Here is a 225163-nt window from a genome sequence, read left to right on the forward strand (position 1 = left end):
GGAGCGCCTTGGACTGCGGCGTGAGCTCCATGCTGTCGGAGAGGAAATTGAGGATGAAGGTCTTGGGCGGCGACGGCTGCGCCGCCAGCACCTGACGATGCTGCTGTTCGAAGAGGGGTTGGGCCACCGCCTGGGCCGCAGTCGGTGCCTGACCCGGGCCGGGCACCGTGACCTCGGCGAACCCCTGGTCGATGGCCTGGCGGCCCGCCGGGCTGGTCACCGAGACGGCGCCGACATGCCCATCGGCGTCGGGCATCAGGATCACCCGCGTCTGCGGTGGCGGAGGACTGGCACAGCCGCCCAGCAGCAGCGTGGACAGCAGCACGCTCAGCAGCAGACGACCAGGGGACGCGACAGCGATCAGGGCAGTCATTGGGCCTGGACCAGGAAGCGGGTACCGCGCACGCCTATGGTGGCGGTCGGCGTCTCGATCTTGACCGTGTCGGGTGCGACCTTGCCGATCTTGCCGGACGAATAGATGGCGGAGCCCTTGGTCAGGTACAGCGAGAAACCGTACCGACTGCTCTTGGGTTCGAAGAGATAGTCACGCAATTGCACGTCAGCGCCGTTGCCCAGGGTGAGCAAGGTACCGTCGAGAAAGACGATGGCCGCGGTGGCGTCCGGGCCGGCCTGCAGGCGATCGGCCACCTGCAGGGTGGTACCGGCCTGGGCGTCCAGGCTGGCGGTCTGGCGCAGCACCTTGACACTGCCCGAGACGCTCTTGATCAGGGCCACGTGCTCCTCCTCCGCGGCCGTGACCTGCGGGGATCCCAGCAGCTGCAGCCCGAGCAGCGCCAATGCGAACAGTGTTGTCTTCATGCTTTCCTGGTCCCTGGATGGAAAGGCGTGGCCGTCGCTGGGGCGACGGATTGCCGGCAGGACCTCGGATGGCATCTTGAAGCGGCCTGCTGCGCAGCGGTCAGGGCTCCAGACTCGTGAACCCAATCACCTTCTACCAGATAAACAAGCCAAGCGGCACGCAAAGTAGTACGAATGGCACCTGGCCACTACCCATGCCATCACGACCCAGCGAGACGAACGGCACGGGCAGTGGTCTAGTGAGCATCTTTCCCAGGTAACCTTTTCATGCAGATCATTCTGGTGCGTCACGGCAAACCCGATCTTTCCAGCAAGGCTCGCTGCACCCCGCGGGAGATGAAGGACTGGGTCGCGCGCTACCAGAAAGCCCCGGTGCCCGCCGGCCTGGAGCCCGCGGAGACGCGGCGACTGGCCCAGGAAGCGGGCTATGTGGTGAGCAGCCCCCTGGGCCGCTGCGTGCGCTCGCTGGAGTACCTGATGGGGCGTTCCGGCAGCCCGGTCGATGACCGCTATGCCGAAGCCCATCTGCCCTATCTGGAACTGGATGCGCCGCGGCTGCCGGTCAAGGCCTGGCGCCTGTTGTTCAGATCCGCCTGGTTCCTGGGTTTCGCCGCCCACACCGAATCCATCGGCAGCTCCTCGGTGCGTGCCGGCCAGGCGGCCGATCGCCTCATCGAACTGGCCGAACGCCATGGTTCGGTGCTGCTGCTGGGGCACGGCATCATGAACGTGCTGATCGCCTGGCAGTTGCGCAAGCGTGGCTGGCGCGGGCCGCTGCATCTGCTGCTCAAGGACTACTGGAAGCCGAGTATCTATCGCAAGGAAAGGCGCTGAGTTCGATCAACGGCTCGCCTTGGCGCGGGCCTCTTCCAGCTCACGGCGGGCCTCGGCCAGCTTTCTGCTCCGCACCCGGATCTTGTCGGCGTCGCCCTTGGCCTGGGCGTCGCGCAGATCCCGTTCCCGTTCGGCCACCTCGCGACTGCGGGCCTGGATAACTTCCAGCCGCTGCTGGCGCAGGCCGGTATCGGTGCAGTGCGCCTGCACCGCGTCGAGTGCTCGCCGCAATCCTGCCAGCCGTCCGGCATCGCCTTGCGCCTGAGCCTGGGCGATCTGCCGTTCCAGCGTCAGGCGTTTCGCCGCGCAGCCCCCGTCGGCTGCAACTGCCACGCCAGGTAGCAGCAGGCTTGCCGCCACCAGCACTGCCTTGGCTCGGTTTGTCATAGGTCTTCCTCCGGGCGTTGAAATCCGCCAGCGCCTGACTCTTCCCGTTCAACCGTCCAGCGACGGTCCGACCAGGGCGGCGAGCTGGTCGTAGACCCCTGGCGCCGCCACCAGCAGCGGATTGCCATTGACCAGGCCGTCGTTGCGCAGGAAGGCGTTGTGGCGACCGCCCGCCTCCCGGATCAGGACCAGGCCCGCCAGGCAGTCCCAGCCATGGATCAGGGTCTCGTAGTAGCCGATCAGCCGGCCGGCGGCGACGTAGGCGGTCATCAGCGCGCCCGAGCCATTGCGGAAGAATTGCCCGCCTTCGGCCAGCAGGCCGGTCACGAACGGCAGGAAGTGTTCCTTGCCGCGTCTGTGGGTGGTGCCCAGTCCGGTCAGGCCCTGGCGGATCTCGGTGGCCGCATGGACGCGCAGCGGCTGGTCGTTGACGAAGGCGCCGTGCCCGCGCAGGCCATGGAAGAGTTCGTCGTGATTCGGATCCATGATGGCGCCGAGCAAGGGCTCGCCCTCGTGCATCAGGCCGATGGACACGCACCAGTTGTGCAGGCCGTTGAGAAAGGGCGCGGTGCCGTCGATGGGATCTATGACCCAGAGGTAGGGCGCGGAGAGGTCGGTGGCACCGCCCTCCTCGCCCAGCAGGCCATCTTCCGGAAAGCGTTCGCTCAGGCGTTGGCGGATGAGGTCCTCCAGCGTCTTGTCGGCGATGCTCACCACGTCCTGCAGGTCGCTGCCCTTGTGGTCCACCTGCAGCGCCGCGCGCCGACGATAGAAGTCGAGGCCGAGCTGCGCCGCCTCCCGGGCGATGTCCTGGACAGCGCGGTAGCGTTCAGCGATGGCGGGGGCGATGGCGGTCATAGGCGCTCCTGGAACGGGGAAAAGGCGCCAGGGTGCCAGTTCCGCCTGCGGAAAAGAATAGTCGCGCGCCTGGCGCATACCAGGGTTGCAGCAGACAGCTGTCAGGCTGCGGGCGCACCCTGGCCACTTTTTGCCGATGTCGGCAAAGGTCCGACTAGAGGCCCCTGGTAATGGCCGTGTCATCTCGGGAGCGCAGGCTGTCGGGTATTGGCAGTCAGGACGGCGAAATGCAGCGGCGGACCGCACCAAATCCGCGCGCGACCGTCAGAACTAGTGAGAGCTCGTTGTACCGGGAGGACGCCATGACCGCACAAACTTCGCTATTCCACGGCAATGGTCAGCTGCAGCAATTGCGGCGACTGATACCCCGACAGCATTTCGAATGTCTGGAACGCCACCTCGAGTTGCTGTCGCGCGAATTTCCGCTGTTCGATCATCCGCCGCTGAGCATCGACTGCGCCGTCGCCGAAACCCTGGAAAACCTCGGAATCCGCGCCTTTCAGTGGCAGGGCAGTTGCAACCTGCCGCAGCGAATGGCCCTGGGCAGTGCGCTGATGGGCGAGGGATTCATCGCCCAGTCCAGCACCCCCGAATACACCCTCTATCTTAACGCCCGGGGTGAAAAGGTGCTGTTGCGGCAAGAGCCCGCCGCCGGTCAGACCCTGGTCAGCCTGGTGTCGGATTGCCCGCCGCTGTTCGCCTATCTGGCGGCCAAGCACCGCGACGCGGTACCTGTCGCCTGAGTGACGCGCCATCGCCTTGTCAGTCGTGTGATCCGCTCGAAAACAGAATGACGAACAGGATCACAACTGCGCTTTAACGTCGGACTAACCGGGAACCAAATAGGCAGTGGAATGGTAGATTCGCGCTTCGGATCTACCAGGAGACCCAAGGAATGGGAATTCGTATTCTGGCCAGTGTCGTCGTGACCTTTGCCGCCCTCAATGGCGAAGCAGCCTCCCTCCCCGCGATACCCCCGCTCAAGCTGGCGGACCTCACCCTTCAGGTCCCCCTGTTAAGTACCGATGCCATCCCTACCAAAGTTGACGCCCAGCTGCGTGACAGTCGGCAGCCAGTCAATAGCGCCCGCTGGCTTAACGACCATCAGACCTTTGCTCAAGAGCAACGCTGGGTATTCTAGTCCGTTGGATTGATGTCGACGGATGGCTTCCCTTTCGTATGCTTTTTGATACCGCGCGGGGAATGAATCGCGTTTTTGCAGGTCCGTCTGGTTCTACGGGCAGCTCAACTCCTCTGCCCTTTCAACCTGCACGCGGAGCCGTCATGAAACGCCTGTCCTTTCTCCTGTTCGCCGCCCTATCGGCCTGCAGCTCGGCTCCCACCCCGCCCCCGGCCGATCCGTCGCAATTCGGCGGCCGTACCCAGGAACAGCTCCGGCAGAGTTTCGGCGTACCCCAGCGGGTCGCGCAGCTCGATCGCCTGATGGTCTACGAATACCGCAACCTGCGCGCGCCGGGCAGCGCGACGCCGGTCTATTCCTTTCTCATCGAAAACGAGCGGGTGATCGAATCCACGCCAGGAACCTTGCAGCTTTATCGCGAAGACGGCATCACCAAGGTCAAGGCGGAAAGCCTCTAGGCAGAGCCCCTGGCCGTGGCGGCGGTCCCGCGCAGCCCTGCAGGGATGTGCAAAAAAATACCGATTTTGGTGTCTTCCAGCATTTGTTTCCCGGGCGGCAACGGGCTGTAATCGGTCCGTGGCTTCCGCTGCAAAGGCCGTCACAGCCGGCCGCGTGGTGGGTTACAACAACAAGAAAAGCGTCTGCTGCAGTTGCACAGGACGCGGAGTGCAAGATGAAAACAACACCAAAAGCGCTTTTATTGTCCGCTGTTACCCTCTCTGCAGGCCTGACCTTCTCGCTGGCCCTCCAGGCCGCCGAAACGGTCACCATCGCCACCGTCAACAACAGCGACATGATCCGCATGCAGCGGCTGTCCAAAACCTTCGAAGACCAGCATCCCGACATCAAGCTCAACTGGGTGGTGCTCGAAGAAAACGTGCTGCGTCAGCGGCTGACGACCGACATCGCCACCCAGGGTGGCCAGTTCGACGTCCTCACCATCGGCATGTACGAGACCGGCCTCTGGGGCGCCCAGAACTGGCTGGAGCCCATGAAGGACCTGCCCGCCAACTACGACCTGGACGACCTCTTCCCGTCGGTTCGCGAAGGCCTGTCGGTCAAGGGCACCCTCTATGCGCTGCCCTTCTATGCCGAAAGCTCCATCACCTACTACCGCAAGGATCTGTTCCAGCAGGCCGGCCTGACCATGCCCGCCCAGCCCACCTGGACCCAGATCGCCGAATTCGCCGGCAAGCTGCACCAGCCGGACAAGGACCAGTACGGTCTGTGCCTGAGAGGCAAGGCCGGCTGGGGCGAGAACATGGCCCTGGTCACCACCATGGCCAACGCCTTCGGCGCGCGCTGGTTCGACGATAAGTGGCAACCGGAATTCACCGGTCCGGAATGGACCGCGGCGGCCAACTACTACGTCACCAACATGAAGAAGTACGGCCCGCCCGGCGCCTCCAGCAACGGCTTCAACGAAAACCTGGCGCTGTTCAACAGCGGCAAGTGCGCCATCTGGGTCGATGCCAGCGTCGCCGGCTCCTTCACCATGGACAAGAGCCAGAGCAAGGTCGCCGACAGCGTCGGCTTCGCCGGCTCGCCGCGCGAGGTCACCGACAAGGGCTCGTCCTGGCTGTATGCCTGGTCGCTGGGTATCCCCACCTCCTCCAAGCACAAGGACGCCGCCAAGACCTTCGTGACCTGGGCCACCTCCAAGGACTACGCCAAGCTAGTCGCGGACACCGACGGTATCGCCAACGTGCCGCCGGGCACCCGCAAGTCCACCTACAGCCAGGCCTACATGGACGCGGCGCCCTTCGCCAAGGTCTCGCTGGACATGCTGCAGCACGCCGACCCGGCCCATCCCTCGGCCAAGCCGGTGCCCTACGTGGGCATCCAGTACGTGACCATTCCCGAGTTCCAGGCCATCGGCACCTCGGTGGGCAAGCTGTTCGCCGCGGCCCTCACCGGGCAGATGTCGGTCGAGCAGGCCCTGCAGGCGGCGCAGCAGTCCACCGCCCGGGAAATGAAGCGCGCCGGCTATCCCAAGTAGCGCTGGAGCCCGGGGTCCGTACCACGCGGCCCCCGGCCTAGCGGCTTTCCCTGCCTGATCCGTCGCTGGCGTCGCGAGACGCCAGCGCCTCGTCACGGCCCACTGCCTTGCGGAGCATCGCCATGCAGACCTCCACCCTCAAGACGCCCGTCGTCGAATCCCCTGCCGCTCCCGCCCGTCGTCAACGCCGTCGCGCCGGTCCCGGCTGGTTCCTGATCAGTCCTTCGGTGGCCCTGCTGCTGGTGTGGATGCTGGTGCCCCTAGGCATGACCATCTGGTTCTCGCTGATCCGCTACAACCTGCTCTACCCCGGCGAGCACGCCTTCGTCGGCCTGGAAAACTTCGAATACTTCGTCACCGATGCCGGCTTCTGGCCCGGCATGACCAACACCCTGCTGCTGGTGGGCAGCGTGCTGCTGATCAGCGTGGTCTTCGGCGTGCTGATCTCGGCGCTGCTGGAGGCCAGCGAATTCTTCGGTCGCGGCATCGTCCGCGTCCTGCTGATCTCGCCCTTCTTCATCATGCCCACGGTCAGCGCCCTGATCTGGAAGAACCTGATCTTCCATCCGGTCTCCGGCATCCTCGCCGCGATCTGGAAACTGTTCGGCGCCACCCCGGTGGACTGGCTGGCCACCCACCCGCTCCTGTCGATCATCCTGATCGTGTCCTGGCAGTGGCTGCCCTTCGCCATCCTCATCCTGATGACCGCCATGCAGTCGCTGGATCAGGAGCAGAAGGAAGCGGCCCGCCTGGACGGCGCCGGTCCGGTCGCCATCTTCTGGCACCTAACCCTGCCGCACCTGGCGCGGCCCATCGCCGTGGTGGTGATGATCGAGACGATCTTCCTGCTGTCGGTGTTCGCCGAGATCTACACCACCACCAGTGGCGGTCCGGGCTTCGCCTCCACCAACCTCGCCTACCTGATCTACAACCAGGCCCTGCTGCAGTTCGACGTCGGCCTGGCCTCCGCCGGCGGCCTGATCGCCGTGCTCATCGCCAACATCGCCGCCATCATCCTGGTGCGGATGCTTGGCAAGAACCTGACCCAACAGTGAGGACCCTGACATGCTGACGCTCAAGCAATCCCGGCGCCTGCAGAGCCTGCTGCTGGGCCTGCTCGCCTGGCTGGTGGCACTGGTGCTGTTCTTCCCGATCTTCTGGATGGTGCTGACCAGCTTCAAGACCGAGATCGACGCCTTCGCCACGCCGCCGCAGTTCTTCTTCATGCCCACGCTGGAGAACTACCTGACCATCCAGGCGCGCAGCGACTACTTCCACTTCGCGCTGAATTCGGTGGTGATCTCCTTTGGCGCCACCCTGCTCAGTCTGTTGCTGGCGCTGCCGGCGGCCTACTCGATGGCCTTCCACGAGACCCGCAACACCCAGCGCCTGCTGCTGTGGATGCTGTCCACCAAGATGCTGCCGGCGGTCGGGGTGCTGGTGCCCATCTACCTGCTGGCCAAGCAGTTCGAACTGCTCGACAGCCGGTTGCTGCTGATCGCCGTCTACACCCTGATCAACCTGCCGATCGTGGTCTGGATGGTCTACACCTACTTCAAGGACATCCCCAAGGACATCCTCGAGGCGGCGCGCCTGGATGGCGCCACCACCTACCAGGAAATCGTCCGGGTGCTCTTGCCGATCAGCAAGGGCGGCATCGCCTCGACCATGCTGCTGTCGCTGATCCTCTGCTGGAACGAGGCCTTCTGGTCGCTGAACCTGACCTCGTCCAACGCCGCCCCGCTGACCGCGCTGATCGCCTCCTACTCCAGTCCCCAGGGACTGTTCTGGGCCAAGCTGTCGGCCGTCTCGACGCTGGCCTGCGCACCCATCCTGATCTTTGGCTGGATCAGCCAGAAACAACTCGTCCGCGGCCTGTCGTTCGGCGCGGTGAAATAAGAACAAGAGGACTCCTGTCATGGCCAATCTGAAAATCCGCAGCCTGCGCAAGGGCTTCGACTCGCTGGAAATCATCAAGGGCGTCGACCTCGACATCAACGACCGCGAATTCGTGGTCTTCGTCGGCCCGTCCGGGTGCGGCAAATCCACCCTGCTACGGCTCATCGCCGGCCTGGAAGAGGTCACCAGCGGCACCCTGGAACTGGACGGTCGCGACATCACCGAGGTGTCGCCGGCCAAGCGCGACCTGGCCATGGTGTTCCAGACCTACGCCCTCTATCCGCACATGAGCGTGCGCAAGAATCTGTCCTTCGCCCTGGACCTGGCCAAGATCGACAAGCAGGAAGTGGAGCGCAAGGTCACTGATGCCGCCCGCATCCTCGAGCTGACGCCGCTGCTGGAGCGCAAGCCGCGCCAGCTCTCCGGTGGCCAGCGCCAGCGGGTGGCCATCGGCCGCGCCATCGTCCGCCAGCCGAAGATCTTCCTGTTTGACGAACCCCTGTCCAACCTGGACGCCGCCCTGCGCGTGCAGATGCGCCTGGAACTGGCGCGCCTGCACCAGGAATTGCAGGCCACCATGATCTACGTGACCCACGACCAGGTGGAAGCCATGACCCTGGCGACCAAGGTGGTGGTGCTCAACGGCGGCCGCGTCGAGCAGGTCGGCTCGCCCCTGGAGCTCTATCACCATCCAGCCAACCTCTTCGTCGCCGGCTTCCTGGGTACGCCGAAGATGGCCTTCCTCAAGGGCAAGGTGGCGGCTACCGACGCCCAGGGCGTCGAGGTAGAGCTGGCGGCCGGTCCGCGCCTGCACCTGCCGCGCCGCGGCGACGACCTGGCGGTCGGCAGCCCGGTGACCCTGGGCATTCGTCCGGAACACCTGCGCCTGGCCGCCGACGGCCAGTTGCCGGTGATCAGCGATGTGGCCGAGCGCCTGGGCAGCGACACCTACTGCCACATGGTCACCGAGGCCGAGGAGCCGCTGACCGTGCGCGTGCCGGGTGATTGTGCCGTTGCCTACGGCGAACGCCAGCGCCTGGCCCTGGACGTCGACTTCTGCCACCTGTTCGACGAGCAGGGCCGCGCCGTGGCGCCGCTGCTGCGCAAAGCCGCCTGACCCCTCTCCCCTTTCCTGCCCCGTCGGCGCCCTACGCGCGCCCGGGGCACCGCCTTGCAGGATCGCCATCGTGAAACTCAATCGCCAGCACCTCGAACAACTGCCCGACTACATCGCCAAGCCCGGCTACGCCGCCTGCCAGCTGCGCCAGGGTATCGTCCACATCGGCGTCGGCGGCTTCCACCGCGCGCACCAGGCCATCTACACCGAGGCCCTGCTGAACCAGGGGCGCGATCTGGACTGGAGCATCTGTGGCGTCGGCCTGCGCGCCGAAGACCGCGCCATGCGCGATGCCCTGGCCGGCCAGGACTATCTCTATACCCAGGTGGTGCTGGCCGACGAGCCGGACACCGAGGTGCGCGTCGTCGGCGCCATCAGCGGCATGCTGCTGGCCGAGGACGGCACCCAGACGCTGATCGACAAGCTGGCCCATCCCAGCACCCGCATCGTCTCCCTCACCATCACCGAGGGCGGCTACTGCATGGACGACAGCACCGGCGAATTCAACTTCAAGCTGCCGCTGATCCAGCACGACCTACAGCATCCGGGCGATCCGCGCAGCGTCTTCGGCTTCCTGCTGGCGGCCCTGGCCAAGCGCCGCGCCGCGGGCACCGGGCCCTTCACCGTGATGTCCTGCGACAACCTCCCCCACAACGGGCAAGTCACCCGCAAGGCCCTGCTGGCCTACGCCGCCCTGGTGGATGAAGAGCTGCACGGCTGGATCGCCGAGCACGTCAGCTTTCCCAACGCCATGGTCGATCGCATCACCCCCATGACCAGCACCGCCCATCGCGCGGCGCTGCTGGCCGAACACGGCGTCGAGGACGCCTGGCCGGTGGTCTGCGAGCCCTTCCTGCAGTGGGTGCTGGAAGACAAGTTCGTCGCCGGGCGTCCGGCCTGGGAAGACGTCGGCGTCCAGTTCACCGATGACGTCACCCCCTACGAGGAAATGAAGATCAAGCTGCTCAACGGCAGCCACCTGGCGCTGACCTACCTGGGCTTCCTCAAGGGCTACCGCTTCGTCCACGAGACCATGGCCGATCCGTTGTTCGTGCGCTACATCCGCACCTACATGGACAAGGACGTGACGCCGCAGCTGGCCCCGGTGCCCGGCATCGATCTCGCGGAGTACAAGGACACCCTGATCGAGCGCTTCTCCAATCGCGCCATCGCCGACCAGTTGGAGCGGGTCTGCTCGGACGGTTCGTCGAAGTTTCCCAAATTTACCGTGCCGACCATCAACCGCCTGATCGAGGACGGCAAGGACCTGGATCGCGCCGCCCTGGTGGTGGCCGCCTGGGCGGTCTATCTGCGGGGCGTGGACGAGACCGGGGCGACCTATCGCATTCCCGATCCGCGCGCCAACTACTGCGAAGAACTGGTGCAGGATCAGAAGAATCTCACCGAGCGCCTGCTGGGCGCCGAGGAAATCTTCGGTAAGCACATCCCGAAATCCGCGGCCTTCGTTGCCGCCTTCGAGCGGCAGCTGTACAACTTGCGTACCCATGGGGTCAGCGCCACCTTGCAGACCCTGCTCGGCGACTAGCCTTGGCAAAAAGCTGCCTGGGCAGCGTCGATGATCAATACGAGCCCAAACAACAACAAGGAGCGGCCAGGCATGAAGTTTCTCGGGATAGACTGCGGCACCCAGGGCACCAAGGCGGTGATCCTGGATGTCGAGCGCGGGGTGGTACTGGGTGAAGGCAGTGCGCCTCACCCCCTGACCGAGGGCGCCAATGGCCGCCGCGAGCAGAATCCGGCGGACTGGATCCGGGCCCTGGTGGCGGCCACCCGCGCCGCCCTGGCGCAGGCCGGCAGCGATGGCCAGGACATCCTCGGCGTCGGCGTCTCCGGCCAGCAGCATGGTCTGGTATTGCTCGACGACAGCGGCAAGGTGCTGCGGCCGGCCAAGCTCTGGTGCGACACCGAGTCCACCCCGGAAAACCAGCGCCTGCTGGAGCATCTGGGCGGCGTCGAGGGCTCCATCGAGCGCCTGGGCCTGGCCATCGCGCCGGGCTACACCGTCTCCAAGCTGCTCTGGACCAAGGAGCAGCACCCGGAGGTGTTCGACCAGATCGCCCAGGTGCTGCTGCCCCACGATTACCTGAACTTCTGGCTGACCGGATGCGCCGTGGCCGAATACGGCGACGCCTCGGGCACCGGCTATTTCAATGTGCGGACGCGCCAGTACGACCTGGAACTGCTGCGCCACATTGATCCCAGTGGGCGCCTGGAGCGCGCCCTGCCGACGCTGATCGAAGCCGATCAGCCGGTCGGACGGCTGCGGCCGGAGGTCGCCAGCCAACTGGGCATCAATCCCCAGGCGCTGGTCTCCAGCGGCGGCGGCGACAACATGATGGGCGCCCTGGGCACCGGCAATAGCCGCGCCGGCCAGATCACCCTGAGCCTGGGCACCTCGGGCACCCTCTATGGGTATTCCGACGAACCTCGCATCAGCGACCATCCCGCCGTGGCGGGCTTCTGCTCGTCCAACGGCGGCTGGCTGCCGCTGATCTGCACCATGAACCTGACCAACGCCAGCGGCCAGATCCGCGAGTTGCTCGGCCTGGACCTGGTCGAATTCACCCGTCTGGTGGCGGAGTCACCCATCGGTGCCGAGGGGGTGCTGATGCTGCCCTTCCTCAATGGCGAACGGGTCCCGGCGCTGCCGACCGCTACCGCCAGCCTGCACGGCCTTACCGCCACCAACCTGACCCGCGCCAACCTGTGCCGAGCGGTGGTCGAGGGGGTGAGCTTCGCCCTGAGATACGGCTTCGATCTGCTGCGTGACCTGGGCATGCCCGGCGACACCCTGAGACTCATCGGCGGCGGCGCCAGGAGCCCGGTGTGGCGGCAGCTGATCGCCGATCTGATGAACACCCCGGTGGTCTGCCCGGTGCACGGCGAAGCCGCGGCCCTGGGGGGCGCCTTGCAGGCCGCCTGGTGCTGGAGTCGCGAGCAGGGCCGCCCGGAGTCGCTCGACAGCCTCACCGAGCGCTGCGTGCACCTGGACCCGGCCAGCCGCGCCGAACCGGACCCGGCGCGGGTCGCCGAGTACGAGGCGGCCTACCAGCGCTATCGGCAGCAACTGCGCGAGAGCTACGGGATCGCCTAGCGGGCGGATGGGGTGGAAAACGCCAGGCGGTTTTCCACCCTGCTGAAATTCGGCAACCAACCCGTCGTAGGGTGGACGCCGGCGCAGCCTTGTCCACCACCAGCCTGATGGCGCGTGGAAAACGCTACGCGGCTTTCCACCCTACCCGACAGGCAGGCGCTCAGCCCTTGCCAATGGGTACGAAGGGCGCGTCCAGCAAGCGTGCGAGGTCCGCCGGTGCCAGGGCGACTTCCAGCCCCCGGCGCCCGGCACTGACATGGATGCTCGGCAACGCCGCCGCGGAGTCGTCGATGAAGGTGCGCAGCCGCTTCTTCTGCCCCAGGGGGCTGATGCCGCCCACCAGGTAGCCGGTGCTGCGCTGGGCCTGGTCGGGTTTGGCCATCTCCAGTTTCTTCACCCCGGCCGCCTGGGCCAGGGCCTTGAGATCCAGGGTGCCGGCGACGGGCACGATGGCCACCAGCAATTCCTGTTTCTCGCTTGCCGCCAGCAGGGTCTTGAACACCGTCTCCGCTGCCAGACCGAGTTTCTCGGCGGCTTCCAGGCCGTAGGAGGCGGCCTTGGGGTCATGGTGGTAGCTCAGCACCTCGTGGGGCACCTGGCTCTTCTTGAGCAGTTCTATCGCCGGGGTCATGCCAGCACTCCTTGGGGATCGGCCACCTCCGCCCGCCCGCGGCCCTGCGCCTTGGCGCGGTAGAGAGCGAAGTCGGCCGCCTGCAGCCAATGGGCGACGTCATCGTAGGCGCGGTCGAAGCCGGCGATGCCGCAGCTCAGGCCGACACGTACGTTCTGACGGTCGCCGGGGCCGCCTGCCTGCATGTCGTGCAGACGCTCCTGCAGCCGCCGGATCAGGTCCAGGGCCCGCTCGGGCGAGGTGTCGGGCAAGAGGATACCGAATTCGTCACCGCCAAAACGACCGGCGAGATCGCTGGTGCGGATGGTGCGCGCCAGCAGACCGGAAAACTGGCGCAGCATCTCGTCGCCGGCCTGATGGCCGAAGCGGTCGTTGATGAGCTTGAAGTTGTCCAGGTCGATCATCACCAGGCTGGCCGCGGCGCCGCTGCGTTTGCAGCGGGCGAATTCCCGCTGCACCAACTGATCCCAGTGGGTTCTGTTGTGCAGCCCGGTCATGCCATCCTGCTTGCTGATCAGCTCCAGCTCCTGCTGGCGCCGCGACAACTGCTGCGCCAGGCGAAAGCTCACCAGGCCCAGGGCCCAGGGATAGGCGATGATCATCGGCAGGCAGGCATAGATCTGCGCGGTGGAGGTCTCGATGGCGACCGGGTGGCGCAGCACCACGAGGCCGACCAGGATGCCCAGCAGTTGGGCGAGCAGCCCGCGGCGCCAGAAGGCCAGGCCACCGGCGCCGAGCATGTTGAGACCGGTCATGGCGAGCAGCGTCGCGCTGGGCAGCAGATTGAAGCCCATGCTCGCCGCCCAGAAGCCGGCCGAGCCACAGTCCAGCAGCAGGTTGCCCAGTTCGGTGCGATAGGGATCGCGCGCGCGGACGGCGCGCCAGTAGGCCAGCGGCGACCAGCACAGGGCATTGGCCAAGAGCAGGATCCACAGCCAGAGAGACACCGGCTGGGTGAGCTGCACCGAAACGATGCAACTCAGGCTGAGCAGCAGACCAATCGCACGGGGTAGCCAGAGCCGCCGGGCAAAATTGCGGCCACGGGTGAGCACATCTGGCATTGACGATCCCCACTGCGACGGACGATGAAAGGTCGCGCATTATCAGTGGACAAGGGCAAAACGCCAGCGACCGCGACCTGAACGTCGTGTTCCGAACCTTACGACGCCCCTAGACACTGCCAGAAGGAAACATCGGGTGACACGCACACCGGACGAACAGCCTTGAACCTCGGCCTGACCGGCCTCATCCAATGGTCAGGCCCGTCAAAAAGAGGAAGCCGCATGCAAGTCCAAGTCAACAGTGACCACAACATCGAAGGCAGCGCCGGTTTGCAGAATTGGGTGGCGTCCGTGGTGGAAGACCGCCTGGATCGCTTCGACGAACTCCTGACTCGCGTCGAGGTGCACCTCAACGACGAGAACGCCGGCAAATCGGGCGCCCAGGACAAGCGGTGCCAGATGGAGGCCCGCATCAAGGGCCATCAGCCGCTTTCGGTGACGCACAAGGCCGAATCCCTGGAACAGGCGGTGGATGGCGCAGCCGACAAGCTGCACCGGGCCATCAACAACCTCTCCGGCAAGCTGGAAAAGAAGCGGCTGTCGGGCGGTGAACTCAACGACCCGCTGGCCCTGGAAGATTCCGAAGAATTCCAGGACTCGCTGCGGCAGGACGAATTCCTCGAACGGGAGCAACTGGCTCACGATCACCAGTTGAAGTGATGCGCCGTTAGACGCTAGCGTTCAACCGAGGCCGCTCCCTGAGCGGCCTCGCTGTTTTCCACCCCGGCACAAGGAAGCCCCATGCCCTCCCCCTTTCGCGTCGCCCTGATCGGTTACGGCTTCGTCGGTCAGACCTTTCATGGCCCCCTGCTGAGCTCCATCCCCGGGCTCTCCCTGGATCTGGTGGCGTCGCGGGATGCCGCACGTGTGCAGGCCGATCTGCCCGGGGTGCGCGTCACCGCGGATTACCTGGCGGCCGTGAGGGATCCGGCCATCGACCTGGTGGTGATCGCCTCACCCAACCAGACCCATGCGCCTCTCGCCAGCGCCGCCCTGGCCGCCGGCAAGCACGTGGTGGTCGACAAGCCCTTTACCGTGACCCTGGCCGAAGCTCGGCAACTGGTCGCGGAAGCCGAACAGGCCGGCCGGTTGCTGTCGGTGTTCCAGAATCGTCGCTGGGACAGCGATTTCCTCGGCTTGCAGGCAGTCCTGGCCAGCGGCGCCCTGGGTGAGTTGACCAGCCTGGAATCCCGTATCGAGCGCTTTCGTCCCGAGGTGCGGACGCGCTGGCGCGAAGCCGCGCTGCCCGGCAGTGGCCTCTGGTTCGATCTCGGTCCCCATCTGCTGGATCAGGCGCTCTGCCTGTTCGGCCTGCCCGAGCGCCTGCAGGCGCAGCTGGTGCGGCAACGACCCGGCGCCCTCACCGACGACTGGTTCCAGGTGCAGCTGGACTACGGCGCTCGCCAGGTGACCCTGAGAGCCGGGATGCTGGCCGCCGGTGGCGTGCCGCGCTTTCTGGCGCAGGGCACCGCGGCCAGCTGGATCAAGCAAGGGGCGGATCGTCAGGAGGACGCGCTCAAGGCCGGCGTGCGCCCCGGTGGTCCCGACTGGGGCCAGGATCCGGATCCGGGCTGGCTGATCGACGCCAGCGGCGAGCGCCAGGCCCTGCCGACGCCGGCGGGCGATCACCGTCGCTACTACCTCGCCTTGGTCGAAGCCCTCGCCGGTCGCGCCGGCAATCCCGTCAGCCCGGCCCAGGCTTGCGCCCTCATGGCCCTGCTGGAAGCGGCGCAGCGTTCCTCGGCGAAAGGTCGGGCGCTGATGCCCGAGCTCAGCGCGGCGGAACGCGCGGCCTACTGACCGGCCACCCACTGCGGACGCCGTCCGGCCAGGCGCTCGCCCAGCTGGCGCAGGGTGCGCGACAGGCGGCGCTCGATCCACTCGTAGCTGGCCCAGGCCACCAGCAGGATCACCGGCAGGCAGACCGCCAGGGTCTGGTAGGGACTGAATCCCCACTGCTGGTGCAGCCAGTAGTCGCCCAGCCAGAGCACGATCACGTGCACCAGATAGACCGAATAGGACCAGTCGCCCAGCGCCTTGCACAGCCGCGAGCCGGCGAACCAGGGTTCGAGGATCACGCAGGCGCCGACCAGTACCGCACTGGGCACGCCCCAGGTCAGCAGGCGCCAGGGATGATCGGCGGGAAAGGCCACCAGGCAGGTCAGTGCCGCCAGGGCCGCCACCAGGGCCAGGGGTTTGGGGCCGCGCAGGGCGCCACGGCGATAGAGCGCCGCCAGGCTCACGCCCAGCAGAAATTCGAAGATGATCGGATTGCGATAGAAGCTGCTGACAAAGGACTCGCGGGCCAGCACCAGGCTGACCAGGATCACCAGCAGGCTGACCATCCCGATGCGCCAGCGCTCGGCCACACCAAAGGACAGGGCGAACAGCAGGTAGAACAGCATCTCGAAGTTGAGCGTCCAGCCCACCGGCAGGATCGGATAGTGGCCGAAGCCCGCCGGATTCTCGCTGGGAATGAAGAACAGCGAGAGCAGCAATTCGCGCGCGGCGACGCCATAGATGGGCATCACGTCGCTGGCGAGATAGAGGATCAGCGCCGTCACCGCGGTGTACAGCCAATAGGCCGGGACGATGCGGGCGATGCGATGCCAGAGGAAGGTACTGCGCCTGAGCGGTCGGCCCGCGGTGGACAGGTGGATCACGAAGCCGCTGAGCACGAAGAAGATGTCGACCCCGACCTGTCCCCGGGTGGAGAGCAGATGGCCACCAAGGCTGTCGGCGTGGAAATCGAAGAACACCTGCATGAAGTGATGAAAGACCACCAGCCAGGCGGCCAGGGCCCTGAGAGCCTGCAGTGAAACCAGCATCGTAGAACCTTTCCCTCCTCGTCCCGCCAGGCACGACCCAGCGTAGCGCCGCCATTGTGGACGGCATGGGCTGCTGGGGCGTTCGTGGGAAAAGGCTGGATTGCGCCGGTTCACAGGCTGAACGGCTCGATGCCCGACCCGTTCAGCGGCAGTTCAGGCGGCTGACCTCATTGCAGGCTGAACCGCCAGGCGCGGTGGATCTTGGGATTGCGCGCGAAATCCGGATCCAGGGTGCTGGCGCTGATCTCTTCGACGCGATAGCGCTCGGCGAGACTCGCATCCAGTTCGAACTTGCGGAAGTTGTTGGAGAAATACAGCACGCCGTTGCGACTCAGGTGGGCCATGGCCGAATCGAGCAGGGCGACATGATCGCGCTGGACGTCGAACACCCCTTCCAGGCGCTTGGAGTTGGAGAAGGTCGGCGGGTCGACGAAGATCAGATCGTATTCGCCGCGATCGTTTTCCAGCCAGTGCAGGACATCGCCCTGTTCCAGGCGGTGCCGCTCGGAAAAGCCGTTGAGCGCCAGGTTGCGCCGGGCCCAGTCCAGGTAGGTGCGCGAGAGGTCGACGCTGGTGGTGCTGCGTGCACCGCCCACTGCCGCCTGCACCGTGGCGGCGCCGGTGTAGCAGAACAGATTGAGGAAACGCTTGCCCTGGGCTTCCTGGCGCAGCCGCAGACGCAGCGGACGGTGATCCAAGAACAGCCCGGTATCCAGGTAGTCGGTGAGGTTAACCAGCAGCTTGGCGCCCGCTTCTTCCACCTGCAGGAATTCACCCTGGGCGGCCTGGCGTTCGTACTGCTTGGTGCCGCTTTGCCGTTCGCGGCGCTTGACCACCACCAGTGACGGATCGATGTTCAACGCCTGGGGAATGGCGGCCAGGGCGTCGAGCAGGCGCGCCTGGGCCTTGTCCGGGTCGATGGAGCGCGGCGGTGCGTATTCCTGCACGTGCACGCGATCGCCATAGAGATCCACCGCCACCGCGTACTCGGGCATGTCGGCGTCATACAGGCGATAGCACTGCACGCCCTGGCTGCGGGCCCACTTGCCGAGCTGCTTGAGATTCTTCTGCAGCCGATTGGCGAACATCTGCCCGCCTTCGCTGAGCTTGGCCGGCTCCGCCGCCTGGGCATTGGCCGGGCGTTCGCCACTGCGACTGCCGGTGACGAACTGGCGGGTCTCCACCTCGAACATCAGCAGCTTGCAGGGCAAGGCGCCATTCCAGAAGGCGTATTGCTTGTGACTGCGGATGCCCATGCGCTTGCCCAGCTCGGGCGCGCCGGTAAAGACCCCTGCACGCCAGCCCAGGCAGGCCTGGCGCAGGCGCTCGCCAAGATTCTGGTAGAGGTACAGCAGGCTGGCTTCGTCACCCAGGCGCTCGCCATAGGGCGGGTTGCAGATCACCAGGCCGGTCTGGCCCTTGTCCGGACGCGGCTCGAAGCTGGCGACCTCGCCCTGGTAGACCTTGATCCACTCGGACAGCCCGGCCCGCTCGATGTTGTTGCGCGCCGGCTGGATCAGCCGCGGATCGGCTTCATAGCCGCGGATCCAGACCGGCGTCCTGGCCAGGCCCGCAGTGGCTCGCGCCTCAGCCTCCTGGTGCAGTTGCTGCCAGAGGGCGGGCATATGGCCCAGCCAGCCGGAAAAGCCCCAGCGCTCGCGGCGCAGGTTGGGGGCGATGTCCGCGGCCATCAAGCCGGCCTCGACCAGGAAGGTGCCCACCCCGCACATGGGGTCGGCCAGGGCGCCACCGGCCGCGGCCAGGGCCGGCCAGCCGGCACGGATCAGCACCGCGGCCGCCAGGTTTTCCTTGAGCGGCGCCGCGCCCTGCTGCAGGCGATAGCCGCGCTGGTGCAGGCTCTGACCGGAGAGATCCAGCGAGAGGATGGCCTGGCCGCGCTCCAGGTGCAGGTGGACGCGCAGATCCGGAGCAACCTTGTCCACCGTGGGCCGCTGCCCGGTGCGCTCGCGCAGGCGGTCGACGATGGCGTCCTTGACCTTGAGCGCGCCGAAGTGGGTGTTGTCGATGCCCGCGCCCTGGCCGCTGAAGCCCACCGCCAGGGTGCCGGTGGGCGCCAGGTGCTCTTCCCATTCCACGCCATGCACGCCCAGGTACAGGCCCTGAGGGTCTTCCACCGGGAAGCGCGCCAGCACCAGCAGCACCCGGTTGGCCAGGCGCGACCAGAGGCACAGGCGGTAGGCATCCGCGAGACTGGCTTCGCCGCGCACCGCCGCGGTCTGGCTGCGGGCCTCCTGCAAGCCAAGGCCCTGGGCCTCTTCCAGCAGCAGGGTCTCGAGTCCCTTGGGACAGGTGAGGATGAGTTGTTGCATCGCGGACATCGTTGAATCCATAGGTTAGCGCAAGGAACTTTCTGCCTTTGGTCGGATTGACCGATGAGGACAGCCCCTTGCGTGAAAGTTTGACTGCGTCTCAACAAGCCGCAGTGACGGCATTCCAGCGGCGGTTTATCGCCATTTCATTTCGAACTGATTACGGCTTATAGCTAAAAGGTCGTTCCCAGCCAGAGCGCCATTGGTTAGTAATTGATCACCCGCAGCGCGAAGGTGCGGGGCGGATGTCAGGACGCCGGCTCTGGCATCCAGGCCTGCAACGGGCCATGGACAATCTGCAAGTCAACCTACGAGGGCACTACCCTATGAGAAGACTCAAGCGTGATCCAATGGAACGAGCTTTCCAGCGTGGTTATCAGCACGGCATCGTGGGCAAATCGCGGGACCTCTGCCCCTTCACCCAGGACGCCGTCCGGCAGGCCTGGCTCAATGGCTGGCGTGAGGGCCGTAGCGACCAATGGGACGGCTACGTAGGCACCGCCGGTCTTCAACGCATGAATCAACTTCAAGCCGTAGGCTAATTCGATTTCACTAGCGGAAGCCCAGGGCTTCCCATAGCGTTCTGGTTGTTTTCCAGTCAGATCCTCTCCCAGGATCAGGGACCCGGTCCCACGGGGGCTCCCAGCGAGCCCCCTCCCCCTCAGGGGCGCGCTGCTGCAATGGCATCCACGGCTTCGCGGATCAAGGCCGGTCCGCGATAGATGAAGCCGCTGTAGAGCTGCACCAGACTGGCACCCGCCGCGATCTTCTCCGCCGCATCCTCGCCCGACAGGATCCCGCCCGCCGCGATGATCGGCAGCCGACCACCCAGCTCACCAGCCAGCACCCGCACCACATGGGTGCTCTTCTCGCGTACCGGGGCGCCCGACAGGCCGCCGGCCTCGGCGGCATAGGGCAGATTTTCCACCCCTTCGCGACCCAGGGTGGTGTTGGTGGCGATGATGGCGTCCATCCCGGCATCACGGATCGCCTGGGCGGTCAGCACGATCTCTTCATCGGTCAGGTCCGGGGCGATCTTGATGGCGATGGGCACGCGGCGGCCGTGCTGGACCGCCAGGTCTTCCTGGCGCTGGCGCAGGGCTTCCAGCAGGCTCTTGAGCGCGTCGCCGAATTGCAGGCTGCGCAGGCCGGGCGTATTGGGCGAGCTGACGTTCACCGTGATGTAGCTGGCATGGGCATAGACCCGGTCCAGCCCAATCAGGTAGTCGTCCACCGCCCGCTCCACCGGAGTAGTGGCATTCTTGCCAATGTTGATCCCCAGTACGCCCCGGAAGCGGGCGGCCTTGACCCGTTCGATCAGCGCATCCACGCCCGCATTGTTGAAACCCATGCGGTTGATGATGGCGTCGGCCTGCTCCAGGCGGAACAGCCGCGGCTTGGGATTGCCCGGCTGCGGCCGCGGCGTCACGGTACCGATCTCGATGAAGCCGAAACCCAGGCCGGCGAAGCCGTCGATGGCGGCGCCGTTCTTGTCGAGTCCGGCGGCCAGGCCCACCGGATTGGGAAACTCCAGGCCCATGACCTGGACCGGTAGCCGACCCGGCCGCCGGCCGAGCCCGGTCAGGCCCAGACGACCCGCGGCACCGATCAGGTCCAGCGCCAGATCGTGCGATCCTTCGGGAGACATTTTGAAGAGCAGAGGACGGAGCGCGTCGTACATGGCGGACTCACAGGCGATTCGGAAAGCGCGCATTATACAGGCTTGCCACCGGCCATACGTCGCTCGCTCCGGAGGCGAGCGGTCACTCGCACAAAAGATCCTACCTTTCGGGAATCATTTGACGATAGCGCGGTCTTTGCCACGCTAGACTCGGTCGTGCAGTTCCTATCCGCCCCGGAGACCTCATGAGCAACAGTGCCAACCTCCTGGGCAGCCCCTGGTCTTCGCTGGCCTTGCATCTGCATCCCTCCCTGGCCAGCCGCCGGATCCAGCGTTGCCTGGAACGCCTGGCCGACGCCTTCGTCCCCTTGCCCGCGCCTACCGACAGCCTTTGGTGGGATGAAGGCCATCCGCTGCACCTGTTGCTCGGCCTGCCCCGCGCCGCCCTGTCCGGACCGACCCAGGAGATCAAGGGCCACGCCCATGCCCTGCTCAGTCAGCTGGTGGTCGCCGATACGCTGCAGGCCGCCGCCCTCGACCTGCGTGCCATCGATGGCCTCTGCCAGCGCCTTGGCGACAGCACGCTCGATACGGCGATACAGCTGGAGGAACTGGCCGCCCTGCCCGCAGCGCGCGAGCAGGTGCGGATCATCGGCTATCGGGATTTCCAGGCGGCGCTCTACCGCACCTTGCCGAACCTGTCTGCGGAACAGCCCCTGCGTCTGCGCCAGGCCAGCTGGCGGGGTCCCCGACTGTTCCTGGAAAACGATACGACCACCACCCTCGCCTTCGCCAGCATCATCGCCTACGCCCGCATCCGCGGGATCGCCGTGGAGGTGCCGGCGCAGATCCAGTGCCTGCGCCTGGATCCGGCGGCCATCAACCGCCTGCAGGAAGCTTTCGCAGTCTATGCCCTGCCCAATGCGGTCTGGAACCACCCCGATTTCATCCAGGTGCTGCTGGGGCTGAAGCTCGACTATGCGCGCCTGCCACTGCCCGCCCCGGGCCAGGATCTGGAGTGGTTGCTGCTACCCAGCGAGGTGGCGAGTACCCGGGTCCTCAGCGAGATTCTCGAACGCCTGGGCGCTGCCGAGGTGATCGGCTACCTGCAGGCGCTCTAGAGACCGCTCAGGGGGCGGCTACCGCCGGCGCATGTCGCTGCCCCGCCGCCAGAAAGACCTCGAAGGCCAGCCGCTGGCCGGCCAGCATCGCCGGATGCAGGCGCGCATCGCTGCCCGCCTCGTCCAGACGCTGCAGAAAGCCTGGCCAGGCGCCCTTGGGCGGCACGTGGCCCAGATAGGCCCGGGCGTCGCGCACCGCCTCGTCGGGACTCTCGCCGGCATGGCGATCCAGCATTCGCGACCCCAGCCGAGACCCTTCGAGGACATAGGCCACGCCCCAGCACTCGCCTTCGTCGAGCAGGCGCTCGAGGACTACGGGTTCGGGCTGCTCGGCGGCCAGGCGCTGCAGATCCTCTGCCAGCACCCCGGTGCGGCGACGCTCCGCCCAGTCGGGCAGCAGGCGCTGGATGCCGGAGCGCTCCAGCAGGTCTTCCAGACCGATCAGGGCCTGGGCATGGGCCTGCAGAAAGGCGGTGTAATGCAGCCGGGTCTGCAGCGCATAGCGGCCAAAGGTCGCATCGACCTGCTCGTGCAGGGCACCGCCCTCGGCGCGCAACATTTCACGGATGGAGGACACGCAAATACCTCAAGTTGGCGCCGGCCTTCAGAGCGGCGAAGGCTGGGGCTTCTCGCCGCGCAGGGCGGCCTGCAGCCGGGCTGCCAGGTCGGCCTCGCGAAAGGGCTTGGGAACGATGAAGGATTGTTCGGGATCGAGTTCGCCCAGTTCGGCATAGCCGGTGATGAAGACCACCGGCAACTGCGGCAGCCGCTTGCGCACCTGGCGGGCCAGCTCGGCACCGTTCATGCCGGGCATGGCGAAATCCGCCAGCAGCAGATCGATCTGCGGATCGCGCTCCAGCGCACTCAGGGCGGCGAAGCCATTGCTGGCCTCCACCACCTGATAGCCGAGATCGGCCAGCAGGGCAGCGGTCACGTTGCGTACCGCGTGGTCGTCGTCGACCAGCAGGATGCGGCGCTCGGCGGCCTGCTCGTCGCGACCCAGGGCCGGTAGCCCGATCGGATCCTGGGCATCCTCCGCCTCGGTACGCGGCAGATAGACCAGCACCGTGGTGCCACTGCCCATCTGCGTCTCGATGCGGACCCCGCCACCGGACTGCTTGGCGAAGCCGAACACCTGGGCCAGGCCCAGACCGGAGCCCTTGCCCACCTCCTTGGTGGTGAAGAAGGGTTCAAAGGCCTTGGCCAGCACCTCTTCGCTCATCCCGGTACCGGAATCCTGCACCGCCAGCAGCACGTATTCGCCCGGTTCGGGTTCCTCGGGACGCTGCGGCGGCTCGCTGATGGTCTGATTGGAGGTGCTCAGGCGCAGGGTGCCGCCGACCGCCATGGCATCCCGGGCATTGATCGCCAGGTTGAGGATGATGAGTTCGATCTGGGTCGGATCGACCAGGGCGTGCCAGCAATCGGCGCGCAGGTGGGTCTCGATCCAGACACTGCCGCCCATGGTACTGCGCAGCAGCTCCAGCATGCCCTCGACGGTTTCGTTGAGCTTGACCGGCTTGGGCGCCAGTCGCTGGCGACGGGAAAAAGCCAGCAGCTGGGCGGTGAGCTTGGCGCCCCGCTCGCCCGCTTCGCGGATGTTCTGCACCCGCCCCTGGGTCTTGTCGCTGGCCGCCAGGCGCGTCAGGTCGCGCTCAAGGAAGCTGGCGCTGCTGAGCACCACGGTGAGCAGGTTGTTGAAGTCATGGGCCACGCCCGCCGTGAGCTGACCCACGGCTTCCAGTCGCTGCATCTGCTGCAGGGTCGCCTCGACCCGCTCGCGCTCGTCGATCTGCTCGCGCAGCTGGCGGTTCGCTGCAGCCAGCTCTTCCATCGCCAGGACTTCCGAGGAGATGTCGCGCCCGGAGCAATAGGTCATGCCGGCATCCGGTACCGCCGTCCAGGAAATCCAGCGATAGCTGCCGTCACGATGGCGGATGCGGTTGACGAAGCGCTGGCTGGTCGCGCCGGTGGCCAGCTGCTTGAGTTCGTTGTCGGTGATGAAGCGCTCGTCGGGATGCACCAGCGCCAGCAGCGAGGAGTCCAGCAACTCCACCCGCGACCAGCCCAGATTTTCTTCCCAGGCCGGGTTGAGCGCCACCAGGGTGCCATCGGGCTTGCACACCAGCAGCAGATCGCGAGTGAGGTCCCAGGTCCGATCGCGCTCCCGGGTACGCTCTTCGACGCGCTCGCCAAGACTGACATTGAGCCGCTCGAGCTTTTCCGCGGCATCGCGCTGCTGAGTGATGTCGAGCATCACGCCCAGAAAGCGGGTGCAGACGCCGGCGTCGAAGAAGGGCTGGCCGCGGGTCTCGACCCAGCGCTGGGCGCCGTTGTCCAGGCGAATGCGGTATTCGCTGCGGTAGTCGTCGTCGCGCTCATCGGCGCTCGCCTGGCGGACCGTATGCAGAAAGCGCTCGAGGCCATCGCTGCCGCACAGCCGTTCGAAGACCTCGAGATCGACCACCGCATCGGCCGGCAGCCCGAACATGGCCTTGCAGCGCTCATCCCAGATCAGGGTGCGACTGGCCGGCAAATACTCCCACATGCCCAGGCGGGAGGCGTCCATCGCCAGGCGGGACCTGACCTCCAGGCTGTGCAGGGCTTCTTCGGCGCGGCGCCGCTCGCGGCGCTCGTGCACCACCAGCAGCGCCCGCTCGACGGCCTTGGCCAGGAGCTCCATGCTCTGCTTGAGCACATAGTCGTTGGCGCCCAGGCGCATCATCTCCACGGCGTGCACCTCACCAAAGATGCCCGAGACGAAGATGAAGGGCGTTTCCGGTGCCAGCGCCCGCGCCACGCGCAGCGCCTCGGCGCCGGAGAAGCCCGGCAGGATGATGTCGGAAAGGATGATGTCGTAGGTCTGCTGGCTCAGGGCCAGGGTGAGACCGGTACGCTCGTAGACGATCTTGGATTGCAGCTCGAAGCCGTGCCTTTCCAGCTCGATCAGGATCAGCTCGGCGTCGAGCTTGCTGTCCTCTACCAGGAGGATCTTGATCTGTTTCGAGAGGGGCATAAACGGACGTCGGCCTTGGATCTGTTCGCTCAGGGGAGCCGGGTCGCGCATATCTGCCGGTCGCGGATGACTGGATACGGATGCACTTATCTTCACTCGCTAACGGCCAATGCGCCTGGCGACACGGCGCGATCCTGGCGGCGGCTCGTTGAGTACGGCCCAGAACACGCCGAGGTCACTGATCGCGGCAACGAAATCACGGAATTCGACCGGCTTGACCACGTAGGCGTTCACGCCCAGTTCGTAGGCCTTTTCCAGATCGGGCTCCTCCCGCGACGACGTCAGCATGACCACGGGGATGCTGCACAGCTCCGGGGTACCACGCACCAGGTCCAGCACCTCGAGGCCATCGACCTTGGGCAGCTTGAGATCCAGCAGCATCACGGCGGGATTGCCCGGCTCGCGATCGGCATAGGGCTCGCGGCGCAACAGGTAATCGACCGCCTCGGCGCCGTCACGCAGGACCACGACATCGTTGGCCAACTGGCTGCGCTCCAGAGCCACCAGGGTAAGCTCCAGATCGTGCGGATTGTCTTCGACCAGCACAATGGGTTTGAGCATGAATAGAACTACCTTTTGTGTACCGGCGACGGTCGTTGTTTGGGAAGGGCGAAATAGAAGGTCGCGCCCTCGCCGATGGCACCCTCGGCCCAGACGCGACCGTCATGGCGCTCGATGATGCGTCTGACACTGGCCAGACCGATGCCGACCCCTTCGAACTCATCGGCATGATGCAGGCGCTGGAAGACGCCGAACAGCTTGCCCACATAATCCATGTTGAAACCGACGCCGTTGTCCCGGACAAAGATGATGTCCTCGGAATCGCTCGGCAAGGTGCCGATCTCGATCACCGCCGGCTCTTCGTAGCGACTGTATTTGATGGCATTGGCCAGCAGATTGCGCAAGGCGAGATGGACGAAGGCGGCATCGGCGATGACGACAGGCAGGGGGCCGATGTGCCACTCCACCTGCCGCTCGGCATAGTCCGGCGCCATCTCTTCGCGGATGGCTTCCACCAGGGCGGTGAGATTGACGTCGGAATAGCGGATCGCGGCTCGCCCCATCTGCGAGAAGCTCAGCAGGTTGTCCACCAGGCTGCCGGCGAAGCGTGCCGACGAACCGATGTTCTCCAGGAAGCGCCGCCCCCGGTCCGACAGCTTGCCGCCCTCGATGTCGCCCAGCAGCTCGGCATAGCCGGCGATGTGGCGCAGCGGCGCCCGCAGGTCGTGGGACACGCTGTAGGAAAAGGCCGCCAGTTCCTTGTTGCTGCGCTGCAGCTCCTCGGCCAGCTCGGCCATCTCCTCGGCCTTGCGCAGGACGATCCCGCGCACCGCGTTGCGCAATTCGATGGCGCTTTCCAGCTCCAGCGGCGACCAGGGTAGCGACAGCCCCCGTACCGTCTCCTGCCAGAGCACGAAGCTCTGTCGGGGCGACAGACGCCCGTCGCTGCCTTCCTGCTTGGTCGGCCGGCCGGCCCAGTTGACCACCTGCACCAGTTCGCTGCGGAACCAGATCAGGTAGTGGGAATGCAATTCGGAAATGGGGACGGCGAGCACCCCGGCCGCATGCTGGGCCAGCTGGGGGAGCTCGGCGATATCCTTGGCCAGGTTGTCGGTGACGAAGTGGTCCTTGACGTTGACCGACAGCCACTCGACCAGGCTGTCCACCACCTCGCGCGGCGGTACCTGGCCGATCAGCTCGGTCCCGTCGGAGGAGATGATGGCGGCGCCCTGCGCCCGGGCGAAATCCAGGAAGACCTGCGGCAGCTCCAATAGTCCCTGGCAGACGCTGTCGCGGTCGGCCATGGTCGAGAGCATCTGCACCATGGATTGGCGCAGCGCCAGCCGGCGATCGGATTCCGCATGGGTCTCGGCGGCATCGATCTGCAGCGACAGCACCCGGCCGAACAGCTCGCAGGCGGTACGCGTCTGGAAGGACACCCGCTGGGGTTGACGGTCATGGCAGAGCACCAGGCCCCAGAGGCGATCACCGACCACGATGGAGATGGACATGGACGCCAGGGTGCCCATGTTCCTCATGTACTGCAGGTGCACCGGCGACACGCTGCGCAGCTGCGCGAAGCTGAGGTCCAGCGGCTGCCCGGTCAGCGGATTGGTCTGCGGCTGCAACGGCGAGGGCTGGTAGTAGGCGTTGCCGATCACCCGGATGCGGTTGGCCAGGTACAGGCGACGCGCCTGGGCCGGAATGTCCGAAGCGGGAAATCTCAAGCCCAGATAGCTGGGTACGCCGGGATCGCACTCCTCGGCCAGCACCTGCCCATGACCGTCCTCGTCGAAGCGATAGATCATGGTGTGGTCGAAACCGGAAATACGCTTGGCTTCGCGTACCGCGAGCTTGGCGATGGCGTCGACGGTTTCGGCCTGATGCAGCTGTTCGATGAACACCCGCACCATGGGATAGAGGGTATTGAGGCCAAGGCGGCTGTCCACCGGCGCCTCGAATTCGACGATCAGCACCCCGCCGAAGCGGTGCATGAACAGCGCGAAGGTCTGCTGCCGCGGTCCCAGGGTCACATCGCCCTGATAGATGGGGTTCTGCTCTTCCTGGGTCAGGGCACCGAGCATGGCCGGCAGATCCCGTTCCGGCAGCAATTCGCCGAGGGTGCGACCCAACACCTCCTCCACGGCGACCCCGAGGTACTCGCGGACGTTGGCACTGGCCTGGACGATGCGCAGATCCGGCTCTTCCACGGCGAACAGGAAGCCATGTTCCTGGATACTGCCGGGAATATGGATCGGCTCGTTGGCGCAATCGGCCAGAGCGTCGGGCTGCGTCTTGGAGGGTGACTCGAGCGCCAAACCGGGAACCTCATGTGATCGGAAAGAAGCGCAGGGAAAGCGGTGCGCCGAAACGGAAACAAAGGTCATTCAGACTATCAGACCCTGGGCAGGAGGCGAAGCGAAACGGCGCGCAGCCTGAACAGCGACATGCGCGGCGACACTCTCTCGCCGCGGGTTGGAATCTTCTCCGTCGGCCTTCGGTCGGAGCTGGTTTAGCCCCAGGATCCTGCCCATGTCCTTGCGCCGCGCCCTCCCCCTGGCCGCCCTGCTACTGAGTCCACTCAGTCAGGCCGAGCCCCTCTACGGCGAACGTCTCGAAGGCTTCGACTACGACTATCCGGTCAAGACCTTCAGCTTCGACTCCCAGCGCCAGCCGCTGGAGATGGCCTATCTCGACGTCGCGCCGAGCGGAAAACCGAACGGCCGGACCCTGGTGCTGTTGCACGGCAAGAACTTCTGCGCCGGCACCTGGGCGCAGAGCATCCAGGTGCTGAGCGCTGCCGGCTATCGGATCGTGGCCCCGGACCAGATCGGTTTCTGCAAATCCAGCAAGCCAGCCCACTATCAGTACAGCTTCCAGCAACTGGCCGCCAATACCCGGGCCCTGCTCGACCACCTGGGCATCGCCCGGGCGACCCTGATCGGCCATTCGACCGGCGGCATGCTCGCGACCCGCTACGCCCTGCTCTATCCCGAGGCCACCGAACAGCTGGTGCTGGTCAACCCCATTGGCCTCGAGGACTGGAAGGCCCTGGGCGTACCCTATCGCAGCGTCGACCAGTGGTACGCCCGGGAACTGAAGACCTCCGCCGACGGCATCCGCGACTATGAGCGCAGCACCTACTACGCCGGCCAGTGGTCCCCGGCCTACGAACGCTGGGTGACGATGCTCGCCGGTCTCAACAACGGCCCCGGCAAGGAAAGGGTCGCCTGGAACTCGGCCCTGATCTACGACATGATCTACAGCCAACCGGTGGTCTACGAATTCGCCCGACTGCGCATGCCCACCCTGCTCATGATCGGCCAGCGAGATACCACCGCCATCGGCAAGGACGCCGCGCCGGCCGCCATCAAGGCGCAGCTGGGTCATTATCCCGAACTGGGCAAGGCGGCAGCGCGGCGCATCCCCCGGGCGACCCTGGTGGAATTCGAGGACCTGGGCCACGCGCCCCAGATGCAGGCACCGGAGCGCTTTCACCAGGCCCTGCTGCAGGGGCTGAGCGCCCTCAAGGCATCCTCGACGCAGCCCCAGCCCTGATCGAATCCGAACGATGAAAAAAAGCGGCGTACCCGAGGGTACGCCGCCTTTTTTCATGCCCTGAGAGACGACGCTGCCCACGAACGCCATTCGTGGGCAGCGCCTACCTCAGGCGCTGCTGCTGGCCAGATCCGCCAGTTCACGACTGGCGACGCTGTACATCGCATAGTCCTGACCGCTGGCATTGCGCAGATCCACCAGCAGACCCCGCCAGCGCTCCACGGCTGCGCGATGGCGCTCCAGCCACAGCGAGAGCCGCGCTTCCGGATCGCTCGGCGCCTCGCTCAGGTTGAGCATGGCGATGGTGATGGTGCGCTGCTGCACATCCACCTCGTCGCGGAAGGCCTCGCGCGCCAGGGCCTGCCAGGCATTGGCCACCGGCAGCTGGTTGAGCTGTTGCTGGTACCAGGCCAGGTCCAGCACATCACCCGCGGCGAACCAGGTAGCCGCCACTTCCAGCGGATCCTGGGCGGTGACCTCCGCCGCCTGGATCACCGGCAGCAGGGTATAGATGTGGTTGGTCCCGGCGACGACCCGCGCCAGCAGCTCGGGTACGCCCGCCTCGGTATAGGCGCGGAAGCGCTCTTCCCAGTCCTGGCGCGGCTCGCCCTGCAGCAGTTCGTCCAGACGCACCCCCAGGGCGGCGATGCGCGGCCCGAAGAAGGCCGCCACGGCGCCGGCATCCAGGCCGCTGCGATGGCTGCGCAGGAACCAGCGGGTCGCCCGCCGGCCCAGTCGCATCAGTTCGCTCATCAGGCGCAGCTGCAACTCCGCCGGCACCTGATGATCCAGGGCCTCCACCTGACGCCACCAGTGCGGCAGATGCAGGACGTCGCGCATCACCACATAGGCGCGGGCGACATCGGCCGCGCTCATGCCGGTGGATTCGCACAGGCGCTGCACGAAGGTGATGCCCATGTGGTTGATCAGGTCGTTGGCGATCTGGTTGGCGACGATCTCGCGTTTCAGGCGATGGCGCGCCATGGCCTCGGGGAACTGCTCGGTCAGGCGCTGCGGGAAGGCGCCCTGCATGTCCCGGGCAAGGTATTCGTCGTCCGGCACCGAAGAGGCCAGCAATTGCTCCTTGAGGTCGATCTTGCTGTAGGAGATCAGCACCGACAGCTCGGCCCGGGTCAGTCCCTGCTCCTTGGCGGCGCGCTCGGCGAGCACCTCGTCGCTGGGCAGGAATTCGAGGGTGCGATCCAGCTTGCCACGCCCTTCGAGGTCGACGATCAGCCGCTGGTATTCGGCCAGGTGCGTCCGCGCCCGGTATTCCGCCAGCGACAGGGCACCGGTCTGCATGTAGTTGTTGGCGACCACCAGTTCGCCGACCTCGTCGGTCATCTCGCCCATCAGCGTGTTGCGCTGCTTGACGGTCATGTCGCCGGCGGAGACCACGTCGCCCAGGAGGATCTTGATGTTGACCTCGTGGTCGGAGCAATCCACGCCGCCGGCGTTGTCGATGAAGTCGGTGTTGCAGGCGCCGCCGTGCAGACCGAATTCCACCCGCGCCAGCTGACTCATGCCCAGGTTGCCACCCTCGCCAATGACCTTGGCGCGCAGGTCGCAGCCGTCCACGCGCAGCGCGTCGTTGGCCTTGTCGCCGATGTCGGCGTGGCTTTCGAAGCTGGCCTTGACGTAGGTGCCGATGCCGCCGTTCCAGATCAGATCCACCGGTGCCTTGAGCAGGGCGTTGATCAGCTCGTTGGGCGTCAGGTGATCGGCCTGGAGATCGAAGCGCGCCTTCATCTCGGGACTGATGGCGATGCGCTTGGCACTGCGCGGGAAGATGCCACCACCCTGGGAGATCAGGCTGGCGTCATAGTCGGTCCAGCTCGACCGCGGCAGGTTGAACAGCCGTTCACGCTCGACATAGCTGCGCTCGGCGTCCGGATTGGGATCGATGAAGATGTGCAGGTGGTTGAAGGCTGCCACCAGCTCCAGGCTGCGCGAACGCAGCAGGCCGTTGCCGAAGACGTCGCCGGCCATGTCGCCGATGCCCACCACGGTGACCGGATCGGTCTGGACGTCGATGCCGCGCTCACGGAAGTGGCGCTGCACGCTGACCCAGGCGCCCCGCGAGGTGATGCCCATCTTCTTGTGGTCGTAACCCGCCGAACCACCGGAGGCGAAGGCGTCGTCGAGCCAGAAGCCATAGTCCTGGGCGATGCCGTTGGCGATGTCGGAGAAGGTCGCGGTGCCCTTGTCGGCGGCCACCACCAGATAGGGGTCGTCGCCGTCGTAGCGCACCACGGCAGCCGGCGGGACCACTTCACCGTCTTTCAGGTTGTCGGTGATGTCCAGCAGACCGCTGATGAAGATGCGGTAGCAGGCGATGGCCTCGGCCTGGATGTCGTCGCGGGAGCCGCCGGTGGGCAGACGCCGTGGCACGAAGCCACCCTTGGCGCCCACGGGGACGATCACCGAGTTCTTGACCTGCTGCGCCTTGACCAGGCCCAGCACCTCGGTGCGGTAGTCTTCCTCGCGATCCGACCAGCGCAGGCCGCCGCGGGCGACGTTACCGAATCTCAGGTGCACCCCTTCCACGCGCGGGCTGTAGACGAAGATCTCGTAGCGCGGCACGGGGCGCGGCAGCTCGGGAATGGCCTTGGGATCGAGCTTGAAGCTGAAATAGGCCTTGGGCTTGCCGGCGGCGTCGGTCTGGAAGACGTTGGTTCTCAGGGTCGCCTTGATCAGGTCCAGGTAGCGCCGCAGGATGCGGTCCTCGTTGAGCACCGCGACATCGTCGAGGGCACTGAGGATGGCCTGCTCCAGGCGCTGCTGCTTGTCGTCCAGGTCTTCGCTGGTCATGCGCCGCGCCAGGTAGAACTTCATGCGGAACAGCCGCACCAGTTCCCGGGCGATGTCGACGTGGGCATTGAGGGTGGCGGCGATGTAGCCGATGTCGAAGCCGATGCGGATCTGCTTGAGGTAGCGCGCATAGGCGCGCAGCACCGCGACGTCCCGCCAGGGCAGCCCGGCGGTCAGCACCAGGCGGTTGAAGCTGTCGTTTTCCGCCTGCCCATCCACCACCTGGACGAAGGCGTCCTGGAAGGTGTCGTTGAGTTGCTGCAGATCCAGCTCCAGGCCGGCCACGGTGGTGAAGGCGAAGTCATGGATCCAGTAGCGGCGGCCATTGCGATGGCGCAGCTCGTAGGGGAATTCGCCGAGCACGCGCAGCCCGAGGTTTTCCAGGATCGGCAGGACGTCCGACAGCGCCAGGGGCGTATCGGCGTGATAGAGCTTGCAGTGCAGGATGTTGTCGCCGGTCTGGGTCAGCGGCTGGTAGAAGCCCATGGCCAGGCGGCGCTCGTCACTGAGCGCCAGCAGGTGACGCATGTCCACCACGGCCAGGTGTGGCGCGAAGCGCTCGCGATAGCCGGCCGGGAAGCCCAGCGGATAGTCGGCGAGGATGGAGGTGCCCTGGGCTTCGCCGAAGCTGTCCACCATCAGGCTGGCGAAGTCGTCCTTCCAGCTGCGGCAGGCCTGCACCATTTCCTGTTCCAGGCGCGCCGGATCGACATCCTGCGGCTGCAGGGGATCGACGCGCAGGATGAACTGCACCCGCGCCAGCACGGACTCGGAGAAGAAGGTCCAGAATTCGCAGTCGGTGCCATGCAGGCGATCCATGAGGATCTGCTGCATGCGCTGGCGCACTTCGGTGGAATAGATGTCGCGCGGCACATAGGCCAGGCAATAGAAGAACTGGCCATAGGGATCGCGGCGCAGGAAGACGCGCACCTTGCTGCGCTCCTGGATCTGCACGATGGCCATGGCGGTGCTGAACAGATCGTCCACCGGGGTCTGGAACAGATCGTCCCGCGGCAACCCTTCGAGGACCTGGGCCAGTTCCTTGCCCAGGTGGGCGCTGCTGTCGAAATCGGCGCGGCGACGCACCTCGTCGACCTTGCGGCGGATATAGGGAATCTCGCGCACGCTGTCGTTGTAGACGCTGGAGGTGTAGAGACCCATGAAGCGGTGCTCGCGCACCACCCGGCCAGTGGCGTCCACTTCGCGCAGGGAAACGAAATCGGGATAGGCCGGGCGATGCACCCGGCTCGGGTCGGCCGCCTTGGCGAAGGACAGCAGCACCGGTTCGCGCAGATAGCGCAGCGGCTCACCGGACAGGGTGATCTCGGCGGTCTCGGGGCGACCGCGCAGGCGCCGCGACAGGCCGAGCAGGGAGTCGGGCACATAGCGTTGCACCGCGGTCTCGCCGTCGCCTTCGACGGTGAATTCCTCGTAGCCGAGGAAGGTGAATCTGTCGTCGCGCAGCCAGTCGAGGAAGGCCTTGACCTCGGCCAGCTCGCCCTCCTCCACGCCGGCCGGACGCCGATCCAGCCAGCTCAGCAGGTCGGCGACCTTGGCCTTCATGGCGGCATAGTCGCCGACGGTCAGGCGCACCTCACCGAGGATCTCCTGCAGCGCCGCCTCCAGGGTGCGCAACTCGCTGGTTGCGGCACAGCGGTCGATCTCGAGGAACATCAGGGCTTCGCGGGTCACCCCTTCGCCCTGCTGGCCCTTGGGCAGCAACTCGAGCAGACGACCCTGTGCATCCCGGCGCACGCTGAGAACGCTGTTCTGCAGGGTATGGACGCTGTAACCCTGGCGATTGAGCTCCATGCGCACCGAGTCGACCAGGAACGGCGAATCGGCGTGCAGCACCTCGACCACGGTGTGGCTCGATTGCCAGCCGTGTCGTTCGTAATCCGGATTAAAGACCTGGACCCGCGGCTCGGAGGGATCGAAGACATCCAGCAGACGCCAGGCCGACAGCACGCAGCCGACCAGATCGGAGAGCCGACGCTGAGTGAGTTCTTCCAGCGGGACGATGCCGAAGAACTGGGCGGTGAAGCGCTCCAGCTGTTCGAGGGTATTCCCTTCGACATGGGCCGCGAGGGCATTCTTGAGTTGTTGTTGGAAATCCGCTTGGCTGGCAGCGGTGAAAAACGCCATAACCGTACTCCGTCCTGAAGGTGCTGTGGGCTTCGCTCCGCAGAGGACAGGCCTCTCCCGGAGCGAGTTCCACAGGGGACGAGGCCGGACTGCACCAAAAAAGTGCAAAGATGCAGTGCGGCTAGAGTAGCCAACAAAGACAGCTATGCACGTACGTCAGGGCGACAACAAGATTCAGCTGCGGAACGGATCTCAATAGTGCGGTGGCGGCGCCTCGTCCGGCAGACCACCGCCACCCGAACTTTGCAGCTCGGCCTGGCGCTCGGCCAGGACGCGAATCTGGGCCGCGCAGCGATCCAGCGCCCGCTGCTGCTCGACGATGATGTCGTTGAGGGTCTGAATGGTGTCGTCCTGGAAGGCCTGGCGCATTTCCAGGTCGGCGATACGGTCCTCAAGGGTCATGCCTGTGTCTCCTCCGCGAGCAGCACCCGCCAGCGTTCCGCTGCGGCATGGCCGGCTTCCGCGGTATGGGGCTGGCGTGGCGAGTGCCCCCATACCGGGCCGGGCCAGGCCGGATCGCCCTCCTGCCGCAGCAGGACGTGCAGGTGCAATTGCCTGACGACGTTGCCCAGAGCACCAATGTTCAATTTTAGATCCGGCTGCGCGTCGCGCAACACCTGAGCAACAAGTGTCACCTCTCGCCACAGTTGTGCCTGATCCTGGGGTGACAGGTCGAGGATCTCGGTAACACTTTCGCGCCGGGGTACCAGCACCAGCCAGTCATAGCGCCTGTCGTTCAGCAGCAATACCTGGCACAGCGTCAAGGACGCCACTTCCAGGGTATCGCCGGCCAGTCGTGGGTCTATTTGGAACATCTCATCTCCTGCCAACACCTGTCGGCACTAAAAGTGTGCACAGCTTTGTGCAAGTGAAACCTTTGGTGTCACAAAGGTGCAACCAACCCTTCCGAAACTGCCCATTGCTCGGGAAGCGGAGCAGCGATAGACAGGCGGGCTCAGGGATTGAGCGTTTGTGCACGCTTTTTGCTATCACGATCCGGGTACGACGATCGGACGGGAACTCTTAAAGAGCTTTCTTAAGAGTCCTGATTAATCCGCTCATCACACGCAAAATTTTGATGAAGCCTATCGCCCCTCCGAGAGAGGTGCTATATGTGCCGCCATTAGAACAAACAGCCACGGCTGACACGATGGCTGACTTTCAACCCAAAGGAGCATTTCTGATGCAAGCGATGAAGTGGAGCATTCTCGCCCTGGCCGTAGCCGCAGGGACCACTCAACTGGCTTTCGCCGACCAGCAGTCCGAATCCAAGGGCTTTGTCGAAGACAGCAAGCTGACCCTGCTGAACCGTAACTACTACTTCAACCGGGACCTCAAGAACGGCGCCAACGATCGTAAAGATTGGAGCCATGGCTTCCTGATGAACTACGCATCGGGCTTCACTCAGGGCACCGTGGGTGTCGGTGTGGACGCCTTCGGCTACCTGGGCCTGAAACTGGACGGCGGCCGCGGCCACGTCGGTTCCGGCAACCTGCAGATCGACAGCGACGGTCGCAACAAGGACGAGTACTCCACCGCTGGCGCCGCAGTCAAACTGCGCGTCTCCAACACCGTCCTGAAGTACGGCAACGTGCAGCCCACCTCCCCGGTCTTCGCCGTGGGTGGCAGCCGCCTGTTCCCGCAGACCGCTACCGGCTTCATGCTAACCAGCGAAGAGATCGAGAATCTGTTCCTGGAAGCTGGCCATATCACCGCTGCGCGTGACCGTACCAACACCTACCACGACGGCAACCTGGGCTCGACGTACGCTTCCGGCATTACTTCCAGCTCCGGCGATTACGTAGGTGGCAAGTACAAGATCAACGATCAGCTGAATGCGTCGCTGTACTATGGTCGCCTGGAAGATCTGTGGAATCAGTACTATGCCAACGTCAACTTCGTGCAGCCGCTGAGTGCCAATCAGGCCCTGACCTTCGACTTCAACTACTACCATACCAAGGACACCGGCAGCGCCAAGCTGGGCGACTTCAGCAACAACGCCTACTCGCTGGCAGCCGCCTACAGCATCGATGCCCACACCTTCACCCTGGCTTACCAGGGCGTGAGCAGCGATGCGCCGTTCGACTACGTCGGCGTCGGTGGCAAGGGTGGTAACACTGGTAACGGTGGCGACAGTATCTTCCTGGCCAACTCCATCCAGTACTCCGACTTCAACGCCTCCGGCGAGAAGTCCTGGCAGGCGCGCTACGACCTGAACATGGCGACCCTGGGCGTACCCGGCTTGAGCTTCATGGCCCGCTACATCTACGGTCACGACATTGACGCGCCCAAGGGCAGCACCGCCTACGCCGGCCTGTATCAGGATGGCGACAAAGAGCGCGAGACCAACGTCGAAGCCAAGTACGTCCTGCAGAGCGGCCCGGCCAAGGACCTGTCCTTCCGCGTCCGTCAAGCCTGGCACCGTGGCGACGCCAGCACCGGCGGCACCGTCAACGAGTTCCGCCTGATCACCGAGTACCCGCTGAACATCCTCTAATAGAGGCCAGCGTCACTCGCACGATCCAGCAGCCCGGCATTCGCCGGGCTGTTCTTTTCCGGCCTCCGGTCGGCGCCACCCGCGTCCCTGTACGCCCTGCCCCACCCCGCCGTACAATGCCGGTCCCGTCTCGATGCCGACAGACCGCCTAGCCATGCGTACCAGCCAGTTCCTGCTGTCCACCCTCAAAGAAACCCCTTCCGATGCCGTGGTGATCAGCCACCAGCTGTTGCTGCGTGCCGGCATGATCCGCAAGCTGGCCTCGGGTCTCTATACCTGGCTGCCGCTGGGCCTGCGCGTGCTGCGCAAGGTGGAAGCCGTGGTGCGCGAAGAAATGAACGCCACCGGCGCCCTGGAGGTGCTGATGCCGGCGATCCAGCCCGCCGAGCTGTGGCAGGAATCCGGTCGCTGGGAACAGTACGGCCCCGAGCTGCTGCGCCTGAAGGACCGTCATCAGCGCGATTTTTGCGTGGGCCCGACCCACGAGGAAGTCATCACCGATCTGATGCGCAATGAGTTGAACAGCTACAAACAGCTGCCGATCAACCTGTACCAGATCCAGACCAAGTTCCGCGACGAGATCCGCCCGCGTTTCGGTCTGATGCGCGGCCGCGAGTTCGTGATGAAGGACGCCTATTCCTTCCACCTGAACCAGGCGTCGCTGCAGGAAACCTACGACGCCATGTACCAGGCGTACTGCAACGTCTTCAGTCGCCTAGGTCTGAACTTCCGTCCGGTGCAGGCCGACAACGGCTCCATCGGCGGCAGCGGTTCCCACGAATTCCATGTGCTGGCCGGCTCCGGTGAAGACGACATCGCCTTCAGCGACAGCTCCGACTACGCCGCCAACATCGAGAAGGCCGAGGCCTTGCCGCGGGAAACCGCGCGCGGCGCCGCCACCGAGGAACTGCGCCTGGTCGATACCCCCGACACCAAGACCATCGCCGATCTGGTGGAGAAATTCGGTCTGGCCATCGAAAAGACCGTGAAGACCCTGGTCGTGCGTGGCGCCGAGGAAGGCACCCTGGTCGCCCTGGTGGTGCGTGGCGATCACGAACTCAACGAGATCAAGGCGGCCAACCTGCCGGAAGTCGCCAGCCCCCTGGTGTTCGCCACCGAACCGGAGATCCGCGCGGCCATCGGCGCCAGCCCCGGTTCCCTGGGCCCGATGAATCTGTCGATTCCCTGCATCGTCGATCGCTCGGTCGCCCTGATGAGCGATTTCGGCATCGGCGCCAACCAGGAAGACAAGCACTACTTCGGCGTGAACTGGGAACGTGATCTGCCGCTGCCCCAGGTCGCCGATCTGCGCAACGTGGTGGCCGGCGATCCGAGCCCCGATGGCCAGGGCACCCTGGTGATCAAGCGCGGCATCGAAGTGGGCCATATCTTCCAGCTGGGCACCAAGTACAGCGAGGCGATGAAGCTGTCGGTACTGGGCGAGGAAGGCAAACCCACCACCCTGACCATGGGCTGCTACGGCATCGGGGTGTCCCGCGTGGTCGCCGCCGCCATCGAGCAGAACCATGACGAGCGCGGTATCCGCTGGCCGGCTGCCCTGGCGCCCTTCCAGATCGCCCTGGTGCCGATGAAGTACGAAAACGCCGCGGTGAAGGAGGCGACCGATCGCCTCTATGCCGAGCTGAAGGCCGCTGGCTTCGATGTGCTGCTGGACGACCGTGACAAGAAGACCAGCCCTGGCGTGAAGTTCGCCGACATGGAGCTGATCGGCATTCCCCATCGCCTGGTGGTGGGTGAGCGCGGTCTCAACGAAGGCCTGGTCGAATACAAGGGCCGTACCGACAGCGACAGCCAGAACGTCGCCCTGGCCGAGATCGTAGGCTTCCTCAAGGCCCGCTGAGAGCTACCGCTCCAGGTCAGGCGTCCGTGCGCCTGACCTGGAAGTCGGTCAGGCCTGTACAGGCCACCTCCTCCAGCTCCACCCCGGTCACCTCGGCCGCTGCCGGCCCCTGCCAGAGCCAGAGTTCCAGCTGGGCCAGGGCTTCGACCGAACCTTCCAGGTGGCATTCCACCCGGCCATCCGCCAGATTCCGCACCCAGCCGGTGACGCCCAGTCGCTGCGCCTCCTGCCGCGTGCTCTCGCGATAGTAGACGCCCTGGACGCGGCCACTGATCAGGCCATGACGTGCCGATTTTGCCATCATCGTTGGGCTCCTCGTTCTTCCAGCGCCGGCGCAACCTTGAGCCACTGGGCCACGCTCCCGGCGAGCAGTTCATGACGCTGTGCCTGCAGCCGCGTGAAGGCGTCCTGCAGCTGTGGATACCAGTCACCGGGAAAGCGTTCGGCAGGCGGCCAGCAATCCGGCGCCGGCGGTGCCCAGGGCGCACGATCCAGCAGATCCAGCAGCGCATAGCCATGCAGGTCGCGGCAGAGCACCCAGTGGCCGCTGTCGTTCTGGCACACCAGGCGTTCCTGCTGCAGGAACGCCAGCACCGCATGCCATTCATGCTCCGGCAGCTTCCAGCCCGCCTGGTGCAGCCGCCCCAGGTGCAGACTGGAACCGCTCTGCTGCCGTTCCAGGAAAGCGCGCAGCACGGCGAGCAGGATGAAGAAGGCCGGCAGCGGTGCGCGGCGCCAGTGATGGGTGGTGGACAGGCTGCAGACCACCTCCGCGCCGAGCAGCACGATCAGCCAGCAGACATAGATCCACACCAAGAACAGCGGCACCGTGGCAAAGGCGCCATAGATCAGCTGGTAGCCGGGGAAATAGAAGACATAGAGGCCGAACAGACTCTTGGCCGCCTCGAACAGCACCCCGGTGAGTGCCCCACCAATCAGCGCGTGGCGCAGCGGGACCCGGGTGTTGGGCACGGCGGCGTACATCAGGGTGAAGGCGGCGATGCTGAACAGCAGCGGCGTGACCTTGAGCAGTGCCTGGGCGCCGGACATGCCGTAGGAGCCGAACACCAGGGCCACCGAGGCCAGGTAGGTACTCATGGCGAAGCCGGCGCCCAGCAGCAGGGGCCCCAGGCTGAGCACCGCCCAGTAGAGCAGGAAGCTGGAGACCCCGCGCCGCGGAATGCGTACCCGCCAGATGTCGTTGAAGGTCTTTTCCACCGTCACCAGCATGAAGAAGGACGTCACCGCCAGGAGGGCCACGCCCAGCCAGGTCAGGTGCCGCGCCTGCTCGATGAAGTTGCGCAGGTACTCTTCCAGGGTCGCCCCGGTGGAGGGCACGAAATTGCGGAAGATGAAGGCCTGGATCTGCACTTCCGTGCCCTGGAAGGCGGGTATCGCCGAGAGCATGGCGAAGGTGACGGTCATCACCGGAACCACCGCGAACAGGGTGGTATAGGTGAGAGCCGCGGCATTGTTGGGGGCGCGGTCTTCGATGAAGCGGTCGGCGAGGTAGCGAACGAAGGACAGCAGTTCACGCAAGCGGGCCGGCATTGGCGGTTCCTCGAAAGGCACGGTCAAGGGCTGGCGCGGCAGTCCTCGCCAACCCGCTACAATGGGCATCTTACCTTCTATGGATCAGCCCATGAGTGAAATCGTCCTCTATCACAATCCGCGCTGCTCGAAATCGCGGGCGGCCCTGGAGCTGCTGCAAAGCCGCGAGCTAGCCGTGTCCGTGGTGCCCTACCTGGAAACGCCGCCGGATGCCGCCAGCCTGCGCGCGCTGCTCGCCAAGCTGGGCCTGGAAGCGCGTCAGTTGTTGCGCACCGGCGAGGACGCCTATCGCGAATTGAACCTCGCCGATCCGGCGCTGGACGACGCAGCCCTGATCGCGGCCATGGCCGCTCATCCCAAGCTGATCGAAAGACCCATCGCCGTGCGCGGCGAACGCGCCGTCGTCGGTCGTCCCCCCGAGCGTGTCCTGGAGATCCTGCAATGACCCCCGAAGCCTATGTCCTGGTGCTCTACTACAGCCGCCATGGCGCCACCGCCGAGATGGCCCGCCAGGTCGCCCGCGGGGTGGAGATGGGCGGCATGGCCGCGCGCTTGCGTACCGTGCCGGCGGTCTCCGCCGAGTGCGCCGCCGTCGCTCCGGCGGTACCCGAGCAGGGCGCGGTCTACGCCACCCTCGACGACCTGCGCGATTGCGCGGCCCTCGCCCTGGGCAGTCCGACGCGCTACGGCAACATGGCCGCCGCCATGAAGTACTTTCTCGACGGCACCAACAGCCTCTGGCTGACCGGCGCCCTGGTGGACAAGCCCGCCGGCGTCTTCACCTCCACCGCCAGTCTGCACGGCGGCCAGGAGAGCACCCTGCTGTCCATGGCCCTGCCGCTGCTGCACCACGGCATGCTCATCACCGGCCTGCCCTACAGCGAAAGCGCCCTGCTGGAAACCAAGGGGGGCGGTACGCCCTATGGGCCGAGTCATTTCGCCGGGGCGGATGGCAAGCGCGCGCTGGACGAGCAGGAGACGGCGCTGTGCCGGGCTCTGGGCAAGCGCCTGGCGACCCTGGCGGGTCGCCTGCAGCAATAGCGGGAGCCGGCGCGGCTACCAGCCCATGATTTCCTTGACGAAGGGAATGGTGAGCTTGCGTCGCGCCTGCAGCGACGCCTGATCCAGGCGTTCGAGCATGTCGAACAGGGCGTCCATGCTGCGGGTGTTGCGCGAGAGGATGAAGCGACCGACCTCGTCGGTCAGGTGCAGGCCGCGGCGGGAGGCCCGCAGTTGCAGGGCGCGCAGCTTGTCTTCGTCGGACAGCGGGCGCAACTGGAAGACCAGCGCCAGGGTCAGGCGCGACTTGAGATCGGCCAGCTGCACCGGCAATTGCCGCGGCGAGGCGGTACTGGAGATCAGCAGTCGCTTGCCGGCATCGCGCAGGCGATTGAACAGATGGAAGAGCGCCTCTTCCCAGCGCCGCTGCCCGGCCAGGGCGTCGAGATCGTCGAGGCAGACCAGCTCGCACTGTTCGAGGTTGTCGAACAGCTCGACGCCGTAGTCGGCCAGTTCGCCCATGGGCAGGTAGATGGCGCGCTCGCCCAGTTCTTCCAGGCGGTGACAGGCGGCCTGCATCAGGTGGCTGCGACCGGCACCCGCGCCGCCCCAGAGATAGATCAGGCTTTCCGTCCAGCCGGCGTCGGCATCGCAGAGACGCTCGACATAGCCGAGCGCCGCGGCATTGGCGCCAGGGTAGTAGTTGACGAAGGTGGCGTCGTCACGCAGACGAATGCCCAGGGGCAGCTGTAAAGGCATCATGCCGGCTCGAACGGCTCTTGGCAGTTTCGCGAGGGCGCCAAGTCTAACCAAATCCCGGGCCCCTCGCAGCAGCCGCTTCAGTCTTGGGTGTCAGCCCTCATGGCCAGCGGAAATACAGGGTGGTTCGCGCCGGTTGCGCGGCTGGCGCCGGCTGGGCCGCGGGCGGTGTCGGAGCAGCCGTGGCATCGACGGGTGCAGCCGGGGTCGCCGGTGCCGGAGCGGCCGGCGCCGTAGCGGGCTGCAGACCGGCAAGACCGAGTTGCGCCTGCAACTGGTCCGGATTGGCGGTGAGGTCGTAGGTCAGCTGGGTGCCGTCGACCTTGACCAGCCGGCCCGACAGGGGCTCCAGTACCTTCTGCAGCTGGGCATAGCGTTCGAAGTTGGAATTGTCGGCCACCAGGGTCAGCGGCTGGGTCGTGCCCGGGCGGGAGACGAATTTCTTTGACAGGCGCGCGGCGACATCCTGCAGCACCGCAGCGGCCAGGGCATCCTGATCGGCGGCCTGGCTGCTGCCCTGATCGGCGGCACCGTTGTTCCACAGGCGCCACTGGGCCTGCCAGCCATTGCCTTGGGGTTTGGCGTGGACGGCCAGCAGGGCATTGGCGCCGTAGCGCTCGGAGGCTTGGCGCAGGGCGGTCGGATCGCTGGCGTCGATGTTGGCGGCGGTGCCGGCGAGTTGTTCGTTGAGGTCGGCCAGCGGCAGACGGATCGGCAGACCGGCGCGCTGGGCGCCGCGCTGGACCCCGGTGCTGGCGGGCTGGCCGTCACCGACCAGGGTCGCCCCGCTGTCGGCGTCGTTGAGCCACCAGATCATCACCACCGGACGATTGGCGCCCCATACCGAGAGACCCGCCTGACCCAGGGCCCGCTCGGTGGCGGCCGGATCGAAGTTGACCACCAGCACCTCTGGCGGACCGGCGTCGTAGCCGTACTGGCTGATCAGGGATTCGGGCGCCGCCAGGGCGCTGGCCAGCGCCGGGGTCTGGCCGGCCTGGGGGTTGCCGGTCAGGCGCCCGGCCAGGACCTGCAGGGCGCGCTTGAGGGCGGCATTGCGCTCGTCCGGCTGTTGCGAGGTCACCGGCTCGCGGACCTGGTAGAGGTTGTCCACCACCTCGGCGCGGGCGAGCGGACTCAGGACCAGCAGCGAAGCGAGCAACGGAAGGACGAGACGGCGCATGGCAATTCCATAGAAGGGGCAAGGGGCATACCTTAAAAGCCGCCTGACCCGCGAGCAAGGGCACTGGGTCGCGGGCTGCGCAGAAGGTAGCGGTGGAGACTGCCAGCCCGGCGAACGGGCAGGCGATCTGGCTCAGACCACGGCAGGCTGGCCGGGTGCCATCGCCGCCCGGACCGGAGGCCGCGGCGGGCCGCGTGCTTTGGCACGGCTTCTGGTAAAATCGCCCGCCTCATTGCCGGCTGGCGCCAGCCGGCTCGTTTCGCCATTAGCCAAAGGCCAGGATTCATGAGCAAACAACCCCAGCTGAGCTACAAGGACGCCGGTGTAGACATCGACGCCGGTGAGGCTCTGGTAGAACGCATCAAGGGCGTCGCCAAGCGCACCGCCCGCCCGGAAGTCATGGGCGGCCTGGGGGGCTTCGGTGCCCTGTGCGAGATCCCGGCAGGCTATCGCCAGCCGGTACTGGTCTCCGGCACCGACGGTGTCGGCACCAAGCTGCGCCTGGCCATGAACCTGGCCAAGCACGACAGCATCGGCATCGACCTGGTCGCCATGTGCGTCAACGACCTGGTGGTCTGCGGCGCCGAGCCGCTGTTCTTCCTCGACTACTACGCCACCGGCAAGCTCAACGTCGACGTCGCTGCCCAGGTAGTGACCGGCATCGGCACCGGCTGCGAACAGGCCGGCTGCTCCCTGGTGGGCGGCGAGACCGCCGAGATGCCCGGCATGTACGAAGGCGAAGACTACGACCTGGCCGGCTTCTGCGTCGGCGTGGTGGAGAAGTCCGAGATCATCGACGGTTCCAAGGTGGCTACCGGCGACGCCCTGATCGCCCTGCCCTCCTCCGGTCCGCACTCCAACGGCTATTCGCTGATCCGCAAGATCATCGAGGTGGCCGGTGCCGACATCGAGAACATCCAGCTCGACGGCCAGCCGCTGACCGAGCTGCTGATGGCGCCCACCCGCATCTACGTCAAGCCGCTGCTCAAGCTGATCAAGGACACCGGCGCGGTCAAGGCCATGGCCCACATCACCGGCGGCGGTCTGCTGGACAACATCCCGCGCGTGCTGCCCGAAGGCGCCCAGGCGGTGCTCGACGTGGCCAGCTGGCAGCGTCCGGCGGTGTTCGACTGGCTGCAGCAGCAGGGCAACGTCGACGAGACCGAGATGCACCGCGTGCTGAACTGCGGCGTGGGCATGGTCATCTGCGTGGCCCAGGAGCAGGTCGAAGCCGCCCTGCAGGTGCTGCGTGCCGAGGGTGAGCAGCCCTGGGTCATCGGCCGCATCGAACAGGCCGCCGCCGGCGCCGACCAGGTCGTGCTGAACAATCTGAAACAACACGGATGAGTCCTGCCGACTGCGCCGTGGTGGTGCTCATCTCCGGCCACGGCAGCAACCTGCAAGCCCTGATCGACGCCGCGACGCCGCCCGTGCGGATCGCGGCGGTGATCGCCAACCGCGCCGATGCCTATGGCCTGGAGCGGGCCCGGCAGGCCGGGATCGCCACCCAGGTGATCGATCACCGCGAGCATGCCGATCGCGAAGGCTTCGATGCGGCCCTGGCGGCCGCCATCGACGCCCAAGGCGCCGACCTGGTGGTGCTGGCCGGTTTCATGCGCATCCTCACGCCGGGCTTCGTGCGGCGCTACCAGGGTCGCCTGCTCAACATCCATCCCTCGCTGCTGCCGCTGTACAAGGGCTTGCACACCCATCAGCGCGCCCTCGATGCCGGCGATGCCTGGCATGGGTGCAGCGTGCACTTCGTCACCGAAGAGCTGGATGGCGGTCCGGTCGTGCTCCAGTCGCGGGTGCCGGTACGTTCCGAAGATACTGCGGAGAGCCTGGCGACACGGGTACACGCCGCCGAACACCTCCTTTATCCTGTGGCCGTGCGGTTGTTCGCCGAAGGCCGTCTGCAGCTGGGTACCCTGGGTGCCGAGCTGGACGGCGAGGCGCTGCCGCCTACCGGGGCCGAGTTGCCGTCGCTGACGGCCACGGCCTCCCCTTCCTGATCCAAGGAGAAACTGATGCGACGTCTGTTGTTCCTATTGGCCACCCTCTGCAGCGCCTCGGCCTTCGCCTTCGACCTGCAGCCGTTCACGGCCAGCTACACCGCCGACTGGAAGCAGATGCCGGTCAGCGGCTCGGCCGAGCGCTCGTTGCAGAAGGAAGCCGATGGCCGCTGGGAGCTGAAGTTCGAAGCCTCCATGCTGGTCGCCGGTCTCAACGAATCCAGCACCTTCCGCCGCGAAGGCGAAGCCTTTCTGCCGGATACCTACCAGTACAAGCGCAGCGGCCTGGGCAAGAGCCGCGAGAGCGAGCTGACCTTCGACTGGGCCGGCAAGAAGGTCACCGGCAAAGACAAGGATGATCCGGTCAGCCTGACCCTGGATCGCGGTCTGCTGGACAAGTCCACCTACCAGCTCAAGCTGCAGCAGGACGTGGCCGACGGCAAGAAGAGCATGAGCTACCAGATCGTCGACGGCGACAGCATCGACACCTATGACTTCCGCGTCATCGGCCCGGAGCGCATCCGCACCCCGCTGGGCCTGCTCGACACCATCAAGGTCGAGCGCGTGCGCGACCCGACCAAGAGCAGCCGCAAGACCGAGCTGTGGTTCGCCAAGGACTGGGACTATCTGCTGGTGCGTCTCTACCAGCAGGAGAGCGACGGCAAGGAATACCAGACCAGCCTCAAGGAAGGCACGGTCAACGGGCGCACGGTGAAGGGCGCCAACTGATCCAGGCACTGGCAAAGACGCCCTCTTCGGAGGGCGTTTTCTTTTATGCGCCCACGCAGGTGTGATGGCTGCCCCTGGTGACAGGCGAGTGGGTATCCAGCAGCCTTCTTCAGGCAGTGTGCCTCTTCTCCTATCGCGGCCATGGGCCGCTCCTACAAATTCCGTAAAGGTGTAGGAGCGGCCCATGGCCGCGATACCAACGCCGCGAGACGACAACCACAGGCGCGACAGATTGTCGCAGAAGTTGTAACGACTTGTTGCCGAGATACGCCTTGGTCCGGAAGCGAAACGCTCTAGTATGGGTTTTCAAGCCCTGCCGTAGCGCGGGCTCGACCAAGGAGATACAGCATGACCATTACCGTAACCGAACGTGACGAAGACCATATGTCCCGCGAAGCCCGTGGCCTGGGCATGCATCTGTGGGACGTGAAGCAGGAAGGGGAACTGGTCGGCGTCTACCAGAGCGAAGCCGCTGCCCTGGAATACAAGGAGCAGATCGAACACGAAGGCGCGTCGCACGCCGAGTGAGTCGAAGGATCTTTTTACCGACTGCCTGAAAAAGGCCCGCCTCTTGGAGGCGGGCCTTTTTCGTTTCAGAGAGTAGCGACGGGTTGGGGTAGGTTGGGTTGAGCGGAGTGAAGTCCAGCGTCACCGGGCTCAACGGTGTGCTTGCTATCCCTCACCCCAGCCCTCTCCCAGAGGGAGAGGGGGTGGTCTGGCGTGGATGTTGGGCTGAGGCGGCTCCATCGTCGAAGCCCAACAAGCTCTGGTCAGTGCACCAACTCGTCGGCGAATACCTTGTCCAGGGTGATGGGCAGATCGCGGACCCGCTTGCCGGTGGCGTGGAAGATGGCGTTGGCGATGGCCGCGGCCACGCCGACGATACCGATCTCGCCGATGCCCTTGGCGCCGAGCGGATTGACGATCTCGTCCTTCTCCTCGACGAAGATCACCTCCAGCTGCTGGATGTCGGCCTGCACCGGGAAGTGGTACTCGGCGAGACTGTGATTCATCCAGCGACCTTCGGAGGTATCCATCATCCCCTCTTCCTGCAGGCCCATGCCGATGCCCCAGACGATGCCACCGGCCACCTGGTTCTCGCCGGTCTTGAGGTTGAGGATGCGACCCGCGGCCACCGCGGTGACCACGCGACTGACCTGGACGCTGCCGAAGTCTTCGTCGACCTTGACCTCGACGAACACCGCCGAGTGGGTACCGGTGGCGTAGTCGTCGCGCCCCTCCGCCGGTTCGGCGCTGGCCAGGGTTTCCATGGACGGCGAGCCAGAGGCCTTGAGGATGGCGGTGAAGTCGACGCGCTGGGCCGAGTCGGTCTTGAGGCTGATGCCGCCATCGGCGAACACCACCTGCTCCAGCTCCGCCTTGGCCAGTGGCGAGTCATCCATTTCCTTGGCCGCATCCAGCAGTTGCTGGCGCAACTGGTCGCAGGCCAGCTTGACGGCGGTACCCACCGAGGACACGGTGAAGGAACCGCCCTCCAGGGGTGCCTTGGGCAGGGTGGAATCGCCCAACTTGAAGGTGACCTTGTCCAGCGGCAGGCCGAGGTTCTCGGCGGCGATCTGGGTCATCACCGTGTAGGTGCCGGTGCCGATGTCGGAGGTGGCACTGGCCACCACCAGGCTGCCGTCGATGTTCATCACCGCCTTGGCGGTGGCGGGTTGCTGCATGGCTTCCCAGACCCCGGTGGCCATGCCCCAGCCCACCAGCTGGTTGCCGTCGCGCATGGAGCGTGGCGCCATGCTGCGCTGCTCCCAGCCAAACCGCTCGGCGGCCTGGCGATAGCACGCCAGCAGTTCCTTGCTGGAATAGGGCTTGCCCTTGGCCGGATCGGTGTCGGTGAAATTGCGGATGCGCAATTCCAGCGGATCGATGTCGGCAGCATAGGCCAGTTCGTCCATGGCGCTTTCCAGCGCATAGACGCCCAGCACCGCGCCCGGGGCGCGCATGTCCAACGGTGTGTAGACGTCCAGCGCGGCCAGTTGATAGGCCAGCTTGACGTTGGGGCAGGCATAGAGCGACGCCGACCAGACCAGCACCATTTCGGTGAAGTCCTCGAAGCGCGAGGTGATGCCCAGGGCGCTGTGATCGATGGCCTGCAGCTTGCCGTCGCTGTCGCAGGCCAGCTTGAGCTGCTGGTAGGTCTCGGGGCGATAGCCGAAGGTGAACATCTGCTGGCGGGTCAGGGTCACCCGCACCGAGCGCTTGAGTTGCAATGCGGCCATGGTCGCCAGCACCAGCTGGTACTGGGGACGCAGACCGGAGCCGAAGGCCCCACCAACGAAGGGCGAGATGACCTTCACGTCGCCCTCGCCCAGGCCGAAGATGTTGCTGACGAACTGGGCGCTGTTCTGCACGCCCTGGGTCTTGTCATGCACCGTCAGCTTGCCGTCCTTGTGGTAGATGACGGTGGAGGCATGCATCTCCATGGGATTGTGGAATTCCGCCGCGGAATGGTATTCGGCCTCGATCCGCACGGGCGCCGCGGCCCAGGCCGCCGGGGCGTCGCCGCGGTTGTCCGGCAATTCCATGGGCGCTTCGTGGGCCTGGTCGCGGGCCTGGGCCAGGTCGGTGGCGTGGTCTTCCTCGCTGTACTGGGCACGGATCAGCGAGGCGGCGTGGCGCGCGGCCTCGAAGGTCTCGGCCACCACCAGGGCGATGGGCTGGCCGCTGTAGAGGATGCGATCGTTGTACAGCGGCCGGAAGGGCTTGCCGTCGGCCGCGTCCATGTCGGTGTAGCTCTCGTCGTAGCTGGCCATCTTGGGTCGGTTGAGATGGCTGAGCACCTCGAGCACACCCGGCTGGGCCAGGGCTTCGCTGACGTCCAGGCCAAGCAGGCGGCCCTTGGTGATGGTGGCGTTGACTACGAAGCCGAAGGCCAGATCAGGAACGCTGAATTCGCCGGCATAGAGCGCCTGACCGGTGACCTTGAGCGGACCGTCGACGCGGGGAACGGCTTTTTGCAGATGGACGACGGTCATTGCAGGGTACCTCCGGCGGCTTCGGTAAGGGCACGCACGATGGCGCGCCGGGCCAGTTCGATCTTGAAGGCGTTGTGGGCGAAGCCCTGGGCGCCCTGCAGCAGGCGATCGGCCAACTGGCCGAAGGTGGCCTTGTCCGCCACCTGGCCGATGACGGCCTGCTCGGCCTCGGGCAGGCGCCAGGGTTTGTGGGCCACGCCGCCCAGGGCGACGCGGACCTGCTTGATGCGCTCGCCGTCCAGTTCCAGCGCGGCTGCCACCGAGACCAGGGCGAAGGCATAGGAGGCGCGGTCGCGGATCTTCAGGTAGGCGCTGTTGGCCGCCAGGCTGTCGGCCGGCAGGGTCACGGCGGTGATGAGTTCATCGGCGGCGAGGTTGGTATCGCGCTCGGGGGTGTCGCCGGGCAGTCGATGGAAGTCGGCGAAGTCGATGACGCGCTCGCCGTTCGGACCGCTTACCTCGACCCGGGCTTCCAGCGCGGCCAGGGCAACGCACATGTCCGAGGGATGGGTGGCGATGCACTGCTCGCTGTGGCCGAGGATGGCGTGGATGCGATTCTGCCCTTCGCGCGCGCCGCAGCCGGAGCCGGGCTCACGCTTGTTGCAGGGGGTGCCCACGTCGTAGAAGTAGTAGCAGCGGGTACGCTGCAGCAGGTTGCCGCCGGTGGAGGCCATGTTGCGCAGTTGCGGCGAGGCGCCGGCGAGGATGGCCTTGGCCAGCAGCGGATAGCGCCGCTGTACCTGGGGGTGATAGGCGACCTCGGCGTTCTTGACCAGGGCACCGATGCGCAGACCGCCTTCGGCGGTGGTCTCGACCTCGCGCAGGGGTAGGCCGTTGACGTCGATCAGCTGCTCGGGGCGCTCGACGTTTTCCTTCATCAGATCCAGCAGGTTGGTGCCACCGGCGATGAAATGGGTCTGGGGGCCATGCTGGCGGATGGCGTCGGGCACGGCGTTGGGCTTGGCATAACCGAAGCGGTTCATTCGCGGCCCTCCCCTTGCTGGCAATCCGGACGCGCCCGCTCGATGGCGGCGCGGATGTTGCGATAGGCGCCGCAGCGGCAGAGGTTGCCGCTCATCTGCTCGGCCACCTCGGCCTCGCTGTGGGCATGGCCCTCCTTGAGCATGCCGATCGCCGAGCAGATCTGCCCCGGAGTGCAATAGCCGCACTGGAAGGCGTCTTCGGCGACGAAGGCGGCCTGCATGGGGTGCAACTGGTCGCCCTGGGCCAGGCCCTCGATGGTGGTGACCTCGGCGCCGTCCTGCATGACCGCCAGGGCCAGGCAGCTGTTGATGCGGGTGCCGTTGACCAGCACGGTGCAGGCGCCGCACTGCCCGTGATCGCAGCCCTTCTTGGTACCGGTCAGATCGAGGTGGTCGCGCAAGAGATCGAGCAGCGTGGTCCAGGGCTCCACGGCCAGCTGCAGCTGCTTGCCGTTGAGGGTCAGGGCGATGGTATGGGACTCGGGTTCGGCCAGGGGCTGGAGCTGGCGCGCGGGGGTGGCGTTCATGGCGGACCTCACGGTTAAAGCCGCGGGGTGCAGATTGCCCCCGTGGTCGGAATCAGGCGGTGACAGCGAAAGGCCACCTCAGGTAAGGGACTGCGCCCGACCGGAAGCGGTTCAGCACCCCTGCCCAGCGGTATTCAACGTCACGTTGAAGGTTGTTCAGCGAAGCGTTGGAAAGCCCGTGTCAGAGGGTTTCGCCCTGGTCAGGACACATCTGGTATGGCGCTTCGCTACGCCAGCGGCCCAGTGGCCTGAACCCCATAGGTTCTGGGGCAGTCATCAGAACTCCCGTGATGTGCCCCCAACGATGAGAATCCGACCATGGCTTCCGACTCCGATGCACGCTGGCGCCTGTCCCGGCGTCAGTTCCTCGGCACCTCCGCGGTGCTGGTAGCGACCAGCGCCATACCCGGCTATGGCTTCGCCCAGGCCAGCGGTGGCGCGCCCCTGACGCCCCAGGCCATCGCCGCCCGCCTGCCGCAACTGCTGCCGCTGACCCTGCAGATCAATGGCGAGGCGCGCCGGCTCCGGGTCGACAGCCGCACCACCCTGCTTGATGCGCTGCGCGAGAACCTGCACCTCACCGGCACCAAGAAAGGCTGCGACCATGGCCAGTGCGGCGCCTGCACGGTGCTGGTGAACGGCCAGCGCATCAACAGCTGCCTGAGCCTGGCGGCCATGCACGAAGGCGACACCATCACCACCATCGAGGGCCTGGGCAACGCCGAGCGCCTGCATCCCATGCAGGCGGCCTTCCTGGCCAAGGACGGTTTCCAGTGCGGCTATTGCACCCCGGGGCAGATCTGCTCGGCGGTGGCCCTGCTGGACGAGGTCAAGGCCGGCATGCCCAGTCACGTCTCGACGCGCCTCGACGGGCCGATGCGGCTGAGCGAGGAAGAGATCCGCGAGCGCATGAGCGGCAATCTCTGCCGCTGCAGTGCCTATCCCAACATCGTCGCGGCCATCCAGATGGCGGGGGGCCAGGCATGAGAGTCTTCGACTATCAGCGCGTGCAGACCGAAGCCGATGCCAGCCGCCAGGGTGCGCGGGCCGGCAGTCGCTTCATCGCCGGCGGTACCAATCTACTGGACCTGATGAAGCTGGAGATCGAGACCCCCAGCCAGGTGCTGGACATCAATCGCCTGCAGCTGGACCAGATCAGCGCCACCGCGGACGGCGGCCTGCGCATCGGTACCCTGGTGCGCAACTCCACCCTGGCCGCCGACGCCCGGGTGCGCGAGCGCTACCCGGTGCTCTCCCGCGCGCTGCTGGCCGGTGCCTCGGCGCAGTTGCGCAACAAGGCCACCACCGGCGGCAATCTCCTGCAGCGCACCCGCTGCTCCTACTTCTACAACACCGCCATGCCCTGCAACAAACGCCAGCCCGGCAGTGGTTGCGCGGCCCTGGGCGGCTTCAATCGGATGAACGCGGTGATCGGCGCCAGCGACCAGTGCATCGCCGTGCATCCCTCCGACATGGCGGTGGCCATGCGGGTGCTGGACGCCACGGTGGAGACCCGCGAAGCCAATGGCCGCACCCGGCGCATCCCCCTTGCCGACTTCCATCGCCTGCCCGGGGACACCCCGCAGATCGAGACGGTGCTGCAACCCGGCGAACTCATCACCGCGGTGACCCTGCCGCCGCCACCGCCCGGCATCCAGGTCTATCGCAAGGTGCGCGACCGTGCCTCCTATGCCTTCGCCCTGGTGTCCATGGCCGCCATCGTCGAGCTGGACGGCCCGCGCATCCGCAGCGGTCGGGCGGCCTTCGGCGGCCTGGCGCACAAGCCCTGGCGGGTGGCAGCGGCCGACCAAGCCTTTGCCGGCCAGGCCGTGGACAGTGACCTGGCTGCCGTGGGCGATGCCCTGCTCGCCGGTGCCCGTGGCTATGGCCACAACGACTTCAAGCTCGAGCTGACCCGCCGCATCCTGCGCGCCGGCGTGGCCGACGCTCGCCAACAGGCCTGAGGACAGCAGCATGGAAATGAACGAACCCGCCGGCCGCAACCTGATCGACGAGAATCGCGGCGGCCTGATCGGCAAGCCCATCGACCGCGTCGACGGCCTGCTCAAAGTCACCGGCCAGGCGCCCTACAGCTTCGAATTCCGCAACGATCGCGTCGCCTACGGCTTCATCGTCGGCGCCACCATCGCCAAGGGCCGCATCAGCCGGCTGGACACCTCGGCCGCGGAGGGCGCGCCGGGCGTGCTCGGCGTGCTGACCTATCGCAACGCGCCGCGCCAGGCCGCCCGCGAGCCGGACAACAGCGGTCGCTTCACCCGGCCCAAGCCCTACCTCGACAGCGACCAGGTGCGCTATTTCGGCGAGCCGGTGGCCTTCGTGGTGGCCGAGACCTTCGAGGAGGCGCGCCTGGCGGCGGCTCTGGTGGAGATCGACTACGCGGCCGAACCGGGCGTCTTCGATCTCGCCGCCAACCTCGGCCAGGCGGTCAAGCCGCCGGATGCCGATCAGCCCACCGATACCGCCTCGGGCGATGTCGACGCCGCCTTTGCCCGGGCGCCGATCAAGCTCGACGAGCGCTATACCACGCCCTACCACATCCATGCGCAGATGGAGCCCCACGCCAGCCTCGCCCAGTGGGACGGCGACCGGGTGACCATCTATTGCTCCACCCAGTTCGTCGAGCAGGCGCAGAGTTGCGTGGCCAATACCCTGCAGCTGCCCAAGGAAAACGTGCGCATCGTGGCGCGCTATATCGGTGGTGGCTTCGGTGGCAAGTTGCCGATCTATGCCGACGCCCTGATCGGCGCCATGGCCGCTCGCGCCATCGGCCGGCCGGTCAAGGTCACCCTTACCCGCCAGCAGATGTTCCAGATCACCGACCATCGCTCGGCCACCATCCAGCGCATCCGCCTGGGCGCCGACCGCGAGGGCCGTATCCAGGCGATGGCCCATGAAGGCTGGTCCCATTCCGCCCGCGGCCTCACCTACTACGAACCCACCGGCCTGTCCTCGCGCACCCTCTATGCCGGCGACGACCGCCTGGTGGCGCACCGCATGGTCGAGCTGGACCTGCCCGAGTCCGGCTCCTGCCGGGCGCCCGGCGAAGCCGTGGGCATGCTCGCCAGCGAAAGCGCCATGGACGAGCTGGCGGTCATGCTCGGTCTCGATCCCATCGAGCTGCGCATCCGCAACGAGCCCAGCCAGGATCCGGAAAAGTACATCCCCTTCTCTTCCCGCAAGTTGGTGGAGTGCATGCAGGACGGCGCCCGCCGCTTCGGCTGGAGCCAGCGCAAGGCCTCGCCCGGCCAGGTGCGCGACGGCGACTGGCTGATCGGCATGGGCATGGCGGCAGCCAGCCGCGCCAACATGCTCAGGCCGTCCCAGGCCGGGGTGCGCCTGGAAGCCGATGGCACGGCCACGGTCAAGACCTCCATGACCGACATCGGCACCGGGACCTACACCATCCTGGCGCAGATCGCCGGCGAGTCGCTCGGCTTGCCGGTGGAGCGGGTCAAGGTGCTGCTGGGCGACAGCGACGACCCGGCCGGAGCCGGGTCGGGTGGCTCCTTTGGCGCCGCCAGTTCCGGTTCCTCGGTCTATGTCGCCTGCGAGAATCTACGGCTGAAGGCGGCAGAGGCGGCGGGCCTGGATCCGGCCAGTGCCCGCTTCGTCGGTGGTCGGCTGATCGCCGACAACGGCAGTCGCGACCTCGCCGAACTGGCGCGCCAGCACGATCTCCAGGCCATCGGCGAGATCAAGCCGGGCCAGACCCTCAAGGACTATTCCCAGCAGGGCTACGGCGCCTTCTTCGCCGAGGTGGGGGTGCACGCCCTCACCGGCGAGATCCGCCTGCGGCGCATGCTCGGGGTGTTCGCCGCAGGCCGCATCCTCAACGAGAAGACCGCCCATTCGCAGATGCTTGGCGGGATGATCTGGGGGGTGGGCAGCGCCCTGCACGAAGACGGGGTGATCGACGTTCGCCACGGGCATTTCGTCAACCATGACCTGGCCGACTACCACTACCCCTGCCACCTGGACATTCCCGCCATCGAAGCCCATTTCCTGCCGGAAGTGGACGACAAGGCCAATCCGCTGAAGATCAAGGGCGTCGGCGAACTGGGGATCTGCGGCGCCGGGGCCGCGCTCACCAACGCCGTCTACAATGCCTGCGGGGTGCGCATCCGCGACTATCCGCTGACGGTGGACAAGGTGCTGGCCGGGCTGAAGACGGCCTGACGGCGGGCGGCGCGGTTCAGCGCGCCGCCTTGCCCCCCGCCCGGGTCGCCAGCAGCACCCCACCGATGGCGATCACCATGGCCACCCAAGCCAGCGGCGGCAGGGTCTCGCCGAGCAGTAGCCAGGCGCTCAGGGCGGCGCCCGGCGGCACGCAAAAGAACAGCGCACTGACCCGCGCCGCCTCGCCGGCGCGGATCATCCACACCAGCAGGCTGATGGCCAGCAGCGAGTTGGCCAGCACCAGGTAGGCCAGGGCGCCGATGAAGGCCGGCGCCCAGTGCACCGGATTGTGCTCGAACAGCAGCGCCACCGGCGCGCAGCAGACCAGGCCGACGCTGTACTGCACCAGGTTGTTGGTGACCGGATGCTGAGCCACGCCCAGGCGCTTTTCGTAGAGCACGGCGCTGGTCATGCCCAGCAGCGCGCCGACCGCCAGGAAGATGCCCGGGACGGACTCCACGGCGACGCTGGCCCGGGCCAGGATCACCCCGATGGCGCCGAGCAGCCCCAGGGCCAGCCCCAGCCACTGCAGCGGCGTCACCCGCTCGCCCACCAGCAGGGGTGCGCCCAGGGCCACCAGGATCGGCTGCAACGAAGCAACCATGGCCACCACGTTGGCCGAGGCGCCCAGCACCAGGGCGCCATAGCTCATGCCGAAATAGACGCCCTGGATCAGAAAGCCCACCACGGCGAGATTCGCCCATTCCCGCCGCGTTCGTGGCAGCGGCGGACGCAGGACCAGGAAAGCCACCAGCAGCACGCTGAAGGCCAGCGCATAGCGCATCGCCAGCAGGGTGAAGGGCGGCGCATAGGCCAGACCCACCTTGGACACGGCGAAGCCGGCGGACCACAGGGCCAGGAACACCAGGGGAATGAGGCGCAGCAACCAGGGATTCAGCGAGGTGGACGACATCGGATGCTCAGGGCCAGGCGAGTCAGCGGGACGCGACTCGCGAGCGGGAAGGATAGCTGACGATCAACAGCCCGCTGAGCACCAGGGCCGCGCCGGCGAGAAATCCCGGACCCGGGGTCTCGCCCAGCAGCCAGACGCCCATCAGCACACCGAACAGCGGCGTCAGCAGGGTCAGCACGCCCAGGGGCGCCGCGCGATAGCGACTGAGCAGCACGAACCAGCCCAGCAGACTGATGCCGGCGACGATGAACACCTGGAAGGCCAGACTCGACCAGGCCAGGGAATCCAGCCCGGCCAGATCCAGGCGCTTGCCGAGCGGCAGGGCCAGCGCCAGCAGCACCACGCCGGTCACCCCGAGTTGATAGAACAGGGTGCGCAGCGGCGGCGCCTCGGCCAGGGCACTGCGGCGGATCAGCACCGTGGTGGCGCCCCAGGCGGCGCCGCCAGCCAGACCGATCAGATCGCCCAGCCAGCTGGTGCCGCCGCTCGGCTTGCCGATCAGAAAGGCGCAGACCACCCCAGTGGCCGCCAGCAGCATGCCCAGCCACTGCCGCCCCGACAGCCGCTCCCCGGGCACCAGCCAGTGCAGGCCGCAGGCGGCGAACAGCGGCGCCGTGTAGATGAACACCACCATGTGCGCGGCGCTGGTGTATTTCAGGCCGACCGCCATGCAGAGGAATTCCAGGGCGAACAGCGACCCGGCGAGCAGCCCGGGAAGCAGCGTCTGGTCGCGACCCAGGCAGCGGATGCCGCGCCAGCGCGCCAGGCCATAGAGCAGCCCGGCGGCCAGCAGCGAGCGCCAGCCGATCTGCAGCAGCGGATCCACCTGCTCGGCGATCGCCTTGATCGCCGTCTGCTGCAGACCCCAAACCAGGCAGAGCACCAGCATGACCAGCACGGCCGGGAGATCCAGCTCCTTGCGCATGAGCGTCGCTCCAGGAAAAAGTGAGCCTGCATGGTGAAGGTGGCTGAACAGGTCGGACAAACGATGTTTAATGGGCGTCAGGCTCAGGAAAACTAAGGCTTGTCTGAGAAGTCGCCGAGCGAAGGTCAGGCAAGGCAAAAATCGGTGAGGAAGCGGAGTTTACGAGTGGTAAATGAGCATTCCGAGCCGGTTTTTAACGCAGCATGACCGAGCGCAGGCACTTTTCAGACAAGCCGAGGCTGCCGTGACCACCGCCCTCCCCCTCAACGCCCTGCGCGCCTTTGCCGCCGCCGCGCGACACCAGCACTTCGCCAAGGCCGCGGACGAGCTGCACGTCACCGCCGGTGCCATCAGCCGGCAGATCCGCCTGCTCGAAGAAGAGCTGGGGCAGCCGCTGTTCGAGCGCCTGGCCCAGGGCGTGCGCCTCACCGTCCAGGGGCGCGCCCTGGCGGCGGAGATCGCGCCGCACCTCGACGGCCTGACCCGCGCCGTCGCCCGGGCGCGGGTCAAGAGCAGCGTCCTGACCGTCAGTGCGCCGCCCACCTTTGGCCAGGAATGGCTGCTGCCGCGCCTGGAAGACTTCCAGCGCCAGCATCCGGATATCGAGGTCTTTCTCGATGCCTCCTCCGCCATCGTACCGCTGGGTACCGAGGGCGGTGCCCAGGCGGCGATCCGCTATGGCCGGGGCGACTGGCAGGACGGCGAGACGCGCCTGCTGCTGCGCGAATGGATCTTTCCGGTGTGCAGCCCGACGCTGATCCCGGCGCCACTGGCAGAACCCGCCGCCTTGCTGGCCTATCCGCTGCTGCATGCCGAATGGCCCGGCGGCTGGCGTTCGGGCCGACCCAGCAGCCGTTTCAACGCCTGGCAGGACTGGTTCGCCAGCCAGCAGGTACCCCTGGGCGAGAGTCTGCGCGGTCCGCGCTATTCGCTGAGTGGCATGGCCCTGCAACAGGCCGCGGCCGGCAAGGGCGTAGCCCTCGGCGGCTGCGTGCTGGCCCAGCGCCTGCTGGCCAGCGGCGCCCTGGTCCGCCCGCTGCCGGATCGGTTCAACCAGCTGTCGACCCAGGCCTACTTCCTGGTGTTGCCCAAGGGCCCGGTGGACGCGCCGGTACAGCGCTGGATCGACTGGCTGCTGGTGCAGATCCGCCAATTCCGCGAGACCCAGGGCGAGCCGCAGGAGACCGGCGGCGCCTGGTGAGAGCCGCGCTTTTACGGCAGTCTAGGCGGCCCGCCCCTGCAATAGTCAGCCTGCATGAACACCTGTCGCCTGTCCGCCCTGCTCGCCCTGCTGCTCTCGACCGCCGCCCTGGCCGCCGAGCAGCCCCCGGCCGACTGCGATCGCCAGGGCAGCGAGGCGCAGCTGGCGGCCTGCGCCGCCGGGGATCTGGCCCTGGCCGAAGCCCGGCTGGCCGACGTCTACGGCCGCCGCCTGGCCGCGCTCTCCGCTGCGCAACGACCCGCCTTCGAACGCCTGCAGCAGCTCTGGCAAAGCGACCGCGCCCCCCGCTGCGCTGACGCGACGCGCGGATTCCAGGGCGCCATGCAGCAGCTGCAGTATCTGAGTTGTCTGAAGTCGGTGACCCTGCTGCGGCTGGACGATCTGCAACGGCAACTCCCGCGGCGCGACTGACGCTTCGTCGCCACCGCTGCTGTCCGGCGCCGGAACTCACTATCATGGCGCCCCGCTGTTGGAGTTCGAGATGTACGAGCGTTACCTGCCCCTGCTGGTCCCGGCCGGACTGCTGCTTCTGGGGGCTTTGTGGTGGTGGCAGCGCCGGCGCCAGGCCGCCTTTCCCTATCGCCAGGTCGAAGCCCTCTTCACCCCCGCCGAACAGGCCTTTCTCGCGGTGCTCGACGAAGCCGTGGGCGACGACTACCGGGTGTTCGGCAAGGTGCGCATCGCCGATGTGGTCCAGACCCTGCCGCTGCGCGATCGCCGCCGCTATCTGATCGCGCAGAATCGCATCAACTGCAAGCACTTCGACTTCGCCATCTGCCGCCGCGACGACCTCGCCGTGCACGCCGTGGTCGAACTCAACGACAGGTCGCACCTGCAGCGCCATCGCCAGCAGCGCGACCGCTTCGTCCGCGCAGTGTGCGATGCCGCCCAGTTGCGCCTGGTGGAGATCCCGGCGGCGGCGCGCTATTCCGCCACCGCCGTACGCGACGCCGTGTTTGGCGGGCGCCGTCCGCGCCAGCGAACCGCAGCGCCCAGCCAGCCCCTGGCGCCGGAATGCCCGGAATGCCAGGCGCCCATGGTCCGCCGCCGCGCGCGCAGCGGTCGCCATCAGGGCCGGGAATTCTGGGCCTGCTCGAACTATCCGGATTGTCGCAGTCTGCTCGACATCGACGACTGACCAAGGGGCCCTTGCCATGCGCTATCCCACCACCCCGGACGGACGCTACTTCGTGGTCAGGGGCCGGCTCTGGCGCTGCACCGACCCCAGTCTGCCCGACGACCGCCGCGACCTGCTGACCCATGAACTGATGGATGCCCGCCGTCAGGTGGGCGTGGCCAAGCGTCAGGGTGACGAAGCCGCCCTGCGCAGCGCACGCGCCGCGGTGGACGCCGCCAAGCACGCCCTGGGCGAGCGCGGACCGGTCTGGTGGACCGATGGCGCGCCCGACTACAACCGGCGGATGGCCAGGAACACCCCCTATGCCGACTGGTACCGGCAGCTGGATGCCGAGGCTTCCTGACCCGCTCCGCGCGGCGTAAGGTGAACGGCCGACTCCTCTTGCGAGCACCGCTCTTGCGCATCCGTCCCGCCTTCGTCACCGATCTCGCCGCCGTCTGCCGGCTGGCCGAGCAACTCGCCGAGCAGCATCACCGGCAGGCCCCAGCGACCTTCGCTGAACCCTCCGGCGGCTGGCGCGACCAGGACTACTGGGCCGCCCAGCTGGAGCCGGAAGACGGGGTGCTGTTCGTCGCCGAGGCCGGTGACGAACTGGTCGGCTTCGTTACCGCGCGCCTGTCCGACACCCGCTCGATTTCCTTTCTGCAGCCGCTGATCCTCTGCCGGATCGGCACCCTGGTGGTGTCGGCCTGCCACCGACGGCTGGGCGTGGGTGCCCGGCTGCTGGACGCGGTGGAAGCCTGGGCGCGGGACAACGACGTCGACGAATTGCGCCTTGAGGTCATGGAATTCAACGAGGACGCCCAGGCCTTCTACGCCCGCCAGGATTTCCGGGGGCAGTCGCGGATATTGGCCAAGGCGTTGCGGTAAGGCTGGCTGCGCCGCGATCGCGGTTATGACGGTCCGCGGAGCTTATGGATGCCAGAAGATGGATTATTCGTTGTCGGAGCAAAACCTTATCGCGGCCATGGGCCGCTCCTACAGAAGCGTCAAGCCCAGTAGGAGCGGCCCATGGCCGCGATAAGCAAAGTGATACCGTTCTGGCTGCATCGACGGACCGCCGTGGTCACGATCGACCCAAGCCATAGCCCTACACGCTCTCCCTGCTCACCAACTCGAATCCCAGGTCCACGCAGGTCGGTTGGCGGCGGCCGTCGAGCAGCCCCAGTAGGAGGGTCGCGGCCTGGCGCCCTACCGCGGCGCGGGGGGTCTGGATGGAGGTCAGCCGGGGGACCGTGTGCGCCGAGCCGGGCAGGTCGTTGAAGCCCAGCACCGAGATCCGCTCGGGGATGGCGATGCCCAGCCGCTGCGCCTCGAACAGCGCGCCTTGCGCCAGGTCGTCGTTGCAGAAGAACAAGCCGTCGACATCCGGCCGCCGGGCCAGCAGCTCGCGAAACTGCCGGGCGCCCAGCCCCACGGACGACGGCTGCGGATCCAGCACATCCAGACTCGGGTCATAGCAGCCCGCCTCGCGCAGCACCTCGCGAAAGCCCTCCCCTCGGGCCAGCGCCCGCGGGTCGAGCTGGGCCGCGACGTAGCCCAGGCACTTGCGCCCGGCCGCCAGCAGATGCCGCGCCGCGGCGGCCCCGGCGGCGCGCTGGGAAAAGCCGACGCTGGGCACCGTCCCCGCCGGATCCAGTTCCATCATGTGCACCCGCGGCACCCCGCTGGCCGCCAGCAGCTGGCGCGCGGCGTCGGTGCGGTCGAAGCCGGTCAGCAGCAGTCCCCGGGGCTGATAGGCCAGGTAGTTGCGGATCAGCTTTTCCTCTTCCTCGGGATCGTAGTGGTAGTTGCCGATCAGCACCTCCAGGCCACGGGGACGCAGGACCTCGTGGATGGCCTCGAGGGGCTCGATGAACAGGTGGTTGGACAGCGAGGGCACCAGCACCACCACCGAATGCCCCTGGGCCGAGGCCAGGGCACGAGCGGCCGGATTGGTGACATAGCCAAGGCGCGCGGCGGCCTCCTGCACGCGGGTGACCAGCTCCGGTGCCACGCTGGCGACACCGCGCAGGGCACGGGAGGCCGTGATGGGAGAAACACCGGCCTGCAGCGCCACCTCGGTGAGGGTGGGCCGACCGGAACTACGAGAACCCGTTCGATTCATTGTTATGGTTTCAGGCTTGTCAGAGACGGAGAACGCGCCTAAGGTAGCGCTGTCTCAGCAGACACTACAAGCCTGACGTGGCCTTCCGCACCGCGTCGGCATTCGGCCTAACAAGATCGACAAGAACTGGAAGCCGCTGCCTTTTTCGCTTTTCGGGGTAGCGCTGTCTCCAGACCGGAGGTGACGATGAACACTCCCATTCCCGCGCTGGTGGTCATGGGCGTCGCAGGCTGCGGCAAGAGCAGCGTCGGCGCGGCCATCGCCGAGCAGGACGGTGGCCGCCTGATCGAAGGCGACGCCTTCCACCCCGCCGCCAACATCGCCAAGATGAGCGCCGGTATCCCCCTCGACGACGGGGATCGCGCCGGCTGGCTGACCCGCCTCGGTGAAGAACTGGCCGCTGCCGTGGCCGCGGGCGAACGCCCGGTACTCACCTGTTCCGCACTCAAGCGCCGCTATCGCGATCAGCTGCGCCAGGCCGTGCCCGGTCTCGGCTTCGTCTTTCTCGAACTGACCCGCGAAACCGCCGCCCAGCGCGTGGCCAATCGCCCGGGGCACTTCATGCCCGCCAGCCTGATCGACAGCCAGTTCGCCGCCCTCGAAGCACCCCACGGTGAACCGGCTACGCTGGTAGTGGACGCTCGCGACACCCTGCCCGCCATCGGCACCCAGGTGTCGGCCTGGTGGAACACCTCGGCTCGCCTGGCCCAGCCGGCCTGACGAGACAGCGCTACCCAATCCAATCACCCGCAACGCCCACAACAACAATAGGAGAGGCGCCATGTTCGGCATGGACCACAACAGCTTCCTTCTGCTCGACGCCGCGGTCACCATCGTCGGCCTGGTGCTACTGATCACCAAGTTCAAGGTCCATCCCTTCATCGCCCTGACCATCGCCTCGGGCTTTCTCGGCCTGACCTCCGGCATGCCGGTGGAAAAGGTCATGAAATCCTTCCAGGACGGCTTCGGCGGCGTGCTCGGCTTCGTCGGCATCCTGCTCGGCCTGGGCACCATGCTCGGCAAGCTGATGGCCGATTCCGGCGGCGCCGACCAGATCGCCCAGACGCTGATCCGCGCCTTCGGCATCAAGCGCGTGCACTGGGCAATGATGTTCGCCGCCTTCCTGGTGGGCATCCCGCTGTTCTTCGAGATCGGCTTCGTGCTGCTGGCGCCCCTGGTGTTCATCGTCGCCCGCCGTACCGGCTTGTCGCTGGTCAAGCTGGGCATCCCGCTGCTGGCCGGCCTGTCCGCCGTGCACGGCCTGGTGCCGCCGCACCCGGGTCCGCTGCTGGCGGTCGGGGTGTTCGGTGCCGACATCGGCAAGACCATCTTCTACGGCCTGATTGTCGGCCTGCCCACCGCCATGATCGCCGGTCCCATCTTCGGCGCCTGGATCTCCAAGCGCATCCCCGGCTCGGCCAATCCCGAGCTGGTCGCCCAGATCGCCCAGGAAACCGACAACCGCAACCTGCCGGGCTTCGGCATCACCGTCTTCACCGTGCTGCTGCCGGTGATCCTGATGCTGCTCAAGGCCTTCGCCGACATCTTCTTTGCCGCCGACAACCATTTCCGTATCTGGATGGACTTCATCGGCCACCCCATCACCGCCCTGCTCGCCGCCCTGCTGCTGAGCTTCTACAGCTTCGGCACCGCCTGCGGCTTCTCTCGCGAGAAGATCGTCAAGCTGCTCGACCAGAGCCTGGCGCCGGTGGCGGCCATCGTGCTGATCGTCGGCGCCGGCGGTGGCTTCAAGCAGATGCTGGTGGCCAGCGGCGTGGGTGAGGTGATCGGCAACCTGGCGGTGCAGACGCAGATCTCGCCGATCCTGCTGACCTGGCTGGTGGCGGCGGTGATCCGCGTGGCCACCGGTTCCGCCACCGTGGCGACCATCACCGGCGCCGGCATCGTCGCCCCCGTGGTGGCGCTGATCCCCGGCGTGAACAAGGAGTTGCTGGTGCTGGCCGCCGGCGCCGGTTCGGTGATCCTCTCCCACGTCAACGACGCCGGCTTCTGGCTGGTGAAGCAGTACTTCAACATGACCGTGGCCGAGACGTTCAAGACCTGGTCGATGATGGAAACCATCCTCTCGGTGGTGGCCCTGGCCTTCATCATGCTGCTGTCGCTGTTCGTCTGATCCGCTAGACCGGGACGGCCCCTGGCCGTCCCGCCTCCACCACGAAGCTCGCCCGGGTGCCGCGCCTGGCATCCGGGCGCGTTCGGTCACTGATGGTGCGCAGATCCACCTGCAGCCGCTCCCGCGTCAGCTCCAGGGCCAGATAGCCACGCTCCCGGCTGTCGAAGAAACGCACCTGGGGATTCTCCGGCAACAGCGCCTGGAAGCGTCGGTAATCCGGTCCGTCCGAGGTGATGGAAGTGCCGACGAACTCGCTCGCCACCACCGGGCTCCGCTCGTCCTCCGGATCGCGGTGCAGATCCGTTACCCAGAAGGAATGGATGTCCCCGCCCAGGGTCACCGGATTGGCGAGGCGACTCGCGGCCATGGCCGCCAGCAGGCGCTCGCGGGTGGCCGGATAGCCGTCCCAGCCATCGGTCCAGCGCGCCGGATCGCCATCCGGCAGGCGCTGCCGCAGGGGTGCCAGCAGCAGGTCCTGGGCAATGAGGTTCCACTGCGTACCGTTATGACGAAAGCCGTCCAGCAGCCAATCCTCCTGCGCCCGCCCCAACATGCTGCGCGTGGTATCACGCAGGCCCGGGCAATCCGGATGGACCAACTGGCCACCGCGGGTCCTGGCCGTCGCGCAGGCCGGTTCGCTGCGGTATTGCCGGCCATCGAGCAGGTGGATCTCCGCCAGATCGCCAAAGCGCCACCGGTCATAGAGGCGCAGCGCGCTGCCCTGGGTGCGCCAGGCGCGCAGCGGGGCGTGTTCGCGAAAGGCCTGGTAGGCCGCCCACCGTCGCGCGGCGAAGGCGGCCAGACTGACCTGGGGATCCGCCGACCAGGGACCGGAATAGTCGTTCTGCACCTCGTGGTCGTCCCAGGTCAGCAGGCTGGTGACATTGGCATGCAGGTACTGCAGATCGGGATCGGTGCGGTACAGGGCATGGCGCCGCCGATAGCTGGCCAGGTCGCGGGCTTCCGGCAGGCCGTGGCGGCGGATCGCTGGCAGCAGCAGCGGCACATTGGACTCATAGATGTAGTCGCCGAGGAACAGCGCCAGATCCGGCTGCTCGTCGGCCATGTGCCGATAGGCACTGAAGAAGCCCTTCTCATAGTGGGAGCAGGAGGCGGCCACCAGCTTGAGTCGCTGCGGCGCGCTGGCCGGCGTCGGCAGCGTGAGGCCGCGACCGATGCGACTCTGATGCCCCAGGGCGGTGAAGCGGTACCAGTAGGGTCGCCCCGGTAGCAGACCCACCAGGGTGATGGACACGCTGAAGGCCGCCCGGGGCTGCGCCTGGACCGTACCGCTCTGCACCACCTGGCGCAGCCCCGGATCCGGGGCGACCTCCCACCGCACCTCGACCGGGGTACGCAGACCACCCAGGCCATCCTCGGCCAGGGGATCCGGTGCCAGGCGGGTCCAGATGACGAAGCCATCGGCAGCGGGATCGCCACTGGCGACGCCCAGGGTGAAGGGATCCGGTTGCGGTTCACGCGCGTTGCACCCGGCGAACCAGGGCGCGCTCAGACCCAGACCGAGCAGACCCAGCGCTTGACGTCGAGAGGGGTTCATCCAGGCCTCCACGAAAAGAGGCCAGGGTGACTCAGGCAAATGACAGCGCTATGTCGCCCGGCTCAGGCCAGCGGCAATTCTTCCAGGATCATCACCTGGGGCGCATCGGTGAGCAGGCCGTCGAGATCGCTCAGCAGCTGCTTGAAGTGCGCGGTCTCCTCGTGCTCGGCCAGGGCCTCGCGGCTGGCCCAGCGCTCGATGAAGACATAGCGACCCTCGTGGCTCGGATCGCGGTGCGGAGTGTAGAAATGGCAGGCGGCCTCGGCGCGGGAAGGGGCGACGATGGCGCGTAGGGCGTTCTCGACGGCTGCGGCCTGGCCGGGCTTGGCCTGCAGGATGGCGACGACGCGAATTTCACTGGTCATGCAAAAAACTCCGAAAAGGGTGCCTCAGCATGCCGCCTGGACACCCCGAATACCACCGGGGTCGAGAATCGGCCCCGGCCATGGTGGATCACTGCTTGGCTTTGACGATCTTGTCGATCACCGCATTGCTGCGCTTGATCAGTACATAGTCGGAGCCGATCTTGACCCATTGGCTGTCTTCGCCCGGCTGCTCCAGGCCGTGCTTCTTGAAGTCCTTGATCACGTACTCGTCGCGGATGTACTTGCGCGGCGCCCGGCCACCCTCTTCGAGTTCAAAGGTAGGATGATCAGGGTCATGAGTGACGGCATCATCGCTCTGATTGGCATCCTTCTTGTTGACCTTGTTCTGGTACTGCGAGCTGGTGGGCTCCGAAGCCGCCTTGTCGGCAGCGGGCTTGACCGGGGTCATGGCCTCGGGCGCGGCCTGGGCCTGCAGGGCGCCGGTCAGGACGACGGTACCCAGGGCCAGAGAGAGCAGCGATTGCTTGATCATGGGGGTGTTTCTCCTCTGCATTCGAGGTTTTGACCCCGGGGTCAGCGGAAAAGCTCCACGAATACCTACGGCTACGCCTTTGGCCTTACTGGCATTCGTCCCGGTCTGCCTTTACCAGGGTCAGCACCGGGGGCAACTGGCGTGAGCGCTGGGTGGAAAAGGCGTCCAGCGAGCAGCTCAGACGATAGGACTGCTGGCTGAGGAGTGAGGCCTCCTGACGCAGGGTCAGGAAGTTGAGGAAATAGCGCTGATGCTGGCGCTTGGCCTGGCTACCCCGTTCGAGCAGCCGCCGGGCTTCCGCCATGGCCATGATGTGGCTATCGATCACGTCCTTCATGCAACGGCTTCCTCATGGCGATGACGATTAGCGAACCTGTCTCCTCTGGACTTTAGCAGCCTGTTCGAGAGACGGTGGCAAATCCTTTGACTTTTTATCGGCAAGCCAGGGCTGGCGCGCCTTGCAGCACCTCAGGCAGAGTAGCCCACCCCTTGGCCTGAGGCGCTGCCCCATGGAACGCTGGAAGATTCTCGCCGGCCTGGTGAGCTTTACCTTTTTCATGGAAAACCTCGACGCCACCGTGATCGCCACGGCCCTGCCGCAGATGGCGGCGTCTTTCGGCCGTGATCCGGTGGACCTCAACCTGGGCATCAGCGCCTATCTGCTGGCCATTGCCGTAGGCATCCCGGTCAGCGGCTGGATCGCCGAGCGCTTCGGTCCACGACCGGTCTTTACCCTGGCTATTGGCGTCTTCACCCTGGCCTCGCTGCTGTGCGGGATGGCCCTCTCCCTCGAGCAATTCATCGCCGCGCGCATCCTCCAGGGGCTCGGCGGCGCGCTGATGGTCCCGGTCGGGCGGCTGGTGGTGCTGCAGGTCACCGAAAAGCACGAACTGGTGCGCGCCATCGCCCTCATCACCTGGCCGGGCCTGGTGGCCCCCGTGCTGGGCCCGCCCCTGGGCGGCCTGATCACCACCTATGCCGACTGGCGCTGGATCTTCTATCTCAATCTGCCGCTGGGATCGATCGCCCTGCTGCTGGCCTGGCGCCTGGTGCCCGCCGACCTGCCGACCCAGCGCCATCCGCTGGACTGGCGCGGCTTCCTGTTGCTGGGCGGGGCCTGCGTCGCCTTCATGTGGGGCGTCGAACGGCTCGGCCAGAACCACGGCAGTCTGGGCAGCAACCTGGCCTGGATGGGGATAGGGCTGATCCTCGGCACCAAGGCGGTGCGTCACATGACGAAGATCGAACGTCCGCTGATCGATTTTGGCACACTGCGGATTCCCACCTACCGCGCCGCCATCCTCGGTGGCGGCCTGTTCCGCGTCACCATCGCGACCGCGCCCTTTCTGCTCCCCCTGATGTTCCAGCTGGCCTTTGGCCTGGACGCCTTCCAGGCCGGCCTGCTGCTCCTGGCGCTGTTTGCCGGCAACCTGGCGGCCAAGCCCTTCACCACCGCCGCCATGCGCCGCTTCGGCCTGCGCGCCATCCTGACCATGAACGGCGTGCTCAGCGCGCTCAGCCTGCTGGCATGTGGTCTGCTCACCCCGGACTGGCCGCTGCCGCTGATCGTGCTGCTGCTGTTCGCCAGCGGCGTGTCCCGCTCGCTGCAATTCACCGCCAGCAATGCCCTGGCCTTCGCCGACATCCCGAAACCCCAGCTGAGCCATGCGTCCACCCTGTTCAGCACCAATTTTCAGCTGGCCATGGGCTTGGGCGTGGCCATCGCCGCCCTGCTGCTGCGCGCCTCGATGGAGTGGCACGGCCACCTCGATCCGCAGTTGTCGGACTTCCGGCTAGCCTTTTGCATAGTGGCCGTGCTCGGCATCCTGAGCACCCTGGATGCCTTCCGCCTGGCCCGCAACGCAGGCGATTCGGTCAGCGGCCACACTGCGAAAAGCTGACCGACCGGACAGTGCTCGACCCGATGCCGATTTGGGGGTAAGTCTTAGTGCCTTACCCGTGTTAACCGACCTGTTATGATGCGCGCCGTTTTTTCCGATCAGACCGGCGCGCACGAGGCATCCCATGCTGGAAAGACTCTTCCAACTCAAGGCCCACAACACCTCTGTCCGCACCGAACTGCTGGCCGGGGTGACCACCTTCCTGGCCATGGCCTACATCCTGTTCGTCAACCCGAGCATCCTCGGCGCGACCGGCATGGACAAGGGCGCGATCTTCGTCGCCACCTGCCTGGCCGCCGCCATCGGCTCGGCGCTCATGGGACTCATCGCCAACTACCCCATCGCCCTCGCCCCCGGCATGGGCCTCAACGCCTTCTTCACCTACACCGTGGTCCTGCACCTGGGCCATACCTGGCAGGTGGCCCTGGGCGCGGTGTTCCTCTCGGCGCTGATGTTCTTCCTGCTGTCGATCTTTCGCATCCGCGAATGGATCATCAACAGCATCCCGCTCCCGCTGCGCTCGGGTATCGCCGCCGGCATCGGCCTGTTCCTGGCGCTGATCGCCCTGCAGACCGCCGGCATCGTGGTGGGTAATCCGGCGACCCTGGTGGGCCTGGGCGACCTGTCCAAACCCGGTCCGCTGCTGGCCATCCTCGGCTTCTTCCTGATCGTCGTGCTCGAGGCGCGCAAGGTCACCGGCGCGGTGCTGATCGGCATCCTGGTGGTCACCGTGATCGCCATCGCCCTGGGCGTCAGCGCCTTCGGCGGCCTGGTCTCCATGCCGCCGTCGCTGGCACCGACCTTCCTGCAGCTGGACATCCGGGGGGCCCTGGACGTCGGCCTGATCAGCGTCATCTTCGCCTTCCTGTTCGTCGACCTGTTCGACAACTCCGGCACCCTGATCGGCGTGGCCAAGCGCGCCGGCCTGATGGGCAAGGACGGCCATCTGCCGAAGATGGGCCGCGCCCTGATCGCCGACAGCTCCGCCGCCATGTTCGGCTCGCTGCTGGGCACCTCCACCACCACCAGCTACATCGAATCGGCCGCGGGCGTTTCCGCCGGGGGTCGTACCGGCCTCACCGCCGTGGTGGTCGCGGTGCTGTTCCTGCTGGCGCTGTTCTTCGCTCCCCTGGCCGGTAGCGTGCCGGCCTTCGCCACCGCCCCGGCGCTGTTCTTCATCGCCGTGCTGATGACCTCGGGCCTGGCCGAGATCGAGTGGGACGACCTGACCACCGCCGCCCCGGTGCTGGTCACCGCCCTGGCCATGCCGCTGACCTATTCCATCGCCAACGGCATCGCCTTCGGCTTCATCACCTGGACGTTCATCAAGCTGCTGTCCGGCCGTACCCGCGAGCTGAATTCGGCGCTGATCGTGCTGTCGATCCTGTTCGTCATCAAGCTGGGCTGGTTCAACGCCTGACCCTCCACCCTCGGGGCCCTGGTCCCGAGGGTTTTCCCCGCCTTATCGTCTCTCCGGATCTACCATGTCCCAGCCTTCCTTCGCCCCCGCCGACTACCAGACCCAACTCGATGCCAAGGCCGGTCGCCTGCGCGACCTGCTGGCGCCCTTCCAGGCGCCCGAGCCGGAGGTCTTCGCCTCGCCGCTGCAGCACTACCGGTTGCGCGCCGAATTCCGCCTGTGGCGGGAGAACGAAGAGCGCCACTACGCCATGTTCGCCCCGGGCGACAAGCACACGCCGATCCTCATCGAGGACTTCCCCATCGCCAGCCAGCGCATCAACGACCTGATGCCCCGGCTCAAGGCCGGCTGGCAGGCGGACGTGGCGCTGTCGTTCAAGCTGTTCCAGGTAGAATTCCTCACCACCCTGAGCGGCGATGCGCTGATCACCCTGGCCTACCACCGCCCGCTGGACGCCGCCTGGCAGGGCGCCGCCGAGCGCCTGGCCGCCGACCTCGGTGTCAGTCTGATCGGTCGCTCCCGCGGTCAGCGCCTGGTGATCGGGCGTGACCATGTGCTCGAAGAACTGGAGGTGGCCGGGAAGACCTATAGCTATCTGCAACCCGAGGGCGGCTTCACCCAGCCCAATGGCACCGTCAACCAGAAGATGCTGACCTGGGCCCATACCGCCCTGGGCGAGCGCGAGGACGATCTGCTGGAGCTCTATTGCGGCAACGGCAACTTCACCCTGCCGCTGGCCAGCCGGGTCCGCAAGGTGCTGGCCACCGAGGTGAGCAAGACCTCGGTCAACGCCGCCCTGCACAACCTGGCCAGCAATGGCGTGGACAACGTCAGCCTGGTGCGCCTCTCCGCCGAGGAACTGACCCAGGCGCTCAACGAGGTCCGCCCCTTCCGCCGCCTGGCGGGCGTGGATCTCAAGAGCTACGACTTCGGCACCGTCTTCGTCGATCCGCCGCGCGCCGGCATGGATCCGGAGACCTGCGAACTGACCCGCCGCTTCGAGCGCATCCTCTACATCTCCTGCAACCCGGAGACCCTGGCCGAGAACATCGCCCAGCTGCAGGACACCCACCGCATCACCCGCTGCGCCCTGTTCGACCAGTTCCCCTGGACGCACCACATGGAGAGTGGGGTGTTGCTGGAGCGGCGTTGAGCATCGAGCCAGCCCGCGTGGAAAAGGCTGCGCCGTTTTCCACCCTAGGCCGCAGCTGAGCGCCTTTCTCCCTTGGGAAGAGGGTTGGGGTGAGGGAAGCCAACAAGCCAAGCCACCCTTGTTGGGCTTCGCTGCGCTCAACCCAACCTACACGAGCCCGAGGTGGCGCCCCCTTGCCCTGCGGGAGAGGACTGGGGTGAGGGAAGCCACCGAGCCGTAGATTGGGTTGAGACAGCTCCATCATCGAAACCCAACAAGCCAAGCCACCCTTGTTGGGCTTCGCTGCGCTCAACCCAGCCTACAAGAGCCCGAGGTGGCGCCCCCTCTCCCTCCGGGAGACGGCTGGGGTGAGGGAAGCCGTACCGTAGGTGGGTTGAGACAGCTCCACCGTCGAAGCCCAACAAGCCAAGCCATCCCTGTTGGGCTTCGCTGCGCTCAACCCAACCTACACGAGCCCGAGGTGGCGCCCCCTCTCCCTCCGGGAGAGGGCTGGGGTGAGGGAGGCCCTACTCGTGAAACTCCGCCACCGTCTCGCGTCGGCCATAGAGGAAGGCGTCGGCCACATGCCGTAGCGGCGCCACGTCCACGTCGGAGCGGTTCTGCGCCACCAGCTCGGCGAAGCGCGCATAGAGACCGGCGTATTCCTGGTCCGGGCCCTGGTGGCTCAGTTGGCCGTCCAGGTACAGCTCGCTGCCGCCCTTGCTCAGGGTCAGGCGACCCGCATCGGTGTCGACGTGGATGTCCCAGGTCTGGGGCCCGGTCTGCAGGAAGTCGAAGTCGGCGGCGATGGGCACCCCGGCGCTGTCGACGAAGGCCAGCTGCGCCGCCACCGGGGTCTGGCAGTTGCCGGGCACCTGCAGCGTCGCCTCCTTGAGAAAGAACGGCCGCGGCAGGATGGCGGTGACAATGGACAGGGCATTGATGCCCGGATCGAAGACGCCCATGCCGCCCGGTTCCCAGATCCAGGCCTGACCCGGATGCCAGACGCGCACGTCTTCCTTCCACTCGATCCGCACCGCCTGGATGCGCTTGCCTTCCAGCCACGCGCGCGCCGGCTGCACGCCCTGAGCATGGCGGGAATGCCAGGTGGCGAACAGCGAAAGACCGGCCGCCTCGGCCTGGCGCGCCAGGGCGTCCACCTCGCTCAGGGTCGCCCCCGGCGGTTTCTCCAGCATCACGTGCTTGCCCGCCGCCAGGGCCTCGCGGGCCTGTTCGTAGCGCACCGCCGCGGGCGCGCAAAGCGACACGGCGTCGATCGCCGGACCGTCTTCGAGCAGCGCGCTCAGGCTGGGATAGTGGGCGACGCCGTCGAGCTGGGCATTGCGGCTGGCCACGGCGACCAGCTCGTAGTCGGGATTGGCGGCGAGCGCCGGCAGGTGCTGGTCACGGGCGATCTTGCCCAAACCGACGATGGCTATTCTTATCATGATCGTCCTCGGTAGACGGTAGGAAACCGCCGCCTAGGATCGGGCAATCATCACACCAAAGCAACAGCTTCACGGTCGGTCTGCAGGCTCTCGCGCAACTCCAGCCAGCTGCGCAGATTGGCCCCCTCGCGGCCCTTGCGCCACATCAGCCAGGTGGTGGCCCGGGCGAAGCGCGCCTGGATCGGATGCCGTTGCACCCGCTCGCGACCGGGCAGGCTGTCGAGCATGGATTCCGGCATCAGCGCCACTCCGCCGGTGATCACGCAGGCCAGCATGCTGTGGTAGGACTCGATCTCCATCACCGGTCCGCTGGGCACCCCGGCGGCGGCGTACCAGGTGTCCAGGTAGCGACGATAGGAGCAGCCGGCGCGAAAACCGAACACCGGGCGCCCCGCCACGTCGGCGGGCGAACGCACCGGACCGAGTTCCAGTCCGGTGATCAGCACCAGGCGCTCCTCGAACCAGGGCTGGCCTTCCAGCGCCGCGTCGGGCGCCGGGCCGTCCACCAGGGCGGCGTCCAGGCGACCGGCCAGCAGGCCCTCGACCAGTTCGCCACTGGGGCCGCTGTGCACCTGCAAATTCACATTGGGATAGCGCTGGTGATAGCGCGCCAGCAGCCCCGGCAGGTGGATGGCCGCGGTGCTGAACATGGAGCCCAGCACGAAGGTACCGGCCGGCTCGCCGCCCTGCACCGCGCTGCGCGCCTCGTCGGCCAGGGCGAACAGGCGATGGGCGTAGTCCAGCAGCCGGTGGCCGGCGGCGGTCAGGTGCAGCCGCTGGCGTTCGCGCAGGAACAGCTCCACCCCCAGTTTGTCTTCCAGCTGGCGCAGGCGCGTGGAGAGATTGGACGGCACCCGGTTGAGCCGCTCGGCGGCCTTCACCAGGGATCCCTCCTCGGCCACCGCCTGGAAGATGCGTAGCTCTGCGAATTCCATGGATCACCACCTTTCTCTTTAGCTGAATATCTATTTCTTTATTATTCGTTTTTATTGATTAACTTCAAGGCCTAGGCTGTACCCATCCGCTCGCTACTGGAGTCTTGCGATGACCGCCACCACCCGCCTGCTGGCCTGCCTGCTCGCCCTGGCCACCGCCATGGGCATCGGCCGCTTCGCCCTCACCCCCGCCCTGCCGCACCTGATCGCCGAAGGCCAGATCGACCTCACCGGCGCCAGCCTGCTGGCCGCGGCCAACTACCTGGGCTATCTGCTGGGCGCCCTGGATGCGCTCTTCGCCCGCCGGACCCATGCGCGGCTGGTCGGCGGCCTCTGGCTCTGCGCCGGCCTGACCCTGGCGTCGCTGCTGGCCGATGGCCTGGCCGCCCAGGCGCTGCTGCGCTTCGGCACCGGCCTGGCCAGCGCCTGGGTGCTGGTGATGGTGACCGGTCTCAGCCAGCCCCTGGCCGCCGAAGCCGGCCGGCCGCGCCTGGGCGCCCTGGTCTTTACCGGTCCCGGGGTGGGCATCCTCATCAGCGGGTTGATGGCCCTGGTCAGCAATCGCCTGGGCGGTGACTCCAATCAGCTGTGGCTGAGCTACGGGCTGCTCGCCAGCGTGGCGACCCTGGCACTGCTGCCCCTGCTGCCACGGCGCGGTCCGGCCACCCCGCTAGCCACCGTCACCGCGGCACCGGCCAAGCGTTCCCCGGCCTTCAACCGCCTGATCCTGGCCTATGGCCTGGTGGGCGTCGGCTACATCCTGCCGGCGACCTTTCTTTCGCAGATGGCCGCCAGCCGCTTCCACGGCCAGTGGCAGGCCGACCTCTTCTGGCCCGGCTACGGCCTGGCCGCGGCCCTGGGCGTGGTGCTGGTCAGCCTGAGACGCCCGGGCACCGATACCCGGCGCTGGCTGATCGCGACCCTTTGGCTGCAGGCCGCGGGCGTACTGCTCTGCCTCCTGCCGGGCAGCCTGGCGCTGTTCCTCGGCGTGCTGCTCTGTGGCGGTCCCTTCCTCGCCTGCATGCAGCTGGTGATGCAATACGGCCGCGAGCTGGCGCCGGCCACGCCGCAACGCAACGCCGGGGTGCTCACCGCCAGCTTCGCCAGCGGCCAGTTGCTCGGTCCGCTGCTCGGCGCGGCCAGCAGCCATTTCGCCGGCGACCTGCAACCGGCCCTGGTGATCGCCGCGCTGGGCCTGCTGTTCGCCGGTCTGCAACTGCGCCGCGCCCGGGCGTCGCTACAGCGCTGCATCGCCTGAATCGTTTCCGCTGCGGCCATTCGTCACAGAAGTAAAACTGGGTGGTTCCTTGTTTTGAAATGTTTCGTCGTTCCTGAGTACAGTGATCGCCGCGCCTCATAGAGGAGGCGCCTCAGGCGCTCGCCATCCACCCTACAAGGAATACAACACTCATGATGAAGGCCTCCGATCTGGTCGTTCGCTGCTTGGAGAACGAGGGTGTGGAATACATCTTCGGCATTCCCGGCGAAGAGAACCTGGACCTGCTGGAATCCCTGCGTCGCTCCTCGCAGATCAAGCTGATCCTGACTCGCCACGAGCAGTCCGCCGGCTTCATGGCCGCCACCTATGGCCGCTTCACCGGCAAGACCGGTGTCTGCCTTTCCACCCTCGGTCCAGGTGCCACCAACCTGGTCACCGCCGGCGCCTACGCCTACCTGGGCGGCATGCCGATGCTGATGCTGACCGGCCAGAAGCCGATCAAGAAATCCAAGCAGGGGCGTTTCCAGATTCTCGACGTGTGCCGCATGATGGCGCCGCTCACCAAGTACACCCACCAGTTCGCCTCCGCCGACAACATCCCGTCGCGCATCCGCGAGGCCTTCCGCCTCGCCGAGGAAGAAAAGCCCGGCTCCGTGCACCTGGAACTGCCGGAAGACATCGCCGACGAGCACACCGAGAGTCTGCCGGTCCCGCCGAGCCTGAGCCGTCGTCCGGTCGCCGAAGCCAAGGCCATCGCCGCTGCCGTCTCCAAGCTGGAAAACGCCCGCAGCCCGGTGCTGGTGCTGGGCGCCGGCACCAACCGCAAGATGACCGCGCGCGTCCTGCGCCAGCTGATCGAGAAGACCGGCATCCCCTTCGTCACCACCCAGCTCGGCAAGGGCGTGGTCGACGAGCGCCATCCGCGCTTCCTGGGCAACGCCGCTCTCTCCGCCGGTGACTTCGTGCACCGTGCCCTGGAGTCCGCCGACCTCATCGTCAACATCGGCCACGATGTGATCGAGAAGCCGCCGTTCTTCATGACCCGTGGCGGCACCGAGGTCATCCACATCAACTTCCGCTCCGCCGAAGTCGATCCGGTGTACTTCCCGCAGGTCGAGGTGGTCGGCGACATCGCCAACGCCATCTGGGAGATCAAGGAGCGCATTGAGGTGCAGCCCACCTGGGACTTCGACCGCCTCCTGACCATCCGCGAAGCCAACGAGGCCCATGTCGCCGAAGGCGCCACCGACGACCGCTTCCCGGTCTATCCCCAGCGCCTGGTGGCCGATCTGCGCCACGTGCTGCCGTCCGACGGCATCGTCGCCCTGGACAACGGCATCTACAAGATCTGGTTCGCCCGCAACTACAAGGCCTACATGCCCAACACGGTGCTGCTGGACAACGCCCTGGCCACCATGGGCGCCGGTCTGCCGTCGGCCATGGCCGCGCGCCTGGTACACCCCAACACCCCCATCGTGGCGGTGTGCGGTGACGGCGGCTTCATGATGAACAGCCAGGAGCTGGAAACCGCGGTGCGTCTGAAGATGAACCTGGTGGTCATCATCCTGCGCGACGACGGCTACGGCATGATCCGCTGGAAGCAGGCGCAGATGGGCTTCGAGGACTTCGGCCTGGACTACGGCAACCCGGACTTCGTCCGCTACGCCGAAAGCTACGGCGCCCACGGCCATCGCGTGGAAAGCGCGGCGGCCTTCGCGCCACTGGTGCAGCACTGCCTGGACACCCCCGGCGTCCACGTCATCGACTGCCCGGTGGACTACTCCGAGAACGACCGCATCCTGCATCAGGACATCAAGGAGCGCAGCGCGGCGGTCTAATCGCTTAGCCCCGGCGATCCCTACGACGCCCCGGCCTCCAGGTCGGGGCGTTTTTCATGGCGCCCGAAGCAGCCAGTTAGTCCTCTCCGCCATCCAAGCTGGCGCCATATCGTCAAACTAATAGGCAGAAAAAGCCTGAAAAAACAAACAGATACGATGTGGGACCACACAAGACCCTGCCGGCTATCCGGGTAATCACACAGCCTATCGTCCGGACTCGAATATCGCGGCGATTCGCGTTCTATTAAGCAACCCTTAAGCACCGCGGTGGATGAGTTCTTGCCGTCCTTGAGCCGTCCTGACGAGCGCCCTGCCTTCGCCGAGGTCGCGGATCGGGACCCGACGGCAGATGACTCGGTACCCGCAAAGAGTCCTTGGGGTCAATCCGTGGTTACCCGCACAAGCTGCCAAGCGCCCCCTTCGCGCCGTCCGGTCCTGCCGGCTGGCTGACGAATCGACAGAGGCCGCCGTAACCGCGAAGCACGAGGCGTGAGGCCCCCAGGCCCGCATCATCCAACGCTCCGCTATCCAGGTAGTCCACATGCAGCAAGTTGGCTGGAATCCATTAAGCAATATAAGCGTCAGGGCCAAGCTGGGCCTTGGCTTCGCCCTGCTCATCGGCATGATCCTGCTGGTGGCCTACACCGGCTGGTCGGCCACCGATACCCTGCGCGATCGCAGCGAGCGCATGAACGATATCGCCGGCTACAGCACCCTGGCCCGCGACATGCGCATCGAGCGACTGGTGTATTTCACCAAGGCCGATGACGCCCAGGCGGCCAAGTGGCTCGCCGCCCTGGACAAGACAGAAGGCCAGTTGCAGGCCATCGTCCCGCACTTCAACTCCCCGGCGAACAAGGCCCTGCTCGACGAGGCCGGGGCCGCGCTCAAACGCTATCGCGACTTCTACAACCAGACGATCACCGCCACCCGCGAGCGGGAATCCATCCGCAAGATCGCCAGCAATGCGGCAGAGGCGGCCAATGCCCAGCTGCTGGCACTGGCCGAAGAGGCGAATGGCGAGACCGGCCGCCAGGCCGATCGCCAGCAGCTGGCGGCGCTGTTCATCGGTGTACAGCGGATGAGGGTCGATTTCCGCGGCTACGCCAGCTTACCCGGGAAGGACACTGAGCAGACGGCACGCACCTCCGTCAATGCCACCCTCACCCAGGCCAAGGCGCTCGGCACCACGGCGTTGCCGACCGAGACCGTGCAAAAGCTGGTCGGTGAAATCACCGCCTACGGGCAGCGTCTCGACCAGCTGGTGGCCGCGCAGGCGCAGGTGGATCAGGCGCAGGGCGGTATCACCACCACCATCACCACCCTGCTCGGCATCGCCGACAAGCTCACCGCCATCCAGCAGGAATTCCGCGCGGCCGACGTGGCCGGTGCCCGTCAGCTGCTGTTGATCTGGCTGGCCGTCGCCATCGCCCTGGGCCTGACCTGTGCCTGGCTGATCACCCGCTCTATCGTCAAGCCCTTGCAGGACACCGTGACCCTGGCCAAGCAGGTTGCCAACGGTGACTTCACCCATCAGCAGCAGGTCATGCGCAAGGATGAACTGGGCGCCCTGCAGACCAGCATGCAAGGCATGACCGGCAACCTGCGGCGCCTGATCGGCGAGGTGCGCGACGGGGTGGTTCAGGTGGCCAGTGCTGCCGAGCAGCTGTCGGCGGTCACCGAGCAGACCAGTGCTGGCGTGCAATCGCAAAAGGTCGAGACCGACCAGATCGCCACCGCCATGCAGGAAATGACCGCCACCACCCACGAGGTGGCGCGCAACGCCGGGAATGCCGCCAAGTCCGCACTGGAAGCGAGTCGGCAGGCCCAGCAAGGGGAGCAGTCGGTGAGCAAGGCGGTCGACCAGATCGAGGTGCTGGCCCGGGAAATGGAATCGACCAAGGCCGCCATGGCCACCCTGCGCGGCCATGCCGATAGCATCGGCGGCGTGCTCGACGTGATCAAGGCCGTCTCCGAGCAGACCAATCTGCTGGCGCTCAATGCCGCCATCGAAGCCGCTCGGGCCGGCGAGGCGGGCCGCGGCTTCGCCGTGGTCGCCGACGAGGTCCGCGGCCTGGCCCAGCGCACCCGCTCCTCGACGGACGAGATCGCCCAGCTCATCACCGGCCTGCACCAGAGCACCGACCGCATGGCGACGGTGCTCGACCACAACGTGCAGCTGACCGACAGCAGCGTCGGCCTGTCGCGCGAGGCGGGCGAGATGCTCAAGCGCATCACCCAGTCGGTCAAGGACATCGAATCGATGAACGAACAGATCGCCTGCGCCGCCGAGCAGCAGAGTTCGGCCGGCGAGGAGATCAGCCGCAATGTCACCAACGTCCGCGACATCTCCGACCAGACCGCGGCCGCCAGCGAAGAGACGGCCTCCTCGAGCATGGAGTTGGCCCGCATCGGCGTGCGCCTGCAGGAGATGACGGCGCGCTTCAAGGTGTAGGTCTGGCGCCGGGGGCTTCCCTCACCCCGACCCTCTCCCCCAGGGAGAGGGGGCGCACCCGGTGTGGCCCGCGCAGGGTGGAAAACGGCGCAGCCTTTTCCACGCGGACGAACCCGCTGCGATAGCGGCTTCGCTGCAAACCACCCTGCAGATCCCTCACCTCAAACCCTATCCCCAGAGAGAGGGGCGTACCCGCTATACCCCAGCGCAGGGTGGAAAACGGCACAGCCTTATCCACCCTCGGGTAGCGACTCCCCTACTCCAGGCTGGCCTCTTCCAGCAACCACCGCTCGAAAAGCGCCAGCGTCGGATCGACGGCCTCCGCGGGACGGGTCACCAGCACATAGCGCTCGCGCAGTTCGGGCATGACCGGCCAGGGCGCCTGGAGGCGGCCGGTGGCCAGGTCTTCCTCGATGTAGCGCTGGGGCACCAGAGCCATGCCGAAACCGGCCTTGGCGGCCTCGATCAGCAGCGAATAGCGATCATAGGTAGGGCCGGTCGCCTGGGCACCCAAGGGCAGTCCGGTGAGCGCGGCATAACGACGCCAGCTGTGCGGACTCTCCCGCTTGTGCAACAACGGCAGACTGGCTGGCGGCTGCTCGGCCAGCCGCGGATGACAGACCGCGACCAGTTGCGCCTCGAACAGCCGTTGCACCCTCAGGCTCTGCCAGGCCGGATGCTCGTAGTTAATCGCGGCATGCAGGCCGCTGTCCTCCAGGGCGAAGGGCTGCGTCCGCTCGCGCAGGTTGACCTGGATCTCCGGATGGCGCTCGTGGAAACGCGCCAGGAGGGGGATCAGCCAGCGACCGGCCAGAGTCGGGATGACACCGATCTCCAGCGTCGTGGCGCCGCGGGCTTGGGCGATCAGTTGCTGGGTATGGCGCTCGATGTCTGCGAGCGCCGTGCGCATCTGCGCGGCATAACCAGCACCGGCGGCGGAGAGCTCGACGCGATTGCCGATCCGATTGAACAGCCGGACACCCACCGCAGCCTCCAGCTTGGCGATCTGCCGGCTGATGGCGCCCTCACTCAGCGCCAGCTCCTGCGCGGCCCTGGCGAAGCTGAGATGGCGGGCAGCCGCTTCCAGAGCCACCAGCGCCGTGGTGCTGGGCAGGCGTCTAGTCATCGGCGGTCATCCTTGGCGGCGGGGCGGCACAGGATGACGCCTGGGCAAGCTGCCTTGCAAAAAAATCCGTAACGCTCGCCGGCCCGCGCCTCCTAGCATGAGCGGACCGCAAGACCAAGGAAGCGCGAGCCATGATGACGAGGACGTCCACCTTGAACAGGGTCGACCGGGTTCTGCTGGGCATGGGTCTGGTGATTCCTGTCTGGCTGACGATCGGTGTAGGACTGACCGCCCTGGCCTATCCCGGCTATAGCCATGTCGACCACGCCCTGAGTCGGTTGGGCGCCATCGATGCGCCTACCCAGGGCTTTTCCGCCTGGATCAATAACCTGCCGCTCGGCGTGCTCTTCGTGCTGGTGGCCCTGGGCCTGGCCCGGCGCTTTCGCGGTTCGCGCCTGGCCCGCCTGAGTGCGGCCCTGATCCTGCTGCATGGCCTGGCGAGCTTCGCCACCGGCGTCTTTCCCTGCGATCAGGGCTGCGCCCCGGTGCAGCCCTCGCGCTCGCAAACGCTGCACAACCTGGCAGGCCTGGTGATGTTCCTGTCGCTGACCCTGGCCAGTGCACTCTGGGGCTGGCTTGGCAGGCGCCTGCTGGCCTCGCCGGGCTTTGCCTGCTTCTCGATCCTCTGCACCGCGCTAGCGCTGGTCACCGCGGCCCTGATGGCGGGAGCGGTCACCGACGGCCAGGGCTTCGGCCTCTACCAGCGCCTCAACTACGCCACGGGCGTCTGCTGGCTCGCGGTCCTGGCCTGGCTGGCCCGGCACGAACGCGGGTAACCGGCGGCCAGCAGCACGCAGACGAACGCCGCAGGCATCGCCACCTGATATCGCCGAACGTTCGGCGCTGACCGGCAAGGTGCGCGCCTTCATCGACTTTCTCGAAGAGGCGTTGCAGACCCGCGACGGGACGGTGCCCGCTCACTGAACAGGCCTGCGTCGGCAGCGCTGCGGTCAGTGCCCCCCGCCGTCGGTGACGAAGTAGGTAGCCCGGTCCAGGCCGCGTGGCAACTGCTCAGGGGTTCGGTTGATCAGGCCGATGTCCTTGGCGGCATCGTAGCCCAGGCGCCGTCTGTTGCTCTCGGAGGACAGCAGGGTGGTGAGCTCCTCCGGCGCCAGCTTGAGGCAGCCCTTGTAGATCTCACTGAACTTGAGGTTCGCCCGTTCCGCATCCTCGAAGGCCTGCCTGGCCTGGTCGGGCTTCATGTAGCCGTTGACGGCGATGGACGTCGCGGCCGGATGCAGGAGAAAGGTGGACAACGGCGCGGCATAGCGATCCTCGGTCGCGCAGTAGATCAGCGTGGCGGAAGAGTCCGTCGCGGCGGCATTGATGGTGTTTAGATGCAGCGGATAGTGACGGATGAATTCGTAGGCCACATAGCCCGCCTCCAGGTCGCCACCATGGCTGTTGAGATAGAGATTGACGTTCTTGACGGCGGGGTATTTGAAAGCGATGTCGCTGAGGGCGGCCAGCAGGGAGCTGACCGCTCGATCGCTGATGCCACCGTTGAAGTACACCGAGGCGGTGTCGGCAGTGGCCGCTCCGCCCTCCCCGCGGATGACGGTCATGTCGGCCACAGCCTCCGTCACCCAGCTCGCGGCCAGCAGCGCCAGGACGACCCTGGACAGCCGTGGCGCAGGCGTCGAACGTCTCATCCCTGCTCGCTCCCTTCTCGGCATCAGGCCTGAAAAGGTAGATAGCGCGGCTTAAGGTCGGCTTAACCCGCCAGGGCGCATCGGCGTTCGGTACCCTCAGTCCTTTTTCAGCAGCCCGGCCAGTCCGGCGAAGGGATTGTGGGTGGCCTGGGCCACCTTGGGCGAGCTCAGGGAACTGTCGCTGAAATACTGCTGATCGGTGTAGCGGCTGTGCTCGTTGTCGTGGCAGTACAGGCACAGCAATTCCCAGTTGGAGCCGTCCTGGGGATTGTTGTCGTGGTTGTGGTCACGGTGGTGCACGGTCAGCTCGCTCAGGCGCTTGCCGGAGAATTCGCGGGCACAGCGACCGCAGACGTGGGGATACATCTTCAGCGCCTTGTCGCGGTAACCGCGTTCGCGCTCGCGCTGGGTCTCGGCGAGGATTCGATCCAGCTTCGAGGTATCGGTGGCCATGCTGCGTCCTGAGGGGTCGTGTCGGGAGGCTCAGTATAGCCCGCGCCTGGCCCCGCGGGTGATCAGGCACGAGTCCACTCAGGGCTTCGGCTGGGCGCCTCCCTCCTCCCCCTCGAATTCGGCGAAATACTGCTCCGCCATGGCCCGCAACGAGCGGCCGATGTTGGCGTACTCGTATTCGTTGAGGTTGGCGAGGGACACCCGGGCAGCCGGTTGCTGGGTGCCGAAGCCCTTGCCGGGGAGGAGCACGATGCTGGTCTCCCTGGCGATGCGGAACAGCAGGTCGCCACTGCTGAATTTGGCCTTCACCCAGGTGGCGAAGGCGTCGCCATGGAGCTTGCGCGCCAGGTCTTCCAGATCCAGCAGGGTGTAATAGTCGACGGCGTTGGGATCGTTCTCCGGGGCGACGCCCAGTTCGCGATAGAGGGCGGCTTCACGGCGCCGCACCAGCTTTTTCAGCTCGGTCTTGTAGCCGTCGCTTTCGTCCATCAGGGCGAACAGGGCGAACAGCACCATCTGCACCTGCTGCGGCGTGGAGAGCCCGGCCGTGTGGTTGAGCGCCACGGTGCGGCTGTCGGCGACGAGCCGATCGAGGAATTTGAGGCCGCGCACGTCCGGCAGCAGGCTGCCATAGCGGCGATCCAGGGAGGCCTTGGTCGCCTCGGGCAGTTCGGCCAGGGCCTGGTCGAAGATGCTGTCCTTGTGCGCGCCTATCACCCCCAGGCGCCAGCCGGTGGCACCGAAATACTTGGAGAAGGAATACACCAGCAGGGTGTTGCGCGGGCAGGTGGCGAACAGCGAACGGAAGTCGTCGGCGAAGGTGCCGTAGACATCGTCGGTGAGGATGAAGAGGTCTGGACGCGCCTCGGCGACGAGGCGGGCGACGGTGGCCAGGCTGCGGTCATCCATCTTCACCGAGGCCGGATTGCTGGGGTTGATGCAGAAGAAGATCTTGATCGTCGGATCGCGCAGCTTGTCGAGTTCGCTGTCCGGATACTGCCAGTTCGCCTGGGGATCGGCGTGGATGTGCACCTGCTCCAGCCCGAATTCTTCCAGCTCCGGGATCTCGATGTAGGGGGTGAAGGCCGGCATGCCGATGGCCACCTTGTCGCCCCGCTTGACCAGGCCGTTCTGCTGCAGCGAATGGAAGATGTAGGTCATGGCGGCCGTGCCACCCTCCACGGCGAAGAGGTCGACCGAGCCGGCGGGCACGTAGCCGCCGATCATCTCCTTGACGATGTAGTGGCTGACCACCTGCTCGGAGATCTTGAGCATGCGCGGCGGCACCGGGTAGTTGGCGCCGAGGATGCCTTCCACCATCTCGTGGAGAAAGGCCGAGGCCGACAGGCCCAGCTGGTCGCGCACATAGCTCAGGCTCTTGGCCAGGAACAGCACGCCGGGCTGGTCGCGGTGTTCGGCGGTATAGCGCTCGAAGCGCGCCTCGATGCCATCGATCTGCGGCAGGCCGCCGACCCCGTGAGGCATGTAGGAATAGGACAGTTCCGCCTCGCTGGTGGCGAACAGGCCGAGGCGAAAGAAGGCCCGCCGCGGCAGGGTGGCCAGGAAGTTGGGATTGCCGCGACCGGCGTTGAGCATCAGGCGGTTCTCGCTGCCCGAGGCGAGCTTGATCAGTTCGTCCTTGAGTTCGAACGGACTCAGTTTGGCGTACTGGGCGTAATCGTCTTGAACTTCGCTCATGACTTGTTTCCTTCGGTTAGGCGAAGGCCACGACCAGTGGCCCGAGCAGGGTGAGAAACACGTTGGCCAGGGCGTAGGTGACCGCGAAGGGCACCGTGGGGATCGAGTTGCCGGCCTTGTCCAGCACCTCGCCGAAGGCGGGGTTGGCACTGCGCGCTCCGGCGACGGCCCCAGCGAACAGCGCCAGGTTGCGGTAGCGCAGCACATAGCGACCGACCAGGATGGTGATGACGATGGGCACCACGCAGACCATCACCCCGATGAGGAAGATGGAGAGGCCCTGGGTGGCGATGGTCTCCACCGCCTGGCGTCCGGACTGCAGTCCCACCACCGCCACGAAGCCGGCCAGGCCAAGGTCGCGCAACAGGGTCGAGGCCGGCAACGGCAGGTTGCCGCGGGTCAGGTGGCGACTGCGATACCAGCCAAAGACCAGGCCGGCGATCAGCGCCCCGCCGCCGCTGCCCAGGGTCAGGGGGATGGCGCCCAGGCGGATCACGACCAGGCCGATGAGCAGCCCGACGGCCAGACCGAAGCCATGGAAGACGAAGTCGGTCTTGTCGCTGGGAACGATGATGGAGCCGACCTGCTGGGCGACTCTCTGAATGTCGTCCGGGGTGCCATAGAGGGTGACCAGGTCGCCTGCCTCGATGACGGTATCGGGCTCCAGCGCCAGGGGCCGCCCGGCGCGTTTCACGCCAACCACGTAGACGCCGTGGCGCAGGGCCTGGCTGGCGGCCTGGCGGATCTCGGCCACGCGGCGACCGACGAAGGTCGGGTTGTCGAGGCTGACGTCGCGCTGCACCACCACCACGTCCATGTCGGGCGAGGACTGCAACTCGGCGCCCAGGCGCGCGGCGATGGCCACCACTCCGGCGCGCCGCCCCACCACCAGCACCACGTCGCCGGCTTCCAACACCGTCGTCGGGGTCACCCCAACCAGAGCGCCGCTGCGCTTGATGCGCTCGATGGTGAGGGCCGCCTGGGGATCGCCCTGGTCGCTGACCTCCAGCTGTGCCACGGTCTGGCCGGCCGCCTGGTCGATGCGATAGAGCCGTCCCACCAGCGGCGGGATGGCGGGCAACTCCCCCGGGCCATAGACCTTAGCCCCGGCCAGCAACTCGGCCTCGGCCTGGGTCGCATCGTCGCGGATGCTGCGCCGCATGAACCAGGGCAGCACATTGACGCAGAGGATGATGGCGCCAAAGGAGCCGAAGATGTAGGTCACCGCATAGCCCACGGCGACGTTGCCCTGCAGTGCCTGGATCTGCTCCAGCGGCAAGTCGAGCTTGGCGATGGCGGCGCTGGCGGTGCCGATGATGGCGGACTGGGTCATGGAGCCGGCGGCGATCCCCGCGGCGATGCCCTTGTCGAGGCCGAACAGGCGGGCGCAGGCGATGACGGTCAGCAGGCCGCTGAGCGCCATCACCGCGGCCAGGACGATCTCGCGCAACGATTGCCGACCCAGGGAGCGAAAGAACTGCGGTCCGCTCTCGAAGCCTACGGCGTAGATGAACAGCGCGAAGAGCACCGACTTGATGCCGTTGTCGATGCTGATGCCGATCTGGCTGATGACCACCGCCACCAGCAGCGAGCCGGCAACCCCACCCAGCTGGAACTTGCCGAACTGGATGCTGCCGACCCAGTAACCGATGGCCAGGGACAGGAACAGGGCCAGTTCCGGTGCCTGATTCAAGATCTGCCGCAGGTATTCCATGGGAGCCGCCTTCGACCAGGGATTCGAGAGCGGAACGAAGTGAAGGGGGTCCGGGCTGGCCTTCGAACGGCCCGGCGAGCCACGGCTCCACCTGCTACGCCACCTTGCCCTGCAGGAAACTCCCGACAGCGAGGGCGCCCCGCCGACTATAGTCTTGTCATATGAAGACCTATGTCTGCGGGACCCAAAGAACCTAAGCACAGCATTCTAGAGCTGTCAAAAGCGCAGCCACCGCGAATCAGCGCCGCGAAGACAGACTTCGCGGGCGTGAAATCCGCTCCCCATGGCGGGGCTCGGCAGGCCACCGGCAGCCCGCCGACACTGGCCTGCCAGGAAGGTCGAGCGCGCCAGCGCCTGGCGTTCTTCGGGTGGAACTCACCTGGCACCTGTGCCCGCCATTCATCGGGTACTTCGGCGCGGTTCGTCCGGGTTTCGGCTGATCCTTTCGCCCCGGCCGCTGCCCTTGGCCGCGTCACCGGCTAGAGCTTCATGCCCACCGCCAGCCGGTTGAAGGCGTTCATCAAGGCCACGGCAAAGGTCAGGTCGGCGATTTCCGCGTCGCTGAACTGCGCCTTGAGCGGTTCGTAAGCCGCATCGGGCGCGCCCTTCTCGGCGACGGCGGTCAGGGTCTCGGCCCATTCCAGAGCCGCGCGCTCGCGGGCGTCGAACAGCTCGCTGATGCGCCAGCCGGCCAGGCGATCCAGCTTGGCCTGGCTGACGCCCTGCCCACGCAGGGTCTCGGCGTGCTTGCCCAGGCAGAAGGCGCAGCCGTTGATCTGGGAGATGCGCAGGTAGATCAGCTCCACCAGCTTTAGGCCGAGGGCGCTCTGCGCCAGGGCCTGGCCCGTGGCGATCAGACCCTGATAGGCGGCGGGCGAGAGGGTGGAAAACGGCAGTCGTAGTTGGCTCATGGCTTACTCCAGGGTCGTGGTCACAGGGTGGGCGAGATGGCGGAAGGGCACCTCGCGCGAGAGTTGTTCACGGGCGCTCGCCAGGGTGTCGGCCACCTCAGCCGGGTCGCCGACCAGGCCCTCCAGATAGCTGAAGTGCAGGTCGAACAGCCCGAGCGTGCCCAGGGCATGGCGCACGTAGGAGGTCAGGAAATCCGGCTGCCGTGCGCGTGGCCCGCGGTGATGACCGCCCGAACTGACCAGCAGATAGACCGGCCGGTCGGTCAGCAGGCCGCGCTTGCCATCGGCGGTGGACTCGAAGGTACGGCCGATGCGCAGCACGAAGTCCAGCCACAGCTTGAGCGCCGCCGGCAGGGTGAAGTTGTGCAACGGCGTATTGATCAGCAGCAGGTCACTGGCCTCCAGCTCGCCGATGAGGGTTTCGGACAGGGCGAATACCGGCGCCTCCGGGGGCGTCCGCCGGGTCAGGGCCTCGGCATAGTCGGCGCTCAGCGGTGGCAGCGGCGCGGTAGCCAGATCCCGCTCCAGTACCTGCAGGCGGGGATAGCCCTGGCGCAGGGCAGCCAGGAGTTCGCCGGCCAGCCGATGCCCGTGGGAGGCGGCCGGGCGCGGGCTGGCGTTGAGGTAGAGGACGGTCTTCATGCCGGCACCTCTCCGCTCAGGCGCTCGGCGAAATGCAGGCCACGGGCGAGCAGGCCCTGACGGAAATAGAAGCGTTGGGCCAGGGGCATATGCAGCCCGGTATCCAGGATCAGATGGGAGCAGCCGCGCTCCAGGGCCTCGCTACGGACCGCTGCCAGCAGGCGGGCCCCCAGGCCATCGCGCTGGCGAGCCGGCGCCACCACCAGATCGTCCACATAGAGGAAACGACCGTAGAGCAGATTTTCCAGTTCGCGGTAACCGGCCAGGCCGACCACCTCGCCCTCCTCCAGGGCGGCCAGCAGCCGATAACCCTGGGCCGCCTGGCGCTGAAGTTGCGCCTGGTAGCGCTCGGCGTCGGCGAGATGGGGGCGCAGAACATGCATCAGCGGCAGACTGGCCTGGCACAGGGGATGATCGGGCAGCAGTGGCTGGAAGGTCAGGGCCATGGTGAGAGTCTCCAGGAAAGATGCCGCCACTCTAGGCAGCCAATGGCCTAGGCTATAGAGCCAAGAAAGCTAAAAACGACCAGGCCATGACCCTGAACGGCGCCCTCGACAGCCGCCTTGCCCTGCCGCTCTATCGCCAGCTCTACCAGCGCTTTCGCCAGGCGCTGGACGAGGGCCAGCTGCGGCCCGGTGACCGGGTCCCGGCGGTGCGCGCCCTGGCGGCGGAGTTGAACGTGGCCCGGGGCACGGTGGAAATGGCCTACCAGCAGCTGATCGCCGAAGGCTTTCTACTGCCGCGCGGTCCGGCCGGGACCATCGTCTCGCCACAGTGGAGTCGCCCGACCGCTCCACCAGCGGCCGTACCCTCCTCGCCGACGGCCTCGGCAACCCATGCCGGCGGCGCGCCGTTGCCGCTGCAGCTGGGTCTGCCGGCGCTGGACGCCTTCCCGCGCAAGCTCTGGACGCGCCTGGCCGCGCGGCAACTGCGCAGCCAGGGACTGGAGGGTCTGGTCTATCCCGATGCCCGGGGTCACGCCGGCTTGCGCGCCGCCCTCGCCACCTACCTCGGCCTGTCCCGCGGGATCGCCTGTCGTCCGGAGCAGGTGTTCGTCTGCGCGGGCTATCGCGCCTGCCTGGATCTGATCGTGCAGACGCTGCTGGCGCCGGGTGCTGCCTGCTGGTTCGAGGAGCCCGGCTATTTCATCGCCCGCCGGGCATTGCAGGACGCCGGCCTGGAACTGGTGCCGGTTCCCGTGGACGCAGCGGGACTGGATGTCGCCGCCGGCCTCGCCCGGGCACCGACCGCCCGTTGCGCTCTGGTCACCCCCAGTCACCAGAGCCCGCTGGGCGTGTCTCTCGCCCTGCCCCGGCGGCTGGCACTGCTGGACTGGGCGGGGCGGCAGAACGCCTGGATCATCGAGGACGACTACGACAGCGAATACCGCTATCAGGGCAAGCCGCTGCCCGCGCTCAAGAGTCTGGATGACGGAGGACGGGTGCTCTACACCGGTACCTTCAGCAAGGTGCTGTTTCCCGGCCTGCGCCTCGCCTACCTGGTGGTGCCGCCCGCCCAGGTCGCCGCCTTCGGTCGCAGTGCCGATCGGTTGCACAACCACGCGCCCCTGCTGCTGCAGGGCACGGTGGCGAGCTTTCTCGAAGAAGGGCATTTCGCCCGCCATCTCAATCGCATGCGCACCCTCTACCGACAGCGCCGCCTGTGGCTGGCCGAGGCGCTGACGAGCGCACTGGGCGACGCAATGCGGATCGACCTGCAGGCCGGCGGCCTGCACCTGCTGGCACGCCTGACCCAGGGCGACGATCGCCGCTGGGCGGAGGCCGCCCAGGCCGACGGCCTGGCGGTCCAGGCCCTGTCTCGCTGGTATCTGGAGACGCCCAGTGCCCAGGGCCTGCTGCTGGGCTTCACCAATGTCGTCAGCGCGGCGGAAGCCGTAGCCCTGGCACGGCGGCTGGCTCAGCTGGCGCCCTGACCGCTCGCTGTTCGTCTCGGCCCTTCGCCCGTCCCGTCATCAGGGGCTGCCCCGAAGCGCAAAAATGTTTATTGCGTCACATAAAACTTTTTCAGGTGTGACCGTTCAAAGACCAGGCTCGGAGGCTCTAGCCTGCCACTCTTGATTGGAAACAAAGCCTTTTTCGGCACCCACTCCGCAGGGAGCGGCGCGAGCGGAGTCACCCGCGATACCTGCACTACCAGGAGCCACGCTTCCCTGCCGTCCACGCAAGACACGGATCAGTCGCGTTTCCCTCCGCTCGTTCGCTGTACTCCCAAAACGTTGCCCTCTGGGCGTGAGTCGACAACCTGGCGCGTGAGGCCTTCCCATGCTGCAACAGCTGACCATCGCGAACAAACTCAGACTCGGCTTCGGTGCCATTCTGGTCATCATCCTGGCGCTAATCCTGGCGGCCCGGCAGGGCTTCAACCAGGTCAATCTGGCGGTTCAGCAGAACATCCACTCCTACCACGTCCTGCAGGATTCGGACGCGGCCCTGCTGGCGCTGGTCAACATGGAAACCGGCATGCGCGGTTTCGCCCTGACCGGCAAGGAAGAGTTTCTCGAACCCCTGAACAGGGGTGAGCAGCGCTTCGCCGAGCAGTTGCAGGAGCTGACTCAGCTCACTCGCGACAACCCCGCCCAGCAGGCCGATCTGGCCCAGCTGGGCCAGGCCAAGCAGCAGTGGAATAGCGAGTCCGTCCAGCAGATCCTGGCGTTGCGCCGGCAGGTCAATGCCGGTACCCAGCCGCTGGATGCCCTGACCGCCCGCATCGCCACCGCCCAGGACAAGGGCAGGATGGATGGCATGCGCGAGTTGCTGGCGCAGATCAAGACCCGTGAGAACGCCTTGCTGGACGGCCGGACCCAGTCGATGGCCGACGCCAAGCAGCAGGCCATGGCGATCCTCATCAGTGGTGGCATCCTCGCCGCCCTGCTGGCGCTGGGCATCGCCTGGTCGCTGACCCGTACCATCGTGGGCCGGCTCACCCAGACCGTCGCCATCGCCCGCACCATCGCCGCCGGCCAGCTGGATTCGCCGATTCCCACTGGCGGACGCGACGAACTGGGCCAGCTGCTGGCCGCCTTCGGCCAGATGCAGGACAAGCTGCGCGGCATGATCCAGGGGATCAAGCAGGGCACCGACCAGTTGGTGGCCGCCTCCCACAGCATCTCGGCCAATTCCCAGCAGCTGGCCGCCGCTGCCCAGGAACAGTCCAGCGCCGCCTCCAGCATGGCGGCTACCGTGGAAGAGCTGACCGTGAGCATCAACCACGTTTCCGACAACGCCGGGGAAGCCCACGACCTCTCCAGCCAGTCGGGCCGACTGGCCCAGGACGGTGGCCAGACCATCCAGGCCTCGGTGGACAGCATGAGATCCATCGCCGGCACGGTGCAGTCCTCGGCCGCCCGCATCGGCGAACTGGGCGAGCATTCCGAGCGGGTCTCCTCCATCGTCAGCGTGATCAAGGGCATCGCCGACCAGACCAACCTGCTGGCGCTGAATGCCGCCATCGAGGCGGCGCGGGCCGGCGAACAGGGACGCGGCTTCGCCGTGGTGGCCGACGAGGTGCGCCAGCTGGCGCAACGCACCACCAATTCCACCCAGGAGATCGCCGCCATGATCGAGAAGATCCAGGCAGCGACCCAGGCCGCCATGAGCGACATGGAAGTGGGCGTGCGCCAGGTCAACGGTGGGGTCGACCTGGCCAATCAGGCCGGTGAAGCGGTGGTCAGTATCAACACCTCTTCGGACAAGGTGGTGCGGGTGGTAAACCAGATCTCCCTGGCCCTGCGCGAGCAGACCGCCGCCAGCCACGACGTGGCCCGTACCGTGGAGCGCCTGGCGCAGATGGCCCAGCAAAACAGCGAAGCCATCGGCGAGACGGTGCAGACCGCAGTGTCCCTCGACGCCCTGGCCAACGACCTGAATCGCCAGATCGGGCAGTTCCGCTGCTAGCGCCAGGCTCCCCCGCACCGCCTTTCCATCGATCCCGGTACCTGGCCGGGATCGCCTCGCCGAAACACCTCGCAACATTCTCTTAACGCAACGGTCACAAAGGCGTCTCCCTCAAGGCCTGCGCCCTGCATGAAAACCCCGCGTCCCGTCGATCGTCTGCCCCGCCTCAACCAGCTGCGCAATCTGAAAATGGCTCGCTCCGCCCACGCCTACGTCCGCGGCAGCACGGTGCAGTTCTACGAGTGGCTGCACAGCCAGCCCGGCCGCAACCTGCCCAATGGGCCGGCGGTATGGATCTGTGGCGACTGCCATGCCGGCAACCTGGGCCCCACCGGCGATCTGCACGGCTCCACCGACGTCAACATCCGCGACCTGGATCAGACCGTGGTCGGCAATCCAGCCCATGACCTGGTGCGCCTGGCGCTGTCGCTGGCCACGGCGGCGCGCGGCTCCGACCTGCCGGGGGTGACCACCGCGCGGATGCTCGAAGAGATGATGCGCGGCTACGAGGTGGCCTTCGAAGACGATCTCGAGCGCGAGGTCCCGCGCCCCGCCCAGGTAAAGGCCGGGATGCGCAGCGCGGTACAGCGCACCTGGAAGCACCTGGCCAAGGAGCGCATGGAAAACACCCGCCCCAAGCTGCCGCTGGGCAAGCACTTCTGGCAGCTGAGCAAGGACGAGCGCAAGGCCATCGCCGATCTGTGCGAGACGCCGGGCATCCATGCCCTGGTGACCTCGCTCAAGGGCCGCAGCCACGACAGCCGCGTCGAACTGCTGGACAGCGCCTACTGGGTCAAGGGCTGCAGCTCCCTGGGGCTGCGGCGCTACGCCGTGCTGCTGGGCGTGGACGACGGCGACGACCAGGACTACTGCCTGATCGACGTCAAGCAGGCGGTGGCCGCCGCCGCTCCGCGCGTGGCCCATGCCACCATGCCCCGCGACAACGGCAAGCGCGTGGTGGAAGGCGCCCGCCAGCTCTCCCCGGCCCTGGGCAATCGCATGCTGGCGGTGCGCATGCTGGATCACTCCTTCTTCATCCGCGAATTGCTGCCCCAGGATCTCAAGCTGGAGCTGGACGAACTCAGCGCCCGCGAAGCCATGAGCGCCGCCGCCTACCTGGCCCGCGTGGTCGGCCGCGCCCACGCCCGGCAGATGGACCTGGCCACCCGCGTCGAGTGGATGAGCGACCTGCAACGCAATCGTACCCGCACCCTGGATGCCCCCTCCTGGCTGTGGAGCAGCGTGGTGCAACTGGTAGGCGCCCACGAAATGGGTTACCTCGCCCACTGCCGCGCCTATGCGCTGGAGCATGCGCAGGACTGAGGCCGCCCTGAAACCGGTCTGGGGCTAATCGCCTTGGGCCGCGTTTTTCGCTCGCCCCTTCCCCCCACCTGCCCGGTCCAACCCGGGAGCGGCAGGCAGCGCCCACCTGCCCGCTTCATCGATCAGCTCAATCACGCATTGTGCGACCTTCAGCCTTTAACTAAAATGAGACGCTTTATCATTTAAGGCCGGCGCTCGCGCCAAGGATCTTCCATGCGCCCTGCCCTGTCTTCCGGCTCGCCCACCGTCGCCCTGGATCGGCTCTATCGCGATCATCACGGCTGGCTCAGCGGCTGGCTGCGCGGGCGGCTGGGCAACGCGCCAGATGCGGCGGACATCGCCCAGGACACCTATCTGCGCATCCTCAGCTCCGGACGGCTGCCGCTGCGTGAAGACTCGCGGCGCTATCTGGTGCAGGTGGCCAAGGGGCTGGTGATCGACCTCTGGCGACGCCAGGAGGTGGAGCGCGCCTATCGCGAAGCCATCGCCCATCTGCCTGAGGCCCAGGTGCCTTCGCCAGAGACGCACTGGCTGATCGTCGACGCCCTGCTGCGCATCGATGCCATGCTCGACGGCCTGCCCGGCCCGGTACGGGAGGCCTTTCTACTGGCGCAATTCCAGCGGTTGACCCTGGCCGAGATCGCCGTGCGGCTGGGTCTGGCGGTGATCACCGTACGCCGCTACATCCAGCGCGCCCTGGTGGCTTGCCTGGTGGCCGGCGAAGCATGAATCCTCCCGCGCCGCAGCTGCTCGAAGAAGCGGCCGAGTGGCTACTGGCGCTGAACTTCGACGACACCGACGAGGCGCAGCGCCAGGCCTTCGAGCGCTGGCGGGCGCAGAGCGAGGCCCATCGCGCGGCCTGGGCACGGGCCGAGCGGGTCATGGGTACCTTCGCCAGCGTTCCGCTGGATATCAGTCAGCAGGCGCTACGCCGCGCAGGTGACCGCGCCCTCAGCCGGCGGCGCACCCTGCGCCTGCTCACCGCCCTGCTGGTAGGGGCTCCCAGCGGCTGGCTGGCCCTGCGCACCCTGCCGCCGGATGCGCTGGGCGCCGAGCTGACGACCGCCATCGGCGAGCGGCGCTCCCTGCTGCTTGCCGACGGCAGCCAATTGGTGCTGAACAGCGACTCCGCCCTGGACGTACGCTTCGACGAAGGCATCCGCCTCCTGCACCTGCGCCGCGGCGAGGTGCTGGTGACCACCCATGCCGATCCGGTCATGCCGCGCCGGCCCTTCGTGATCGACCTGGCGCAGGGCGAGATCGAGGCCCTGGGCACCCGCTTCAGCGTGCGGTTGGAAGAGGGGTTGTGCCAGGTCGCGGTCTTCGCCCACGGCGTGGAGTTGCGTCCGCAACGGGGCGCTGCCGTGCGGCTGGCTGCCGGGCAACAGGCCTGGTTCGATGCCCGCGGCGTGCGGCGCCGCGCCCCGGTGGACGAGGATGCCAGCCTCTGGACACGCGGCATGCTGGTCGCCCACGACCGCCCGCTGGCCGAGGTGCTGGCCGAACTGGGTCGTTATCGCCCTGGCCTGCTGCGCTGCGACCCGGCCGTCGCCGGGCTGCGGGTGTCCGGTGCCCTGTCACTGGACGACACCGACCAGGCCCTGCTGGCGCTGCAACGCACCCTGCCGATCCGCATCACCCGCCGCACCCGCTACTGGGTGGCGGTGGGCGCGCCTTGAACGTCAACGACGTCGCAAAAAAAGTCCGCGCCCCCTGAGCACTTTGCCGCGCTCGTCCGGGATAGCTGCAGACACCCTCATGGGGAGCGGTGGCAGCCCGCGCCTGGTGCGCTTTAGAGGACGGCAACACGACATGGCAAAGATCCACCGGCAGCAATCCGGCACCCGAAGCTTCACCCAGCTGATCCTGGCCGTCGCCCTGCAGGGCGTACCCCTGGCCGGTACCGGACTGACCCTGCTACCCCTGCCGACCCTGGCCGCCGCGGAGGGGCGTGACTACCGGATTCCCGCGGGCCCACTGAACGCCGTGCTGGCGCGCTTCGCCGCCACGGCCGGCGTCCAGCTGGTGTTCGATCCGGCGCCGCTGGCCGGTCGCAGCAGTCCGGGGCTGCAGGGCCGCTATACCCTCGACCAGGGCTTCGAGCACCTGCTGCGTGGCAGCGGCTATCGCTGGAGCGAACGCGGTGCCGGTATCTACGCCCTGGAAGGTGGCAGCGCCGAGGCCGCCCTGGCCATGCCAGAGACCACCATCCAGGCCAGTGCCGCAGGCGGCGGCGCCGATGTCGGCTACCGGCGTCCTGTGAGCACCAGCACCACGCGCCTGGGGCTGAGCGAACGTCAGACGCCCCAGGCGATCACCACCCTGACCCGCGATCAGGTCGAGGACTTCCGCCTGCAGAGCATCAAGGAAGCCCTGCGCGCTGCCCCGTCGGTGACCGTCGAGCAGACCGAGACCGATCGTACCCAGTTCACTTCGCGCGGCTTCGACATCGACAGCTTCCAGTACGACGGCATGGGCATGCCCTTCGTCAGCACCACCCTGGTGGGTGATCAGGATCTGGCCGAATACGAACAAGTGGACGTCCTGCACGGGGCCAATGGCCTGATGAGTGGCACCGGCAACCCTTCGGCCGCGGTCAACTTCGTCCGCAAGCGGCCCACCGCCGAGTTCCAGGCCAAGCTCGGCGCCAGCGTCGGTTCTTGGGACAATCGCCGGGTGGATGCCGATGTCTCCGGCCCTCTGACCGAGACCGGCAACGTGCGCGGACGCTTCATCTACGCGCACGACAAGGGCAATTCCTGGCTGGATCGCTATGGCCATGAAAAGAACATAGCGGCCGGTCTGGTGGCCTTCGACCTCAGCGACGCCGACACCCTGACCCTGGGTTTCTCCCAGCACAACAGCGACGCCAACGGCAGCTCCTGGGGCAACCTGCCGCTGGCCGACGCGAACGGCGATCCGCTGCACTACGGCCGCCGCAGTTCCAGCATCGGTCAGAACTGGACCTACTGGAATCTGGACACCCAGCGGGTCTTCGGCGAATTCACCCACGACTTCGGCAACGGCTGGCAGGGTACCCTCACGGCGACCGGCGTGACCGAGCGGCAGAACGCCGACATGTACTACATCTTCGGCGTCAACGGCGACGACGCCACCGCCTTCGGCGACCACTCCGCCAGCAAGGCCCACCAGCTGATCGGCGAGGCCCGGCTGTCCGGTCCCTTCGAACTGTTCGGCCGCGACCACGAACTCACCCTGGGCGCCAGCTACGGCCGGACCCACCAGAAGTTGCGGGAAAAGATCCTCGCCGAGGACGGCTACTACCCCACCACCCTCTCCGGCTCCCTGGCCGGCGTTCCCGAGCCGTCGCTGCAATACACCGACGACATTGGTCATACCCAGGACTTCACCGACCGCCAGAAAAGCCTGTTCGCCGGCGCCCGCTTCAATCTGATCGACGACCTGCACTGGATCGTCGGCGCGCGGATGCTCAGCGCCGATGCCAGCGGCCTGAGCTACGGCGACGCCTACTACACCCGTGCCCATGGCGAGGTCACCCCCTACACCGGCCTGGTCTACGACCTGAGCCCGCAATGGAGCCTCTATGCCAGCTGGACCAAGATCTTCAGCCCGCAACACAGTTTCGGCCTGGATGGCCGGCTGCTCGATCCGCTGGAGGGCAAGAGCCTGGAAGCCGGGGTCAAGGGCAGCCTGTTCGACGATCGCCTGAGCCTGACCGCCGCAGTGTTCAAGACCGCGCAGCGCAACGTGGCCGCCACCTCCGTGCTCGCCGGTTCGCGCTATCTCTACGACACCACCGACTACCGCAGCCATGGTCTGGAACTGCAGGTCTCCGGCGAAGCGCTGCCCGGGCTGGACCTGCTGGCCGGCTACACCTATGTTCGCATCGACGACGCGGACGGCGAGCGGGCACGCAAATTCGTGCCCAGCCACACCCTGCGCGGCCTGGCGACCTATCGCCTGCCAGGCCTGCCCCAGGCCAAGGTCGGCGCGCGGCTGAGATGGCAGAGCGGTATCGAGAACGACAACAACAGCCGCATCCACCAGAACGCCTATGCCCTGGTGGATGTGTTGGGCAGCTACGATTTCGACGAGCACTGGAGCACCCAGCTCAACGTCAACAACCTCACCGACCGCAAATACCTGCTGTCGCTGTACAACAACGCCACCAGTGGCAACTACGGTGCGCCGCGCAACGCGACGCTGTCGGTCAGCTACAACTTCTGAGCCTGGGCAGGTGGGCGCCGAGACCTCTGTCCCGTCGCCCGCCATTGCCCTGCGATCCTTTGCCCCCTGACGCGGTCCGAGTCTGCACGCTCTCAGCCAAGGTTCCGCACGCCATGCCCTCCTCCCCCCGTCCCGGTTTCGTCTCCGTCCGCGGTGCCCGCGAGCACAATCTGAAGAACGTCGACGTGGACATCCCTCGCGATGCCCTGGTGGTCTTTACCGGGGTGTCCGGCTCGGGCAAGTCGTCGCTGGCCTTCGGCACCCTCTACGCCGAGGCCCAGCGCCGCTACTTCGAATCCGTGGCGCCCTATGCGCGGCGACTGATCGACCAGGTCGGGGTACCCCAGGTGGAAGCCATCGAGGGTCTGCCGCCGGCGGTGGCCCTGCAGCAGCAGCGCGGCCAGCCCAGCAGTCGCTCGTCCATGGGCAGCGTGACCGGACTGTCCAGTCTGGTGCGGATGCTCTACTCCCGCGCCGGGCGCTATCCCGCCGACCAGCCGATGCTCTATGCCGAGGACTTCTCGCCCAACACGCCCCAGGGCGCCTGCCCCAAGTGTCACGGCCTGGGCCGGGTCTACGAGGTGACCGAGGCCTCCATGGTGCCGGACCCCGCGCTGACCATCCGCCAGCGCGCCATCGCCGCCTGGCCCACCGCCTGGGGCGGGCAGAATCTGCGAGACATCCTGGTCACCCTGGGCTATGACGTCGACATCCCCTGGCGCGACCTGCCGCAAGAGCAGCGCGACTGGATTCTCTTCACCGAGGAACAACCCACGGTGCCGGTCTATGCCGGCCTCACCCCCGAGCAGACCCGCGCCGCGCTCAAGCGCAAGGCCGAGCCCAGCTACCAGGGCACCTACACCGGGGCGCGGCGCCATGTGCTGCACACCTTCGCCAATTCCCAGAGCGCCAAGATGAAGCAGCGCGCGGCGCGCTTCATGATCGGCCAGACCTGCCCGCTGTGCCATGGCAAGCGGCTGACCCGGGCGGCGCTCTCGGTGACCTTTGCCGGCCTGGACATCGGCGAGCTGTCGCGGCTGCCGCTGGACGACCTCACCGTGCTGCTGCGCCGGGTCGCGGCCGGCGATTTCGACGAGGCGAAGGATGCCCGCGTGCTGGACGCCAAGACCGGCCAGCAGGATCGCGCCCGGCGCAAGGCCGCCGGCGGCAGCGACCACGCCGGCGCGCCGGACGTGCGCCGCACCCCCGATCTGTCCCCGGAGAAACGCCTGGCCGCCCAGCGCATGGCCAGCGAATTGCTGGAACGGCTGCAGACCCTGACCCGCCTGGGCCTCGGCTACCTGGCGCTGGAGCGCAGCACCACCACCCTCTCTTCCGGCGAGTTGCAGCGGCTGCGCCTGGCGACCCAGCTGGTGTCCCAGCTGTTCGGCGTGGTCTATGTGCTGGACGAACCCTCCGCCGGTCTGCATCCGGCCGATGGCGAATCCCTGCTGGAAGCCCTCGACGGCCTCAAGGCCCAGGGCAATTCGCTGTTCGTGGTGGAGCACGACCTGGCCACCATGAAGCGTGCCGACTGGCTGGTGGATGTCGGTCCCGCCGCTGGCGAAGGCGGTGGCCGGGTGCTCTACAGCGGTCCGCCCGCAGGTCTCGCCGAGATCGAGGAATCGGTGACGGCGCGCTATCTATTCGCCGCGCCGCAACGCGGGACCCGGCCACCGCGCGAGCCCCAGGGCTGGCTGCGGCTGGCCGGGGTCACCCGCAACAACCTGCAGGGCCTGGACGCCGCCTTTCCGCTGGGCTGCCTGACGGCGGTGACCGGTGTCTCCGGTTCGGGCAAGTCCAGCCTGGTCAGCCAGGCGCTGCTGGAACTGGTGGGCGTCGAGCTGGGCCAGCGCGCCGCCGAGGACAGTGACGAGGCAACGGAGCTGGAGGCCGATGCCCTGCCCGCCACCACCGGCCAGGTGGTAGGTGGCCTCGGCGGCATTCGTCGCCTGGTGCCGGTGGACCAGAAACCCATCGGCCGTACCCCACGCTCCAACCTCGCCACCTATACCGGGCTGTTCGACGGGGTGCGCAAGCTATTCGCCGCCACCCCCGAGGCCCAGGAAAGAGGCTTCGACGCCGGACGCTTTTCCTTCAACGTCGCCAAGGGCCGCTGCCCGACCTGCGAGGGCGAAGGCTTCGTCAGCGTCGAGCTGCTGTTCATGCCCAGCGTCTATGCCGCCTGCCCCACCTGCCAGGGTGCCCGCTACAACCCCAAGACCCTGGAGGTGCGCTGGCAGGGCAAGACCATCGCCGAGGTGCTCGGCCTGACGGTGGACGAGGCCCTGGCCTTCTTTGCCGAGGAAGCCCCGGTGGCGCGAGCGCTGCGGGTACTGGCCGACATCGGCCTGGGCTATCTGCGCCTGGGCCAGCCGGCCACCGAACTCTCCGGTGGCGAGGCCCAGCGCATCAAGCTGGCCACCGAGTTGCAGCGCACCAGCCGTGGCACCACCCTCTATGTGCTGGACGAACCCACCACCGGCCTGCACCCGGCCGACGTGGAGCGCCTGATGCGCCAGCTGCACGGCCTGGTCGACGAAGGCAATACCGTGGTGCTGGTGGAGCACAATCTGCAGGTGGTGGCCGGCAGCGACTGGCTGATCGACATCGGCCCCGGCGCCGGCACGGCCGGCGGCCGCATCGTCGCCTGCGGCACGCCCCGCGCGGTGGCGGACGATCCCGCCAGCCCCACGGCGCCCTATCTGCGCCCCCTGTTCGACTAGCTGGCCAGCGGTGCCAGGCTGCGGCGACAGGCCGCCAGCACCAGCAGGGAAGCCACCGCCGCCAGGGCACCGAACTGGAAGGTGGCGGCGGAACCGAGGAAGTGCCAGAGCGCGCCGGCGATGCTGCTGGCCAGCAACAGGGCGATGCCACTGACCAGGTTGAACAGGCCGAAGGCGGTGCCGCGCAACTCGGCCGGGGCGGTGCGGGCGACCATGGCGGCAAGCAGCCCCTGGGTCATGCCCATGTGCAGGCCCCAGAGCACGATGCCCAGCGCCAGACCGCTCCAGCCGCTGCTCAAGGCCAGCGCCAGGTCAGCCAGGATCAGCAGCACCAGGCCCCAGGCCAGCAGCGCGCGGTGACTGACCCGGTCGGACAACGCCCCAAGCGGATAGGCCGACAGCGAGAACACTAGGTGCATGCCCACCATCACCAGCGGCACCAGCGCCAGGGGTACGCCCACCTGCTCAGCCTTGAGCACCAGGAAGGCTTCGCTGAAACGCGCCAGGGTGAAGACGCCGCCGAGCAGCGCCACCTGCCAGAAGGCCGCCGACAGCTTGCGCAGCTGGCTGCGCGTCAGCGGATTGGTGCGCGCCTGGACGATGGCCGCCCTGGGTTCGTCCAGGCCGAAAACCAGCAGGGCCACGGCGATGAAGGCCGGGATCACCGCCACCCAGAACACCGCGCGGAAATCGTTGGCCCAGAGCAGCATCAGCCCCACCGCCAGCAGCGGGCCAAGAAAGGCGCCAAAGGTGTCCAGCGACTGGCGCAGGCCATAGGCGGCGCCACGGATCTCCGGCGGCGTCACATCGGCCACCAGGGCGTCGCGCGGCGCGCCGCGGATGCCCTTGCCGATGCGATCCATGAAGCGCGCGCCGAATACCAGGCCGGCACCGCTGGCCAGGGCGAACAGTGGCTTGCTCAGGGCGCCCAGGCCATAGCCCAGCACCGCCAGGCCCTTGCGCTTGCCCAGGTAGTCGCTGAGTACGCCGGAAAAGATCTTGGTGATGAGCGCGGTCGCCTCGGCCACCCCTTCGAGGATGCCGATGTAGAGCACGCTCAGGCCCAGGCCGGTGGCCAGGAACAGCGGCAGCAGGCTGTGGATCATCTCCGAAGAGATGTCCATGAACATGCTCACTCCACCCAGAATCCAGACCCCTCGGGGTATCCGTCGCCAGCTCGCCGTCATCGTCACGCCCCTGTCCCTCTCGATCCCGTCCATCCCTGCCTGGCGGCAGGCAAACCGGTCGAAATTAGCATGACGATTGCCTGAGGCTCTACGGACGTGACATCCCCCGTTACACTGGGCGCCGCTCCTTTTCTCGAGGCCATCCCATGAAAACCCTGCTGGTCATCGGCATCGGCGCCGGCGATCCCGACTACCTCACCCTCCAGGCCATCGCCGCCCTCAATCGCGCCAGTACCTTCTTCCTGTTCGACAAGGGCACGGAAAAGGACAGCCTGATCCACCTGCGCGAAACCATCTGCGCCCGCCACATCCGCCAGGCGGACTATCGCTTCGTCACCGCGCCCATCCCCGAGCGTCGCCGCGAAGGCGACTACCGCCAGGCGGTGGACGACCTCAACGCCGCCAAGCAGGCGCTGATGGTGGAGATGATCGAGCAGGAACTGGCGGACGACGAATGCGGCGCCTTCCTGGTCTGGGGCGATCCGGCGCTGTACGACAGCACCCTGCGCATCCTGGCGGCGATCCGGCGCGAAGGTCGGCTGGACTTCGAATACGAGGTGATCCCCGGCATCTCCAGCGTCCAGGCCCTGGCCGCGCGCCACCGGGTGCCGCTCAATCGCATCGGCCAGGCCCTGGAGATCACCCCCGGTCGGCGCCTGGAGCGCTTCCCCGCGCACCTGGACAGCCTGGTGGTGATGCTCGATTCCCACGAAGCCTATCGCCGCCTGGACGAACCCGGCCTGTATATCTACTGGGGTGCCTACGTGGGCACGGCGGACGAGATCCTTATCGCCGGTCCGCTGCAGGAGGTGGCCGAGGAGATCCACCGGGTGCGCAGCGCCGCGCGTGAAGAGCACGGCTGGATCATGGACACCTATCTGCTCTGTCGGGGGCCGGCGGACGCCTGAGGGCTGTCCAGGCGTCGATCCAGGTGAAGGGTCTGCCAGGGCAAGGCCGTCTCCCGCGCGACGACCTGAAAGCCCTGGTCGAGCCAGAAGGCTTCGGCCCCGGGCAGAAAGGGATGGGTGTGCAGGTAGAGGCGCTCGACCGCGTCGCGCCGCGCCTGGGCCAGCAGCGCCCCGAACAGCCGTCGCGCCAGGCCCTGGCGCCGCTGCCGGGGCACCACGAACAGCCGTACCACTTCGACCACCCTTTCACCGGGATAGGCCAGCTGGGGAAAGCGTCGGTCGTAGGGTCGATAGGCGATGCTGCCGATCGGCTCTCCGGCGGCGCCCCGGGCGAGCAGCAGGCAGCCACGATCCGCACCATAGTGGTCGGCGAAGCGCTGTAGATCCCGCGGTACGGCGTTCGCCTCGACCCGGCTACCGAACAACTCGCGATAGCTCGCCAGCAGAAAGCCCAGCGTCTCGTCATCCGCCACGGTGAGCCGTTCGAGGGTGATGGGTGGCGCTTCGCTCATGGTCCTGTTCGTCTCTCCAGCAGCGGCAGGGCCGCGACATTTCGGCGCAGGTTCGCACCGGCCGGGCTGTGCGTGGCCCGCGACGATGATACAGTCCCCCGCCATGATAACCGTCCGTTCCCCGCGCGCCTCGCTCGCCTGGATGCTGCTCGCCTGCATCCTGCTGAACGGACTCGTCTGCGCCCTGGGCCATGGCCAGATGCTGGCGCGCTTCACCCTGCCGGTCTCGCCGCCGCTGGCCCAGACGCACGAGCACCACCACGGCCTGCACGCCCAGACCGCCCAGGACGACATGGCCGGCATGCATGCGGGCCTGCCGGGCGGCAGCGTGACCGCCCTTTCCCCCACGGGTGACTGCGTGTTCGCCGCCACCCTGTTCCTCGCCACGCTGGCCGCCGTCGTGCTGCAGTGGCTGCTGCGCCCCGGCGATCCTCATCGTCCTCGCTACCAGAGTGCCCTGCCGCCGCCACCCCGCGCACGGCGCTCCACGCTGCATCCCCAGGCGCCCTGACACCCCGGCGACGAAAGACGGCTGTCCTCCTTTCTCGTAATCCTGCGCGTGGCCCCTTGCTGGCCGCGCGTCGCTCCGTGGTGAACGCTATGACTTCGCACCCCTCCACTCCGGCCACCAAGACGCCGGGGCCGCTGCTGCAACTATTGGCGCGGCTGCATTTCCTCATCGGTCTATTCGTCGGTCCCTTCCTGCTGGTGGCCGCCGCCAGCGGCCTGATCTATGCCCTCACGCCGCAACTCGAGGCCCACCTCTATGCCGAGGCCCTGCACACCCCCAGTCGCGGCAAGCCCCTGCCGCTGGCCGAGCAGATCCATATTGTCCAGGCCGCGGTAGGCCCCACCCTGACCCTGGGCGCGGTGCGCCCGGCGCCGGCCGAGGGCGACACCACCCGGGTGATGTTCAACGATCCGTCGCTGGGCGAGTCGACCCACCGGGCGCTGTTCATCGACCCGGTCACCGGCGCCATCCGCGGCGATCTGGCGGTCTATGGCACCAGCGGCATCCTGCCGCTGCGCACCACCATCGACCAGTTCCACCGCAGCCTGCTGCTCGGGGAGCCCGGTCGCCTCTACAGCGAACTGGCCGCCTCCTGGCTGTGGGTCGCGGCCCTCGGCGGTCTGACCCTGTGGCTGGTGCGCCGCCGCCAGCGCCGCCCGGCCCGCGGCCTGCGCGGCCTGCACGCCAGCACCGGGGTCTGGCTGCTGGGTGGCCTGCTGTTCCTCTCCGCCACCGGTCTGACCTGGTCGCGCTTCGCCGGCGACAACATCGGCGTGCTGCGCGCCCACTACGGCTGGTCCACGCCGGGTGTGAAGACCGCCCTAGGCACCGCACCCGCGCCGGCCATGGCCCATGACGAGCACGCTGATCACCATGGCGCCATGCACATGGCCAAGGCACCGGCTCTGGATCCGGCCACCTTCGACGGGGTGCTGGCCAGCGCCCGCGCCGCCGGCATCGACGCCGGCAAGCTGGAGATCCGTCCGGGGCGCAGCGCCGACAAGGCCTGGACGGTGAGCGAGATCGACCGCCGCTGGCCGACCCAGGTGGACGCCGTCGCCGTCGACCCGACCAGCTTCAAGGTGGTCGATCAGGTGCGTTTCGCCCAGTACTCGCTGCCGGCCAAGCTGACCCGCTGGGGCATCGATGCCCACATGGGCGTGCTGTTCGGCCTGGCCAACCAGCTGGTGCTGGCGGTCGTCGCCCTAGGCCTGCTGGTGATGACCGTCTGGGGCTATCTGCTCTGGTGGCGCCGCCGGCCCAGCCGCGATCCGGCACAACCCGGCCTGATCACCCTCTGGCGCCAGCTGCCGCCCCTGCCGCGTCTGCTGGTCCCGGCGACGGCCCTGCTGCTCGGCCTGTGCCTGCCGGTGCTGGGCGGCAGCCTGCTGCTGTTCCTGGTGGTGGACGCCCTGCTGGGCCTGCGCGGCCCGGCGCTACGCACGGAGGCCGGTTCGGCCTGAGGTGGGGATGGATGGTTGTTGGCCTTCGCCCTGACCCAGCCGTAGCGTGGAAAACCGCGCAGCGTTTTCCACCTGTGCCTACCTCGAACGCGTGGACAAGGCTGCGCCGTTGTCCACCCTACCCGCATGTCGCCTCCCGCCCACACCAAACCACCCCCTCTCCCGCCGGGAGAGGGCCGGGGTGAGGGCCTGCCCCAAATCGCAGCCGTAGCGTGGAAAACCGCGCAGCGTTTTCCACCTGTGTCCACCCCGAACGCGTGGACAAGGCTGCGCCGTTGTCCACCCTACCCGCACGCAGCCGACCGCCCACACCACCCCCCTCTCCCACTGGGAGAGGGCTGGGGTAAGGGCCCGCCCGAAATCGCAGCCGTAGCGTGGAAAACCGCGTAGCGTTTTCCACCTGTGCCCACCCTGGACGCGTGGACAAGGCTGCGCCGTTGTCCACCCTACCCGCACGCCGCCTCCCGCTCGCACCAACCAGCCCTCTCCCTCCGGGAGAGGGCTGGGGTGAGGGCCCGCCCCAAATCGCAGCCGTAGCGTGGAAAACCGCGCAGCGTTTTCCACCTGTGCCCACCCCGAACGCGTGGACAAGGCTGCGCCGTTGTCCACCCTACACGCACGTAGCCTCCCGCCCACACCAACCACCCCCTCTCCCTCCGGGAGAGGGCTGGGGTGAGGGCCCGCCCAACATCAGTCGTCACGCCAGGAACCGCCTCCCAGACCATCCATCGGCATACCCTATCCGACGCTGGCGCACCCCAGCGAGACGCTTATAGTTATCGCAATCCCCATCCTTCAAGGATCTGCCATGCCTCGCCTGTTGCACGTGATAGGTTCGCCCCGCCAGGATCGCTCCGCCTCGCTGGAAGTCGCCACTGCCTTCATCCAGGCCTGGCAGGGCAAACACCCCGATGCCGAGGTCGATACCCTCGACGTCTGGCAGTGCGACCTGCCGGAATTCGACGGTCCCATCCTCGACGCCAAGTACGCCGGCATCCAGGGCGAGTCCCTCAGCAGCGAGCAGGAGCATGCCTGGAAGATGGCCAAGGCACTGGCACAGCGCTTCAAGGCCGCCGATGTGCTGGTGTTCGGCGTGCCCTGCTGGAATTTCGGCATCCCCTACAAGCTCAAGCAGCTGTTCGACGTGGTCAGCCAGAAGGACCTGCTGTTCACCTTCGACGACCGCGGCCTCAACGGCCTGCTCGGCGGCCGCCAGGCGCTGGTGATTGCGGCCCGCGGTGCGGCCCTGGATCGCCAGGAGCACCAGGAGTCCTATCTGCGCACCTGGTGCGAGATGGTCGGTATCGATCGGATGCACACCGTGGTGGTGGAAAAGACCCTGTTCGGGCCGGAAGTCGACCAGGCGTCGCGCGACCAGGCCAAACAGGACGCCGTGACCCTGGTGAGCAGGCTCTGATCCCTGACTGCAGGGGCCACCCTCACCCCAACCCTCTCCCCAAGGGAGAGGGGGCAGAGCGGCGCGGGCGAACAGTCGCGTAGGTTGGGTTGAGCACCACGAAGCCCAGCTCCCCTCCCCGCACCAGGTCCCTCAGCGATGCCGGGTGGTCGAGCTCAGCTTGTACCTGTCGCCCGGATGCAGCAACCGCACATAGCTGACCAGGTGCTCGTCCGACCAGGTGCGGCGGATCATCGACAGGCAGGCCGCGCCCTCGGCGATGTCCAGCCAGCGTGCGGTCTGGGCGGTGGCCAGCACCGCCTCGACGATATGTTCCACATCGCTGATCGGACAGCTGGCCACCAGCACCTCGTTGGGCGTCTGGCGGCTGAAGTCGCTTTCCAGGTAGTGCGGTACCCAGCGCGGATTGACGTAGCGATCCTCCAGCTGGATGGGCAGGCCGTTCTCGCGGTGCACCAGGATGCTGTGAAACACCTGGCTGCCGATCCGCAGACCCAGACGCAGGGCCACCTCGTCGTCGGCGGCGATGGCCTCGCTGCGCAGCACCTCGTTGGAATAGACATGCCCGCGGGCGCGCACCTCGGCGGCGATGTTCATCACCTCGTGCAGCGAGGACTCGGCCTTGCGCTCGATGACAAAGGTCCCGAGCCCCGCCTGGCGCGTCAGGTAGCCCTGCTGCACCAGGCGGGTGATGGCCTTGTTGGCGGTCATGCGGCTGACCGCGAAATCCCGCGCCAGCTGCTCCTCGGTGGGGATCTGGTGATGCACCGGGTAGGCACCACCCTGGATGCGTTCGAGCAGAAAGTCCTCGATCACCTTGTAGCGCGGGGGTGTCGTGCTGCTCACGCGAACTCCAGGCCGGAAAATGGAAAGCCGATGATAACGCGCGGTCCGGCGTTCTGGCTGCCGGACCGCGTCCGCCTCAGAGACTGGGCAACAGCCGCGGCGTGACCAGCCCGTTCAGGCAACCACTGGCTAGCAGCGCGCTAGCCGCCTCGATGTCCGGGGCGAAGAAGCGGTCCTCCTGGTAGTAGGGCACCCTCTCGCGCAAGAGGCTGCGCGCCCTTTCCAGGCGTTCCGAACTCTTCAGGCCGTGCCGGAAGTCCAGGCCCTGGCAGGCGCCCAGCCACTCGATGGCCAGGATGCCGCGCACGTTCCCGGCCATGGCCCACAGCCGCTTGCCGGCATTGGGCGCCATGGACACATGGTCCTCCTGGTTGGCCGAGGTGGGCAGGCTGTCGACACTGGCTGGATGCGCCAGCGCCTTGTTGTCGCTGGCCAGGGCCGCGGCGGTGACCTGGGCGATCATGAAGCCGGAATTGACCCCGCCGTTCTCCACCAGGAAGGGCGGCAGCTGGGACATGTGCCGATCCATCATCAGCGAGATGCGCCGCTCCGACAGGGCGCCGATCTCGGCCAGGGCCAAGGCCAGGTTGTCGGCGGCCATGGCCACCGGCTCGGCGTGGAAGTTGCCGCCGGAGATGACGTCGCCCTCTTCCGCGAACACCAATGGGTTATCGGACACGGCGTTGGCTTCCACCTCCAGCACCTCGGCGGCCTGACGCAACTGGGTCAGGCAGGCGCCCATCACCTGGGGCTGGCAGCGCAGCGAATAGGGATCCTGGACCTTGTCGCAATTGGCGTGGGAGCGGGACACCTCGCTGCTGTCAGTGAGCAGCTCGCGATAGGCCGCGGCCACGTCGATCTGACCACGCTGGCCCCGCGCGGCATGGATGCGCGCATCGAAGGGCGCCCGGGAACCGAGCATCGCCTCGACGCTCAGGCCACCGCAGACCGTGGCCGCGGCGAACAGGTCTTCACCCTCGAACAGCCCGCGCAGGGCATAGGCGGTGGACACCTGGGTGCCATTGAGCAGCGCCAGGCCCTCCTTGGCGGCCAGGGTCATGGGTTCGAGGCCCGCGACCGCCAGCGCCTCGCGGGCCGGCAGCCACTGGCCCTGGTAGCGCGCCTTACTCTCGCCGATCAGCACCAGCGACATGTGCGCCAGCGGCGCCAGGTCACCCGAGGCCCCCACCGAGCCCTTGAGCGGGATGTGCGGATAGACCTCGGCATTGATCAGGGCGATCAGCGCCTCGATGACCTGGCGGCGAATGGCGGAGAAACCGCGGGCCAGACTGTTGACCTTGAGCAGCATGATCAGCCGCACCAGGTCATCGTCCAGCGCCTCGCCCACGCCGGCGGCATGGGACAGCACCAGGGAGCGCTGCAGCTTTTCCAGATCCGCCGGCGCAATCCGCGTCGAGGCCAGCAGGCCGAAGCCGGTGTTGATGCCATAGGCGGTCCGGCCTTCGGCCAGGATGCTTTCCACGCATGCCACGCTGGCGTCGATGGCGGCATAAGCGGCGGGATCCAGCTCCATGCGTAGCGGCTGCAGATAGGCCTGGCGCAGCTGGGCCAGATCGAGGGTGCCGGGTTTCAGGACAAGGGTGTGCATCGATCAGACTCCTTTGCCGATCATGGGCAGATTCAGGCCCTGCTCGCGGGCGCAGTCGATGGCGATGTCATAGCCGGCGTCGGCGTGGCGCATCACCCCGGTGGCCGGGTCGTTGTGCAGCACCCGGGCGATACGGGCGGCGGCGGCGTCGGTGCCGTCGCAGACGATGACCATCCCGGAATGCTGGGAGAAGCCCATCCCTACCCCGCCGCCGTGGTGCAGCGAGACCCAGGTGGCGCCGCTGGCGGTGTTGAGCAGGGCGTTCAGCAGCGGCCAATCGGAGACGGCATCGGAGCCGTCCTGCATGGCCTCGGTCTCGCGGTTGGGGCTGGATACCGAGCCGCTGTCCAGGTGGTCACGCCCGATGACGATGGGCGCCTTGAGTTCGCCGCTGCGCACCATCTCGTTGAAGGCTAGGCCCAGCTTGGCGCGCAGGCCCAGGCCGACCCAGCAGATGCGTGCCGGCAAGCCCTGGAAGGCGATGCGCTCGCGGGCCATGTCCAGCCAGCGGTGCAGGTGGGCGTCATCGGGGATCAGTTCCTTGACCTTGGCGTCGGTGCGATGGATGTCCTCGACATCGCCCGACAATGCGGCCCAGCGGAACGGACCGATGCCGCGGCAGAACAGCGGACGGATATAGGCCGGCACGAAGCCCGGGAAGGCGAAGGCATCGGCGACGCCGGCTTCCTGGGCCATCTGGCGGATGTTGTTACCGTAGTCGAAGGTGGGGACGCCCATCTTCTGGAAGTCGAGCATGGCCTGGACGTGCACGGCCATCGACTGCTTGGCCGCGGCGACCACGGCAGCCGGATCGGTCTGGGCGCGATCACGATACTGCTCCCAGCTCCAACCGGCCGGCAGGTAGCCATTGAGCGGATCGTGGGCGCTGGTCTGGTCGGTGACCATATCCGGGCGCACGCCGCGGCGGACCAGTTCCGGCAGGATCTCGGCGGCGTTGCCCAGCAGGGCGACGGACACCGCGGCGCCGGCGGCGGTGTGGCGGGCGATGCGTGCCAGGGCGTCGTCCAGGTCGCTGGCCTGTTCGTCCACATAGCGGGTCTTGAGGCGGAAATCGATACGGCTCTGCTGGCACTCGATGTTCAGCGAACAGGCACCGGCCAGGGTCGCGGCCAGGGGCTGGGCACCGCCCATGCCGCCGAGACCGGCGGTCAGCACCCAGCGACCACGCAGGTCACCCTGGTAGTGCTGGCGCCCGGCCTCGACAAAGGTCTCGTAGGTGCCCTGCACGATGCCCTGGCTGCCGATGTAGATCCAGCTGCCGGCGGTCATCTGGCCGTACATGGCCAGGCCCTTGGCATCCAGTTCGTTGAAGTGCTCCCAGCTGGCCCAGTGCGGTACCAGGTTGGAGTTGGCGATCAGCACCCGCGGGGCATCGGCGTGGGTCTTGAACACCCCGACCGGCTTGCCCGATTGCACCAGCAGGGTTTCGTCGTCACCCAGCGCCTTGAGGCTCTCGACGATCCTGTCGTAGCACTCCCAGTTGCGCGCCGCCCGGCCGATGCCGCCATAGACCACCAGCTCCTGGGGGTTTTCCGCGACCTCGGGATCGAGATTGTTCATCAGCATGCGCAGCGGCGCCTCGGTCAGCCAGCTCCTGGCATTGAGCTGGGTGCCGCGGGGGGCGCGAATCTCACCTTCACGAAAGCGGGTCATGGGGTCTTCCTCTCTTGTTTTTCGGCCCTAGAGGTCCAGTGCCAGGGTATGGATCAGCCGTGCCGCGACCCGGGCCGTGCGGCCGTCCTGGTCGAGCGCGGGATTGAGTTCGGCCACGTCGGCCAGGCGCAACTTGCCGCTGGCCTTGAGCCGACGGATCAGCGGTTCCAACAGGGCGAGGCTGACGCCATGGGCGGCAGGCGCGCTGACCCCGGGCGCCTCGCCCGCGGGCAGCACATCCAGGTCGAAGGTGAGATAGAGGGCATCGCAGCCGGCGGCGAAGGCGTCCAGCTCGGCGCCGATGCGCTCCAGGCTGCCCTCGCGAATCTCATGGTCTTCGCAGATCAACACATCCAGCTCGGCGGCACGCCTGAGCAGGGTGCGGGTATTGGCGGCCAGGCTCAGGCCCAGGCAGGCATAGTGGAAGGGCCAGCCGTGGGTGGCGCAGTGCGCGGCGATCTGGGCGAAGGGCGTACCTGAGGTGGGTCCCCGCGTCGGATCGCGCAGGTCCAGGTGGGCATCGAAATTGACGATGCCGATGCGTGGCTTGGGTAGCGTCTTGGCCAGGTGCAGCGCCAGGCCCGACCAGCTGGCCCAGGCGACTTCGTGACCGCCGCCCAGCACCAGCGGCAGATGACCGCCGTCCAGCAGACCGCGCACGGCCCCGGCCAGGCGCGTCTGAGCGCCTTCCAGATCACCGTCGGCGCAGCGGATATCACCGGCGTCATAGGCTGGACCCTGACGCTGCCAGGCGACATTGGCCAGGGCCCGCCGCAGGGCGACGGGACCCTCGGCAGCGCCGGTGCGCCCCTGATTGCGCCGCACCCCCTCGTCGCAGGCGAAACCCAGCAGCGCCATACCCGGCGCGCTGTCCACGGCCAGCGGCTGGATGCACTGGTGCCAGCGCAAGGCGTCGGCTTCCGGATCGGTACGACCGGTCCAGCATTCCAGGGTCTGGCGATCAGCGAACATGCTGCACCTCCCCGGCGAAGACGCGCTGCCGCAGGCGCCCCGGACGCATCTCATAGGCCAGCTCGGCCGGCTGACCGACGTCCCACAGGCAGAGATCCGCCGGGGCGCCGACCTGGATGCGGCCCAGTTCCGGGCGACCCAGGGCCTGGGCGGCATGGGCGGTCATGCCGGCCAGGGCCTCGCGGGGGGTCAGGCGAAACAGGGTGCAGCCCAGGTGCGCGATCAGGGTCGGCAGATAGAGCGGCGAGGTGCCGGGGTTGGCATCACTGGCCAGGGCCATGGGCACCCCGTACCGACGGAGCAATTCCACGGGCGGATGCTGGGTTTCGCTCAGCATCAGGAAGGCACCGGGCAAGAGCACGGCGACAGTACCGGCGGCGGCCAGGGCACGCACCCCGGCTTCGTCGAGATACTCCACGTGATCCGCCGACAAGGCGCCCAGCCGAGCGGCCAGAGCGCTGCCACCCAGGTTGGACAGCTGCTCGGCATGGGCCTTGATCGGCAGACCGTGTTCGCGCGCCGCCAGGAATACCCGCTCGCACTGGGCCGGCGAAAAGGCGATGCCCTCGCAGAAGACGTCCACCGCATCGGCCAGGCCCTCGGCCACCGCGGCCGGGATCATCTCCCGACAGACCAGATCGACGTAGCCGTCGGCATCGCCCTGGAATTCCGGGGGTACGGCATGGGCACCCAGCAGCGTGGTAATTACCCGTACCGGTAGCGCCTCGCCCAGACGCCGAGCGACCCGCAATAGCTTGAGTTCGTCGGCCACGGTCAGGCCATAGCCGGACTTGATCTCCACGGTGGTGACGCCCTCGTCGATCAGCGCCTGCAAGCGCGGTCGGGCAACGGCGAAGAGTTCTGCCTCGCTGGCCGCCCGCGTCGCACGCACCGTGCCGAGGATGCCACCACCGGCCCGGGCGATCTCGGCATAGCTCGTCCCTTCCAGCCGCTGCTCGAATTCCCCGGCACGCTGGCCGGCATGGACCAGATGGGTATGGCAATCCACCAGCCCGGGCGTCAGCACCCCGCCTTTCCCGGCCAGTTCGGCCCCCTCGCCCTGCGCGGCCTGGAAGTCGGCTTCCGGCCAGAGTCCGACAATGCGGCCAGCCTCCACCCGCACGGCCATGGGCGTGGGCCAGGTCTGGAGGCCATCGAACAGGGTGACATGGCGCCAGAGCAGCGCTTGGGTAGCGACGGACATGGTGACTTCTCCGGTTAATGTATATACATTTAATCCAGAGTCGATCCCTCGTCAAGCACATGGAGTTGCTCCCTACCTTTGGTGCACGCAGAATGCTGATGGCGATGCTACGGAAGCTCAGCACCAGAGAAAGGCGATACTCATTTTGTATAGACAATAATAAATAGCGGAGACGCAAGAGTGGTCGCCCGTTGCCACGACCCAGCGAAGGCCGGCCTAACTAGGGCTCTATCTTGAAAATAACCACGGTCAGCGTCGCCTCTACTTCTACAAGCAGGTGCGACAGCTGATGGCGATCTTGCCCGGACTGATAGAGCTTCCTGCTCGAACACCCCCTCTCCCCGCGGGACAGGGTTGGGGTGAGGGCGAACTTAGCCACGCAGTCCCAGTGGAAAAGGCTGCGCCGTTTTCCACGCTACAGCACTGCAGGTAGGCGTTTCGGAGACAGAGCTGAACGCCTGCTCGAACACCCCCTCTCCCCGGCGGGAGAGGGCTGGGATGAGGCAACCCTCGCCACGCAGTCCCGGTGGAAAAGGCTGCGCCGTTTTCCATCCTACGGCGCTGCAGGTAGGCGTTTCGGAGATAGCGCTGAACGCCTGCTCGGACTCCCCCTCTCCCCGCGGGAGAGGGCTGGGGTGAGGGCGACACTCGCCACGCAGTCCCGGTGGAAAAGGCTGCGCCGTTTTCCACGCTACAGCGCTGGAGGCAGGTGTTTCATAGCTGGAATGCTTGCCAAGCCAAGCACGCTACAGCGGCGTCACCGTCACCTCGACCACCGGATCGTGGTCGCCGCCGCCGAGGATCACCCCGCGCAGCGGCGAGACGTCGGTGAAGTCGCGCCCCCAGGCCAGGGTGATGTGCTCCAGGTCCGGCAGCACATCGTTGGTGGGATCGAAGTCGACCCAGCCCAGCAGCGGGCAATGCACGCTGACCCAGGCGTGGGAGGCGTCGGCACCGATCAGCCGCGGCTTGCCCGGCGGCGGCCGGGTCAGCAGATAGCCACTGACATAGCGCGCCACCAGCCCCAGGGCGCGCAGGCAGGCCAGCATCAGGTGGGCGAAGTCCTGGCAGACGCCATGGCGATGCTCCAGCACCTCGCGCAGCGGCGTCGCCACCTGGGTGGCGGTGGCGTCGAAGCGGAATTCGCGGTGGACTTTTTCCATCAGCGCCCGGCAGCCCAGCAGCAGGGGGCGGCCCGGTGGGAAGCAGTCCTCGGCAAAACGGGCGAAGATGCCGTCCAGGGGCACCGCCGGGGATTCGAAGCGGAAGTGATGGACGTCCAGCGGCACCCGGTCCGCGGGATAGCGCAGGCCATCGCGCACCTGTTCCCAGGGGGGCGAATCCGCCAGCCCGAGACCGGCGCGGGAGTCCACTTCCACCTCCAGCTCGGTGCCGACATAGAGTTCGTCGTGGGGCCGCTCGAAGGACAGCCGGGTCAGCGGATTACCGAAGGCGTCCCAGGCGTCCTGGCGCTGGGTCGGCTGCGGCAGGATCACCAGTTGCCGGGACAGGCAGCGCTGCCAGGCGCAGTCGCGTGGCAACAGGTGCAGCAGCTGCTGCGACAGCGACACCGGCGCCTCGTAGCGATAGTGGGTGTCGTGCTGGATGCGGTAGCGAACCTGGCTCATCACATGGACACCGTGCGCTGGCTGACGGCGTCGACATGGGCGAAGCAGCGATAGATGACCCGTTCGGACAGCTGGCTGCTGGCCTCGGCGATCTGTCGCAGCAGGCGCGCCAGGCCCTGCTGCACCTCGACCCGGCCGGCGTCGCCGAACAGGGTGCTCTCCAGGGTGCCGAGGTCGAAGCGGCGCAGGCGGTCGTAGGTATCGTGCAATGCCGGATCGCGGGGCAGGCCGTAATAGCGCTCCAGGTGCTCCACGGCGTTGATCAGCGCATGCAGCTGGAAACGGATCGAATAGGGGTTGTGCTCGTGCAGCATCAGCAGGTCCAGTACCGGGATCAGCTGGGGCGCCGCCTGGTAGCGCGAGCGATAGGTGATGATGCTGTTGCCCAGTTCCAGCAGCCATTCCAGGCCCGCCGCATCCCAGGTGGCGCCGCCTTCGAGGAAGTGCGCCAGGCTGCCGGCGAGGAATTGCACCCGTTCGATGCGCCGGCCGATCATCAGAAAGCGCCAGCTCTCGTCGTGGGTCATGTCGTCGAAGGTGAAGCCGGCCACCGCCGCCAGCGCCATCACCAGGCGGTTGAGACTCTGCAGCGCCTCGCCCGGCTCGCTGCCGACCTGGCCCAGGCCATGGGCCTCGCGCTCCACCTCGCGGATGGCGCGCCAGTTCTCCGGCGACAGCCGGCCGCGGACCTGGGCCGCAGCCCAGTGCAGCCGTTGCAGATTGGCGCCCAGGCCGCTGGGAAAGTCGCCCGGCCCCAGGGCGGCATGCAGCTGCTCCGCCAACCGGCCGCCCGCGGGCAGCAATTCCAGGGCCGTGGCCAGATCGATGGCCGACTGCACCGCCGGCCCGCCGTCGTCGGCGTCCAGGTAGCGACTCAGGACGATCCGCAGCAGGCGCGCGGCATCCTCGCAGCGCTCGCTGTAGCGACCGTACCAGAACAGATTCTCGGCGGTGCGCGAGGGCAGGAAGGGGTCCTTGCGCACCAGGTCGCGCACCCCCAGCACCCGCGCCCCGGGTACCTCGGCGGCGCCGCGACTGCCGCCCAGCACCCAGGTGTCCTTGCTCGACCCGCCGCGCTGCATGGACACCACCGCGGCGCCTTCATGAGCGACCCGGGTCAGCCCACCGGGCATCACCCAGTAGCCGTCTTCGCTGGCCACCGCATAGACGCGCATGCCAATGGCCCGCGACTGCAGACTGCTGCCCTGCCAGACCGGCGCCTGGGACAGCTGGATGCGCTCCTGGGCCACATAGGCGTGGGGCGTGGCCAGGATGCGCGCGCGCAGTTCGGCCAGCCCCGCGGCATCCAGGGCCTTGCCGAACACCGGCTCGAAGCCCTGCGCCGGATAGGCCGGCTTGATCACCAGCTCCGCCAGCCGCGCCAGGGCCGCTTCGCGCACCGGCGTCTCGCCGCACCACCAGGTGGCAACGGAAGGCAGCGCCAGGGTCTCGCCCAGCAGGGCCTGGCAGACCCCCGGCAAGAAGCCCAGCAGACCGGGCGACTCCAGCAGTCCGCTGCCCAGGGCATTGGCCATGATGACGTTGCCCTGGCGCACCGCCTCCAGCAGACCGGGCACGCCCAGCGCCGAATCGGTACGCAATTCCAGCGGATCGCAGAAGTCGTCGTCCAGTCGGCGGAACACCGCATGGACGCGTCTCAGCCCGCTCAGGGTCTTGAGGTAGAGGCAGGCGTCGCGCACCGTGAGGTCCTGGCCTTCCACCAGCGGAAAGCCCAGTTGCCGCGCCTGGTAGAGGTGCTCGAAGTAGGTCTCGTTGTAGCGCCCCGGCGTCAGCAGCACCGCCAGCGGCGCCTCCTCGCCGGTGTCCAGGCCGGTGCTCAGGGTGCGCTGCAGCGCCTGGAAGTAGCCATTGAGCGGCTGGACCTGCAGATCGCGGTGCAACTCGGGAAAGGCCCGCGCCACGATGTGGCGATTCTCCAGGGCATAGCCGGCGCCGGACGGCGCCTGGGTGCGATCGGCCAGCACCCACCAGCGGCCATCAGGCGCCCGCGCCAGATCCACCGCATAGACGTGCAGCCAGGTATCGCCCGGCGGACGCAACCCCTGGCAGGCCCAGAGAAAGTTGTTGTGCCCGAACACCAGCTCCGGCGGCAGCAGCCGCTCGTGCAACAGGCGCTGTTCGCCATAGAGATCGCCCAGTACCCGATTCAGCAGGCGGGCCCGCTGCGCCACGCCGGCCGCTAGGGGCGCCCACTCCTCCGCAGAGATCAGTTGCGGCAGCAGGTCCAGCGCCCAGGGCCGGTCGCTGCCCTTGGGATCGGCGTAGACATTGTAGGTCACGCCGTTTTCCTGGATCTGCCGCGCGATCAGGGCCTGGCGCTGGTCGAGCTGGGCGGGTCGCAGCCCGGCCAGATGGCCGTAGAAACGGCGCCAGGGCGGCCGCACGCCGCCCCGCGGACTCCAGAGTTCGTGGTAGCTGCCGGTCATGTCGCTGGCATTGCGGGAAGCGTTCGGGGGCATGGTCAAGGGACGGCTGACAGGGTACGGAAGCGGATTCGGACGGCGCGCAGCGGCGGGGGCGCCGCAACGCCCGCGCCCGTTTCGATGGTCACTAGGGTAGTGGTGTGGCTCGGGATGCGCCACCGCAAACGCGGGCCACCACGGCCAGCGGAGCGTCAGCGGTTGCCGGGACCGATCCCAGAGCCTTCGCCGGTCGTCCCAGGCGACGAACAACCCGGAACTCCAGGGTCTGGCCGCTCTACTAATTCGCTAGCAAGACGCCAGCGCTCCGCCGGCGTCCGACGCGGCCGCTCTCGCCAGGTATCAGCCCCCATGCGCAATTTTCTCGGAAGCTACAGTTCCAATCGTCAGCAACGCAACGCCCTGCGCGCCCTGCCCGTCCAGCGCAAGGTCGCCAACTGCACCTGCGGCCAGGCCATCTTCTTTCCCAACAGCGAATGCCTGGCCTGTGGCAACGCCCTGGGCTACGCCCCGGACCAGGGCACGCCGACGGCGCTGCTGCCGGGCGAAGGCGGTCTCTGGCAGTTGCCCGAGGCCGGCAGCGGCCTCTATCGCCGTTGCGCCAACCTGGACACGCCGGCCGCCTGCAACTGGCTGGTGCCGGCCGATTCCGGCAACGAATTCTGCGTCGCCTGCCAGCTCAATCACACCATTCCGGATCTGTCCTTCGAGGGCAACGGCGAGCGCTGGCGCAAGCTGGAGCTGGCCAAGCGGCAATTGGTCGCCCAGCTGCTGGGCCTGGGGCTGCAGGTGATCCCCCAGACCGTGGATGCCGAGCACGGACTCGCCTTCGACTTCCTCGCCCCCGACGCCACCGGCACCCCCACCACCGGGCATGCCAATGGCCTCATCACCCTGAACATCCTCGAGGCAGACGACGCCCACCGGGAAAAGGTCCGTGCCGACATGCACGAGCCCTATCGCACCCTGCTCGGGCATTTCCGCCACGAGGTCGGGCATTACTACTTCGATCGTCTGGTCGCCGGGACCGACTGGGAAGAGCCCTTCCGCGCACTCTTCGGCGACGAGCGCGCCGACTATGGCGAAGCGCTCAAGCGCCACTATCAGCAGGGCGCGCCGGCAGGCTGGGAAAGCCAGTACGTCAGCGCCTACGCCACCATGCACCCCTGGGAAGACTGGGCGGAGACCTGGGCGCACTACCTGCACATGATGGACACCCTGGCCACCGCCGCCAGCCTGGGCATGAACGCCGGCAGCCTGCAGCTGGACTTCCAGCCCTTTACCCGCGAGGCGCTGTACGAGGCGGAAGACCGCAGCGACGACGAATTCCTCGGCTTCGCCAATGCCTGGATCGAACTGGCGGCCATGCTCAACGAATTGTCCCGCAGCATGGGCCAGCCGGACTTCTATCCCTTCGCCCTGCCCGCTCCGGTGATCGCCAAGCTGCACTTCATCCACAAGGTCATCCATTCGGCCCAGCCCAGCCTGCTGGAACAGGGCCTGGCCACGGACGACACGGCAGCCGGCGCCACCCTGGGCGCGACCCTGTGATCTTCGTCCTGCTCAGCCGAGCAGGACGATGCCCCAGACCACGGCGATGATGATCATGGCCACGAACTGCGCGGCACTGCCAAGATCCTTGGCATTCTTCGAAAGTTCGTGCCAGTCCAGGGAAATGCGATCCACCACCGCCTCGATGGCGGCGTTGAACAATTCGACCACCAGCGACAGCAGGCAGACCGCCACCAGCAGCGCCCGCTCGCCGCGACTCACATCCAGCCAGAAGGCCAGGGGCACCAGCACCACGTTGAGCAGCACCAGCGAACGAAAGGCCGCTTCCTGGCGAAAGGCCGTGCGCAGGCCGGCCAGGGAATAGCCGGTGGCGTTGATGACCCGGCGCAGACCGGTCTTGCCTTTGTAGGGAGAGATCACGAAAAAGCTCCATCCAGCAGGGGCGAACCGCCGCCGCGCGTGGACGGCAGGTGCGGAAAAGGGAAAGCGGGCAGTCACGCCCACGCCGGGCGCCGCTGCCAGCGGACATCAGCCGGACGTGCTCTCCAGCTGCTGCAGCAGCAGGGCCGCCTGGGTGCGGGTGCGGACGCCGAGTTTACGAAAGATGGCCGTGGCATGGGCCTTGACCGTGGCTTCGGAGACATTTAGCTCGAAGGCGATCTGCTTGTTGAGCAGCCCCTCGCAGAGCATGGTGAGCACCCGGAATTGCTGCGGCGTGAGACTGGCGAGGCCGGCACTGGCGGCCTTGGCCTCCTCGCTCAGGGCGGCAGCGCCTTCCACCTGGGGTGGCCACCAGGTATCGCCATCCAGCACCTGACTGACCGCCTGTTGCAGGGTGCTCAGATCGCTGGACTTGGGAATGAAGCCACTGGCGCCGAATTCCCGGGCGCGCTGCACCACGGCGGGCTCTTCCTGGGCCGAGATCATCACCACCGGCACCTGGGGATACTGGCCGCGCAAGAGGACCAGTCCGGAAAAGCCATAGGCGCCGGGCATGTTGAGATCGAGCAGGACCAGATCCCAGTCGGTGCGCTCGGCCAGGCAGGCCTGGAGTTCGGCGATGTCGGCCACTTCGGTGAGCCGCGCCTGGGCACCCAGCCCCAGGGTCAGGGCCTGCTGCAGCGCGCTGCGAAACAGCGGATGATCGTCGGCGATCAGGATCTGGTAGGCAGCCGCCATGGTGTAGCTTTCCTTGTTGTCGTGAGCGCCCCCATCGACCAGGAAGCTGGCGCACGGGCTGCACGCAAGCATGCCGAACGGCGCGGACGGGAGCAAGGCCGGGTGGCTCGCCGACGGTAGGCAAGGCCCTGCGGTTTGCGGCACAGTTGCCGTTTTGCCCAAGAGATGCCCCATGCCCAGCGCCGCCCTGCGTGCCGATCTGCTCATGTTGCTCACCGCCCTCATCTGGGGCAGCGCCTTCGTCGCCCAGACCGGCGGCATGGAGCACATCGGTCCCTTTCTCTACACCGGCCTGAGATTCGCCCTGGGCGCCCTCACCCTGGTTCCGCTGCTGCTGTTCCTGCGCCGCCGCGGCCGCCAGCAGCGCCTGACCCGCGACACCCTCAAGGGCGGCCTGCTGATGGGCCTGGTGCTGACCCTGGGCATCAATCTGCAGCAGGTGGGGCTGCTGTTCACCAGCGTGACCAACTCCGGCTTCATCACCGGTCTCTATGTCATCGTGGTGCCGCTGCTGGGGCTGCTGCTCGGCCAGCGCAGCCATCTGGGCACCTGGATCGGCGCCAGCCTGGCGGTGGTGGGCATGGGCCTGCTGAGCATCGGTGACAACTTCCAGGTGGCCTCGGGCGATCTGCTGCAACTGGCCGGCGCCCTGGCCTGGGGCGTTCATGTGCTGCTGGTGGGTCACTATTCCAGTCGCCACGACGCCACGGTGCTGTCGATCCTGCAATTCGGCGTCTGCGCCGTGCTCAGCCTCGCGCTGGCGCTGGCGTTCGAGCCGATCCAGTCGACGCGAATCGTGCTGGCCCTGCCCGAGCTGCTCTATGGCGGGGTGATCGCCGCCGGCATCGGCTACACCCTGCAGGTGTTTGCCCAGCGCGGCGCCATCGCCTCCCATGCGGCGGTGATCTTTTCCCTGGAGGCGGTGTTCGCCGCCTTCTTTGGTGCCTGGCTGCTGGGCGAAGCCCTCAGCGGTCGTGGCTACCTGGGTTGCGTCCTGATGTTCGCCGGCATGCTCGCCGCCCAGCTCTGGCCGCGCCAGGCGCCGGTCGAGGTCAAGCCGGTCAACTAGCGCGCAGGGTCTTCAGTTGCCGGCTGGCCGGGCTGTCCGCCGCCAGCGGCAGGTGATGCTTGGCATCCAGGTAGCGCTCGCTGAAGACATCCAGATAGGCCTCCAGCAGGCGTCCGGCCGGTGCCTCACCGGCCAGTTCCAGGCACAGGGCGGCGACCTCGGCGGTGCACAGGTGCTCGCCGCGGGTGGAGCGCCGCAACCGGTAGCGCGACAGCGCATTGGGCTGAAAGCTCAGCACCGGCAGGTGGTCCAGATAGGGACTCTTGCGAAACATCTTGCGCGCCTCGGTCCAGGTGGCATCCAGCAGCACGAACAGCGGGCGCTGACCGGGGGCCAGCGGCAGGCTCTCGACCACCCGCTCGGGCGCGGCGTATTCGCCGGGAAACACCAGCAGCGGCTGCCACTCGGGCTGCGCGAGCAATTCCGGCAGCGCCGGATCCACCGCCGTGCGACTCCAGCCGAAGGCGTGGGTATCGGCCACCACATCGGCGATCAGCCAGCCGGTGTTACTCGGCTTGAGCGGCTCGACGTCGTGCATCAGCAGGCACATGCCGGCCTGGGTCTGGCGCAGGGGACGCAGGTCGCAGAGGCAGTGGCTGGGCGCCAGGCGGCAATTCGGGCAGCGCGCCATGCGCGAGCCACGGGCGATGAAGGGCTTGATGCTGCGCGCCAGGCGCTCCTGGCGCAAACGGGCCACGGCATGCAGAGGGGTGTCGCTGATCGGGGTCATGCCGGGCTCGCGGGCAAAAGCGCAGTTTACCAGAGCGATCGGGATGCCCGCGGCGGCCAGGCAGGTTACCCTGCGCAGACGCCTTGCGAACCCCCGCCCGCGACCACGGTCGAAACGGGCTCCTCTACGCTGGAGAACACGATGCCTCGTTTTGCTTTGCTCGCCCTGACCCTCGCCCTGCCCTTCACCGTCCAGGCGGCCGAGTCGCTCAAGGACCACGAGCTCAACCAGATGCTGCGCAAGGTGGCCACCGAAAGCAGCCAGGGCACGCCCCGCGCCATCAACGAGGACATCCTCGACCGCGGCTACACCGTGCAGGGCAAGCAGCTGATCAACAACCTCAGCGTCCGCCCGGCCCATGCCGCCCGCATGCGCGAGAATCCGGCCACGGTGCGGGTGCAGCTCGCCGAGAGCGTCTGCCAGAACAACGGCTATCGCCAGTTGCTGGCCCGCGGCGCCACCCTGGTCTATGACTTCACCGAATACCAGACCAACAAGCCGGTCATGGTCGAGCGCTTCCAGGCCGCCGACTGCGGCCTGGGCAAGTAAGCGGAGACCGCGGCCATGACCGAGGACAGCGACGACAGCTACCTGGCCCGCCATGTGGAGCCCAGCGCCGCGGACCTCGGTCAGCGCATCGACGAATTGCTGGCGCACGCCCTGCCGGGCGGCAGCCCCAATCTCGGCCTCTACCGCGAGATGCTGGTGACGGTGGTGCGCATGGCGCAGACCAATCCGGCGCGCTGGGACGCCAAGATCATGCTGCAGACGCTCAAGGAGCTGGAGCAGGCCTTCCGCACCCTGGAGCGCTTTCGCCGGCGGCGCAAGGTCACGGTGTTCGGCTCGGCGCGGACCCGCATCGATCACGGCCTCTATACCCTCGCCCGCGAGCTGGGCAGCGCCCTGGCCCGCCGCGACATGATGGTCATCACCGGCGGTGGCGCCGGCATCATGGGCGCCGCGCACGAGGGCGCGGGGCCCGAAGCCAGTCTCGGCTTCAACATCACCCTGCCCTTCGAACAGCGCGCCAATCCGACCATCGAAGGCACGGATCACCTGCTGTCCTTTCACTTCTTCTATGTGCGCAAGCTGTTCTTTTTGAAGGAGGCGGATGCCCTGGTGCTCTGCCCCGGCGGCTTCGGCACCCTGGACGAGACCTTCGAGGTACTCACCCTGATCCAGACCGGCAAGAGCCCCCTGGTGCCGCTGGTCCTGCTGGACACCCCCGACGGCCATTTCTGGGACGACACCCTGGCCTATCTGCAGCGCAATCTGCTGGAAGAAGGCTACATCCTTCCCGCCGATCTCAAGCTGGTGCGCCTGGTGCGTTCGCCGGAAGCCGCCGCGGCCGAGATCGAGCACTTCTACGGCAACTACCACTCCACCCGCCGGCGTGACGGCCTGCTGCATATCCGTCTCAAGCACGCCGTGACCCCTGCCTGCCTGGAGCAGCTGGCCACGGATTTCGCCGACCTCTGCCGGACCCCGGGCTTCACCCAGCTGGCCCCGGGCGAAGGCGAGGCCGACGAAGCCGAGTTCGCCCACCTGACACGCCTCACCTTCGACTTCCACGGTCGTCACTATGGCCGTCTGCGCGAACTGGTGGACGAAATCAATCGGCCGGAGCATTGGGCAGCCACCTAGGTTGGGTTGAGCGCAACGAAGCCCAACGCTCTCCAACACCAGAACCGATGTTGGGTTGCACTGTGCTCAGGGCAAACCTGCGCGACCGAGGTTGATTGCTGACATCGCGGCCATGGGCCGCTCCTACGGACGCTGAGTTGAGGGTAGGAGCGGCCCATGGCCGCGATAGCGCTGAGCTCGAGTCGTTCCAGGCAAAAGCACGGGAAATGGCGACTCCCTTTCCCTTCGGCATCACCGCGACGCGCGCCCTCACCCCAACCCTCTCCCTCAGGGAGGGGGGTTAGCCGTTTTCCGCAATCAGTCGCTCACCGCGGGCGGAGTGGACCTGCAGGCTGGCGCTGAGCGCAGCGGAGCCCAACACCGCAAGCCACGCCCCATTACCGCCGGCTCAGCACCCGGTTGATCCCGTCCATGGCATAACCTCGGTAGGCCAGGAAGCGGCCCTGCTTGGCGCGCTCCTTGGCGTCGGCCGGCGGTGTACCGAATTTCCGGCGCCACACCTCTTCCAGCTGCGCCTGCCAGTCCACATCCGCTTCGCGCAGGGCCGTTTCCACCTGCTCTCTTTTCAGGCCACGCTGGCCCAGTTCTTCGCGGATCCGCATGGGGCCGTAACCGGAACGGGCACGACTGGCGATATAGCTCTCCAGATAGCGACTTTCGTCGAGCAGGCCATCCTCGGCCAGGCGATCCAGCACCGGACCGAGCAGGCTTTCCTCGGCCCCGCGCCGCCGCAGCTTGCGCGACAGCTCTTCACGGCCATGCTCGCGACGCGCCAGGAGGTCCATGGCGGCGAAACGGATGGCAGCGGTGGTATCCAGTGGATTGCCCAAGGGTGATCCTCCTTATGCGAAAACCCCCGCACGGGGCGGGGGTCGTCTAGAGCACTGGCCGGCGATCAGAAATCGACGTCAGCGTCTTCTTCAGCGGCCACTTCGGCCTTTTGATTGGTCGGCTGGCTCAGCAACTTCTCGCGGATCGCCTTGTCCACGGCGCCCTTGATCTCGGGGTTGTCTTCCAGGAACTTGGCAGCATTGCCCTTGCCCTGGCCGATCTTGCTGCCCTGGTAGCTGTACCAGGCGCCCGACTTCTCGATCAGACCCAGTTGCACGCCCAGATCGATGATCTCGCCGTTCAGATAGATACCCTTGCCGTAGAGGATCTGGAACTCGGCCTGGCGGAACGGCGGTGCCACCTTGTTCTTGACCACCTTGACGCGGGTTTCGCTACCGATCACCTCGTCGCCTTCCTTCACTGCGCCGATGCGGCGGATGTCGAGACGGACCGAGGAGTAGAACTTCAGGGCGTTACCGCCGGTGGTGGTCTCGGGGTTGCCGAACATCACACCGATCTTCATGCGGATCTGGTTGATGAAGATGACCAGGCAGTTGGCGTTCTTGATGTTGCCGGTGATCTTGCGCAGCGCCTGGGACATCAGACGCGCCTGCAGACCCACGTGCATGTCACCCATCTCGCCTTCGATCTCGGCCTTGGGCACCAGGGCGGCCACGGAGTCGACGATGATGACGTCGACCGCGTTGGAGCGCACCAGCATGTCGGTGATTTCCAGGGCCTGTTCGCCGGTATCCGGCTGGGACACCAACAGGTCGTCGACGTTGACGCCCAGCTTGCCGGCATAGTCCGGGTCCAGCGCGTGCTCGGCGTCGACGAAGGCGCAGGTGGCGCCCTGCTTCTGGGCCTGGGCGATGACCGACAGGGTCAGGGTGGTCTTGCCCGAGGACTCGGGACCGTAGATTTCGACGATACGGCCCTTGGGCAGACCGCCGATGCCGAGGGCGATGTCGAGACCCAGGGAGCCGGTGGAAATCGCCGGAATGGCCTGGCGATCGTGATCGCCCATGCGCATCACGGTGCCCTTGCCGAATTGCTTTTCAATCTGTCCCAAGGCCGCGGCCAGGGCACGCTTTTTGTTGTCGTCCATTAGATTCCTCTCGGAGAAAGAAGGGCCAGACGGCCGTGGATACCTGTATAAGTGAACAGTATTAAACCATAGTCGCCCCCTGGTTGCTACACCTGAGGGCCTTTTTCCTCGGTCAGAAACGCCAATAAAACCTCCAGCGCGCGGACCTGGGTCTGCTGGCGGACGGCGGCGCGATCGCCGGCAAAGACCTGCCGTTCAGTGCGCAATTTCTCGCCGTCGCGCCAGGCCAGCCAGACGGTGCCGACCGGCTTGCCCGGCACCGCGCCACCCGGCCCGGCGATCCCGCTCACCGCCACGGCGAAGCGCGCCCCGGCGCGCTGTTGCGCACCCAGCGCCATGGCCGTCACCACCTCTTCGCTGACCGCTCCGACCTGCTCGAACAGGGCCTCGGGCACGTCCAGCTGCAAGGTCTTCTGGCGGTTGGAATAGGTAACGAAGCCGGCCTCGAACCAGGCGGAGCTGCCGGCGATGCGGGTAATGGCTTCGGCGATACCGCCACCGGTGCAGGATTCGGCGGTGGTGACCTGGGCGCCGGCCGCCTGCAGGGCTTCACCCAGGCGTTGGGCCAGGCTGTCGAGGAGGTCCATCGAAAGCTTCCTGTGCAAAGAGACTTAGAAGGTGACCGCGGCAAGCGAGTGGCTGCGGCGACCATTGGTCGGCCTGCACCTTAGACCGGCTTGCCGCCGCGCGTGAGAAAAGATTTACTGAAACCGGTTTCAGGCACCTACAAAATCCTAACAGCGGTATGCCATGAACGATGTCTACCTCCCCGGTCCGCGCGCCACCCGTGCGACCATCGCCGAAGTGGCCGCCGCCGCCGGCGTGTCCAAGGCCAGCGTGTCCCGCTACATCAGCGGTGATCGCCGCCTGCTGTCCGACTCCCTCGCCGCGCGCATCGAACAGGCCGTGGTCGCCCTCGATTTCCAGCCCAACCAGATGGCCCGCGGCCTCAAGCGCGGTCGCAGTCGCCTGATCGGCATGCTGGTGGCCGACCTGCTCAACCCCTACTCCACCGCGGTCATGCATGGCGTCGAAACCGCCTGCCGCCAGCAGGGCTATTCGCTGCTGATCTGCAACACCGACCAGGACGCCCGCCAGGAGCGCCAACAACTGGCCGCGCTGCAGTCCTACAGCATCGAAGGCCTGATCGTGAACACCTTCGGCCAGCACGCCGCCGACCTGCGCCAGCTGGGCAGCCGCCTGCCGCTGGTGCTGCTGGACCGCGAACTGCCCGGCGTCGAGGCCGATCTGGTCGGCCTCGATAACCACCAGGCCATCGCCACCGGGGTCGCCCACCTGCAACGCCAGGGCTATCGCGACCTGCTGCTGGTCAGCGAACCCCTGGACGGCACCAGCTCCCGTCGCCAGCGCCTGACGGCCTTCGACACGGCACTGGCCGAACACCCCGGCTGCCGTGGTACCCATTGCGCCCAGGCTGACGATGCCCTGGCGCTGCAGACCGCCCTCGCCACCTTCCTCGCCGCTCCCGGTCCCGGTCCCAAGGCGCTGCTCACCGCCAACGGCGTGGCCACCCTGGCCACCACCCTGGCGCTGCAGGCCCTGGGCGAGCCCCTGTTCGAGCGCTTCGGTCTCTTGGCCCTGGATGATCTGGATTGGTTTCCCCTGGTGGGCGGCGGTATCAGTGCCCTGGCCCAGCCGACCCATGCCCTGGGCGTTGCCGCCTTCGAGCGCCTGCAGCGGCGTATCGACGGCGATCGCAGCGCTCCGGTGCAGCAGACCTTCGGCGCGGAGTTGCGTATCCGCCAGTCGACTCGCGCCAGAACCTAGGGGCACCTTTCGTCCTTTTGTGCGTCTTTCTTTGAAACCGGTTTCAGGAGAACAACAATGCCACCGGAGATCGCCATCACCACCTCGGCCTTTGGCGCCGACGGGGTCCGTGCCCAGGGTCAGGCCGCCTGGCTCGATCTGATCGCCGCTGCGGGAGCCTCCCATGTGGAGATCCGCGCCGAACTCTTTACCGAGGCCCCCGACTTCGCGGCCCTGGGCGCCGCCATCCGGGCCGTCGGCCTGGGCTGCGTCTATTCCGTCCCCCTGGAGCTCTGGCCCGAAACCGACGCCGCGCTCTCGCCACGCCTCCCCGCCGCCCTCGCCGAAGCCCGCCTGCTGGGCGCCGATACGCTCAAGGTGTCCCTCGGGTACTATCGCGCCGCAGCCGAGCTGGCGGCGCTCGCCCCCCTGCTGACCGACGCGGGCCCTCAACTGCTGGTGGAAAACGACCAGACCGCCCAGGGTGGTCGGATCGAACCGCTGCGCGCCTTTATCCAGGCGGCGCGGGCAGCGCAGCTGCCGGTGGGACTGACCTTCGATGTCGGCAACTGGCGCTGGCAGGACGAAGACCCGCTGCAGGCCGCCCGCCTGCTCGGCCCGGACGTCCGTTACCTGCATTGCAAGGCGGTGCGCCGGCGTGCCGGCGGCCTGCATGCGGTGCCGCCGGAGGCCGCGGACCTGCTGGCCTGGCAGGGGCTGATGACGCACTTCCCCAGCGGCCTGCGGCGGGCCATCGAATTTCCCCTGATGGGTGCGGATCTGCTGGCCGAGACCCGTCGCCAGGTGGCGGCGTTGCGCACCCTGGATGCCCAGGTTCAGGAGGCGCGCCGGCATGGCTGACATCGACATCCTCGCCTTTGGCGAAACCATGACCATGTTCGTCGCCGAGACACCGGGCGAGCTGGCCACGGTCGGCCAGTTCGGCAAGCGCATCGCCGGCGCCGACAACAACGTGGCCATCGGCCTGAGCCGCCTGGGCTTCAAGGTCACCTGGCTGTCGCGGGTCGGCGATGACTCCTTTGGCCGCTTCGTGCGCGCCAGCCTCGAAGCCGAGGGGCTGGACTGCCGCCGCCTCAGGATCGATCCCCGGCACCCCACCGGCTTTCAGCTCAAGTCTCGCGCCACCGATGGCAGCGATCCGGTGGTCGAGTACTTCCGCCGCGGCTCGGCGGCCAGCCACCTCAACATCGAGGAAGACTTCGACCCCAGCCTGCTCCAGGCGCGTCACCTGCATGCCACCGGTATCCCGCCAGCGCTGTCGCCCAGCGCCCGCGCCTTCAGCCGGCACCTGCTGCAGGCCATGCGCGACGCCGGCCGCAGCATCTCCTTCGATCCCAATCTGCGGCCGTCGCTGTGGGACAGCGAAGACCAGATGCGCCGTGAACTCAACGACCTCGCCGCCCTGGCCGACTGGGTGCTGCCCGGCCTGGCCGAGGGCCGCCTGCTGACCGGCTACGACACCCCAGCGGACATCGCCGCCTTCTACCTCGACCGTGGCGCCAAGGCCGTGGCCATCAAGCTCGGCCCCGAGGGCGGCTACTGGCGCACGCCCGACGCCGAGGGCGAGGTCCCCGGCGTGCCCGTGGCCGAGGTGGTCGACACCGTCGGCGCCGGCGATGGCTTCGCCACCGGCTTCGTCAGCGCCCTGCTCGACGGTCTCGACGTCGCTACCGCCGTCGCCCGTGGCAACTGGATCGGCGCCCGCGCCGTGCAGGTGGTCGGCGACATGGAAGGACTGCCCTACCGCCACGAACTCCCCTGATCGATCCCAACCCCCTGACAAGAACAATCAAGCAGGTGATCCCATGAACGCTTCTCCTCTCGCTCCACGCCGCTGGTGGTATCTGATGCCGGTGGTCTTCATCACCTACAGCCTGGCCTATCTCGATCGGGCCAACTACGGCTTCGCCGCCGCCTCGGGCATGGCCGACGACCTGGGCATCACTCCGGCGATGTCGTCGCTGCTCGGCGCACTGTTCTTTCTCGGCTACTTCTTCTTCCAGGTGCCTGGCGCCATCTACGCCGAGAAGCGCAGCGTCAAGCGGCTGATCTTCTGGAGCCTGATCGGCTGGGGCGGCCTGGCGACCCTGACCGGCATGGTGCCCAACGTCACCCTGCTGATCGCCATCCGCTTCCTGCTCGGTGTGGTGGAAGCCGCGGTGATGCCGGCGATGCTGGTCTATCTCTGCCACTGGTTCACCAAGCGCGAGCGCTCCCGGGCCAACACCTTTCTGATCCTCGGCAATCCGGTGACCATCCTCTGGATGTCGGTGGTCTCGGGTTATCTGATCCATGCCTTGGACTGGCGCTGGATGTTCATCATCGAAGGCCTGCCGGCGGTGATCTGGGCCTTTATCTGGTGGCGGATCGCCGACGAGCGCCCCAAGGATGCCAAGTGGCTCGATCAGGCCGAGAAGGCCCGCCTGGAAGAAGCCCTGAAGGCCGAGCAGCAGGGCATGAAGCCGGTCAAGAACTACGCTGAAGCCTTCCGCTCGCCCAAGGTCATCCTGCTGTCGCTGCAGTATTTCTGCTGGAGCATTGGCGTCTATGGCTTCGTCATCTGGCTGCCCTCGATCCTGCGCAAGGGTGCCCAACTGGACATCGTCCAGGCCGGCTGGCTGTCCTCGCTGCCCTACCTCGCCGCCGTGCTGGCCATGGTCGGGGTGTCCTGGGCCTCGGATCGCCTGCAGAATCGCAAGCTGTTCGTCTGGCCGCCGCTGCTGATCGCCGCCCTGGCCTTCCTCGGCTCCTTCGCCCTCGGCACCCAGCACTTCTGGTGGTCCTATGCCCTGCTGGTGGTGGCCGGTGCCTGCATGTACGCCCCCTACGGCCCCTTCTTCGCCATCGTCCCGGAAATCCTCCCCGGCAACGTGGCCGGTGGCGCCATGGCGCTGATCAACAGCATGGGTGCCCTGGGCTCCTTTGCCGGCTCCTACCTGGTGGGCTATCTCAATGGCGTGACCGGCGGTCCCGGGGCGTCCTTCGGCTTCATGGGCGGCGCCCTGCTGGTGGCCGTGGTCCTGACCCTGCTGCTGCGCCAGGAGCCGGTCGCCCGCGCCGCGGCGCTCAAGCCCGCCGCCAGTCACTAGAGGAAACGCTGTCCATGAAAAAGAAGGTGATCCACTACAAGGCCCTGTCCCCGGCGCTCACCGCGCGCCTGGAAGAGGCCTTCGACCTGGAATACGTCGACGTCAAGGCGCCGGGCGGCGAAGCCCGGCTGCGCGAGCGTCTGCCCGAGGCTCAGGGCCTGCTCGGCTCCAGCTTCAAGCTGACGCCCGAGTTGCTGGATCTGGCGCCCCGGCTGGAAGCCATCGCCAGCGTCTCGGTCGGATTCGACAGCTATGACCTGCCCTATCTGCAGCGGCGCGGCATCCTGCTCTGCAACACCCCGGATGTCCTGACCGAAAGCGTGGCCGACGCCGCCTTCGCCCTGCTGCTCGCCACCGCGCGGCGCATCGTCGAGCTGGCCGACTGGGTGCGCGCCGGCCAGTGGCAAGCCAGTCTGGGCGAGGCGCACTTCGGTTGCGACGTCCATGGCAAGACCCTGGGGCTGGTGGGCATGGGCCGCATCGGCCAGGCCATCGCCCGCCGCGCCCACCTGGGTTTCGGCATGCAGGTCAACTACACCGCCCACGCCGCCAAGCCCGAGGTGGACGAGCGCTTCGGCGCGCGCTTCCTGCCGCTGCCGGAATTGCTGGCGAGCTGCGACTTCCTCTGCGTCACCGTGCCCCTGAGCGAGGAGACCCATCACCTGCTGGGCGCCGCCGAGCTCGCGCGGCTACCGGCCCACGCCATCCTGATCAACGTCTCGCGCGGACCGGTGATCGACGAGGCCGCGTTGATCACGGCCTTGCAGGAAGGCCGCCTACGCGGCGCCGGCCTGGATGTCTTCGATCAGGAACCCGTGGCAGCGGACTCGCCCCTGCTGCAACTGCCCAACGTGGTGCCTACGCCGCACCTGGGCTCGGCGACCCGGGAGACGCGTGAAGCCATGGCCCGCTGCGCGGTGGACAATCTGCTGGCCGCCCTGGGCGGTCAACGACCGGCGAATCTGGTGAATCCCGAGGTCTGGCAGCGGCGCGAGTGAGCCTTGGCCGTCATTTGTGGTCAGACAAGTATCATCCCCACGGAGAATGCCCCATGACCGCCTTCGACGATCCCCAAGCCTTCGTCAACCGCGTGCGCGAGCAGGCCGCCGATGCCGAGCGCAGCGGCGACATCCCGCGCCTGCTGCAGCTGGTCAACGAACTGGCCACCGCCTTCGAGCGTCAAGCCCGCAGCACGGCGGCGGACAATGCCGAGGTAGCGCGTGCCGTCGAGGAATTCGAGCGGCACGAGGGCACCTGATCGGCCTGCCGCTCGTGCAGCCTTTCGCTACCGTGACGGACCCGCGTCCCGAGGTCTAGCGCCAGTGCCCATCGCCCCTTACATCCTGCTCGGCCGGTTGCTCAAGCTGGCCCCGCGGGACGCCCCTGCCCCCTTGCGCTATCTGGGCGCGGCCCTGCTCATCGCCGTCGCGGCCGGCATCCGGCTGAGCCTGGGGATCGACAGCCTGCCCTATCTGCTGTTCATTCCCTTCATCATGGCCGGGGCCTTCTGGTTCGGCCTCGGTCCCGGGATCTTCGCCACCCTGCTGTCGGTACTGCTGGCCGAGACCCTCTTCGTCAAGGCCCCGGCCTATTTCGCGTTGTTCTCCGAACGCTGGGTGTCCCATGCGCTGTTCGTGCTGGTCAACGTCATCATGGCCATGGTCTGCGCGGCCCAGCGCCGCAGCCTGGAGTCCCTCCATCGCTTCGCCGGCAATCTCGGCGAAGAAGTGGCCCTGCGCACCCGGCAGCGGGACCTGATCTGGCAGGCCAGCCCCGACCTGCTCTGCACGGCCACCCTCGAAGGCCAGCTGCTGGACCTCAATCCGGCCTGGACCAGCACCCTGGGCTGGAGCGCAGAGCAACTGCGCCACGAACCCTTCATGGCCTTCGTCCACGTCGAGGATCGCGCCCGCACCGAGGCGGCGCTGGAACGCCTGACGCTTGGCGAACCCGTGTTCGGCTTCGAGAATCGCTATCGGCATCGCGAAGGCGGCTATCGCTGGCTGTCGTGGAATTCGGTCTTGCAGGATGGCCTCATCTATTCCGCGGTACGCGAGGTGACGGCCATCCGCGAGCAGCAGGAAGCCCTGCGCCAGACCGAGGAACAGTTGCGCCAGAGTCAGAAGATGGAGGCCGTGGGCCAGCTGACCGGCGGCATCGCCCATGACTTCAACAACCTGCTGACCGGCGTGATCGGCAGTCTCGACATGCTCAGCCTGAGACTCGCCCAGGGCCGCTACACCGATCTCGAACGCTATGCCACGGGCGCCAAGGGCGCCGCCGAACGGGCCGCGGCCCTGACTCACCGCCTGCTCGCCTTTTCCCGCCGCCAGGCGCTGGACCCCACCGCCACCCAGACCAACGCCCTGGTGCTGGGCATGGAAGAACTGATCCGCCGCTCGGTCGGTCCCCAGGTCGAGATCCACATCGAACTGGCCGAGGCGTTGAATCCCACCCTGTGCGATCCCCACCAGCTGGAGAACGCCCTGCTCAACCTGTGCATCAACGCCCGGGATGCCATGCCCGAGGGTGGGACGCTGCGCATCGTCACCGCCAATCGCCGGCTCAACGACGCCCAGGCTGCCGCCCTGGAATTGCCGCCTGGCGACTATGTGACCCTGGCGGTGCTCGACACCGGTACCGGCATGCCACCCGAGGTCCTGGCACGCGCCTTCGATCCCTTCTTCACCACCAAGCCGGTGGGCATGGGCACCGGCCTCGGTCTGTCGATGATCTATGGCTTCGCCAAACAGTCCGGCGGCGTCGCCCATATCGTCTCGGCACCCGAGCGGGGCACTACCGTTACCCTCTATCTGCCGCGCCTGGTGGACGCCCCGCCGCCGTCGGTCGAGACGCTGCGCACCTCGCCGTTGCGCTATCCCGCTGGCATGACGGTGCTGGTGGTGGACGACGAACCGCTGGTGCGGACGCTCGTGGACGAGGCCCTGCGCGAACACCGTATCCGCACCCTGGAGGCGACCGATGCCGCCACCGCCCTGCAGGTGCTGGAATCGGATACGCCGCTGGACCTGCTGATCGCCGATGTCGGCCTGCCAGGCGGGCTGAGCGGCTGCCAGCTCGCCGCCCTGGCCCGTGAACGCCGCCCCGGCCTGATGACCCTGCTGATTACCGGCTATGCCGAGGCGGACCTGCCCGGTCAGCCCCTGCCGGTCCCCGGCGTCGAGGTGCTGGCCAAGCCCTTTACCCTGGAAAGGCTCATGACCCAGATCGATCTGCTGCTGGCTGCCCGCGAACAACGGCCGCAGGCCTGATGCCGCTGCCCTGAGCCGAGCGGGGCCGACAAACGCCGCCAGTTGATGGACAATACGCGGCTATCCACAGGCAACCGGATCGAAACACCCGCATGAGCGACCTCTCCGCGCACACGCCCATGATGCAGCAGTACCTCAAGATCAAGCATCAGCATCCCGAACAGCTGCTGTTCTATCGCATGGGCGATTTCTACGAGCTGTTCTATGACGACGCCCGGCGTGCCGCCAAGTTGCTCGACATCACCCTGACCGCCCGTGGCGCCTCGGCCGGCAAGTCCATCCCCATGGCCGGCATCCCCTTCCATTCCGCCGAAGGCTACCTGGCCAAGCTGGTCAAGCTCGGCGAATCCGTGGTGATCTGCGAGCAGATCGGCGACCCGGCCACCAGCAAGGGCCCGGTGGAACGCCAGGTGGTGCGCATCATTACCCCGGGTACGGTCAGCGACGAGGCGCTGCTCGACGAGCGCCGCGACAACCTGCTGACCGCCGTGCTGGGCGACGAACGCCTGTTCGGCCTGGCCGTGCTGGACATCGCCAGTGGTCGCTTCACCGTCCAGGAACTGGCCGGCTGGGAAACCCTGCTGGCGGAGCTGGACCGTCTCAATCCCGCCGAGCTGCTGATCCCCGACGACTGGCCCGCCGGCCTGCCCGCCGAGAAGCGCCGCGGCGTACGTCGCCGGGCGCCCTGGGATTTCGACTGCGATTCGGCGCTCAAGAGCCTCTGCCAGCAATTCGGCACCGGTGACCTCAAGGGCTTCGGTTGCGACAAGCTGGGCCTGGCCCTCGGCGCCGCCGGCTGCCTGCTGGCCTATGCCAAGGAAACCCAGCGCACCGCCCTGCCACACCTGCGCAGCCTCCGCCACGAGCGCCTGGACGACACCGTCATCCTCGACGGCGCCAGCCGCCGCAACCTGGAACTGGACGTCAATCTGGCCGGCGGTCGCGACAACACCCTGCAATCGGTGGTGGACCGCTGCCAGACCGCCATGGGCAGTCGCCTGCTGACCCGCTGGCTGAATCGTCCGCTGCGCAATCGCGCCATCATCGAAGCCCGCCAGGACGCCATCACCTGCCTGCTGGAAGGCTATCGCTTCGAGTCGCTGCAACCGCAGCTCAAGGATATCGGCGACCTGGAGCGCATCCTCGCCCGCATCGGCCTGCGCAACGCCCGCCCGCGGGATCTCGCCCGCCTGCGCGATGCCCTGGCCGCGTTGCCAATGCTGCAGGAGGGGCTGACGCAGATGATCGCCCCGCACCTGCTCGACCTGGCCCGGAGCATCCAGACCTATCCGGAGCTGGCCGCTACCCTGGCCCGCGCCATCATCGACAATCCGCCCGCGGTGATCCGCGATGGCGGCGTCATCAAGCGCGGCTACGACAGCGAGCTGGACGAGTTGCAGACCCTGAGCGAGAACGCCGGCCAGTTCCTCATGGACCTGGAGGCCCGGGAAAAGGCCCGCACCGGCCTGCAGGGCCTCAAGGTCGGCTACAACCGCGTCCACGGCTACTTCATCGAGATCCCCAGCCGCCAGGCCGAATCGGCCCCGGCCGACTACATCCGCCGCCAGACCCTCAAGGGCGCCGAGCGCTTCATCACCCCGGAGCTTAAGGCCTTCGAAGACAAGGCGCTGTCGGCCCAGAGTCGCGCCCTGGCGCGGGAAAAGGCGCTCTACGAAGCCCTGCTCGACGAGCTCATCGGCCACCTGGCGCCGTTGCAGGACAGCGCCGCCGCCCTGGCCGAACTGGACGTCCTGGCCAACTTCGCCGAGCGCGCTCTCAACCTGGACCTGAACAAGCCGCGCTTCGTCGAGGAGCCCTGCCTGAAGATCGGCCAGGGGCGCCACCCGGTGGTGGAACAGGTGCTGGAAACGCCCTTCGTCGCCAACGACGTCACCCTGGACAACGACACCCGCATGCTGGTGATCACCGGTCCGAACATGGGCGGCAAGTCCACCTACATGCGCCAGACCGCGCTGATCGTGCTCCTGGCCCATGTCGGCAGCTTCGTCCCGGCGGCCAGTTGCGAGCTGTCGCTGGTGGATCGCATCTTTACCCGCATCGGTTCCAGCGACGACCTGGCCGGCGGCCGTTCCACCTTCATGGTGGAGATGAGCGAGACCGCCAACATCCTGCACAACGCCAGCGAACACAGCCTGGTGCTGATGGACGAGGTCGGTCGCGGCACCAGCACCTTCGACGGCCTGTCGCTGGCCTGGGCCGCCGCCGAGCAACTGGCGCGACTGCGCGCCTGGACGCTGTTCGCCACCCACTACTTCGAGCTGACCGTGCTGCCGGACGGCCAGCCGAGCGTGGCCAACGTCCACCTCAACGCCACCGAGCACAACGACCGCATCGTCTTCTTGCACCATGTGCTGCCCGGCCCGGCCAGCCAGAGCTACGGCCTGGCCGTGGCGCAGCTGGCCGGAGTGCCGGAAGACGTCATCCTGCGCGCGCGCGAGCATCTCGCCCGCCTGGAAGCGGCCAGTTTCAACGGTGAGGTGGGTACGCCGCTGCCGGTGAGCGCGCCAGCCAAGGATCGTCCGCTACAGGCCGATCTGTTCGCCAGCGCCGTCCATCCTCTCATCGAGGAACTGGAACGCCTGCAGCCGGACGACATCACACCCAGACGGGCCCTGGAGCTTATCTACGAATGGAAAAAGCGTATCTGAGTTAACGGATACGAGGGTTCCGGCAATGCTGCTAGAATCCGCCGCCTTAGCCTGAGGAGAACGAGCAGATGACCTTCGTCGTCACTGACAACTGCATCAAATGCAAATATACCGACTGCGTGGAAGTCTGCCCGGTGGACTGCTTCTACGAAGGCCCCAACTTCCTGGTGATCCACCCGGACGAGTGCATCGACTGCGCCCTGTGCGAACCCGAATGCCCAGCCCAGGCGATCTTCTCGGAAGACGAGGTGCCGGCCGGCCAGGAAGCCTTCATCGAACTCAACAGTGAACTGGCCAACATCTGGCCGAACATCACCGAGAAGAAGGACGCCCTGCCTGACGCCGCCGAGTGGGATGGCAAGCCCAACAAGCTCCCCCAGCTCGAACGCTAGGCCTTGCCTGGAATTTCCAGGCAATAAAAAAGGGGGCGGATCGCTCCGCCCCCTTCGTCCCTGTCCCTGTAATCCTGCCACCATCCTGGTGAACCTCGTCCTGAGGTGTTCCTGATCCGCATCCTGCCGATCCGTGTCGTCCCAGACACAGCGCCGATAGTACGCTTCTCCCGCAGGCTGGCAATCTGCCATAGTGCGCCTTTCGATCTCGCCTTGCGCTTCGACCAGAAACAGAAAAACGTTATGTAGCAGGCACTTGGCGTCTTCTCGCGCTGATCAAGCGATGCTTTCTGGCAGCTCCAAGCGATACAGGCTTACGCAGGCTGTAAGCCCTGGCTTACAAGAACACGCAGAAAAAAGCCCGGAAAAATCCGGGCTCCGTTTGGCTGACATTCAGCTAGGCGCGATCAGAACAGCGAATCACTGGACAGGCCGTTGCGTTCGAAGATTTCCCGCAACCGCTTGAGCGCCTCGACCTGGATCTGCCGGACCCGCTCGCGGGTAAGGCCTATCTCCTGCCCTACCTCTTCCAGGGTGCAGGCTTCGTGACCGCGCAGCCCGAAGCGCCGGATCACCACTTCGCGCTGCTTTTCCGGCAACTCCAGCAGCCACTGGTCGATGCTCTGGTTGAGATCCGAATCCTGCAGCAGTTCGCAGGGATCGGTGGGACGATCATCGGTCAGGGTATCGAGCAGGGTCTTGTCGGAATCGGGGCCGAGGACCATGTCCACCGAGCTGATCCGCTCGTTGAGGCCCATCACCCGCTTCACGTCCGCCACCGGCTTTTCCAGCAGGGCGGCGATTTCCTCGGGAGAAGGTTCGTGATCGAGCTTCTGGGTCAGCTCCCGCGCGGCGCGCAGGTGCAAATTGAGCTCCTTGACCACATGGATCGGCAGGCGAATGGTGCGGGTCTGATTCATGATCGCCCGCTCGATGGTCTGCCGAATCCACCAGGTGGCATAGGTGGAAAATCTGAAGCCCCGCTCGGGATCGAATTTCTCCACCGCGCGGATCAAGCCCAGGTTGCCCTCTTCGATCAGATCGAGCAGCGACAGACCACGGTTGATGTAGCGCCGGGCGATCTTGACCACCAGACGCAGGTTGCTTTCGATCATGCGCTTGCGACCGGCGGGATCGCCGCGCTGCGCGAGACGGGCGAAATGCACCTCTTCTGCCGGTGACAGCAGTGGCGAGAAGCCGATTTCGTTGAGATAGAGCTGAGTGGCGTCGAGTGCACGGCCATAGTCGGCCAGCTTGGCACCGCGCAAGACCTGGTTGCCGCGCCCGGACAGGGCCTTGGTCATGGCGGTATCGGCGGATTCCTCACCGAAGGGATTGGAATCGAGAAGCAGGACATCGTCGCCGAGATCGTACTCGGTTTCTTGTTTGTTCTGGATCATCTTGAGTAACCCTTGCTCGTCTGTGCTTCGAGCCAGGGCGTATCGATACGTTGCCGATGCGCCATGACTCGCCCCCAAAGAGCTGCGGGATCGAGTCGGCGCCTAGCGAATCAGCGATTGGGCAAAAACTGCAAGGGATCCACCGGCTTGCCCTGACGGCGAATCTCGAAATGGAGCTTGACGCGGTCGGTCCCGGTCGAACCCATCTCGGCAATCGTCTGCCCTATCTTGACACGCTCACCTTCCCGAACCAGCAACCTACGATTGTGACCGTAGGCACTGACGTAGGTTTCGCTGTGTTTGACGATAACCAGTTCACCATAACCCCGTAGACCATTTCCCGCATAGACCACGGTGCCATCGGCGGCGGCCATCACGGGCTGACCTTCCTGGCCGGCGATGTCTATTCCCTTGTTTAGGCTGCTGCTGGCCGAGAAGCGACTGATCAACGTACCTTTCGTCGGCCAGGCCCAACCGGCGGCGGATTGGGGGACGTCACGGGTCGGCGTCTGGGCCGGTGTCACCGGCGTCGGCGGCGGTGCCGCGGGCAGATTCGGGGTCACCACCGGGGTGGCGGCGGTGGGATTGGAGGTCACGGGCGGCGGAATGGGTACCGGGGTCGCCACCGGATTGCCGGGTGCCGGCGCGGAAGCGACAGGGGTGGCCGAGCCCGTGGCCGGCCGGCGAATGATGCGACTGGAACCCGTGGCGCTGCCGCCATTGCCGAAGCGGATCACCTGGCCGACATGGATGACATAGGGCGCAGCGAGGCCGTTCTGGGCCGCCAGGGCGCGCCATTCCCAGCCGTTGCGCGAGGCGATGGAAAACAGGGTGTCTCCGCGCTTGACGCGATACTGCCCGGAGGTGACCTGGGGCACGCTGCTGCGGCCATCGCCGCGGTCGACCACCGGCGCTCGCGAGCCGTTGCTCGAACAACCCGTCAGCAGCAGGGCCACGAGCAGTGTCGCCAGCCAGCCTGAACGCCCTCGTCCTGGAAATCCTTGCGCTCGGGCCTTCACCCGTTCCTCCCGCAGAGTCTGATCATCTACCGTCCGGCCATCCTGCCGGCCTCAAGCGGCCGCTGCCGTCAGGCAGCCTTGGAGCGCGGTACCGGGGTAACGTTCCCTGTCTCTCACTGGGCCAGAGGTCCGTTGAGCAGGGGCACGAAACGGACGGCGTTGAGTTCGTGGCGGACGAAGCCTTCAGCCTCGCGCACGATCAGCAGAAGCTTCTGCTCCTCGTCGACGCCTACCGGGATCACCAGGCGACCGCCAGGGGCCAGCTGGTCGAGCAGCGCCTGGGGCACTTCCCGCGCCGCAGCGGTGACGATGATGCCGTTGTAGGGTGCCAGTGCCGGCCAGCCTTCCCAGCCATCGCCCCAGCGGAACACCACGTTGCGCAGGTTGAGTTCGAGCAGACGCTCCTTGGCCCGATCCTGCAGCGACTGGATACGCTCCACGGAAAACACCCGCTCCACGGTCTGCGCCAGGATGGCGGTCTGGTAGCCGGAGCCGGTGCCGATCTCCATGACCTTGTCCAGCGGCCCGCCGGCGAGCAGCAGCTCGGTCATGCGCGCCACCATGAACGGCTGGGAGATGGTCTGGTTGTGGCCGATGGGCAACGCCGTGTCTTCGTAGGCGCGATGGGCCAGGGCCTCGTCGACGAACAGGTGGCGCGGCGTACGGCGGATCACCTCCAGCACCTGGGCGTTGGACAGCCCCTCTTCGTAGAGGCGCTGGATGAGCCGCTCCCGGGTACGCTGGGAGGTCATGCCGATGCCGTGTCTTTGCATATGCTCTTGCCCCTGAGTCATGCCAGCAGCTCCGTCAGCGCCGACAGGCCGGCGAAGCCCTCGCGGAAGGTGCGATCGAACTGCAGCGGCGTCACCGAGACATAGCCTTCCAGCACGGCATGGAAGTCGGTACCCGGTCCGCCATCCACCGCATCGCCGGAAACCGAGATCCAGTAACCGGCCTTGCCGCGCGGATTGATCTCGCGCACCGGCGGCTTGGCCTGGGCCCGGTGCCCCAGACGGGTCAGCTGCAGGCCCTTGATCTGCTCGAGCGGCAGATCCGGGATGTTGACGTTGAGCACGGTGCGCGGCGGCAGATCGAAGCGTTCGTGCAGGGCCACGATGCGGGCGGCGATCTCGGCCGCCACCGCCATGTTGTCGGCACTGCGCGACACCAGCGAGAAGGCCAGCGCCGGACGATCGAGGAACCGTCCTTCCATGGCCGCGGCCACGGTGCCGGAATAGAGGACGTCGTCGCCCAGGTTGGCACCCAGGTTGATGCCGGCCACCACCATGTCCGGCGTCTCTTCCAGCAGGCCATTGAGGCCGAGGTGAACGCAATCGGTAGGCGTGCCGTTGACGCCCAGGTAGCCATTGGGCAGGCGCTGCGGATGCAGGGGGCGGTCCAGCGTCAGGGCACTGCTCACACCGCTCATGTCATAGAGCGGCGCGACTACCTGGCACTCGTAGTCCGCACGGGCGGAGAGCGCGGCATGCAGCGCGGCGATACCGGGGGCCAGCACCCCATCGTCGTTGGCGATCAGAAGTCGCATGGATGTTCCGTCTGCCCTGCCTCGCCGAGCGTTACCAGCTCGCGAACCACTGCGGTGGCGAAACAGCCGGCCGGCAGGACGAATTCGAGTTGCAGAATGTCAGGAGCGGGATAATGCCACGTCAGGCCGCCGATGGGGAGGCGCAGGATGCGCCGTTCATGCGAGAGGCCGGCACCGGCCAGCCAGGCGGGCAGCTCTCCGGCGGCCTCTGCGACCTGCCGCTCCAGGTCTGCGGCCGGCCCCTGCACCGGCGACTCGCCGGCGCCCCACAGGGGGCCGGTGGGGTGCAGATCGAGCGCCGCCAGGCGCGGATCGGTCAGATCGGCGGCGGTGGCCGGAAAGTGGCTGCGGCTGTCGGTGAAGGCCAGCAGATCGCCCTCCTGCGCCCGCTTCCAGGAGCCGTCGGCGATGCGCCCGGCCAGCACCTGATTGAACAGCCAGCTGCGCGCGGCGGACAGGGTGCGCGAGCGCCGATTGCGTTGCTCGGGCAGGCGCTGCTCGCGGGCGCACTGCTGAGCGTCCGCCAGGTTGCCGCCCTGATAGCCGAAGCGCTGCGGACCGAAATAGTTGGGCACGCCGCCGGCGGCGATGGCCTGCAGCCGCGCCTCCAGCGCCACTGGATCGGCCTGGAGCCCGGTCAGCCGCAGGCGGAAGCCGTTGGCGGCATGGGCGCCGCGCTGCAGCTTGCGGCGGTGGCGACCCTGCTGGAGGATTACCAGCGTCTCGTCGCAGGCGGCCGACAGATCCGGATCGGCCTTGCCGGGCAGGTGCAGGCTGAACCACTGGCGGGTCAGGGCCTGGCGATCCTTGAGACCGGCATAGCTGATCGCCCGCTGCGGCACCCCGGCGGCGCGCGCCAGGCGGCGTACCGCTTCCTCGGTGTTGAGGCCGCGCTTCTCGACCCACAGCCAGAGGTGCTCGCCATCACCGCTGAGCGGGATGTCCAGCACCTCGTCCACCTGAAAGTCCTCGGCGCTGGCCTTGAGGATCGCCTGGCCGCAGGGCTCGCCATGGGCGCGCGGCCCGAGCAGCTGGTCTTCGGTCATAGCGGCAGCAGCAGGGCCACGGCGTGTACGGCGATGCCCTCTTCGCGCCCGACGAAACCCAGGCGTTCGGTGGTGGTGGCCTTGACGTTGACCTGACCCAGCTCGACCTGCAGATCCTCGGCAATGGCCTGGCGCATGGCTTCGATGTGCGGCGCCATCTTGGGCGCCTGGGCGGCGATGGTGCCGTCGACGTTACCGACCTGCCAGCCCTGCTCGCGGACCAGGCCAACCACATGACGCAGCAGCACCCGACTGTCGGCGCCCTTGAAGCGCGGATCGGTGTCGGGGAAATGCTTGCCGATGTCGCCCAGGGCGGCCGCGCCCAGCAGGGCATCGGCCAGGGCATGCAGCAGCACATCGCCGTCGGAGTGGGCGACCAGGCCACGGTGATGGGGAATACGAATGCCGCCGAGGGTGATGAAGTCGCCCTCGCCAAAGGCGTGAACGTCGAAACCGTGACCTATGCGCATGAAAAGAGACGCCCTTGAGACTGACAGGGCGTCGATTCTACCGGCTGGGGACAGCTCCCGTCGCCCTCAGGGGGCCGTGAGCGCCGCCGCGTGATGCCGCAGATGGTCGTCGATGAAGCTGGCGACGAAGAAATAGCTGTGGTCATACCCCGGTTGCAGACGCAGTTCCAGCGGATGGCCCACGGCTTCCGCCGCGCGCTGCAGCGCCTGGGGCTTGAGCTGTTCGGCGAGGAAGCTGTCCTGCTCGCCCTGGTCGATCAGCAGCGGCAGGCGCTCCTCGGCCTTGGCCAGCAGCGCACAGGCGTCCCACTCGGCCCAGGTGCTGCGGTCCTCGCCCAGGTAGTTGGAGAACGCCTTGTGCCCCCAGGGACAATCCAGCGGATTGACGATGGGTGAAAAGGCCGACACCGAGCGATAACGACCGGGATGCCGCAAGGCGCAGATCAGGGCACCGTGGCCGCCCATGGAGTGACCGCTGACGCCGCGACGATCCGAGACCGGGAAATTGGCCTCGATCAGCGCCGGCAATTCTTCCACCACATAGTCGTGCATGCGGTAGTGCCGGGCCCAGGGCTGCTGAGTGGCATTGACGTAGAACCCCGCCCCCAGGCCGAAATCCCAGGCTTTTTCGGGGTCGTCCGGCACCCCTTCGCCGCGCGGACTGGTGTCCGGCGCCACCAGCACCAGGCCCAGCTCGGCGGCCAGGCGCTGGGCACCGGCCTTCTGCATGAAGTTCTCGTCGGTGCAGGTCAGCCCCGACAGCCAGTAGAGCACCGGCAGGTCGCTGCGCGCCTCCGCCTGGGGCGGCAGGTAGACGGCGAAGGTCATGTCGCAGTCGAGACTGCGGGCGCGATGGCGATAGCGCTTGTGCCAGCCGCCGAAACTCTTGTTGCTGGAGAGCAGTTCGAGACTCATGGTCATCTCCCGCGCAGAGGGCGCACTGGGCGCCCTCCCGCCGATCAGTAGTGGACGACGGTGCGGATGCTCTTGCCTTCGTGCATCAGCTCGAAGGCCTCGTTGATCTGCTCCAGGCCCATGGTGTGGGTGATGAAGGTGTCCAGCGGGATCTCGCCGCTCTGCGCCTTGCGCACATAGCCGGGCAGTTCGCTGCGGCCCTTGACGCCGCCGAAGGCGCTGCCGCGCCAGACACGCCCGGTCACCAGCTGGAACGGCCGGGTACTGATTTCCTGGCCGGCCCCGGCCACGCCGATGATCACCGACTCACCCCAACCCTTGTGGCAGCACTCCAGCGCTGCACGCATCAGGTTGACGTTGCCGACGCACTCGAAGCTGTAGTCGACGCCGCCATCGGTCAGCTCGACGATGACCTCCTGGATCGGCTTCTGGTGATCCTTGGGATTGATGAAGTCGGTGGCACCCAGTTCACGGGCGATGTCGAACTTGGACGGATTGATGTCGATGGCGATGATGCGGCTGGCCTTGGCCATCTTGGCGCCGATGATGGCGGCCAGGCCGATGCCGCCCAGGCCGAAGACGGCGACGGTGGCGCCCTCTTCCACCTTGGCGGTGTTGAGCACGGCGCCGATGCCGGTGGTCACGCCACAACCCAGCAGGCAGACCTTTTCCAGGGGCGCTTCCTGGGGGATCTTCGCCACCGAGACCTCCGGCAGCACCGTGTACTCGGAAAAGGTGGAGCAACCCATGTAGTGGTAGATCGGCTCGCCGTTGTAGGAGAAACGGGTGGTGCCGTCGGGCATCAGGCCCTTGCCCTGGGTGGCGCGTACCGAGCTGCACAGGTTGGTCTTGCCGGATTTGCAGAATTTGCACTGACCGCATTCGGCGGTGTACAGCGGGATGACGTGATCGCCCACTGCGACCGAGGTCACGCCCTCGCCCACCGCCTCGACGATGCCACCGCCCTCGTGACCGAGGATGCAGGGAAAGACCCCTTCGGAATCCTGACCCGAGAGGGTGTAGGCATCGGTGTGGCAGACACCGGTGGCGACGATGCGGATGAGCACCTCACCGGCCTTGGGCGGCTCGACGTCCACTTCGACGATCTTGAGGGGCTCGTTGGGCGCGAAGGCTACGGCGGCGCGGGACTTGATCATGGTCGACTCCAGAGGGGCGAAAAAACGAGAGGACCAGTTTAGACGCCAGAATTCCTGGAACAATCGGGCATACTGGAATTCATTTTTGCCACAGGGAAACAATCATGGGCTGGGAGGGCATCGACGAATTTGTCGCCGTGGCGAGCACCCTGCACTTCGGCCAGGCCGCCGATCGGCTCGGCACCTCGACCTCTCACGTGAGCCGGCAGGTGGCCCGACTGGAAGAACGGCTGCAGGCGCGCCTGCTCTATCGCAGCACCCGCAGCGTCGCCCTCACCGAAGCCGGCCACACCTTTCTGCAGCACTGCCGCCGGCTGCAGGAGGCACGCGACGAAGCCCTGCGCGAGGTCAGCGATCTCTCCAGCCAGCCCAAGGGGCTGATCCGCATGACCTGCGCCGTGACCTATGGCGAGCGCTTCGTCGTGCCCCTGGTCAACGACTTCCTCGCCCGTTATCCCGAGGTCAGCCTGGAACTGGACCTGACCAATCGCACCGTCGATCTCCTGCACGAAGGCTACGACCTGGCCATCCGCCTGGGGCGCCTGGCCGATTCCCGCCTGGTAGCGACCCGTCTGGCGCCGCGGGAGCTCTATCTGTGTGCCGCGCCCAGCTACCTGGAACGCTTCGGCGCACCCCATACCCTGTCGGAACTCGGGCGCCATCGCTGCCTGGTGGGCACCAGCGATATCTGGAGCTTTCGCGAAAACGATCGCGAGGTGCTGCACCGGGTCCAGGGTTCCTGGCGCTGCAACAGCGGTCAGGCGGTGCTGGACGCCGCCCTGCGCGGCTTCGGCCTGTGCCAGCTGCCGGACTACTACGTGCTGCCGCACCTGGCCCGTGGCGAGCTGCGCGCCTTGCTGGACAATCGCCAGCCGCCCAACAGCGCGGTCTGGGCCCTCTACCCGCAGCGGCGCTTTCTCTCGCCGAAGATCCGCCTGCTGGTGGAACACCTCAAACAGGGCCTGAGCACCCCGCGCCCCGGCGCTCGCCACCCATCCGGAAGCTGAGCGCAGCGGAGGAACCGGGTCTTTCGAGCGGCCTTCGAAAGGGTGTCGGTCGTCCTGACCCCGCCCTGCCGGTGGCGTCACGGCGACTCCTGCAGCCGGAGGTCCCATGAACGACACCCTCGATCATCACGCACTCGCCACCTGGATGAAGGAGGCGACCCCACCATGCCTGTCTCTCTACATGCCCACCGAGCGCGCCTTTCCGCAGCGTGAGCAGAATGTCATCCGCTTCAAGAATCTGTTGCGGCAGCTGGAAGCGGATCTCGTCGAGCGCTTTCCCGAAGCCGATCACGTCGCGCTGCTGGCGCCGCTGCAGACCCTGGTGGACAACGCCGATTTCTGGCACTACCCGCGCGGCGGCCTGGCCATCCTGCGCGACCGCGATCAGCTCCGGGTGCTCAAGGTACTGGATCCCCTGGAAGAGACCGCCCGGGTCAATCACCACTTCCAGTTGCAGCCGCTGCTGCGCCTGGCCCAGGCGCGGGATCGCTATCAGGTGCTGTGCCTGACCCGCAATCAGGCGCACCTGTTCGAAGGCAACCGCGACAACCTGGTGGAGGTGGAGCTGGGCGAAGGGGTGCCGCGCACCCTGGAAGACGCCCTTGGCACCGAGCTGACCGAAGGCAACCAGCGCGGCCTACCCCAGGGCTTCAGCCGGGCCGGCGAGCGTGGCGACTCCATGCAGCACAACGCCGGCGGCATCAGCAAGCATGATGAGCAGGACGCCGACCGCGAGCGCTACTTCCTGGCCCTGGACCGCGCCCTGACCCGGGTGCACAGCAACACCGCTCGCCTACCCCTGGTGCTGGCCGCGCTGCCGGAGCACCAGGCCGCCTTTCGCCGCCTGAGCCAGAACCCCCATCTCTTGCCCGAAGGCATCGCCGGTGATCCCGGTCCCCTGGACAACGACGCCCTGCGTGCCAGGGCCTGGGCGGTGATGGCGCCCCGCATGGAACAGCGACTCGACGACCTGCTGGATACCTACGCCCAGCGTCATGGCCAGGGGCTGGCCTCGGATCGCCTGGAAGACATCGGCGGCGCCCTGCTGGACGCCCGGGTCGACACCCTGCTGGTGGAAGCCGATCGCCATATCCCGGGCTATCTGGACCTGGAGCGGCGCCTGCTGGTCCCGGCCAAGCCGGAGGGCGCCAATGCCGACGACCTGCTGGACGAACTCAGCTTCCAGGCCCTGCAGCAAGGTGGCGAGGTGCTGGTCCTGCCGCGCGAGCGGATGCCGGGCGGCACCGGCGTGGCGGCCATCTATCGCTACTAGCCGCTGCGCTGGACCGGATTGGCGCTTGAACTAGACTTCAGCGCCAATCCGCCCCTGCCAAGGTTGTCACCATGTCTGCCCTAGCCGCCTTTCGCGAGCGCTATCTGCTGCGCTTCTGGGCGCCCCTGCCCACGCTGATCGCCCTCGGCGTCGCCTCGGCCTACTACTTCGCCCTGACCGGAACCTTCTGGGCTGTGACTGGCGAATTCACCCGCTGGGGCGGCCATGTGCTGGCCTGGTTCGGCGTCCCGGTAAGGGACTGGAGCTATTTCCGGCTGATCGGCCTGCAGGGCACGCCCCTGGATCGCATCGATGGCGTCATGATCATCGGCATGCTGCTGGGCGCCGTGGCCTGCGCCCTCTGGGCCGGCAACGTCGGCCTGCGCTGGCCCACCAGTCGCCGCCGGCTGCTCCAGGGCCTGGTTGGCGGCATCATCGCCGGCTTCGGTGCCCGCCTGGCCATGGGTTGCAACCTGGCGGCCTTCTTTACCGGCATCCCCATGTTCTCGCTGCACGCCTGGGCCTTCATGCTGGCCACGGTAGCCGGCGCCTGGCTTGGCGTGAAGCTGACCCTGCTGCCCTGGCTGCGCATTCCGCTGAAGGTCACCGCCCACGCCGCCGTCCTGCCCGATGCCGGGCAACTGGCCCGGCGCGCGCGTCGCCAGGCGCGGCTGGGTCTCGCCGTGCTGGTGGTGGCGCTGCTCTTCGCCGCCTGGCGCTTCGAGGTCTCCCTGGTACTGGGTCTGGCTACCCTTTTCGGCCTGGTCTTCGGCGGCCTGATCGAGCGGGCGCAGATCTGCTTCACCAGCGCCGCCCGCGACCTCTGGACCACCGGCCGCACCCAGGCGGCGACCGGCATCCTGCTGGGCATGGCGGTGGCCTGCCTCGGCACCTTTGGCGCCATCCAGCTGGGCATGGCGCCAAAGATCTTCTGGATGGGCCCCAACGCCGTGATCGGTGGCCTGCTGTTTGGCGTCGGTATCGTCCTCGCCGGTGGCTGCGAGACCGGCTGGATGTACCGCGCGGTGGAAGGCCAGCTGCATTTCTGGGTGGTGGGCCTGGGCAACGTCATCGGCGGGACCCTGGTGGCGGTCTACTGGGACCGCCTGGGCAGCGCCCTCGCCCTGCCCTATCCCAGGATAAATCTGCTGCAGCAGGCAGGCCCCGGCAGCGGCCTGCTGCTGACCTTTGCCGGCCTGGCCCTCTGCCTGCTGCTGGTCCAACTCAACGCCCGCCGTTTCACTCGCCCCGGGAAGCCTGTCCATGACGCTCGCCAAGACGCCGACGCTGTCGCTTGATCTACGGGGCGAACACTGCCCCTACAACGCCATCGCCACCCTGGAGACCTTGCAGACCCTGCAGCCCGGCGATCTCCTGGAGGTGATCACCGATTGCGCCCAGTCGATCCACGGCATTCCGGAAGATACCCGGCGCCAGGGCTACGATTGTCAGGCGGTGGAACAGCATGGCGCGCTGTTCCGCTTTCTCATTGAGGTGCCGCTGCGGGCCTGAGGGCTAGGCCTCGGCGAAGACACTTTGCAGTCGCTGCAGGTCTTCGGGGGTGGTGACCTTGATGTTGTCCGCGCGGCCTTCGACCAGGCGCGGCGCATGCCCCGCCCACTCCATGGCCGAGGCCTCGTCGGTGATGGCGGCGCCCGCGGCCAGAGCGGCGCTCAGGGCGTCGCGCAGCGCACCGAGGCGGAACATCTGCGGCGTGTAGGCCAGCCAGACCTGGCTGCGATCCACGGTTTCGCTCACCCGGCCATCGCGGCCAACGCGCTTGAGGGTATCCCGCGCCGGCACGCCCAGGAGACCACCCACCGGGTCCTGGGCCAGTTCGGCCAGTAGCCGATCCAGATCGGCGCGGCAGAGATTGGGCCGGGCAGCATCGTGCACCAGCACCCAGTCGCCATCGCTGGCGCCCTGCTCGCTCAGCAGCAGCAGGCCACCCAGCACCGAGTCGGCGCGCTCACGCCCACCCGGGGCGCGCAGGATGCGGGCGTCGCGGGCACAGGCCAACGTCGGCCACCAGGGATCTTCCGCCGCCAGGCTCACCGCCAGCCCGCGCAGGCGCGGATGGTCAAGAAAACAGTCGAGGGTGCGCTCCAGCAGGCTGCGGCCGCACAGATCGAGGTATTGCTTGGGTCGGTCGGCACGCATCCGCGCACCCACACCCGCGGCGGGAATGACCGCCCAGAAGGAAGGCAGAAGGGACATTATTTGGATTGCAGGAAAAGGGTTTCGCCTTGTTTGACCATGCCGAGTTCGTGGCGGGCACGCTCCTCGACGGTCTCCATGCCTTTCTTGAGCTCGACGACCTCGGCTTCGAGGATCTCGTTGCGCTCCAGCAGGCGCTTGTTCTCACCATTCTGGTCGGCGATCTGCTGCTTGAGTTCGCGCACCTGGGCGAAGCTGCCATCACCGACCCACAGGCGATACTGAAGACCGCCAAGCAGCAGGAGCAGGAAGGGGAACAGCCAGTAGGGACTTCGCATGGGAGATAACGGATTCGCGGACGGCGGATGCCGCAAAGGCGGCGGCAGAGACGAAAACAGGATAGAAGCCCGGCTCTACGCTTGTAAACTGGGCATCTATCCTGTGGTCCGTCGGACGTGGCGGAAGGCGACGACCTCTGTCCTCGCCTCCCCGGTCGCGCAACCTTTAGCTGCGGAACTCGGCACGACCGCGGTAAGGCGCCTTGGCACCCAGCTGCTCTTCGATGCGCAGCAGCTGGTTGTACTTGGAGACGCGATCGGAACGGCACAGCGAACCGGTCTTGATCTGACCGGCGGCGGTGCCCACGGCCAGGTCGGCGATGGTGGAGTCTTCGGTCTCGCCGCTGCGGTGGGAGATCACCGCGGTGTAGCCGGCGGCCTTGGCCATCTGGATGGCTTCCAGGGTCTCGGTCAAGGAGCCGATCTGGTTGAACTTGATCAGGATCGAGTTACCGATGCCCTTCTCGATGCCCTCCTTGAGGATCTTGGTGTTGGTGACGAACAGGTCGTCGCCCACCAGCTGCACCTTGCTGCCGATCTTGTCGGTCAGGGCCTTCCAGCCAGCCCAGTCGGACTCGTCCATGCCGTCTTCGATGGAGATGATCGGGAACTGCTCGGTCAGCCCGGCCAGGTAGTCGGCGAAACCGTTGGCGTCGAAGGCCTTGCCCTCGCCGGACAGGTCGTACTGGCCGTCCTTGTAGAACTCGCTGGAGGCGCAGTCCAGGGCCAGGGTCACGTCGGTGCCCAGCTCGTAACCGGCATTCTTAACCGCTTCGGCGATGGCGGCCAGGGCGTCGGCGTTGGAGGCCAGGTTGGGCGCGAAGCCGCCTTCGTCACCCACGGAGGTGCTCAGGCCACGAGCCTTGAGCACGGCTTTGAGGTGATGGAAGATCTCGGCACCCACGCGCAGGGCATCGGCAAAGCTCTTGGCGCCAACCGGCTGGACCATGAATTCCTGGATGTCGACGTTGTTGTCGGCATGCTCGCCGCCGTTGATGATGTTCATCATCGGCACCGGCATGGAGTACTGACCGGGGGTGCCGTTCAGGTTGGCGATGTGGGCGTAGAGCGGCAGGTCCTGGTCTTCGGCAGCGGCCTTGGCGGCCGCCAGGGACACGGCCAGGATGGCGTTGGCGCCCAGCTTGGCCTTGTTGTCGGTACCGTCCAGCTCGATCATGGCGCGGTCCAGGGCCTTCTGGTCGCTCGGATCCTTGCCCAGCAACAGGTCACGGATCGGGCCGTTGATGTTGCCCACGGCCTTCAGGACGCCCTTGCCCAGGTAACGGCTCTTGTCGCCGTCGCGCAGCTCCAGTGCCTCGCGCGAACCGGTGGACGCGCCGGACGGCGCGGTGGCGCGACCGACGATACCATTGTCCAGGATCACGTCCGCTTCAACGGTGGGGTTGCCGCGGGAATCCAGGACCTCACGTCCCTTGATGTCGACGATGTTAGCCATTTTTGTATCGATCTCCATGTTACCGGTCATTGACGGATCAGCCTTCGGCTGCGCCTGGGCCTTTTGGTTCAGCCGCCGCTTAGGCAGTTTCGATCGGCGTGAACGACTTCACCAGCTCGTCCAGCGCCTTGAGCTGGGCCAGGAAGGGCTCCAGCTTGTCCAGGCGCAGGGCACAGGGGCCGTCGCACTTGGCATGTTCGGGATCCGGATGGGCTTCGAGGAACAGACCGGCCAGGCCCTGGCTCATGCCGGCCTTGGCCAGGTCGGTGACCTGGGCGCGGCGGCCGCCGGCGGAATCGGCACGCCCGCCCGGCATCTGCAGGGCATGGGTGACGTCGAAGAACACCGGGTAGCCGAAGCTCTTCATGATGCCAAAGCCGAGCATGTCGACCACCAGGTTGTTGTAGCCGAAGGAGGAGCCCCGCTCGCAGAGGATCAGCTGGTCGTTGCCGGCTTCTTCGCACTTGGTGAGGATGTGCTTCATCTCCTGGGGCGCGAGGAATTGCGCCTTCTTGATGTTGATCACGGCGTCGGTCTTGGCCATGGCCACCACCAGATCGGTCTGCCGCGAGAGGAAGGCCGGCAGCTGGATGATGTCGCACACCGCCGCCACCGGCGCCGCCTGGTAGGGCTCGTGGACGTCGGTGATCACCGGCATGCCGAAGGTGGCCTTGAGCTCTTCGAAGATGCGCAGACCGGCTTCCATGCCCGGACCGCGATAGCTGGTCACGGAGGAGCGATTGGCCTTGTCGAAGCTGGCCTTGAAGACGTAGGGGATGCCCAGCTTCTCGGTCACCTTGACGTATTGCTCGCACACCTGCATGGCCAGGTCGCGGGATTCCAGCACGTTCATGCCGCCGAACAGCACGAAGGGCTTGTCGTTGGCGATCTCGATGTTGCCGACGCGGACGATCTTCTGAGCGGTCATGATCAATCCTTCTTGGCGTAACGCAGGGCGGCGTTGACGAAGCCGCTGAACAGCGGATGGCCGTCACGCGGGGTGGAGGTGAACTCCGGGTGGAACTGGCAGGCGACGAACCAGGGATGATCCGGGGCTTCCACCACTTCGACCAGGGCGCCGTCGCCCGAGCGACCGGAGATCTTCAGGCCGGCGGCCTCGATCTGCGGCAGGAGGTTGTTGTTGACCTCGTAGCGGTGACGATGGCGCTCGACGATGACGTCCTGGCCGTAGCAGTCGTGCACCTGGGTACCACCGATCAGCTGGCACTCCTGGGCGCCCAGGCGCATGGTGCCGCCCAGGTCGGAGCCTTCGGTACGGATCTCGGTCGCGCCGGTGGAATCCTGCCATTCGGTGATCAGGCCGACTACCGGGTGGCCACTGGCCTTGTCGAATTCGGTGGAGTTGGCGTCTTTCCAGCCCAGCACGTTACGGGCAAATTCGATGACCGCCACCTGCATGCCCAGGCAGATGCCCAGGTAGGGGATCTTGTTCTCGCGGGCGTACTGCACGGTGGCGATCTTGCCTTCCACGCCGCGCAGGCCGAAGCCGCCCGGCACCAGGATGGCGTCCACGCCCTTGAGCAGATGGGTGCCCTGCTGCTCGATGTGCTCGGAGTCGATATAGCGCAGGTTGACCTTGGTGCGGCTCTGGATACCAGCGTGGGTCATGGCCTCGATCAGCGACTTGTAGGCGTCGAGCAGCTCCATGTACTTGCCGACCATGGCGATGGTGACTTCCTGCTCGGGGTTGAGCTTGGCGTCCACCACGCGATCCCACTCGGACAGATCGGCCGGCTTGCACTCCAGGCCGAAGCGCTCGACGACGAATTCGTCCAGGCCCTGGGCGTGCAGCACGGAGGGAATGCGGTAGATGGTGTCGACGTCTTCCAGGGAGATGACCGCGCGCTCTTCGACGTTGGTGAAGAGGGCGATCTTGCGGCGGGAAGAGCTGTCGACGGTGTGGTCGGAACGGCAGATCAGCACATCGGGCTGCAGGCCGATGGAGCGCAGTTCCTTGACCGAATGCTGGGTCGGCTTGGTCTTGGTCTCGCCGGCGGTGGCGATGTAGGGCACCAGGGTCAGGTGCATCAGCATGGCACGGCGCGCGCCGATCTCCACCCGCAGCTGGCGGATGGCTTCGAGGAAGGGCTGCGACTCGATGTCGCCGACGGTGCCGCCGATCTCCACCAGGGCCACGTCGGCATCGCCGGCGCCCTTGATGATGCGTCGCTTGATCTCGTCGGTGATGTGCGGGATCACCTGCACGGTGGCGCCCAGGTAGTCGCCACGACGCTCCTTGCGCAGGACGTCCATGTAGATGCGACCGGTGGTGAAGTTGTTGTTCTGGGTCACGGTGGTGCGGATGAAGCGCTCGTAGTGACCCAGGTCCAGATCGGTCTCGGCGCCGTCATGGGTGACGAACACCTCGCCGTGCTGGAAGGGGCTCATGGTGCCGGGATCCACGTTGATGTAGGGATCCAGCTTGAGCATGGTGACCTTCAGCCCTCTCGCTTCCAGAATGGCGCCCAGGGAGGCCGAGGCGATGCCTTTCCCCAAAGAAGAAACAACACCGCCCGTGACGAAAATAAAGCGCGTCATGAAAATTCCTAGAATCTGCGTTGAGGCGGAGAGCCGCCGATGAAAGCGAGAGCGGTCGGCCTGGCGCCGGACCAATGCACACCGTCCACTCGGGGCGAGCGGAAAATGCGATATAAGACGGGAGCGTAGTCTAGCCTAAAGGTCATCCCAGCTCAAACCCGCCCATGCCGTCTGCGGGCTGCCACTCAAGCCGCCCTCCCCCCGGCAGGCCATCCAGACCGGGCAGGTTGGCCACCGCCAGCAGTTCGTCGCCGCGCCAGAGCAGCGGCAATCGGCCGCGCAGGAACGGCGGCACCCCCTGTTCGTTGAGCAGACGCTTGAGATCGCGACTGCCGCGACCCGGTACGACCAGCCGCTCGCCGCCCTGGCGATAGCCGATTCGCCAGCCGGATACGACGACCGGTACGCTGAATCGCAGGCGACCATTCCCTTGGAGTTCCAGGGTGGTTTCCTGCCCGTTAATGACCTGGGGTGACGGCGTGACCGGCCAGGCCGCGGGCACCCACCAGATCCGCCCTGCCCCCCGGCGCAGACTGCCACCTTCGAGACGCCAGACGGGATCGCCGGCCTCGCCCGCCTCGCGCAATGCCTGCCAACCGGCCCAGTGGGCGCTGTCGGGCTGGCGGGTGAAGCTGTCCAGCCAGACCCGCAGGGCATTGCGCTGGCGTGCCTCGCTCAGGGACTGCAAGGGCGCCAGGGCCAGACTGGGCAAGGGGATCCAGGGGAAAGGCTGTTCGGCCCGCCGGGCCTGCTGCAGATCCAGGCTGGCCAGTTCGCCGAGCAATTCGTCGGCTTCGGCCAGATGCCGGGCACTGCGCGCCATGACCTGATCGACGCCCGGCCAGCGGTCGCGTAGCCGCGGCAGCACCTGGTGCCTCAGGTAATTGCGATCCAGCCGGGTATCGGCATTGCTGGGATCCTCGATCCAGTCCAGCCCCTCGGCTTCGGCATAGGCCAGCAGCGCGCGCCGCGGCTCGTCCAGCAGCGGTCGCCAGAGCCGACCGGCGGCCAAGGAACGGGTCTCGGGCATGCCGGCCAGGCCCTTGACCCCCGCGCCGCGCACCAGCCGCTGCAGCAGGGTCTCCAGCTGATCGTCGCGATGCTGGCCCAGCACCAGGCAGCCCTCCCTGGGCAGCACCCGGGCGAAGGCGGCATAGCGCGCCTCGCGGGCAGCCCGTTCGAGACTGGCGGCGCCATCGATGTGGACGTGCAGGATATCGAGAGGAATGGCCAGCGCTTGGCAGACCCGGGTGCAGTGCGAGACCCAGGCATCCGCCGCGGCTTGCAGACCATGGTGCACATGCACCGCCTGCAGATCGGCGAACAGGCCGCGCTCGCGCAGTCGCGCGAAGAGGTGCAGGAGAACGGTGGAATCGAGTCCGCCGGAAAAGCCCACCCGCCAGTGACGGGTGGGCGGCTGCCGCTCCAGGCGGGCGCGCAGCCGATCCAGCAGACTCATAGGGGCGGGATCAGGCGATGCCGTAGCTCATCAGGCGCTCGTAGCGACGTTCCAGCAGCGCCGGCATGTCGTAGCCCTTGAGTTCGTCCAGCTGTTCCAGCAGCGCGGTGCGCAGGCTGTTGGCCATGGCCTGGGGATCGCGGTGCGCACCACCCAGGGGCTCGTCGATCACCTGGTCGACGATGTTCAGGCTCTTCAGTCGCTCGGCGGTGATGCCCATGGCCTCGGCGGCATCGGGCGCCTTCTCGGCGGTCTTCCAGAGAATGGAGGCGCAACCTTCCGGCGAAATCACCGAGTAGGTGGAGTGCTGCAGCATGTTGAGCTGGTCGCAGACGCCGATGGCCAGGGCGCCACCGGAACCACCCTCGCCGATCACGGTGGCGATGATGGGGGTCTTCAGGCGCGCCATGACGCGCAGGTTCCAGGCGATGGCCTCGCTCTGGCCACGCTCTTCGGCGTCGATGCCCGGGTAGGCGCCGGGGGTATCGATGAAGGTCAGGATCGGCATCTTGAAACGCTCGGCCATTTCCATCAGGCGGCAGGCCTTGCGATAGCCTTCCGGACGCGGCATGCCGAAGTTGCGACGGACCTTCTCGCGGACTTCACGACCCTTCTGGTGACCGATGATCATCACCGGACGGCCTTCCAGACGGGCGATGCCACCGACGATGGCCGGATCGTCGGCGAAGTGGCGGTCGCCGTGCAGCTCTTCGAAATCGCTGAACAGGTAGTTGATGTAGTCGAGGGTGTAGGGACGCAGCGGATGACGCGCCAGACGAGCCACCTGCCAGCTGGACAGGTCGCTGAAGATGCTCTTGGTGAGCGCCTGGCTCTTCTCCTGCAACCGGGCGATCTCGTCACTGATGTTCAGCGCATTGTCGTTACCGACCAGTCGAAGTTCTTCGATCTTGGCCTGGAGATCGGCGATGGGCTGTTCGAAATCGAGATAGTTCGGGTTCATGGGCATCCGTTAGTGCAATCTAGAGCCAAGGGCCGGGGCGCCTACCTTAAGGGATCGGACGGGACAGGTCGAGACTCCTGCCACGTCACCGGCACCCGCCGCTGGCGAGGGTTGGGACGAAGCGCACGAGGCGCTCGGACTTAACGATAGTTCAGAAAGACGTTCTCCCTGCCGAACTGGTCACGCAGGGTTTGAATCAGGCCGTCGGCCGGGTCGATCCGGTAGTTCTCGCCGAACTGCAGCAGCGCCCGCGCGGTGGGGCCCTGGTAGTCGATGGTCACCGGACAGGCGCCGCGATGACGGCCGCACAACTCGCCCAGCCAGCGCAGCCGGTCGCCGGCCAGTGCCTCGCTACGCACCGCGATCCTGAGGCTTTCCGCCAGGGCGGTCCGGGCTTCTTCCAGCCCCAGCACGCGCTTGGCGCGCAGACGCAGGCCACCGGAGAAATCGTCCTGGCTGACCTCCCCCTCGACGATCACCAGGGCATCGGTCTGCAAGAGCGCCTGGGCGGCGTTGAAGGCTTCGGCGAACAGCGAGGCCTCGATGCGCCCGGACCTGTCGTCCAGGGTGACGAAGCCCATCTTGTCGCCGCGCTTGTTCTTCATCACCCGCAGGTTGACGATCAGCCCAGCCACGGTCTGGGTCTCGCGCGACGGCTTGAGGTCGACGATGCGCTGGCGCGCCAGCCGGCGCACCTCACCTTCGTATTCCTCGATGGGGTGACCGGTCAGGTACAGCCCCAGGGTTTCCTTTTCCCCGCGCAGGCGCTCCTTGAGATTGAGCTCGCGGGCGCGCCGGTGGTTGGCATAGACGTCGGCTTCGGGTTCGGCGAAGACGCCACCGAAGAGATCGACATGGCCGCTGTTGTGGCTGCGGGCGGTCTGCTCCGCCGAGGCGATGGCCTCTTCCATGGCCGCCAGCAGCACGGCGCGATTCTGGTCGATGGTCGCCTGATAGGCCTTGAGCTCGTCATGGTAGTGCGGACCCAGGCGGTCCAGGGCACCGGAGCGGATCAGGGCTTCCAGGGTGCGCTTGTTGATGCGCTTGAGGTCGACCCGGGCACAGAAGTCGAAGAGATCCTTGAACGGTCCCTCGGCACGCGCCTCGACGATGGCCTCCACCGGGCCCTCACCGACACCCTTGATCGCCCCCAGGCCGTAGACGATGCGCCCGCCGTCGTTGACGGTGAACTTGAACTCGGAGATGTTCACGTCCGGCGTGTCGATGCGCAGCTTCATGTGGCGGCATTCCTCGATGAGGATCACCACCTTGTCGGTGTTGTGCATGTCCGCCGACAGCACCGCGGCCATGAAGGGCGCCGGATAGTGGGTCTTCAGCCAGGCGGTCTGGTAGGACACCAGACCATAGGCCGCCGAGTGCGACTTGTTGAAGCCGTAGCCGGCGAATTTTTCCACCAGGTCGAAGATGTTGCCGGCCAAGTCCGCATCGATGCCGTTGTTGGTGCAGCCTTCGATGAAGCCGCCGCGCTGCTTGGCCATCTCCTCGGGCTTCTTCTTGCCCATGGCGCGGCGCAGCATGTCCGCCTGGCCCAGGGTGTAGCCGCCCATGACCTGGGCGATCTGCATCACCTGTTCCTGGTAGAGGATGATGCCGTAGGTGGGCGCCAGCACCGGCTGCAGGCCGTCGTACTGGTAGTCCGGATGCGGATAGGCCAGCTCGGCGCGGCCGTGCTTGCGGTTGATGAAGTCGTCCACCATGCCCGACTGCAACGGACCCGGGCGGAACAGCGCCACCAGAGCAATGAGGTCTTCCAGGCAGTCCGGCTTGAGCTTCTTGATCAGCTCCTTCATGCCGCGGGATTCCAGCTGGAAGACGGCAGTGGTCTCGGCCTTCTGCAGCAGGGCGTAGGTCGGCTTGTCGTCCAGTGGGATGAAGTCGATATTGAGCGGCTCGCGCCCCTCTGCCACTTCCGTGCGGTTGATGGTCTCCAACGCCCACTTGATGATTGTCAGGGTACGCAGCCCGAGGAAGTCGAACTTGACCAGACCGGCCTGCTCGACGTCGTCCTTGTCGAACTGGGTCACCAGGCCATTGCCGTCCTCATCGCAGGCGATGGGCGAGAAATCGGTCAACTTGGTCGGCGCGATCACCACGCCCCCGGCGTGCTTGCCGGTGCCACGGGTGATGCCTTCCAACTTCAAAGCCATGTCCCAGATTTCCTTGGCGTCCTCGTCGGTCGCCAGGAAGTCGCGCAGCGGCTCCTCCTGCTCGAAAGCCTTCTGCAGGGTCATGCCCACTTCGAAAGGGATCATCTTCGACAGGCGGTCGGCCAAGCCATAGGACTTGCCCTGCACCCGCGCCACGTCGCGCACCACCGCCTTGGCGGCCATGGTGCCGAAGGTGATGATCTGGCTCACCGCCTCGCGGCCGTACAGGTCGGCCACGTATTCGATCACCCGGTCGCGACCGTCCATGCAGAAGTCGACGTCGAAGTCGGGCATGGAGATCCGCTCGGGGTTGAGGAAGCGCTCGAACAGCAGGTCATAGGCCAGCGGATCGAGGTCGGTGATCTTGAGTACGTAGGCGACCAGGGAGCCGGCACCCGAGCCCCGGCCGGGGCCGACCGGCACGCCGTTGTTCTTCGCCCACTTGATGAAGTCCATCACGATGAGGAAGTAACCGGGGAAGCCCATCTGGATGATGATGTCGAGCTCGAAGTTGAGTCGGTCGACGTACTCCTGGCGCTTTTCCTCGTAGTTCGGCGTGGTCTCGCGCGGCCAGAGCACGGCCAGGCGCTCTTCCAGGCCCTCGAAGGACACATGGCGCAGGTAGTCGTTGATGGTCATCCCGTTGGGGATCGGGAAGTTGGGCAGGAAGTACTTGCCCAGCTGGATCTCGATGTTGCAGCGCTTGGCGATCTCGACGGTGTTTTCCAGCGCCTCGGGCAGGTCGCTGAACAGCTCGGCCATCTCGGCCGCCGACTTCAGGTACTGCTGGTCGCTGTACTTGCGCTCGCGCCGGGGATCGTCCAGCGGCCGGCCCTCGCCGATGCAGACGCGGGTCTCGTGGGCCTCGAAGTCCTCGGCCTTGAGAAAGCGCACATCGTTGGTCGCCACCAGGGCGCCCCCGCAGCGATCGGCCAGGGCCACGGCGGCATGCAGGTGCTCTTCGTCACCGACTCGCTCGGTGCGCTGCACCTCCAGATAGAAGCGATCCTGAAAGACCTGCTGCCATTCCTCGAACAGCTGATCGGCCAGCGCCAGGTCGCCTTCGAGCAGCGCCAGGCCGATCTCGCCCTCCTTGGAACCGGACAGGGCGATCAGGCCTTCGCTGGCGTCCTTCACCCAGTCGCGCTGGATGACGATCTGACCGTCCTGCTGGCCTTCCTGGAATCCGCGGGACAGCAGCTCGGTGAGGTTGCGATAGCCCTTGGCGTTCATGACCAGCAGGGTCATGCGGCTCAGGGGCGCGTCGCCTTCGCGGCCGGCCAGCCAGATGTCGGCGCCGGCAATGGGCTTAATCCCGGCGCCCATGGCCGCCTTGTAGAACTTGACCAGCGAACAGAGGTTGCCCTGGTCGGTCACCGCCACGGCCGGCATCCCGGCGGCTTCGGCAGCCTTGACCAGCCCCTTCACCCGCACGATCCCGTCGACCAGGGAGTATTCCGTGTGGAGACGCAGGTGGACGAAGGATGCGGACATGGCAGAGACCCCTTGATGCATGAGGCGCGAGATTGTACTGGATTGTCGACCCGGGGTCAGAACGCCGCGACGGCCGTCAGTAGGTCGCGATGATCTGGGTGGAGGCCTGGGTCTCGAGGGCGTGCCAGGCATCGCGCACCGGCGCGAAGGAGCGCCGGTGGATGGGCGTGGGCCCCAGGCGCCGGAGCGCGTCGAGATGTTCGGCGGTGGGATAGCCCTTGTGCCCGGCCAGGCCATAGCCCGGATAGAGGGCATCCAGCACCTGCATCTCGCGATCGCGGGTCACCTTGGCCAGGATGGACGCCGCGGCGATCGCCGGGACCTGGCTGTCGCCCTTCACCACCGGCGCACTGGGCACCGCCAGCTTGGGACAGCGATTGCCATCGATCAGGGCCAGCCGCGGCTGCACCTGGAGCCCCTCCACGGCGCGCTGCATGGCCAGCATGGTGGCGTGCAGGATGTTCAGCCGGTCGATCTCGGCGACCTCGGCGCGGGCCACGCACCAGGCCAGGGCCTTTTCCTGGATCTCGTCGAACAGGGCTTCGCGGCGCGCCAGCGACAGCTTCTTCGAATCGTTAAGGCCGAGGATGGGCTTGCCCGGATCGAGGATCACCGCGGCCGTGACCACGGCGCCGCACAGCGGACCACGACCGACTTCGTCGACCCCGGCGACCAGCGCCTCGACCAGGTTAAAATCCAGGCCCAGTTGCATCAGCCACGCTGCCGCAGGAGATCCAGCACGGCAGCGGCCGCCTGGACCGAGGCATCGCGCCTCAGGCTGTGATGGATGGCGGAGAAGCTGTCGGTCTGCTGCTGCGGCTGCTCCAGCAGCGGCAGGAGTTCGGCCACCAGCCGCTCCGGCGTCGCCTCGTGCTGGATCAACTCGGGCACCAGCTTGCGCCCGGCCAGGAGGTTGGGCAGCGAGATGTAGGGACTCTTCACCAGCTGCTTGAGGATCAGATAGGTCAGCGGGGCCACCCGATAGGCCACCACCATGGGTCTCTTGAACAGCAGCGTCTCCAGGGTCGCGGTGCCCGAGGCGATCAGCACGCCATCACAGGCGGCCAGCACCTCATGGGATCGCCCATCGGTCAGCAGCAGCGGCAGCGGCGGCCGGCCTTCCAGCAACTGCTCCACCTGCGCCCGCCGCGCGGCATTGGCACAGGGCAGAACGAAGCGCACATCAGGACGTACGGCAAGCAGCTGGGCGGCGGCGTCGAGGAAAAGCGCACCGAGGCGCCCTACTTCACCACCGCGACTGCCCGGCAACAGGGCGACGACCTGCCCCTCTTCCGGCAAGCCCAGGGCCTGCCGGGCCGCCAGGCGGTCGCTGTCCAGAGGGATGGTATCGGCCAGCGGATGGCCGACGAAGCGCACCGGCACCTGCTGTTCTTCGTAGAAACGCGCCTCGAAGGGAAACAGGGTCAGCATCAGGTCGCAGCCGTCGCGGATCTTCAGCACCCGCTTCTGTCGCCAGGCCCAGACCGAGGGACTGACATAGTGCACGGCCGGAATGCCGGCGCGATGCAGCTGGGCTTCGATCTCGAGGACGAAATCCGGGGCGTCGATGCCGATGAAGACATCGGGACGGGCGTCGAGCAACTGACTGATCAGCGCCTTGCGCCGACCCAGGAGTTCCCGCAGGCGGCCGAGCACCTCGACCAGCCCCATGACCGCCAGGCGTTCCATGGGAAATTCGGACACCAGCCCTTCGGCTTCCATCCGCGGACCGCCCACGCCCATGAAGGAGATATTCGGATGCTGAGCACGCAGCGCCTGCATCAGACCGGCGCCGAGCAGATCACCCGACGCCTCCCCTGCCACCAGCGCCACGCGTAGCGGGCGCTGGGCGAACTCAGCGGGTGATGCCACGCGTCGCACTCAGGATGGAATCGCGGAACACCGCCACTTCGGGAAATTGCTGAGCCACCGGCTCCAGCTCGCGCAGGGCGTCATCGACGGTCAGGCCCTGGCGGTAGACCACCTTGTAGGCGCGGCGCAATTCCTTGATGGCTTCAGCCGAGAAACCCCGGCGGCGCATGCCTTCGAAGTTCATGCTGCGGGCTTCGGCCGGATTGCCGAACACCGTGACATAGGCCGGTACGTCCTTGCCGATGGCCGTGCCCATGCCGGAAAAGCTGTGGGCGCCGATGCGGCAGAACTGATGCACCAGGGTATAGCCGGACAGGATCGCCCAGTCGTCGACGTGCACGTGCCCGGCGAGGGCCGTGTTGTTGACCAGGATGCAGTGATTGCCGATCACGCTGTCATGGCCGATGTGCACATAGGCCATCAGCAGGTTGTGATCGCCAAGGGTCGTCTCTTCCCGATCCTGCACGGTACCGCGATGGATGGTGACCCCTTCGCGGATGGTGTTGTGATCGCCGATCCGCAGCCGGGTCGGTTCGCCCTGATACTTGAGGTCGGGCGTATCCTCGCCGATCGACGAGAACTGGAAGATACGGTTGTGACGCCCGATCACGGTCGGACCCTTGAGGATGACGTGAGGCCCGATGACGGTCCCCTCGCCAATCTCGACATCCGGTCCGATGATCGACCAGGGGCCGACCTGGACATCGGCGGCGAGCCGTGCCTTGGGGTCGACGATAGCCCTGGGGTCAATCAACGTCATAGCTTGCGTTCCGCACAGATGATTTCAGCCGAGCAGACCGGCTTGTCGTCCACACTGGCGTGGCATTCGAATTTCCAGATGCCGCGCTTGGTGCTGATGAAGCGAGCGTCGAGCATCAGCTGATCGCCCGGCGTCACCGGCTGGCGAAACCGCAGCTTATCCGATCCGACGAAGTAGTACAGGGTGCCATCGGCCGGCGAGGAATTCATCATCTTGAAACCGAGCACGCCGGCAGCCTGGGCCATGGCTTCGACGATCAGCACGCCCGGCATGATCGGATGCTGGGGGAAGTGGCCGGTGAAGAAGGGCTCGTTGATGCTGACGTTCTTGTAGGCACGAATGCGCTTGGCTTCGATATCCAGCTCCAGCACGCGATCCACCAATAGAAAGGGATAGCGATGCGGGAGATATTCACGGATCTCGTTGATGTCCATCATGGTCGGGGAAGGCCTGTTCAGAAAGGGGAAACATCCGATGCAGAATCAAGCATCAGAAGCAGCGTCATCCCGCGAGGTCACGGTAGCAACGATTTTTTCCAGATGTTGCAGACGGCGGGCCATGTCGTCGAGGTGACGAATCCGCGCGGCGCTCTTCTTCCATTCGCCGGCCGGCTGCATGGCCGTACCGGAGGAATAGGCGCCGGGCTCGGTAATCGAGCGGGTCACCATGGTCATACCGGTGACGAACACGTGGTCGCACACCTCGATATGACCGACCATGCCCACGCCGCCGGCGATGGTGCAGTGTTTGCCGATCTTGGTGCTGCCAGAGATGCCGACGCAGGCGGCCATGGCGGTGTGCTCACCGACCTGGACGTTGTGCGCGATCATGATCTGGTTGTCGAGTTTGACGCCATTGCTGATGACCGTGTTGGCCAGGGCGCCCCGGTCGATGGTGGTGTTGGCACCGATCTCGACATCGTCGCCGATCAGTACGCCACCCAGCTGGGCGATCTTCTGCCACTGGCCGCGCTCGTTGGCGAAGCCGAAGCCCTCGGCGCCGATCACGGCACCCGACTGCACCACGGCACGCTCGCCAATGGTCACGTCGTGATAGAGCGTGACCCGCGGCGCCAGCCAGCTGTCGGCACCGATGACGCTGCGCGCACCCACCACGCAGTGGGCGCCCAGACTGACACCGGCGCCGATGCGCGCCTGGGCCTCGATCACCACATAGGGACCGATGGCCGCCGTCGGATCGACCTGGGCATCCGCCGCGACCAGCGCGGTGGGATGGATACCGGCTGCGCTGCGCGGCTTGCGATCGAACAGATGGGAAAGGCGCGCATAGGCCAGATAGGGATTCGCCAGGATCAGGGCGTCGCCGGTGTAGCCGTCGGCGTCCTTTTCCGTCAGCAGCACGGCCCCGGCCTGGGTGTCGGCCAGGTAGCGGCGGTACTGCGGATTGGCGAGAAAACTCAACTGCTCAGGACCGGCCTCGGGCAGGGTAGCCAGACCGGTCACCAGGCGCTCGGACGAACCGCGTAACTCCACGGTCAACTGGCGGCTTTCCAGCCACTGCGCCAGTTCGCCCAGCGTAAAGGTGCTATGGCTCATCAACGACCCGCGTTCATGCGCTCGATGACCTGGCGCGTGATGTCGTACTGCGGCTTCACGTCCACCACGGCGCCACGCTCCAGCACCAGATCGTAATCACCCTTCTTCAGCACCTCTTCCACGGCCTTGTCCAGGCGCGGCTTGAGCAGCTTGAGCATGTCGCGATCCGAGGCCGCCTTGGCGTCGTTGAGTTCCTTGGACTGGAACTGGAAGTCACGGGCCTTCTGGCGGAAGTCGTTCTCCAGGCGGGTGCGCTCGGCCTGGGCCATCTTGTCACCGCCCTTGTTGAGCTTGTCCTGGATGTCCTTGGCGGAGCTTTCCAGACCCTTGAGCTTGTTCAGCTGGGGACCGAACTTCTTCTCGGAATCCACCGCGTACTTCTTGGCAGCGTCGGATTCCAGCAGAGCCATCTGGTAGTTCAGGACAGCGATCTTGGTATCGGCGAACACCGGAGCGGCGACGAGAACGGCAGCGAACAGAGCGTAACGGGTGTACTTGTGCACAGTTGACTCCTGCGTAAAGCGCAAAGGTGTAGCCTGGGTCAGAACGTCTGACCCAGCGAGAACTGGAAGACCTGCGGATCGGAGTTGCTCGGCTTCTTGACCGGCACGCCCAGGCTGAAGCTCAGCGGACCGAGGGCGGTAACCCAAGTCACACCGACACCGACGGAGCTGGCCATATTGGAGAAGCTGATGTCGCCGCAATTCTGCGTGCTGCTCAGGTAGCACTTGGTGCTGAACACATTGCCCACGTCCCAGAACAGCACGGTACGCAGGGACTTCTGGTCCTTCACGAAGGGCAAGGGGAACAGGTATTCCACACCGCCGGTAATCAGGACATTGCCACCGAAGGCTTCGTCGTTGTCACGATCACGATAGCCCTGGCCTTGATCGGCATATCTCGGATTCGGACTGGGCGGCGTGGTCCGCGGACCCAGGCTGCTATCCTCGAAACCCCGTACCGAGTTGAAGCCACCGGCGTAGTAGTTCTCGTAGAACGGCAGGCCATCGGTGCTGCCATAGCCGTCGCCGTAACCCAGCTCGGTATGGAAGCGCAGCGCCGTATTGTCGGTCAGCGGGGTGAACAGCTGGCCGCGATAGTCGAGCTTGTAGAAGCTCAGGTCGCTGCCCGGGATGGTGATCTGGCCGGTCAGGCTCTGGGAAGCCCCGCGGGTCGGCAGGACGCCACGGTTCAGCGTCGAGCTCGACCAGCCGATGCTGGCCTTGAAGTTGGTGAAATTGTCCCCCTCGCGCTGGACGAAATCATAGATCTCGTCGGCGCTGTAGGTACCCGGATTGATCTCGTCTTTCTGCACGCTCAGACCATAGGTCAGGCGCGAGGTCTCGCTGATCGGATAGCCCAGGGTGACACCGGTACCCAGGCTGTTGATCGAGTAGTAGGAGACGTCACTGTCGTACAGTTTGCTGTAGTCGGTGCTGCGATAGAAGATGTTGTAGCCCAGGCTCACGCCATCCGGCGTGAAGTAGGGATCGGTGAAGCTGAAGTTGTAGCGGCTCTGGTACTGGGAACGGGTCAGCCCGATGCTGACCTGATTGCCGGTACCCAGGAAGTTGTTCTGGCTGATGGAGCCACCCAGGATCAGACCGGCGCTCTGGGCGAAGCCGATGCTGGCGGTGATGGAGCCCGACGGCTGCTCTTCGACGTTGTAGTTGACGTCGACCATGTCGTCGGTGCCAGGTACCTGGGGCGTCTCGACCTTGACTTCCTTGAAGTAGCCCAGGCGCTCGAGGCGGGTCTTGGACTGGTCGATGAGATAGGTGGAAGCCCAACCGCCTTCCATCTGGCGCATCTCGCGACGCAGCACCTCGTCCTCGGTCTTGGTGTTGCCGCGGAAGTTGATGCGGTTGACGTAGGCACGCTTGCCCGGATCGACCACATAGGTCAGGGACACGCTGTGGTCGTCGTCATGGGGCTCGGGCAGGCCGTTGACGTTGGCGAAGGTATAGCCTTCGTTGCCCAGCCGGCGGGTGATCAGGTCCGAGGTGCTGGTCATGACCTTGCGCGAGAAGACCTGGCCCGGCTGGACCAGCATCAGTTTGCGCAGCTCTTCCTCCGGCACCTTGAGGTCGCCGGACAGCTTGACTTCACGAACGGTGTACTTCTGCCCTTCGTTGACATTGACCGTGATGTAGACGTGCTTCTTGTCGGGCGTGATGGACACCTGCGTCGAGGTGATGTCCATGTTGATGTAGCCGCGGTCCAGGTAATAGGAGCGCAGGCGCTCGAGGTCACCCGCCAACTTTTCCCGGGAGTACTTGTCATCGTTGCGGAAGAACGACAGCCAGTTGCTCGGCTTGAGCTCGAACAGGGAGGTCAGGTCATCCTCGGCGAAGACCGTGTTGCCCACCACGTTGACGTGGGAGATGGTCGCCACCTCGCCTTCGTTGATGGTGATCTTCAGCTGCACCCGATTACGGGGCTGCGGCACCACCTCGGCGTCGATGCTGGCGGAGTAGCGACCTTGGGCGACGTACTGGCGCAGCAGTTCGTTGCGCACGCCTTCCAGCGTCGCGCGCTGGAAGATCTCGCCTTCGGCGAGACCGGCCTGCTTGAGACCCTTCATCAGGTCGTCGCTGGAGATCGCCTTGTTGCCTTCCAGGGTGATGCTGGAAATGGAGGGACGCTCGACCAGGTTCACGACCAGGACGTTGCCGTCACGACCCAGCTGGATGTCCTGGAAGAATCCGGTACGGAAGAGCGAGCGGGAGGCTTCGGCCAACTTGTTGTCGTCGACGGATTCGCCGACGTTGAGCGGCAGGGCACCGAAGACGCTACCGGACGATACTCGTTGCAGTCCGTTGACGCGGATATCGGAGATGGTGAAGGACTCGGCGTGTACCTCGCCGATCATCAGCGCGGCTATTACCGCAGGTAGCAGCAGGCGTTTCATGAGTCCCTTTTATTCCAACTGGCAAATAAAGAATCTGCCGCACGGGGCGGCAGATTCGGCAATCAGCAGAGTGTCAGAGGCGACCGAGGTCATTGACCAAGGCCAGCAGCATCACACCCACGACGAGGCTAATACCGATCTGCATGCCCCATGTCTGTACACGCTCGGACAAGGGCCGCCCGCGAATCCACTCGACGAAGTAGAAGACCAGATGACCGCCGTCGAGCACAGGGATAGGCAACAGATTCAGAACCCCCAGGCTTATGCTCAGGTACGCCAGAAAATTGAGGAAATCCCCCAGGCCTGACTGAGCTGAAGCGCCCGCCACTTTAGCAATGGTTATCGGCCCGCTCAAGTTTTTTACCGACAGCTCTCCCAAGAGCATCTTCTTCAGGGAAACCAGCGTCAGCACGCTCATCTGCCAGGTTCGGCTGATACCTTCGCCCACGGCCGCCACGGGTCCGTAGCTGATTTCGCGAACCATTTCCGCTGGCCACTTGACCGGCGCCACACCCGCGCCGAGGTAACCGGTCTCGGCGCTATCGACGCGCCGCGCGCCCAGGCGCAGGGACAGCTCGCGTCGCTGACCCTCGCGCTCATAGCTCACCTTGACCTGCTGATCCGGGTGCGCCCGCACCCAGTCCACGGCCTGCTGCCAGTCACCGATGGGCGTATCGTTCAGGGCGATGAGGCGATCACCCGCCTGGAGGCCAGCGGCTTTCGCCGGACCGGCCGGATCCAGCTCGGCGAAGATGGCCGGAATCTGCGGCCGCCAGGGTTTGAGACCCAGCGCCTGGATCGGATCCGGATCTTCCGCGCCGCGCAGCCAGCCGTCGAGCTGGATGACCGTGCTTTGCTCGGCAGTGGTGCCCGGGATCCGGTAGCTCAGGCGTAGCGGACCGCTTTCACCCAGGCGATCGACCAGGCGCAGATTGACCGCCGACCAGCTGTCTACCGCCGCGTCATCGACCGCGGTCAGTTCGGCGCCCGCCGGGATACCCGCGGTGGCAGCCAGGGTATCAGGCGTGACCGATCCCACCACCGGACGCGGCTGCTGGGAGCCGAGCATGGCCAGCACCCAGAAGAACAGGATGGCGAGCAGGAAGTTGGCGATCGGACCGGCGGCGACGATGGCGATGCGCTGGCGTACCGTCTTGCGATTGAAGGCGGCATGCTGTTCTTCAGGCGCCACCGGCGCTTCGCGCTCGTCCAGCATCTTCACGTAGCCGCCCAGCGGGATCGCGGCCACCACGAATTCGGTGCCCTGGCGATCGTGCCAGCGCAGCAGCGGTTTGCCGAAGCCAACGGAGAAGCGCAGGACCTTGACGCCGCAACGGCGCGCCGTCCAGAAATGGCCATACTCGTGGATGGTCACCAGCACGCCCAGGGCGATCAGGGTTCCCAGAATCGTATAAAGGATGGACATTGGCTGCCTCCGCTACCTCAGTGTGCAGATTCTGCGGACTCGCAGGCCAGGTGTCGAGGCGCGGGATCAGCGTCTCGACAGCCACTCCCGAGCCAGCCGCCGAGCGGTGCTGTCGGCCGCGAAGACCGTGTCGAGATCGCTGGCCGGACATGGCTCGACAGCCTTGAGCACCGCTTCGATCAGCTGCGGGATCTCGGTAAAGCCCAGTCGCCCCTCGAGAAAGGCCTCGACGGCGACCTCGTTGGCCGCATTCAGCGTAGCCGGCATGCAACCACCCGCCTGAGCCGCCTCCCGCGCCAGCCGCAGGCAGGGAAAGCGTTCTTCGTCGGGCCGCTCGAAGTCGAGCCGGCCGATCTCGAACAGGTCCAGCGCCGCGACACCGGAGTCGATGCGCTCGGGCCAGGCCAGGGCGTGGGCGATAGGGGTGCGCATGTCGGGATTGCCCAGCTGGGCCAGTACCGAGCCATCCACGTAGTCCACCAGCGAATGGATCACGCTCTGGGGATGGATGACCACCTCGACCTGCTCCGGCGTCGCCTCGAACAGCCAGCAGGCTTCGATCAGCTCCAGCCCCTTGTTCATCAGGGTCGCGGAGTCCACCGAAATCTTGCGCCCCATGGACCACTTGGGATGGGCACAGGCCTGATCCGGCGTCACCGCGGCCAGTTGTTCGGCCGGCGTCTCGCGGAACGGGCCGCCCGAGGCGGTGAGCAGGATGCGTCTTACGCCCTTGCGGGCCAGGCCGGGCGTCGCCGGATCGGCCAGGCACTGGAAGATGGCATTGTGCTCACTGTCGATGGGCAGCAGGGTCGCGCCACTGGCCTGCACGGCCTCGATGAAGAGCGCGCCGCTCATGACCAGGGCTTCCTTGTTGGCCAGCAGTACGCGCTTGCCGGCCTTGACCGCCGCCAGGGTGGGCTTCAGACCCGCCGCGCCGACGATGGCCGCCATGACGGTATCCACCTGGGGATGGGCCGCGATGGCCTCCAGGCCACCCTCCCCCACCAGGATCTCGGGGCGGGCTTCAGCCCCTTGCAGCAAAGCGGCCAACTGATCGGCGGACGCCTGATCCGGCACGGCTGCATAGACCGGCTGGAAACGCCGGCAGAGGTCTGCCAGCTCGCTCAGCCGACGATGCCCGCTGAGGGCGAAGATGCGATAGCGATCGGGATACCGGGCCACGACATCCAGGGTGCTGGCGCCGATGGAGCCCGTCGCACCCAGGACACAAAGCTGCTGGAGACTCACTGGACACCCCAGCCGGCCCACCAGAGCAGCAGGGCGAACAGCGGTACGGCGGCCGTGAGGCTGTCGATGCGATCCAGCACGCCACCGTGCCCCGGCAGCAACTGGCTGCTGTCCTTGAGCCCGGCCTGACGCTTGAACATGCTTTCGGTGAGATCACCCACTACCGAGATCAGCACCACGCAGGCGGCGCCGATGAGTGCTTGCAGGAGGTCGCCCAGGCCCCAGCCACGGACCAGACCGAGTACCAGGGTAGCCACCAGCGCGGCGGCCAGGCCCCCATAGAGACCTTCCCAGCTCTTGCCCGGACTCACGGCCGGCGCCAGCTTGCGCTTGCCGAAGGCCCGTCCGGAGAAATAGGCGAAGATATCGGCCAGCCACACCAGCATCATCACCTCGAGAATCAGCAGATTGCCACCCGGTGCCGCCTTGAGCAGCATCAGCCCCTGCCAGGCCGGGACCAGCACCACCAGACCGATCAGCAGGCGCCGCCAGGGGGCCTGCCAGGCGCGAGCGCTGTCGGGATAGGTGAGCACCAGCACCGTCGCATAGAGCCACCAGGCCAGACTGATGAACAGCAGGCCATGGGCACCGGCGGGGAGCCACCAGCAGAGCAGCAGCGCCAGCGCGACCACGGCGGCATAGGCGCAACGCAGCGGCTGGGCTTCCAGACCCGCCAGCCGCGCCCATTCCCAGGCGCCCAGGACCACGACCGCACCGATGAACAGGGCGAAAGCCGCCCCTTCCAGCCAGAAAAATCCGGCCAGGGCGATGGGCAGGAGCACCATCGCCGTGATAACTCGCTGCTTCAGCATTAGGCGCGTAGCTCCGCTTCCACCTGTTCGCAGGTCCGGCCAAACCGCCGCTGGCGGGTGGCAAAGTCCGCCAGGGCGGCGTGCATGGCCTCGTGCTTGAAGTCCGGCCAGAACAGGTCGGAGAAATACAGCTCGGCATAGGCGATCTGCCAGAGCAGGAAGTTGCTGACCCGGCGCTCGCCACCGGTGCGGATGCACAGGTCGGGCAGCGGCAGGTCGGCAGTCGCCAGACAGCCTTGCAGCAACTCGGGCGTGATCTCGCTCGGCTGCAGCGAACCCTGCTGGACCCGCGCCGCCAGCTGCTGGGCGGCCTGGGTGATATCCCACTGCCCCCCGTAGTTGGCAGCGATCTGCAGCACGAACCGGGTGTGATGGGCAGTGAGCGCCTCGACTTCCGCCATGGCCGCCTGCAGCTCCGGATGGAACAGCGAGCGATCGCCGATGATGCGCAGCCGGATGCCATTCTGGTGCAGCTTCTTCGCCTCCCGCCGCAGGGCGGACAGGAAGAGCTCCATCAGGGCGCCGACCTCGTCGGCCGGACGCCGCCAGTTCTCGCTGGAAAAGGCGAACAGCGTCAGCACCTCGACGCCCGCATCGCCGCACACCTCGATGACCGCGCGCACGGCGTCCACTCCGGCCTTGTGACCGGCGACGCCCGGCAGCAGCCGACGGCGCGCCCAGCGATTGTTCCCATCCATGATGATCGCCACGTGACGTGGCACCACCTTGCCTGGCTTGCTCATGCCCATGTTACGTCCCAACCGTTGTCAAACAGCCATCAAGTCGGCTTCCTTGGCCTCCAGAGCCTTGTCCACCTCGGCGACGAATTTATCAGTCAGCTTCTGGACTTCGTCCTGAGCGCGACGATCCTCGTCTTCACTGATTTCCTTTTCCTTGAGCAGATCCTTGAGCTGAGCCAGGGCATCGCGACGGATGTTGCGCACGGAAACCCGCGCCTGCTCGGCCTCGGCACGCGCCTGCTTGGTGAAGCCCTTGCGGGTCTCTTCGGTCAACGCCGGCATCGGTACGCGAATGGTGGTACCGGCGGTGGCCGGATTGAGGCCCAGGTCGGAGGTCATGATGGCCTTCTCGACCGCCTGGATCATGCTCTTGTCGAACACGCTCAGGGCCAGGGTTCGCGAATCCTCGACGGTGACGTTGGCCACCTGACGCAGCGGGGTGTCGCTGCCGTAGTAGGACACCATGACGCTATCCAGGATGCTCGGATGAGCGCGTCCGGTACGGATCTTGGCAAAGGCGTGGCCCAGGGCTTCCAGGGTCTTGGTCATGCGCGTCTGCGCATCCTTCTTGATCTCGTTGATCATGCTGCTCCCTCCTCGATCAGGGTGCCCTCACCACCGCCCACCACGATATTGAGCAGGGCGCCGGGCTTGTTCATGTTGAAAACCCGCAGGGGCATGCTGTGGTCACGGCAGAGACAGATGGCCGTGAGATCCATGACACCCAGCTTGCGGTCGAGCACCTCGTCGTAGGTCAGGCGCTCGAATTTTTCGGCATTGGGATCCTTGAAGGGATCGGCCGTGTATACACCATCCACCTTGGTGGCCTTGAGCACCAGGTCGGCCTCGACCTCGATCGCGCGCAGGCAGGCGGCGGAATCGGTGGTGAAAAAGGGGTTGCCGGTACCGGCGGAGAAGATGACGACTTCGCCATCCTTCAGCTGACGCAGGGCCTTGCGCCGATCGTACTGATCGGTCACGCCGACCATGGAGATGGCGGACATCACCGTGGCGGGAATGTTGGAACGCTCCAGGGCGTCGCGCATGGCCAGGGCGTTCATCACCGTGGCCAGCATGCCCATGTGGTCACCGGTCACCCGATCCATACCGGCAGCGGACAAGGCTGCGCCGCGGAACAGGTTGCCACCGCCGATCACCAGACCGACCTGGACACCGATACCCACCAGCTGGCCGATCTCCAGCGACATGCGATCCAGCACCTTCGGGTCGATCCCGAAGTCTTCACTTCCCATCAGGGCTTCGCCACTGAGCTTCAGCAGAATACGCTTGTAACGGGGTTGGCGACCACTCATCTGCTGTGCCATTCACTCTCTCCTGTGGCGATGAACATGTGCGGGGGATTTTGATCCAGCGATAGGAAAGCGCAACCGCAGTTGCGTTCACTCCAATCGGCAAAAAACTCCTTGGAAGAGCAGAAATCAGACCTGCCTTCCAATTTGACAAAGAGGCCGCGCGCTCGAAGCGGGCGGCCTCCTGGTCAACGGCAGATGCCGGGCTTACTGCTTGCTGGCAGCCAGCTGGGCAGCCACTTCGGCAGCGAAGTCGACTTCGGCCTTCTCGATGCCTTCGCCCACTTCGTAACGCACGAAGGAGACGATTTCGGCGCCGGCTTTCTTGGCCAGTTCACCGACCTTGACTTCCGGATCCTTGATGAAGGGCTGCTCAACCAGGCTGGCTTCGGCCAGGAACTTGTTGATACGACCCTTGACCATGTTCTCCACGATGTTTTCCGGCTTGCCGGCGATCTTGTCGGCGTTCAGCGCCAGGAAGATTTCCTTTTCCTTGGCGACAGCTTCTTCGGAAACCTGGGAGGGATTCAGGAACTGGGGATTGCTCGCCGCGACGTGCATGGCGATTTCCTTGGCCAGCTCGGCGGTGCCACCCTGCAGGGTAACGACCACACCGATGCGGTGACCGTGGAGGTAGGCGCCAACGACATCGCCTTCGACACGGGTCAGACGACGGATGTTGACGTTTTCGCCGCACTTGGCGACCAGGGCCTCACGGGCGGCTTCCTGAGCGGCGATCAGCGGAGCGGCATCGCTCATCTTCTCGGCGAAGGCCTTGTCCAGGCTGGCGGCGACGAAGCCCTTGAAGTCGTCCTGCAGAGCCAGGAAATCGGTCTGGGAATTGACTTCGATGATGACGGCAGCCTTGTGGTCGTCAGCGACCTTGACCGCGATGGAGCCTTCGGCAGCCACGTTACCGGCTTTCTTGGCGGCCTTGATGGCGCCAGCGGCACGCATGTCATCGATGGCTTTCTCGATGTCGCCACCGGCAGCGGCCAGGGCCTTCTTGCAATCCATCATGCCTTGGCCGGTGCGCTCGCGCAGTTCTTTGACCAGGGCTGCAGTGATTTCTGCCATGTTTGAAATCCTCTTGAATCGGTTTCGAGGTCACTCCGCACGGAGACGGAGCCAATGAAACGCCAGTAGGCAAAAAGGGGGCTAGGCCCCCTTCTCGCACGTCGAACCGCTCGACCCTAGGGTCGACCTGCTCAGCCCTCGACGGCTTCGGCAGCGGTTTCTTCGACGAATTGCTCGTTGGCACCGCCGTTGTTGCCGCCACGGATCACGGCATCAGCAACGCTGCTCAGGTACAGCTGAACGGCGCGGAAGGCGTCGTCGTTGCCGGGGATGACGTAGTCAACGCCTTCCGGGCTGCTGTTGGTATCGACTACGCCGATGACCGGGATACCCAGCTTGTTGGCTTCGGTGATGGCGATGCGCTCGTGGTCGACGTCGACGACGAACAGGGCATCCGGCAGACCGCCCATGTCCTTGATACCACCCAGGCTGCGCTCGAGCTTCTCGAGGTCACGGGTGCGCATCAGGGCTTCTTTCTTGGTCAGCTTGTCGAAAGTACCGTCCTGGGACTGGACTTCCAGATCGCGCAGACGCTTGATCGAGGCACGGATGGTCTTGTAGTTGGTGAGCATGCCGCCCAACCAGCGATGGTCGACGAAGGGCTGACCGCAACGAGCGGCTTCTTCGCGAACGATCTTGCCGGCGGAACGCTTGGTACCGACGAACAGGATCTTGTTCTTGCCGGAAGCCAGGCGCTCAACGAAGGTCAGGGCTTCGTTGAACATCGGCAGGGTCTTTTCGAGGTTGATGATGTGGATCTTGTTGCGCGCGCCGAAGATGTACTTGCCCATCTTCGGGTTCCAGTAACGGGTTTGGTGGCCGAAATGCACGCCGGCTTTCAGCATGTCACGCATGGAGACTTGAGACATTTAGATGTTCCTCGTAGTCGGGTTGGGCCTCCACGCATCCCAATGACCAACTTCCCATCGGGAAGCACCCAGGTCATCGTGTCGATGCGTGTGTGGGGTTAGGAGCGCTAAAGGGCGGAGCCCCGAAAAAGCGCGCGACTTTATATCACGCCTTGCCGGATACCACCAGCGGCGATTGCCGGTACCGGAGATCCGGGGCCGCGCCGGCGGCCACAGTGCGGGCGCCGGCTCTGATAGAATAGCGGATCGAAAGCTGACACCCGGCGTGATACCTAGAGATTTCCGATGACCGTCATCCTCAAGACCCCTGAAGACATCGCCAAGATGCGCATCGCCGGCCAACTGGCCGCCGAGGTGCTCGAAATGCTGGACGAGCACGTGCGTCCCGGCATCACCACCGAAGAACTGGATCGACTGGCCCACGACTATATCGTCAACGTGCAGCAGGCCATCCCCGCCCCGCTGAACTACAAGGGCTATCCCAAATCCATCTGCACCTCGCTGAACCACGTGGTCTGCCACGGCATTCCCAATGACAAGCCGCTCAAGAGCGGCGACATCATGAACGTGGACATCACCGTGATCAAAGACGGCTACCACGGCGACACCAGCAAGATGTACCTGGTGGGCGACGTGCCCGAGTGGGCCGAGCGCCTCTGCCAGATCACCCAGGAATGCCTCTACAAGGGCATCGACCTGGTCCGCCCCGGGGCGCGCCTGGGCGATATCGGCGAGGTCATCCAGAAGCACGCAGAGAAGAACGGCTTCTCGGTGGTTCGCGAATACTGCGGCCACGGCATCGGCAAGGGCTTCCACGAAGAGCCGCAGGTGGTGCACTACGGTCGCGCCGGCACCGGCCTCGAGCTGCAGGCCGGGATGATCTTCACCATCGAGCCGATGATCAACCAGGGCCGCTACGAGACCCGCCTGCTGGGCGATGGCTGGACCGCCATCACCAAGGACCGCAAGCTGTCCGCGCAGTGGGAGCACACGGTGCTCGTCACCGAACAGGGTTACGAGATCCTGACCCTCAGAAAGGACGAAACCTTTCCCCGCGTTTCTGCGTGAGTGAGCGCCCATGCCCCAGGTCGATTCGGAGTTGTTCGACGCCGGCCAGTTCCAGGCTGAGCTTTCGCTGAAAGCCAGCCCCATCGCGGCCTTCAAGAAATTCATCCGGGCCGCGAACGCCACCCTCGATGCCCGCTTCCTGGCCGGGCGCAGCGTGCGCCGGCTGGTCGAGGATCGCGCCTGGTTCATCGACCAGATGCTGATCGCGGCCTGGAGTCGCTTCAGCTGGCCGGACGATGGCATCGCCCTGCTCGCGGTGGGCGGCTATGGCCGTGGCGAACTGCATCCGCACTCGGACATCGACCTGCTCATCCTGCTCGCCGAAGAAGAGCAGGAGCGCTTCCGTGACTCCATCGAAGGCTTCCTGACCCTGCTGTGGGACGTGGGCCTGGCCGTGGGGCAGAGCGTCAGATCCCTGCGCGAATGCACCACCGAGGCGCTGGCCGACCTGACGGTGATCACCAACCTCATGGAAAGCCGCACCCTCGCCGGCCCCGAGCACCTGCGCCAGGCGATGCTGGCGGCCACCAGCGTCGAGCACCTCTGGCCGGGACGGGCCTTCTACCTGGCCAAGCGTGCCGAGCAGAGCGCCCGGCACGCCAAGTACAACGACACCGAGTACAACCTTGAACCCAACGTCAAGGGTTCCCCCGGCGGCCTGCGCGACATCCAGACGCTGCTGTGGATCGCCCGGCGGCAATTCGGCACCCTCAATCTGCAGGCCCTGGTGGGCCAGGGCTTTCTCACCGAGAGCGAGTGCAGCCTGCTGATCTCCGCCCAGGAATACCTGTGGAAGGTCCGCTATGCCCTGCACATGCTGGCCGGTCGCCCGGAGGATCGCCTGCTGTTCGACCATCAGCGGCGCATCGCCAACCTGCTCGGCTACGAGGACAACGACGCCAAGCTGGCGGTCGAGCGCTTCATGCAGAAGTACTACCGGGTGGTGATGGACGTCTCCCAGCTCAGCGACGTGGTGATGCAGCACTTCGAGGAAGTGAATCTGCGCGACGAGCAGTTGCCCGCCGCGGTGACGCCGCTCAACAACAGATTCCAGATCCGCAACGGCTATCTGGAGGTGGTGCATCCGCAGGTGTTCCTGCGCACCCCCTTCGCCCTGATGGAGCTGTTCGTCCTGCTGGCGCAGAATCCGGCGATCAAGGGGCCCAGCGCCGGCACCATCCGCCTGTTGCGCGACAGCCGCCACCTGATCGACGACGCCTTCCGCCAGGACATTCGCAACACCAGCCTGTTCATCGAACTGCTCAAGAGCGAATCCGGCATCCATCGCAATCTGCGGCGGATGAATCGCTACGGACTGCTGGGACTCTACCTGCCCGAATTCGGCCAGATCGTCGGCCAGATGCAGCATGACCTCTTCCACATCTATACGGTGGACGCCCACACCCTCAATCTCATCAAGCACCTGCGCAAGATGAGCTACGACGTCCTGGCGGAAAAGTATCCGCTGGCGACGAGGGTGATCCACAAGCTGCCCAAGCCGGAGCTGATCTACGTCGCCGGTCTCTACCACGACATCGCCAAGGGCCGTGGCGGCGATCACTCGGAACTGGGGGCGGAAGACGTGGAAGCCTTCGGTCGCCGCCACCAGTTGCCGGAGTGGGACACCCGCCTGGTCAGCTGGCTGGTGCGCAACCACCTGGTGATGTCCACCACCGCCCAGCGCAAGGACCTCTCCGATCCCCAGGTGATCCACGACTTCGCCCTGACGGTGGGCGACCACACCCATCTCGACTACCTGTACGTCCTCACCGTGGCCGACATCACCGCGACCAATCCGTCGCTGTGGAATTCCTGGCGCGCCACCCTGCTGCGGCAGCTGTACACCGAGACCAAGCGTGCCCTGCGTCGTGGCCTGGAGAATCCGGTCAATCGCGAAGAGCAGATCCGCAGCACCCAGCAATCGGCCCTCGACACCCTGATGCGTCGCGGCATCGATGCCGATGACGCCGAGCAGCTGTGGTCGCAGCTGGGTGACACCTACTTCCTGCGGCATACCGCGCTGGATGTCGCCTGGCACACCGAGGCCATCCTCGGCCACGGCGATACCGCCGAGCCCCTGGTGCTGATCCGCGAGACCACCCAGCGTGACTCCGAAGGCGGCACCCAGATCTTCATCTATGCCGCCGACCAGCACGACTTCTTCGCGGTGACCGTGGCGGTGATGGACCAGCTCAACCTGAACATTCAGGACGCGCGCATCATCACCTCCACCAGCCAGTTCACCCTGGACACCTACATCGTGCTGGATACCGATGGTGGCTCGATTGGCAACAATCCCGCGCGCATCGCCCAGATCCGCGGCGGCCTGATCGAGGCGCTCAAGCATCCCGAGGAATACCCGAGCATCATCAACCGGCGCGTGACCCGCCAGCTCAAGCATTTCGCCTTCTCGCCCCAGGTGAACATCTATACCGACACCATGCGCTCGGCGAGCCTGATCGAGCTGACGGCGCCGGACCGCCCCGGTCTGCTGGCACGGGTGGGCCGCATCTTCCTCGACTTCGACCTGTCCGTGCTCAACGCCAAGATCGCCACCCTCGGCGAGCGCGTGGAAGACGTCTTCTACGTCACCGACGCCGATGGCCGTCCGCTGGCGGATCCCGGTCTGTGCAGCGCCCTGCAGCAAGCCCTGATCAAGCAGCTGGGCGAGCCAGACAGCCAGACGCCACTCAGTCGCATCAGCATCTAGCTCCCTGATCTAACGCCTCGAACGAAGGACCACCCGACGATGAATCCCACCCTCGACCTGCTGCAGCCCTACCCGTTCGAGAAGCTGCGCGCCCTCCTCGCCGGCGTGACCCCGCCGACGGCCCTCAAGCCGATTCCGCTGTCGATCGGCGAGCCCAAGCATCCGTCCCCCGCCTTCGTCGCCGAGGCGCTGACGGCGAATTTGGATCAGCTGGCGGTCTATCCGACCACCCTTGGCATCGCCGAGCTGCGCGAGGCCATCGCCAGCTGGGCTGGCCAGCGCTTTGGCGTACCGGCAGGCTGGCTGGATCCGGCGCGTCATGTGCTGCCGGTGACCGGCACCCGGGAGGCGCTGTTTTCCTTTACCCAGGCGGTGGTGGATCGCAGCCAGGCCGGCCTGGTGCTGAGCCCCAACCCCTTCTACCAGATCTACGAAGGCGCGGCCCTGCTGGCCGGCGCCGAGCCGCACTACCTGCCGTGCCTGGCGGACAAGGGTTTCAATCCCGATTTCGACAGCGTGCCGGACGAGGTCTGGCAGCGCTGCCAGCTGCTGTTCCTCTGTTCGCCCGGCAATCCCACCGGCGCCCTGCTGCCGGTGGCCACGCTGAAAAGGCTCATCGCCCTGGCCGATCGCCACGACTTCGTGATCGCCGCCGACGAGTGCTACAGCGAACTCTATTTCGACGAAGCCAGCCCGCCGCCCGGCCTGCTGACCGCCTGCGCCGAACTGGGGCGCACCGACTTCGCCCGTTGCGTGGTGTTCCACAGCCTGTCCAAGCGCTCCAACCTGCCGGGCATGAGATCCGGCTTCGTCGCCGGCGATGCCGCCATCCTCAAGCGCTTCCTGCTCTATCGCACCTACCACGGCTGCGCCATGCCGGTGCAGGTGCAGAAGGCCAGCGCCGTGGCCTGGCGCGATGAAGCCCATGTCCGCGAGAACCGCGAACTCTATCGGCAGAAGTTCGCCGCCGTGCTGGACATCCTGCAGGGCAGCCTGGAGGTGTCACTGCCGGACGGTGGTTTCTATCTCTGGGCCAGGACGCCGGGCGATGACGAAGCCTTCGCTCGCGATCTGTTCGCCCGCGAACACGTGACCGTGGTGCCGGGTTCCTACCTGTCGCGGGAAGTCGCGGGCGTCAATCCGGGTGCCGGACGGATCCGCATGGCCCTGGTCGCCCCTCTGGCCGAATGCGTGGAAGCGGCGGAGCGCATCCGCCGCTTCTGCCAGGGCTAGCGGTTGCCCTGATCGCGCATCAGCGCGGTCTCCTGGATATCGAGTTCGCGCAGGAATTCGGTGACCACCAGGTCATCGATCACCCCGGCGATACGCAGCCGATAGAGTTCACGACGCTGGGCACGGATGGCGAGCAGGCGCAGCTCGCCATCCAGGGTGTCCCGCAGACGTGCCAGGGAACGGGCATCCTCGCTGTCATCGGCGGAACTCAGCTCGTCACGGAATTCGGCGATGATGCCGGCCTTGATCTCCGCCTGCAGCGCCGCCCGCGCCGGCTCGTCGGCATCGCTGGACTCCACGTCTTCCAGCGCTGTGATGGCGGCGCGGGCGGCGTTGATCCGCACTTCGCAGCGTTCCCGCTCCAGCAGGTCGTTGGATTGCTCCGGCAGCCGCGCCAGCAGCAGCGGAATACCGATGCTCGCCACCACCAGTGACAGCAGGATCACCCCGGCGGCGATGAACACCAGGACGTCACGCAGGGGAAAGGGCGTGCCATCCGAGAGCAGCAGCGGCAGCGACAGCACACCGGCCAGGGTCACGGCGCCGCGCACCCCGCTGAGGGAGGCGATGGCGGCGATCAGGCGCGGATCGCCCGCGATGGTCATGGGTCCGCTGCCAGGCTGGGTCAGGTGCCAATAGCCGAGGATGACCCCGAAGCGGATGGCCATGATCACCAGATAGGCACCCAGCACATAGAGCGTCAGCCAGCCCGCGGCCGGCCAGAGCGCCTGGGAAGCCGGCAGCGCGGCCGCCAGGATGTCCGGCAGTTGCAGCCCCAGGATCAGGAACACCAGGCCGTTGAAGGCGAATTCCACCAGTCCCCAGACGCTGTGGTTGAGCAATCGGGTAGCGGTCTGCCGGGGCAGCATGTCGACCCGGCTCTGCATCATCCCGGCGGCCACGGCGGACAGGATGCCGGAAACGCCCAGTCGCTCCGCCAGGACATAGGCGGCGAAGGGCAGCAACAGCATGAAGACCACATGGGGCGCGGCGTCGCTCCAGCCGCGCTTCACCACCATCCAGGCGCGCGCCCGCCCGACCAGCCAGCTCAGCACGCCACCGACCAGCCCGCCGCCCACCGCGACGATGACGAATTCCAGGCTGGCCTGGCTCAGCGAAAAGGCGCCGGTCAGGGCCGCCGCCACGGCGAACTTGAAGGTCACCAGACCCGAGGCGTCGTTGAGCAGGGCCTCGCCCTGGATCACATGCAGCAAGGCGCTGGGCAGCCGGCCACGGACGATGCTGGACACCGCCACGGCATCGGTGGGCGACAGCACCGCCGCCAGGGCGAAGGCCACCGCCCAGGGCAGGTGCAGCATCCAGTGCAGGAACCAGCCGGCACCCAGCACCGTGAGGAACACCAGGCCAAAGGCCAGGACGAAGATCGGTCGGCGCAGCCGCCAGAATTCGCGCTTGGGCATGCGCCAGCCATCGGAGAACAGCAGCGCCGGGATGAACAGCAGCAGGAAGAGTTCCGGGTCCAGGGCCACGTGCAGCCCCAGGGTGGGCCAGGCGAGCAAGGCGCCGACCACCACCTGGATCAGCGGCAGCGGGATGGGAATCAGATGGGCGCTGAGTCGGGTGGCACCCACCATCAGCAAGAGGATCAGAGCGGTATAGAGAATCTGCACGGTGGTCTCGTGGTCAGGGCACCGGTCGCGGTGCCAGATACAGGAGATGCATCCCGCGGGAGTGGGGACACGTCGACCTCGAGTTGTTGGGACTGATGTCCCCGGATTTGGTTTTACCCAAACTTTACCCGAGGCGATCTAGGCGACTGGCCACCGTTGCGGTCTGATAGACATACCCGGTTTCATTTCCCCGGGTCGCAGGAGAAAGATCATGCTACGTCGCATCACTCAAGTCGTGGTGCTTGCCGGTTGCCTCGCCATCGCCGGTCAGGCGTCCGCCCACGGTCGTGGCCCCGGTCCGGCCTTTCTCGGTGCCGTAGTGGGCGCCGTGGTCGGCGGAGCCATCGTCTCCCATTCCTACGCCCGCGAGCCGGTCTATGTCGAAGGCCCCCCGCCGCCGCCTCCGCCGCCGCGCGTGGTCTACTACGAGCCGGCACCGGTCTACGAATATCGCGTGGTGGAACCCCGCCCGGTGTACTACGGCCCGCCGCCCGGCGCCTACTACTACGGCCCGCCCCCGCGCTGGTAAGGGCCCATGAAAAAACCCGCCTCTCGGCGGGTTTTTTCATGGCTGGACGCCCTAGACCACCTGGCGCCGACGCAGGACGTCGAGGATCTGCTGGACCCCCTCCTCCACCGACAGCTGCTCGGTGTCGATCACCAGATCGGCATCTTCCGGTGCATCGTAGGCGAAGGAGATACCCGGGATGTTGTCGCCACCGGCGGCATAGAGCCCCTGGGGATCACGCTCGGCGCAGGCCTTGGGCGACGCCTTGACGTGCACGGTCAGCAGACGCTCGGCACCGATCAGCGCCTGGGCCTGGGCACGGCCCTCGGCATCCGGCGCGACAAAGGCCGCCAGGGCGATCAGACCCGCTTCGTTGAACTGGCGGGCTACCTGGGCAGCACGCAACCAGTTCTCGCGACGCCCGGCGCGATCCTGTGGCAGACCCTTGTTCAGGTCGTGGCGCAGATTCTGACCGTCCAGCACGAAGACCGCACGACCGGCATCGAACAGGCGACGCTCCAGGGCATAGGCCAGGGTGGTCTTGCCGGCGCCGGAGAGACCGGTGAAGAGCACGGTGCTGGGCTGCTGACCGAAGCGCGCGGCCCGCTCGCTGGTGCCGACGTGCAGCTGGTGCGCGCCCTGGCCATGGCCACCCCGGCCTACCGGGTCGGCGATGATCATGCCGGCACCGACGGTGCCATTGGTCAGGCGATCGATGACGATGAAGGCGCCGGTGGTCCGGTTGACGCCATAGCCATCCAGGGCGATGGACGCATCGAGAGCCACCTTGACCCGGGCGATCTCGTTGAGCTTGAGCTCGCTGGCGGCGCCACGTTCCAGGGTATTGACGTCAACCGTGTGCACGATGCTCGGCAGCGAGCCGGGCACGTAGCTGGTGGCGCGCTTGATGTCGTACTTCTTGCCGGGCCGCATGGGTTCTTCGGCCATCCACACCAGCATGGCCTCGAAGCTGTCGGTGACCTGGGGACGGTTGTCGGCATGCACCAGGACGTCGCCCCGAGAGATGTCGATCTCGTCTTCCATGGTCAGGGTCACCGCCTGGCCAGGTCCGGCCTGCTCCAGCTCGCCTTCGTAGGTGACGATGGACTTGATGCGGCTGCCCTTACCCGACGGCAGGACCACCACGGCATCGCCCTTGGTGACCACGCCCGAAGCCAGGGTTCCGGCGAAGCCGCGGAAGTTGAGGTTGGGCCGGTTGACGTACTGCACCGGGAAGCGCAGATCGTCGAGATTGCGATCCGCGGCGATCTCCACGGTCTCGAGGATTTCCATCAGCGGCTTGCCGCTGTACCAGGGCGTCTGCTCGCTGCGATTCACCACGTTGTCGCCCTTGAGCGCCGACATGGGGACGAAGTGGATATCCTTGGCGTTGAGGTCGATACGCTGGGCGAAGGCCAGGTAATCGTCCTTGATGCGCTCGAACACCGCCTCGTCGAAGCCCAGCAGATCCATCTTGTTGATGGCGACCACGATGTGCTTGATGCCCAGCAGCGAAGCGATGTAGCTGTGCCGGCGGGTCTGGGTCTGGATGCCGTGACGGGCATCGACCAGGATGATCGCCAGGTCGCAGGTGGAGGCCCCGGTGGCCATGTTGCGGGTGTACTGCTCATGGCCGGGGGTATCGGCGATGATGAACTTGCGCTTGGCGGTGGAGAAGTAGCGGTAGGCCACGTCGATGGTGATGCCCTGCTCGCGCTCGGCCTGCAGGCCGTCCACCAGCAGCGCCAGATCGACTTCTTCGCCGGTGGTGCCGACCTTCTTGGAATCGCGAGTGATGGCTTCCAGGTGATCCTCGTAGATCATCTTGGAATCGTGCAGCAGGCGCCCGATCAGGGTGCTCTTGCCGTCGTCGACGTTGCCGCAGGTGAGGAAGCGCAGCAGTTCCTTGCGTTCGTGCTGTGCGAGGTAGGCCAGGATGTCCTGGCCGATCAGATCGGATTGGTGCGACATCTTAGAAATACCCCTGACGTTTCTTCTCTTCCATGGATCCGGCGCCATCGTGGTCGATGACCCGGCCCTGGCGTTCGGAGGTGCGGGTGAGCAGCATCTCCTGGATGATGTCCGTCAGCGTGGTCGCCTGGGACTCCACCGCGCCGGTCAGGGGGTAGCAGCCAAGGGTACGGAAGCGCACCTGGCGCTTGTGGATGCGGGCCTTCTCCTCGGGCGAGAGGTGCTCGAGGATGCGGTCGTCGTCGATCATGAGCAGGGTGCCGTTCTTCTCGATCACCTCGCGCTCGGCGGCGAAGTACAGCGGCACGATCGGGATGCCTTCGAGGTAGATGTACTGCCAGATGTCCAGCTCGGTCCAATTCGACAGCGGGAAGACGCGGATCGACTCGCCCTTGTTGGTCTTGCCGTTGTAGATGTTCCACAGCTCGGGACGCTGGTTCTTGGGATCCCAGCGGTGCTTGCTGTCCCGGAAGGAGTAGACGCGCTCCTTGGCGCGGGACTTCTCCTCGTCGCGGCGGGCACCGCCGAAGGCGGCGTCGAAGCCGTACTTGTCCAGCGCCTGCTTGAGGCCCTGGGTCTTCATGATGTCGGTGTGCTTGGCACTGCCATGGGTGAAGGGGTTGATGCCCTGGGCGACCCCTTCCGGATTCTTGTGCACCAGCAGATCGAGGCCCATGTCGGCGACCATGCGATCGCGGAATTCGTACATGGCCTGGAATTTCCAGCCGGTGTCCACGTGGAGTACCGGGAACGGCAGCTTGCCGGGAAAGAAGGCCTTGCGGGCCAGGTGCAGCATCACGGCCGAATCCTTGCCGATGGAATACAGCATGACCGGATTGTCGAACTCGGCGGCCACTTCACGGATGATGTGGATGCTTTCCGCCTCAAGCTGTTTGAGGTGCGTCTGTTTGTCGAGCATGGCTACTCACGATTGCAGAAAGGTGGCCTAGGAGATGTCCGTTGCGGCATCCAGTCGACTGGACACACCGGACAGAGCGGGCCGTGGACGAACCTCAACCTTACCATAGGCAACGGTTATGGCCCGCCAGGCTATTTAGAACCAGAAGTTCTATGCTTATGACGCTCAGGCGGGATTGTCGCAGTCGATGAAGAGGTGCTGGATCCCCAACTGCGCGGCCAGATGGTCGCCCAGCGCCTGCACCCCATAGCGCTCGGTGGCATGGTGGCCGGCGGCGAAGAAACTCACGCCGTTCTCGCGAGCGCTGTGCACCGTCTGCTCGGACACCTCTCCGGTCAGGTAGGCATCCACTCCGCCGGCGATGGCCTGGTCGATATAGCCCTGGGCGCCACCGGTGCACCAGGCCAGGCGTCGGATCGAGCGCCCGCCGTCGACCACCAGCGGCTCGCGCTGCAGCACGTCCGCCACCTGCCGACCGAAGTCCGCGGCGGATTGCGCCTGCGGCAACTCCCCCTGCCAGATCAGCCCCTTGGCATCGCCTGGCAGCGGCCGGATATCCTGCAGCCCCAGGCGGCGTCCCAGCTGGACGTTGTTGCCCACCTCGGGATGGACATCCAGGGGCAGGTGGTAGGCCAGCAGGCTGATGTCATGGCTCAGCAGCGTCTTGATCCGCCGGTGCTTCATGCCGATGAGGCGGGCATCCTCGTTCTTCCAGAAATAGCCATGGTGCACCAGGATGGCATCGGCACCGGCGGCGACGGCGGCGTCCAGCAGCTGCTGGGAAGCCGTGACGCCACTGACCAGCAGGCGCACCTGCTCACGGCCCTGGACCTGCAGGCCGTTGGGGCAGTAATCCTGGATCCGGGCCGATTCCAGGTAGCGGTCGGCGGTCTCTACCAGTTGCTCAAGGGACAGGGTCACGTGCGGCTTACCTCCTCGTTGGCGGCGCCAGCGTGTCTTCGGCTGGCGCCGCTCCTTATAATGGCCGCCAGCTTATCCGGCGCACCCCGGGTGGACAAATTCAAGGATGTGATCGATGTACAAGGCTTTGCGTTATCTCGGCTGGCCCGTGCTGTGCGGTCTGCTCGTTGCAGCCCTGATCATGCAGCGCTATCCCCAGTGGCTCGGCCTGCCCGCCCAGCCGCCGCTGTTCGAGGCCGCCCAGGCGCCCGCCACTTCGCGCCAGGAGGGACCGGTTTCCTATGCCGACGCGGCCAGTCGCGCCGCGCCCGCGGTGGTGTCGTTGCGCTCGACCAAGGCCGCCAAGCCGGGCAAGGCCGGGGATACGGCCAGCGACCGCAAGGGCGCGACCAAGCCGGTGGAAGAACTCAGCCTGGGTTCCGCCGTGCTGATGAGCCATGACGGCTATCTGCTGACCAACAACCACGTGACCCTGGACGCCGAATCCATCGTGGTGGCCCTCGCCGACGGTCGTCAGACCCTGGCCAAGCTCATCGGCAACGATCCGGCCACGGACCTGGCCGTGCTCAAGATCGACCTGCCCAACCTGCCGGCCATCTCGGTGGGCGATTCGACCGCCATCCGCATCGGCGACGTGGTGCTGGCCATCGGCAACCCCTTTGGCGTCGGCCAGACGGTGACCATGGGCATCATCAGCGCCACCGGTCGCAACCAGCTGGGTCTCAATACCTACGAGGACTTCATCCAGACCGATGCGGCGATCAACCTGGGCAATTCCGGCGGGGCGCTGGTGGATGCCAGCGGCAATCTGATCGGCATCAACACCGCCATCCTCTCCGGCGGCTCCCAGGGCATCGGCTTCGCCATCCCGATCAAGCTGGCCATGGAGGTCATGCGCTCGATCATCCAGCACGGCCAGGTCATCCGTGGTTGGCTGGGCGTGGCGGTGGAGGTGATCACCCCGGAGCTGGTCAAGACCTACGGCCTCAAAGTCGACCAGGGCATCGTGGTGACCGACATCGATCCCGATGGACCGGCGCACAAGGGCGGTCTGCGCGCGGGCGACGTGCTGGTCAAGCTGGCTGGCCAACCGATCAGGGACGGCCGGCTGGCGATGAACCAGATCGCCCGCAAGCAGCCTGGCGACAGCATTCCCATCGAGGTGCTGCGCCAGGACAAGACCGTGCAGGTCAAGGTGACCGTCGGGATGCGCCCCCTGATGGAGAAGGCGCGCTAGCCGCGAACGAGGCTCAGAGGGTGTCGAGGGCCGTGATCAGCGCCTGATTCTGCGTCGGCGTGCCGATGGTGATGCGCAGGAAGTCGGCGATGCGTTCGGGGCGGCTGAAGTGGCGCACGATGACGCCGTGCTCACGCAAGCCCGCGGCCAGCGCCGCCCCACTCTTCTGCACATGACGGGCGAAGATGAAGTTGGCGGCCGAAGGCAGGACCTCGAAGCCGCGCTCCAGCAACTGGCCCACCAGCGCTTCGCGACTCTCGATCACCTGCCGGCAGGTCTCGTCGAAATAGGCGCGATCCTCGAAGGCCGCGGTCGCGCCGGCCAGGGCCAGGCGATCCAGCGGATAGGAGTTGAAGCTGTTCTTGATCCGCTCCAGGGCTTCCATCAGCGGCGCCTGTCCCAGGGCCAGCCCTACCCGCAGACCGGCTAGCGAACGGGACTTGGACAGCGTCTGGGTCACCACCAGGTTGGGATGGCGCTCGATCAGGGCGACCGCCGACTCCGCCCCGAAGTCGACATAGGCCTCGTCCACCACCACCACCGAGGTCGGATTGCCGGCGACGATGCGCTCGATGGCGTCCAGCGCCAGGGCGCTGCCGGTCGGCGCATTGGGGTTGGGGAAGATGATCCCGCCATTGGGGCGCAGATAGTCCTCGGGGACGATCTGGAAATCCTCGTCCAGCGCCGGCGTCTCGAAGGCGATGTCGTAGAGGCCGCAATAGACCGGATAGAAGCTGTAGCTGATGTCCGGAAACAGGATCGGGCGGCCATGGCCGAACAGACCCAGGAAGATGTGCGCCAGCACCTCGTCCGAGCCGTTGCCGACAAACACCTGCTCGCTCTGGAGGCCGTAGTAGCGGGCGACGGCGTCCTTCAGCGCCTGACCGTTGGGGTCGGGATAGAGGCGCAGGTCGTCGGTGGCCGCGGCGCGAATGGCGTCCAGCGCCCGCGGTGACGGACCGTAGGGATTCTCGTTGGTATTGAGCTTGACCAGGTTGGTCAGCTTGGGCTGCTCACCCGGCACATAGGGCACCAGGTTCTTGACGAAGGGACTCCAGAGCTCGCTCATGCCTGCTCCTCCTGAATACGGTATTCGGCGCTGCGGGCGTGGGCGGTCAGGGACTCGCCACGCGCCAGCACCGAGGCGACCCGGCCCAGCGCGGAAGCGCCCGTAGCCGAGCAGTGGATGATCGAGGAACGCTTCTGGAAGTCGTACACGCCCAGCGGCGAGGAGAAGCGCGCGGTGCCCGAGGTCGGCAGCACATGGTTGGGACCGGCGCAGTAGTCGCCCAGGGCCTCGGCGGTATAGCGACCCATGAAGATGGCGCCGGCGTGGCGGATGCTGGGCAACCACTGCTCGGGTTCGGCGACCGACAATTCCAGGTGTTCGGGGGCGATGCGGTTGGCCACCTCGATGGCCTGGGCCATGTCGGCGACCTGGATCAGGGCGCCGCGGCCTTCCAGGGAGGCGCGGATGATCTCGGCACGCTCCATCTCCGGCAGCAGGCGGGCGATGCTTTCCGCCACGGCGTCGAGGAAGGCGGCGTCGGGACTGACCAGGATGGCCTGGGCGTCTTCGTCGTGCTCGGCCTGGGAGAACAGGTCCATGGCGATCCAGTCGGGATCGGTCTGGCCGTCGCAGACCACCAGGATCTCCGACGGGCCGGCGATCATGTCGATGCCGACCTTGCCGAATACGTGGCGCTTGGCGGTGGCGACATAGATGTTGCCGGGGCCGACGATCTTGTCCACCGGCGGTACGCTTTCGGTGCCATAGGCCAGGGCGGCCACGGCCTGGGCGCCGCCGATGGTGAAGACGCGATCGACACCGGCCAGGGCTGCGGCGGCCAGCACCAGTTCGTTGACCTCGCCGCGGGGCGTGGGCACCACCATGACCACTTCTTTTACGCCGGCGACCTTGGCGGGGATGGCGTTCATCAGCACCGAGGAGGGATAGGAGGCCTTGCCCCCCGGCACATAGAGCCCGGCACGATCCAGCGGGGTGACCTGCTGGCCGAGCACGGTGCCGTCAGCCTCCTGGTACTGCCAGGAATCCTGGCGCTGCTTTTCGTGATAACGACGGACTCGCTCGGCAGCGGCTTCCAGCGCGGTGCGCTGCTCCGGCGTGATGCGGGCCAGGGCTTCTTCCAGACGCGCCCGCGGCAGGATGAGATCGCTCATGGCGGTCGCTTCGACGGCATCGAAGCGCCGGGTGTATTCCAGCAGCGCGGCGTCGCCCTGGTGGCGCACGTCGGCGATGATCGCCAGGACCCGCTGGTTGATGTCGGCATCCGACACCCCTTCCCAGCTCAGCAGATGATCCAGATGCTCGGCGAAATCCGGAGCGGCGGCGGCGAGTCGGCGGATGGCGAGCGGAGCGGTCATGGCGGATCCTCTTCAGGAGAGCGAAAGGGGCGCCCGAGAGTAACAGCCGGTTCCGTGTGGGCGCCCGACAATTTGGCTATGGCACGGATAGGCGAAGCTGGAGGGATGGAAGCAGTCTGAGCCGGCATTCGGCATGCCGGCCAGGACGTAGAGCCTGTTCAAAGTCTCGCGAGCTAGAGACAAACAAGGCAAAAATGGCTGAGGAAGCGGAGTTTACGAGTGGTAAATGAGCATTCCGAAGCCATTTTTAACGCAGTTTGGCCGACGCGTAGCAGGCTTTGAACAGGTTCTCAGGCGCCGCGCGCTTCGACGGCGTGTCTCAGGGTCTCGATGAGGGCCTGAATGCGGCCATGCTGCATCTTCATCGAGGCCTTGTTGACGATCAAGCGCGAGCTGATATGGGCGATCAGCTCCTGGGGCTCGAGTCCGTTGGCCTTGAGGGTATTGCCGGTGTCGACCACGTCGATGATCTTGTCGGCCAGGCCTACGAGCGGTGCCAGCTCCATGGAGCCGTACAGCTTGATGATGTCGACCTGACGACCCTGCTCGGCATAGTAGCGCTTGGCGACATTGACGAACTTGGTCGCCACCCGCAGCCGGCCACGCGGCGCCGGAGCGCCCACGGCGCCCGCGGTCATCAGCTTGCAGCGGGCGATGCGCAGGTCCAGCGGCTCATAGAGACCGTCGCCGCCGTATTCCATCAGCACGTCCTTGCCGGCCACGCCCAGGTCCGCGGCGCCATGTTCCACATAGGTGGGCACATCGGTGGCGCGGACGATGAGCAGCCGTACATCGTCCTGGGTGGTCGGGATGATGAGCTTGCGGCTCTTGTCCGGATTCTCGGTCGGAGCGATCCCCGCCGCCGCCAGCAGCGGCAGGGTGTCGTCGAGGATACGGCCCTTGGACAGGGCGATGGTCAGCATCGGAGGTCCTTACTTGGGCGTGCGACGGATCTTGGCGCCGAGCAGCTGGAATTTCTCCTCGATGCATTCGTAGCCGCGGTCGATGTGGTAGATGCGATCGATCAGGGTATCGCCTTCGGCCACCAGGGCGGCGATGACCAGGCTCGCCGAGGCGCGCAGGTCGGTCGCCATGACCGGGGCGGCCTTCAGGCTGGGCACGCCGGTGACGATGGCGGCATTGCCTTCGATGGCGATGTTGGCGCCCATGCGCACCATCTCGTGAACGTGCATGAAGCGGTTCTCGAAGATGGTCTCGACCACGGTACCGGTGCCTTCGGCGACGGCGTTCATGGAGATGAACTGGGCCTGCATGTCGGTGGGGAACGCCGGGTAGGGCGCCGTGCGGATGTTGACCGCGCGGGGGCGATTGCCCTTCATGTCCAGCTCGATCCAGTTGCTACCGGTGGCGATGTGGGCACCGGCCTCTTCCAGCTTGGCCAGCACGGCCTCCAGGATGGTCGGATCGGTGTCCTTGAGCTTGACGCGACCGCGGGTGGCGGCGGCGGCGACCAGGTAGCTGCCGGTCTCGATGCGGTCCGGCAGCACCGAATAGGTGGCGCCACCCAGGCGCTCGACGCCTTCCACGGTGATGGTGTCGGTACCGGCGCCCTGGATGTTGGCACCCATGGCGATCAGGCAGTTGGCCAGGTCGACGACCTCGGGCTCGCGGGCGGCGTTCTGGATGACGCTGCGACCCTTGGCCAGGGTGGCGGCCATCAGCACGTTCTCGGTACCGGTCACGCTGACGGTGTCGAAATAGTAGTGGGCGCCGCGCAGGCCGCCGGCCGGCGCCTTGGCCTTGATGTAGCCGCCTTCGACGGTGATCTTGGCGCCCATGGCTTCCAGGCCGCGCAGGTGCAGATCGACCGGCCGCGAACCGATGGCGCAACCACCGGGCAGGGCGACTTCCGCTTCGCCGAAGCGGGCGACCATCGGGCCCAGCACCAGGATCGAGGCGCGCATGGTCTTGACCAGCTCATAGGGCGCGACCAGGGTCTTGATGCTGGAGGCATCGACCTCGACATTGAGCTTTTCACCGATCACCGGCTGGACGCCCATGCGGCCGAACAGCTCGATCATGGTGGTGATGTCGTGCAGGTGCGGCAGGTTGGCGATGGTCACCGGGGTGTCGGCGAGCAGGGTCGCGGCCAGGATCGGCAGGGCGGAGTTCTTGGCCCCGGAAATGCGAATTTCACCGTTCAGGCTGTTGCCGCCGGTAATGATCAGTTTGTCCATAGCGAGTTCTCGGCGCTGCGAATCAGGCGCGTTCGGCCCAGGCAGCACGGGTGAAGAATTTCATGGTGACAGCATGGATGCTGCCATCGGCGATCTGCGGCTGGAGATGGGAGTAGACCTGCTGCTGACGCTTGACCGGGCTGAGTGCCTGGAGCTCGTCGCTGATCAGGTAGAGCTGGAAGTTGCAGCCCTCGCCTTCCACTTCGACCTGGGTATCGGCCAGTTTTGCCTCCAGGAGGCTTTTGACTTCTTGGGCCTGCATGGCGGCACCTCGGCAATCTAGTACAGCCGGCGATCATACAAAAAAACCGGCTGTACGGCGACTGCGATGACCGCTACCCGTGCGCGTCTTCCGCCAGGGGCAGCAGGGCGAGGGCATCCGAGACGTCGGCGATCTGCCGCAACTCGGAAGGCAGGCTGGCGATGGTCAGCGTGCGCCCCGCGGCCTGGGCATCGCGCAACCAGGCCAGCAACAGCGCGAGGCCGGCGCTGTTGGAGCGTTCGACACCGGCGCAATCGAGCACCAGCGGACCACTGCCCTGGCCGATCAGCGCCCTGCCCTGCTCACGCAGGGTGGGCACATTGGCGTGATCGAGCACGCCCGACAGCTGCAGTCGGGCGCCTTCGCCGGTGATGGCGGCGCGACTCACGAACCGACCTTGGCCTTCTGGGCCTCGGGAGAATCCTTGGCCTTGGCCACGGTGCCCGCCCAGTTGTTGATGGTCTTGTCCAGGTCGTTGCCGTTTTCCTGCATCGCCTGGGCGAACTGGTCACGGAACAGCTTGCCGAGGTTCAGGCCATTGATGATGACGTTGCGCACCTTCCACTCGTTGCCCTGCTTGACCATGCTGTATTGCACCGGATACACGGCGCCGTTGTTGCCCTTGACCTCCATGCCCACGCTGGTGCGGTCGGGACCGTCGGACGGCCCTTCGGGCAGCACCCGGATGCCCTGGTTGTTGTACTCCAGCAGCGCATTGCCATAGAACTGCATCAGGCTGCGCTTGAAGTTTTCCTGGAAGCGCGCCATCTGCTCGGGCGAGGCGCTACGGCTGTAGCGCACGGTCATGATGCTGCGCGAGATGCCTTCGGCATCCACCACCGGGCCGAGGATGTTGTTGAGCGACTCGTAAAAGGCTTCCGGGCTGCTGCGATACTTGTCGCGGTTGGCCTCGAGGTCGCTGAGCAGGGTGGTGGTGGTCTGCTGGATCACGTCGTGGGCCGAGGGCGCCGCCTGGGACACCAGGGGCAGCAGGGGCAGCAGGGCCAGGATCGCGATCACTCCGTGACGAAGTAGCTTGAGCATGGAAAAGCCTCTCATCATTTATTGGCGGAAGAGTCTTTATTGACCGAATTGAGCAGGAATTTGCCGATCAGGTCTTCGAGAACCAGCGAGGATTGTGTATCTCGAATGGTCGAGCCTTCCTTGAGCACCTGCTCGTCACCGCCCACGCTGATGCCGATGTACTTCTCGCCGAGCAGGCCGGCGGTCAGGATCGAGGCGATGGAGTCGGTCGGCAGGTTGTCCACCTGCTTGTCGATCTGCATGGTGACCCGGCCGCGGTAGCTGTTGCGGTCGAGATCGATGGCGGTGACCTTGCCGATGGTCACGCCCGACATGGTCACCCGCGATCTCACGGTGAGACCGGCGATGTTGTCGAAGTAGGCGTAGACCTTGTAGGTATCGTGATGGTCGCTCATCGTCAGACCGCTTACCCGCAGCGCCAGCAGCAGCAGTGCGAGCACGCCGGCCAGCAGGAAGAGTCCGACACCGATTTCCTGGGTGCGGGTTTGCATCAGAGATCTCCAAACATCAGGGCGGTAAGAATGAAGTCGAGGCCGAGCACGGCAAGCGACGCATAGACGACGGTACGGGTGGTGGCGCGGCCGATGCCTTCGGAAGTGGGCTCGCAGTCATACCCCTGGAAGACGGCGACCCAGGTCACCACGAAGGCGAACACCAGGCTCTTGATCACACCGTTGAGCACGTCGCTGAGCATCACGCTGTTCTGCATGGTGGCCCAGAAGGAACCGTCATAGACGCCGAGCCAGTCGATGGCGACCATGGCCGCGCCCCAGATGCCCACCACGTTGAACATGGCGGCCAGCAGCGGCATGGAAATGAAGCCGGCCCAGAAACGCGGCGCGACGATGTACTTGAGCGGGTCCACGCCGATCATTTCCAGACTGGACAGCTGCTCGGTGGATTTCATGTTGCCGATCTCGGCGGTCAGGGCGGAGCCTGCCCGGCCGGCGAACAGCAGGGCCGTCACCACCGGGCCGAGTTCACGCAGCAAGGTGAGGGCGACCATCTGCCCCACCGCCTGCTCGGAGCCGTACTTGACCAGGATGTTGTAGCCCTGCAGGGCGATCACCATGCCGATGAAGAAGCCCGACACCACGATGATCGGCAGCGACATCACCCCTACCGAATAGAGTTGCTTGCCCAGCAGCTGCAGACCGCTGCCTACGCCACCGCGACCGAACACCGCCAGCAGCAGGACGATGACCGAGCGGCCGATGGCCGCCACGACATCCAGCCCGGCGCGGCCCAGTCGACGAATCCGCTCCACGGCGGAGACCTTACGCATCAGTGTTTCCCCAGCAAGGCATCGCGCAGATCCGGCGCGGCGAAGTGGAAGGGTACCGGGCCATCGGGGATGCCCTGCATGAACTGGCGAACCCGCGGATCCGGCGATTCGCGCAATTCCTTCGGCGTGCCCTGCCCCAGCACCTTAGTATCGCCCACCACATAGAGGTAGTCGGCGATGCTGGCGGTCTCGGCCAGGTCGTGGGAAACCACGATGCTGGTCAGTCCCAGCGCCTGGTTGAGCAGACGGATGAGGCGCACCAGCACGCCCATGGCGATGGGGTCCTGGCCGACGAAGGGCTCGTCGTACATGAGGATCTGCGGATCCAGGGCGATGGCCCGCGCCAGGGCGACCCGGCGCTTCATGCCACCCGACAGTTCGTCCGGCATCAGTTCGATGGCGCCGCGCAGTCCCACCGCCTGCAGCTTGAGCAGGACGATGTCGCGGATCATCTCCTCGGGCAGCTTGGTGTGCACACGCAAGGGAAAGGCCACATTCTCGAAGACATCGAGATCGGTGAACAGCGCGCCGCTCTGGAACAGCACGCCCATCTGCCGGCGCATCTCGAACAGCTCGCCGCGGGACAGCTGCGGCAGGTTGGCGCCATTGACCCAGATCTCGCCACTGCTCGGTCGCAACTGGGCGGCGATGAGGCGCAACAGGGTGGTCTTGCCACTGCCGGACGGTCCCATGATCCCGGTGACCTTGCCCCGCGGGATGCGGATATCGACCCGGTCGTAGATCAGACGCGTGCCGCGCTTGAAGGAAACGCCCTTCAGCTCCACGGCGTACGGGCTATCGACGGTCATCAGGACTCCTAAGGTTCAACTCTGTGCAGGGAGACGCCGCTCCGCCGCTTCAGGGCACGCGACACTCGCGTTCGGCGGCCCCGGCAAAAGGGCGGCACTATAGCATTCGTTGCCGATGAGACTCCTGAGCCACGGGCGGCGTTGCTGAGTGTCGCGGCTTTGCGCATATAATTTCCGATTGTCCCGTCACCTGCCTTCTGACCCATGTCCGACTCAATAGATTTCATCGCCTCCGCCAAGCGCACCATAGATGTAGAGCGAGCGGCAGTGACCGCCCTGGGCGAACGCATCGACGACAGCTTCGCCGCCGCCTGTCGCCAGCTGCTGGCCTGCCGCGGGCGCATCGTGGTCCTGGGCATGGGCAAATCCGGGCATGTCGGCAACAAGATCGCCGCGACCCTGGCCAGCACCGGCAGCCCGGCCTTCTTCGTGCACCCGGCGGAAGCCAGCCATGGCGACATGGGCATGATCACCCGCGATGACGTCATCATCGCCATCTCCCAATCGGGCACCTCCAGCGAGATCCTGACCCTGCTGCCGCTGATCAAGCGCCTGGGCGTCCCGCTGATCAGCTTTGCCGGCAATCCCGCCTCGCCCCTGGCCAAGGCCGCGGACGTCAATCTGGACACCAGCGTCGCCACCGAGGCCTGCCCGCTCAATCTGGCGCCCACCTCCTCCACCACCGTCGCCCTGGTACTGGGCGATGCCCTGGCCATCGCGCTGCTCGAGGCGCGCGGCTTCACCGCCGAGGATTTCGCCTTTTCCCACCCGGGTGGCGCCCTCGGCCGGCGCCTGCTGCTCAAGGTGGAGAACGTCATGCATGCCGGCGCCGACCTGCCGCAGGTCGGCGAGGACACCCTGGTCTCCGACGCCCTGCTGGAGATGTCGCGCAAGGGCCTGGGCATGACCAGCGTGCTGGCCGCCGATGGCCGTCTCGCCGGCATCTTCACCGACGGCGACCTGCGTCGCGCCCTGGATCGCGGCATCGACGTGCGCACCACGGCGATCGCAACCGTGATGACCCGCGGCGGTCGAACCGCCAGGGCGCAGATGCTCGCCGCCGAGGCGCTGAAGATCATGGAGGAGCACAAGATCAACGCCCTGGTGGTGATCGATGACGAGCGCCGCCCGATCGGCGCCCTCAACATGGGTGACCTGCTACGCGCCGGGGTGCTGTAGGCCGGGTTATACTGCTCGACTAAATGCGCCGACATCTCGTGTTCAACCCGCCGCCCCCTGGTGCGGCCCACCACAGGTACCCTCATGTTTCGCAGCTTGCGCCGCCCCGTGCTGTTGGTCCTGATCGCCGCCGCGCTCATCGCGATCGGCTACTGGAACATCCTGCCGCAGCGCTTCGTCGATGCCCCGGCCTCGGCGACCCCGCAAGACAGCGCCATCGATGGCTATGCCCTCAATACCCGGACGATTCAGTATCGCCTGGACGGCAAGATCCAGTACGAACTCAAGGCCGAGCGCAGCGAACACGTCAAGGCGACCGACGTCACCCTGGTGACCCGCCCCGACATGCTGGCCTTTCGCGGTACCGACTATCCCTGGCACATTCGCAGTGCCCGCGCCGAGGTCGCCCCCGGTGGCAGTCAGGCGGAGCTGATCGATGACGTGCGCGTCGAGCGTACCGATGAGAAAGGCCGCCCGGTGGTGTTGACCACCACCCGCATGACCGTCTTTCCTGACAAACAATATGCGCAAACCGAGCAAGCCGTTAGAATCGAGGCCGCCAATGGGGTGACCACGGCCAATGGCATGAAAGCGTATCTAGAAGACGGCAGAATGCTCCTGCTGTCCAACGTAAGAGGCCAGCATGAGGTTCGTTAAAACCCTCCCCTTCCTGTTCACCCTCGGCGCCACCTTTGGCAGTGCCGCGGCTTGGGCCCTGCCGACCGATCGCACCCAGCCGATCCGCGTGCAGGCCGATAGCGCCGAGCTCGATGACAAGCAGGGCGTGGCCGTGTACCGCGGAGACGTGGTCATCACCCAGGGCAGCATGAAGATCACCGGCAACACGGTGACCCTGACCCAGGACAACCAGGGCAACATCAAGGTCGCCACCGCAGTGGGCAAACCGGCCTACTACGAGCAGAAGCCCTCGGCGGACAAGGACATCGTCAAGGCCTATGGTCTGACGATCCAGTATTTCGCCCAGGAAAATCGCATCATCCTGATCGATCAGGCCAAGGTGGTCCAACAGGGCAACACCTTCGAAGGCGAGAAGATCGTCTACGACACCCAGCGCCAGATCGTCAACGCCGGGCGTGCCAACGGCAGCAAGGTCACCACGCCGCGGCCGCGGATCGACATGGTCATCCAGCCCAAGGATCAGCAGCAGTCGGGGCAGGGACAATGACGGTTACGCTCAAAGCCCAGCATCTGGCCAAGAGCTACAAGGGTCGTCAGGTCGTTCGCGACGTCAGCGTCAGCATCGACAGCGGGCAGATCGTCGGCCTGCTCGGTCCGAACGGCGCCGGCAAGACCACCTGCTTCTACATGATCGTCGGCCTGGTCAAGGCCGATCAGGGTCGCGTGCTGATCGACGACCAGGACGTCACCGCCCTGCCCATGCATGGCCGTGCCCGTGCCGGGATCGGCTACCTGCCCCAGGAAGCCTCGATCTTTCGCAAGCTGACCGTAGCCGACAACATCCTCGGCATCCTGGAAACCCGCAAGGACCTGGACAAGGCCGGCCGGCTGCGTGAGCTGGAGAGCCTGCTGCAGGAATTCCACATCACCCACATCCGCGACAACCGCGGCATGAGCCTGTCGGGTGGCGAGCGGCGCCGTGTCGAGATCGCCCGCGCCCTGGCCACCGCGCCCAAGTTCATCCTGCTGGACGAACCCTTCGCCGGCGTGGACCCCATCTCCGTGGGCGACATCAAGCAGATCATTCGTCACCTCAAGGCCAAGGGCATCGGTGTCCTCATCACCGACCACAATGTCCGGGAAACCCTGACCATCTGCGAGACGGCCTATATCGTCAACGATGGCCAGCTCATCGCCGAGGGTACCGCCGAGGAAGTCCTCGCCAACGAGCTGGTGAAGGAAGTCTATCTGGGCCACGAATTCCGCCTCTAGGCAAACCCGGGGAAACAAGGCATATAATTTGCTAACGCTCGCAGGGTTCGCGAGGTTCGGTGGCGCTGTTCGCGTCGGTAGACAAGGTGTATTTCCGCAGCCATGAAACCATCGCTAGTCCTCAAGATGGGCCAGCAGCTGACGATGACGCCGCAGCTGCAACAAGCCATACGTCTGCTCCAGCTCTCGACGCTCGACCTGCAGCAGGAGATCCAGGAAGCCCTGGAATCCAATCCGATGCTGGAACGCCAGGAAGAAGGTGAAGACTTCGACCAGAGCGACGCCTCGGGCGAAGGCGACGAGCTGGCGAATCCCGGCGGTACCGAAATCAACTTCAAGGAAACCTCGGTCGCCACCAACGAGATGGCCGACGAGTCCGAGTGGAGCGAACGCATCCCCAGCGACAGTGAGCTGCCGGTGGACACCGCCTGGGAAGACATCTACCAGACCAGCGCCAGCAGCCTGCCCAGCAACGACGACGACGAGTGGGACTTCACCACCCGCACCTCGGCCGGCGAAAGCCTGCAGACCCACCTGCTCTGGCAGCTCAACCTGGCGCCCATGTCGGATCTCGACCGCCTGATCGCCCTGGCGATCATCGACGGCATCGACACCGATGGCTATCTGCAGGAAAGCCTGGAAGACATCCATGCCTCCCTCGATCCCGAACTGGAAGTCGATCTCGACGAAGTCGAGGTGGTGCTTCGACGCGTCCAGCAATTCGAGCCGGCCGGCGTCGCCGCGCGCAATCTGCGCGAGTGCCTGCTGATCCAGCTGGCCCAGCTGCCGGCTAACCTCCCCCTGCTCGGCGAGGCCAAGCGCCTGGTGGGCGACTACCTGGATCTGCTCGGCAGTCGCGACTATGCGCAGCTGATGCGCCGCATGAAGATCAAGGAAGACGAACTCAAGCCCGTCATCGAACTGATCCAGACCCTGCACCCGCGCCCCGGCTCGCAGATCGAGTCCGGCGAGGCCGAATACGTGGTGCCGGACGTCATCGTGCGCAAGCACAACGAGCGCTGGCTGGTGGAGCTCAACCAGGAAGCCGTGCCGCGCCTGCGGGTCAATCCCCAGTACGCCGGCTTCGTCAAGCGCGCCGACAGCAGCGCCGACAACACCTACATGCGCAACCAGCTGCAGGAAGCGCGCTGGTTCATCAAGAGCTTGCAAAGCCGCAACGAGACCCTGATGAAGGTGGCGACCCAGATCGTCGAGCACCAGCGGGGCTTTCTCGAATACGGTGAAGAGGCCATGAAGCCGCTGGTCCTGCACGACATCGCCGAGGCGGTGGGCATGCACGAGTCGACCATCTCCCGGGTGACCACCCAGAAGTTCATGCACACCCCGCGTGGCATCTACGAACTCAAGTACTTCTTCTCCAGCCACGTCAGCACCGCCGAGGGGGGCGAATGTTCCTCCACCGCGATCCGCGCGATCATCAAGAAATTGGTGGCGGCGGAAAACGCGAAAAAGCCGTTGAGTGACAGCAAGATCGCTGGTTTACTGGAATCGCAAGGTATACAAGTCGCTCGTCGCACGGTGGCTAAGTATCGGGAATCCCTGGGTATCGCTCCGTCCAGCGAACGCAAGCGTCTCATCTGACGCGTCCTGATGTGACCGTGCCTCGATCGACCCTTGTCATGTCGGCGAGCAGCTTCGCCGATCGTAGCCCGGCAATAAGGAGAAGCGGTATGCAAGTCAACATCAGTGGCCATCAGCTTGAAGTGACAGAAGCCCTGCGTGACTACATCGGCGAGAAACTCGCCCGCCTCGAACGGCACTTCGACCGTATTACCAACGTCCAGGTGATCCTGGAAGTGGACAAGCTCAAGCAGAAAGCCGAAGCCACCCTGCACGTCGCCGGCGCCGCAGTGGTCGCCAATGCCGAGCACGACGACATGTATGCCGCCATCGATCTCCTGGCCGACAAGCTCGACCGCCAACTGATTAAACACAAGGAAAAATCGATCGAACGCCAGCAGGGCGTCGGCGTCCGCTGAGGTTTCGATCGCCGCTTTATGATCAGACTCGAAAACATCCTGACCCCCGGCCGCACCCAGACGGGTGCGCCGGGCGGCAGCAAAGCCGCTGTACTGGAACGCATCGCCGAGCTGGCCGCGCAGGAACTGCCCGGCCACGACGCCGCGCACATCCACGAATGCCTGATGGCGCGCGAGCGTTTGGGCTCCACTGGTTTCGGCAATGGCATCGCCATTCCCCACTGCCGCCTGGCGGGTCTGCAGCAACCGCTGTGCGTGCTCTTCCACCTGCAGCAACCAGTGGACTTCGATTCCCTCGACGGCGCGCCGGTAGACCTGGTGTTCGTCCTGCTGGTCCCGGAAGCCGCCACCGAACAGCACCTCACCCTGCTGCGCCAGATCGCCGGCATCCTGGATCGCGCCGACATCCGCGAGCGGCTGCGCAAGGCCAAGGATAGCCAGGCGCTCTATCAGATCGTCGTCGAGGCCCAGAGCGGACACTGACATGCACCTCATCATCGTGAGCGGACGTTCCGGGTCGGGCAAGAGTACGGCGCTCAACGTGCTTGAGGACAATGGCTTCTATTGCATCGACAACCTGCCGGCCAGTCTGCTGCCCGATCTGGCCCAGCATGCCCTGACCGACATGGAGCGGCCCCAGCCCAAGGTCGCCCTGTCAATCGATGCACGCAATCTGCCCAGCCAGTTGCAACGCTTTCCCGAATTGCTCGAACAGGTGCGCAGCCGCAACATCCGCTGCGACATCCTCTATCTGGACGCCGATGACCAGACGCTGCTCAAGCGCTTTTCCGAGACGCGTCGCCGGCATCCGCTGTCCAACCAGGAAAGATCCCTGGCCGAGGCCATTCACGACGAGCAGGTGCTGCTGTCGCCCATCGCCGACCTCTCCGACCTGAAGATCGACACCACTCACCTGAATCTCTATCAGCTGCGCGACATCCTCAAGTTGCGCCTGCTGAACGCCCCAGAGCCCGGCACCGCCTATCTGGTGGAATCCTTCGGCTTCAAGCGGGGCCTGCCGGTGGACGCGGACATGGTGTTCGACGTGCGCTTTCTGCCCAATCCCTACTGGAAACCGGACCTGCGCGACTTTTCCGGACTGGATGCCCCGGTGCGGGACTATCTCGAGCAACAGCCCGAGGTAGAGACCCTGTACAATGACATCCGCGATTACCTGGTGAAGTGGTTGCCGCGTTTTGCCGCCAACAACAGGTCCTATGTGACCGTGGCCATTGGTTGTACCGGTGGTCATCACCGCTCGGTCTATCTGGCCGATCGCCTGGGTCGCGAACTCAAGAACCTGCTCAAGAACGTCCAGATCCGTCACCGCGATCTCTGACGCCCGTTTTGTTTCGACAAGGACAGACTCAATGCCTGCCCAACAGATCACCATCATCAACAAGCTGGGCCTGCACGCCCGTGCGGCGGCCAAGTTCGTCGGCGTGGCCGGCCGCTATCCCGCCAGCGTCCGCGTCGGCCGCAGTGGCGAATCGCCGGTCGATGGCAAGAGCATCATGGCGGTCATGATGCTGGCCGCCGGCAAGGGCACGGTCCTGCAGCTGGAAACCGAGGGTGAGCAGAGCGACGAGGCCATGCGCGCCCTGGTCGAGCTGATCAACAACTACTTCGACGAGGGCGAGTGACAGGCCCCCCGCGCCAGTCGCAGCTCCGATAAAAAAAGCCGCCCGAGGGCGGCTTTTTCATTGGGCGTCGACTCAGGCGTTCAGCGCCGCTTCGTAGCGACGGGACACTTCCGGCCAGTTGATGACGTTGAAGAAGGCGCCGATGTACTCGGGACGACGGTTCTGGTAGCGCAGGTAGTAGGCGTGCTCCCAGACGTCCAGGCCGAGGATCGGGGTGTTGCCGGTCATCAGCGGGCTGTCCTGGTTGCCGGTGCTCTCGACCACCAGCTTCTTCTCGGGGGTGACGCTCAGCCAGGCCCAGCCGCTGCCGAAGCGGGTCAGGGCAGCCTTGGTGAAGGCTTCCTTGAAGGCGTCGAAGCCGCCCAGCTGGGACTCGATGGCTTCGGCCAGGGCGCCTTCGGGCTTGCCGCCGGCATTGGGGGCCATCACGGTCCAGAACAGGCTGTGGTTGGCATGGCCGCCACCGTTGTTCTGCACGGCGCCGCGCTTGTCCTGGGGCAGCTTGTCCAGCTGGCGAACCACGTCTTCGGCCGACAGGTTGGCGAACTCGGTGCCTTCCAGCGCCGCGTTCAGGTTGTTGATGTAGGTCTGGTGGTGCTTGGTATGGTGGATTTCCATGGTCTGGGCATCGACGTGCGGTTCCAGCGCGTCGTAGGCGTAGGGCAGCTGAGGCAGAGTATGCGGCATGCGGATTGTCTCCATGGTGGCTTTGGTATGGACCCACGCCCTTGGGCGTTGGGGTGTACGGCTGGTGCGCCACGGCGCACCGTCTGAAGCCTTGGCCGTCCGGTCAGTGGATTCGACCGCACGGCTATGTCCTAGTGCATTGCTAGGATACTAACGAGTAACGGGGTGGGCTGTCTCCCGTTCGACAGGATTTTCCTCATCGCGACGGCTTCCACCGCCCTTCTAGCTGCCCGCCAGGGTCATGCCATCGATCAGGACCGAACCGGTGCGCAGACTGCCGCGGCGTTCCACGTCGCTGCCCACCGCCAGGATCTGGCGGAACATGTCGCCCAGCCGCCCGGCGATGGTGACCTCCTGGACCGGAAACTGGATCTCGCCATTCTCGATCCAGAAGCCGCCGGCGCCCCGGGAATAGTCACCGGTGACCAGGTTGGTGCCCTGCCCCATCATTTCCGTGACCAAAAAGCCCGTGCCCATCTGCCGGATCAGCTCGGCCTGGTCGGCCGTGCCATGGCTGACGTGCAGGTTGTGCACGCCGCCGGCATTGGCGGTGCTTTGCAGGCCCAGCTTGCGCGCGGAATAGCTGCCGAGCACATAGGACACCAGTTGGCCGTTCTCGACGAAGGGCTTGGCGTAGGTGGCCAGGCCTTCGCCGTCGAAGGCGGCGCTGCCCAAGGCGCGTGGCAGGTGCGGCCGCTCGTCCAGGGTCAGCCAGTCGGGAAACACCTGCTGGCCCAGGGCGCCTTCGAGGAAGGACGACTTGCGATAGAGGTTGCCGCCGGAAATGGCGGCGAGAAAGGTACCGAACAGGCCGGCGGCCATTTCCGGCGAAAACAGCACCGGGACCTTGGCGGTGGGCACCGGCCTGGCCCCCAGGCGACTCACGGCGCGCTCGGCGGCGCGGCGACCGATCTCCTCGGCGCTCATCAGCTCGTGACCGATCCGATTGACGTCGTAGTAGTAGTCGCGCTGCATGGCCTCGCCGCTGCCGGCGATCATCACGCAGCTCAGGCTGTGCCGGGTGCTGGCATAGCCGCCGACGAAGCCGTGGCTGTTGCCGTACACCCGGCAGCTCTGGTGGGTATTGAGGGTGGTGCCGTCGGCATTGCCGATGCGGCTGTCGGCGGCGTAGGCCGCGGCTTCGCAGGCCAGCGCCTGCTCGATGGCCTGCTCGGGGGTGATGTCCCAGGGATGATAGAGGTCGAGATCGGGCAGTTCGCCGCGCGCCATCAGTTCGGCGTCGGCCAGACCCGCGCAGGGATCCTCGGAGGTGTGCTTGGCGATGGCCAGGGCCGCGGCCACGGTTTCGCGGATCGCCTCGGGACCGGTGGCGGAGGTACTGGCCGAGCCCTTGCGCTGACCGGCATAGAGGGTGATGCCGAAGCCCTGGTCGCGATTGAATTCGACGGTTTCCACCTCGCCCTTGCGGACCGAGGTGGACAGACCCTGGTCGACCGAGACGGCCACTTCACCGGCACTGGCGCCCTGGCGCCGGGCCTCGGCCAGGATGGCCTCGACCTGTTCGCGCAATTCGGGGAGCGCAGCGGGACCCACGGCGGCGTTGCGATTCATGACGTTCTCCTTACGGACGGCGCCGGCCAGGCCGGACAACCGTGCGGCAACTCGTTATGATGGCGCCCATTCTTAGCTGGACCCCATAGTTCATGGTTGATTCTTACGACGACGACGCGCCGCTGGGCGAAAAGAGCAAGACACAGGTCAAGCGCGAGCTGCATGCGCTGCAGGATCTGGGCGAACGCCTGGCCGGGCTGCCGGCCGAGCAGCTGGACCGCCTGCCGCTGACCGATCCGCTGCGCAAGGCCCTGGCCGAGGCGCCCAAGCACAAGACGCACATCGCGCGCAAAAGGCATGTCCAGTACCTGGGCAAGCTGATGCGCGACCAGGACCTGGAAGCCATCCTGGTACTGGTAGACCAGATGGACACCTCGACACGGCAGTACAACGAGCGCTTCCACGCCCTGGAGCGCTGGCGCGACCGGCTGATCGCCGAAGGCGACCAGGCGTTGGAGGCCTTCGTGGCGCTTTACCCGGAGACCGACCGCCAGCACCTGCGCGGCCTGGTGCGGCATGCCCAGCACGAAGCGGCGCACAACAAGCCGCCGGCGGCGGCGCGCAAGGTCTTCAAGTACATCCGCACCCTCGACGAAACCCAGCGCGGTCTGCGCTAGGTTTCCGTCCGCGATGGCCACGGCCGGTGCCCGCATCAGGCGCCAGTGCCGCCCACGGTGATGGCATCGATCTTCAGCGTCGGCTGCCCCACACCCACCGGAAGTGACTGGCCGTCCTTGCCACAGGTCCCTACCCCCGCATCCAGCGCCAGGTCGTTGCCGACCATGGACACCCGGTTCATGACCTCGGGGCCGTTGCCGATCAGGGTGGCGCCCTTCACCGGGCGACCGAGCTTGCCGTTCTCGATGAGGTAGGCCTCGTTGGTGGTGAAGACGAACTTGCCGCTGGTGATGTCCACCTGACCGCCGCCCAGGCTGGCGCAATAGATGCCCTTCTCCACCGAGGCGATGATCTCGGCCGGATCGCTCTGGCCGGCCAGCATGTAGGTGTTGGTCATGCGCGGCATCGGCAGATGGGCATAGGATTCACGGCGGCCATTGCCGGTGGGCGCCACGCCCATCAGCCGGGCATTGAGCTTGTCCTGCATGTAGCCCTTGAGGATGCCGTTCTCGATCAGCACGTTGTAGCCGCTGGGCGTGCCCTCGTCGTCGATGGATAGCGAGCCGCGGCGATCCGGCAGGGTGCCGTCGTCGACGATGGTGCAAAGCGAGGACGCCACCTGGCGACCGAGCTGGCCGCTGTAGTTGGAGCTGCCCTTGCGGTTGAAATCGCCTTCCAGGCCATGGCCGACCGCCTCGTGCAGCAGCACGCCGGACCAGCCGGCGCCCAGCACCACCGGCAGGGTGCCCGCCGGGGCCGCGGTGGCTTCGAGGTTGACCAGCGCCTGGCGCACGGCCTCGCGGGCGTAGCCCAGGGCACGGTCATCACGCTGGAAATAACGGTAGTCGCAGCGACCGCCGCCGCCGCTGTTGCCGCGCTCGCGGCGGCCGTTCTGCTCGACGATGACGCTGACGCCCAGGCGCACCAGTGGGCGCACATCGGCTGCCAGGGTGCCGTCGACCGCGGCCACCAGGGTGCGCTCCCAGACCCCGGCCAGGCTGATGGTGACCTGCTGGATACGCGGATCCAGGGCACGGGTCGCCTCGTCCAGCTGCTTCAGGAAGGCGACCTTGGTGGCGCGATCCAGCACGTCCAGCGGATTGTCCTGGCCATAGAGGCGCTGCGCCGGCTCCACCGCGCGAAACGCCTGGACGTGGCCCTCGGCGCCGCTGCGGGAAATGGACCGCGCGGCCTGGGCGGCCAGATCCAGGGCCTCGCCGGTGATGGCGTTGCTATAGGCGAAGCCGGTCTTCTCGCCGGACAGTGCGCGCACGCCAACGCCCTGGTCGAGGTGGAAGCCGCCTTCCTTGACGATGCCGTCTTCCAGCAGCCAGGATTCGGAGACGATGCTCTGGAAATACAGGTCGGCGGCGTCGATGCCGGGACCGGCCAGACGCTGCAGCACGGGTTGCAGATCGTCCACCGCGAGTCCGCCGGGACCCAGCAGGGCCGAGCCGACGCTATTCAGGTAATCACTCATGGAAACTCCAGACGACGCCACAATGGACGTCGGAACGATGAAAGGGTCGCGACCTGGCCTCTAGCCTACTCGCGGAAGTCTCGGTGCCCTGATGCAAAAGACCAATGGCGGTCATTGCCGTTCGGCCAGGCGCGCCGGCAGGAAGCGGCGGTGCCGGGTCACCGGCATCCGCTGACGCAACCCCGCCTGGCGCTCGGCATCGCGCTCGATGAGCAGCACCGCCTCGCCGCTGGCCTGGACGGCGAGCACCTCGCCCCAGGGATCCACCGCCATGGCGTGCCCCCAGGTGCTGCGGCCATTGGCATGGACCCCGCCCTGGGCGGCGCCCAGCAGATAACTCTGGGTCTCCACCGCCCGGGCGCGCAGCAGCAGCTCCCAGTGGGCCTGGCCGGTGGGCACGGTAAAGGCCGAGGGCGCGCTGATCAGCTCCGCCCCGGCAGCGCGCAGGGCGCCGTAGAGTTCGGGAAAGCGCAGGTCGTAGCAGACGCTCAGGCCCAGGCGGCCGACCGGGGTGTCCACCACCGTGAGGGTCTCGCCGGCGGCATAGTGGTCGGATTCGCGATAGCTGCCCTGGCTGTCGCTGACGTCGGCATCGAAGAGGTGCAGCTTGTCGTAGCGGGCGACGCGGCGGCCCTGGTCGTCATACAGCAGCGAACAGGCGCAGGGCTTGCCCTCGGTGGCGCCGTCGGGCAGCAGCGGCAGGGTCCCGGCGAGCAGCCAGAGCCCCAGCTCGCGCGCCCGGCTGGACAGCCAGGGCAGGATCTCGCCCTGACCGAGCGCCTCGGCCCGCGCCAGCTCGGCGGGTGCCGGATGGCCGATGGCGACGAAGTTTTCCGGCAGCACCGCCAGGCGCGCGCCCGCCCCGGCAGCGCGTTCGAGCAGGCGCTCGGCGGCGCGCAGATTGGCCGTCACCGCGGGGCCGCTGACCATCTGCAGGATGGCTATGGACATGCAGGCACTCCAGAAGGGAGCGTCCATCCTAAGCAGCGGGGCGGCCGCAGGGCAATGCTCAATCGCGCTTGCCCGTGGTCATGGTCGGATTCTGCCAGGGGCCTTCGATGTGATAGTTGATGCTGGCCATGCGGGTGATGCGATCACCGATCAGCCGATCGACGATAAACAGCGCGCCACCGATGGCCGGGGCCCCGGCGATCAGCGCGGCCAGCGGCAGGGAGTTGCTGACCGGCAAGCCGACCTTGAGATTGGCGTCGACGCGGTTGCTGGCCATGTCCAGCAGGCCCTGCAGACTCATCTCGGCACCCGGCCCGCTGAGGCTGATGGGCTTGCGGGTGCGGAAGGCGCCCTGCTGGGCATCGAGCACGCCGGTGATGCTGTCGTAGCTCAGGCCCTTGCCGAACAGATCGGAGAAATCCAGTCGCAGGCGGCGGCGGATGGATTCGAAGTTGAGCAGGCCGAAGATGCGCAGCGCCGAGGCCGTGCCCTCCACCTGGCGCAGCTGGCCGTCGTTGAAGCGGGCATCGAGGCTGCCATTGAGGCGGGCCAGGGCGACATAGGCCGGCGAGCCGGGCCAGTCGACCCGGGCATCCAGGCGGAAATCGCGACTGGTGACGCTGGAGGCGAAATTCCAGCCCAGCAGGATATCGGCGATGTTGCCGCCCGCGAGACGCCCCTGGTAGTAGCTGTGGGTCGCCCCCGGCGCCCCTTCCCAGCGCAGGGCGCCCTGCACCTTGAGGCCGCGCAGGTCGAGATCCAGGGCGTTGAAATTGGCGCCTGACGGCGAGGGCCTGAGCTGCAGGCGCTGGGCGCCGACCAGCCTGCCGCCCAGCTCCAGACGGTCGATGGCCAGATTCAGCGCCGGCAGGGCGCGCGGATCGACGTCGGCCAGGGGATCGGGACGCGGCGCAGCGCTTTCCACCGAGGGATCCGCCGGCGTCTGGGGAATGCGCAGGTGCTGCAGGTTGATGTCGATCGGCTGGCCGGTCTGGCGCGGAATGCGTACCTGGCCGGCGATGGTCTGACTGGCCAGGCCGAGTTGCCAGGCATTGCCCTGGGGTTCATAGGTGAGGCGCAGGTTGTCGATCTGCTGACCGAACGCCAGGAAACGACCGAAGCCGAGATCGCCCCGCCCGAGGCTAGAGATGTCCAGGGTGTTGCCACCGCCCTGCCCTGCGCCAGCACTGCCACCGCCACTGGCCTTGCCATAGCGCTGATAGACGTCCTGCCAGGCCGCCAGGTCGAATTCCGCCAGTTGGCCGCGCAGGTCGTAGCCGGCGGCCGTGGGCAGATTGGCGGTGCCGCCGCCCAGCACGATCTCGCCGCGGCCCTTGGCGATGGCCTTGGGGTCGAGCATCAGCACGGCGTCGGCGAGGCCCTTGTAGGTCGCCTCCACCCGCCGCTCGCCGTCGTTGAGCGCCAGGCTGAAGAAGCCTTCGCGTGGCTCGTCGGCCTTCTTGCCGAAGGGGGCCGGCAGGTCGACGGTCACTCCGCGCAGATCCGAGGTGACCGCCAGCTCACTGTGCTCGGCCAGGATCAGACCGAGGCGATAGCCGAGCAGGCCGCGCGCCGGGATGGGTCGGCCTTCGCTGCCCAGCCAGCGTGCCAACTGGTCGACGTCGACGCGGCCATCCACCACTAGCCGGGTGCGGGGATCGTCGGGCTTGCCTTCGGCCAGGGCCTGACCGCGGATCGGCTGGTCGAAGACCCGCGCCTGGATGTCGGGGGCGCTGAGGCCGCTGCGGGTGTCGTAGCGAAAGCTGCCGCGCAGGTCGGTGAGGGTCAGCTGGGGATCGGCCAATTCCAGACGCGCCTTGTCCGGTGTCAGCTCGACCACCACCACCGGTGGCTGCCCCTTGGCCAGGGGAATGTCCAGATTCAGGCTGCTGTTGGCGAGCGCACCCTCGCCCTTCCAGCCGGCGAACACCTTGGCGGTCGGCAACGGCGTGTCCTGGAGGATCTTCAAGCCATCGCGCACGCTGCTGTCGAGTCGCGCGCCGAGCCGCAGGTGCGGCGCGCTGCCATCGTGCAGCAGCGGGATGCGCGCCTCGACGTCCCGGACCCGGGTGTCGAGGATGCGTCCCTCGGGGACCTGCACCTTGACCCCGTCGCTTTCGATGAAGACATCGCCGCGGGCCTCGCGCAGGGCGGGCCAGCCGGGCTGATAGGCCAGTTGGGCGTCGTGCACCCGGAAGAACAGACTCATGGTGCGCGAATGCGCCGGCGAGCCGTGGCGCAGCGAGCCCTGGTACTGGTAGATCCCCTCGTCGATGCGACCGCCGACGATGGCGGTGGTCAGCCACTGGGCCAGCTCCGGACTGAAATCCGTGGCCGGCAGCTTGGTCGGCAGGTACTTGCGGGTGTAGCTGGCGTCGCCATCCTTGAGGCCGACGCGCAGGTCCATGTAGCTGTCCACCTCCGGATGCAGGCCAAGCTGGATATGCATGTCGCCACTGGCGGCGCCTTCCGGCCCGGTGACCTGCATCAGGGCACTGCCCAGGGTGAAGCGCTGGTCGTCGAGACTCCAGGTCAGCCGTGCCCTGGCGGTGCGATAGCGCCAGGGTTCGGGAAAGAGATCGCTCAGGTGCAGCATGAAATCGGTGGTGTCCAGGCGCAGCTCGCCGCCGCCCAGGCTGCCGCTCAGGCTGCCGGTAACGCCCTCGGCGGCCGGCGCGCCGTGGTAGGCGGTGAAGCCCACCCGCTCCAGGTTGGCCGCATAGGAAAGGCGCTCGCGCAACGGCTTCTGCGGATAGAAGTCGGCGTTGAGGTTACGCAGCTGGCCATGGGGCGCCAGTGCCTGGAGCGCCTGGGCGACCGGCGCCGGCAGGGGCGCCAGATCCCGCGCCAGCCGGGCAGCCTGCCTGAGATCCAGCTGGTCGCCGCGCACCTGCAGGTGCTGGGCGGCGCTGTCATAGCCCAGGCCATAGCGGGCCTCCAGCGGCTTGCCATCGAGCTGGGCCTTGAGCGCCAGGGACCCCTGGTACTGGCTGGCGTCGCCGGCCTGCTGGTCGGCGTCCAGGGTCAGGGCCTGCAGGCGCACCGGAGGATGGTCGGCATAGGCGAGCGTCAGGTCATCCGCCTTCAGCCGCAGGTGGGAACGCTGCAGCCGCCCTTCGCCCCAGGCGAACCACAGCTCGCCTTCCGCCTGGGCACGCCGCAGTTGCCACTGCCGGGTCAGGGCCGCCGGCACCCAGCGGGACCAGTCGCTGGCGGGCAGGCTGAGATAGCCTTCGAGGGTGCTGGCGCGCCAGTCCTCGGGACGCGGCGTGGCGGTGAAGTGCGCCGCGACCGTGCCGCCATCGGGCAACCGGAATCGGGTCGCCAGTTCCAGAGCGCCACCGAGCTGCCGGGACAGACTGGCCTCGGCGTACCTCAGGGTCACCGGCGAACCCTGCTGGGGAATCAGGCTGAGCTGGCTGTCCAGCAGACTGGCATGGCCCAGACGCGCCAGGCCATCGAGCAGCGGACCCGGATCGAAGGGCTTGGCCTCCGGTGCCCGGGGCGGCAGGCCGCGCAGTTGCCAGTGTCCCTGAGGGTTTTCCTGCAACACCAGATGGACGCCATCGACCTGCACGGACTTGAGTCGCAGCTGGCGGTGCCAGAGGCTGCCGAAGACATCCGGCACCACCTGGAGATGATCCAGCTGCACCGTGCCTTCGCCGCGACCCAGGGACAGGTCGCGCAGGATCAGCACCGGATTCCAGCGGGCCCAGCGCCCTTCGAGCCGGCCCAGGCGCACCGGTTCGCCGAGCGCCGCCGCGGCGCGCGCCTCGACCTCGTTGCGGTATTCGCCGACCCAGGGCATGAGCAGCCGACCCAGGCCCAGGTAGAGCGTCACCAGAACGAGCGCCAGCAGCGCCAGACCCAGCGCGCCGCGTTTGAGCAAGGCCATCAAGACGCGGACCTAGAGCAGCACGACATCGTACTGCTCCTGGGAATACATGGTCTCCACCTGGAATTTGACGGTGCGGCCGATGAAGGCTTCAAGGTCGGCGACGTTGCCCGACTCCTCGTCCAGCAGTCGATCCACCACTTTCTGGTTGGCCAGCACCAGATAGGAATTGGCCTGGTAGGCCCGCGCCTCGCGCAGGATCTCGCGGAAGATCTCGTAGCAGATGGTTTCCGCGGTGCGCAGGATGCCGCGGCCCTGGCAGTTGGCGCAGGGCTCGCAGAGCACCTGGGACAGGCTCTCGCGGGTGCGCTTGCGGGTCATCTGCAGCAGGCCCAGTTCGGTGATGCCGATGATGTTGGTCTTGGCATGGTCGCGTTCGAGCTGCTTTTCCAGGGTGCGGATCACCTGGCGCTGGTGCTCTTCGTCTTCCATGTCGATGAAGTCGATGATGATGATGCCGCCGAGATTGCGCAGCCGCAGCTGGCGGGCAATGGCGGTGGCCGCCTCCAGATTGGTCTTGAAGATGGTCTCTTCCAGATTGCGATGGCCGACGAAGGCGCCGGTGTTGACGTCGATGGTGGTCATCGCCTCGGTGGGATCGATCACCAGATAGCCCCCGGACTTGAGCAGCACCTTGCGCTCCAAGGCCTTCTGGATCTCGTCTTCCACGCCATAGAGGTCGAAGATCGGCCGCTCCCCCGGATAGTGCTCCAGGCGCGCGGCCACCTCGGGCATCAGCTCTTCGACGAACTGGCCGATGCGCTGGAAATTCTCGCGGCTGTCGACGCGGATCTTTTCCGTGCGCGGCCCGACCAGATCGCGCAGGGCGCGCAGGGCCAGGGTCAGGTCTTCGTAGATGGGCACCGGCGTGGGCCCTTGGAGATTGCCGGAGATCTGCTGCCAGAGCCGCCGCAGGTAGCGGATGTCGGCGAGGATGTCTTCTTCGCGCGCCGCCTCGGCAGCGGTGCGCAGGATGAAGCCGCCCTCGTGCTCGATGCCCTCGCTCTCCACGCAGCGCGCCATGATCGCCTTGAGCCGCTCGCGCTCGGCTTCGTCCTCGATCTTCAGCGAGATGCCGACGTGGGAGGTGCGCGGCATATAGACCAGGTAGCGCGAAGGGATCGACAGGTGGGTGGTGAGGCGGGCGCCCTTGGTGCCTATGGGGTCCTTGGTGACCTGGACCACCAGCGTCTGGCCCTCGCGCACCAGGGCGTTGATGCTTTCCACCGCCGCGCCTTCGCGCTGAGAGATCTCGGCGGCATGGATGAAGGCCGCGCGGGCCAGGCCGATGTCGACGAAGGCCGCCTGCATGCCCGGCAGCACCCGCACCACCCGCCCGCGATAGATGTTGCCGACGATGCCGCGCCTGAGGGTGCGCTCGACGTGCACCTCCTGCAGCACACCGTTTTCCACGACGGCGACACGGGACTCCATGGGAGTGATGTTGATGAGGATCTCTTCGCTCATGGAGGACTCTTGGACGACGTGGAAGGGCGGAAGGGAGGCCGAGGCGCCGGGCGCCTCAGGACTGGGCGGTCGGCCGTCCGACAGACCGCCAACAAGGGATGGCGAAAGCGCTCAGCAGTTCCGCGGTCTCGCACAGCGGCAGCCCTACGACGGCGCTGTAGCTGCCGTGCAGGCTGCGCACGAAGACTGCGCCGGCGCCCTGGATGGCGTAGCTGCCGGCCTTGTCGGCCGGCTCGCCGGTGTCCCAGTAGCGCTCGGCCTCGCCGGGCGCCAGGGGGCGGAATTCCACCTCGGCGGACACCACGCGACTCAGGCAGCGCTCGCCATCGGCAACGGCGACGCCGGTCACCACCCGATGCCGGCGTCCACTGAGCGCCGCGAGCATGGCCAGGGCGTCGGCGCGATCCCGGGGCTTGCCGAGCAGCCGGTCATCGAGCACCACGCAGGTGTCGGCGCCCAGCACGCAGCCACTGGAGGCACCGGCCAGCACCTGCCAGCCCATCGCCGCCTTGGCCCGCGCCAGGCGCTCGACATAGGCGTCTGCGGCTTCCCCCGGATGCGGGGTTTCGTCCACGGTTGCGGCGACCTTCTGGAAGCCCACGCCGATCTGTTCGAGCAGTTCGGCGCGGCGGGGCGAAGCGGAGGCAAGGTAGAGCTGGGGCATCGACAACAACCAGACGACAGGGGATGACGGGAGAATGCCAGCCTGTTGCAGGTGAAACCAGCTTAGGCTTTGTCTGAGAAGTGCCTGCGCTCGGTCATGCGGCGTTAAAAATCAACTCGGAATGCTCATTTACCCTTCGTAAACTCCGCTTCCTCGCTGATTTGATTCGCTAGCGCTCACCCTTCGGGCCAGCCTTCGGCTGTTACTCCCGTTGGTCGTTGCGCCTTGCCTGCCCGTCGCTCGGCGACTCCTCAGACAAGCCTCAGTTGACGCCGAATCTGAGGCGCAGCCCGCGGAGCAGCAGATAGATCCACGGCCAGAGCAGCGCGCTGACCAGCGAGGGCGTGAGAAACACCAGGGTCGGCGGCCGGCTGCCGGCCAGGGCGTTGAGCCACAGCGCCAGCAGCTGGGCGATGCCATAGACCACCAGCAGCACGAAGCTCTGCTGCCAGATCGGAAAGGCCCGCAGCCGCTGCGCCAGGGAACGCACGAGAAAGACCACCAGGCTCAGCACCAGGGCGGTCTGGCCGAGCAGACTGCCGTAGAGCACGTCTTCGGCGATGCCCATCACCCAGGCGGTGAGCAGGCCGACGCGGTGTGGCAGGGTCAGGGTCCAGAAGGTCAGCAGCATGGCCAGCCACAGCGGCCGGCCGATCTCCATGAACTCGGGCATGGGCACCACGGACAGCAGCAACCCGACCAACAGGGTGAGCCAGATCACCCACCCGTTGTGGCCGATGCGCAGCGCCATCAACGATCACCCTCGTCGGGCAATTCCGGCGCGGGTTGCTGGAGCCGGCGCTGCGACTGGCTAGCGCCTGGCGCCGGCTGAGCGGGCGTGGCAGTCGCGCCCTGGGCCGCCGGCCTGGCCGGCGTCGCCGGATGCGCCGCACTGCCGTTGGCGGGCGGCTTGGTCGGCGTGGCGGGATGAGCCGAACTGCCGCCCTGCCCCACCGGTGGCTTGGTCGGGGTCGCGCTGCGACTGCCGCTGCTGGCCGCAGGCGCCGGGGTGGCGTTGGCGGCCGCCGGTTGAGCGGCCGAGGCGCCGGCCGGAGGCGGATTCGCCGGGGCAGCAGGGCGCTGGGCCGCGTGGCGATCGGCGGCTTCCTGGGCCTCGGCGGCGTCATTGGCGCGCTGTTCGGGCGTGCGGGTGTCGCTGAACACCAGCAGCATGTAGCGACTGCGATTGAGCTTGGCGGTGGGAATGGCGCGCACCACGGCGAAGGGTTGCCCCGAGTCGTGGATCACCTTGGACACGGTCGCCACCGGGTAGCCGGCCGGGAAGCGCTGCCCCAGGCCGGAGCTCACCAGCAGGTCGCCTTCCTTGATGTCGGCGGTGTCGGCCACATAGCGCAATTCCAGGCGCTCGGGATTGCCGGTGCCCACGGCGATGGCGCGCAGGCCGTTGCGATTGACCTGCACCGGAATGCTGTGGGTCACGTCGGTGAGCAGCAGCACCCGCGCCGAATAGGGCATCACCTCCACCACCTGCCCCATCAGGCCGCTGGCGTCGAGCACCGGCTGGCCGACGAAGACGCCGTCCTTCGCGCCCTTGTCGATGATGATGCGATGGGTGTAGGGATTGGGGTCGACGCCGATCAGCTCGCCGACCAGCACCTTGTCGTCCACCAGGGCGGCGGAATTGAGCAGCTCGCGCAGGCGCACGTTCTGTTCGGTGAGGGCGGCGAGTTTCTGCAGACGGCGCTGCAGCAGCAGCTGCTCGGCCTTGAGTCGCTCGTTTTCCGCCATCAGCTCGGTGCGGCTGGAAAACTGATCGCTGACGCCTTCCCAGGCGCGCAGGGGAAAGCCCGCCACCTCATAGAGGGGCGAGAGGACCAGCGCCAGTTCGCTGCGTACCGGTTTCAGGTAGTCGAAGCGCGCGTCGGTGACCATGACACCCACCGAAAGGGCGGCCAGGATCAGCAGACGAATGCCCAGCGCCGGGCTTTTGCTGAAAATCGGCTTGATGGTGAGTTCCTCGCAGAACGCGCCCGGCGCTCCGGCCGCCAGGGGCAGCCGGAGCGGGGCCTGTAGCCTGGAACTGCCTTATTCGGTGGACAGCAGGTCCATGGCGTGGCGATCCATCATGTCCAGCGCCTTGCCGCCGCCACGGGCCACGCAGGTCAGCGGGTCTTCGGCGACGATCACCGGCAGCCCGGTTTCCAGCGACAGCAGCTTGTCCAGATCGCGCAGCAGGGCGCCACCACCGGTCAGCACCAGGCCGCGCTCGGCGATGTCGGAGGCCAGCTCCGGCGGCGACTGCTCCAGGCAACTCTTGACCGCCTGGACGATGGTCGCCAGGGATTCCTGCATGGCTTCGAGCACCTCGTTGGAATTGAGGGTGAAGCTGCGCGGTACGCCTTCGGCCAGATTGCGGCCACGGACGTCGATCTCGCGGACCTCGCCGCCCGGGTAGGCGGTGCCGATTTCCTGCTTGATGCGCTCGGCGGTGGATTCGCCGATCAGGCTGCCGTAGTTGCGGCGCACATAGGTGACGATGGCTTCGTCGAAGCGATCGCCGCCGACGCGGACGGATTCGGCATAGACCACGCCATTCAGCGAGATCAGGGCGATCTCGGTGGTGCCGCCACCGATGTCGACGACCATGGAGCCATGGGCTTCCTCGACCGGCAGACCGGCGCCGATGGCCGCGGCCATCGGCTCCTCGATCAGGAACACCTCACGGGCACCCGCGCCCAGCGCGGATTCGCGAATGGCGCGACGCTCGACCTGGGTCGACTTGCAGGGCACGCAGATCAGCACCCGCGGACTGGGCTGCAGGAAGCTGTTCTCGTGCACCTTGTTGATGAAGTATTGCAACATCTTTTCACAGACGCTGAAGTCGGCGATGACGCCGTCCTTCATCGGGCGAATGGCGGAGATGTTGCCCGGCGTCCGGCCGAGCATGCGCTTGGCGTCGGTACCGACGGCGACGACGCTCTTCTGGTTGCCGTGGGTACGGATGGCGACGACCGACGGCTCGTTGAGCACGATGCCACGCTCGCGGACATAAATAAGGGTGTTGGCGGTTCCCAGGTCGATCGACAGATCGCTGGAGAACATGCCACGCAATTTCTTGAACATGAGGTGACCCTAGGCGGTGACAAGCAGGCACGCGACAGGACAAACGTGCGGGTAAAAAAGTGCGGCAGACTCTATCAATCGCAGGGATTTAGGGCAAGGCGCCGATATGCTAGATTGAGAGCTTTTCCGGGCCGTTAAGCCCCTGTTCAACGCGGCGCCCGACCCGCCCAGCCCGTCTCCAGCATACGCGGCCACCGACCGGGTCACGCCGCCTTCCTGCTTGGAGAAGCCGATGGCGCTCGAACGCACCGACGTCGAAAAGATCGCTCACCTGGCCCGTCTGGGTCTCGATGAAGCGGATCTCGCCGCTACCACCGCCACCCTCAACGACATCCTCGGCCTCGTCGACCAGATGCAGGCCGTGGACACCACGGGTATCGATCCCCTCGCCCACCCGCTGGAGGCCACCCAGCGTCTGCGCCCCGACCAGGCCACCGAAGGCGACCGGCGCGAGGCCTACCAGGCCATCGCCCCGGCCGTGGAAGCCGGCCTGTACCTGGTCCCCAAGGTGATCGAGTGAGACACGACATGCATCAGCTGACCCTGACCGAAATCGCCGCCGCCCTGGCCGCGAAGGATTTTTCCGCCGAGGAACTGACCCGCGGCCTGCTACAGCGGGTCGAGCAGCTCGACCCCCAGCTCAACAGCTTCATCACCGTGACCGCCGACGCGGCCCTGGCCCAGGCGCGGGCCGCCGACGCCCGACGCGCCGCTGGCGAGAATGGCGCCCTGCTCGGTGCGCCCCTCGCCCACAAGGACCTGTTCTGCACCCAGGGGGTGCTCACCAGCTGCGGTTCGAAGATCCTCACCGGCTTTAAGGCACCCTATGACGCCACCGTGGTGGAGCGCCTGGCCGCGGCCGGTACCGTCTCCCTGGGCAAGCTGAACATGGACGAATTCGCCATGGGTTCGGCCAACGAGTCCAGCCACTACGGCCCGGTGAAGAATCCCTGGGACCTCACCCGGGTCCCGGGCGGTTCCTCCGGTGGTTCCGCCGCGGCCGTGGCCGCGCGCCTGCTGCCGGCCGCCACCGGCACCGACACCGGCGGCTCGATTCGCCAGCCGGCGGCCCTGACCAACCTCACCGGTATCAAGCCCACCTACGGCCGCGTCTCGCGCTGGGGCATGATCGCCTACGCTTCCAGCCTCGACCAGGGCGGTCCCCTGGCGCGCACCGCCGAGGACTGCGCCCTGCTGCTGCAGGCCATGGCCGGTTTCGACCCCAAGGACTCCACCAGCGTCGACCAGCCTGTGGACGACTACCAGGCTGCCCTGCAGCAGCCGCTGAGCGGCCTGCGCATCGGCCTGCCGCGGGAATACTTCGGCGCCGGCCTGGACGCCCGCATCGGTGACAAGGTACTGGCTGTGGTCGAGGAGCTGAAGAAGCTCGGCGCCACCGTCAAGGACATCTCGCTGCCCACCCTGCAGCACGCGATTCCGGCCTATTACGTCATCGCCCCGGCCGAAGCCAGCTCCAACCTGTCGCGCTTCGATGGCGTGCGCTTCGGCTATCGCTGCGAGAATCCGGTCAACCTGGAAGATCTCTACAAGAGATCCCGTGGCGAAGGCTTCGGTGCGGAAGTGAAGCGCCGCATCATGGTCGGCACCTATGCCCTGTCGGCCGGCTACTACGACGCCTACTACCTCAAGGCCCAGCGCATCCGCCGGCTGATCAAGAACGACTTCGTCGCGGCCTTCGCCGAGGTCGACGTCATTCTCGGCCCGACCACGCCGAACCTGGCCTGGAAACTCGGCGAGAAGAGCAACGACCCGGTCTCCGCCTATCTCGAAGACCTCTACACCATCGCCGCCAACCTCGCCGGCATCCCCGGCCTGTCGATGCCGGCCGGCTTCGTCGACGGCCTGCCGGTGGGCGTGCAGCTGCTCGGCAACTATTTCCAGGAAGGCCGGCTACTCAACGTCGCCCACCAGTACCAGCAGGTCAGCGACTGGCATCGCCAGGCGCCGAGCGGCTTCTGAGGAAGGATAGAAACATGCAATGGGAAACCGTGATCGGGCTTGAGATTCACGCTCAGCTCAGCACCCAATCGAAGATTTTCTCCGGCAGCGCCACCAGTTTCGGCGCCGAGCCCAATGCCCACGCCAGCCTGGTCGACCTGGGCATGCCCGGCACCCTGCCGGTGCTCAACGCCGAAGCGGTGCGCATGGCCTGCAAGTTCGGTCTGGCCATCGACGCCGAGATTGCCGAACGCAACGTCTTCGCGCGCAAGAACTACTTCTACCCGGACCTGCCCAAAGGCTACCAGACCAGCCAGATGGATCATCCCATCGTCGGCAAGGGCCACCTGGACATCACCCTGGAAGACGGCACCGTCAAGCGCATCGGCATCACCCGCGCGCACCTGGAAGAAGACGCCGGCAAGAGCCTGCACGAAGACTTCCACGGCATGAGCGGCATCGACCTGAACCGCGCCGGCACGCCGCTGCTGGAGATCGTCTCCGAGCCGGACATCCGCAGCGCCAAGGAAGCCGTGGCCTATGTGAAGGCCATCCATGCCCTGGTGCGCTACCTGGGCATCTGCGACGGCAACATGGCCGAGGGTTCGCTGCGTTGCGACTGCAACGTCTCGGTACGCCCCAAGGGCCAGGAAGCCTTCGGCACCCGCGCCGAGATCAAGAACGTCAACTCCTTCCGCTTCATCGAGAAGGCCATCAACCACGAGGTCCAGCGCCAGATCGAATTGATCGAGGACGGCGGCACCGTGGTGCAGGAAACCCGCCTGTACGATCCCAACAAGGACGAGACCCGCTCCATGCGGAGCAAGGAAGAAGCCAACGACTACCGTTACTTCCCCTGCCCCGACCTCTTGCCGGTGGTGATCGAGCCGGCCTTCCTGGCCGAGGTGCGCAGCCAGCTGCCCGAGCTGCCGACCGAGAAGCGCGATCGCTTCCAGAGCGAGTACGGGCTGTCGGTCTACGACGCCAGCGTGCTGTCCGCCAGCCGCGAACTGGCCGACTACTTCGAGGAAGTCCAGCGGGTGAGCGGCGACGCCAAGCTGGCCGCCAACTGGGTGATGGGCGAATTGTCGAGCCTGCTCAACAAGCAGGACCTGGACATCGCCCAGGCGCCGGTGAGCGCGGCCCAGCTGGGCGGCCTGATTCTGCGCATCAAGGACGGCACCATCTCCGGCAAGATCGCCAAGATGGTGTTCGAGGCGCTGGCCGCCGGCGAAGGCGCGAGCGCCGACGCCATCATCGAAGCCAAGGGCCTCAAGCAGGTTACCGACAGCGGCGCCATCGAGGCCATGCTGGACGAGGTCCTGGCGGCCAACGCCGCCCAGGTCGAGCAATACCGCGCCAGCGACGAAGCCAAGCGCGGCAAGATGTTCGGCTTCTTCGTCGGCCAGGCCATGAAGGCCTCCAAGGGCAAGGCCAACCCCGGCCAGGTCAACCAGCTGCTCAAGCAGAAACTGGAAGGCTGACGGCGGTCGCACGGCTCTGTACGAAAAGTCGCCGAGCGAAGGTCAGGCGAGGCGAAAAGCGCTGAGGAAGCGGACCGGGCTCGCGAGCGAGTTTACGAGCGGTAAATGAGTATTCCGACCGGGCTGGCGATCCAGGCGCTTTTCAACGAAGCATCACCGAGCGCAGGCACTCTTCGTACAGAACCTAGGGGTTACGGAGCGGGGCTGACAGCCCTGCTCCGACCCCTTAAGCTGCTGCCGGTCGTTTTGCCAGGAGGCATCGAGATGCATCGGATCCACCGTGCCGGACTGCTGTCGCTGGTCCTGCTGTTCGCCGGTTGCGCCAGTCAGGAAAGCTTCCCGCCCACGCTGTCCTCCAGTGCTGCCCATGACTATCAGGACACCGGCATGGCGTCCTTCTACTCCAAGTGGCATGCCGGGCGCCGCACCGCCAGCGGCGAGAAATACGATCCCGGGGCCCTGACCGCGGCCCATCGCACCCTGCCCTTCGGCACCCGGGTCCAGGTCACCAACCTGGCCAACGGTCGCAGCGTGGTGGTGCGCATCAACGATCGAGGGCCGACGGTCCGCCGCCGGCTGATCGACCTGTCGCGCAGTGCGGCCGATCGTCTCGACATGGTGGCCGACGGGACCTCCCGGGTCAGCATCCGCAGCCTCGACTGATAGGGGCGCTAGCCCTGACAGGCCGGGGCAAAGGCCCACAGCAGCCGTGGCGGCGCCGCGGCGAGCTGTCGGGCGATGGAGGCATAGCGCGGATCGAGCAGACTGGCCGACCAGTACAGGTTTCTGGCGTTCTGCGGATCCCAGCGCCCCGCATAGCCGGGCAGACCGGCCTCGGCGCGTTGCACATCGAAATGTACTGTCGTCTTGCGGAATTCTTCATGACTGCGCTGGCCTTGCGCATAGGGCAGCAGCCAGTCGAGCGCCCTGGCCAGGGTCTGACCATCGCGGCCCCGCAAGTGCAACCAGTCCTCGCCGCGCCCCCGGGCCACCGCCGCCGCCAGCACCAGGGGTTCGAGGTCGTAGACGACATAGTGCAGGGCATCGCGCTCGCCGAAGTCCAGCACCTCGCCATCGGGCTTGAGATTGACCGACAGCTGCGCCACGAAGGCCGCCCGCGCCCGGGCGAACAGCGCGGGGTCATCCAGGGCACCCGCCGCCAGGGTCGCCAGCTTGATCCTGTGACTCTGCCAGTTGTTGCTCCAGACGCCACGGGCATCCCCACGATGCGCCTCCATCTGCTGCAGATAGCCCTCGGCCAGGGTCTCGATGAACGCGCGGGTGCGCTGGGCCGTGGCCAGGGGCAGGTCCGCCGCGGTCATGCGATAAGCGAGGATGAGACCGCCCAGGTTGGTTTCGTCGATGGGCTGGAAGCTGGGCCGATACCCTGGCAGCCAGGCATCGAGATAGCGGGCCAGACGTGCCAGGGCCGCGGCATCGCGACTGTCCCGCCAGGCCAGCGCCAGATCGAGCATGTAGCCGAAGTCGCGCACCGCCGCGGCGGATTGATCGTGGATGCCGGTGTGCGGCAGGGTCCCCGCGGTATGGATCACCGGCAGCGCCTGGGGCTCCGGCGCCGGAGGCCGGCTGACCGCCAGTGCCAGCGCCGCGGCCGAGGGTGGCGTCGCGGCCAGGCAGGTCGAATGCCCGGGTGCTGCGGCCAGGGCGAGATACAGCAAGGCAGCGCTCATGGCGGGAATCCCCTGGCTGGCGGTGGCACGACTGGGCTGGTGTCCCCCCCAGCCTGGCACCCGCGCCTTAGCAACGCCTTAAGTCGGCCGCCCAGGGTAGCCCTCTGACGCTGGCGTCCTGCCAGCCGCCAGGAAAACCAGCCAAAAAAAAGCCCGCGACCAAGCGACTGGCCGCGGGTTGTGCAACGGGGGGAGAGGCGCCGGAGCCCCTCTCGAAAAGCGGATCTTACTGGGGACCGAGCTTGTCCATCAGGGCGGCGAGCTTTTCGTACTCGTCCTGCTTGAGATCCGTCAGCGGGGTGCGCACGGGGCCGGCGTCGTAGCCGGCGATGCGGGCGCCCGCCTTGACGATGCTGACGGCGTAGCCGGCGCAACGATTGCGAATTTCCAGGTACGGCAGGAAGAAGTCGTCGATCAGCTTGCCGACCGCCTGGTGATCGTCACGGGCGATGGCTTCGTAGAACTGCACGGCGGTCTTGGGGATGAAGTTGAACACGGCCGAGGAATAGACCGGCACGCCCAGCGCCTTGTAGGCGGCGGCATAGACTTCCGCGGTGGGCAGGCCACCCAGGTAGCTGAAGCGATCGCCCAGGCGGCGGCGAATGGCGACCATGAGTTCGATGTCACCCAGGCCGTCCTTGTAGCCGATCAGGTTCGGGCAGCGCTCGGCCAGTTGCTCCAGGTGATGGGGCTGCAGGCGGCAGACGTTGCGGTTGTAGACCACCACGCCGATCTTGACCGACTTGCAGACGGCTTCGACATGGGCGGCCACGCCGTCCTGGCTGGCTTCGGTCAGGTAGTGCGGCAGCAGCAGCAGACCCTTGGCGCCCAGCCGTTCGGCCTCCTGGGCATAGGCGATGGCCTGGCGGGTGGAGCCACCGACACCGGCGAGAATCGGCACACTGCCCTGGCAGGTGTCCACCGCGGTCTTGATGATGCCGCTGTATTCGCTGGCTTCCAGCGAGAAGAATTCACCAGTGCCGCCAGCGGCGAACAGTGCGGTCGCACCGTAGGGGGCCAGCCACTCCAGGCGCTTGGCATAGGTGTCGGGGCGGAAGTCGCCGTTGGCATCGAAGTCGGTCAGCGGAAAGGACAGCAGACCGGAAGAGAGGACGTGTTTGAGTTCTTGTGGAGTCATCTTGAGTGCCTCGGCATAGGTTGGACTAGGGTGCGGCAGGTCCGCTACCCGTTGTAAGTCATCGTACAACCTCCTTTGTGGAAGGGGCAAGCCCCAACCAGAAAAATGCCTATCGCGACGTCAAAGCCCTGCTTCAGACCTCTTCCGCCTGGCGTTCCATTTCTTCATGGGCGCGTCTGAGCCGCTCGCGACTGTTGCTCAGGTGCAGGCGCATGGCCGAACGAGCCGCCTCGAGGTTGCCGTCTTCGATGGCCTGGACGATGGCTTCGTGCTCGGCATCCAGCCGCTTCTGATAGAGCTGCTGGTCGTCGTGGGCAAGATAGGCGGAATTGAGCCGGGTGCGCGGAATCAGCACCGTGCCCAGGTAGCTCATGATGTCGCTGAAATAGCGATTGCCGGTCGAACTGGCGATCAGCAGGTGCAATTCCAGATCCGCGCTCACCGCGCGATCGGGCTGCTCGACGCCGGTGCGCATGGCTTCTAGCAGCGCCCACATGGCCTGCAGTTGCTCGGCCGAGCGGCGCTGGGCGGCCAGGCCGGCGGCCTCGACTTCCAGGCTGATGCGCAATTCGAGCATCGCCAGGACGTCCTTGAGGGTGGTGATGGTGGCCGGATCGATCGGCAATGGCGACTCGGGGCGCCGCTCCAGCACGAAGGTGCCGATGCCGTGGCGCGTTTCCACGTAACCCCCGGCCTGCAGCCGGGAAATGGCCTCGCGCACCACGGTGCGACTCACGCCCTGGGCCTGCATGATGGCCGACTCGGTGGGGAGCTTGTCGCCAGGCTGGAATTGGCCGTCGCCGATCTGCTGAATAAGCACTCCGACGACCTCTTCTGCCAGGCTGCGGGGTCTTTTTCGGGGGCGGGATACGGTAGCTGCTGACATGGATTCTCGTACCGATTGAAGGGACTCTGGAATCATAGCACCCCCCTTCCCGAAAACGCCCGATTTAGACCGCTTAGTCCATATCAGCGACCCTCGCCAACCGCTCTAGGACGCAGTTCTTGGCCCTCCAGCAGCAGGTGGCGGCGATGGTAGGCGCGCAGGCTCGGACGATGGCCGACACTGACCAGGGTGAGACCCGGATTTTCCGCCAGCAGACGCTCATAGAGCGCATGCTCGTCCGCTTCGCTGAGCGCCGAGCTGGCTTCGTCGAGAAACAGCCAGTCGGGGGCGTAGAGCAGCGCCCGCGCCAGGGCTACCCGCTGCTGCTCGCCGGGCGACAGGGTGCGTTCCCAGTGGCGGGCTTCATCCAGGTGCTCGCGCAGGTGATCGAGACGGCACTGCTGCAGCACCTCGGCCAGCCGCTCGTTGGAATAGGCATCCGCCGGCTGCGGATAGGCCAGGGCTTCGCGCAGGGTGCCGATGGGCAGATAGGGTTGTTGCGGCAGGAACAGCTGACGCCCCGGCGGGACGCCGATCCCGCCCTGCCCTTGCCGCCAGAGTCCGGCCAGGGCCCGCAGCAGGGTGCTCTTGCCACTGCCCGAGGCGCCTTCGATCAGCAGGTGTTCGCCACGGGCGATACGCAGATCGGTGGGATGCAGCAGCAACCGGCCGGCGGCACCCAGGGAAAGACCTTCCAGGACCAGGTCGCTGCTACTGGCATGGGGCACCAGGATGTCGGTCTCCTGGCTGAATTCGGCCATGGTCTCGCGAAAGGTCAGCAGACGATCGGACACGGCGCGCCAGCCGGCCAGGCTGACGTAGGCGTCGACGAACCAGCTGAGACTTTCCTGGACATTGCCGAAGGCCGAGTTGATCTGCATCAGATCGCCCAGCTGGATCTTGCCGGAGAAATAGCGCGGCGCCGCCAGGACGAAGCCGGCGATGATGGCGATCTGGCTGTAGCCAGCGGTAAAGAAGGTCAGCCGCTTGGTGTAGTTCATCACCAGGTGGTAGTTGCCCCAGACATAGCCGAAGCGATCCAGCAGACGGCGGTGCTCGTTGGCCTCACCGCGGAACAGCGCCACGCTCTCGGCCTTCTCGCGGACGCGGATCAGGCCGAAGCGCAGGTCGGCTTCATAGCGTTGCTGCTGGTTGTAGAGACCGATCAGCCGACGGCCGATCAGATGGGTCAGCCAGGTGCCGACGGTGGCGTAGATCAGGGCCGCCCAGAACATGTAGGCCGGGATGGTGATGCCGAACAGGGTGATGTCGCCGGAGATGCCGAACAGGATGACGCTGAAGGACACCAGGCTGACCACGGTGCGGATGAAGCCCAGCCCGAGGCTCAGGGTGGTTTCGGCGAAGTCGCGGATGTCTTCGGTGAGGCGCTGGTCGGGGTTGTCGGCACCGCCTTCGCGTTCCAGCTGATAGTAGTTGCGGTCGGATAGCCAGAGGCCGAAGTGCTTTTCGGTCAGCCAGCGCCGCCAGTTGATGGTCAGCGCCTGAGTGAGGTACAGCCGGTACACGGCCAGCAGGATGGCGGTGGCGGCCAGCCCGCAGAAGTACAGCATCAGCCGGATGAAGGCGGCCAGATCGCGATTCTGCAGGGCGTCGTAGAAGTAGCGATACCAGGTGTTCAGGGCCACCGACAGGCCGACCCCGGCCAGCGACAGGGCGATGACCACGGACAGCAGGAGCCAGGCCTTGCCTTTCTCTTCACTGCGCCAGTAGGGAGTGATCAAAGCCCAGACGCGGGCCAGGAAATGCCCACGGGAAGCCCCGTAGACGGAGGGCACGGGTACGGCGGATTCGGACATGCTCGGACTCTCAAGGACTGCTCAACGAGACGCCTGCACAGCCTATGCCGGAAAGCCTGAACGAATTCTGACTGAAACAATGTAACAGTTTGTCACCCACGGCGATCGTGGGCGATGCCAGCCCTCAGCGGCGCACCGGGCGCTTCTGCAGCTTGCGCTGCAGGGTACGGCGGTGCATGCCCAGCGCCCGCGCGGTCGCCGAGATGTTGCCTTCGTGTTCGGACAGTACCCGCTGGATGTGCTCCCACTGCAGGCGATCCACCGACATGGGATTGTCCGGCACCAGGGTGTCGAGATCGGCGTGCTGGGCGAGCAGGCCGGCCAGGACGTCGTCGGCATCCGCCGGCTTGCACAGGTAGTTGGTGGCGCCGCGCTTGATGGCCTCCACCGCGGTGGCGATGCTGGAATAGCCGGTGAGGATCACCACGCGCATCTCCGGGTGCAGCTCCAGCAGCTGGGGCAGCAGCACCAGCCCCGAGTCCCCTTCCATCTTGAGGTCGAGCACGGCGTAGTCCGGCAGGTCTTCCTTGGCCAGTTGCAGGCCTTCCTCGGCGCTGTCGGCGATGGACACGCGCAAGCCGCGGCGATCCATGGCGCGGGCCATCACCCGGGTAAAGGTGGGATCGTCGTCGACCAGCAGGATGTGGGGCTGGTCGTCGAAACCGCTGTTGAGGTCGTCAGTCATAGAATTCTCCAGGCATTCACGCCAGGGCGTAGTGCCGCGGCAGGCGCAATTCGGTCAGGGTGCCGCCTTCTTCGTGATTGTAGAGCTTCACCGTGCCGCCGGCGCGGGTGACGCTGGCCTGGCTGAGAAACAGGCCCAGTCCGAAGCCCTTGCCCTTGGTGGTGAAGAAGGGCTTGCCGAGCTGTTCGGCGATGGCCAGGGGTACGCCGGCACCGTGATCGCGGATCGACAGGCACAGCTCGCGCGCATCCCAGTGCAGACGGATGGCCAGGTTTTCCGGGCAGGCATCGGCGGCATTGTTGAGTAGATTCAGCAGTGCCTGGGTAAGTTCGACCGGCGGGGTCAGGCGCGGTGGCGTGCCCAGACTGACCACCTCGAAGCTGTAGGTGGCTTCCGGTCGCATCAGGTGCCAGCGATCCATGGTCGCCTCCAGCCACTCAACGGCGGTCTGCTCCTGCACCGTCTGGCGGCGGTCCGCTTCGGCCGCACGCACCAGTTGCTGCAGGGTCTGCTTGCACTGGCCGACCTGGGCCTGCAACAGCGCCAGGTCCTCGCTCAGGGTCGGCTGACCGGCGTACTCCTGCTGCAGCTCCTTGAGCAACACGCTCATGGTGGACAGCGGCGTGCTCAGCTCGTGGGCCGCGCCGGCGGCCTGGGTGGCCACGGCCAGCAGCTGCTGATCGCGCATGGCCTGTTCGCGGCGCTGGGCCTGCAGGCTCTCCTGCTCGCGCAGGGCGGTGGCCATGCGCGCGACGAACAGAGTGATGACCGCGGCGGAAAGGGCGAAGCTCAGCCACATGCCGTAGCTGAGCACCGCGCCGTCGTTGGCCACCAGCAGGTGCAACGGCTCGTAGGACAGCAGCATCAGCGAGAAGACCGCCAGGGTCAGGGCCGCCAGGACCAGGGTATAGAGCCAGGGCAGCGTGGCCGCGGCGATGGTCAGGGGCACCAGGTAATAGGAGGCGAAGGGGTTGGTCGGACCGCCGGCGAAATACAGCAGGGCACTGTGGATGGCCAGGTCGCAGCCCAGGTGGGCGGCGTATTCCTGCTCGGTGACCGGCCAGGGGCGGGTCAGCCGCAGGGCGGCGAACAGGCAGAGTACGGCCGAGACGCCCAGGGTGATGGCCAGGGCCGTCCAGGGCAGCTGGACGATGCCCGACAGTCGGGCGATGCCCACCGAGCCGGCCTGCGCGGCCAGCACCAGCACGCGGATGATGACCAGGCGCCCGAGATTCTGGCGATTGGCGGACAACCATTGAACAGGCAAGGAGAACATGCGAGGTTCCAGGCGCAAGAAACGATCGAGACGACAGCCCCGCGGGGCTGCCGGTCAGAGCAGACTTGGCATTATAGCGATGGGTATCCGCCCGCAGCCGCCGACGCGGCAAAGCGACGCACCATCCGCCAGGTCCGCGGTCACACCGCTTTCGGACTGCCAATCAGGAGAACACCATGACCTTTCCCCTACGCCCGCTCGTGCTGGGCGCCGCGCTGTTCAGCACCCTGCTCGCCACCGGCGTCCAGGCCGATGAGCCGCGCTACAACCAGATCAGCCTGAGGGCCGAGGTCAGCCGCGAGGTCCCGCGCGACCGCATGCAGGTCATGCTCTACACCGAAAGCCAGGGCCAGGATCCGGCCGCCCTGGCCAGCGACACCACCAAGACCCTCAACGCCGCCCTGGAGCAGGCGCGCAAGGTCAAGGGGGTGGACGTTTCCCTGGGCAATCGCAACACCTATCCGGTCTATGAAGACCAGGGCCGCGCCATCAACGCCTGGCGCGAGCGCGGTGAACTGCGCCTGGAAAGCGCCGACTTCGCCGCCCTGTCCAAGCTGACCGGCGAGCTGCTGGGCAGCCTGAAGATGGGCAATCTGCAATTCACCATCGCCGATGGCACCCGCAAGCAGCAGGAGGATGCCCTGTTCAAGGACGCCGTGGCCGCCTTCAAGGCGCGCGCCCAGCTGGCCACCGAAGCCCTGGGTGGCTCGGGCTATCGCATCGTCAGCCTGGACCTGGGTACCAGCGGCGTACCCCAGCCGCTGCCGATGCTGCGCATGTCGGCGATGAAGGCCGCCAGCGATGCCGTGACCCCGGATGTCGCCCCCGGCACCACCACCGTCGAAGTGACCGCGGGCGGTACCATCGAAGTACAGATGCCCTGATCTAGTGCAGAAAAGTAACAACGCTGTTTCGGTGCGCACTTTTGGTGCGCACCGACTTCCTGCCGCGACACCTTGTCTTACATCTTTGCGACATCTGTTTTGTGTTTGGGTCGCCTGGGGTCAATAGCTCGCCTGAGCTATGGACATGGGCACAGGCTGTGCATGTGGGCTCATCTGTCCACAAGACATCGGCATTCTGTTTCGCAACGCCACATCGTGTTGCGCCGTCCCCGACATGAGGTCTCCATGCACAAGAACGTACTCGCTGCCCTCTTCGCTTCCGGTCTGCTGGCCGGCGCACCCCTGGCCCAGGCGACCAACCTGGTGTTCTGCTCCGAAGGCAGCCCGGCCGGCTTCGATCCGGCGCAATACACCACCGGCACCGACTTCGATGCGTCGGCGGAAACCATCTTCAACAAGCTGACCCAGTTCGAGCGCGGCGGTACCCAGGTCAAGCCGGGTCTGGCGGAAAGCTGGGACATCAGCGAAGACGGCAAGGTCTACACCTTCCACCTGCGCAAGGGCGTGAAATTCCACACCACGGACTACTTCAAGCCGACCCGCGAATTCAATGCCGATGACGTCCTGTTCACCTTCCAGCGCATGCTGGACAAGAACAATCCGTTCCGTAAGGCCTACCCCACCGAATTCCCCTACTTCACCGACATGGGCCTCGACCAGAACATCGCCAAGGTGGAAAAGGTCGACGACTACACGGTGCGCATGACCCTCAACGAAGTGGACGCCGCCTTCCTGCAGAATCTGGCGATGCCCTTCCCGTCGATCCAGTCGGCCGAATACGCCGACAAGCTGCTCAAGGCCGGCAAGGCGGCCGAGATCAACCAGAAGCCGATCGGCACCGGTCCCTTCGTCTTCAGCCGCTACCAGAAGGATGCGGTGATCCGCTACAAGGCCAACCCGGACTACTGGGACAAGGTCGATGGACCCAAGGTGGACAACCTGATCTTCTCCATCAACACCGATCCTTCGGTGCGGATGCAGAAGCTCAAGGCCGGCGAGTGCCAGATCACCGTCTATCCGCGTCCGGCCGACCTGGACGGGCTGAAGAAGGACCCGAATCTCAAGCTGCCGTCGCAGCCAGGCTTCAACCTGGGCTACATCTCCTACAACGTCGAGCACGGCGAGCTGGCCAAGCTCAAGGTACGCCAGGCGATGGACATGGCGGTCAACAAGGAAGCCATCATCAACGCCGTCTACCAGGGCGCCGGTCAGGTAGCCGTCAACAGCATGCCGCCGACCCAGTGGTCCTATGACAAGTCCATCAAGGACGCGCCCTACGATCCGGAAAAGGCCAAGGCCCTGCTCAAGGAAGCCGGCTTCAAGGAAGGCACCGAGCTCACCCTCTGGGCCATGCCGGTGCAGCGTCCCTACAACCCCAATGCGCGCCTGATGGCGGAGATGCTGCAGCAGGATTGGGCCAAGATCGGCGTCAAGACCAAGATCGTCAGCTACGAATGGGGCGAGTACATCAAGCGTTCCAAGAGTGGCGAGCAGGACATCATGCTGATCGGCTGGAGCGGCGACAACGGCGACCCGGACAACTGGCTGGCGACCCTCTTCGGCTGCAAGGCCATCGGTGGCAACAACTTCTCCCGCTGGTGCTACCAGCCGTTCGAGGACCTGGTGGTCAAGGCCAAGCGCGTGACCGACCAGGGCGAGCGCACCAAGCTCTACG

General features: G+C 66.5%; 205 protein-coding genes (2 of these 205 cut by a window edge). 89 read left to right on the forward strand and 116 right to left on the reverse strand.

Features of this window, described 5'->3' with window-relative positions:
• Positions 1-373, reverse strand: the 5' portion of a protein-coding gene (locus PSK12I2_RS0101090; protein WP_027596964.1) for an OmpA family protein. It extends 260 nt beyond the left edge of the window; 373 of the gene's 633 nt are visible here — the first part of the coding sequence; the start codon lies at positions 371-373; its stop codon lies off the left edge, out of view.
• Positions 370-819: a FecR domain-containing protein gene (locus PSK12I2_RS0101095; protein ID WP_007159271.1), complete on the reverse strand. Its 450-nt coding sequence runs from the start codon at positions 817-819 to the stop codon at positions 370-372. The genes PSK12I2_RS0101090 and PSK12I2_RS0101095 overlap by 4 nt, the downstream gene beginning before the upstream one ends.
• A 267-nt stretch (positions 820-1086) precedes the next feature.
• Between PSK12I2_RS0101095 and PSK12I2_RS0101100 the strand changes: the two genes are divergently transcribed.
• Positions 1087-1653, forward strand: a complete 567-nt coding sequence (locus PSK12I2_RS0101100) for a histidine phosphatase family protein (protein WP_027596965.1) — start codon at positions 1087-1089, stop codon at positions 1651-1653.
• A gap of 6 nt (positions 1654-1659) precedes the next feature.
• Here the strand turns inward: PSK12I2_RS0101100 and PSK12I2_RS24460 are convergent, their stop codons facing one another.
• Both PSK12I2_RS24460 and PSK12I2_RS0101110 read right to left on the reverse strand, forming a co-directional pair.
• Entirely contained in the window at positions 1660-2040 is a 381-nt protein-coding gene (locus PSK12I2_RS24460; protein ID WP_027596966.1) for a DUF1090 domain-containing protein, read from the reverse strand.
• 48 nt (positions 2041-2088) lie between these two features.
• Positions 2089-2898 carry an inositol monophosphatase gene (locus tag PSK12I2_RS0101110; RefSeq protein WP_027596967.1) on the reverse strand — a complete coding sequence of 270 codons (810 nt, stop codon included), beginning with the start codon at positions 2896-2898 and terminating at the stop codon, positions 2089-2091.
• 302 nt (positions 2899-3200) lie between these two features.
• On the opposite strand from PSK12I2_RS0101110, the gene PSK12I2_RS0101115 reads away from it, so the two are divergent.
• The 9 genes from PSK12I2_RS0101115 (at position 3201) to xylB (ending at position 12169) form a co-directional block, all read left to right on the forward strand.
• Entirely contained in the window at positions 3201-3641 is a 441-nt protein-coding gene (locus PSK12I2_RS0101115; RefSeq protein ID WP_027596968.1) for a hypothetical protein, read from the forward strand.
• Positions 3642-3793: 152 nt separating this feature from the next.
• Positions 3794-4039 carry a hypothetical protein gene (locus tag PSK12I2_RS0101120; protein ID WP_027596969.1) on the forward strand — a complete coding sequence of 82 codons (246 nt, stop codon included), beginning with the start codon at positions 3794-3796 and terminating at the stop codon, positions 4037-4039.
• Between the two features lie 143 nt (positions 4040-4182).
• Complete coding sequence (locus PSK12I2_RS0101125) at positions 4183-4497, forward strand: hypothetical protein (protein WP_027596970.1); 315 nt, start codon at positions 4183-4185, stop codon at positions 4495-4497.
• A gap of 215 nt (positions 4498-4712) precedes the next feature.
• Positions 4713-6038: a sugar ABC transporter substrate-binding protein gene (locus PSK12I2_RS0101130; protein WP_027596971.1), complete on the forward strand. Its 1326-nt coding sequence runs from the start codon at positions 4713-4715 to the stop codon at positions 6036-6038.
• A gap of 122 nt (positions 6039-6160) precedes the next feature.
• A complete protein-coding gene (locus PSK12I2_RS0101135; protein WP_007159280.1) occupies positions 6161-7093 on the forward strand; it encodes a carbohydrate ABC transporter permease in 933 nt (310 codons plus the stop codon).
• A gap of 10 nt (positions 7094-7103) precedes the next feature.
• Positions 7104-7937 carry a carbohydrate ABC transporter permease gene (locus PSK12I2_RS0101140; RefSeq protein ID WP_007159281.1) on the forward strand — a complete coding sequence of 278 codons (834 nt, stop codon included), beginning with the start codon at positions 7104-7106 and terminating at the stop codon, positions 7935-7937.
• A gap of 19 nt (positions 7938-7956) precedes the next feature.
• Positions 7957-9054: an ABC transporter ATP-binding protein gene (locus PSK12I2_RS0101145; RefSeq protein WP_007159282.1), complete on the forward strand. Its 1098-nt coding sequence runs from the start codon at positions 7957-7959 to the stop codon at positions 9052-9054.
• 70 nt (positions 9055-9124) lie between these two features.
• Positions 9125-10600, forward strand: coding sequence for a mannitol dehydrogenase family protein (locus PSK12I2_RS0101150; RefSeq protein ID WP_027596972.1), 1476 nt, complete (start codon positions 9125-9127; stop codon positions 10598-10600).
• A 72-nt stretch (positions 10601-10672) separates the two neighbouring features.
• Positions 10673-12169 carry a xylulokinase gene (gene xylB / locus PSK12I2_RS0101155; RefSeq protein ID WP_027596973.1) on the forward strand — a complete coding sequence of 499 codons (1497 nt, stop codon included), beginning with the start codon at positions 10673-10675 and terminating at the stop codon, positions 12167-12169.
• 160 nt (positions 12170-12329) lie between these two features.
• Here xylB and ybaK read toward each other — a convergent pair whose 3' ends face one another.
• Entirely contained in the window at positions 12330-12800 is a 471-nt protein-coding gene (ybaK, locus tag PSK12I2_RS0101160; RefSeq protein ID WP_027596974.1) for a Cys-tRNA(Pro) deacylase, read from the reverse strand.
• Positions 12797-13861 carry a diguanylate cyclase gene (locus PSK12I2_RS0101165; protein WP_027596975.1) on the reverse strand — a complete coding sequence of 355 codons (1065 nt, stop codon included), beginning with the start codon at positions 13859-13861 and terminating at the stop codon, positions 12797-12799. The genes ybaK and PSK12I2_RS0101165 overlap by 4 nt, the downstream gene beginning before the upstream one ends.
• 222 nt (positions 13862-14083) lie before the next feature.
• On the opposite strand from PSK12I2_RS0101165, the gene PSK12I2_RS0101170 reads away from it, so the two are divergent.
• Together PSK12I2_RS0101170 and PSK12I2_RS0101175 are read left to right on the forward strand one after the other, a co-directional pair.
• Positions 14084-14521 (forward strand): HPF/RaiA family ribosome-associated protein, encoded by a 438-nt coding sequence (locus PSK12I2_RS0101170; RefSeq protein WP_027596976.1) that lies wholly within the window; start codon positions 14084-14086, stop codon positions 14519-14521.
• An 81-nt stretch (positions 14522-14602) separates the two neighbouring features.
• The gene (locus tag PSK12I2_RS0101175; protein ID WP_027596977.1) at positions 14603-15661 is read left to right on the forward strand and encodes an oxidoreductase; all 1059 of its coding nucleotides are present in this window, start codon (positions 14603-14605) and stop codon (positions 15659-15661) included.
• On the opposite strand, the gene PSK12I2_RS0101180 is transcribed toward PSK12I2_RS0101175, so the two are convergent.
• Both PSK12I2_RS0101180 and rlmKL read right to left on the reverse strand, forming a co-directional pair.
• A complete protein-coding gene (locus tag PSK12I2_RS0101180) occupies positions 15655-16689 on the reverse strand; it encodes an acyltransferase (RefSeq protein ID WP_027596978.1) in 1035 nt (344 codons plus the stop codon). The genes PSK12I2_RS0101175 and PSK12I2_RS0101180 overlap by 7 nt on opposite strands.
• A 167-nt stretch (positions 16690-16856) precedes the next feature.
• Complete coding sequence (rlmKL, locus tag PSK12I2_RS0101185; protein WP_027596979.1) at positions 16857-19028, reverse strand: bifunctional 23S rRNA (guanine(2069)-N(7))-methyltransferase RlmK/23S rRNA (guanine(2445)-N(2))-methyltransferase RlmL; 2172 nt, start codon at positions 19026-19028, stop codon at positions 16857-16859.
• Between the two features lie 317 nt (positions 19029-19345).
• On the opposite strand from rlmKL, the gene rmf reads away from it, so the two are divergent.
• Positions 19346-19561 carry a ribosome modulation factor gene (gene rmf / locus PSK12I2_RS0101190; protein ID WP_007159291.1) on the forward strand — a complete coding sequence of 72 codons (216 nt, stop codon included), beginning with the start codon at positions 19346-19348 and terminating at the stop codon, positions 19559-19561.
• Positions 19562-19680: 119 nt separating this feature from the next.
• Here the strand turns inward: rmf and PSK12I2_RS0101195 are convergent, their stop codons facing one another.
• On the reverse strand, positions 19681-20700 hold the full coding sequence (locus PSK12I2_RS0101195; protein ID WP_007159292.1) for a quinone-dependent dihydroorotate dehydrogenase: 1020 nt from the start codon (positions 20698-20700) through the stop codon (positions 19681-19683).
• Positions 20701-20885: 185 nt separating this feature from the next.
• Here PSK12I2_RS0101195 and PSK12I2_RS0101200 point away from each other — a divergent pair, with 185 nt between their 5' ends.
• A complete protein-coding gene (locus tag PSK12I2_RS0101200; RefSeq protein ID WP_027596980.1) occupies positions 20886-21761 on the forward strand; it encodes a hypothetical protein in 876 nt (291 codons plus the stop codon).
• Positions 21762-21768: 7 nt separating this feature from the next.
• Here the strand turns inward: PSK12I2_RS0101200 and PSK12I2_RS0101205 are convergent, their stop codons facing one another.
• The 4 genes from PSK12I2_RS0101205 to PSK12I2_RS0101220 form a co-directional block, all read right to left on the reverse strand.
• Positions 21769-22338 (reverse strand): biliverdin-producing heme oxygenase, encoded by a 570-nt coding sequence (locus PSK12I2_RS0101205; protein WP_169854106.1) that lies wholly within the window; start codon positions 22336-22338, stop codon positions 21769-21771.
• 27 nt (positions 22339-22365) lie between these two features.
• Positions 22366-24777: a response regulator gene (locus PSK12I2_RS0101210; protein WP_027596982.1), complete on the reverse strand. Its 2412-nt coding sequence runs from the start codon at positions 24775-24777 to the stop codon at positions 22366-22368.
• A gap of 99 nt (positions 24778-24876) precedes the next feature.
• The gene (locus tag PSK12I2_RS0101215) at positions 24877-25338 is read right to left on the reverse strand and encodes a response regulator (protein WP_007159296.1); all 462 of its coding nucleotides are present in this window, start codon (positions 25336-25338) and stop codon (positions 24877-24879) included.
• Positions 25339-25346: 8 nt separating this feature from the next.
• The gene (locus tag PSK12I2_RS0101220; RefSeq protein ID WP_007159297.1) at positions 25347-27596 is read right to left on the reverse strand and encodes an ATP-binding protein; all 2250 of its coding nucleotides are present in this window, start codon (positions 27594-27596) and stop codon (positions 25347-25349) included.
• A gap of 214 nt (positions 27597-27810) precedes the next feature.
• Here PSK12I2_RS0101220 and PSK12I2_RS0101225 point away from each other — a divergent pair, with 214 nt between their 5' ends.
• Positions 27811-28836, forward strand: coding sequence for an alpha/beta fold hydrolase (locus PSK12I2_RS0101225; protein ID WP_027596983.1), 1026 nt, complete (start codon positions 27811-27813; stop codon positions 28834-28836).
• A 108-nt stretch (positions 28837-28944) separates the two neighbouring features.
• On the opposite strand, the gene PSK12I2_RS0101230 is transcribed toward PSK12I2_RS0101225, so the two are convergent.
• From PSK12I2_RS0101230 to PSK12I2_RS0101240, 3 genes are all read right to left on the reverse strand, one after another.
• Complete coding sequence (locus PSK12I2_RS0101230) at positions 28945-33792, reverse strand: NAD-glutamate dehydrogenase (RefSeq protein ID WP_027596984.1); 4848 nt, start codon at positions 33790-33792, stop codon at positions 28945-28947.
• A 192-nt stretch (positions 33793-33984) separates the two neighbouring features.
• Positions 33985-34194, reverse strand: a complete 210-nt coding sequence (locus PSK12I2_RS0101235) for a SlyX family protein (RefSeq protein WP_007159300.1) — start codon at positions 34192-34194, stop codon at positions 33985-33987.
• On the reverse strand, positions 34191-34607 hold the full coding sequence (locus PSK12I2_RS0101240; protein ID WP_027596985.1) for an HIT domain-containing protein: 417 nt from the start codon (positions 34605-34607) through the stop codon (positions 34191-34193). The genes PSK12I2_RS0101235 and PSK12I2_RS0101240 overlap by 4 nt, the downstream gene beginning before the upstream one ends.
• 368 nt (positions 34608-34975) lie before the next feature.
• On the opposite strand from PSK12I2_RS0101240, the gene PSK12I2_RS0101245 reads away from it, so the two are divergent.
• Positions 34976-36289 carry an OprD family porin gene (locus tag PSK12I2_RS0101245; RefSeq protein ID WP_027596986.1) on the forward strand — a complete coding sequence of 438 codons (1314 nt, stop codon included), beginning with the start codon at positions 34976-34978 and terminating at the stop codon, positions 36287-36289.
• Between the two features lie 154 nt (positions 36290-36443).
• Complete coding sequence (locus tag PSK12I2_RS0101250; protein ID WP_027596987.1) at positions 36444-38150, forward strand: proline--tRNA ligase; 1707 nt, start codon at positions 36444-36446, stop codon at positions 38148-38150.
• A gap of 16 nt (positions 38151-38166) precedes the next feature.
• Here PSK12I2_RS0101250 and PSK12I2_RS0101255 read toward each other — a convergent pair whose 3' ends face one another.
• Positions 38167-38451, reverse strand: a complete 285-nt coding sequence (locus PSK12I2_RS0101255) for an acylphosphatase (protein WP_027596988.1) — start codon at positions 38449-38451, stop codon at positions 38167-38169.
• Positions 38451-39701: a YihY family inner membrane protein gene (locus PSK12I2_RS0101260; RefSeq protein ID WP_027596989.1), complete on the reverse strand. Its 1251-nt coding sequence runs from the start codon at positions 39699-39701 to the stop codon at positions 38451-38453. Before PSK12I2_RS0101260 ends, PSK12I2_RS0101255 begins: the two co-directional genes overlap by 1 nt.
• A gap of 91 nt (positions 39702-39792) precedes the next feature.
• Between PSK12I2_RS0101260 and arsC the strand changes: the two genes are divergently transcribed.
• Together arsC and wrbA are read left to right on the forward strand one after the other, a co-directional pair.
• Positions 39793-40146, forward strand: coding sequence for an arsenate reductase (glutaredoxin) (gene arsC / locus PSK12I2_RS0101265; protein ID WP_027596990.1), 354 nt, complete (start codon positions 39793-39795; stop codon positions 40144-40146).
• Entirely contained in the window at positions 40143-40742 is a 600-nt protein-coding gene (gene wrbA, locus PSK12I2_RS0101270) for an NAD(P)H:quinone oxidoreductase (RefSeq protein ID WP_007159307.1), read from the forward strand. Before arsC ends, wrbA begins: the two co-directional genes overlap by 4 nt.
• 15 nt (positions 40743-40757) lie before the next feature.
• Here the strand turns inward: wrbA and hda are convergent, their stop codons facing one another.
• Together hda and PSK12I2_RS0101280 are read right to left on the reverse strand one after the other, a co-directional pair.
• Positions 40758-41462: a DnaA regulatory inactivator Hda gene (hda, locus tag PSK12I2_RS0101275; protein ID WP_017638945.1), complete on the reverse strand. Its 705-nt coding sequence runs from the start codon at positions 41460-41462 to the stop codon at positions 40758-40760.
• Positions 41463-41559: 97 nt separating this feature from the next.
• Positions 41560-42639, reverse strand: a complete 1080-nt coding sequence (locus PSK12I2_RS0101280) for a DUF2066 domain-containing protein (protein WP_027596991.1) — start codon at positions 42637-42639, stop codon at positions 41560-41562.
• 285 nt (positions 42640-42924) lie between these two features.
• On the opposite strand from PSK12I2_RS0101280, the gene purM reads away from it, so the two are divergent.
• The 4 genes from purM to PSK12I2_RS0101300 all read left to right on the forward strand — a co-directional run bounded on the left by purM (position 42925) and on the right by PSK12I2_RS0101300 (position 45908).
• On the forward strand, positions 42925-43986 hold the full coding sequence (purM, locus tag PSK12I2_RS0101285; protein WP_027596992.1) for a phosphoribosylformylglycinamidine cyclo-ligase: 1062 nt from the start codon (positions 42925-42927) through the stop codon (positions 43984-43986).
• Positions 43983-44651 carry a phosphoribosylglycinamide formyltransferase gene (purN, locus tag PSK12I2_RS0101290; protein WP_027596993.1) on the forward strand — a complete coding sequence of 223 codons (669 nt, stop codon included), beginning with the start codon at positions 43983-43985 and terminating at the stop codon, positions 44649-44651. The genes purM and purN overlap by 4 nt, the downstream gene beginning before the upstream one ends.
• Positions 44652-44666: 15 nt before the next feature.
• Positions 44667-45380: a DUF3108 domain-containing protein gene (locus PSK12I2_RS0101295; RefSeq protein ID WP_027596994.1), complete on the forward strand. Its 714-nt coding sequence runs from the start codon at positions 44667-44669 to the stop codon at positions 45378-45380.
• 348 nt (positions 45381-45728) lie between these two features.
• Positions 45729-45908, forward strand: a complete 180-nt coding sequence (locus PSK12I2_RS0101300; RefSeq protein WP_007159313.1) for a hypothetical protein — start codon at positions 45729-45731, stop codon at positions 45906-45908.
• Between the two features lie 242 nt (positions 45909-46150).
• Here PSK12I2_RS0101300 and PSK12I2_RS0101305 read toward each other — a convergent pair whose 3' ends face one another.
• From PSK12I2_RS0101305 to PSK12I2_RS0101315, 3 genes are read right to left on the reverse strand one after another with little or no spacing between them, the layout of a single operon-like run.
• Entirely contained in the window at positions 46151-48376 is a 2226-nt protein-coding gene (locus tag PSK12I2_RS0101305; protein WP_027596995.1) for a xanthine dehydrogenase family protein molybdopterin-binding subunit, read from the reverse strand.
• The gene (locus PSK12I2_RS0101310; protein ID WP_027596996.1) at positions 48373-49359 is read right to left on the reverse strand and encodes a xanthine dehydrogenase family protein subunit M; all 987 of its coding nucleotides are present in this window, start codon (positions 49357-49359) and stop codon (positions 48373-48375) included. The genes PSK12I2_RS0101305 and PSK12I2_RS0101310 overlap by 4 nt, the downstream gene beginning before the upstream one ends.
• The gene (locus PSK12I2_RS0101315; RefSeq protein WP_007159316.1) at positions 49356-49886 is read right to left on the reverse strand and encodes a (2Fe-2S)-binding protein; all 531 of its coding nucleotides are present in this window, start codon (positions 49884-49886) and stop codon (positions 49356-49358) included. The genes PSK12I2_RS0101310 and PSK12I2_RS0101315 overlap by 4 nt, the downstream gene beginning before the upstream one ends.
• A 318-nt stretch (positions 49887-50204) precedes the next feature.
• On the opposite strand from PSK12I2_RS0101315, the gene paoA reads away from it, so the two are divergent.
• Genes paoA through PSK12I2_RS0101330 form a run of 3 tightly spaced genes read left to right on the forward strand, consistent with a single transcriptional unit; the run spans position 50205 to position 54083 of the window.
• Entirely contained in the window at positions 50205-50873 is a 669-nt protein-coding gene (paoA, locus tag PSK12I2_RS0101320) for an aldehyde dehydrogenase iron-sulfur subunit PaoA (protein ID WP_027596997.1), read from the forward strand.
• Entirely contained in the window at positions 50870-51850 is a 981-nt protein-coding gene (locus PSK12I2_RS0101325; protein WP_027596998.1) for a xanthine dehydrogenase family protein subunit M, read from the forward strand. The genes paoA and PSK12I2_RS0101325 overlap by 4 nt, the downstream gene beginning before the upstream one ends.
• A 10-nt stretch (positions 51851-51860) precedes the next feature.
• Positions 51861-54083, forward strand: a complete 2223-nt coding sequence (locus tag PSK12I2_RS0101330) for a xanthine dehydrogenase family protein molybdopterin-binding subunit (RefSeq protein ID WP_027596999.1) — start codon at positions 51861-51863, stop codon at positions 54081-54083.
• 16 nt (positions 54084-54099) lie between these two features.
• Here the strand turns inward: PSK12I2_RS0101330 and PSK12I2_RS0101335 are convergent, their stop codons facing one another.
• Together PSK12I2_RS0101335 and PSK12I2_RS0101340 are read right to left on the reverse strand one after the other, a co-directional pair.
• Positions 54100-54996: a DMT family transporter gene (locus tag PSK12I2_RS0101335; RefSeq protein WP_027597000.1), complete on the reverse strand. Its 897-nt coding sequence runs from the start codon at positions 54994-54996 to the stop codon at positions 54100-54102.
• A 22-nt stretch (positions 54997-55018) separates the two neighbouring features.
• On the reverse strand, positions 55019-55921 hold the full coding sequence (locus PSK12I2_RS0101340) for a DMT family transporter (RefSeq protein ID WP_027597001.1): 903 nt from the start codon (positions 55919-55921) through the stop codon (positions 55019-55021).
• 244 nt (positions 55922-56165) lie between these two features.
• Here PSK12I2_RS0101340 and PSK12I2_RS0101345 point away from each other — a divergent pair, with 244 nt between their 5' ends.
• The 5 genes from PSK12I2_RS0101345 (at position 56166) to PSK12I2_RS0101365 (ending at position 59151) form a co-directional block, all read left to right on the forward strand.
• Complete coding sequence (locus tag PSK12I2_RS0101345) at positions 56166-57122, forward strand: LysR substrate-binding domain-containing protein (protein ID WP_027597002.1); 957 nt, start codon at positions 56166-56168, stop codon at positions 57120-57122.
• Between the two features lie 54 nt (positions 57123-57176).
• On the forward strand, positions 57177-57554 hold the full coding sequence (locus PSK12I2_RS0101350) for a lysozyme inhibitor LprI family protein (RefSeq protein ID WP_027597003.1): 378 nt from the start codon (positions 57177-57179) through the stop codon (positions 57552-57554).
• 70 nt (positions 57555-57624) lie between these two features.
• Positions 57625-58281 (forward strand): DUF2726 domain-containing protein, encoded by a 657-nt coding sequence (locus PSK12I2_RS0101355; RefSeq protein ID WP_027597004.1) that lies wholly within the window; start codon positions 57625-57627, stop codon positions 58279-58281.
• 16 nt (positions 58282-58297) lie between these two features.
• Positions 58298-58624, forward strand: coding sequence for a hypothetical protein (locus PSK12I2_RS0101360; RefSeq protein WP_027597005.1), 327 nt, complete (start codon positions 58298-58300; stop codon positions 58622-58624).
• A gap of 20 nt (positions 58625-58644) precedes the next feature.
• On the forward strand, positions 58645-59151 hold the full coding sequence (locus PSK12I2_RS0101365) for a GNAT family N-acetyltransferase (protein ID WP_256203931.1): 507 nt from the start codon (positions 58645-58647) through the stop codon (positions 59149-59151).
• A gap of 220 nt (positions 59152-59371) precedes the next feature.
• Here PSK12I2_RS0101365 and PSK12I2_RS0101370 read toward each other — a convergent pair whose 3' ends face one another.
• Positions 59372-60388: a LacI family DNA-binding transcriptional regulator gene (locus PSK12I2_RS0101370; RefSeq protein ID WP_027597007.1), complete on the reverse strand. Its 1017-nt coding sequence runs from the start codon at positions 60386-60388 to the stop codon at positions 59372-59374.
• A 186-nt stretch (positions 60389-60574) separates the two neighbouring features.
• Between PSK12I2_RS0101370 and PSK12I2_RS0101375 the strand changes: the two genes are divergently transcribed.
• Together PSK12I2_RS0101375 and PSK12I2_RS0101380 are read left to right on the forward strand one after the other, a co-directional pair.
• The gene (locus PSK12I2_RS0101375) at positions 60575-61108 is read left to right on the forward strand and encodes a gluconokinase (protein WP_027597008.1); all 534 of its coding nucleotides are present in this window, start codon (positions 60575-60577) and stop codon (positions 61106-61108) included.
• A gap of 61 nt (positions 61109-61169) precedes the next feature.
• Positions 61170-62522, forward strand: a complete 1353-nt coding sequence (locus PSK12I2_RS0101380) for a GntP family permease (RefSeq protein ID WP_007159329.1) — start codon at positions 61170-61172, stop codon at positions 62520-62522.
• A 4-nt stretch (positions 62523-62526) separates the two neighbouring features.
• Here the strand turns inward: PSK12I2_RS0101380 and PSK12I2_RS0101385 are convergent, their stop codons facing one another.
• The 4 genes from PSK12I2_RS0101385 to PSK12I2_RS0101400 all read right to left on the reverse strand — a co-directional run bounded on the left by PSK12I2_RS0101385 (position 62527) and on the right by PSK12I2_RS0101400 (position 65275).
• Positions 62527-64080 carry an alkaline phosphatase gene (locus tag PSK12I2_RS0101385; RefSeq protein WP_084222048.1) on the reverse strand — a complete coding sequence of 518 codons (1554 nt, stop codon included), beginning with the start codon at positions 64078-64080 and terminating at the stop codon, positions 62527-62529.
• 62 nt (positions 64081-64142) lie between these two features.
• The gene (locus PSK12I2_RS0101390; protein ID WP_027597010.1) at positions 64143-64445 is read right to left on the reverse strand and encodes a putative quinol monooxygenase; all 303 of its coding nucleotides are present in this window, start codon (positions 64443-64445) and stop codon (positions 64143-64145) included.
• An 88-nt stretch (positions 64446-64533) separates the two neighbouring features.
• Positions 64534-64938 carry an RcnB family protein gene (locus PSK12I2_RS0101395; RefSeq protein WP_027597011.1) on the reverse strand — a complete coding sequence of 135 codons (405 nt, stop codon included), beginning with the start codon at positions 64936-64938 and terminating at the stop codon, positions 64534-64536.
• A gap of 85 nt (positions 64939-65023) precedes the next feature.
• Positions 65024-65275 carry a hypothetical protein gene (locus PSK12I2_RS0101400; RefSeq protein ID WP_027597012.1) on the reverse strand — a complete coding sequence of 84 codons (252 nt, stop codon included), beginning with the start codon at positions 65273-65275 and terminating at the stop codon, positions 65024-65026.
• 172 nt (positions 65276-65447) lie between these two features.
• Here PSK12I2_RS0101400 and PSK12I2_RS0101405 point away from each other — a divergent pair, with 172 nt between their 5' ends.
• The 3 genes from PSK12I2_RS0101405 to trmA all read left to right on the forward strand — a co-directional run bounded on the left by PSK12I2_RS0101405 (position 65448) and on the right by trmA (position 69412).
• A complete protein-coding gene (locus PSK12I2_RS0101405) occupies positions 65448-66839 on the forward strand; it encodes an MFS transporter (RefSeq protein WP_027597013.1) in 1392 nt (463 codons plus the stop codon).
• 124 nt (positions 66840-66963) lie between these two features.
• A complete protein-coding gene (locus PSK12I2_RS0101410) occupies positions 66964-68259 on the forward strand; it encodes an NCS2 family permease (protein WP_027597014.1) in 1296 nt (431 codons plus the stop codon).
• 64 nt (positions 68260-68323) lie between these two features.
• Positions 68324-69412 (forward strand): tRNA (uridine(54)-C5)-methyltransferase TrmA, encoded by a 1089-nt coding sequence (gene trmA / locus PSK12I2_RS0101415; RefSeq protein ID WP_027597015.1) that lies wholly within the window; start codon positions 68324-68326, stop codon positions 69410-69412.
• Between the two features lie 506 nt (positions 69413-69918).
• Here trmA and PSK12I2_RS0101420 read toward each other — a convergent pair.
• Both PSK12I2_RS0101420 and PSK12I2_RS0101425 read right to left on the reverse strand, forming a co-directional pair.
• Positions 69919-70839, reverse strand: coding sequence for a Gfo/Idh/MocA family protein (locus PSK12I2_RS0101420; RefSeq protein WP_027597016.1), 921 nt, complete (start codon positions 70837-70839; stop codon positions 69919-69921).
• Positions 70840-70889: 50 nt separating this feature from the next.
• Positions 70890-71774, reverse strand: coding sequence for a LysR family transcriptional regulator (locus tag PSK12I2_RS0101425; RefSeq protein WP_027597017.1), 885 nt, complete (start codon positions 71772-71774; stop codon positions 70890-70892).
• A gap of 109 nt (positions 71775-71883) precedes the next feature.
• Between PSK12I2_RS0101425 and PSK12I2_RS0101430 the strand changes: the two genes are divergently transcribed.
• From PSK12I2_RS0101430 to PSK12I2_RS0101440, 3 genes are all read left to right on the forward strand, one after another.
• Positions 71884-73032, forward strand: coding sequence for a YbfB/YjiJ family MFS transporter (locus PSK12I2_RS0101430; protein WP_027597018.1), 1149 nt, complete (start codon positions 71884-71886; stop codon positions 73030-73032).
• 152 nt (positions 73033-73184) lie between these two features.
• On the forward strand, positions 73185-74831 hold the full coding sequence (locus PSK12I2_RS0101435) for an acetolactate synthase large subunit (protein WP_027597019.1): 1647 nt from the start codon (positions 73185-73187) through the stop codon (positions 74829-74831).
• A 541-nt stretch (positions 74832-75372) separates the two neighbouring features.
• Entirely contained in the window at positions 75373-77286 is a 1914-nt protein-coding gene (locus tag PSK12I2_RS0101440) for a methyl-accepting chemotaxis protein (protein ID WP_027597020.1), read from the forward strand.
• Between the two features lie 256 nt (positions 77287-77542).
• On the opposite strand, the gene PSK12I2_RS0101445 is transcribed toward PSK12I2_RS0101440, so the two are convergent.
• Entirely contained in the window at positions 77543-78412 is an 870-nt protein-coding gene (locus PSK12I2_RS0101445; RefSeq protein ID WP_027597021.1) for a LysR substrate-binding domain-containing protein, read from the reverse strand.
• 134 nt (positions 78413-78546) lie between these two features.
• Here PSK12I2_RS0101445 and PSK12I2_RS0101450 point away from each other — a divergent pair, with 134 nt between their 5' ends.
• The gene (locus PSK12I2_RS0101450; RefSeq protein ID WP_037007480.1) at positions 78547-79188 is read left to right on the forward strand and encodes a DUF998 domain-containing protein; all 642 of its coding nucleotides are present in this window, start codon (positions 78547-78549) and stop codon (positions 79186-79188) included.
• Between the two features lie 174 nt (positions 79189-79362).
• Here the strand turns inward: PSK12I2_RS0101450 and PSK12I2_RS24330 are convergent, their stop codons facing one another.
• The 7 genes from PSK12I2_RS24330 to PSK12I2_RS0101490 form a co-directional block, all read right to left on the reverse strand.
• Entirely contained in the window at positions 79363-80064 is a 702-nt protein-coding gene (locus PSK12I2_RS24330; protein WP_074584469.1) for an ATP-dependent Clp protease proteolytic subunit, read from the reverse strand.
• Between the two features lie 96 nt (positions 80065-80160).
• On the reverse strand, positions 80161-80517 hold the full coding sequence (locus tag PSK12I2_RS0101465) for a YajD family HNH nuclease (RefSeq protein ID WP_007159345.1): 357 nt from the start codon (positions 80515-80517) through the stop codon (positions 80161-80163).
• Positions 80518-80595: 78 nt separating this feature from the next.
• Positions 80596-82215, reverse strand: coding sequence for a bifunctional aspartate transaminase/aspartate 4-decarboxylase (locus tag PSK12I2_RS0101470; protein ID WP_027597023.1), 1620 nt, complete (start codon positions 82213-82215; stop codon positions 80596-80598).
• A gap of 16 nt (positions 82216-82231) precedes the next feature.
• Positions 82232-83929, reverse strand: a complete 1698-nt coding sequence (gene aspT / locus PSK12I2_RS0101475) for an aspartate-alanine antiporter (RefSeq protein WP_027597024.1) — start codon at positions 83927-83929, stop codon at positions 82232-82234.
• Between the two features lie 479 nt (positions 83930-84408).
• On the reverse strand, positions 84409-84840 hold the full coding sequence (locus tag PSK12I2_RS0101480; RefSeq protein ID WP_027597025.1) for a carboxymuconolactone decarboxylase family protein: 432 nt from the start codon (positions 84838-84840) through the stop codon (positions 84409-84411).
• 3 nt (positions 84841-84843) lie between these two features.
• Positions 84844-85482 carry an FMN-dependent NADH-azoreductase gene (locus tag PSK12I2_RS0101485; protein WP_027597026.1) on the reverse strand — a complete coding sequence of 213 codons (639 nt, stop codon included), beginning with the start codon at positions 85480-85482 and terminating at the stop codon, positions 84844-84846.
• Entirely contained in the window at positions 85479-85928 is a 450-nt protein-coding gene (locus PSK12I2_RS0101490) for a GNAT family N-acetyltransferase (protein ID WP_027597027.1), read from the reverse strand. The genes PSK12I2_RS0101485 and PSK12I2_RS0101490 overlap by 4 nt, the downstream gene beginning before the upstream one ends.
• Before the next feature lie 86 nt (positions 85929-86014).
• Here PSK12I2_RS0101490 and PSK12I2_RS0101495 point away from each other — a divergent pair, with 86 nt between their 5' ends.
• From PSK12I2_RS0101495 to PSK12I2_RS0101525, 7 genes are all read left to right on the forward strand, one after another.
• Complete coding sequence (locus PSK12I2_RS0101495) at positions 86015-87415, forward strand: PLP-dependent aminotransferase family protein (protein ID WP_027597028.1); 1401 nt, start codon at positions 86015-86017, stop codon at positions 87413-87415.
• Positions 87416-87764: 349 nt separating this feature from the next.
• Complete coding sequence (locus tag PSK12I2_RS0101500) at positions 87765-89396, forward strand: methyl-accepting chemotaxis protein (protein WP_027597029.1); 1632 nt, start codon at positions 87765-87767, stop codon at positions 89394-89396.
• A gap of 129 nt (positions 89397-89525) precedes the next feature.
• Entirely contained in the window at positions 89526-90719 is a 1194-nt protein-coding gene (locus PSK12I2_RS0101505) for a DUF2252 domain-containing protein (protein WP_027597030.1), read from the forward strand.
• Positions 90720-90932: 213 nt separating this feature from the next.
• On the forward strand, positions 90933-91448 hold the full coding sequence (locus tag PSK12I2_RS0101510) for a sigma-70 family RNA polymerase sigma factor (protein ID WP_027597031.1): 516 nt from the start codon (positions 90933-90935) through the stop codon (positions 91446-91448).
• Entirely contained in the window at positions 91445-92398 is a 954-nt protein-coding gene (locus PSK12I2_RS0101515; protein WP_027597032.1) for a FecR domain-containing protein, read from the forward strand. Before PSK12I2_RS0101510 ends, PSK12I2_RS0101515 begins: the two co-directional genes overlap by 4 nt.
• Positions 92399-92531: 133 nt before the next feature.
• On the forward strand, positions 92532-94928 hold the full coding sequence (locus PSK12I2_RS0101520) for a TonB-dependent receptor (protein ID WP_027597033.1): 2397 nt from the start codon (positions 92532-92534) through the stop codon (positions 94926-94928).
• 113 nt (positions 94929-95041) lie between these two features.
• Positions 95042-97654, forward strand: a complete 2613-nt coding sequence (locus PSK12I2_RS0101525) for an excinuclease ABC subunit UvrA (protein ID WP_027597034.1) — start codon at positions 95042-95044, stop codon at positions 97652-97654.
• On the opposite strand, the gene PSK12I2_RS0101530 is transcribed toward PSK12I2_RS0101525, so the two are convergent.
• Entirely contained in the window at positions 97651-98874 is a 1224-nt protein-coding gene (locus PSK12I2_RS0101530; protein WP_371100208.1) for an MFS transporter, read from the reverse strand. The two genes, PSK12I2_RS0101525 and PSK12I2_RS0101530, sit on opposite strands and share 4 nt — an antisense overlap.
• A 113-nt stretch (positions 98875-98987) precedes the next feature.
• On the opposite strand from PSK12I2_RS0101530, the gene cobF reads away from it, so the two are divergent.
• The gene (gene cobF, locus PSK12I2_RS0101535; RefSeq protein ID WP_027597036.1) at positions 98988-99749 is read left to right on the forward strand and encodes a precorrin-6A synthase (deacetylating); all 762 of its coding nucleotides are present in this window, start codon (positions 98988-98990) and stop codon (positions 99747-99749) included.
• Here cobF and PSK12I2_RS0101540 read toward each other — a convergent pair.
• On the reverse strand, positions 99716-100261 hold the full coding sequence (locus PSK12I2_RS0101540; protein WP_027597037.1) for a GNAT family N-acetyltransferase: 546 nt from the start codon (positions 100259-100261) through the stop codon (positions 99716-99718). The two genes, cobF and PSK12I2_RS0101540, sit on opposite strands and share 34 nt — an antisense overlap.
• A 103-nt stretch (positions 100262-100364) precedes the next feature.
• Between PSK12I2_RS0101540 and PSK12I2_RS0101545 the strand changes: the two genes are divergently transcribed.
• The 3 genes from PSK12I2_RS0101545 (at position 100365) to PSK12I2_RS0101555 (ending at position 103652) form a co-directional block, all read left to right on the forward strand.
• Positions 100365-100772: a hypothetical protein gene (locus tag PSK12I2_RS0101545; RefSeq protein ID WP_027597038.1), complete on the forward strand. Its 408-nt coding sequence runs from the start codon at positions 100365-100367 to the stop codon at positions 100770-100772.
• Positions 100773-100861: 89 nt separating this feature from the next.
• Entirely contained in the window at positions 100862-102235 is a 1374-nt protein-coding gene (locus tag PSK12I2_RS0101550) for a PepSY domain-containing protein (RefSeq protein ID WP_027597039.1), read from the forward strand.
• A gap of 808 nt (positions 102236-103043) precedes the next feature.
• Positions 103044-103652 (forward strand): FMN-dependent NADH-azoreductase, encoded by a 609-nt coding sequence (locus tag PSK12I2_RS0101555; protein WP_027597040.1) that lies wholly within the window; start codon positions 103044-103046, stop codon positions 103650-103652.
• A 132-nt stretch (positions 103653-103784) separates the two neighbouring features.
• Here PSK12I2_RS0101555 and hutC read toward each other — a convergent pair whose 3' ends face one another.
• The 7 genes from hutC to PSK12I2_RS0101590 form a co-directional block, all read right to left on the reverse strand.
• Positions 103785-104498 carry a histidine utilization repressor gene (gene hutC / locus PSK12I2_RS0101560; RefSeq protein ID WP_007159364.1) on the reverse strand — a complete coding sequence of 238 codons (714 nt, stop codon included), beginning with the start codon at positions 104496-104498 and terminating at the stop codon, positions 103785-103787.
• Between the two features lie 76 nt (positions 104499-104574).
• Entirely contained in the window at positions 104575-106107 is a 1533-nt protein-coding gene (gene hutH / locus PSK12I2_RS0101565) for a histidine ammonia-lyase (RefSeq protein WP_027597041.1), read from the reverse strand.
• 3 nt (positions 106108-106110) lie between these two features.
• On the reverse strand, positions 106111-107781 hold the full coding sequence (gene hutU, locus PSK12I2_RS0101570) for a urocanate hydratase (protein WP_027597042.1): 1671 nt from the start codon (positions 107779-107781) through the stop codon (positions 106111-106113).
• Between the two features lie 27 nt (positions 107782-107808).
• Positions 107809-108753 carry a formimidoylglutamase gene (gene hutG / locus PSK12I2_RS0101575; protein ID WP_027597043.1) on the reverse strand — a complete coding sequence of 315 codons (945 nt, stop codon included), beginning with the start codon at positions 108751-108753 and terminating at the stop codon, positions 107809-107811.
• Positions 108743-109957, reverse strand: a complete 1215-nt coding sequence (hutI, locus tag PSK12I2_RS0101580; RefSeq protein WP_027597044.1) for an imidazolonepropionase — start codon at positions 109955-109957, stop codon at positions 108743-108745. The genes hutG and hutI overlap by 11 nt, the downstream gene beginning before the upstream one ends.
• A 746-nt stretch (positions 109958-110703) precedes the next feature.
• Positions 110704-111585, reverse strand: coding sequence for a transglutaminase family protein (locus tag PSK12I2_RS0101585; protein ID WP_027597045.1), 882 nt, complete (start codon positions 111583-111585; stop codon positions 110704-110706).
• Positions 111585-114065, reverse strand: coding sequence for a circularly permuted type 2 ATP-grasp protein (locus PSK12I2_RS0101590; protein WP_156930112.1), 2481 nt, complete (start codon positions 114063-114065; stop codon positions 111585-111587). The genes PSK12I2_RS0101585 and PSK12I2_RS0101590 overlap by 1 nt, the downstream gene beginning before the upstream one ends.
• Before the next feature lie 312 nt (positions 114066-114377).
• Between PSK12I2_RS0101590 and PSK12I2_RS0101595 the strand changes: the two genes are divergently transcribed.
• Entirely contained in the window at positions 114378-115577 is a 1200-nt protein-coding gene (locus tag PSK12I2_RS0101595) for a putative zinc-binding metallopeptidase (RefSeq protein WP_027597047.1), read from the forward strand.
• 12 nt (positions 115578-115589) lie between these two features.
• Here the strand turns inward: PSK12I2_RS0101595 and PSK12I2_RS0101600 are convergent, their stop codons facing one another.
• Positions 115590-115958, reverse strand: a complete 369-nt coding sequence (locus PSK12I2_RS0101600) for a diacylglycerol kinase (RefSeq protein WP_007159374.1) — start codon at positions 115956-115958, stop codon at positions 115590-115592.
• A gap of 108 nt (positions 115959-116066) precedes the next feature.
• Positions 116067-116717 (reverse strand): response regulator transcription factor ErdR, encoded by a 651-nt coding sequence (gene erdR / locus PSK12I2_RS0101605; protein WP_007159375.1) that lies wholly within the window; start codon positions 116715-116717, stop codon positions 116067-116069.
• Between the two features lie 172 nt (positions 116718-116889).
• Here erdR and PSK12I2_RS0101610 point away from each other — a divergent pair, with 172 nt between their 5' ends.
• Entirely contained in the window at positions 116890-117786 is an 897-nt protein-coding gene (locus tag PSK12I2_RS0101610; protein ID WP_007159376.1) for a DMT family transporter, read from the forward strand.
• Here PSK12I2_RS0101610 and PSK12I2_RS0101615 read toward each other — a convergent pair.
• Positions 117779-118516 (reverse strand): tRNA-uridine aminocarboxypropyltransferase, encoded by a 738-nt coding sequence (locus tag PSK12I2_RS0101615; protein ID WP_027597049.1) that lies wholly within the window; start codon positions 118514-118516, stop codon positions 117779-117781. The genes PSK12I2_RS0101610 and PSK12I2_RS0101615 overlap by 8 nt on opposite strands.
• 141 nt (positions 118517-118657) lie before the next feature.
• On the opposite strand from PSK12I2_RS0101615, the gene PSK12I2_RS0101620 reads away from it, so the two are divergent.
• Both PSK12I2_RS0101620 and PSK12I2_RS0101625 read left to right on the forward strand, forming a co-directional pair.
• Positions 118658-119065 (forward strand): quorum-sensing-regulated virulence factor family protein, encoded by a 408-nt coding sequence (locus PSK12I2_RS0101620; protein ID WP_027597050.1) that lies wholly within the window; start codon positions 118658-118660, stop codon positions 119063-119065.
• Positions 119066-119080: 15 nt separating this feature from the next.
• Positions 119081-120160 carry a TIGR00730 family Rossman fold protein gene (locus tag PSK12I2_RS0101625; protein WP_027597051.1) on the forward strand — a complete coding sequence of 360 codons (1080 nt, stop codon included), beginning with the start codon at positions 119081-119083 and terminating at the stop codon, positions 120158-120160.
• A 377-nt stretch (positions 120161-120537) separates the two neighbouring features.
• Here the strand turns inward: PSK12I2_RS0101625 and recX are convergent, their stop codons facing one another.
• The 3 genes from recX to PSK12I2_RS0101640 form a co-directional block, all read right to left on the reverse strand.
• A complete protein-coding gene (gene recX / locus PSK12I2_RS0101630; protein WP_007159380.1) occupies positions 120538-120990 on the reverse strand; it encodes a recombination regulator RecX in 453 nt (150 codons plus the stop codon).
• A 65-nt stretch (positions 120991-121055) separates the two neighbouring features.
• Positions 121056-122099: a recombinase RecA gene (gene recA / locus PSK12I2_RS0101635; protein ID WP_007159381.1), complete on the reverse strand. Its 1044-nt coding sequence runs from the start codon at positions 122097-122099 to the stop codon at positions 121056-121058.
• 86 nt (positions 122100-122185) lie between these two features.
• A complete protein-coding gene (locus PSK12I2_RS0101640) occupies positions 122186-122686 on the reverse strand; it encodes a CinA family protein (protein ID WP_027597052.1) in 501 nt (166 codons plus the stop codon).
• Between the two features lie 163 nt (positions 122687-122849).
• On the opposite strand from PSK12I2_RS0101640, the gene PSK12I2_RS0101645 reads away from it, so the two are divergent.
• From PSK12I2_RS0101645 to fdxA, 9 genes are all read left to right on the forward strand, one after another.
• On the forward strand, positions 122850-123887 hold the full coding sequence (locus tag PSK12I2_RS0101645; protein WP_027597053.1) for a substrate-binding domain-containing protein: 1038 nt from the start codon (positions 122850-122852) through the stop codon (positions 123885-123887).
• Positions 123888-123944: 57 nt separating this feature from the next.
• Positions 123945-124727 (forward strand): sugar phosphate isomerase/epimerase, encoded by a 783-nt coding sequence (locus PSK12I2_RS0101650; RefSeq protein ID WP_027597054.1) that lies wholly within the window; start codon positions 123945-123947, stop codon positions 124725-124727.
• Positions 124720-125649, forward strand: a complete 930-nt coding sequence (locus PSK12I2_RS0101655; RefSeq protein ID WP_027597055.1) for a sugar kinase — start codon at positions 124720-124722, stop codon at positions 125647-125649. The genes PSK12I2_RS0101650 and PSK12I2_RS0101655 overlap by 8 nt, the downstream gene beginning before the upstream one ends.
• Positions 125650-125692: 43 nt before the next feature.
• Positions 125693-126976, forward strand: coding sequence for an MFS transporter (locus PSK12I2_RS0101660; RefSeq protein ID WP_027597056.1), 1284 nt, complete (start codon positions 125693-125695; stop codon positions 126974-126976).
• Positions 126977-126990: 14 nt separating this feature from the next.
• Positions 126991-127974 (forward strand): D-glycerate dehydrogenase, encoded by a 984-nt coding sequence (locus tag PSK12I2_RS0101665; protein WP_027597057.1) that lies wholly within the window; start codon positions 126991-126993, stop codon positions 127972-127974.
• A gap of 53 nt (positions 127975-128027) precedes the next feature.
• Positions 128028-128234: a hypothetical protein gene (locus PSK12I2_RS0101670; protein ID WP_007159388.1), complete on the forward strand. Its 207-nt coding sequence runs from the start codon at positions 128028-128030 to the stop codon at positions 128232-128234.
• A 64-nt stretch (positions 128235-128298) separates the two neighbouring features.
• Complete coding sequence (locus tag PSK12I2_RS0101675) at positions 128299-130248, forward strand: ATP-binding protein (RefSeq protein ID WP_027597058.1); 1950 nt, start codon at positions 128299-128301, stop codon at positions 130246-130248.
• Positions 130249-130340: 92 nt separating this feature from the next.
• Positions 130341-132917: a DNA mismatch repair protein MutS gene (mutS, locus tag PSK12I2_RS0101680; RefSeq protein WP_027597059.1), complete on the forward strand. Its 2577-nt coding sequence runs from the start codon at positions 130341-130343 to the stop codon at positions 132915-132917.
• A gap of 68 nt (positions 132918-132985) precedes the next feature.
• Complete coding sequence (gene fdxA, locus PSK12I2_RS0101685) at positions 132986-133309, forward strand: ferredoxin FdxA (protein ID WP_007159459.1); 324 nt, start codon at positions 132986-132988, stop codon at positions 133307-133309.
• Between the two features lie 407 nt (positions 133310-133716).
• Here fdxA and rpoS read toward each other — a convergent pair whose 3' ends face one another.
• The 8 genes from rpoS to PSK12I2_RS0101725 all read right to left on the reverse strand — a co-directional run bounded on the left by rpoS (position 133717) and on the right by PSK12I2_RS0101725 (position 140862).
• Positions 133717-134709, reverse strand: a complete 993-nt coding sequence (rpoS, locus tag PSK12I2_RS0101690; RefSeq protein ID WP_007159460.1) for an RNA polymerase sigma factor RpoS — start codon at positions 134707-134709, stop codon at positions 133717-133719.
• 110 nt (positions 134710-134819) lie between these two features.
• Positions 134820-135665 (reverse strand): peptidoglycan DD-metalloendopeptidase family protein, encoded by an 846-nt coding sequence (locus PSK12I2_RS0101695; protein WP_007159461.1) that lies wholly within the window; start codon positions 135663-135665, stop codon positions 134820-134822.
• Positions 135666-135841: 176 nt separating this feature from the next.
• On the reverse strand, positions 135842-136480 hold the full coding sequence (locus tag PSK12I2_RS0101700) for a protein-L-isoaspartate(D-aspartate) O-methyltransferase (protein ID WP_007159462.1): 639 nt from the start codon (positions 136478-136480) through the stop codon (positions 135842-135844).
• Positions 136481-136518: 38 nt separating this feature from the next.
• Positions 136519-137274 (reverse strand): 5'/3'-nucleotidase SurE, encoded by a 756-nt coding sequence (surE, locus tag PSK12I2_RS0101705; RefSeq protein ID WP_027597061.1) that lies wholly within the window; start codon positions 137272-137274, stop codon positions 136519-136521.
• Entirely contained in the window at positions 137262-138320 is a 1059-nt protein-coding gene (gene truD / locus PSK12I2_RS0101710; RefSeq protein ID WP_027597062.1) for a tRNA pseudouridine(13) synthase TruD, read from the reverse strand. Before truD ends, surE begins: the two co-directional genes overlap by 13 nt.
• Positions 138317-138790 carry a 2-C-methyl-D-erythritol 2,4-cyclodiphosphate synthase gene (ispF, locus tag PSK12I2_RS0101715; protein WP_027597063.1) on the reverse strand — a complete coding sequence of 158 codons (474 nt, stop codon included), beginning with the start codon at positions 138788-138790 and terminating at the stop codon, positions 138317-138319. The genes truD and ispF overlap by 4 nt, the downstream gene beginning before the upstream one ends.
• Before the next feature lie 66 nt (positions 138791-138856).
• Positions 138857-139711, reverse strand: coding sequence for an S-formylglutathione hydrolase (gene fghA / locus PSK12I2_RS0101720; RefSeq protein ID WP_169886937.1), 855 nt, complete (start codon positions 139709-139711; stop codon positions 138857-138859).
• Between the two features lie 38 nt (positions 139712-139749).
• Positions 139750-140862: an S-(hydroxymethyl)glutathione dehydrogenase/class III alcohol dehydrogenase gene (locus tag PSK12I2_RS0101725; protein WP_027597065.1), complete on the reverse strand. Its 1113-nt coding sequence runs from the start codon at positions 140860-140862 to the stop codon at positions 139750-139752.
• A 101-nt stretch (positions 140863-140963) separates the two neighbouring features.
• Here PSK12I2_RS0101725 and PSK12I2_RS0101730 point away from each other — a divergent pair, with 101 nt between their 5' ends.
• The 4 genes from PSK12I2_RS0101730 (at position 140964) to yedF (ending at position 144654) form a co-directional block, all read left to right on the forward strand.
• Complete coding sequence (locus tag PSK12I2_RS0101730) at positions 140964-141869, forward strand: LysR substrate-binding domain-containing protein (protein ID WP_108581292.1); 906 nt, start codon at positions 140964-140966, stop codon at positions 141867-141869.
• 106 nt (positions 141870-141975) lie between these two features.
• Complete coding sequence (locus PSK12I2_RS0101735) at positions 141976-143142, forward strand: hypothetical protein (protein WP_027597067.1); 1167 nt, start codon at positions 141976-141978, stop codon at positions 143140-143142.
• A gap of 71 nt (positions 143143-143213) precedes the next feature.
• A complete protein-coding gene (yedE, locus tag PSK12I2_RS0101740; protein WP_027597068.1) occupies positions 143214-144440 on the forward strand; it encodes a selenium metabolism membrane protein YedE/FdhT in 1227 nt (408 codons plus the stop codon).
• Entirely contained in the window at positions 144406-144654 is a 249-nt protein-coding gene (gene yedF, locus PSK12I2_RS0101745) for a sulfurtransferase-like selenium metabolism protein YedF (RefSeq protein ID WP_007159471.1), read from the forward strand. Before yedE ends, yedF begins: the two co-directional genes overlap by 35 nt.
• Before the next feature lie 3 nt (positions 144655-144657).
• On the opposite strand, the gene ispD is transcribed toward yedF, so the two are convergent.
• The 23 genes from ispD to rpsB all read right to left on the reverse strand — a co-directional run bounded on the left by ispD (position 144658) and on the right by rpsB (position 170315).
• Positions 144658-145359 carry a 2-C-methyl-D-erythritol 4-phosphate cytidylyltransferase gene (gene ispD / locus PSK12I2_RS0101750; protein ID WP_027597069.1) on the reverse strand — a complete coding sequence of 234 codons (702 nt, stop codon included), beginning with the start codon at positions 145357-145359 and terminating at the stop codon, positions 144658-144660.
• The gene (locus PSK12I2_RS0101755) at positions 145359-145637 is read right to left on the reverse strand and encodes a septum formation initiator family protein (RefSeq protein WP_007159473.1); all 279 of its coding nucleotides are present in this window, start codon (positions 145635-145637) and stop codon (positions 145359-145361) included. Before PSK12I2_RS0101755 ends, ispD begins: the two co-directional genes overlap by 1 nt.
• Positions 145638-145803: 166 nt before the next feature.
• Complete coding sequence (eno, locus tag PSK12I2_RS0101760) at positions 145804-147093, reverse strand: phosphopyruvate hydratase (protein WP_007159474.1); 1290 nt, start codon at positions 147091-147093, stop codon at positions 145804-145806.
• A gap of 79 nt (positions 147094-147172) precedes the next feature.
• Entirely contained in the window at positions 147173-148021 is an 849-nt protein-coding gene (gene kdsA / locus PSK12I2_RS0101765; protein WP_037007457.1) for a 3-deoxy-8-phosphooctulonate synthase, read from the reverse strand.
• 2 nt (positions 148022-148023) lie between these two features.
• Positions 148024-149652, reverse strand: a complete 1629-nt coding sequence (locus tag PSK12I2_RS0101770; RefSeq protein WP_007159476.1) for a CTP synthase — start codon at positions 149650-149652, stop codon at positions 148024-148026.
• A gap of 142 nt (positions 149653-149794) precedes the next feature.
• Entirely contained in the window at positions 149795-151111 is a 1317-nt protein-coding gene (gene tilS / locus PSK12I2_RS0101775) for a tRNA lysidine(34) synthetase TilS (RefSeq protein WP_027597071.1), read from the reverse strand.
• A gap of 10 nt (positions 151112-151121) precedes the next feature.
• Positions 151122-152072 carry an acetyl-CoA carboxylase carboxyltransferase subunit alpha gene (locus tag PSK12I2_RS0101780; protein WP_017639042.1) on the reverse strand — a complete coding sequence of 317 codons (951 nt, stop codon included), beginning with the start codon at positions 152070-152072 and terminating at the stop codon, positions 151122-151124.
• A gap of 140 nt (positions 152073-152212) precedes the next feature.
• Positions 152213-155734 carry a DNA polymerase III subunit alpha gene (gene dnaE, locus PSK12I2_RS0101785; RefSeq protein ID WP_027597072.1) on the reverse strand — a complete coding sequence of 1174 codons (3522 nt, stop codon included), beginning with the start codon at positions 155732-155734 and terminating at the stop codon, positions 152213-152215.
• 76 nt (positions 155735-155810) lie between these two features.
• On the reverse strand, positions 155811-156446 hold the full coding sequence (gene rnhB, locus PSK12I2_RS0101790) for a ribonuclease HII (RefSeq protein WP_007159480.1): 636 nt from the start codon (positions 156444-156446) through the stop codon (positions 155811-155813).
• Complete coding sequence (gene lpxB / locus PSK12I2_RS0101795) at positions 156446-157606, reverse strand: lipid-A-disaccharide synthase (RefSeq protein WP_027597073.1); 1161 nt, start codon at positions 157604-157606, stop codon at positions 156446-156448. Before lpxB ends, rnhB begins: the two co-directional genes overlap by 1 nt.
• Positions 157590-158366, reverse strand: coding sequence for an acyl-ACP--UDP-N-acetylglucosamine O-acyltransferase (gene lpxA / locus PSK12I2_RS0101800; RefSeq protein WP_007159482.1), 777 nt, complete (start codon positions 158364-158366; stop codon positions 157590-157592). The genes lpxB and lpxA overlap by 17 nt, the downstream gene beginning before the upstream one ends.
• The gene (gene fabZ / locus PSK12I2_RS0101805) at positions 158363-158803 is read right to left on the reverse strand and encodes a 3-hydroxyacyl-ACP dehydratase FabZ (RefSeq protein ID WP_007159483.1); all 441 of its coding nucleotides are present in this window, start codon (positions 158801-158803) and stop codon (positions 158363-158365) included. The genes lpxA and fabZ overlap by 4 nt, the downstream gene beginning before the upstream one ends.
• Positions 158804-158848: 45 nt before the next feature.
• The gene (lpxD, locus tag PSK12I2_RS0101810) at positions 158849-159922 is read right to left on the reverse strand and encodes a UDP-3-O-(3-hydroxymyristoyl)glucosamine N-acyltransferase (protein WP_007159484.1); all 1074 of its coding nucleotides are present in this window, start codon (positions 159920-159922) and stop codon (positions 158849-158851) included.
• Positions 159922-160425 (reverse strand): OmpH family outer membrane protein, encoded by a 504-nt coding sequence (locus tag PSK12I2_RS0101815; protein WP_007159485.1) that lies wholly within the window; start codon positions 160423-160425, stop codon positions 159922-159924. The genes lpxD and PSK12I2_RS0101815 overlap by 1 nt, the downstream gene beginning before the upstream one ends.
• A 38-nt stretch (positions 160426-160463) precedes the next feature.
• Positions 160464-162833 (reverse strand): outer membrane protein assembly factor BamA, encoded by a 2370-nt coding sequence (bamA, locus tag PSK12I2_RS0101820; protein ID WP_027597075.1) that lies wholly within the window; start codon positions 162831-162833, stop codon positions 160464-160466.
• 73 nt (positions 162834-162906) lie between these two features.
• Entirely contained in the window at positions 162907-164259 is a 1353-nt protein-coding gene (gene rseP / locus PSK12I2_RS0101825) for a sigma E protease regulator RseP (protein ID WP_027597076.1), read from the reverse strand.
• A gap of 66 nt (positions 164260-164325) precedes the next feature.
• Complete coding sequence (ispC, locus tag PSK12I2_RS0101830; RefSeq protein ID WP_177324631.1) at positions 164326-165507, reverse strand: 1-deoxy-D-xylulose-5-phosphate reductoisomerase; 1182 nt, start codon at positions 165505-165507, stop codon at positions 164326-164328.
• Entirely contained in the window at positions 165504-166319 is an 816-nt protein-coding gene (locus PSK12I2_RS0101835) for a phosphatidate cytidylyltransferase (protein WP_027597078.1), read from the reverse strand. Before PSK12I2_RS0101835 ends, ispC begins: the two co-directional genes overlap by 4 nt.
• Positions 166319-167068, reverse strand: coding sequence for a polyprenyl diphosphate synthase (gene uppS, locus PSK12I2_RS0101840; RefSeq protein WP_027597079.1), 750 nt, complete (start codon positions 167066-167068; stop codon positions 166319-166321). Before uppS ends, PSK12I2_RS0101835 begins: the two co-directional genes overlap by 1 nt.
• Before the next feature lie 18 nt (positions 167069-167086).
• Positions 167087-167644, reverse strand: a complete 558-nt coding sequence (gene frr / locus PSK12I2_RS0101845; RefSeq protein WP_007159491.1) for a ribosome recycling factor — start codon at positions 167642-167644, stop codon at positions 167087-167089.
• Positions 167641-168384, reverse strand: coding sequence for a UMP kinase (gene pyrH, locus PSK12I2_RS0101850; protein WP_007159492.1), 744 nt, complete (start codon positions 168382-168384; stop codon positions 167641-167643). Before pyrH ends, frr begins: the two co-directional genes overlap by 4 nt.
• Before the next feature lie 192 nt (positions 168385-168576).
• The gene (gene tsf / locus PSK12I2_RS0101855; protein ID WP_007159493.1) at positions 168577-169446 is read right to left on the reverse strand and encodes a translation elongation factor Ts; all 870 of its coding nucleotides are present in this window, start codon (positions 169444-169446) and stop codon (positions 168577-168579) included.
• Positions 169447-169577: 131 nt separating this feature from the next.
• Positions 169578-170315, reverse strand: a complete 738-nt coding sequence (gene rpsB / locus PSK12I2_RS0101860; protein ID WP_007159494.1) for a 30S ribosomal protein S2 — start codon at positions 170313-170315, stop codon at positions 169578-169580.
• A gap of 285 nt (positions 170316-170600) precedes the next feature.
• On the opposite strand from rpsB, the gene map reads away from it, so the two are divergent.
• Genes map through dapC form a run of 3 tightly spaced genes read left to right on the forward strand, consistent with a single transcriptional unit; the run spans position 170601 to position 175326 of the window.
• Positions 170601-171383 (forward strand): type I methionyl aminopeptidase, encoded by a 783-nt coding sequence (gene map / locus PSK12I2_RS0101865; RefSeq protein WP_007159495.1) that lies wholly within the window; start codon positions 170601-170603, stop codon positions 171381-171383.
• Positions 171384-171393: 10 nt separating this feature from the next.
• The gene (locus tag PSK12I2_RS0101870) at positions 171394-174093 is read left to right on the forward strand and encodes a [protein-PII] uridylyltransferase (RefSeq protein WP_027597080.1); all 2700 of its coding nucleotides are present in this window, start codon (positions 171394-171396) and stop codon (positions 174091-174093) included.
• A gap of 39 nt (positions 174094-174132) precedes the next feature.
• A complete protein-coding gene (gene dapC, locus PSK12I2_RS0101875; RefSeq protein ID WP_027597081.1) occupies positions 174133-175326 on the forward strand; it encodes a succinyldiaminopimelate transaminase in 1194 nt (397 codons plus the stop codon).
• On the opposite strand, the gene PSK12I2_RS0101880 is transcribed toward dapC, so the two are convergent.
• Positions 175323-176957, reverse strand: coding sequence for a Na+/H+ antiporter (locus tag PSK12I2_RS0101880; protein ID WP_027597082.1), 1635 nt, complete (start codon positions 176955-176957; stop codon positions 175323-175325). The genes dapC and PSK12I2_RS0101880 overlap by 4 nt on opposite strands.
• A 211-nt stretch (positions 176958-177168) precedes the next feature.
• On the opposite strand from PSK12I2_RS0101880, the gene PSK12I2_RS0101885 reads away from it, so the two are divergent.
• Positions 177169-177486, forward strand: coding sequence for a hypothetical protein (locus PSK12I2_RS0101885; RefSeq protein ID WP_027597083.1), 318 nt, complete (start codon positions 177169-177171; stop codon positions 177484-177486).
• Positions 177487-177537: 51 nt separating this feature from the next.
• Here PSK12I2_RS0101885 and cysN read toward each other — a convergent pair whose 3' ends face one another.
• The 3 genes from cysN to PSK12I2_RS0101900 all read right to left on the reverse strand — a co-directional run bounded on the left by cysN (position 177538) and on the right by PSK12I2_RS0101900 (position 181276).
• Positions 177538-179436, reverse strand: coding sequence for a sulfate adenylyltransferase subunit CysN (cysN, locus tag PSK12I2_RS0101890; protein WP_027597084.1), 1899 nt, complete (start codon positions 179434-179436; stop codon positions 177538-177540).
• Position 179437: 1 nt separating this feature from the next.
• Complete coding sequence (cysD, locus tag PSK12I2_RS0101895; RefSeq protein WP_007159501.1) at positions 179438-180355, reverse strand: sulfate adenylyltransferase subunit CysD; 918 nt, start codon at positions 180353-180355, stop codon at positions 179438-179440.
• A 165-nt stretch (positions 180356-180520) separates the two neighbouring features.
• Entirely contained in the window at positions 180521-181276 is a 756-nt protein-coding gene (locus tag PSK12I2_RS0101900) for a Nif3-like dinuclear metal center hexameric protein (RefSeq protein ID WP_027597085.1), read from the reverse strand.
• 115 nt (positions 181277-181391) lie between these two features.
• On the opposite strand from PSK12I2_RS0101900, the gene PSK12I2_RS0101905 reads away from it, so the two are divergent.
• The gene (locus PSK12I2_RS0101905; protein ID WP_027597086.1) at positions 181392-182513 is read left to right on the forward strand and encodes a S1C family serine protease; all 1122 of its coding nucleotides are present in this window, start codon (positions 181392-181394) and stop codon (positions 182511-182513) included.
• Between the two features lie 13 nt (positions 182514-182526).
• On the opposite strand, the gene hisC is transcribed toward PSK12I2_RS0101905, so the two are convergent.
• From hisC to PSK12I2_RS0101955, 10 genes are all read right to left on the reverse strand, one after another.
• A complete protein-coding gene (hisC, locus tag PSK12I2_RS0101910) occupies positions 182527-183582 on the reverse strand; it encodes a histidinol-phosphate transaminase (protein WP_027597087.1) in 1056 nt (351 codons plus the stop codon).
• Positions 183579-184898: a histidinol dehydrogenase gene (gene hisD / locus PSK12I2_RS0101915; protein WP_027597088.1), complete on the reverse strand. Its 1320-nt coding sequence runs from the start codon at positions 184896-184898 to the stop codon at positions 183579-183581. The genes hisC and hisD overlap by 4 nt, the downstream gene beginning before the upstream one ends.
• A gap of 290 nt (positions 184899-185188) precedes the next feature.
• Positions 185189-185821 carry an ATP phosphoribosyltransferase gene (hisG, locus tag PSK12I2_RS0101920; protein ID WP_007159506.1) on the reverse strand — a complete coding sequence of 211 codons (633 nt, stop codon included), beginning with the start codon at positions 185819-185821 and terminating at the stop codon, positions 185189-185191.
• Positions 185822-185830: 9 nt separating this feature from the next.
• On the reverse strand, positions 185831-187096 hold the full coding sequence (gene murA / locus PSK12I2_RS0101925) for a UDP-N-acetylglucosamine 1-carboxyvinyltransferase (RefSeq protein WP_007159507.1): 1266 nt from the start codon (positions 187094-187096) through the stop codon (positions 185831-185833).
• A gap of 22 nt (positions 187097-187118) precedes the next feature.
• On the reverse strand, positions 187119-187358 hold the full coding sequence (locus PSK12I2_RS0101930; protein WP_007159508.1) for a BolA family protein: 240 nt from the start codon (positions 187356-187358) through the stop codon (positions 187119-187121).
• Between the two features lie 73 nt (positions 187359-187431).
• Entirely contained in the window at positions 187432-187746 is a 315-nt protein-coding gene (locus tag PSK12I2_RS0101935) for a lipid asymmetry maintenance protein MlaB (RefSeq protein WP_027597089.1), read from the reverse strand.
• On the reverse strand, positions 187743-188402 hold the full coding sequence (locus PSK12I2_RS0101940; RefSeq protein WP_027597090.1) for a phospholipid-binding protein MlaC: 660 nt from the start codon (positions 188400-188402) through the stop codon (positions 187743-187745). Before PSK12I2_RS0101940 ends, PSK12I2_RS0101935 begins: the two co-directional genes overlap by 4 nt.
• A gap of 14 nt (positions 188403-188416) precedes the next feature.
• Positions 188417-188893 (reverse strand): outer membrane lipid asymmetry maintenance protein MlaD, encoded by a 477-nt coding sequence (mlaD, locus tag PSK12I2_RS0101945; RefSeq protein ID WP_007159511.1) that lies wholly within the window; start codon positions 188891-188893, stop codon positions 188417-188419.
• Positions 188893-189687 carry a lipid asymmetry maintenance ABC transporter permease subunit MlaE gene (gene mlaE / locus PSK12I2_RS0101950; protein WP_007159512.1) on the reverse strand — a complete coding sequence of 265 codons (795 nt, stop codon included), beginning with the start codon at positions 189685-189687 and terminating at the stop codon, positions 188893-188895. The genes mlaD and mlaE overlap by 1 nt, the downstream gene beginning before the upstream one ends.
• Positions 189687-190496, reverse strand: a complete 810-nt coding sequence (locus PSK12I2_RS0101955; RefSeq protein ID WP_027597091.1) for an ATP-binding cassette domain-containing protein — start codon at positions 190494-190496, stop codon at positions 189687-189689. Before PSK12I2_RS0101955 ends, mlaE begins: the two co-directional genes overlap by 1 nt.
• Positions 190497-190700: 204 nt before the next feature.
• On the opposite strand from PSK12I2_RS0101955, the gene PSK12I2_RS0101960 reads away from it, so the two are divergent.
• The 9 genes from PSK12I2_RS0101960 (at position 190701) to PSK12I2_RS0102000 (ending at position 197229) form a co-directional block, all read left to right on the forward strand.
• Complete coding sequence (locus PSK12I2_RS0101960) at positions 190701-191675, forward strand: KpsF/GutQ family sugar-phosphate isomerase (RefSeq protein WP_027597092.1); 975 nt, start codon at positions 190701-190703, stop codon at positions 191673-191675.
• Between the two features lie 84 nt (positions 191676-191759).
• Complete coding sequence (gene lptC / locus PSK12I2_RS0101965; RefSeq protein ID WP_027597093.1) at positions 191760-192332, forward strand: LPS export ABC transporter periplasmic protein LptC; 573 nt, start codon at positions 191760-191762, stop codon at positions 192330-192332.
• Positions 192319-192861 (forward strand): lipopolysaccharide transport periplasmic protein LptA, encoded by a 543-nt coding sequence (lptA, locus tag PSK12I2_RS0101970; RefSeq protein WP_007159516.1) that lies wholly within the window; start codon positions 192319-192321, stop codon positions 192859-192861. Before lptC ends, lptA begins: the two co-directional genes overlap by 14 nt.
• The gene (gene lptB / locus PSK12I2_RS0101975) at positions 192858-193586 is read left to right on the forward strand and encodes an LPS export ABC transporter ATP-binding protein (protein ID WP_027597094.1); all 729 of its coding nucleotides are present in this window, start codon (positions 192858-192860) and stop codon (positions 193584-193586) included. Before lptA ends, lptB begins: the two co-directional genes overlap by 4 nt.
• A 102-nt stretch (positions 193587-193688) precedes the next feature.
• Positions 193689-195188, forward strand: a complete 1500-nt coding sequence (locus tag PSK12I2_RS0101980) for an RNA polymerase factor sigma-54 (protein WP_007159518.1) — start codon at positions 193689-193691, stop codon at positions 195186-195188.
• 89 nt (positions 195189-195277) lie between these two features.
• Positions 195278-195586, forward strand: coding sequence for a ribosome hibernation-promoting factor, HPF/YfiA family (gene hpf / locus PSK12I2_RS0101985; protein WP_007159519.1), 309 nt, complete (start codon positions 195278-195280; stop codon positions 195584-195586).
• A gap of 18 nt (positions 195587-195604) precedes the next feature.
• A complete protein-coding gene (ptsN, locus tag PSK12I2_RS0101990; protein ID WP_007159520.1) occupies positions 195605-196069 on the forward strand; it encodes a PTS IIA-like nitrogen regulatory protein PtsN in 465 nt (154 codons plus the stop codon).
• A 1-nt stretch (position 196070) separates the two neighbouring features.
• Positions 196071-196925, forward strand: a complete 855-nt coding sequence (gene rapZ / locus PSK12I2_RS0101995) for an RNase adapter RapZ (protein WP_007159521.1) — start codon at positions 196071-196073, stop codon at positions 196923-196925.
• Between the two features lie 31 nt (positions 196926-196956).
• Positions 196957-197229 carry an HPr family phosphocarrier protein gene (locus PSK12I2_RS0102000; protein ID WP_007159522.1) on the forward strand — a complete coding sequence of 91 codons (273 nt, stop codon included), beginning with the start codon at positions 196957-196959 and terminating at the stop codon, positions 197227-197229.
• A gap of 72 nt (positions 197230-197301) precedes the next feature.
• On the opposite strand, the gene PSK12I2_RS0102005 is transcribed toward PSK12I2_RS0102000, so the two are convergent.
• Together PSK12I2_RS0102005 and pmbA are read right to left on the reverse strand one after the other, a co-directional pair.
• A complete protein-coding gene (locus PSK12I2_RS0102005) occupies positions 197302-197916 on the reverse strand; it encodes a superoxide dismutase (protein ID WP_007159523.1) in 615 nt (204 codons plus the stop codon).
• A gap of 222 nt (positions 197917-198138) precedes the next feature.
• A complete protein-coding gene (gene pmbA, locus PSK12I2_RS0102010) occupies positions 198139-199488 on the reverse strand; it encodes a metalloprotease PmbA (protein WP_027597095.1) in 1350 nt (449 codons plus the stop codon).
• A 92-nt stretch (positions 199489-199580) separates the two neighbouring features.
• On the opposite strand from pmbA, the gene yjgA reads away from it, so the two are divergent.
• The gene (gene yjgA / locus PSK12I2_RS0102015; protein ID WP_007159525.1) at positions 199581-200105 is read left to right on the forward strand and encodes a ribosome biogenesis factor YjgA; all 525 of its coding nucleotides are present in this window, start codon (positions 199581-199583) and stop codon (positions 200103-200105) included.
• Positions 200106-200140: 35 nt separating this feature from the next.
• On the opposite strand, the gene tldD is transcribed toward yjgA, so the two are convergent.
• From tldD to mreB, 8 genes are all read right to left on the reverse strand, one after another.
• Positions 200141-201586, reverse strand: coding sequence for a metalloprotease TldD (tldD, locus tag PSK12I2_RS0102020; protein ID WP_027597096.1), 1446 nt, complete (start codon positions 201584-201586; stop codon positions 200141-200143).
• A gap of 111 nt (positions 201587-201697) precedes the next feature.
• Positions 201698-202537: a carbon-nitrogen hydrolase family protein gene (locus tag PSK12I2_RS0102025; RefSeq protein ID WP_027597097.1), complete on the reverse strand. Its 840-nt coding sequence runs from the start codon at positions 202535-202537 to the stop codon at positions 201698-201700.
• A 58-nt stretch (positions 202538-202595) separates the two neighbouring features.
• Positions 202596-206432 (reverse strand): YhdP family protein, encoded by a 3837-nt coding sequence (locus PSK12I2_RS0102030; protein ID WP_027597098.1) that lies wholly within the window; start codon positions 206430-206432, stop codon positions 202596-202598.
• A gap of 12 nt (positions 206433-206444) precedes the next feature.
• The gene (rng, locus tag PSK12I2_RS0102035) at positions 206445-207899 is read right to left on the reverse strand and encodes a ribonuclease G (protein WP_007159529.1); all 1455 of its coding nucleotides are present in this window, start codon (positions 207897-207899) and stop codon (positions 206445-206447) included.
• Between the two features lie 55 nt (positions 207900-207954).
• Positions 207955-208563: a nucleoside triphosphate pyrophosphatase gene (locus PSK12I2_RS0102040; RefSeq protein WP_027597099.1), complete on the reverse strand. Its 609-nt coding sequence runs from the start codon at positions 208561-208563 to the stop codon at positions 207955-207957.
• A 262-nt stretch (positions 208564-208825) separates the two neighbouring features.
• Complete coding sequence (gene mreD / locus PSK12I2_RS0102045) at positions 208826-209314, reverse strand: rod shape-determining protein MreD (protein WP_007159531.1); 489 nt, start codon at positions 209312-209314, stop codon at positions 208826-208828.
• The gene (gene mreC / locus PSK12I2_RS0102050) at positions 209314-210522 is read right to left on the reverse strand and encodes a rod shape-determining protein MreC (protein ID WP_156930114.1); all 1209 of its coding nucleotides are present in this window, start codon (positions 210520-210522) and stop codon (positions 209314-209316) included. The genes mreD and mreC overlap by 1 nt, the downstream gene beginning before the upstream one ends.
• Positions 210523-210609: 87 nt before the next feature.
• Positions 210610-211647, reverse strand: a complete 1038-nt coding sequence (gene mreB / locus PSK12I2_RS0102055; RefSeq protein ID WP_007159533.1) for a rod shape-determining protein MreB — start codon at positions 211645-211647, stop codon at positions 210610-210612.
• A gap of 232 nt (positions 211648-211879) precedes the next feature.
• Between mreB and gatC the strand changes: the two genes are divergently transcribed.
• From gatC to PSK12I2_RS0102075, 4 genes are all read left to right on the forward strand, one after another.
• Positions 211880-212167, forward strand: a complete 288-nt coding sequence (gene gatC, locus PSK12I2_RS0102060) for an Asp-tRNA(Asn)/Glu-tRNA(Gln) amidotransferase subunit GatC (RefSeq protein WP_027597101.1) — start codon at positions 211880-211882, stop codon at positions 212165-212167.
• A gap of 8 nt (positions 212168-212175) precedes the next feature.
• On the forward strand, positions 212176-213627 hold the full coding sequence (gene gatA, locus PSK12I2_RS0102065) for an Asp-tRNA(Asn)/Glu-tRNA(Gln) amidotransferase subunit GatA (RefSeq protein WP_027597102.1): 1452 nt from the start codon (positions 212176-212178) through the stop codon (positions 213625-213627).
• A 14-nt stretch (positions 213628-213641) separates the two neighbouring features.
• Entirely contained in the window at positions 213642-215090 is a 1449-nt protein-coding gene (gene gatB, locus PSK12I2_RS0102070; protein ID WP_027597103.1) for an Asp-tRNA(Asn)/Glu-tRNA(Gln) amidotransferase subunit GatB, read from the forward strand.
• A 264-nt stretch (positions 215091-215354) separates the two neighbouring features.
• Positions 215355-215753, forward strand: a complete 399-nt coding sequence (locus tag PSK12I2_RS0102075; protein ID WP_007159537.1) for a septal ring lytic transglycosylase RlpA family protein — start codon at positions 215355-215357, stop codon at positions 215751-215753.
• 8 nt (positions 215754-215761) lie between these two features.
• Here PSK12I2_RS0102075 and PSK12I2_RS23545 read toward each other — a convergent pair whose 3' ends face one another.
• From PSK12I2_RS23545 to PSK12I2_RS0102105, 6 genes are all read right to left on the reverse strand, one after another.
• Entirely contained in the window at positions 215762-216781 is a 1020-nt protein-coding gene (locus tag PSK12I2_RS23545; RefSeq protein ID WP_037007461.1) for an alginate lyase family protein, read from the reverse strand.
• A 226-nt stretch (positions 216782-217007) separates the two neighbouring features.
• Complete coding sequence (gene kdgD / locus PSK12I2_RS0102085; RefSeq protein WP_007159539.1) at positions 217008-217919, reverse strand: 5-dehydro-4-deoxyglucarate dehydratase; 912 nt, start codon at positions 217917-217919, stop codon at positions 217008-217010.
• A gap of 133 nt (positions 217920-218052) precedes the next feature.
• Positions 218053-218805, reverse strand: a complete 753-nt coding sequence (locus PSK12I2_RS0102090; RefSeq protein WP_027597104.1) for a FadR/GntR family transcriptional regulator — start codon at positions 218803-218805, stop codon at positions 218053-218055.
• An 83-nt stretch (positions 218806-218888) separates the two neighbouring features.
• The gene (locus PSK12I2_RS0102095; protein ID WP_027597105.1) at positions 218889-220622 is read right to left on the reverse strand and encodes an ABC transporter ATP-binding protein/permease; all 1734 of its coding nucleotides are present in this window, start codon (positions 220620-220622) and stop codon (positions 218889-218891) included.
• Positions 220623-220746: 124 nt separating this feature from the next.
• Positions 220747-221307 carry a response regulator transcription factor gene (locus PSK12I2_RS0102100; RefSeq protein WP_007159542.1) on the reverse strand — a complete coding sequence of 187 codons (561 nt, stop codon included), beginning with the start codon at positions 221305-221307 and terminating at the stop codon, positions 220747-220749.
• Between the two features lie 16 nt (positions 221308-221323).
• Positions 221324-222583, reverse strand: a complete 1260-nt coding sequence (locus PSK12I2_RS0102105; RefSeq protein WP_007159543.1) for an ATP-binding protein — start codon at positions 222581-222583, stop codon at positions 221324-221326.
• A 176-nt stretch (positions 222584-222759) separates the two neighbouring features.
• Between PSK12I2_RS0102105 and PSK12I2_RS0102110 the strand changes: the two genes are divergently transcribed.
• Positions 222760-223467 carry an SIMPL domain-containing protein gene (locus PSK12I2_RS0102110; protein WP_007159544.1) on the forward strand — a complete coding sequence of 236 codons (708 nt, stop codon included), beginning with the start codon at positions 222760-222762 and terminating at the stop codon, positions 223465-223467.
• A 246-nt stretch (positions 223468-223713) separates the two neighbouring features.
• Positions 223714-225163 carry the 5' portion of an ABC transporter substrate-binding protein gene (locus tag PSK12I2_RS0102115; RefSeq protein WP_007159545.1) on the forward strand. The gene runs 149 nt beyond the window's last position, so the window shows 1450 of its 1599 coding nt (coding positions 1-1450); the start codon lies at positions 223714-223716; the stop codon falls past the right edge of the window.

This window comes from Pseudomonas sp. MOIL14HWK12:I2, from assembly GCF_000510745.1.
In the GTDB taxonomy this organism is placed as follows: Bacteria; Pseudomonadota; Gammaproteobacteria; order Pseudomonadales; family Pseudomonadaceae; genus Chryseomonas; species Chryseomonas oryzihabitans.

What these genes read in the sequence shown, in the direction of transcription:
- PSK12I2_RS0101095 (WP_007159271.1), bottom strand. Translation starts at nt 819, where the DNA reads ATGAAGACAACACTGTTCGCATTGGCGCTGCTCGGGCTGCAGCTGCTG.
- PSK12I2_RS0101100 (WP_027596965.1), top strand. Translation starts at nt 1,087, where the DNA reads ATGCAGATCATTCTGGTGCGTCACGGCAAACCCGATCTTTCCAGCAAG.
- PSK12I2_RS24460 (WP_027596966.1), bottom strand. Translation starts at nt 2,040, where the DNA reads ATGACAAACCGAGCCAAGGCAGTGCTGGTGGCGGCAAGCCTGCTGCTA.
- PSK12I2_RS0101110 (WP_027596967.1), bottom strand. Translation starts at nt 2,898, where the DNA reads ATGACCGCCATCGCCCCCGCCATCGCTGAACGCTACCGCGCTGTCCAG.
- PSK12I2_RS0101115 (WP_027596968.1), top strand. Translation starts at nt 3,201, where the DNA reads ATGACCGCACAAACTTCGCTATTCCACGGCAATGGTCAGCTGCAGCAA.
- PSK12I2_RS0101120 (WP_027596969.1), top strand. Translation starts at nt 3,794, where the DNA reads ATGGGAATTCGTATTCTGGCCAGTGTCGTCGTGACCTTTGCCGCCCTC.
- PSK12I2_RS0101125 (WP_027596970.1), top strand. Translation starts at nt 4,183, where the DNA reads ATGAAACGCCTGTCCTTTCTCCTGTTCGCCGCCCTATCGGCCTGCAGC.
- PSK12I2_RS0101130 (WP_027596971.1), top strand. Translation starts at nt 4,713, where the DNA reads ATGAAAACAACACCAAAAGCGCTTTTATTGTCCGCTGTTACCCTCTCT.
- PSK12I2_RS0101135 (WP_007159280.1), top strand. Translation starts at nt 6,161, where the DNA reads ATGCAGACCTCCACCCTCAAGACGCCCGTCGTCGAATCCCCTGCCGCT.
- PSK12I2_RS0101140 (WP_007159281.1), top strand. Translation starts at nt 7,104, where the DNA reads ATGCTGACGCTCAAGCAATCCCGGCGCCTGCAGAGCCTGCTGCTGGGC.
- PSK12I2_RS0101145 (WP_007159282.1), top strand. Translation starts at nt 7,957, where the DNA reads ATGGCCAATCTGAAAATCCGCAGCCTGCGCAAGGGCTTCGACTCGCTG.
- xylB (WP_027596973.1), top strand. Translation starts at nt 10,673, where the DNA reads ATGAAGTTTCTCGGGATAGACTGCGGCACCCAGGGCACCAAGGCGGTG.
- ybaK (WP_027596974.1), bottom strand. Translation starts at nt 12,800, where the DNA reads ATGACCCCGGCGATAGAACTGCTCAAGAAGAGCCAGGTGCCCCACGAG.
- PSK12I2_RS0101165 (WP_027596975.1), bottom strand. Translation starts at nt 13,861, where the DNA reads ATGCCAGATGTGCTCACCCGTGGCCGCAATTTTGCCCGGCGGCTCTGG.
- PSK12I2_RS0101170 (WP_027596976.1), top strand. Translation starts at nt 14,084, where the DNA reads ATGCAAGTCCAAGTCAACAGTGACCACAACATCGAAGGCAGCGCCGGT.
- PSK12I2_RS0101175 (WP_027596977.1), top strand. Translation starts at nt 14,603, where the DNA reads ATGCCCTCCCCCTTTCGCGTCGCCCTGATCGGTTACGGCTTCGTCGGT.
- PSK12I2_RS0101180 (WP_027596978.1), bottom strand. Translation starts at nt 16,689, where the DNA reads ATGCTGGTTTCACTGCAGGCTCTCAGGGCCCTGGCCGCCTGGCTGGTG.
- rlmKL (WP_027596979.1), bottom strand. Translation starts at nt 19,028, where the DNA reads ATGTCCGCGATGCAACAACTCATCCTCACCTGTCCCAAGGGACTCGAG.
- rmf (WP_007159291.1), top strand. Translation starts at nt 19,346, where the DNA reads ATGAGAAGACTCAAGCGTGATCCAATGGAACGAGCTTTCCAGCGTGGT.
- PSK12I2_RS0101195 (WP_007159292.1), bottom strand. Translation starts at nt 20,700, where the DNA reads ATGTACGACGCGCTCCGTCCTCTGCTCTTCAAAATGTCTCCCGAAGGA.
- PSK12I2_RS0101200 (WP_027596980.1), top strand. Translation starts at nt 20,886, where the DNA reads ATGAGCAACAGTGCCAACCTCCTGGGCAGCCCCTGGTCTTCGCTGGCC.
- PSK12I2_RS0101210 (WP_027596982.1), bottom strand. Translation starts at nt 24,777, where the DNA reads ATGCCCCTCTCGAAACAGATCAAGATCCTCCTGGTAGAGGACAGCAAG.
- PSK12I2_RS0101215 (WP_007159296.1), bottom strand. Translation starts at nt 25,338, where the DNA reads ATGCTCAAACCCATTGTGCTGGTCGAAGACAATCCGCACGATCTGGAG.
- PSK12I2_RS0101225 (WP_027596983.1), top strand. Translation starts at nt 27,811, where the DNA reads ATGTCCTTGCGCCGCGCCCTCCCCCTGGCCGCCCTGCTACTGAGTCCA.
- PSK12I2_RS0101230 (WP_027596984.1), bottom strand. Translation starts at nt 33,792, where the DNA reads ATGGCGTTTTTCACCGCTGCCAGCCAAGCGGATTTCCAACAACAACTC.
- PSK12I2_RS0101235 (WP_007159300.1), bottom strand. Translation starts at nt 34,194, where the DNA reads ATGACCCTTGAGGACCGTATCGCCGACCTGGAAATGCGCCAGGCCTTC.
- PSK12I2_RS0101240 (WP_027596985.1), bottom strand. Translation starts at nt 34,607, where the DNA reads ATGTTCCAAATAGACCCACGACTGGCCGGCGATACCCTGGAAGTGGCG.
- PSK12I2_RS0101245 (WP_027596986.1), top strand. Translation starts at nt 34,976, where the DNA reads ATGCAAGCGATGAAGTGGAGCATTCTCGCCCTGGCCGTAGCCGCAGGG.
- PSK12I2_RS0101250 (WP_027596987.1), top strand. Translation starts at nt 36,444, where the DNA reads ATGCGTACCAGCCAGTTCCTGCTGTCCACCCTCAAAGAAACCCCTTCC.
- PSK12I2_RS0101255 (WP_027596988.1), bottom strand. Translation starts at nt 38,451, where the DNA reads ATGGCAAAATCGGCACGTCATGGCCTGATCAGTGGCCGCGTCCAGGGC.
- PSK12I2_RS0101260 (WP_027596989.1), bottom strand. Translation starts at nt 39,701, where the DNA reads ATGCCGGCCCGCTTGCGTGAACTGCTGTCCTTCGTTCGCTACCTCGCC.
- arsC (WP_027596990.1), top strand. Translation starts at nt 39,793, where the DNA reads ATGAGTGAAATCGTCCTCTATCACAATCCGCGCTGCTCGAAATCGCGG.
- wrbA (WP_007159307.1), top strand. Translation starts at nt 40,143, where the DNA reads ATGACCCCCGAAGCCTATGTCCTGGTGCTCTACTACAGCCGCCATGGC.
- hda (WP_017638945.1), bottom strand. Translation starts at nt 41,462, where the DNA reads ATGATGCCTTTACAGCTGCCCCTGGGCATTCGTCTGCGTGACGACGCC.
- PSK12I2_RS0101280 (WP_027596991.1), bottom strand. Translation starts at nt 42,639, where the DNA reads ATGCGCCGTCTCGTCCTTCCGTTGCTCGCTTCGCTGCTGGTCCTGAGT.
- purM (WP_027596992.1), top strand. Translation starts at nt 42,925, where the DNA reads ATGAGCAAACAACCCCAGCTGAGCTACAAGGACGCCGGTGTAGACATC.
- purN (WP_027596993.1), top strand. Translation starts at nt 43,983, where the DNA reads ATGAGTCCTGCCGACTGCGCCGTGGTGGTGCTCATCTCCGGCCACGGC.
- PSK12I2_RS0101295 (WP_027596994.1), top strand. Translation starts at nt 44,667, where the DNA reads ATGCGACGTCTGTTGTTCCTATTGGCCACCCTCTGCAGCGCCTCGGCC.
- PSK12I2_RS0101300 (WP_007159313.1), top strand. Translation starts at nt 45,729, where the DNA reads ATGACCATTACCGTAACCGAACGTGACGAAGACCATATGTCCCGCGAA.
- PSK12I2_RS0101305 (WP_027596995.1), bottom strand. Translation starts at nt 48,376, where the DNA reads ATGACCGTCGTCCATCTGCAAAAAGCCGTTCCCCGCGTCGACGGTCCG.
- PSK12I2_RS0101310 (WP_027596996.1), bottom strand. Translation starts at nt 49,359, where the DNA reads ATGAACCGCTTCGGTTATGCCAAGCCCAACGCCGTGCCCGACGCCATC.
- PSK12I2_RS0101315 (WP_007159316.1), bottom strand. Translation starts at nt 49,886, where the DNA reads ATGAACGCCACCCCCGCGCGCCAGCTCCAGCCCCTGGCCGAACCCGAG.
- paoA (WP_027596997.1), top strand. Translation starts at nt 50,205, where the DNA reads ATGGCTTCCGACTCCGATGCACGCTGGCGCCTGTCCCGGCGTCAGTTC.
- PSK12I2_RS0101325 (WP_027596998.1), top strand. Translation starts at nt 50,870, where the DNA reads ATGAGAGTCTTCGACTATCAGCGCGTGCAGACCGAAGCCGATGCCAGC.
- PSK12I2_RS0101330 (WP_027596999.1), top strand. Translation starts at nt 51,861, where the DNA reads ATGGAAATGAACGAACCCGCCGGCCGCAACCTGATCGACGAGAATCGC.
- PSK12I2_RS0101335 (WP_027597000.1), bottom strand. Translation starts at nt 54,996, where the DNA reads ATGTCGTCCACCTCGCTGAATCCCTGGTTGCTGCGCCTCATTCCCCTG.
- PSK12I2_RS0101340 (WP_027597001.1), bottom strand. Translation starts at nt 55,921, where the DNA reads ATGCGCAAGGAGCTGGATCTCCCGGCCGTGCTGGTCATGCTGGTGCTC.
- PSK12I2_RS0101350 (WP_027597003.1), top strand. Translation starts at nt 57,177, where the DNA reads ATGAACACCTGTCGCCTGTCCGCCCTGCTCGCCCTGCTGCTCTCGACC.
- PSK12I2_RS0101355 (WP_027597004.1), top strand. Translation starts at nt 57,625, where the DNA reads ATGTACGAGCGTTACCTGCCCCTGCTGGTCCCGGCCGGACTGCTGCTT.
- PSK12I2_RS0101360 (WP_027597005.1), top strand. Translation starts at nt 58,298, where the DNA reads ATGCGCTATCCCACCACCCCGGACGGACGCTACTTCGTGGTCAGGGGC.
- PSK12I2_RS0101370 (WP_027597007.1), bottom strand. Translation starts at nt 60,388, where the DNA reads ATGAATCGAACGGGTTCTCGTAGTTCCGGTCGGCCCACCCTCACCGAG.
- PSK12I2_RS0101375 (WP_027597008.1), top strand. Translation starts at nt 60,575, where the DNA reads ATGAACACTCCCATTCCCGCGCTGGTGGTCATGGGCGTCGCAGGCTGC.
- PSK12I2_RS0101380 (WP_007159329.1), top strand. Translation starts at nt 61,170, where the DNA reads ATGTTCGGCATGGACCACAACAGCTTCCTTCTGCTCGACGCCGCGGTC.
- PSK12I2_RS0101385 (WP_084222048.1), bottom strand. Translation starts at nt 64,080, where the DNA reads ATGAACCCCTCTCGACGTCAAGCGCTGGGTCTGCTCGGTCTGGGTCTG.
- PSK12I2_RS0101390 (WP_027597010.1), bottom strand. Translation starts at nt 64,445, where the DNA reads ATGACCAGTGAAATTCGCGTCGTCGCCATCCTGCAGGCCAAGCCCGGC.
- PSK12I2_RS0101395 (WP_027597011.1), bottom strand. Translation starts at nt 64,938, where the DNA reads ATGATCAAGCAATCGCTGCTCTCTCTGGCCCTGGGTACCGTCGTCCTG.
- PSK12I2_RS0101400 (WP_027597012.1), bottom strand. Translation starts at nt 65,275, where the DNA reads ATGAAGGACGTGATCGATAGCCACATCATGGCCATGGCGGAAGCCCGG.
- PSK12I2_RS0101405 (WP_027597013.1), top strand. Translation starts at nt 65,448, where the DNA reads ATGGAACGCTGGAAGATTCTCGCCGGCCTGGTGAGCTTTACCTTTTTC.
- PSK12I2_RS0101410 (WP_027597014.1), top strand. Translation starts at nt 66,964, where the DNA reads ATGCTGGAAAGACTCTTCCAACTCAAGGCCCACAACACCTCTGTCCGC.
- trmA (WP_027597015.1), top strand. Translation starts at nt 68,324, where the DNA reads ATGTCCCAGCCTTCCTTCGCCCCCGCCGACTACCAGACCCAACTCGAT.
- PSK12I2_RS0101420 (WP_027597016.1), bottom strand. Translation starts at nt 70,839, where the DNA reads ATGATAAGAATAGCCATCGTCGGTTTGGGCAAGATCGCCCGTGACCAG.
- PSK12I2_RS0101425 (WP_027597017.1), bottom strand. Translation starts at nt 71,774, where the DNA reads ATGGAATTCGCAGAGCTACGCATCTTCCAGGCGGTGGCCGAGGAGGGA.
- PSK12I2_RS0101430 (WP_027597018.1), top strand. Translation starts at nt 71,884, where the DNA reads ATGACCGCCACCACCCGCCTGCTGGCCTGCCTGCTCGCCCTGGCCACC.
- PSK12I2_RS0101435 (WP_027597019.1), top strand. Translation starts at nt 73,185, where the DNA reads ATGATGAAGGCCTCCGATCTGGTCGTTCGCTGCTTGGAGAACGAGGGT.
- PSK12I2_RS0101440 (WP_027597020.1), top strand. Translation starts at nt 75,373, where the DNA reads ATGCAGCAAGTTGGCTGGAATCCATTAAGCAATATAAGCGTCAGGGCC.
- PSK12I2_RS0101445 (WP_027597021.1), bottom strand. Translation starts at nt 78,412, where the DNA reads ATGACTAGACGCCTGCCCAGCACCACGGCGCTGGTGGCTCTGGAAGCG.
- PSK12I2_RS0101450 (WP_037007480.1), top strand. Translation starts at nt 78,547, where the DNA reads ATGACGAGGACGTCCACCTTGAACAGGGTCGACCGGGTTCTGCTGGGC.
- PSK12I2_RS24330 (WP_074584469.1), bottom strand. Translation starts at nt 80,064, where the DNA reads ATGAGACGTTCGACGCCTGCGCCACGGCTGTCCAGGGTCGTCCTGGCG.
- PSK12I2_RS0101465 (WP_007159345.1), bottom strand. Translation starts at nt 80,517, where the DNA reads ATGGCCACCGATACCTCGAAGCTGGATCGAATCCTCGCCGAGACCCAG.
- PSK12I2_RS0101470 (WP_027597023.1), bottom strand. Translation starts at nt 82,215, where the DNA reads ATGAGCGAAGTTCAAGACGATTACGCCCAGTACGCCAAACTGAGTCCG.
- aspT (WP_027597024.1), bottom strand. Translation starts at nt 83,929, where the DNA reads ATGGAATACCTGCGGCAGATCTTGAATCAGGCACCGGAACTGGCCCTG.
- PSK12I2_RS0101480 (WP_027597025.1), bottom strand. Translation starts at nt 84,840, where the DNA reads ATGAGCCAACTACGACTGCCGTTTTCCACCCTCTCGCCCGCCGCCTAT.
- PSK12I2_RS0101485 (WP_027597026.1), bottom strand. Translation starts at nt 85,482, where the DNA reads ATGAAGACCGTCCTCTACCTCAACGCCAGCCCGCGCCCGGCCGCCTCC.
- PSK12I2_RS0101490 (WP_027597027.1), bottom strand. Translation starts at nt 85,928, where the DNA reads ATGGCCCTGACCTTCCAGCCACTGCTGCCCGATCATCCCCTGTGCCAG.
- PSK12I2_RS0101495 (WP_027597028.1), top strand. Translation starts at nt 86,015, where the DNA reads ATGACCCTGAACGGCGCCCTCGACAGCCGCCTTGCCCTGCCGCTCTAT.
- PSK12I2_RS0101500 (WP_027597029.1), top strand. Translation starts at nt 87,765, where the DNA reads ATGCTGCAACAGCTGACCATCGCGAACAAACTCAGACTCGGCTTCGGT.
- PSK12I2_RS0101505 (WP_027597030.1), top strand. Translation starts at nt 89,526, where the DNA reads ATGAAAACCCCGCGTCCCGTCGATCGTCTGCCCCGCCTCAACCAGCTG.
- PSK12I2_RS0101510 (WP_027597031.1), top strand. Translation starts at nt 90,933, where the DNA reads ATGCGCCCTGCCCTGTCTTCCGGCTCGCCCACCGTCGCCCTGGATCGG.
- PSK12I2_RS0101515 (WP_027597032.1), top strand. Translation starts at nt 91,445, where the DNA reads ATGAATCCTCCCGCGCCGCAGCTGCTCGAAGAAGCGGCCGAGTGGCTA.
- PSK12I2_RS0101520 (WP_027597033.1), top strand. Translation starts at nt 92,532, where the DNA reads ATGGCAAAGATCCACCGGCAGCAATCCGGCACCCGAAGCTTCACCCAG.
- PSK12I2_RS0101525 (WP_027597034.1), top strand. Translation starts at nt 95,042, where the DNA reads ATGCCCTCCTCCCCCCGTCCCGGTTTCGTCTCCGTCCGCGGTGCCCGC.
- PSK12I2_RS0101530 (WP_371100208.1), bottom strand. Translation starts at nt 98,874, where the DNA reads ATGGACGGGATCGAGAGGGACAGGGGCGTGACGATGACGGCGAGCTGG.
- cobF (WP_027597036.1), top strand. Translation starts at nt 98,988, where the DNA reads ATGAAAACCCTGCTGGTCATCGGCATCGGCGCCGGCGATCCCGACTAC.
- PSK12I2_RS0101540 (WP_027597037.1), bottom strand. Translation starts at nt 100,261, where the DNA reads ATGAGCGAAGCGCCACCCATCACCCTCGAACGGCTCACCGTGGCGGAT.
- PSK12I2_RS0101545 (WP_027597038.1), top strand. Translation starts at nt 100,365, where the DNA reads ATGATAACCGTCCGTTCCCCGCGCGCCTCGCTCGCCTGGATGCTGCTC.
- PSK12I2_RS0101550 (WP_027597039.1), top strand. Translation starts at nt 100,862, where the DNA reads ATGACTTCGCACCCCTCCACTCCGGCCACCAAGACGCCGGGGCCGCTG.
- PSK12I2_RS0101555 (WP_027597040.1), top strand. Translation starts at nt 103,044, where the DNA reads ATGCCTCGCCTGTTGCACGTGATAGGTTCGCCCCGCCAGGATCGCTCC.
- hutH (WP_027597041.1), bottom strand. Translation starts at nt 106,107, where the DNA reads ATGCACACCCTTGTCCTGAAACCCGGCACCCTCGATCTGGCCCAGCTG.
- hutU (WP_027597042.1), bottom strand. Translation starts at nt 107,781, where the DNA reads ATGACCCGCTTTCGTGAAGGTGAGATTCGCGCCCCCCGCGGCACCCAG.
- hutG (WP_027597043.1), bottom strand. Translation starts at nt 108,753, where the DNA reads ATGTTCGCTGATCGCCAGACCCTGGAATGCTGGACCGGTCGTACCGAT.
- hutI (WP_027597044.1), bottom strand. Translation starts at nt 109,957, where the DNA reads ATGTCCGTCGCTACCCAAGCGCTGCTCTGGCGCCATGTCACCCTGTTC.
- PSK12I2_RS0101585 (WP_027597045.1), bottom strand. Translation starts at nt 111,585, where the DNA reads ATGAGCCAGGTTCGCTACCGCATCCAGCACGACACCCACTATCGCTAC.
- PSK12I2_RS0101590 (WP_156930112.1), bottom strand. Translation starts at nt 114,065, where the DNA reads ATGCCCCCGAACGCTTCCCGCAATGCCAGCGACATGACCGGCAGCTAC.
- PSK12I2_RS0101595 (WP_027597047.1), top strand. Translation starts at nt 114,378, where the DNA reads ATGCGCAATTTTCTCGGAAGCTACAGTTCCAATCGTCAGCAACGCAAC.
- erdR (WP_007159375.1), bottom strand. Translation starts at nt 116,717, where the DNA reads ATGGCGGCTGCCTACCAGATCCTGATCGCCGACGATCATCCGCTGTTT.
- PSK12I2_RS0101610 (WP_007159376.1), top strand. Translation starts at nt 116,890, where the DNA reads ATGCCCAGCGCCGCCCTGCGTGCCGATCTGCTCATGTTGCTCACCGCC.
- PSK12I2_RS0101615 (WP_027597049.1), bottom strand. Translation starts at nt 118,516, where the DNA reads ATGACCCCGATCAGCGACACCCCTCTGCATGCCGTGGCCCGTTTGCGC.
- PSK12I2_RS0101620 (WP_027597050.1), top strand. Translation starts at nt 118,658, where the DNA reads ATGCCTCGTTTTGCTTTGCTCGCCCTGACCCTCGCCCTGCCCTTCACC.
- PSK12I2_RS0101625 (WP_027597051.1), top strand. Translation starts at nt 119,081, where the DNA reads ATGACCGAGGACAGCGACGACAGCTACCTGGCCCGCCATGTGGAGCCC.
- recA (WP_007159381.1), bottom strand. Translation starts at nt 122,099, where the DNA reads ATGGACGACAACAAAAAGCGTGCCCTGGCCGCGGCCTTGGGACAGATT.
- PSK12I2_RS0101640 (WP_027597052.1), bottom strand. Translation starts at nt 122,686, where the DNA reads ATGGACCTCCTCGACAGCCTGGCCCAACGCCTGGGTGAAGCCCTGCAG.
- PSK12I2_RS0101645 (WP_027597053.1), top strand. Translation starts at nt 122,850, where the DNA reads ATGAACGATGTCTACCTCCCCGGTCCGCGCGCCACCCGTGCGACCATC.
- PSK12I2_RS0101650 (WP_027597054.1), top strand. Translation starts at nt 123,945, where the DNA reads ATGCCACCGGAGATCGCCATCACCACCTCGGCCTTTGGCGCCGACGGG.
- PSK12I2_RS0101655 (WP_027597055.1), top strand. Translation starts at nt 124,720, where the DNA reads ATGGCTGACATCGACATCCTCGCCTTTGGCGAAACCATGACCATGTTC.
- PSK12I2_RS0101660 (WP_027597056.1), top strand. Translation starts at nt 125,693, where the DNA reads ATGAACGCTTCTCCTCTCGCTCCACGCCGCTGGTGGTATCTGATGCCG.
- PSK12I2_RS0101665 (WP_027597057.1), top strand. Translation starts at nt 126,991, where the DNA reads ATGAAAAAGAAGGTGATCCACTACAAGGCCCTGTCCCCGGCGCTCACC.
- PSK12I2_RS0101670 (WP_007159388.1), top strand. Translation starts at nt 128,028, where the DNA reads ATGACCGCCTTCGACGATCCCCAAGCCTTCGTCAACCGCGTGCGCGAG.
- mutS (WP_027597059.1), top strand. Translation starts at nt 130,341, where the DNA reads ATGAGCGACCTCTCCGCGCACACGCCCATGATGCAGCAGTACCTCAAG.
- fdxA (WP_007159459.1), top strand. Translation starts at nt 132,986, where the DNA reads ATGACCTTCGTCGTCACTGACAACTGCATCAAATGCAAATATACCGAC.
- rpoS (WP_007159460.1), bottom strand. Translation starts at nt 134,709, where the DNA reads ATGATCCAGAACAAACAAGAAACCGAGTACGATCTCGGCGACGATGTC.
- PSK12I2_RS0101700 (WP_007159462.1), bottom strand. Translation starts at nt 136,480, where the DNA reads ATGACCTCCCAGCGTACCCGGGAGCGGCTCATCCAGCGCCTCTACGAA.
- surE (WP_027597061.1), bottom strand. Translation starts at nt 137,274, where the DNA reads ATGCGACTTCTGATCGCCAACGACGATGGGGTGCTGGCCCCCGGTATC.
- truD (WP_027597062.1), bottom strand. Translation starts at nt 138,320, where the DNA reads ATGACCGAAGACCAGCTGCTCGGGCCGCGCGCCCATGGCGAGCCCTGC.
- ispF (WP_027597063.1), bottom strand. Translation starts at nt 138,790, where the DNA reads ATGCGCATAGGTCACGGTTTCGACGTTCACGCCTTTGGCGAGGGCGAC.
- fghA (WP_169886937.1), bottom strand. Translation starts at nt 139,711, where the DNA reads ATGACCATGAGTCTCGAACTGCTCTCCAGCAACAAGAGTTTCGGCGGC.
- PSK12I2_RS0101725 (WP_027597065.1), bottom strand. Translation starts at nt 140,862, where the DNA reads ATGATCAAGTCCCGCGCCGCCGTAGCCTTCGCGCCCAACGAGCCCCTC.
- PSK12I2_RS0101735 (WP_027597067.1), top strand. Translation starts at nt 141,976, where the DNA reads ATGAACGACACCCTCGATCATCACGCACTCGCCACCTGGATGAAGGAG.
- yedE (WP_027597068.1), top strand. Translation starts at nt 143,214, where the DNA reads ATGTCTGCCCTAGCCGCCTTTCGCGAGCGCTATCTGCTGCGCTTCTGG.
- yedF (WP_007159471.1), top strand. Translation starts at nt 144,406, where the DNA reads ATGACGCTCGCCAAGACGCCGACGCTGTCGCTTGATCTACGGGGCGAA.
- ispD (WP_027597069.1), bottom strand. Translation starts at nt 145,359, where the DNA reads ATGTCCCTTCTGCCTTCCTTCTGGGCGGTCATTCCCGCCGCGGGTGTG.
- PSK12I2_RS0101755 (WP_007159473.1), bottom strand. Translation starts at nt 145,637, where the DNA reads ATGCGAAGTCCCTACTGGCTGTTCCCCTTCCTGCTCCTGCTGCTTGGC.
- eno (WP_007159474.1), bottom strand. Translation starts at nt 147,093, where the DNA reads ATGGCTAACATCGTCGACATCAAGGGACGTGAGGTCCTGGATTCCCGC.
- kdsA (WP_037007457.1), bottom strand. Translation starts at nt 148,021, where the DNA reads ATGACCGCTCAGAAGATCGTCCGCGTCGGCAACATCGAGATCGCCAAC.
- PSK12I2_RS0101770 (WP_007159476.1), bottom strand. Translation starts at nt 149,652, where the DNA reads ATGACGCGCTTTATTTTCGTCACGGGCGGTGTTGTTTCTTCTTTGGGG.
- tilS (WP_027597071.1), bottom strand. Translation starts at nt 151,111, where the DNA reads ATGAGTCTGCTGGATCGGCTGCGCGCCCGCCTGGAGCGGCAGCCGCCC.
- PSK12I2_RS0101780 (WP_017639042.1), bottom strand. Translation starts at nt 152,072, where the DNA reads ATGAACCCGAACTATCTCGATTTCGAACAGCCCATCGCCGATCTCCAG.
- dnaE (WP_027597072.1), bottom strand. Translation starts at nt 155,734, where the DNA reads ATGTCCGCATCCTTCGTCCACCTGCGTCTCCACACGGAATACTCCCTG.
- rnhB (WP_007159480.1), bottom strand. Translation starts at nt 156,446, where the DNA reads ATGCAACTGGGCCTGGATTTTAACCTGGTCGAGGCGCTGGTCGCCGGG.
- lpxA (WP_007159482.1), bottom strand. Translation starts at nt 158,366, where the DNA reads ATGACGTTGATTGACCCCAGGGCTATCGTCGACCCCAAGGCACGGCTC.
- fabZ (WP_007159483.1), bottom strand. Translation starts at nt 158,803, where the DNA reads ATGATGGACATCAACGAGATCCGTGAATATCTCCCGCATCGCTATCCC.
- lpxD (WP_007159484.1), bottom strand. Translation starts at nt 159,922, where the DNA reads ATGAGCCATAGCACCTTTACGCTGGGCGAACTGGCGCAGTGGCTGGAA.
- bamA (WP_027597075.1), bottom strand. Translation starts at nt 162,833, where the DNA reads ATGAAACGCCTGCTGCTACCTGCGGTAATAGCCGCGCTGATGATCGGC.
- rseP (WP_027597076.1), bottom strand. Translation starts at nt 164,259, where the DNA reads ATGTCCATCCTTTATACGATTCTGGGAACCCTGATCGCCCTGGGCGTG.
- PSK12I2_RS0101835 (WP_027597078.1), bottom strand. Translation starts at nt 166,319, where the DNA reads ATGCTGAAGCAGCGAGTTATCACGGCGATGGTGCTCCTGCCCATCGCC.
- uppS (WP_027597079.1), bottom strand. Translation starts at nt 167,068, where the DNA reads ATGGGCATGAGCAAGCCAGGCAAGGTGGTGCCACGTCACGTGGCGATC.
- frr (WP_007159491.1), bottom strand. Translation starts at nt 167,644, where the DNA reads ATGATCAACGAGATCAAGAAGGATGCGCAGACGCGCATGACCAAGACC.
- pyrH (WP_007159492.1), bottom strand. Translation starts at nt 168,384, where the DNA reads ATGGCACAGCAGATGAGTGGTCGCCAACCCCGTTACAAGCGTATTCTG.
- tsf (WP_007159493.1), bottom strand. Translation starts at nt 169,446, where the DNA reads ATGGCAGAAATCACTGCAGCCCTGGTCAAAGAACTGCGCGAGCGCACC.
- rpsB (WP_007159494.1), bottom strand. Translation starts at nt 170,315, where the DNA reads ATGTCTCAAGTCTCCATGCGTGACATGCTGAAAGCCGGCGTGCATTTC.
- map (WP_007159495.1), top strand. Translation starts at nt 170,601, where the DNA reads ATGACCGTCATCCTCAAGACCCCTGAAGACATCGCCAAGATGCGCATC.
- PSK12I2_RS0101870 (WP_027597080.1), top strand. Translation starts at nt 171,394, where the DNA reads ATGCCCCAGGTCGATTCGGAGTTGTTCGACGCCGGCCAGTTCCAGGCT.
- dapC (WP_027597081.1), top strand. Translation starts at nt 174,133, where the DNA reads ATGAATCCCACCCTCGACCTGCTGCAGCCCTACCCGTTCGAGAAGCTG.
- PSK12I2_RS0101885 (WP_027597083.1), top strand. Translation starts at nt 177,169, where the DNA reads ATGCTACGTCGCATCACTCAAGTCGTGGTGCTTGCCGGTTGCCTCGCC.
- cysN (WP_027597084.1), bottom strand. Translation starts at nt 179,436, where the DNA reads ATGTCGCACCAATCCGATCTGATCGGCCAGGACATCCTGGCCTACCTC.
- cysD (WP_007159501.1), bottom strand. Translation starts at nt 180,355, where the DNA reads ATGCTCGACAAACAGACGCACCTCAAACAGCTTGAGGCGGAAAGCATC.
- PSK12I2_RS0101905 (WP_027597086.1), top strand. Translation starts at nt 181,392, where the DNA reads ATGTACAAGGCTTTGCGTTATCTCGGCTGGCCCGTGCTGTGCGGTCTG.
- hisC (WP_027597087.1), bottom strand. Translation starts at nt 183,582, where the DNA reads ATGAGCGAGCTCTGGAGTCCCTTCGTCAAGAACCTGGTGCCCTATGTG.
- hisD (WP_027597088.1), bottom strand. Translation starts at nt 184,898, where the DNA reads ATGACCGCTCCGCTCGCCATCCGCCGACTCGCCGCCGCCGCTCCGGAT.
- hisG (WP_007159506.1), bottom strand. Translation starts at nt 185,821, where the DNA reads ATGCTGACCATCGCCCTGTCCAAGGGCCGTATCCTCGACGACACCCTG.
- murA (WP_007159507.1), bottom strand. Translation starts at nt 187,096, where the DNA reads ATGGACAAACTGATCATTACCGGCGGCAACAGCCTGAACGGTGAAATT.
- PSK12I2_RS0101930 (WP_007159508.1), bottom strand. Translation starts at nt 187,358, where the DNA reads ATGCAGGCCCAAGAAGTCAAAAGCCTCCTGGAGGCAAAACTGGCCGAT.
- PSK12I2_RS0101940 (WP_027597090.1), bottom strand. Translation starts at nt 188,402, where the DNA reads ATGCTCAAGCTACTTCGTCACGGAGTGATCGCGATCCTGGCCCTGCTG.
- mlaD (WP_007159511.1), bottom strand. Translation starts at nt 188,893, where the DNA reads ATGCAAACCCGCACCCAGGAAATCGGTGTCGGACTCTTCCTGCTGGCC.
- mlaE (WP_007159512.1), bottom strand. Translation starts at nt 189,687, where the DNA reads ATGCGTAAGGTCTCCGCCGTGGAGCGGATTCGTCGACTGGGCCGCGCC.
- PSK12I2_RS0101955 (WP_027597091.1), bottom strand. Translation starts at nt 190,496, where the DNA reads ATGACCGTCGATAGCCCGTACGCCGTGGAGCTGAAGGGCGTTTCCTTC.
- PSK12I2_RS0101960 (WP_027597092.1), top strand. Translation starts at nt 190,701, where the DNA reads ATGTCCGACTCAATAGATTTCATCGCCTCCGCCAAGCGCACCATAGAT.
- lptC (WP_027597093.1), top strand. Translation starts at nt 191,760, where the DNA reads ATGTTTCGCAGCTTGCGCCGCCCCGTGCTGTTGGTCCTGATCGCCGCC.
- lptA (WP_007159516.1), top strand. Translation starts at nt 192,319, where the DNA reads ATGAGGTTCGTTAAAACCCTCCCCTTCCTGTTCACCCTCGGCGCCACC.
- lptB (WP_027597094.1), top strand. Translation starts at nt 192,858, where the DNA reads ATGACGGTTACGCTCAAAGCCCAGCATCTGGCCAAGAGCTACAAGGGT.
- PSK12I2_RS0101980 (WP_007159518.1), top strand. Translation starts at nt 193,689, where the DNA reads ATGAAACCATCGCTAGTCCTCAAGATGGGCCAGCAGCTGACGATGACG.
- hpf (WP_007159519.1), top strand. Translation starts at nt 195,278, where the DNA reads ATGCAAGTCAACATCAGTGGCCATCAGCTTGAAGTGACAGAAGCCCTG.
- ptsN (WP_007159520.1), top strand. Translation starts at nt 195,605, where the DNA reads ATGATCAGACTCGAAAACATCCTGACCCCCGGCCGCACCCAGACGGGT.
- rapZ (WP_007159521.1), top strand. Translation starts at nt 196,071, where the DNA reads ATGCACCTCATCATCGTGAGCGGACGTTCCGGGTCGGGCAAGAGTACG.
- PSK12I2_RS0102000 (WP_007159522.1), top strand. Translation starts at nt 196,957, where the DNA reads ATGCCTGCCCAACAGATCACCATCATCAACAAGCTGGGCCTGCACGCC.
- PSK12I2_RS0102005 (WP_007159523.1), bottom strand. Translation starts at nt 197,916, where the DNA reads ATGCCGCATACTCTGCCTCAGCTGCCCTACGCCTACGACGCGCTGGAA.
- pmbA (WP_027597095.1), bottom strand. Translation starts at nt 199,488, where the DNA reads ATGAATCGCAACGCCGCCGTGGGTCCCGCTGCGCTCCCCGAATTGCGC.
- yjgA (WP_007159525.1), top strand. Translation starts at nt 199,581, where the DNA reads ATGGTTGATTCTTACGACGACGACGCGCCGCTGGGCGAAAAGAGCAAG.
- tldD (WP_027597096.1), bottom strand. Translation starts at nt 201,586, where the DNA reads ATGAGTGATTACCTGAATAGCGTCGGCTCGGCCCTGCTGGGTCCCGGC.
- PSK12I2_RS0102025 (WP_027597097.1), bottom strand. Translation starts at nt 202,537, where the DNA reads ATGTCCATAGCCATCCTGCAGATGGTCAGCGGCCCCGCGGTGACGGCC.
- PSK12I2_RS0102030 (WP_027597098.1), bottom strand. Translation starts at nt 206,432, where the DNA reads ATGGCCTTGCTCAAACGCGGCGCGCTGGGTCTGGCGCTGCTGGCGCTC.
- rng (WP_007159529.1), bottom strand. Translation starts at nt 207,899, where the DNA reads ATGAGCGAAGAGATCCTCATCAACATCACTCCCATGGAGTCCCGTGTC.
- PSK12I2_RS0102040 (WP_027597099.1), bottom strand. Translation starts at nt 208,563, where the DNA reads ATGCCCCAGCTCTACCTTGCCTCCGCTTCGCCCCGCCGCGCCGAACTG.
- mreD (WP_007159531.1), bottom strand. Translation starts at nt 209,314, where the DNA reads ATGGCGCTGCGCATCGGCCACAACGGGTGGGTGATCTGGCTCACCCTG.
- mreB (WP_007159533.1), bottom strand. Translation starts at nt 211,647, where the DNA reads ATGTTCAAGAAATTGCGTGGCATGTTCTCCAGCGATCTGTCGATCGAC.
- gatC (WP_027597101.1), top strand. Translation starts at nt 211,880, where the DNA reads ATGGCGCTCGAACGCACCGACGTCGAAAAGATCGCTCACCTGGCCCGT.
- gatA (WP_027597102.1), top strand. Translation starts at nt 212,176, where the DNA reads ATGCATCAGCTGACCCTGACCGAAATCGCCGCCGCCCTGGCCGCGAAG.
- gatB (WP_027597103.1), top strand. Translation starts at nt 213,642, where the DNA reads ATGCAATGGGAAACCGTGATCGGGCTTGAGATTCACGCTCAGCTCAGC.
- PSK12I2_RS0102075 (WP_007159537.1), top strand. Translation starts at nt 215,355, where the DNA reads ATGCATCGGATCCACCGTGCCGGACTGCTGTCGCTGGTCCTGCTGTTC.
- PSK12I2_RS23545 (WP_037007461.1), bottom strand. Translation starts at nt 216,781, where the DNA reads ATGAGCGCTGCCTTGCTGTATCTCGCCCTGGCCGCAGCACCCGGGCAT.
- kdgD (WP_007159539.1), bottom strand. Translation starts at nt 217,919, where the DNA reads ATGACTCCACAAGAACTCAAACACGTCCTCTCTTCCGGTCTGCTGTCC.
- PSK12I2_RS0102090 (WP_027597104.1), bottom strand. Translation starts at nt 218,805, where the DNA reads ATGTCAGCAGCTACCGTATCCCGCCCCCGAAAAAGACCCCGCAGCCTG.
- PSK12I2_RS0102095 (WP_027597105.1), bottom strand. Translation starts at nt 220,622, where the DNA reads ATGTCCGAATCCGCCGTACCCGTGCCCTCCGTCTACGGGGCTTCCCGT.
- PSK12I2_RS0102100 (WP_007159542.1), bottom strand. Translation starts at nt 221,307, where the DNA reads ATGACTGACGACCTCAACAGCGGTTTCGACGACCAGCCCCACATCCTG.
- PSK12I2_RS0102105 (WP_007159543.1), bottom strand. Translation starts at nt 222,583, where the DNA reads ATGTTCTCCTTGCCTGTTCAATGGTTGTCCGCCAATCGCCAGAATCTC.
- PSK12I2_RS0102110 (WP_007159544.1), top strand. Translation starts at nt 222,760, where the DNA reads ATGACCTTTCCCCTACGCCCGCTCGTGCTGGGCGCCGCGCTGTTCAGC.